203 protein-coding genes, 1 other RNA gene and 4 pseudogenes (2 of these 208 only partly in view) are annotated in these 225,351 nt (G+C 63.8%); 123 read left to right on the top strand and 85 right to left on the bottom strand.

Annotation, left to right across the window (positions count from 1 at the left end):
• Positions 1-116: the 3' portion of a DUF1127 domain-containing protein gene (locus RIN61_RS11230; protein ID WP_313857601.1), read on the top strand. It extends 115 nt beyond the left edge of the window; only the last 116 of its 231 coding nucleotides appear in the window; the start codon falls outside the window, past its left edge; the stop codon is at positions 114-116.
• Between the two features lie 142 nt (positions 117-258).
• On the opposite strand, the gene RIN61_RS11225 is transcribed toward RIN61_RS11230, so the two are convergent.
• On the bottom strand, positions 259-1,551 hold the full coding sequence (locus RIN61_RS11225) for an NAD(P)/FAD-dependent oxidoreductase (protein WP_252379166.1): 1,293 nt from the start codon (positions 1,549-1,551) through the stop codon (positions 259-261).
• Positions 1,552-1,762: 211 nt separating this feature from the next.
• Between RIN61_RS11225 and RIN61_RS11220 the strand changes: the two genes are divergently transcribed.
• The gene (locus RIN61_RS11220; RefSeq protein ID WP_112249920.1) at positions 1,763-2,116 is read left to right on the top strand and encodes a YkgJ family cysteine cluster protein; all 354 of its coding nucleotides are present in this window, start codon (positions 1,763-1,765) and stop codon (positions 2,114-2,116) included.
• Between the two features lie 2 nt (positions 2,117-2,118).
• Here RIN61_RS11220 and dadR read toward each other — a convergent pair whose 3' ends face one another.
• Positions 2,119-2,607, bottom strand: coding sequence for a transcriptional regulator DadR (dadR, locus tag RIN61_RS11215; RefSeq protein ID WP_003258963.1), 489 nt, complete (start codon positions 2,605-2,607; stop codon positions 2,119-2,121).
• A 156-nt stretch (positions 2,608-2,763) separates the two neighbouring features.
• Between dadR and dadA the strand changes: the two genes are divergently transcribed.
• The 5 genes from dadA to RIN61_RS11190 all read left to right on the top strand — a co-directional run bounded on the left by dadA (position 2,764) and on the right by RIN61_RS11190 (position 8,587).
• On the top strand, positions 2,764-4,068 hold the full coding sequence (gene dadA / locus RIN61_RS11210) for a D-amino acid dehydrogenase (RefSeq protein WP_112249918.1): 1,305 nt from the start codon (positions 2,764-2,766) through the stop codon (positions 4,066-4,068).
• Positions 4,069-4,212: 144 nt separating this feature from the next.
• On the top strand, positions 4,213-5,286 hold the full coding sequence (alr, locus tag RIN61_RS11205; protein ID WP_112249951.1) for an alanine racemase: 1,074 nt from the start codon (positions 4,213-4,215) through the stop codon (positions 5,284-5,286).
• Positions 5,287-5,395: 109 nt separating this feature from the next.
• Positions 5,396-5,944: a cupin domain-containing protein gene (locus tag RIN61_RS11200; RefSeq protein ID WP_013974777.1), complete on the top strand. Its 549-nt coding sequence runs from the start codon at positions 5,396-5,398 to the stop codon at positions 5,942-5,944.
• Positions 5,945-6,098: 154 nt separating this feature from the next.
• Positions 6,099-6,503: a c-type cytochrome gene (locus tag RIN61_RS11195; RefSeq protein ID WP_038408395.1), complete on the top strand. Its 405-nt coding sequence runs from the start codon at positions 6,099-6,101 to the stop codon at positions 6,501-6,503.
• A gap of 227 nt (positions 6,504-6,730) precedes the next feature.
• Complete coding sequence (locus RIN61_RS11190; RefSeq protein ID WP_313857193.1) at positions 6,731-8,587, top strand: acetyl-CoA hydrolase/transferase C-terminal domain-containing protein; 1,857 nt, start codon at positions 6,731-6,733, stop codon at positions 8,585-8,587.
• Positions 8,588-8,701: 114 nt separating this feature from the next.
• Here RIN61_RS11190 and RIN61_RS11185 read toward each other — a convergent pair whose 3' ends face one another.
• Both RIN61_RS11185 and rep read right to left on the bottom strand, forming a co-directional pair.
• On the bottom strand, positions 8,702-9,274 hold the full coding sequence (locus RIN61_RS11185; RefSeq protein ID WP_009683322.1) for a xanthine phosphoribosyltransferase: 573 nt from the start codon (positions 9,272-9,274) through the stop codon (positions 8,702-8,704).
• A gap of 65 nt (positions 9,275-9,339) precedes the next feature.
• On the bottom strand, positions 9,340-11,349 hold the full coding sequence (rep, locus tag RIN61_RS11180) for a DNA helicase Rep (RefSeq protein WP_085621535.1): 2,010 nt from the start codon (positions 11,347-11,349) through the stop codon (positions 9,340-9,342).
• A 254-nt stretch (positions 11,350-11,603) separates the two neighbouring features.
• On the opposite strand from rep, the gene RIN61_RS11175 reads away from it, so the two are divergent.
• Positions 11,604-13,271, top strand: a complete 1,668-nt coding sequence (locus RIN61_RS11175; RefSeq protein WP_112249914.1) for a putative bifunctional diguanylate cyclase/phosphodiesterase — start codon at positions 11,604-11,606, stop codon at positions 13,269-13,271.
• A 101-nt stretch (positions 13,272-13,372) separates the two neighbouring features.
• Here the strand turns inward: RIN61_RS11175 and RIN61_RS11170 are convergent, their stop codons facing one another.
• The gene (locus RIN61_RS11170) at positions 13,373-14,761 is read right to left on the bottom strand and encodes a NorM family multidrug efflux MATE transporter (protein ID WP_313857189.1); all 1,389 of its coding nucleotides are present in this window, start codon (positions 14,759-14,761) and stop codon (positions 13,373-13,375) included.
• 155 nt (positions 14,762-14,916) lie between these two features.
• On the opposite strand from RIN61_RS11170, the gene RIN61_RS11165 reads away from it, so the two are divergent.
• The 3 genes and pseudogenes from RIN61_RS11165 to RIN61_RS26770 all read left to right on the top strand — a co-directional run bounded on the left by RIN61_RS11165 (position 14,917) and on the right by RIN61_RS26770 (position 17,971).
• The gene (locus RIN61_RS11165; protein ID WP_112249912.1) at positions 14,917-15,843 is read left to right on the top strand and encodes a LysR substrate-binding domain-containing protein; all 927 of its coding nucleotides are present in this window, start codon (positions 14,917-14,919) and stop codon (positions 15,841-15,843) included.
• A gap of 220 nt (positions 15,844-16,063) precedes the next feature.
• Positions 16,064-17,107, top strand: a pseudogene (locus RIN61_RS26775) (Cache 3/Cache 2 fusion domain-containing protein); the annotation flags it as partial.
• Positions 17,102-17,971 carry a methyl-accepting chemotaxis protein gene (locus tag RIN61_RS26770; protein ID WP_390899149.1) on the top strand — a complete coding sequence of 290 codons (870 nt, stop codon included), beginning with the start codon at positions 17,102-17,104 and terminating at the stop codon, positions 17,969-17,971. The pseudogene RIN61_RS26775 and the gene RIN61_RS26770, both read left to right, overlap by 6 nt.
• 144 nt (positions 17,972-18,115) lie before the next feature.
• On the opposite strand, the gene hglS is transcribed toward RIN61_RS26770, so the two are convergent.
• Both hglS and RIN61_RS11150 read right to left on the bottom strand, forming a co-directional pair.
• On the bottom strand, positions 18,116-19,510 hold the full coding sequence (gene hglS, locus RIN61_RS11155) for a 2-oxoadipate dioxygenase/decarboxylase HglS (protein ID WP_313857186.1): 1,395 nt from the start codon (positions 19,508-19,510) through the stop codon (positions 18,116-18,118).
• Between the two features lie 184 nt (positions 19,511-19,694).
• Complete coding sequence (locus tag RIN61_RS11150) at positions 19,695-20,585, bottom strand: LysR family transcriptional regulator (protein ID WP_112249906.1); 891 nt, start codon at positions 20,583-20,585, stop codon at positions 19,695-19,697.
• A gap of 136 nt (positions 20,586-20,721) precedes the next feature.
• On the opposite strand from RIN61_RS11150, the gene amaB reads away from it, so the two are divergent.
• Together amaB and amaA are read left to right on the top strand one after the other, a co-directional pair.
• Entirely contained in the window at positions 20,722-22,212 is a 1,491-nt protein-coding gene (gene amaB, locus RIN61_RS11145; protein WP_313857182.1) for an L-piperidine-6-carboxylate dehydrogenase, read from the top strand.
• A gap of 156 nt (positions 22,213-22,368) precedes the next feature.
• The gene (gene amaA / locus RIN61_RS11140; protein WP_313857179.1) at positions 22,369-23,655 is read left to right on the top strand and encodes an L-pipecolate oxidase; all 1,287 of its coding nucleotides are present in this window, start codon (positions 22,369-22,371) and stop codon (positions 23,653-23,655) included.
• Positions 23,656-23,763: 108 nt separating this feature from the next.
• On the opposite strand, the gene RIN61_RS11135 is transcribed toward amaA, so the two are convergent.
• Positions 23,764-25,191 (bottom strand): mechanosensitive ion channel family protein, encoded by a 1,428-nt coding sequence (locus RIN61_RS11135; protein WP_112249901.1) that lies wholly within the window; start codon positions 25,189-25,191, stop codon positions 23,764-23,766.
• Positions 25,192-25,511: 320 nt separating this feature from the next.
• On the opposite strand from RIN61_RS11135, the gene ycaC (RIN61_RS11130) reads away from it, so the two are divergent.
• The 4 genes from ycaC (RIN61_RS11130) to RIN61_RS11115 all read left to right on the top strand — a co-directional run bounded on the left by ycaC (RIN61_RS11130) (position 25,512) and on the right by RIN61_RS11115 (position 29,642).
• Entirely contained in the window at positions 25,512-26,141 is a 630-nt protein-coding gene (ycaC, locus tag RIN61_RS11130; RefSeq protein ID WP_015272313.1) for an isochorismate family cysteine hydrolase YcaC, read from the top strand.
• Positions 26,142-26,256: 115 nt separating this feature from the next.
• On the top strand, positions 26,257-26,565 hold the full coding sequence (locus tag RIN61_RS11125) for a putative antibiotic biosynthesis monooxygenase (protein ID WP_085621544.1): 309 nt from the start codon (positions 26,257-26,259) through the stop codon (positions 26,563-26,565).
• Positions 26,566-26,604: 39 nt separating this feature from the next.
• Positions 26,605-27,423 carry an alpha/beta fold hydrolase gene (locus tag RIN61_RS11120; protein WP_112249900.1) on the top strand — a complete coding sequence of 273 codons (819 nt, stop codon included), beginning with the start codon at positions 26,605-26,607 and terminating at the stop codon, positions 27,421-27,423.
• Between the two features lie 377 nt (positions 27,424-27,800).
• On the top strand, positions 27,801-29,642 hold the full coding sequence (locus tag RIN61_RS11115; protein WP_181457299.1) for an amidohydrolase: 1,842 nt from the start codon (positions 27,801-27,803) through the stop codon (positions 29,640-29,642).
• Between the two features lie 166 nt (positions 29,643-29,808).
• Here RIN61_RS11115 and RIN61_RS11110 read toward each other — a convergent pair whose 3' ends face one another.
• The 3 genes from RIN61_RS11110 to RIN61_RS11100 form a co-directional block, all read right to left on the bottom strand.
• A complete protein-coding gene (locus RIN61_RS11110; RefSeq protein ID WP_207877033.1) occupies positions 29,809-31,407 on the bottom strand; it encodes an MFS transporter in 1,599 nt (532 codons plus the stop codon).
• 1 nt (position 31,408) lies between these two features.
• Positions 31,409-32,671, bottom strand: coding sequence for an OprD family porin (locus RIN61_RS11105; RefSeq protein ID WP_313857173.1), 1,263 nt, complete (start codon positions 32,669-32,671; stop codon positions 31,409-31,411).
• A gap of 203 nt (positions 32,672-32,874) precedes the next feature.
• On the bottom strand, positions 32,875-33,786 hold the full coding sequence (locus tag RIN61_RS11100) for a LysR substrate-binding domain-containing protein (protein ID WP_085621549.1): 912 nt from the start codon (positions 33,784-33,786) through the stop codon (positions 32,875-32,877).
• A gap of 262 nt (positions 33,787-34,048) precedes the next feature.
• Between RIN61_RS11100 and ycaC (RIN61_RS11095) the strand changes: the two genes are divergently transcribed.
• A complete protein-coding gene (ycaC, locus tag RIN61_RS11095; RefSeq protein ID WP_013974760.1) occupies positions 34,049-34,678 on the top strand; it encodes an isochorismate family cysteine hydrolase YcaC in 630 nt (209 codons plus the stop codon).
• 481 nt (positions 34,679-35,159) lie between these two features.
• On the opposite strand, the gene RIN61_RS11090 is transcribed toward ycaC (RIN61_RS11095), so the two are convergent.
• From RIN61_RS11090 to RIN61_RS11080, 3 genes are all read right to left on the bottom strand, one after another.
• A complete protein-coding gene (locus RIN61_RS11090; RefSeq protein ID WP_085601142.1) occupies positions 35,160-35,453 on the bottom strand; it encodes a hypothetical protein in 294 nt (97 codons plus the stop codon).
• A gap of 514 nt (positions 35,454-35,967) precedes the next feature.
• Positions 35,968-37,755, bottom strand: coding sequence for a monovalent cation:proton antiporter-2 (CPA2) family protein (locus tag RIN61_RS11085; RefSeq protein WP_313857166.1), 1,788 nt, complete (start codon positions 37,753-37,755; stop codon positions 35,968-35,970).
• A gap of 242 nt (positions 37,756-37,997) precedes the next feature.
• Entirely contained in the window at positions 37,998-38,969 is a 972-nt protein-coding gene (locus RIN61_RS11080) for a GlxA family transcriptional regulator (protein WP_112249891.1), read from the bottom strand.
• Positions 38,970-39,106: 137 nt separating this feature from the next.
• On the opposite strand from RIN61_RS11080, the gene RIN61_RS11075 reads away from it, so the two are divergent.
• Positions 39,107-39,469, top strand: a complete 363-nt coding sequence (locus RIN61_RS11075) for a helix-turn-helix domain-containing protein (protein WP_112249889.1) — start codon at positions 39,107-39,109, stop codon at positions 39,467-39,469.
• Positions 39,470-39,541: 72 nt separating this feature from the next.
• Positions 39,542-40,168: an isochorismate family cysteine hydrolase YcaC gene (gene ycaC / locus RIN61_RS11070; RefSeq protein ID WP_112249887.1), complete on the top strand. Its 627-nt coding sequence runs from the start codon at positions 39,542-39,544 to the stop codon at positions 40,166-40,168.
• A gap of 117 nt (positions 40,169-40,285) precedes the next feature.
• On the opposite strand, the gene RIN61_RS11065 is transcribed toward ycaC (RIN61_RS11070), so the two are convergent.
• Positions 40,286-45,334: a trifunctional serine/threonine-protein kinase/ATP-binding protein/sensor histidine kinase gene (locus tag RIN61_RS11065; protein WP_313857158.1), complete on the bottom strand. Its 5,049-nt coding sequence runs from the start codon at positions 45,332-45,334 to the stop codon at positions 40,286-40,288.
• Positions 45,335-45,572: 238 nt separating this feature from the next.
• Here RIN61_RS11065 and RIN61_RS11060 point away from each other — a divergent pair, with 238 nt between their 5' ends.
• Together RIN61_RS11060 and RIN61_RS11055 are read left to right on the top strand one after the other, a co-directional pair.
• Entirely contained in the window at positions 45,573-46,565 is a 993-nt protein-coding gene (locus RIN61_RS11060) for a response regulator (RefSeq protein WP_112249883.1), read from the top strand.
• Complete coding sequence (locus RIN61_RS11055) at positions 46,562-46,930, top strand: response regulator transcription factor (protein ID WP_215520543.1); 369 nt, start codon at positions 46,562-46,564, stop codon at positions 46,928-46,930. The genes RIN61_RS11060 and RIN61_RS11055 overlap by 4 nt, the downstream gene beginning before the upstream one ends.
• 123 nt (positions 46,931-47,053) lie before the next feature.
• Here RIN61_RS11055 and RIN61_RS11050 read toward each other — a convergent pair whose 3' ends face one another.
• On the bottom strand, positions 47,054-48,544 hold the full coding sequence (locus tag RIN61_RS11050; protein ID WP_313857152.1) for a YifB family Mg chelatase-like AAA ATPase: 1,491 nt from the start codon (positions 48,542-48,544) through the stop codon (positions 47,054-47,056).
• Positions 48,545-48,683: 139 nt separating this feature from the next.
• Positions 48,684-48,950: an accessory factor UbiK family protein gene (locus tag RIN61_RS11045; protein WP_207877043.1), complete on the bottom strand. Its 267-nt coding sequence runs from the start codon at positions 48,948-48,950 to the stop codon at positions 48,684-48,686.
• 515 nt (positions 48,951-49,465) lie between these two features.
• Here RIN61_RS11045 and glnK point away from each other — a divergent pair.
• The 3 genes from glnK (at position 49,466) to sutA (ending at position 51,941) form a co-directional block, all read left to right on the top strand.
• Entirely contained in the window at positions 49,466-49,804 is a 339-nt protein-coding gene (gene glnK, locus RIN61_RS11040; protein ID WP_002555808.1) for a P-II family nitrogen regulator, read from the top strand.
• 46 nt (positions 49,805-49,850) lie between these two features.
• Positions 49,851-51,182 carry an ammonium transporter gene (locus RIN61_RS11035; RefSeq protein ID WP_112249877.1) on the top strand — a complete coding sequence of 444 codons (1,332 nt, stop codon included), beginning with the start codon at positions 49,851-49,853 and terminating at the stop codon, positions 51,180-51,182.
• A gap of 429 nt (positions 51,183-51,611) precedes the next feature.
• Positions 51,612-51,941 (top strand): dormancy-specific transcriptional regulator SutA, encoded by a 330-nt coding sequence (gene sutA / locus RIN61_RS11030; RefSeq protein ID WP_112249875.1) that lies wholly within the window; start codon positions 51,612-51,614, stop codon positions 51,939-51,941.
• A gap of 181 nt (positions 51,942-52,122) precedes the next feature.
• On the opposite strand, the gene RIN61_RS11025 is transcribed toward sutA, so the two are convergent.
• Genes RIN61_RS11025 through lptM form a run of 6 tightly spaced genes read right to left on the bottom strand, consistent with a single transcriptional unit; the run spans position 52,123 to position 56,742 of the window.
• Positions 52,123-52,818, bottom strand: a complete 696-nt coding sequence (locus RIN61_RS11025) for an HAD family hydrolase (RefSeq protein ID WP_112249873.1) — start codon at positions 52,816-52,818, stop codon at positions 52,123-52,125.
• Positions 52,815-53,714, bottom strand: a complete 900-nt coding sequence (gene xerC / locus RIN61_RS11020) for a tyrosine recombinase XerC (RefSeq protein ID WP_112249871.1) — start codon at positions 53,712-53,714, stop codon at positions 52,815-52,817. Before xerC ends, RIN61_RS11025 begins: the two co-directional genes overlap by 4 nt.
• Entirely contained in the window at positions 53,714-54,424 is a 711-nt protein-coding gene (locus tag RIN61_RS11015) for a DUF484 family protein (RefSeq protein WP_015272252.1), read from the bottom strand. The genes xerC and RIN61_RS11015 overlap by 1 nt, the downstream gene beginning before the upstream one ends.
• Before the next feature lie 13 nt (positions 54,425-54,437).
• The gene (gene dapF / locus RIN61_RS11010; protein WP_207877046.1) at positions 54,438-55,268 is read right to left on the bottom strand and encodes a diaminopimelate epimerase; all 831 of its coding nucleotides are present in this window, start codon (positions 55,266-55,268) and stop codon (positions 54,438-54,440) included.
• A 4-nt stretch (positions 55,269-55,272) separates the two neighbouring features.
• Positions 55,273-56,520, bottom strand: a complete 1,248-nt coding sequence (gene lysA / locus RIN61_RS11005) for a diaminopimelate decarboxylase (protein WP_063912185.1) — start codon at positions 56,518-56,520, stop codon at positions 55,273-55,275.
• 9 nt (positions 56,521-56,529) lie between these two features.
• Entirely contained in the window at positions 56,530-56,742 is a 213-nt protein-coding gene (lptM, locus tag RIN61_RS11000; RefSeq protein WP_112249869.1) for an LPS translocon maturation chaperone LptM, read from the bottom strand.
• A 311-nt stretch (positions 56,743-57,053) separates the two neighbouring features.
• Between lptM and cyaY the strand changes: the two genes are divergently transcribed.
• The 3 genes from cyaY (at position 57,054) to rnk (ending at position 58,170) form a co-directional block, all read left to right on the top strand.
• On the top strand, positions 57,054-57,386 hold the full coding sequence (gene cyaY / locus RIN61_RS10995; protein WP_051096329.1) for an iron donor protein CyaY: 333 nt from the start codon (positions 57,054-57,056) through the stop codon (positions 57,384-57,386).
• Positions 57,387-57,388: 2 nt separating this feature from the next.
• The gene (locus RIN61_RS10990; RefSeq protein ID WP_112249868.1) at positions 57,389-57,613 is read left to right on the top strand and encodes a DUF1289 domain-containing protein; all 225 of its coding nucleotides are present in this window, start codon (positions 57,389-57,391) and stop codon (positions 57,611-57,613) included.
• A gap of 146 nt (positions 57,614-57,759) precedes the next feature.
• Positions 57,760-58,170 carry a nucleoside diphosphate kinase regulator gene (rnk, locus tag RIN61_RS10985; RefSeq protein WP_016712630.1) on the top strand — a complete coding sequence of 137 codons (411 nt, stop codon included), beginning with the start codon at positions 57,760-57,762 and terminating at the stop codon, positions 58,168-58,170.
• Positions 58,171-58,304: 134 nt separating this feature from the next.
• Here rnk and RIN61_RS10980 read toward each other — a convergent pair whose 3' ends face one another.
• The gene (locus tag RIN61_RS10980) at positions 58,305-61,154 is read right to left on the bottom strand and encodes a class I adenylate cyclase (protein WP_112249867.1); all 2,850 of its coding nucleotides are present in this window, start codon (positions 61,152-61,154) and stop codon (positions 58,305-58,307) included.
• 172 nt (positions 61,155-61,326) lie between these two features.
• Here RIN61_RS10980 and RIN61_RS10975 point away from each other — a divergent pair, with 172 nt between their 5' ends.
• Positions 61,327-61,779, top strand: coding sequence for a YaiI/YqxD family protein (locus RIN61_RS10975; protein WP_112249865.1), 453 nt, complete (start codon positions 61,327-61,329; stop codon positions 61,777-61,779).
• Between the two features lie 153 nt (positions 61,780-61,932).
• On the opposite strand, the gene elbB is transcribed toward RIN61_RS10975, so the two are convergent.
• Entirely contained in the window at positions 61,933-62,592 is a 660-nt protein-coding gene (elbB, locus tag RIN61_RS10970; protein WP_112249863.1) for an isoprenoid biosynthesis glyoxalase ElbB, read from the bottom strand.
• Positions 62,593-62,704: 112 nt separating this feature from the next.
• Here elbB and RIN61_RS10965 point away from each other — a divergent pair.
• A pseudogene (locus RIN61_RS10965) lies at positions 62,705-63,283 on the top strand (sterol desaturase family protein); the annotation flags it as partial.
• A gap of 549 nt (positions 63,284-63,832) precedes the next feature.
• On the opposite strand, the gene RIN61_RS10960 reads toward RIN61_RS10965, so the two are convergent.
• A complete protein-coding gene (locus tag RIN61_RS10960; protein WP_181457296.1) occupies positions 63,833-64,477 on the bottom strand; it encodes a DedA family protein in 645 nt (214 codons plus the stop codon).
• A 213-nt stretch (positions 64,478-64,690) separates the two neighbouring features.
• On the opposite strand from RIN61_RS10960, the gene ppk1 reads away from it, so the two are divergent.
• Positions 64,691-66,934: a polyphosphate kinase 1 gene (gene ppk1, locus RIN61_RS10955; RefSeq protein ID WP_112249859.1), complete on the top strand. Its 2,244-nt coding sequence runs from the start codon at positions 64,691-64,693 to the stop codon at positions 66,932-66,934.
• Here ppk1 and ppx read toward each other — a convergent pair.
• Positions 66,921-68,423 (bottom strand): exopolyphosphatase, encoded by a 1,503-nt coding sequence (gene ppx, locus RIN61_RS10950; protein ID WP_112249857.1) that lies wholly within the window; start codon positions 68,421-68,423, stop codon positions 66,921-66,923. The genes ppk1 and ppx overlap by 14 nt on opposite strands.
• 254 nt (positions 68,424-68,677) lie before the next feature.
• Between ppx and trxA the strand changes: the two genes are divergently transcribed.
• The 5 genes from trxA to RIN61_RS10925 all read left to right on the top strand — a co-directional run bounded on the left by trxA (position 68,678) and on the right by RIN61_RS10925 (position 74,029).
• Entirely contained in the window at positions 68,678-69,007 is a 330-nt protein-coding gene (trxA, locus tag RIN61_RS10945) for a thioredoxin TrxA (protein WP_112249855.1), read from the top strand.
• Positions 69,008-69,234: 227 nt separating this feature from the next.
• A complete protein-coding gene (rho, locus tag RIN61_RS10940) occupies positions 69,235-70,494 on the top strand; it encodes a transcription termination factor Rho (protein ID WP_003253661.1) in 1,260 nt (419 codons plus the stop codon).
• A gap of 203 nt (positions 70,495-70,697) precedes the next feature.
• Positions 70,698-72,164, top strand: coding sequence for a 4-hydroxy-3-polyprenylbenzoate decarboxylase (gene ubiD, locus RIN61_RS10935; protein WP_112249853.1), 1,467 nt, complete (start codon positions 70,698-70,700; stop codon positions 72,162-72,164).
• The gene (locus RIN61_RS10930) at positions 72,164-73,132 is read left to right on the top strand and encodes a CDP-6-deoxy-delta-3,4-glucoseen reductase (protein ID WP_013974732.1); all 969 of its coding nucleotides are present in this window, start codon (positions 72,164-72,166) and stop codon (positions 73,130-73,132) included. Before ubiD ends, RIN61_RS10930 begins: the two co-directional genes overlap by 1 nt.
• Positions 73,133-73,378: 246 nt before the next feature.
• The gene (locus RIN61_RS10925; protein ID WP_112249851.1) at positions 73,379-74,029 is read left to right on the top strand and encodes a gamma-glutamylcyclotransferase; all 651 of its coding nucleotides are present in this window, start codon (positions 73,379-73,381) and stop codon (positions 74,027-74,029) included.
• A 114-nt stretch (positions 74,030-74,143) separates the two neighbouring features.
• Here RIN61_RS10925 and RIN61_RS10920 read toward each other — a convergent pair whose 3' ends face one another.
• Positions 74,144-75,121: an NADPH:quinone oxidoreductase family protein gene (locus RIN61_RS10920; protein ID WP_313857137.1), complete on the bottom strand. Its 978-nt coding sequence runs from the start codon at positions 75,119-75,121 to the stop codon at positions 74,144-74,146.
• Between the two features lie 169 nt (positions 75,122-75,290).
• Between RIN61_RS10920 and RIN61_RS10915 the strand changes: the two genes are divergently transcribed.
• A complete protein-coding gene (locus tag RIN61_RS10915) occupies positions 75,291-75,695 on the top strand; it encodes a flagellar basal body-associated protein FliL (RefSeq protein ID WP_112249847.1) in 405 nt (134 codons plus the stop codon).
• A 179-nt stretch (positions 75,696-75,874) separates the two neighbouring features.
• Here the strand turns inward: RIN61_RS10915 and RIN61_RS10910 are convergent, their stop codons facing one another.
• The 4 genes from RIN61_RS10910 to RIN61_RS10895 form a co-directional block, all read right to left on the bottom strand.
• Complete coding sequence (locus tag RIN61_RS10910; RefSeq protein ID WP_207877050.1) at positions 75,875-76,987, bottom strand: ABC transporter permease; 1,113 nt, start codon at positions 76,985-76,987, stop codon at positions 75,875-75,877.
• Between the two features lies 1 nt (position 76,988).
• On the bottom strand, positions 76,989-79,709 hold the full coding sequence (gene rbbA / locus RIN61_RS10905) for a ribosome-associated ATPase/putative transporter RbbA (RefSeq protein ID WP_313857134.1): 2,721 nt from the start codon (positions 79,707-79,709) through the stop codon (positions 76,989-76,991).
• Positions 79,706-80,665: an HlyD family secretion protein gene (locus RIN61_RS10900; protein ID WP_207877055.1), complete on the bottom strand. Its 960-nt coding sequence runs from the start codon at positions 80,663-80,665 to the stop codon at positions 79,706-79,708. Before RIN61_RS10900 ends, rbbA begins: the two co-directional genes overlap by 4 nt.
• A gap of 237 nt (positions 80,666-80,902) precedes the next feature.
• Positions 80,903-81,352 carry an EVE domain-containing protein gene (locus tag RIN61_RS10895; RefSeq protein WP_112249839.1) on the bottom strand — a complete coding sequence of 150 codons (450 nt, stop codon included), beginning with the start codon at positions 81,350-81,352 and terminating at the stop codon, positions 80,903-80,905.
• 178 nt (positions 81,353-81,530) lie between these two features.
• Between RIN61_RS10895 and RIN61_RS10890 the strand changes: the two genes are divergently transcribed.
• Positions 81,531-81,683: a hypothetical protein gene (locus RIN61_RS10890; RefSeq protein WP_003253683.1), complete on the top strand. Its 153-nt coding sequence runs from the start codon at positions 81,531-81,533 to the stop codon at positions 81,681-81,683.
• An 18-nt stretch (positions 81,684-81,701) separates the two neighbouring features.
• Here RIN61_RS10890 and RIN61_RS10885 read toward each other — a convergent pair whose 3' ends face one another.
• The 4 genes from RIN61_RS10885 to RIN61_RS10870 form a co-directional block, all read right to left on the bottom strand.
• Positions 81,702-82,310, bottom strand: coding sequence for a 5-formyltetrahydrofolate cyclo-ligase (locus RIN61_RS10885; RefSeq protein ID WP_112249943.1), 609 nt, complete (start codon positions 82,308-82,310; stop codon positions 81,702-81,704).
• A gap of 80 nt (positions 82,311-82,390) precedes the next feature.
• Positions 82,391-82,570: non-coding RNA, 6S RNA (gene ssrS, locus RIN61_RS10880), on the bottom strand.
• A 17-nt stretch (positions 82,571-82,587) separates the two neighbouring features.
• Complete coding sequence (locus RIN61_RS10875; protein WP_003259368.1) at positions 82,588-82,908, bottom strand: cell division protein ZapA; 321 nt, start codon at positions 82,906-82,908, stop codon at positions 82,588-82,590.
• Positions 82,905-83,087 carry a TIGR02449 family protein gene (locus tag RIN61_RS10870; RefSeq protein ID WP_029886233.1) on the bottom strand — a complete coding sequence of 61 codons (183 nt, stop codon included), beginning with the start codon at positions 83,085-83,087 and terminating at the stop codon, positions 82,905-82,907. The genes RIN61_RS10875 and RIN61_RS10870 overlap by 4 nt, the downstream gene beginning before the upstream one ends.
• A 181-nt stretch (positions 83,088-83,268) precedes the next feature.
• On the opposite strand from RIN61_RS10870, the gene RIN61_RS10865 reads away from it, so the two are divergent.
• The 10 genes from RIN61_RS10865 (at position 83,269) to gcvP (ending at position 95,792) form a co-directional block, all read left to right on the top strand.
• Positions 83,269-83,823, top strand: a complete 555-nt coding sequence (locus RIN61_RS10865) for a YecA/YgfB family protein (protein ID WP_112249837.1) — start codon at positions 83,269-83,271, stop codon at positions 83,821-83,823.
• 21 nt (positions 83,824-83,844) lie between these two features.
• On the top strand, positions 83,845-85,179 hold the full coding sequence (pepP, locus tag RIN61_RS10860) for a Xaa-Pro aminopeptidase (RefSeq protein ID WP_112249835.1): 1,335 nt from the start codon (positions 83,845-83,847) through the stop codon (positions 85,177-85,179).
• Entirely contained in the window at positions 85,176-86,375 is a 1,200-nt protein-coding gene (gene ubiH / locus RIN61_RS10855; RefSeq protein WP_215520536.1) for a 2-octaprenyl-6-methoxyphenyl hydroxylase, read from the top strand. The genes pepP and ubiH overlap by 4 nt, the downstream gene beginning before the upstream one ends.
• Entirely contained in the window at positions 86,372-86,857 is a 486-nt protein-coding gene (locus RIN61_RS10850; RefSeq protein WP_207877059.1) for a DUF4442 domain-containing protein, read from the top strand. The genes ubiH and RIN61_RS10850 overlap by 4 nt, the downstream gene beginning before the upstream one ends.
• Positions 86,858-86,866: 9 nt before the next feature.
• Positions 86,867-88,084 (top strand): 2-octaprenyl-3-methyl-6-methoxy-1,4-benzoquinol hydroxylase, encoded by a 1,218-nt coding sequence (locus tag RIN61_RS10845; protein WP_181457295.1) that lies wholly within the window; start codon positions 86,867-86,869, stop codon positions 88,082-88,084.
• 211 nt (positions 88,085-88,295) lie between these two features.
• A complete protein-coding gene (locus tag RIN61_RS10840) occupies positions 88,296-89,297 on the top strand; it encodes an extracellular solute-binding protein (RefSeq protein WP_112249830.1) in 1,002 nt (333 codons plus the stop codon).
• 161 nt (positions 89,298-89,458) lie between these two features.
• Positions 89,459-91,081 carry an ABC transporter permease gene (locus RIN61_RS10835; protein ID WP_112249941.1) on the top strand — a complete coding sequence of 541 codons (1,623 nt, stop codon included), beginning with the start codon at positions 89,459-89,461 and terminating at the stop codon, positions 91,079-91,081.
• A gap of 125 nt (positions 91,082-91,206) precedes the next feature.
• Positions 91,207-92,289, top strand: a complete 1,083-nt coding sequence (gcvT, locus tag RIN61_RS10830) for a glycine cleavage system aminomethyltransferase GcvT (RefSeq protein WP_112249829.1) — start codon at positions 91,207-91,209, stop codon at positions 92,287-92,289.
• 51 nt (positions 92,290-92,340) lie between these two features.
• Complete coding sequence (gcvH, locus tag RIN61_RS10825; RefSeq protein WP_112249828.1) at positions 92,341-92,724, top strand: glycine cleavage system protein GcvH; 384 nt, start codon at positions 92,341-92,343, stop codon at positions 92,722-92,724.
• Between the two features lie 194 nt (positions 92,725-92,918).
• Positions 92,919-95,792 (top strand): aminomethyl-transferring glycine dehydrogenase, encoded by a 2,874-nt coding sequence (gene gcvP, locus RIN61_RS10820; protein ID WP_215520535.1) that lies wholly within the window; start codon positions 92,919-92,921, stop codon positions 95,790-95,792.
• Positions 95,793-95,910: 118 nt separating this feature from the next.
• Here the strand turns inward: gcvP and RIN61_RS10815 are convergent, their stop codons facing one another.
• The 3 genes from RIN61_RS10815 to RIN61_RS10805 all read right to left on the bottom strand — a co-directional run bounded on the left by RIN61_RS10815 (position 95,911) and on the right by RIN61_RS10805 (position 98,522).
• A complete protein-coding gene (locus tag RIN61_RS10815; RefSeq protein ID WP_112249824.1) occupies positions 95,911-96,225 on the bottom strand; it encodes a DUF2388 domain-containing protein in 315 nt (104 codons plus the stop codon).
• Between the two features lie 89 nt (positions 96,226-96,314).
• Positions 96,315-98,000 (bottom strand): GspE/PulE family protein, encoded by a 1,686-nt coding sequence (locus RIN61_RS10810; RefSeq protein WP_112249823.1) that lies wholly within the window; start codon positions 97,998-98,000, stop codon positions 96,315-96,317.
• A 216-nt stretch (positions 98,001-98,216) separates the two neighbouring features.
• A complete protein-coding gene (locus RIN61_RS10805; RefSeq protein ID WP_112249822.1) occupies positions 98,217-98,522 on the bottom strand; it encodes an ACT-like domain-containing protein in 306 nt (101 codons plus the stop codon).
• A gap of 126 nt (positions 98,523-98,648) precedes the next feature.
• Here RIN61_RS10805 and RIN61_RS10800 point away from each other — a divergent pair, with 126 nt between their 5' ends.
• Positions 98,649-99,119, top strand: a complete 471-nt coding sequence (locus RIN61_RS10800) for an Lrp/AsnC family transcriptional regulator (RefSeq protein WP_015272225.1) — start codon at positions 98,649-98,651, stop codon at positions 99,117-99,119.
• Positions 99,120-99,236: 117 nt separating this feature from the next.
• Here the strand turns inward: RIN61_RS10800 and RIN61_RS10795 are convergent, their stop codons facing one another.
• Positions 99,237-100,604, bottom strand: coding sequence for a CYTH domain-containing protein (locus RIN61_RS10795; protein WP_112249821.1), 1,368 nt, complete (start codon positions 100,602-100,604; stop codon positions 99,237-99,239).
• Between the two features lie 231 nt (positions 100,605-100,835).
• Here RIN61_RS10795 and argE point away from each other — a divergent pair, with 231 nt between their 5' ends.
• Both argE and argA read left to right on the top strand, forming a co-directional pair.
• Positions 100,836-101,978: an acetylornithine deacetylase gene (argE, locus tag RIN61_RS10790; RefSeq protein ID WP_112249820.1), complete on the top strand. Its 1,143-nt coding sequence runs from the start codon at positions 100,836-100,838 to the stop codon at positions 101,976-101,978.
• Between the two features lie 124 nt (positions 101,979-102,102).
• Positions 102,103-103,401: an amino-acid N-acetyltransferase gene (argA, locus tag RIN61_RS10785; RefSeq protein ID WP_112249818.1), complete on the top strand. Its 1,299-nt coding sequence runs from the start codon at positions 102,103-102,105 to the stop codon at positions 103,399-103,401.
• A 151-nt stretch (positions 103,402-103,552) separates the two neighbouring features.
• Here the strand turns inward: argA and RIN61_RS10780 are convergent, their stop codons facing one another.
• Positions 103,553-104,929 carry a glutamine synthetase family protein gene (locus RIN61_RS10780; protein ID WP_112249816.1) on the bottom strand — a complete coding sequence of 459 codons (1,377 nt, stop codon included), beginning with the start codon at positions 104,927-104,929 and terminating at the stop codon, positions 103,553-103,555.
• 574 nt (positions 104,930-105,503) lie between these two features.
• Between RIN61_RS10780 and RIN61_RS10775 the strand changes: the two genes are divergently transcribed.
• The 7 genes from RIN61_RS10775 (at position 105,504) to RIN61_RS10745 (ending at position 113,813) form a co-directional block, all read left to right on the top strand.
• Complete coding sequence (locus tag RIN61_RS10775) at positions 105,504-106,862, top strand: glutamine synthetase family protein (RefSeq protein WP_112249814.1); 1,359 nt, start codon at positions 105,504-105,506, stop codon at positions 106,860-106,862.
• 47 nt (positions 106,863-106,909) lie between these two features.
• A complete protein-coding gene (locus tag RIN61_RS10770) occupies positions 106,910-108,271 on the top strand; it encodes an aspartate aminotransferase family protein (RefSeq protein WP_112249812.1) in 1,362 nt (453 codons plus the stop codon).
• Between the two features lie 170 nt (positions 108,272-108,441).
• Positions 108,442-109,539: a polyamine ABC transporter substrate-binding protein gene (locus RIN61_RS10765; protein WP_085621599.1), complete on the top strand. Its 1,098-nt coding sequence runs from the start codon at positions 108,442-108,444 to the stop codon at positions 109,537-109,539.
• A 158-nt stretch (positions 109,540-109,697) separates the two neighbouring features.
• Entirely contained in the window at positions 109,698-110,792 is a 1,095-nt protein-coding gene (locus tag RIN61_RS10760; protein WP_112249810.1) for a polyamine ABC transporter substrate-binding protein, read from the top strand.
• Positions 110,793-110,863: 71 nt separating this feature from the next.
• A complete protein-coding gene (potA, locus tag RIN61_RS10755; RefSeq protein WP_313857112.1) occupies positions 110,864-112,006 on the top strand; it encodes a polyamine ABC transporter ATP-binding protein in 1,143 nt (380 codons plus the stop codon).
• Positions 112,003-112,923 carry an ABC transporter permease subunit gene (locus tag RIN61_RS10750; RefSeq protein ID WP_112249808.1) on the top strand — a complete coding sequence of 307 codons (921 nt, stop codon included), beginning with the start codon at positions 112,003-112,005 and terminating at the stop codon, positions 112,921-112,923. Before potA ends, RIN61_RS10750 begins: the two co-directional genes overlap by 4 nt.
• Positions 112,920-113,813, top strand: a complete 894-nt coding sequence (locus RIN61_RS10745; protein WP_112249806.1) for an ABC transporter permease subunit — start codon at positions 112,920-112,922, stop codon at positions 113,811-113,813. The genes RIN61_RS10750 and RIN61_RS10745 overlap by 4 nt, the downstream gene beginning before the upstream one ends.
• Before the next feature lie 104 nt (positions 113,814-113,917).
• Here the strand turns inward: RIN61_RS10745 and RIN61_RS10740 are convergent.
• Positions 113,918-114,369, bottom strand: a pseudogene (locus RIN61_RS10740) (REP-associated tyrosine transposase).
• Between the two features lie 525 nt (positions 114,370-114,894).
• Between RIN61_RS10740 and RIN61_RS10735 the strand changes: the two are divergent.
• The gene (locus tag RIN61_RS10735; RefSeq protein WP_112249803.1) at positions 114,895-115,167 is read left to right on the top strand and encodes a DUF3077 domain-containing protein; all 273 of its coding nucleotides are present in this window, start codon (positions 114,895-114,897) and stop codon (positions 115,165-115,167) included.
• A 52-nt stretch (positions 115,168-115,219) separates the two neighbouring features.
• Here the strand turns inward: RIN61_RS10735 and RIN61_RS26765 are convergent, their stop codons facing one another.
• A complete protein-coding gene (locus tag RIN61_RS26765; RefSeq protein WP_112249801.1) occupies positions 115,220-115,912 on the bottom strand; it encodes an RHS repeat-associated core domain-containing protein in 693 nt (230 codons plus the stop codon).
• 241 nt (positions 115,913-116,153) lie between these two features.
• Here RIN61_RS26765 and RIN61_RS10725 point away from each other — a divergent pair, with 241 nt between their 5' ends.
• From RIN61_RS10725 to RIN61_RS10640, 18 genes are all read left to right on the top strand, one after another.
• Positions 116,154-117,242, top strand: a complete 1,089-nt coding sequence (locus RIN61_RS10725; RefSeq protein WP_112249799.1) for an efflux RND transporter periplasmic adaptor subunit — start codon at positions 116,154-116,156, stop codon at positions 117,240-117,242.
• Positions 117,239-118,306, top strand: a complete 1,068-nt coding sequence (locus tag RIN61_RS10720; RefSeq protein ID WP_112249797.1) for an efflux RND transporter periplasmic adaptor subunit — start codon at positions 117,239-117,241, stop codon at positions 118,304-118,306. Before RIN61_RS10725 ends, RIN61_RS10720 begins: the two co-directional genes overlap by 4 nt.
• Entirely contained in the window at positions 118,303-121,356 is a 3,054-nt protein-coding gene (locus RIN61_RS10715; protein ID WP_112249796.1) for an efflux RND transporter permease subunit, read from the top strand. Before RIN61_RS10720 ends, RIN61_RS10715 begins: the two co-directional genes overlap by 4 nt.
• A 249-nt stretch (positions 121,357-121,605) precedes the next feature.
• On the top strand, positions 121,606-121,788 hold the full coding sequence (gene oscA, locus RIN61_RS10710; RefSeq protein WP_003258557.1) for a sulfur starvation response protein OscA: 183 nt from the start codon (positions 121,606-121,608) through the stop codon (positions 121,786-121,788).
• 48 nt (positions 121,789-121,836) lie between these two features.
• Positions 121,837-122,844, top strand: coding sequence for a sulfate ABC transporter substrate-binding protein (locus RIN61_RS10705; protein WP_112249794.1), 1,008 nt, complete (start codon positions 121,837-121,839; stop codon positions 122,842-122,844).
• 100 nt (positions 122,845-122,944) lie between these two features.
• A complete protein-coding gene (cysT, locus tag RIN61_RS10700) occupies positions 122,945-123,763 on the top strand; it encodes a sulfate ABC transporter permease subunit CysT (protein WP_046613605.1) in 819 nt (272 codons plus the stop codon).
• Positions 123,764-123,774: 11 nt separating this feature from the next.
• On the top strand, positions 123,775-124,647 hold the full coding sequence (gene cysW / locus RIN61_RS10695) for a sulfate ABC transporter permease subunit CysW (RefSeq protein WP_025341027.1): 873 nt from the start codon (positions 123,775-123,777) through the stop codon (positions 124,645-124,647).
• Positions 124,648-124,650: 3 nt separating this feature from the next.
• Complete coding sequence (locus tag RIN61_RS10690) at positions 124,651-125,640, top strand: sulfate/molybdate ABC transporter ATP-binding protein (RefSeq protein WP_013974693.1); 990 nt, start codon at positions 124,651-124,653, stop codon at positions 125,638-125,640.
• Positions 125,641-126,042: 402 nt separating this feature from the next.
• Entirely contained in the window at positions 126,043-126,834 is a 792-nt protein-coding gene (locus tag RIN61_RS10685) for an energy transducer TonB (RefSeq protein WP_025341026.1), read from the top strand.
• A gap of 30 nt (positions 126,835-126,864) precedes the next feature.
• A complete protein-coding gene (locus RIN61_RS10680; protein ID WP_046613603.1) occupies positions 126,865-127,584 on the top strand; it encodes a MotA/TolQ/ExbB proton channel family protein in 720 nt (239 codons plus the stop codon).
• Between the two features lies 1 nt (position 127,585).
• Positions 127,586-127,987, top strand: coding sequence for an ExbD/TolR family protein (locus RIN61_RS10675; RefSeq protein WP_112249792.1), 402 nt, complete (start codon positions 127,586-127,588; stop codon positions 127,985-127,987).
• 273 nt (positions 127,988-128,260) lie between these two features.
• A complete protein-coding gene (locus tag RIN61_RS10670) occupies positions 128,261-128,842 on the top strand; it encodes an alpha/beta hydrolase (RefSeq protein ID WP_112249790.1) in 582 nt (193 codons plus the stop codon).
• Between the two features lie 64 nt (positions 128,843-128,906).
• Positions 128,907-129,737 carry a sigma 54-interacting transcriptional regulator gene (locus tag RIN61_RS10665; protein WP_112249788.1) on the top strand — a complete coding sequence of 277 codons (831 nt, stop codon included), beginning with the start codon at positions 128,907-128,909 and terminating at the stop codon, positions 129,735-129,737.
• A 174-nt stretch (positions 129,738-129,911) separates the two neighbouring features.
• Entirely contained in the window at positions 129,912-130,697 is a 786-nt protein-coding gene (locus RIN61_RS10660; RefSeq protein ID WP_085621614.1) for a MetQ/NlpA family ABC transporter substrate-binding protein, read from the top strand.
• A 303-nt stretch (positions 130,698-131,000) separates the two neighbouring features.
• Positions 131,001-131,666 (top strand): amino acid ABC transporter permease, encoded by a 666-nt coding sequence (locus RIN61_RS10655; protein WP_112249939.1) that lies wholly within the window; start codon positions 131,001-131,003, stop codon positions 131,664-131,666.
• Positions 131,647-132,306: an amino acid ABC transporter permease gene (locus RIN61_RS10650; protein WP_025341019.1), complete on the top strand. Its 660-nt coding sequence runs from the start codon at positions 131,647-131,649 to the stop codon at positions 132,304-132,306. The genes RIN61_RS10655 and RIN61_RS10650 overlap by 20 nt, the downstream gene beginning before the upstream one ends.
• Positions 132,303-133,076: an amino acid ABC transporter ATP-binding protein gene (locus RIN61_RS10645; protein WP_112249780.1), complete on the top strand. Its 774-nt coding sequence runs from the start codon at positions 132,303-132,305 to the stop codon at positions 133,074-133,076. The genes RIN61_RS10650 and RIN61_RS10645 overlap by 4 nt, the downstream gene beginning before the upstream one ends.
• Positions 133,073-133,945, top strand: a complete 873-nt coding sequence (locus RIN61_RS10640) for a transporter substrate-binding domain-containing protein (RefSeq protein ID WP_112249779.1) — start codon at positions 133,073-133,075, stop codon at positions 133,943-133,945. The genes RIN61_RS10645 and RIN61_RS10640 overlap by 4 nt, the downstream gene beginning before the upstream one ends.
• A 129-nt stretch (positions 133,946-134,074) precedes the next feature.
• Here the strand turns inward: RIN61_RS10640 and RIN61_RS10635 are convergent, their stop codons facing one another.
• Entirely contained in the window at positions 134,075-134,893 is an 819-nt protein-coding gene (locus tag RIN61_RS10635; protein ID WP_313857098.1) for an alpha/beta fold hydrolase, read from the bottom strand.
• A gap of 65 nt (positions 134,894-134,958) precedes the next feature.
• Positions 134,959-137,322, bottom strand: a complete 2,364-nt coding sequence (locus tag RIN61_RS10630; RefSeq protein WP_313857096.1) for a penicillin acylase family protein — start codon at positions 137,320-137,322, stop codon at positions 134,959-134,961.
• Between the two features lie 87 nt (positions 137,323-137,409).
• Here RIN61_RS10630 and RIN61_RS10625 point away from each other — a divergent pair, with 87 nt between their 5' ends.
• Entirely contained in the window at positions 137,410-137,976 is a 567-nt protein-coding gene (locus RIN61_RS10625) for a sugar O-acetyltransferase (RefSeq protein ID WP_112249773.1), read from the top strand.
• On the opposite strand, the gene RIN61_RS10620 is transcribed toward RIN61_RS10625, so the two are convergent.
• Positions 137,955-138,524: a DUF6436 domain-containing protein gene (locus tag RIN61_RS10620; protein ID WP_313857093.1), complete on the bottom strand. Its 570-nt coding sequence runs from the start codon at positions 138,522-138,524 to the stop codon at positions 137,955-137,957. The genes RIN61_RS10625 and RIN61_RS10620 overlap by 22 nt on opposite strands.
• 217 nt (positions 138,525-138,741) lie before the next feature.
• Between RIN61_RS10620 and RIN61_RS10615 the strand changes: the two genes are divergently transcribed.
• On the top strand, positions 138,742-139,668 hold the full coding sequence (locus RIN61_RS10615; RefSeq protein ID WP_112249769.1) for a phospholipase BipL: 927 nt from the start codon (positions 138,742-138,744) through the stop codon (positions 139,666-139,668).
• Here the strand turns inward: RIN61_RS10615 and RIN61_RS10610 are convergent, their stop codons facing one another.
• On the bottom strand, positions 139,669-140,421 hold the full coding sequence (locus RIN61_RS10610) for a DUF2059 domain-containing protein (RefSeq protein WP_112249767.1): 753 nt from the start codon (positions 140,419-140,421) through the stop codon (positions 139,669-139,671).
• 113 nt (positions 140,422-140,534) lie between these two features.
• Between RIN61_RS10610 and RIN61_RS10605 the strand changes: the two genes are divergently transcribed.
• Both RIN61_RS10605 and RIN61_RS10600 read left to right on the top strand, forming a co-directional pair.
• The gene (locus tag RIN61_RS10605) at positions 140,535-141,167 is read left to right on the top strand and encodes a 2OG-Fe(II) oxygenase (protein WP_112249937.1); all 633 of its coding nucleotides are present in this window, start codon (positions 140,535-140,537) and stop codon (positions 141,165-141,167) included.
• Positions 141,154-141,645 (top strand): 2-thiouracil desulfurase family protein, encoded by a 492-nt coding sequence (locus RIN61_RS10600; RefSeq protein ID WP_112249765.1) that lies wholly within the window; start codon positions 141,154-141,156, stop codon positions 141,643-141,645. The genes RIN61_RS10605 and RIN61_RS10600 overlap by 14 nt, the downstream gene beginning before the upstream one ends.
• Before the next feature lie 122 nt (positions 141,646-141,767).
• Here the strand turns inward: RIN61_RS10600 and RIN61_RS10595 are convergent, their stop codons facing one another.
• Complete coding sequence (locus RIN61_RS10595) at positions 141,768-142,256, bottom strand: substrate-binding periplasmic protein (protein WP_112249763.1); 489 nt, start codon at positions 142,254-142,256, stop codon at positions 141,768-141,770.
• Positions 142,257-142,482: 226 nt separating this feature from the next.
• Between RIN61_RS10595 and RIN61_RS10590 the strand changes: the two genes are divergently transcribed.
• A complete protein-coding gene (locus RIN61_RS10590) occupies positions 142,483-142,959 on the top strand; it encodes a DUF4399 domain-containing protein (RefSeq protein ID WP_112249761.1) in 477 nt (158 codons plus the stop codon).
• A 166-nt stretch (positions 142,960-143,125) separates the two neighbouring features.
• Here RIN61_RS10590 and serA read toward each other — a convergent pair whose 3' ends face one another.
• Positions 143,126-144,355, bottom strand: coding sequence for a phosphoglycerate dehydrogenase (gene serA, locus RIN61_RS10585; RefSeq protein WP_112249759.1), 1,230 nt, complete (start codon positions 144,353-144,355; stop codon positions 143,126-143,128).
• Between the two features lie 170 nt (positions 144,356-144,525).
• Here serA and RIN61_RS10580 point away from each other — a divergent pair, with 170 nt between their 5' ends.
• From RIN61_RS10580 to RIN61_RS10565, 4 genes are all read left to right on the top strand, one after another.
• Positions 144,526-145,923 carry an FAD-binding oxidoreductase gene (locus tag RIN61_RS10580; RefSeq protein ID WP_112249757.1) on the top strand — a complete coding sequence of 466 codons (1,398 nt, stop codon included), beginning with the start codon at positions 144,526-144,528 and terminating at the stop codon, positions 145,921-145,923.
• Positions 145,924-145,948: 25 nt separating this feature from the next.
• On the top strand, positions 145,949-146,614 hold the full coding sequence (locus tag RIN61_RS10575; RefSeq protein ID WP_112249755.1) for a fumarylacetoacetate hydrolase family protein: 666 nt from the start codon (positions 145,949-145,951) through the stop codon (positions 146,612-146,614).
• A 183-nt stretch (positions 146,615-146,797) separates the two neighbouring features.
• On the top strand, positions 146,798-147,715 hold the full coding sequence (locus tag RIN61_RS10570) for an SdiA-regulated domain-containing protein (RefSeq protein WP_313857087.1): 918 nt from the start codon (positions 146,798-146,800) through the stop codon (positions 147,713-147,715).
• 90 nt (positions 147,716-147,805) lie between these two features.
• On the top strand, positions 147,806-148,708 hold the full coding sequence (locus RIN61_RS10565) for an SdiA-regulated domain-containing protein (RefSeq protein ID WP_112249751.1): 903 nt from the start codon (positions 147,806-147,808) through the stop codon (positions 148,706-148,708).
• Positions 148,709-148,812: 104 nt separating this feature from the next.
• On the opposite strand, the gene rpiA is transcribed toward RIN61_RS10565, so the two are convergent.
• Positions 148,813-149,487, bottom strand: coding sequence for a ribose-5-phosphate isomerase RpiA (gene rpiA / locus RIN61_RS10560; RefSeq protein ID WP_112249749.1), 675 nt, complete (start codon positions 149,485-149,487; stop codon positions 148,813-148,815).
• Between the two features lie 135 nt (positions 149,488-149,622).
• Between rpiA and ilvA the strand changes: the two genes are divergently transcribed.
• Entirely contained in the window at positions 149,623-151,137 is a 1,515-nt protein-coding gene (ilvA, locus tag RIN61_RS10555; RefSeq protein WP_112249747.1) for a threonine ammonia-lyase, biosynthetic, read from the top strand.
• A 148-nt stretch (positions 151,138-151,285) separates the two neighbouring features.
• Positions 151,286-151,711 carry a DUF2269 domain-containing protein gene (locus RIN61_RS10550; RefSeq protein ID WP_133976150.1) on the top strand — a complete coding sequence of 142 codons (426 nt, stop codon included), beginning with the start codon at positions 151,286-151,288 and terminating at the stop codon, positions 151,709-151,711.
• Positions 151,712-151,840: 129 nt separating this feature from the next.
• Here the strand turns inward: RIN61_RS10550 and RIN61_RS10545 are convergent, their stop codons facing one another.
• On the bottom strand, positions 151,841-152,497 hold the full coding sequence (locus RIN61_RS10545) for a histidinol-phosphatase (RefSeq protein ID WP_313857079.1): 657 nt from the start codon (positions 152,495-152,497) through the stop codon (positions 151,841-151,843).
• A gap of 141 nt (positions 152,498-152,638) precedes the next feature.
• Between RIN61_RS10545 and RIN61_RS10540 the strand changes: the two genes are divergently transcribed.
• Both RIN61_RS10540 and ptsP read left to right on the top strand, forming a co-directional pair.
• Complete coding sequence (locus tag RIN61_RS10540; RefSeq protein ID WP_003249017.1) at positions 152,639-153,118, top strand: RNA pyrophosphohydrolase; 480 nt, start codon at positions 152,639-152,641, stop codon at positions 153,116-153,118.
• Between the two features lie 22 nt (positions 153,119-153,140).
• Positions 153,141-155,420: a phosphoenolpyruvate--protein phosphotransferase gene (gene ptsP, locus RIN61_RS10535; RefSeq protein ID WP_013974668.1), complete on the top strand. Its 2,280-nt coding sequence runs from the start codon at positions 153,141-153,143 to the stop codon at positions 155,418-155,420.
• Positions 155,421-155,554: 134 nt separating this feature from the next.
• Here the strand turns inward: ptsP and RIN61_RS10530 are convergent, their stop codons facing one another.
• On the bottom strand, positions 155,555-156,301 hold the full coding sequence (locus tag RIN61_RS10530; RefSeq protein WP_313857076.1) for an NRDE family protein: 747 nt from the start codon (positions 156,299-156,301) through the stop codon (positions 155,555-155,557).
• 129 nt (positions 156,302-156,430) lie between these two features.
• On the opposite strand from RIN61_RS10530, the gene RIN61_RS10525 reads away from it, so the two are divergent.
• From RIN61_RS10525 to RIN61_RS10515, 3 genes are read left to right on the top strand one after another with little or no spacing between them, the layout of a single operon-like run.
• A complete protein-coding gene (locus tag RIN61_RS10525) occupies positions 156,431-157,213 on the top strand; it encodes a sulfite exporter TauE/SafE family protein (protein ID WP_215520530.1) in 783 nt (260 codons plus the stop codon).
• 16 nt (positions 157,214-157,229) lie between these two features.
• Positions 157,230-158,039 carry a prolipoprotein diacylglyceryl transferase gene (gene lgt / locus RIN61_RS10520; RefSeq protein ID WP_313857072.1) on the top strand — a complete coding sequence of 270 codons (810 nt, stop codon included), beginning with the start codon at positions 157,230-157,232 and terminating at the stop codon, positions 158,037-158,039.
• A 48-nt stretch (positions 158,040-158,087) separates the two neighbouring features.
• Positions 158,088-159,059: a thymidylate synthase gene (locus RIN61_RS10515; protein ID WP_013974664.1), complete on the top strand. Its 972-nt coding sequence runs from the start codon at positions 158,088-158,090 to the stop codon at positions 159,057-159,059.
• Positions 159,060-159,177: 118 nt separating this feature from the next.
• Here the strand turns inward: RIN61_RS10515 and cadR are convergent, their stop codons facing one another.
• Positions 159,178-159,621, bottom strand: a complete 444-nt coding sequence (cadR, locus tag RIN61_RS10510) for a cadmium resistance transcriptional regulator CadR (protein ID WP_201201371.1) — start codon at positions 159,619-159,621, stop codon at positions 159,178-159,180.
• 83 nt (positions 159,622-159,704) lie between these two features.
• Between cadR and RIN61_RS10505 the strand changes: the two genes are divergently transcribed.
• The 6 genes from RIN61_RS10505 to RIN61_RS10480 all read left to right on the top strand — a co-directional run bounded on the left by RIN61_RS10505 (position 159,705) and on the right by RIN61_RS10480 (position 167,527).
• Positions 159,705-161,918 (top strand): heavy metal translocating P-type ATPase, encoded by a 2,214-nt coding sequence (locus tag RIN61_RS10505; RefSeq protein WP_313857065.1) that lies wholly within the window; start codon positions 159,705-159,707, stop codon positions 161,916-161,918.
• Between the two features lie 9 nt (positions 161,919-161,927).
• Complete coding sequence (locus tag RIN61_RS10500; RefSeq protein ID WP_112249736.1) at positions 161,928-162,797, top strand: LysR family transcriptional regulator; 870 nt, start codon at positions 161,928-161,930, stop codon at positions 162,795-162,797.
• A 219-nt stretch (positions 162,798-163,016) separates the two neighbouring features.
• Positions 163,017-164,075, top strand: coding sequence for a putative 2-aminoethylphosphonate ABC transporter ATP-binding protein (locus tag RIN61_RS10495; RefSeq protein WP_215520528.1), 1,059 nt, complete (start codon positions 163,017-163,019; stop codon positions 164,073-164,075).
• Position 164,076: 1 nt separating this feature from the next.
• Positions 164,077-165,801: a putative 2-aminoethylphosphonate ABC transporter permease subunit gene (locus tag RIN61_RS10490; RefSeq protein WP_313857062.1), complete on the top strand. Its 1,725-nt coding sequence runs from the start codon at positions 164,077-164,079 to the stop codon at positions 165,799-165,801.
• A gap of 18 nt (positions 165,802-165,819) precedes the next feature.
• A complete protein-coding gene (locus RIN61_RS10485) occupies positions 165,820-166,845 on the top strand; it encodes a putative 2-aminoethylphosphonate ABC transporter substrate-binding protein (protein ID WP_313857060.1) in 1,026 nt (341 codons plus the stop codon).
• 133 nt (positions 166,846-166,978) lie between these two features.
• Positions 166,979-167,527 carry a phosphonate degradation HD-domain oxygenase gene (locus tag RIN61_RS10480; RefSeq protein WP_313857057.1) on the top strand — a complete coding sequence of 183 codons (549 nt, stop codon included), beginning with the start codon at positions 166,979-166,981 and terminating at the stop codon, positions 167,525-167,527.
• Between the two features lie 125 nt (positions 167,528-167,652).
• Here RIN61_RS10480 and RIN61_RS10475 read toward each other — a convergent pair whose 3' ends face one another.
• Positions 167,653-169,017 carry a GTPase/DUF3482 domain-containing protein gene (locus RIN61_RS10475; RefSeq protein WP_313857055.1) on the bottom strand — a complete coding sequence of 455 codons (1,365 nt, stop codon included), beginning with the start codon at positions 169,015-169,017 and terminating at the stop codon, positions 167,653-167,655.
• Positions 169,010-170,401: a DUF2868 domain-containing protein gene (locus RIN61_RS10470; protein WP_207879181.1), complete on the bottom strand. Its 1,392-nt coding sequence runs from the start codon at positions 170,399-170,401 to the stop codon at positions 169,010-169,012. The genes RIN61_RS10475 and RIN61_RS10470 overlap by 8 nt, the downstream gene beginning before the upstream one ends.
• Positions 170,402-170,455: 54 nt before the next feature.
• Between RIN61_RS10470 and RIN61_RS10465 the strand changes: the two genes are divergently transcribed.
• Entirely contained in the window at positions 170,456-170,971 is a 516-nt protein-coding gene (locus RIN61_RS10465; RefSeq protein ID WP_112249729.1) for a dihydrofolate reductase, read from the top strand.
• A 179-nt stretch (positions 170,972-171,150) separates the two neighbouring features.
• On the opposite strand, the gene RIN61_RS10460 is transcribed toward RIN61_RS10465, so the two are convergent.
• Positions 171,151-172,542 carry an L-cystine transporter gene (locus tag RIN61_RS10460; RefSeq protein WP_313857052.1) on the bottom strand — a complete coding sequence of 464 codons (1,392 nt, stop codon included), beginning with the start codon at positions 172,540-172,542 and terminating at the stop codon, positions 171,151-171,153.
• Positions 172,543-172,786: 244 nt separating this feature from the next.
• Between RIN61_RS10460 and RIN61_RS10455 the strand changes: the two genes are divergently transcribed.
• Complete coding sequence (locus tag RIN61_RS10455; protein ID WP_112249727.1) at positions 172,787-173,842, top strand: HAD family hydrolase; 1,056 nt, start codon at positions 172,787-172,789, stop codon at positions 173,840-173,842.
• Between the two features lie 247 nt (positions 173,843-174,089).
• Here RIN61_RS10455 and ilvD read toward each other — a convergent pair whose 3' ends face one another.
• From ilvD to RIN61_RS10440, 3 genes are all read right to left on the bottom strand, one after another.
• Positions 174,090-175,931 (bottom strand): dihydroxy-acid dehydratase, encoded by a 1,842-nt coding sequence (ilvD, locus tag RIN61_RS10450; protein WP_112249726.1) that lies wholly within the window; start codon positions 175,929-175,931, stop codon positions 174,090-174,092.
• Positions 175,932-176,270: 339 nt separating this feature from the next.
• Complete coding sequence (locus tag RIN61_RS10445) at positions 176,271-177,467, bottom strand: class I SAM-dependent rRNA methyltransferase (protein WP_313857047.1); 1,197 nt, start codon at positions 177,465-177,467, stop codon at positions 176,271-176,273.
• A gap of 202 nt (positions 177,468-177,669) precedes the next feature.
• Positions 177,670-178,209, bottom strand: a complete 540-nt coding sequence (locus RIN61_RS10440) for a type 1 glutamine amidotransferase domain-containing protein (RefSeq protein ID WP_112249723.1) — start codon at positions 178,207-178,209, stop codon at positions 177,670-177,672.
• A 191-nt stretch (positions 178,210-178,400) separates the two neighbouring features.
• Between RIN61_RS10440 and RIN61_RS10435 the strand changes: the two genes are divergently transcribed.
• Complete coding sequence (locus RIN61_RS10435; RefSeq protein ID WP_181457298.1) at positions 178,401-179,219, top strand: HDOD domain-containing protein; 819 nt, start codon at positions 178,401-178,403, stop codon at positions 179,217-179,219.
• Between the two features lie 3 nt (positions 179,220-179,222).
• On the top strand, positions 179,223-180,035 hold the full coding sequence (mutM, locus tag RIN61_RS10430; protein WP_112249719.1) for a bifunctional DNA-formamidopyrimidine glycosylase/DNA-(apurinic or apyrimidinic site) lyase: 813 nt from the start codon (positions 179,223-179,225) through the stop codon (positions 180,033-180,035).
• Positions 180,036-180,169: 134 nt separating this feature from the next.
• On the opposite strand, the gene RIN61_RS10425 is transcribed toward mutM, so the two are convergent.
• The 5 genes from RIN61_RS10425 to RIN61_RS10405 form a co-directional block, all read right to left on the bottom strand.
• Positions 180,170-180,421 carry a YfhL family 4Fe-4S dicluster ferredoxin gene (locus tag RIN61_RS10425; RefSeq protein WP_013974644.1) on the bottom strand — a complete coding sequence of 84 codons (252 nt, stop codon included), beginning with the start codon at positions 180,419-180,421 and terminating at the stop codon, positions 180,170-180,172.
• A 108-nt stretch (positions 180,422-180,529) separates the two neighbouring features.
• Positions 180,530-181,009 (bottom strand): pantetheine-phosphate adenylyltransferase, encoded by a 480-nt coding sequence (gene coaD / locus RIN61_RS10420; protein WP_112249717.1) that lies wholly within the window; start codon positions 181,007-181,009, stop codon positions 180,530-180,532.
• 112 nt (positions 181,010-181,121) lie between these two features.
• The gene (locus tag RIN61_RS10415; RefSeq protein ID WP_215520527.1) at positions 181,122-182,720 is read right to left on the bottom strand and encodes a GMC family oxidoreductase; all 1,599 of its coding nucleotides are present in this window, start codon (positions 182,718-182,720) and stop codon (positions 181,122-181,124) included.
• A gap of 20 nt (positions 182,721-182,740) precedes the next feature.
• Entirely contained in the window at positions 182,741-183,226 is a 486-nt protein-coding gene (locus tag RIN61_RS10410; protein WP_215520526.1) for a twin-arginine translocation pathway signal protein, read from the bottom strand.
• A 10-nt stretch (positions 183,227-183,236) separates the two neighbouring features.
• Entirely contained in the window at positions 183,237-184,667 is a 1,431-nt protein-coding gene (locus RIN61_RS10405) for a coniferyl aldehyde dehydrogenase (RefSeq protein ID WP_313857041.1), read from the bottom strand.
• A gap of 151 nt (positions 184,668-184,818) precedes the next feature.
• On the opposite strand from RIN61_RS10405, the gene RIN61_RS10400 reads away from it, so the two are divergent.
• On the top strand, positions 184,819-185,484 hold the full coding sequence (locus tag RIN61_RS10400; RefSeq protein WP_025340981.1) for a TetR/AcrR family transcriptional regulator: 666 nt from the start codon (positions 184,819-184,821) through the stop codon (positions 185,482-185,484).
• 47 nt (positions 185,485-185,531) lie between these two features.
• Positions 185,532-186,386: a sulfurtransferase gene (locus RIN61_RS10395; protein WP_112249710.1), complete on the top strand. Its 855-nt coding sequence runs from the start codon at positions 185,532-185,534 to the stop codon at positions 186,384-186,386.
• Positions 186,387-186,529: 143 nt separating this feature from the next.
• Here the strand turns inward: RIN61_RS10395 and RIN61_RS10390 are convergent, their stop codons facing one another.
• The 6 genes and pseudogenes from RIN61_RS10390 to RIN61_RS10365 form a co-directional block, all read right to left on the bottom strand.
• A complete protein-coding gene (locus RIN61_RS10390) occupies positions 186,530-187,522 on the bottom strand; it encodes a hydrolase (protein WP_112249706.1) in 993 nt (330 codons plus the stop codon).
• A 60-nt stretch (positions 187,523-187,582) separates the two neighbouring features.
• Positions 187,583-188,983 carry a M16 family metallopeptidase gene (locus RIN61_RS10385; RefSeq protein ID WP_313857037.1) on the bottom strand — a complete coding sequence of 467 codons (1,401 nt, stop codon included), beginning with the start codon at positions 188,981-188,983 and terminating at the stop codon, positions 187,583-187,585.
• Complete coding sequence (locus RIN61_RS10380; protein WP_112249702.1) at positions 188,980-190,323, bottom strand: M16 family metallopeptidase; 1,344 nt, start codon at positions 190,321-190,323, stop codon at positions 188,980-188,982. Before RIN61_RS10380 ends, RIN61_RS10385 begins: the two co-directional genes overlap by 4 nt.
• Before the next feature lie 71 nt (positions 190,324-190,394).
• Positions 190,395-190,997 carry a 16S rRNA (guanine(966)-N(2))-methyltransferase RsmD gene (gene rsmD, locus RIN61_RS10375; protein ID WP_313857034.1) on the bottom strand — a complete coding sequence of 201 codons (603 nt, stop codon included), beginning with the start codon at positions 190,995-190,997 and terminating at the stop codon, positions 190,395-190,397.
• A pseudogene (locus RIN61_RS10370) lies at positions 190,997-192,349 on the bottom strand (M16 family metallopeptidase); the annotation flags it as partial. The gene rsmD and the pseudogene RIN61_RS10370, both read right to left, overlap by 1 nt.
• A 130-nt stretch (positions 192,350-192,479) precedes the next feature.
• Positions 192,480-193,835, bottom strand: a complete 1,356-nt coding sequence (locus RIN61_RS10365) for a M16 family metallopeptidase (RefSeq protein ID WP_112249696.1) — start codon at positions 193,833-193,835, stop codon at positions 192,480-192,482.
• A 230-nt stretch (positions 193,836-194,065) separates the two neighbouring features.
• Here RIN61_RS10365 and ftsY point away from each other — a divergent pair, with 230 nt between their 5' ends.
• The 4 genes from ftsY (at position 194,066) to rpoH (ending at position 198,233) form a co-directional block, all read left to right on the top strand.
• Complete coding sequence (ftsY, locus tag RIN61_RS10360; RefSeq protein WP_112249694.1) at positions 194,066-195,574, top strand: signal recognition particle-docking protein FtsY; 1,509 nt, start codon at positions 194,066-194,068, stop codon at positions 195,572-195,574.
• A 2-nt stretch (positions 195,575-195,576) separates the two neighbouring features.
• Complete coding sequence (ftsE, locus tag RIN61_RS10355; protein WP_013974630.1) at positions 195,577-196,248, top strand: cell division ATP-binding protein FtsE; 672 nt, start codon at positions 195,577-195,579, stop codon at positions 196,246-196,248.
• Entirely contained in the window at positions 196,245-197,267 is a 1,023-nt protein-coding gene (gene ftsX, locus RIN61_RS10350) for a permease-like cell division protein FtsX (RefSeq protein ID WP_013974629.1), read from the top strand. The genes ftsE and ftsX overlap by 4 nt, the downstream gene beginning before the upstream one ends.
• A gap of 111 nt (positions 197,268-197,378) precedes the next feature.
• Entirely contained in the window at positions 197,379-198,233 is an 855-nt protein-coding gene (gene rpoH / locus RIN61_RS10345; RefSeq protein ID WP_003249083.1) for an RNA polymerase sigma factor RpoH, read from the top strand.
• Between the two features lie 179 nt (positions 198,234-198,412).
• On the opposite strand, the gene mtgA is transcribed toward rpoH, so the two are convergent.
• Complete coding sequence (mtgA, locus tag RIN61_RS10340) at positions 198,413-199,123, bottom strand: monofunctional biosynthetic peptidoglycan transglycosylase (RefSeq protein ID WP_112249692.1); 711 nt, start codon at positions 199,121-199,123, stop codon at positions 198,413-198,415.
• Between the two features lie 64 nt (positions 199,124-199,187).
• Here mtgA and RIN61_RS10335 point away from each other — a divergent pair, with 64 nt between their 5' ends.
• The 4 genes from RIN61_RS10335 (at position 199,188) to trmB (ending at position 201,442) form a co-directional block, all read left to right on the top strand.
• Positions 199,188-199,559: a DUF423 domain-containing protein gene (locus tag RIN61_RS10335; protein WP_112249690.1), complete on the top strand. Its 372-nt coding sequence runs from the start codon at positions 199,188-199,190 to the stop codon at positions 199,557-199,559.
• A gap of 102 nt (positions 199,560-199,661) precedes the next feature.
• Positions 199,662-199,862 (top strand): sulfur carrier protein ThiS, encoded by a 201-nt coding sequence (gene thiS / locus RIN61_RS10330; RefSeq protein WP_003257817.1) that lies wholly within the window; start codon positions 199,662-199,664, stop codon positions 199,860-199,862.
• 53 nt (positions 199,863-199,915) lie between these two features.
• Positions 199,916-200,710 carry a thiazole synthase gene (locus tag RIN61_RS10325; RefSeq protein WP_013974625.1) on the top strand — a complete coding sequence of 265 codons (795 nt, stop codon included), beginning with the start codon at positions 199,916-199,918 and terminating at the stop codon, positions 200,708-200,710.
• 9 nt (positions 200,711-200,719) lie between these two features.
• Positions 200,720-201,442, top strand: a complete 723-nt coding sequence (gene trmB / locus RIN61_RS10320) for a tRNA (guanosine(46)-N7)-methyltransferase TrmB (protein WP_013974624.1) — start codon at positions 200,720-200,722, stop codon at positions 201,440-201,442.
• A 799-nt stretch (positions 201,443-202,241) separates the two neighbouring features.
• Here the strand turns inward: trmB and RIN61_RS10315 are convergent.
• The 9 genes from RIN61_RS10315 to RIN61_RS10275 form a co-directional block, all read right to left on the bottom strand.
• Entirely contained in the window at positions 202,242-202,568 is a 327-nt protein-coding gene (locus RIN61_RS10315; protein ID WP_003257821.1) for a DUF3392 domain-containing protein, read from the bottom strand.
• A gap of 9 nt (positions 202,569-202,577) precedes the next feature.
• Entirely contained in the window at positions 202,578-203,753 is a 1,176-nt protein-coding gene (gene hemW / locus RIN61_RS10310; RefSeq protein WP_112249688.1) for a radical SAM family heme chaperone HemW, read from the bottom strand.
• Entirely contained in the window at positions 203,750-204,346 is a 597-nt protein-coding gene (rdgB, locus tag RIN61_RS10305) for an RdgB/HAM1 family non-canonical purine NTP pyrophosphatase (protein WP_046613545.1), read from the bottom strand. Before rdgB ends, hemW begins: the two co-directional genes overlap by 4 nt.
• The gene (locus RIN61_RS10300; protein ID WP_025340971.1) at positions 204,343-204,777 is read right to left on the bottom strand and encodes a DUF4426 domain-containing protein; all 435 of its coding nucleotides are present in this window, start codon (positions 204,775-204,777) and stop codon (positions 204,343-204,345) included. The genes rdgB and RIN61_RS10300 overlap by 4 nt, the downstream gene beginning before the upstream one ends.
• 22 nt (positions 204,778-204,799) lie before the next feature.
• Positions 204,800-205,420 carry a methionine biosynthesis protein MetW gene (metW, locus tag RIN61_RS10295; RefSeq protein ID WP_110632944.1) on the bottom strand — a complete coding sequence of 207 codons (621 nt, stop codon included), beginning with the start codon at positions 205,418-205,420 and terminating at the stop codon, positions 204,800-204,802.
• Positions 205,421-205,427: 7 nt separating this feature from the next.
• Complete coding sequence (gene metX, locus RIN61_RS10290) at positions 205,428-206,567, bottom strand: homoserine O-succinyltransferase MetX (RefSeq protein WP_046613543.1); 1,140 nt, start codon at positions 206,565-206,567, stop codon at positions 205,428-205,430.
• Between the two features lie 99 nt (positions 206,568-206,666).
• The gene (locus tag RIN61_RS10285) at positions 206,667-207,257 is read right to left on the bottom strand and encodes a YggT family protein (protein WP_013974619.1); all 591 of its coding nucleotides are present in this window, start codon (positions 207,255-207,257) and stop codon (positions 206,667-206,669) included.
• A 10-nt stretch (positions 207,258-207,267) separates the two neighbouring features.
• Positions 207,268-208,086 (bottom strand): pyrroline-5-carboxylate reductase, encoded by an 819-nt coding sequence (gene proC / locus RIN61_RS10280; RefSeq protein ID WP_112249686.1) that lies wholly within the window; start codon positions 208,084-208,086, stop codon positions 207,268-207,270.
• A gap of 38 nt (positions 208,087-208,124) precedes the next feature.
• Positions 208,125-208,808, bottom strand: a complete 684-nt coding sequence (locus tag RIN61_RS10275) for a YggS family pyridoxal phosphate-dependent enzyme (RefSeq protein ID WP_112249684.1) — start codon at positions 208,806-208,808, stop codon at positions 208,125-208,127.
• A 65-nt stretch (positions 208,809-208,873) separates the two neighbouring features.
• On the opposite strand from RIN61_RS10275, the gene RIN61_RS10270 reads away from it, so the two are divergent.
• Positions 208,874-209,872, top strand: coding sequence for a type IV pilus twitching motility protein PilT (locus RIN61_RS10270; protein WP_112249682.1), 999 nt, complete (start codon positions 208,874-208,876; stop codon positions 209,870-209,872).
• Between the two features lie 127 nt (positions 209,873-209,999).
• Here the strand turns inward: RIN61_RS10270 and RIN61_RS10265 are convergent, their stop codons facing one another.
• Positions 210,000-210,635 carry a C40 family peptidase gene (locus tag RIN61_RS10265; RefSeq protein WP_112249680.1) on the bottom strand — a complete coding sequence of 212 codons (636 nt, stop codon included), beginning with the start codon at positions 210,633-210,635 and terminating at the stop codon, positions 210,000-210,002.
• Positions 210,636-210,801: 166 nt separating this feature from the next.
• Between RIN61_RS10265 and RIN61_RS10260 the strand changes: the two genes are divergently transcribed.
• Positions 210,802-211,218 (top strand): NINE protein, encoded by a 417-nt coding sequence (locus tag RIN61_RS10260; protein ID WP_112249678.1) that lies wholly within the window; start codon positions 210,802-210,804, stop codon positions 211,216-211,218.
• Between the two features lie 126 nt (positions 211,219-211,344).
• Here RIN61_RS10260 and RIN61_RS10255 read toward each other — a convergent pair whose 3' ends face one another.
• The 3 genes from RIN61_RS10255 to RIN61_RS10245 all read right to left on the bottom strand — a co-directional run bounded on the left by RIN61_RS10255 (position 211,345) and on the right by RIN61_RS10245 (position 216,200).
• Positions 211,345-212,043 (bottom strand): SPOR domain-containing protein, encoded by a 699-nt coding sequence (locus RIN61_RS10255; RefSeq protein WP_112249676.1) that lies wholly within the window; start codon positions 212,041-212,043, stop codon positions 211,345-211,347.
• 1 nt (position 212,044) lies between these two features.
• Complete coding sequence (gene argS, locus RIN61_RS10250; protein ID WP_215520524.1) at positions 212,045-213,781, bottom strand: arginine--tRNA ligase; 1,737 nt, start codon at positions 213,779-213,781, stop codon at positions 212,045-212,047.
• Between the two features lie 199 nt (positions 213,782-213,980).
• A complete protein-coding gene (locus RIN61_RS10245) occupies positions 213,981-216,200 on the bottom strand; it encodes a primosomal protein N' (protein ID WP_313857021.1) in 2,220 nt (739 codons plus the stop codon).
• A 167-nt stretch (positions 216,201-216,367) separates the two neighbouring features.
• Here RIN61_RS10245 and rpmE point away from each other — a divergent pair, with 167 nt between their 5' ends.
• The 3 genes from rpmE (at position 216,368) to RIN61_RS10230 (ending at position 218,853) form a co-directional block, all read left to right on the top strand.
• Positions 216,368-216,583 (top strand): 50S ribosomal protein L31, encoded by a 216-nt coding sequence (gene rpmE / locus RIN61_RS10240; protein ID WP_046613534.1) that lies wholly within the window; start codon positions 216,368-216,370, stop codon positions 216,581-216,583.
• Between the two features lie 2 nt (positions 216,584-216,585).
• On the top strand, positions 216,586-217,407 hold the full coding sequence (locus RIN61_RS10235) for a thermonuclease family protein (protein ID WP_313857018.1): 822 nt from the start codon (positions 216,586-216,588) through the stop codon (positions 217,405-217,407).
• Between the two features lie 177 nt (positions 217,408-217,584).
• A complete protein-coding gene (locus RIN61_RS10230; protein ID WP_252378394.1) occupies positions 217,585-218,853 on the top strand; it encodes a malic enzyme-like NAD(P)-binding protein in 1,269 nt (422 codons plus the stop codon).
• 190 nt (positions 218,854-219,043) lie between these two features.
• On the opposite strand, the gene RIN61_RS10225 is transcribed toward RIN61_RS10230, so the two are convergent.
• Positions 219,044-221,494 (bottom strand): penicillin-binding protein 1A, encoded by a 2,451-nt coding sequence (locus RIN61_RS10225; RefSeq protein ID WP_375150036.1) that lies wholly within the window; start codon positions 221,492-221,494, stop codon positions 219,044-219,046.
• Between the two features lie 207 nt (positions 221,495-221,701).
• Between RIN61_RS10225 and pilM the strand changes: the two genes are divergently transcribed.
• The 5 genes in view from pilM to aroK are tightly spaced (at most 11 nt apart) and all read left to right on the top strand, a layout consistent with a single transcriptional unit that may run on beyond the window.
• A complete protein-coding gene (gene pilM / locus RIN61_RS10220; RefSeq protein ID WP_207878243.1) occupies positions 221,702-222,583 on the top strand; it encodes a type IV pilus biogenesis protein PilM in 882 nt (293 codons plus the stop codon).
• Positions 222,580-223,116 carry a PilN domain-containing protein gene (locus tag RIN61_RS10215; protein WP_112249662.1) on the top strand — a complete coding sequence of 179 codons (537 nt, stop codon included), beginning with the start codon at positions 222,580-222,582 and terminating at the stop codon, positions 223,114-223,116. The genes pilM and RIN61_RS10215 overlap by 4 nt, the downstream gene beginning before the upstream one ends.
• Positions 223,117-223,127: 11 nt before the next feature.
• Positions 223,128-224,129, top strand: coding sequence for a pilus assembly protein PilP (locus RIN61_RS10210; protein ID WP_112249933.1), 1,002 nt, complete (start codon positions 223,128-223,130; stop codon positions 224,127-224,129).
• The gene (locus tag RIN61_RS10205; RefSeq protein ID WP_313857012.1) at positions 224,053-225,321 is read left to right on the top strand and encodes a type IV pilus secretin PilQ; all 1,269 of its coding nucleotides are present in this window, start codon (positions 224,053-224,055) and stop codon (positions 225,319-225,321) included. The genes RIN61_RS10210 and RIN61_RS10205 overlap by 77 nt, the downstream gene beginning before the upstream one ends.
• Before the next feature lie 4 nt (positions 225,322-225,325).
• On the top strand, positions 225,326-225,351 hold the 5' portion of the coding sequence (gene aroK, locus RIN61_RS10200) for a shikimate kinase AroK (protein WP_025340956.1). It continues 493 nt past the right edge of the window; the window shows 26 of its 519 coding nt (coding positions 1-26); it begins with the start codon at positions 225,326-225,328; the stop codon falls past the right edge of the window.

The following is a 225,351-nucleotide window of genomic DNA, read 5'->3' as shown; positions in this document are numbered from 1 at the left end:
ATCGCTGGTCCACCCGCAGGGCGCTGTTGCAGCTGACTGATGATGAGTTGCGCGATGTCGGGCTGAGCTGGGAGCAGGCCCGCCTTGAAGGACAAAAGCCTTTCTGGAAGGACTGATGCGATTGTTGTGGGAGCGGCCTTGTGTCGCGAAAGGGCCGCACAACGGCCCCAGGATATTTGCACAACTGCATGATTGCTGGGGCTGCTTCGCAGCCCTTTCGCGACACAAGGCCGCTCCCACATGGGGCAGTGCGTGCTTTCAGATCAGCTCTTTCAGGCGATGCCACAGCATCCCCAACGCCAGCAGCGGCGAGCGCAGGTGCTTGCCCCCGGGGAAAGTGATGTGCGGCACTTTGGCAAACAGGTCGAACCGCCCGCTTTCCTGGCCGCTGATAGCCTCGCCCAGCAAGCGCGCCGCCAGGTGGGTGGCGTTGAGCCCATGGCCAGAGTAGGCCTGGGCGTAATACACGTTCGGCTGGCTGGCCAGGCGGCCGACCTGCGGCAGGCGGTTGGCGCCGATGCCGATCATGCCGCCCCACTGGTAGTCGATGCGTACGTCGGCCAGCTGCGGGAACACCTTGAGCATCTTCGGCCGCATGTAGGCGGCAATGTCCTTCGGATCGCGGCCCGAGTAATGGCAGGCACCGCCGAACAGCAGGCGGTTGTCGGCAGAGAGGCGGTAGTAATCCAGCGCGACACGCTGGTCACACACTGCCATGTTCTGCGGTAGCAGCGCGCGGGCGCGTTCCTCGCCCAGCGGCTCGGTGGCGATGATGTAGCTGCCGGCTGGCAGCACCTTGCCGCCCAGCTCGCGGTTGAGGTCGTTATGGTAGGCATTGCAGCACAGCACCAGGGTCTTGGCCCGGACGCGCCCTTGGGCGGTGTGCACCTGTACTTCCGGGCCGTAGTCGATGCGTGTTACCTCGGACTGCTCGAACAGCTTCACGCCCAGGCGGCTGGCCACGGCAGCCTCGCCCAGGGCCAGGTTGAGCGGGTGCAGGTGCCCGGAGCCCATGTCGACCAGCCCGCCGACATAGCAGTCGGCACCGACCACGCTGTGGATATCGTCCTTGCCGACCAGGCGCAGCTCATGTGCGTAGCCGAGGCCGCGCAGTTCTTCGGCATCCTCCGCAAAGCCCAGCAGTTCGGCGGGTTTGTTGGCCAGGTCGCAGTAACCCCAGGTCAGGTCGCAGGCGATGGCATGCCTTTCGACCCGCTCGCGGACAATCTGCACGGCTTCCAGGCCCATCAGCTTCATGCTACGCACGCCGTCCTCGCCGATGACCGGCAGGAACTGCTCCAGGCCATGGCCAACGCCGCGGATCAGCTGGCCGCCATTGCGCCCGCTGGCGCCCCAACCGAGCTTGCGCGCTTCCAGCAGGATGACCGAGAAGCCGCGTTCGGCCAGTTCGATGGCGGTGTTCAGGCCCGAGTAGCCGCCGCCGACGATACACACGTCGGCGCTGTGCTCGCCTTGCAGGAAGGAGTGGTCGGGGTGTGGCGCGCTGCTGGCGGCGTAATAGGAGGCGGCGTGCTGCGCGCTGTGGATCATTGGGCAGGTCCTGAGGCTGGTGGGCTGAGAGGGAGGAGGATAAGCCGGGGTAGGGTGGTGGGCAACAAGGCGAGGGCTGCGCCCTCGTTCGCGGGTAAACCCGCTCCCACAGGGACAGCGCAATGCCTGATGCATCCACAATCCTGTGGGAGCGGGTTTACCCGCGAATGGGCCTATAATCGAACTTATCTATTTAGCTTTGTACCCAGCCATGTCCTGCAACCGCCACAAGATCCACTTCCTGCGCGAACTCATCCCTTCCTTCGAGTGCGAACCCGGCTGCCACGACTGCTGCGGCCCGGTCACCACTTCGGCGGAAGAAATGGCCCGCCTGCCACGCAAGTCCCAGGCCGAGCAGGATGCCGCGCTGGAGCGCCTGGACTGCGTGCACCTGGGCCCCAACGGCTGCACGGTGTACGAAGAGCGCCCGATGATCTGCCGCCTGTTCGGCACCACGCCGCGCCTGGCCTGCCCGCGTGGTCGTGGCCCTCAACAGATGATCGAGCCTGCTGCCGAGCAGCTGGTCCACCAGTTCATCGCCACCACCCGCCAGGTGCTGGTCTGACTTCAGTCCGGGATCGGCAGGCAAAGGCTCTCCTTCACCTCTTCCATCACGATGTAGCTCTTCGATTCGCGCACGTGCGGCAGCTTCAGCAGGATGTCGCCGAGCAGCTTGCGGTACGAGGCCATCTCGGAAATGCGCGCCTTCACCAGGTAGTCGAAGTCGCCTGAAACCAGGTGGCATTCCAGCACGTGGGGCAGCTTCAGCACAGCGCGGCGGAACTCCTCGAAGGTGTCGCCCGATTTGTAGTCCAGGCTGATTTCCACGAACACCAGCAGGCTGCCCTTGAGGTGCTGCGGGTTCAGGCGGGCGTTGTAGCCCATGATGATGCCCTCGCGCTCCAGGCGGCGAACCCGCTCGGTGCAAGGGGTGGTAGAAAGCCCGACTTTCTCGCCCAGTTCGGTGAAGGAAATACGCCCGTCGTTCTGCAGGATACGCAGGATGTTACGGTCGATCTTGTCCAGTTCACGCTTGCTCTGGTGCTGGGTTCTCATAGTGGATGCCCCTCCGTGAAAGGCGATTTTGCCGAGAATTCTCGCCAATAATAGGCTTTTATATAGTGAATTGCACTGCATTCAAATTCCTATACTGCGCGCATTCATGCCATTTCAATAAAAGTCTGCGGCGCGCCGCGTGCGAGGGATAAAACGATGCGAGTTCTGGTACTTGGTAGCGGTGTGATCGGAACCGCCAGTGCCTACTATCTGGCCCGGCAAGGTTTCGAAGTAACGGTGGTCGATCGCCAGCCGGCGGTGGCCATGGAAACCAGCTTTGCCAACGCCGGCCAGATCTCGCCCGGCTATGCCTCGCCCTGGGCCGCCCCAGGCGTGCCACTGAAGGCCATCAAATGGCTGCTGGAGCGTCACGCGCCCCTGGCCATCAAGCTCACCGGCGACGTCGACCAGTACCTGTGGATGGCACAGATGCTGCGCAACTGCACCGCCAGCCGTTACGCGGTGAACAAGGAACGCATGGTGCGCCTGTCCGAGTACAGCCGTGACTGCCTCGACGAATTGCGCGCCGAAACCGGTCTCGCCTACGAAAACCGCAGCCTGGGCACCACCCAGCTGTTCCGTACCCAAGCCCAGGTGGATGCCGCGGCGAAGGACATTGCCGTGCTCGAACAGTCCGGCGTGCCTTACGAGCTGCTCGACCGCGATGGCATTGCCCGCGTCGAACCGGCCCTGGCTGGCGTGAAGGACATCCTGGCCGGCGCCCTGCGCCTGCCCAACGACCAGACCGGCGATTGCCAGCTGTTCACTACCAAGCTTGCCGAAATGGCCGTGAAGCTGGGCGTGGAGTTCCGCTTCGGCCAGGACATCCAGCGCCTGGACTTCGCGGGTGACCGCATCAATGGCGTATGGATCGACGGCAAGCTGGAAACCGCCGACCGTTACGTGCTGGCGCTGGGCAGCTATTCGCCGCAGATGCTCAAGCCGCTGGGCATCAAGGCCCCGGTGTACCCGCTGAAGGGCTACTCGCTGACCGTGCCGATCACCAACGCCGACATGGCCCCGACCTCGACCATTCTCGACGAGACCTACAAGGTTGCCATCACCCGTTTCGACAACCGTATCCGTGTCGGCGGCATGGCTGAAATCGCCGGTTTTGACTTGTCGCTGAACCCGCGTCGGCGCGAAACGCTGGAGATGATCGTCAACGACCTTTATCCTCGCGGCGGTGATCTGAGCCAGGCCAGCTTCTGGACCGGCTTGCGCCCGGCGACCCCGGATGGCACGCCGATCGTCGGTGCCACGGCGTTCCGCAACCTGTTCCTGAACACCGGCCACGGTACCTTGGGCTGGACCATGGCGTGCGGCTCCGGGCGCCTGCTGGCCGACCTGATTGCGCGCAAGAAACCGCAGATCAGTGCCGAAGGCCTGGACATTTCCCGTTATGGCAATAGCCCGGAAGTGGCCAAGCACGGGCAGACTGCGCCGGCTCACCAGCAGTAATAGCCTGTACCGGCCTATTCGCGGCTAAAGCCGCTCCCACAGGGATCGTATGTTCCCGGACATTTTGTGGTCCCCTGTGGGAGCGGCTTCAGCCGCGAAGAACCCAACACCGATTTCAACCCGAACCACCATAAGGCAGCCGCCATGCGTCCCGCCCGCGCCCTGATCGACCTCCAGGCCCTGCGCCACAACTACCGTCTGGCCCGTGAACTGACCGGTGCCAAAGCCCTGGCCGTGATCAAGGCCGATGCTTACGGCCACGGCGCCGTGCGCTGTGCCCTGGCCCTGGAAGCCGAAGCCGACGGCTTTGCCGTGGCCTGCATCGAAGAAGCGCTGGAGTTGCGCGCTGCCGGTATCAAGGCCCCGGTGCTGCTGCTGGAGGGCTTCTTCGAAGCCAGCGAACTGGCCCTGATCGCCGAGCACGGCCTGTGGTGCGTGGTTCACTCGCTGTGGCAGTTGGAAGCGATCGAAAAGACCCAGCTGCACAAGCCGCTCACCGTCTGGCTCAAGCTCGACAGCGGCATGCACCGCGTCGGCCTGCACCCCAAGGACTACCACGAGGCCTACCAGCGCCTGCTGGCCAGCGGCAGGGTTGCGCGCATCGTGCTGATGAGCCACTTCGCTCGCGCCGACGAACTGGATGCCGACGCCACCGCCCAGCAGATCGCCGTGTTCGAGGCTGCCCGCCAGGGCCTGGCCGCCGAATGCAGCCTGCGCAACTCCCCCGGTGTGCTGGGCTGGCCGCAGGCCCCCAGCGACTGGGTGCGCCCGGGCCTGATGCTGTACGGTGCCACGCCGTTCGAGGTGGCCCAGGCCGAGGCCGGGCGCCTGCAGCCGGTGATGACCCTGCAATCGCGGGTGATCAGCGTGCGCGAGCTGCCTGCCGGCGAGCCGGTGGGCTATGGCGCCAAGTTCGTCAGCCCACGGCCAACCCGTGTAGGCGTCGTTGCCATGGGCTACGCCGATGGCTACCCGCGCCAGGCGCCCAACGGTACCCCGGTGCTGGTCGCTGGCAAGCGCACCCAACTGATTGGCCGGGTATCGATGGACATGCTCAGCATCGACCTGACCGATGTGCCGGAAGCCACCGTCGGCAGCCCGGTCGAATTGTGGGGCAAGCATGTCCTTGCCAGTGAAGTGGCCGCACACGCGGGTACCATTCCGTACCAGATTTTCTGCAACCTGAAGCGGGTACCGCGGGACTACATCGGCGAATGACACGCTGAAGCGGACAGGTTGAGGGGCGGTGTGTTGTAAATACTGAACGGCATTGCCATGATATCGTTCACATCCACCCCCTTTTCCACCGTTTCAGGAGGCTCCAGCTTTGGACGTCGGCGAACGACTGCAAGCCATCCGCAAGCTCAAGGGCCTGTCCCAGCGCGAACTCGCCAAGCGTGCCGGCGTGACCAACAGCACCATCTCGATGATCGAGAAGAACAGCGTGAGCCCGTCGATCAGCTCGCTGCGCAAGGTACTGAGCGGCATCCCCATGTCCATGGTCGAGTTCTTTTCGGTCGAACTGGAACCTGAAAGCCCCACGCAGATCGTCTACAAGGCCCATGAGCTGATCGATATCTCCGACGGTGCCGTGACCATGAAGCTGGTCGGCAAGTCGCACCCCAACCGTGCCATCGCCTTCCTCACCGAGGTGTATCCACCGGGTGCCGACACGGGGGCCGAAATGCTTACCCATGACGGTGAAGAAACCGGCATCCTGCTCGAAGGCCGCCTGGAGCTGGTGGTCGGCAACGAGATCTTCATCCTTGAAGAGGGTGACAGTTACTACTTCGAAAGCACCCGCCCGCACCGTTTTCGTAACCCGTTCGACCGGCCGGCGCGCCTGATCAGTGCGGCGACACCTTCAAACTTTTGATCCAGCGCAGTGCATTGATTCGGCAATACCCCTTTCCTGTGTGGGGTCGTTTCACGGCCTCTGGGTTCCCGCTATACTTTTCAACGCTCGCCGATCCGTGGCCGCGAGCGTGATTAGCCACCATGAGGGTGTTCGCGTGAACCAAATCAAGAAGATGCTGGCCGTACCAGCAGCCGTATTCGCCCTCTGGGCAATGAGCGCAACCGCTGCGACCAATGATGACATCGCCAAGCGCCTGGAGCCGGTTGGCCAGGTGTGCGTCCAGGGCCAGGAGTGCAAGGGCATGGAAGTGGCCGCCGCCGCAGGTGGCGGTGGTGCCAAGACGCCGGACGAGATCATCGCCAAGCACTGCAATGCCTGCCATGGCTCCGGCCTGCTCGGCGCGCCGAAGATTGGCGATACTGCGGCGTGGAAGGAACGCGCCGACCACCAGGGCGGCCTGGATGGCATCCTGGCCAAGGCCATTACCGGCATCAACGCCATGCCACCCAAAGGCACCTGCGCGGACTGCTCGGATGACGATCTGAAAGGGGCAATCAAGAAGATGTCCGGGCTGTGAGAAACAGCTGAATTGCATGAGGCCCGCCATTGATGGCGGGCTTTGTTTTTGTGGTGCCTGTACCGGCCCTTTCGCGGCTGAAGCCGCTCCCACAGGAATCTCGCAGTTCTTGAATCTTGTGCTGTAACTGTGGGAGCGGCTTCAGCCGCGAAAGGGCCGGTACAGGCAACCAACCCACCAAAGCCCATGTCCAACCCCTGAACCCATGGATGTCTCAGGAGGCCCCGATGCACCTCTGCTCCATCGACCAGGCTGTCGAGCAAGTCCTGTCGCGCCTGCCAGCCCATATCCACATGGGCCTGCCGCTGGGCCTGGGCAAGCCCAACGCCTTCGTCAACGCGCTCTATGCCCGCGTCCGCGAGCTACCGGAGCGGCAGCTGACCATCTACACGGCCTTGTCCCTTGGCCGCCCGCCACTGGGCGATGGCCTGCAACGGCGCTTTCTCGAACCCTTCGTCGAGCGCGTCTTCGCCGACTACGAAGAACTCGCCTACCTTGCTGATCTGCGCAACGACACGTTGCCTCGCAACATCCGCGTCGAGCAGTTCTTCATGCAGCCAGGCAGCTTGCTGCACAGCGCGCCGGCGCAGCAGGACTACATCAGCAGCAACTACAGCCATGCCGCGCGCGACATCAACGCCAAGGGCCTGAACCTGATCGCCCAGCTGGTGGCTGCTACCCCAGAACGGCCTGTCCATCTGAGCCTCGCCTGCAACCCGGATATCACCCTCGACCTGCTGCCGATGATCGCCAAGCGCCGCGCCGCTGGCGAAACGATCCTCATGCTCGGCCAGGTGCATGCCGAGCTGCCTTACATGCCGGGCGACGCCGAGCTGCCCATCGATTCCTTCGACCTGCTGCTCGACGAAGCTGAGCAGCGCCGCCTGTTCTCCACGCCAAACATGCCGGTCAACACCCAGGACCACTGTATCGGCCTGCACGCCAGCAGCCTGGTGCGTGACGGCGGTACGCTGCAGATCGGTATTGGTGCCATGGGCGATGCGGTCGCCGCGGCATTGCTGGCGCGCCAGGGCGACAACGCGGGCTACCGTGCGGTGCTCAATGCGCTGGATGTCGGCTCCTGGCGGGCGCTGATCGAGCGGGAAGGGGGGCTGGATACCTTCGCTCAAGGCCTGTATGGCTGCAGCGAGATGTTCGTCAACGGCCTGCTGGTGCTGGCCGAGGCAGGCCTGTTGCGACGCACGGCGGATAAGGAGGGCGCGTTGTTGCATGGCGGCTTCTTCCTCGGCCCGCAGGCGTTCTACCAGCGCCTGCGCGACATGCCGCTGGAGCAGCGCGCGCGGTTTGCCATGACGCGTATCAGCTTCATCAACGAGCTATATGGGCAGGAAGAACTCAAACGCCGCCAGCGCCGCGATGCGCGCTTCATCAACACCGTGTTCGGCATGACCCTGCTCGGCGCCGGGGTGGCCGACCAGCTGGAGGATGGCCGGGTACTCAGTGGCGTGGGCGGGCAGTACAACTTCGTCGCACAGGGCCATGCGCTGGAGGGCGGACGCTCGATCCTGCTGCTGCGCAGCTGGCGTGAGGCGGGCGGGGAGGTGACCTCGAACCTGTTCTGGAACTATGGCCATTGCACCATCCCCCGGCACCTGCGCGATATCGTGGTGACCGAGTACGGCATTGCTGATTTGCGTGGGCAGACCGACAGCGAGGTGATTGCGCGGTTGCTGGCGGTGTGCGATTCGCGGTTCCAGCAGGGGCTGATCGAACAGGCAAAGGATGCCGGCAAGCTGGCCAGGGATTTCCAACTGCAGGCGCGCTTTACCGACAACACACCGCAGCGCCTGGAAGCGATCAGGGCGCGGCATGCGCGGTTGTTCCCGGAGTATCCGCTGGGTACGGATTTTACGGCCGAAGAGCGGGATTTGCTGCGGGCGCTGAACTGGTTGAAGGGCAAGTTCAAGCTGAGCGAGGTGCTGGAGCTGGGCAAGGCAGCGCTGGATGCGCCGGGGCCGGAGGGGTATGAGCGGCATCTGGCGCGGATGGGGCTGGATCAGCCGCAGGGGCTGAAGGAAGAGCTGTACCAGCGTTTGTTGCTGGCGGGGTTGGCGGCAACCTAATAGATCCCTGGGTGCATCGGTCCCCTGTGGGAGCGGGTTTACCCGCGAATGCGGTAGGGAATGTGCCATCGCATTCGCGGGTAAACCCGCTCCCACAGAGATCGCGTAGCGGCCTTACTCGATGAAGGTCACCACACCACCTTCCAGCGACTTCACCCGGGCCAGCGATTCAACGCGGTAGCCCTGGCTGTCCAGCTCGGCACGGCCGCCCTGGAACGACTTTTCGATCACGATACCCAGGCCGGCGACGGTGGCGCCGGCCTGCTTGATGATCGAGATCAGTGCCTGCGACGCCTTGCCGTTGGCCAGGAAGTCATCGATCACCAGCACGCGGTCGCTGCTGTTGAGGTGGCGCGGCGAGATGGCAACGGTGTTCTCGGTCTGCTTGGTAAAGGAGTACACCGAGGCGGTCAGCAGGTTCTCGGTCAGGGTCAGCGACTGGTGCTTGCGCGCGAAGATCACCGGCACGCCCAGCTTCAGGCCAGTCATCACCGCCGGGGCAATGCCCGAGGCTTCGATGGTGACGATCTTGGTCACGCCCGCGTCGGCGAACAGACGGGCGAACTCGTCACCGATCAGCTGCATCAGTGCAGGGTCGATCTGGTGGTTGAGAAACGCATCGACTTTGAGAACCTGATCGGAAAGCACGATGCCTTCTTCGCGAATCTTCTGATGCAGTGCTTCCACTGTGGTATTCCTCGATGTAACAAAGGTGGCCGCAAATAGCGGCAAAGTTAAAGAGTAATGGTTGATCAGCGTTTGAGCATTGCCCGGATATCGGCCAGGGCGTTGTTGCCCCGTGCGGCCTTCACCTCGACCGGCGCATCGTCCAGGCCTTCCCAGGCCAGGTCGTCCGGTGGCAGTTCGTCGAGGAACCGGCTGGGCGTGCAGTCGATGATTTCACCGTACTGCTTGCGCTTGGCGGCGAAGGTGAAGGCCAGGGTCTGGCGCGCGCGGGTGATGCCCACGTAGGCCAGGCGGCGTTCTTCTTCGATGGTGTCGGCCTCGATGCTGGAGCGGTGCGGGAGGATTTCCTCTTCCATGCCCATGATGAACACGTAGGGGAACTCCAGGCCCTTGGAGGCATGCAGGGTCATCATCTGCACACCTTCGGCGTTCTCTTCCTCTTCCTGCTGGCGCTCGAGCATGTCGCGCAGCACCAGCTTGCCGATGGCGTCCTCGATGGTCATGTCACCCTCTTCGTCCTTCTCGAGGGTGTTCTTCAGCGCTTCGACCAGGAACCAGACGTTGCTGATGCGGAACTCGGCCGCCTTGTCGCTGGCGGTCTGCTGGCGGATCCAGTTCTCGTAGTCGATATCGCGGATCATCTCGTGCAGCGCGGCAATCGGGTCTTCCAGGGCGACCTTGTGGCGCACCCCGTCCAGCCAATGCTTGAAGCGCTGCAAACGCTCGGTGTAGCGGGCGTCAAGATGCTCGCCCAGGCCCAGCTCCTCGCTGGCGGCGTACATCGAAATACCGCGCTCAGTGGCGTAGTTGCCGAGTTTTTCCAGCGTGGTGGAGCCGATTTCGCGGCGCGGTACGTTGATCACCCGCAGGTAGGCGTTGTCATCGTCCGGGTTCACCAGCAGGCGCAGGTAGGCCATCAGGTCCTTGACCTCCTGGCGGCCGAAGAAGCTGTTGCCGCCCGACAGGCGATACGGCACCTGGTGGTGCTGCAGCTTCAGTTCGATCAGCTTGGCCTGGTAGTTGCCGCGGTAGAGGATGGCGAAGTCACTGTACGGGCGGTTGGTACGCAGGTGCAGGGTGAGGATTTCCATGGCCACGCGTTCGGCCTCGGCTTCCTCGTTCTTGCAGCGGATGACGCGAATCTCGTCGCCCACGCCCATCTCGCTCCACAGTTGCTTCTCGAACGCGTGCGGGTTGTTGGCGATCAGCACGTTGGCGCAGCGCAGGATGCGGCTGGTCGAGCGGTAGTTCTGTTCCAGCATCACCACTTTCAGGGAGGGGTAGTCCTCCTTGAGCAGCATGAGGTTTTCTGGCCGGGCGCCACGCCAGGCATAGATCGACTGGTCGTCGTCGCCCACCACGGTGAACTGGTTGCGCATGCCGATCAGCATCTTCACCAGCAGGTACTGGCTGGCGTTGGTGTCCTGGTATTCGTCCACCAGCAGGTAGCGCACGCGGTTCTGCCAGCGCTCCAGCACATCGGGGTGCTCCTGGAACAGCTTGACCGGCAGCAGGATCAGGTCGTCGAAATCTACCGCGTTGAACGCCTTGAGCGTGCGCTGGTAGTGGGTGTAGACGATGGCGGCGGTCTGCTCGCGCGGGTTGCGCGCTTTCTCCAGGGCCTCGGCGGGCAGAATCAGGTCGTTCTTCCAGGCACCGATCATGTTCTTGATCTCGTCGATGCCGTCGTCGCCAGAGTATTCCTTCTGCATGATGTCCGACAGCAATGCCTTGATGTCGGACTCGTCGAAGATCGAGAACCCCGGCTTGTAGCCCAGGCGCTCGTGCTCCTTGCGGATGATGTTCAGGCCCAGGTTGTGGAAGGTGCACACTGTCAGGCCACGGCCTTCCCCCGGACGCAGCAGGGTGGCGACCCGCTCCTTCATCTCGCGCGCGGCCTTGTTGGTGAAGGTCATCGCCACGATGTACTGGGCACGAATGCCGCAGTTCTGGATGAGGTGGGCAATCTTGCGCGTGATCACGCTGGTCTTGCCCGAGCCTGCACCGGCGAGCACCAAAAGAGGGCCGCCGACATAGTCACGGGCTTCCTGCTGCCGGGGATTGAGTCGGGACATGCTAGAAACCGGGGGTCGCCAGAAAATAGCCGCGCATTCTAACAGGCATGGGGCGTTTGTGGCGCGACCGTCTGACGTCTGAGTCAAATATGTAAACGGGATTTGCCGGCTGGCGCAGTTTCGCGCAGGATGCACGACAAAATACGTCGGGATGCTACACCGGTAAAAACATGCATTAAAGTGAAAATCATTTTCATTAATGCAGTAGCATACCTGGCAGTTTCCGTTGCACCGTGAAACCCTAAGGAGCCCGCTTGTCCACGCCTGTCGAACCATTGCGTTTGCTGCTGTTGGCCGATGAGCCGGAATGGGGCGCGCTGCTACGCGCGTGCATGCCTGCCCTGGGTGGCAGCGTTGTGCTGCTGACAGCGCCGAACTGGGAGTCGGTCGACAGCCTGTTCAACCAGGACCGCCAGGCCGTTGTGCTGACAACCCCGGCCCTGCAGCCCGCACCCGGGCGCTGCGAGCTGCCGAGCATCCTGCTGCTCGACCACGAGCCCCAGGTAGCGCCCAGCGCTGTCAGCGACTGGCTGGTGCGTGACCAGCTCAATGCCGACACCTTGCGCCGCTCGCTGCGCCATGTGCGCGAGCGCGGTGTGCTGGTGGCCACCTTGCAGCGCCTGGCCGAGCAGGACCCGTTGACCGGCATCGCCAACCGCCAGGGCTTCCAGGCCTTGCTGACCGCACGCCTGGCCGAGAACGACGGCGGTGGCCTTGCCCTTGGCCACCTGGACCTGGACAACTTCCGCCATGTCAACGACGCCCTTGGCCACCAGAGTGGCGACCGCCTGATCCTGCTGGTGGTGGCGCGCCTCAAACAGCAACTGGAGGCGGGCGACCAGCTGGCGCGCCTGGGCAGCGACGAGTTCGCCCTGCTGATCGATACCCGACGCGATCCCAACCGTGCCGAATGGATTGCCGAGCGGATTGTCGAGGCGTTGGCCGAACCCTACTGGGTCGACGGCGAAAGCCTGTTGCTGGGCTGCAGCCTGGGCCTGGCCCATGCCCGTGCCCAAGGTGGTGCCGACCCGTTGATGTGGCACGCGCACATCGCCATGCGCCAGGCCAAGGGCAGCCAGGGTTGCACTTTCCATGTGTTCAACGAGCGCATCAACCGCAATGCCCGCAGCCTTGCCGACCTGGAAAGCGAACTGCGCCGCGCCTTGCGCCGGGACGAGCTGGAGCTGCATTACCAGCCGCGGCTGAACCTGGCCGACGGGCGCATCGTCGGCCTCGAGGCGCTGGTGCGCTGGCGGCATGCCGAGCGCGGCCTGTTGCCGCCCAGCGAGTTCGTGCCGCTGGCCGAGCAGAGTGGCCTGATCGTGCCGCTGGGGTACTGGGTGATATCCCGTGCCCTTCGCGACATGCAGGCGCTGTGCGAGCGCGGCCTGGAACCGCTGCACATGGCGGTCAACCTGAGCTTCCGCCAGTTCCAGGACAGCCAGCTGCTGGCGACCTTGAGCCGCCTGATCCTCGAGCATGGCGTGGATGCCCGCTGGCTGGAATTCGAGCTGACCGAAACGGCGGTCATGCGCCGTAACGAGCTGGTGCGGCAGACCATGGACGCCCTGGGGCGTCTGGGCGTGCGCTTTTCGCTCGATGATTTCGGTACCGGGTTCTCTTCGTTCGTGCACCTCAACAGCTTGCCGATCACCTTGCTGAAGGTGGACCGCAGCTTTGTCGCGGAAATGGAAATGCGCGAGGAGAACCGCAAGCTCGTGCACGCCATGATCAACCTGGCGCACAACCTCAACCTCGAAGTGGTGGCCGAGGGGGTGGAGAGTGAGGAGCAGATGGCGTTGTTGCGCGGGTTTGGTTGTGACCAGGTGCAGGGGTTCCTGGTCAGCAAGCCGCTGCCGGTGGGGGAGCTGATGGAGTTTTTGCTGCAGGCGACCGGCTGCCAGTTGGGCGCAGTCCTTTAGGGCCCTTTCGCGGGTGAACCCGCTCCCACAGGCTTTTGCACAGGATTCTGACTTTGCGCATTCCCTGTGGGAGCGGGTTTACCCGCGAAGAGGCCCGCAAGTCAGGCCGAAGTCGTCGCCGCGCCACCAAACCCGGCTTTGCCCAAAAGCCGCTTCATCCGCCACTCAAAGCCAAAGGTCAGCGCCACCGCCGCACAAGCCAGCCCCAACGCCAGCCCCCACCAGACGCCTACCGCACCACCGCCCAGGGTGAAGGTGAACAGCCAGGCGCTCGGCGCCCCCACCAGCCAATAGCACACCAGCCCGATCAGGAAGGTGGTCTTGGCATCTTTCAGCCCACGGATCGAGCCCATCGCGATCGTCTGCATGCCGTCGAACAGCTCGAACCACGCCGCCACCATCAGCAACTGCACCGCCAGCTGGAAGATCGCCGCAAATGCCGGGTCATTACGGTCGATGAACAACCCCACCAGCGATTCGGGCAGCAGCCAGAACAGCGCGGCGAAGGCAAACATGATCATTGCCCCGAAGCCGATGCCCACCCGTCCGGCGCTGCGCGCCGCCAGCAGGTTGCCGGCGCCGTAGTACAGCCCCACGCGCATGGTCACCGCATACGACAACCCGGTAGGCACCATGAATGCCGTGGAGACGATCTGCAGGGCGATCTGGTGCGCCGCCAGCTCGGTGCTGCCCAGTACGCCCATGCACAGCGCGGCGAAGGCGAACAGGCCGACTTCCACCATGTAGGTGCCGCCAATCGGCAGGCCCAGCCGCCACAGCTCGCGCAGGGCCGGCAGCGACGGGCGTGACAGGCCCTTGCGCAGCGGGTAGGCGGCATACGCCGTGTGCCAGCGGATATACAGCGCCAAGGCAATGGCCATGCCCATCGACACCACCGCAGTGACCAGGCCGATGCCCATCAGGCCCAGCTTGGGCAGGCCGAACATGCCTTCGATCAGCGCCACGTTGAACAGGTAGTTGAGCACCGTGCCTACCAGGCTGATGACCATCACCGGGGTAGACCGGCCCAGCGCGCTGGTGAAGCCGCGCAAGGCCATGAAGGTCAGGTAGCCGGGCAGGGCCAGTGGCAGCAGGGTGAGGAATTCGGCGGCCGAGGCAACGTTCTCGGGCTTTTGCCCGAACAGCAGCAGTACCGGCTCAAGGTTCCACAGCACCAGCGCAGCGAACAGCGCCAGGCCCCAGGCCAGCCACAGGCCACCCTGCGCCAGGCGGGTGACGCCCTCGATGTCGTTGGCGCCCTTGCGAATCGCCACCAGGGTACCGACCGCAGCGATCACGCCCAGGCAGAAGATCGACACGAACGAGTAGCTTGCCGCGCCCAGACCGCCGCCAGCCAGGGCTTGCGGGCTGATGCGGGCCATCATCAGGGTATCGGTCAGCACCATCAGCATGTGCGCCAACTGCGAGGCGATCAGCGGCCCGGCCAGGCGCAGCAAAGCCTTGAGTTCAGTGGTGGGCGCGACAGGCATGGGGCAGTCCTTTTCCTGGGGTGATCAACGAAGGGCGATTCTGAGGCTTTGGTCAACTTTGCACAAAAGGATAAAAGCGATCATTGGCATGAGTATGACTCATGCATATATGCTCCCCGGTGATTCACCCCACAACCCCATATGGCAGGTGCCTCATGTCCCGTCAGCTCCCCCCGCTGTATGCCCTGCGCGCATTCGAAGCCGCTGCGCGGCTAAGCTCCTTCACCCGCGCCGGCGAAGAGCTGTCGATTACCCAGAGCGCGGTCAGCCGGCATATCCGCACACTGGAGGAGCACTTTGCCTGCCGCCTGTTCGTGCGCAGCGGCCGCAGCCTGCAACTGACCGAAGCGGCGCGGGTGCTGCTGCCCGGCGTGCGCGAAGGCTTTGCCGCGCTGGAACGGGCTTGCGATACCTTGCGCGGTGAGGATGACATCTTGCGCATGAAGGCCCCCTCGACCCTGACCATGCGCTGGTTGCTGGCGCGCCTTAGCCGCTTTCGCCACTTGCAGCCTGGCAACGAAGTGCAGCTGACCAGCGCCTGGATGGATGTCGACCACGTGGACTTCAACCAGGAACCTTTCGATTGCGCAGTGTTGCTCAGCGACGGGGTGTTCCCGCCAGAATGGGAAGTGCGCAAGTTGTTCCCGGAGTTGTTGATCCCCGTGGGTGCGCCAGACTTGCTCGACGAGGAACCCTGGGACGAGCGTCGGCTGGCCTGCATCGAGCTGCTGCACCCCACGGTGGACAAGCGCGACTGGCGGGAATGGTTGGAGCGTATGGGGTTGAGTGACAAGGTTTCGCTCAGGGGCGGGCAGGTCTTCGACACGCTGGAGCTGGGCATGATTGCTGCGGCGCGTGGCTACGGCATTTCCATGGGCGATTTGCTGATGGTGGCCGAGGATGTGGCGCAGGGGCGGTTGAGCCTGCCTTGGCCGACGGCCGTGCCCAGCGGCATGGATTACTACCTGGTGTGGCCACGCACCCGGCGCGGCGGCGAGCGCCTGCGGCGGCTGAGCGCATTTCTCGAGCAAGAGGTGGCGGCTATGGATTTACCCGCTGTAGAAGTCCTGCCACGTCTCTGACTTCTGCGACGCGGCCCCTGTGGGAGCGGGCAAGCCCGCGAAAAGGGCATCACAGGAAAGCGCAAAGGTTTGCGAATATCCTTGCCCGACACTCAAGTATTCGCCGGCGACGCCGATTCACTGGCACCAGCGTCCCGGAAGAGGGCGCGCTTCCCGTCGATAACAAGCGGGTGGTCAGCGTGATCAGGATGATCCCGGCCTCTTGCCAGGAGCTTGCCCCATGTCTCAACCGCGTGCCCGTATTGCCTCACAGCTCGGTGTCGCCCTTGCCATCGTGCTGGCGCTGGTGATTTCCGGCAGTACCCTGTTTGCCCTGCGTTCGCTGGACGACGCCAACCTCGCCACACGCCAGGCCCACCTGGCCAGCGAAGCGCGCCTGCTGGCCGACCAGCTCGACAGCTTCCACGGTTCGCTCAAGGACAACACCCAGCGCTTGAGCGGCCTGTTCGAGCGGCGCTTCGCCTCGGGCCTGGCGCTGCATGCGGGCGAGACCGTGCAGGTCGCCGGCCAGACAACGCCTGCCCTGTACCAGGGCGACCACCTGCTGAACAACGATTTCCAGCAAGTGGACGAATTCCAGCAGATGACGGCCGGCATCGCCACGCTGTTCGTGCGCAGCGGCGACGACTTCGTGCGCATCAGCACCAACCTGAAGAAGCAGGACGGCAGCCGCGCCATCGGTACCCAGCTCGATCGCCAGCATCCGGCCTACCTGAAACTGCTGGCCGGGCAGATGTACATCGGCCGTGCCGTGCTGTTCGAGCGCAACTACATGACCCGTTATGTGCCGGTGAGCGACAGCGCAGGGCGGGTGATCGCCGTGTTGTTCGTCGGCTTTGACTACACCGAGGCGCAGAACGCCCAGTTCGCCAACCTCAAGCGCTTTCGCATCGGCCAGACCGGTTCGCTGGCGCTGCAGGACGAGAAGGGTCAGTGGCTGGTGCCGCCGGCCAATGCCGAGCAGCAGCTGTACAGTGCCACCGCGCCGTTTGCCGAGGGCCCGTGGACAGTGGTCGCGAGCATGCCGATGGCAGAAATCCGCGAGGTGACCTGGAGCGTCGGCCTGCGCCTGGCGATCGGCAGCCTGCTGGCGATGCTGCTGGCGGTGGCCGCCACGTTGTGGCTGCTGCGCCGCAAGCTGCGCCCGCTGGATGACCTGGTGCGCCAGGCCGAAGCGCTGGGGGCGGGCGACTTGAGCGCCCGGCTGGCGGTGACCAGCCATGATGAAATCGGGCAGCTGGCGCGCAGCTTCAACAAGATGGGCGAGGCGCTGTCGACCATGGTCGAACACATCCGCAGCGCCTCCGAGCAGGTCAGTAACCGTGCCCGCTCGCTGTCCGGGCTATCGGCCGGCGCCTGCGAAGGCATGGACCAGCAATCCGGCGAAATCACCAGCATGGCCGGCGCAGTCGAGGAATTCAGCGCCACCTCGATGAACATCGCCGACAACATGTCCGGTACCGAACGCATGGCCCGCGACAACGCCCAGCAGACGCGCATCGGCCGCAGCGCCATGGACGAGGCTTCGCGCTCGCTGAAACAAATTGCCGAGGCCCTCGGCGGCACGGCCACGGTGATGGATAGCCTGGGCGCACGTTCGCAGGAAATCGGCGGCATCATCAGCGTGATTACCGCGATTGCCGAACAGACCAACCTGCTGGCATTGAACGCCGCCATCGAAGCGGCCCGTGCCGGTGAGCAGGGCCGTGGCTTTGCCGTGGTGGCGGATGAAGTGCGTGGCCTGGCAGCGCGGACGCGCCAGGCCACGGATGAAATCTCCGGCATGATCACCAGCATCCAGCAGCAGACCGGGCATGCCATCTCGACCCTTGAGCAGGGCAACCAACTGATGCAGGAAGGCCTGGAGCGCAACGACAAGGTGGCGCAGGCGCTGGCGCGTATCGACGAGCAGAGCCGCGCCGCCGGCGAACAGTTTGCCGTGATCAGTACCGCGACCCAGGAGCAGAGTAGCACCGCGACGGTACTCAGCCGCAATCTGCAGAGCATCGCCCAGGCCAACGGCGAACAACGCGAGGTGGCCAACGAACTGGCGTTTACCGCGCGGGAGCTGGAAGGGTTGGCGGCGCAGTTGCGCCAGGAAGTGGACCGTTTTCGGGGTGGCCGCTAAGCGCTGACATTGTCGTGCCGGTCAGGGCCTTTTCGCGGGCTTGCCCGCTCCCACAGGATTACACCCAGCCGGAAGGCAGCGGTAGACCTGTGGGAGCGGGCGAGCCCGCGAAGAGACCATGAAAGACCAAGTACCGTCCGAGCCTTACAGCGAGCCCAGGTTCAACGCCTGCGCACACGCTTGCAGCGAGCGCTGTTCGCTCTGCGCATACAGCGCCAGTTCGTCTTGCACCTTGAGCCCCAGCGCCGCTTCGAACGCGTCGCGGTTGGCGTTGCTGCCATACTCGGCCTGCGCATCGTCACCCAGGTTGGACTGGAAGATCCCCGCCGCACTGACCGGCAGGAAGTCTTCGTACACCAGCGCCTCGAAGTGCACATGGCCAGCCTCGATCAAGCCTTGCAGTGTGGTCGGGCGGCCAGCCTGGTCGCGCGCGGCCAGGCCTTTTTCGGTGGCGAAGTAGCGGAAGTAGGCCAGCCCCTGTTCACGCATCTGCGCCAGGTCATCCGGGAATTCGGCAAAGGTGTCTTTCAGCAACGCCATGTAGCGTTCGGCATTGGCCTCGGTCGGGGCGCCACCCAGGGCGGCGCGGGTGGCGTCGAGCAGCTTGTCGTACAGCTGGCGGCCTTTCGGCGTCAGCGCCGCGCCGCGTTGCTCGATTTCACCAAACCGCGCGGTATGGCTGCCTTCGCTGCCCTGCTGGTCGCTGAAGGCGACCTTTTCCTGCAGGGCCTTGAAGCTGGTCTGGCGCAGCAGGATCGGGTGGCGGCGGGTGGGCGGGCCTTCGACCACGGCCTTCGGCGGGATGCCCTTGGCCGGCATGCCGAGCTGGATCGCATCGATGTCCAGGGTGCGCGGGGTCAGGTGGTTGATGTGCGGGCCCTTGAAGGCCACCACATCGGCGATCAGGCGGTGCTGGTCGTGCAACTGCTGGTACTGCTCGGCAGTGACGGTGGCGTCATGGTGCCAGCGGAAGGTGTGCAGCGCTTCCTGCACGAACGCCTCGGCATCGGCGGCGTTCAGGCCACCATCGCGCTCGCATTGGTCGATCAGTTCAAGGGCGCGGGCGGTAAAGATCTGGCGCTTGGCCAGGATGCTATCTGCCAGCTCGCGCAGCTTCGGGTTGTCGATCAGTTCCAGGCGCAGCAGCGAGGTGAACACGCGGAACGGGCTGACGTGCAGCGACTGCTCGTGCACCGCGCGGAAGGCGGTGGAATGCACCGGCACGCCGGCGGAACTGAGGTCGTAGTAGCCGACTGGCTGCATGCCCATGACCGCGAACAGCCGGGCGATGGTAGCCAGCTCTGCGGCGGTGCCGACACGGATGGCACCATGGCGCTCCTGGTCCAGGCGCTCGATTTCGCCGGTCCAGCGCAGGGCCTCGGCAACCTCGGGTTGCTGGGCCATGACCTGCTGGTTGATTTCGCTCACCAGCTCCAGCAGCGTGCCGTACAGGGGCACTTCCTGTTTGTACATGAGCGACATGGCGGCAGAGAACTGCGCGCGGATGCTGTCGGGGCTGACGAAATCGTGGGCGGGCATCGCTAGCTTCCTGGTTGGGTTCGGACGCTTACATGAAAGCTGGGAATGCACTTGGCTCACAAGCGAAAAAAAGTGAGAGTGTCATTCCTTTTTTGATCGACCTTCAGGGCCCTTTCGCGGGTACCTCACAGGGTTCAGGCCTTGCGTGATACCTGTGGGAGCGGGTTTACCCGCGAAGAGGCCCTCAGGTCGATAGCTGCTCGCGAATCCATTCCACCAATGCCCTTACCTTGGGCACCTCCGCTGCATGCTCGGCATACGCCAGGTAATGCGCCCCGGCGCTGCGCATCGCATGGTTCCACGGCACCACCAAACTCCCCTCGGCCAACTCCTTCGCCGCCAGGTAGCGCGGCACCAACGCCACCCCGCACCCGGCCTGCGCCGCACTTAGGGCCATGTAGAAGGTATCGAAGCGCGGCCCATGGTAGGCACTGACGCTCTGCAAGCCCAACTCCAGGAACCACTCGTGCCAGGCCTCTGGCCGCGAGGTGCTCTGCAATAGCACCAAATCGGCCAGCTCTGCGGCATTGCTCAGCTCACGGCCAGCCAGCAGCTCCGGCGCGCAAACCGGCACCACCTCCTCACCGAACAGCTCCACGCAGGTGGCCCCCGGCCAAGTGCCCTGGCCATAGAAGAACACCACGTCCGCCGAGCCCTGCAGCAGGGCGAACGGCTCCATCTCGTTGCGGATATCCAGGTGGATGTTGTTGTGGCGCTTGCCAAAGCCCTTCAGGTGCGGGATCAACCAGCGCACGCCAAAACTCGGTTGAGTGGCTACCTTCAATATCTCGGTCTGCTCGCCGTAGGTGAGCACGTAGCGGCTGGACATATCCACCTGGGTGAGGATCTTGTTGACCTCGGCCAGGTACAGGCTGCCCGCCGGTGTCAGCTGCAGGCGGCGGCGGATACGCAGGAACAGGTGATGGCGCAGCATGTCTTCAAGCTGCGCCACCTGCTTGCTGACCGCGCTCTGGGTCAGGTGCAGCTCTTCGGCGGCACGGGTAAAGCTCAAATGGCGGGCTGCAGCTTCGAAGCACTGCAGGGCGGTCATGGAGGGCACCAGGCGTTTGGACATAGCGGTCTCTGCGGCTCAAATCATTACCTGACGGAATGATATGCGGAATAAAGGTCGTTTGTTGCACTGGTGTGATCGGATTAATACTGATCCACATCATTTTTCCACCCCATCACCCGATGTAGGAGATGCACAAATGGTTGCTGGACTGCTCGAGCGCCTTGGCGTTGCTGCCGAGGCTTACACCCAGGGCGACTACCCTGTTCACACGCCGATCGACGGCAGCCAGATCGCCTCGGTGAAACTGCTCGGCAAGGCCGAGACCATCGCCTGCATCGATCAGGCCCAGAGCGCCTTCGAAGCCTGGCGCAGCGTACCGGCCCCGCGCCGTGGCGAGCTGGTGCGCCTGTTCGGCGAAGTGCTGCGTGAGCACAAGGGCGACCTTGGCGAACTGGTTTCGATCGAAGCCGGCAAGATCACCCAGGAAGGCCTGGGCGAAGTGCAGGAAATGATCGACATCTGCGACTTCGCCGTTGGCCTGTCGCGCCAGCTGTACGGCCTGACCATCGCTTCCGAGCGCCCTGGCCACCACATGCGTGAAACCTGGCACCCGCTGGGCGTGGTCGGCGTGATCAGCGCCTTCAACTTCCCGGTCGCAGTCTGGGCCTGGAACACCGCCCTGGCCCTGGTCGCCGGTAACTCGGTGGTATGGAAACCGTCCGAGAAGACCCCGTTGACCGCGCTGGCCTGCCAGGCGCTGTTCGACAAAGCCCTGAAAGCCTTCGGTGATGCCCCGGCTGGCTTGGCACAACTGGTGATCGGCGGCCGTGAAGCCGGCGAAGCCATGGTCGACGACCCGCGCGTACCGCTGGTCAGCGCCACCGGCAGCACCCGCATGGGGCGCGAAGTGGGCCCACGTGTGGCTGCCCGCTTCGGCCGCAGCATCCTCGAACTGGGTGGCAACAACGCCATGATCCTGGCCCCCAGCGCCGACCTCGACCTGGCCGTGCGTGGCATCCTGTTCTCCGCAGTCGGCACCGCCGGCCAGCGTTGCACCACCCTGCGCCGCCTGATCGTGCACCGTTCGATCAAGGACGAAGTGGTGGCCCGCGTCAAAGCCGCCTACGGCAAGGTGCGTATCGGTGACCCACGCAAGGACAACCTGGTGGGCCCGCTGATCGACAAGCAGTCGTTCGACGCCATGCAGGGCGCGCTGGCCAAGGCTCGTGACGAAGGTGGCCAGGTATTTGGTGGCGAGCGTCAGCTGGCCGACCAGTACCCCAACGCCTACTACGTATCGCCTGCAATCGCTGAAATGCCGGCGCAAAGCGACGTGGTACGCCACGAAACCTTCGCCCCGATCCTGTACGTGCTGGCCTACGACGACTTCGAAGAGGCCCTGCGCCTGAACAACGAAGTGCCACAAGGCCTGTCGTCTTGCATCTTCACCACCGACATCCGTGAAGCCGAACGCTTCCAGAGCGCCTCGGGCAGCGACTGCGGCATCGCCAACGTCAACATCGGCACCAGCGGCGCCGAGATCGGCGGTGCGTTCGGTGGCGAGAAGGAGACTGGCGGTGGCCGTGAGTCCGGTTCGGATGCCTGGAAAGGTTACATGCGTCGCCAGACCAATACCGTGAACTACTCGCGCGAGCTGCCGCTGGCGCAGGGTATCGTGTTCGACTGATAGCCGCAGGCGGGGGCTTCGCCCCCGTTTCGCCGGCAAGCCAGCTCCCACAGGGATCGCACAAGCTTGGAGTCTGTGCGATCCCCGTGGGAGCTGGCTTGCCGGCGATGGGCTGCAAAGCAGCCCCAACAAGAACAAAATTGCTGGAGCCGGGCCATGTCCGAACTGCGTCAAGAATGCTTGTGGGAATTCGTCAGCAAACCGACTGTCGCCGCCCAGGCCCTGGCCGGTGAGCACAAGGCCGATGTCTGCGTGATCGGTGGCGGCATTACCGGCCTGTCGGCGGCCATCCACCTGCTCGAACAGGGCAAGTCGGTGATCCTGCTGGAGGCCTGGAAGATCGGTCACGGTGGCTCCGGGCGCAACGTCGGCCTGGTCAACGCCGGCACCTGGATCCGCCCCGATGATGTCGAGGCAACTCTCGGCCTGCAGCAGGGCAGCCGCCTGAACAAGGTGCTCGGCGAAGCCCCGGCCGAAGTGTTCGCCATGATCGAACGCCTTGGCATCGACTGCCAGGCCCAGCACAAAGGCACGCTGCACATGGCGCACAACGCCACCGGTATCGCCGACCTCGAGGCCCGCCACGAACAATGGCGCCGCCGTGGTGCCGACGTGGAGCTGCTGACCGGCGCCCAGTGCCAGGAATACTGTGGCACCGACAAGATCTCCGCCGCGCTGCTCGACCGCCGCGCCGGCACCATCAACCCCATGGGCTACACCCAGGGCCTGGCCGCAGCGGTGGCACGCCTGGGTGGCAAGCTGTTTCAGCAGTCTTCGGTCGAAGGCCTGGAGCGTGACGGCGATGCCTGGCGGGTGAAGACAGCGCATGGTTCGGTGCGCGCCGACAAGGTGGTGATATCCACTGGCGCCTACACCGAAGGCGACTGGAGCAACCTGCAGAAGCAGTTCTTCCGTGGCTATTACTACCAGGTGGCGTCCAAGCCGTTGCAGGGGGCTGCAGCCGACAAGGTGCTGCCACATGGCCAAGGCTCCTGGGACACCCGCACCGTGCTCAGCAGCATCCGTCGCGACGACCAGGGCCGCCTGCTGCTAGGCAGCCTGGGCCGGGTCGACAACAAGCCGGCGTGGTTCGTGCGCAGCTGGGCCGACCGCATCCAGAGCCACTACTACCCGGAGCTGGGCAAGGTCGAGTGGGAAATGCACTGGACCGGCTGCATCGATTTCACCCCCGATCACCTGATGCGCCTGTTCGAACCGGCGCCAGGGCTGGTGGCGGTGACCGGGTACAACGGGCGGGGCAATACCACCGGCACCGTGATTGGCCGGGCGTTCGCCGAGTTCTTGCTGAAGGGGGAGGAGGGCAGCCTGCCGATTCCGTTCTCGCCGATGAAGGGGGTGAGTGCACCCTCGCTGCGGACTGCGTTCTACGAGTCCGGGTTCTCGCTGTACCACGCGGGGCAATGCCTGAGAGTTGTGTTGTAAGCACTGGCCCCTTCGCGGGTAAACCCGCTCCCACAGGATCTCCACAGTCCTTGAGACCTGTGTGGTCCCTGTGGGAGCGGGTTTACCCGCGAAGGGGCCGGGCCAGGCTTACTTGTGCAGCCAGCTGAGAAAGCCGCCCTTCTTGATCGAAACCGGCTTCTGCATCAACAACGACTCGCGGCTCTGCCGCCGAAACCGCTGCAACTTGCTCAACGCCGTCTGCACATCACCGCGTTGCACCAGGCAGCTCTTCACCTGTTCCTTGTCGATCCGATACAGCACGCAACCGGTCAACGTGCGGAACTCGGCCAGCGATTCCTCTTCGTCGATGATCCCCTCGATACCCAGCACCTCTCCCGGCCCCATGCGCCCGGCCTCGACCAGCCTGTCGCCATCGCGAATCGACGCCGAAACCACCCCGCTGCCAATCACCAGCAAATGATCGGAATGCTCGCCCACGCCCAGGATTACCTGATCCGCCAGGTATTCCACCGCTGTCATGCGCTGGCTCAGCGCATCGCGCTCTTCAGCGCTCAGCGAGCGGAACACCCGCACCTCGTCCAGCACCTCGCGCTGGCGGCTGCGTGGCGGCATGGCCAGGTCGGCGTTCCACATTACCCCGCTGGCCTCCAGGTGCCGGTGGGCCAGGTCGAACAGCTGGTTGCGCGCGTCGCCCTTCGCGCCCGCGTCGGCCACGAAGCCACTGGCTTCGTACTCCACTGATTCCAGCGTCGAGGCTTTCACCGTCACCTTTGGTTTTGGGGTTGCAAGAATGGCACTGACCCCTTGCAAGGCCTTTTCCAGCGCATCGAACACCCGCTTGGGCCGCACCTTGGCCGGCACCACCACGCTGATCGACACCCCGTGCACATCGGCCGGGCGGCTGTGGTTGAGCAGCCGGGCCTTGGCCGCCACCGAGTTGGGGATTACCGCCAGGCTGCCGGTGCTGGTGAGCAGGCGGGTGGCACGCCAGTCGATTTCCAATACCTTGCCTTCGGTGTTGTCGATGGAGATCGAGTCGCCAATCTGATACGGCCGCGTGGTGTTCAGGATGATGCCACTGAACACGTCGGCCAGTGTGCTCTGCAGCGCCAGGCCGATAACGATGGCCATGACCCCCGATGTGGCCAGCAGGCCTTTTACCGGCAACTGCAACACATAGCCCGCGGCAGCGACCACGGCCGCCAGGAAGATAAGCGCTCCCAGCACATCCTGCAGCAAACGCCCGCCATGGCTGCCGCGGGCAACCAGCAACAGACCGAACACCACCGTCACCGTACGTGCGCCAAACAGCCACCAGCCGATCGCCAGTACCGTGGCGATCAGGTTGCGCGAGACATCATCGGGCCAGGGTGGCGGTTGCAGCGGGCTCATGCCGGCAGCTACCAGCACCGAGCTGAACAGCAGGAACAGCACCAGCCGCGCGCCGATGCGCCAGGCCCTTTGCTGGAGAGGAATCAGTTGCCAGAGCACGAGGTCGAGCAGGATCAGGGCGGTGCCGAGCAACAGCGGGTATGACTGGATGAACGCCAGCATGGTGGTCTCGGGTGAGGGGAGGGCTGTGGGTAGTAATAGAGCAGGTTGGCCGGGCAGGCAATGGGGCCTGTGCCGGCCTCTTCGCGGCTAAAGCCGCTCCCACAGGTACTGCGCACGATTCAAATCCAGCGCAATCCCTGTGGGAGCGGCTTTAGCCGCGAAAGGGCCGGTACGGCCCACACAAAACCATCGTTCACAAAACAGAACGCTAGAGCCAAAAACTGCTATCTACCGCCTGAAAGGTCATGGTTTTAATCTTCTCCCATCAACGCGAAACACCCAACTTACTGAAAAGATCAAAACCCTTAGGAGCAACGACCATGACCAACTTCAAATACAACCGCCTGAACAAAGACGACGCCGCTGTCCTGCTGGTCGACCACCAGGCTGGCCTGCTGTCCCTGGTCCGCGATATCGAGCCGGACGCGTTCAAGAACAACGTATTGGCCCTGGCCGACCTGGCCAAGTTCTTCAACCTGCCGACCATTCTCACCACCAGCTTCGAACAAGGCCCGAACGGCCCGCTGGTACCGGAACTGAAAGCCTTGTTCCCGGACGCCCCGTACATCGCCCGCCCAGGCCAGATCAACGCCTGGGACAACGAAGATTTCGTCAAGGCAGTGAAGGCCACCGGCAAGAAACAGCTGATCATCGCCGGCGTGGTGACCGAAGTGTGCGTAGCCTTCCCGGCACTGTCGGCCCTGGAAGAAGAGTTCGAAGTGTTCGTGGTGACCGATGCCTCCGGCACCTTCAACGCCATGACCCGCGACGCCGCCCACGACCGCATGAGCCAGGCCGGCGCACAACTGATGACCTGGTTCGGCGTGGCCTGTGAGCTGCACCGCGACTGGCGCAACGACATCGAAGGCCTGGCTGCGCTGTGCTCCAACCACATCCCGGACTACCGCAACCTGATCACCAGCTACAACGCCTTCAACGCCAGCAAGTAAACCGATCGCCCCGGGCACCGCCAGTCGGTGCCCGGCAAGGCAGCACACCTGTCCAATCCAGCGCCCGTCCGCCGTTGCACAGTGGATGCGGGCAAGCTCATCCCAAGGAACGCTGATGAACACCGCACTCCAAGACAACCGCGAAGTGGTAACCGTATGCCTGCAACACCAGGTTCTTGATAGCACCCCGGGCACCACGGCAGCGCAACCGCCGCGCTGGAAGCAGGCGCTGCTGACCTACCTGGTGATCTGCCCGATGACCATGGTCATTCCGCAACTGCTGGCGCCGCTGTTCGCACGCTTCCCGCAGCTGGGCGGTGTGATTGCCGGCAACCTGATCGTCAATGTGTTCGTCATCCTGCCCGTGGTGTTCTACATCATGCCTTGGGTAACCCGCCGCTGCGCCAACTGGCTGCGTGGCTGAGCCAGGCCTTTACCTCGACATTTTCAAGGAGATACCGACATGAGCACCTTCGTTACCCGCGATGGCACTTCGATCTACTTCAAGGACTGGGGCAGCGGCAAGCCGGTGCTGTTCAGCCACGGCTGGCCACTGGATGCCGACATGTGGGATTCGCAGATGGAATTCCTGGCCAGCCGCGGCTACCGCGCCATCGCCTTCGACCGCCGTGGTTTCGGCCGTTCGAGCCAGCCGTGGAGCGGTTACGACTACGATACCTTCGCCGATGACATCGCCCAGCTGATCGAGCACCTCGACCTGCGCGATGTGACCTTGGTGGGCTTCTCGATGGGTGGCGGTGACGTCAGCCGCTACATCGCCCGCCACGGCAGCGAGCGGGTGGCCGGGCTGGTGCTGCTGGGCGCGGTGACGCCGGTGTTCGGCAAGCGTGACGACAACCCTGAAGGGGTCGACCTGTCGGTATTCGAGGGTATCCGCGCTGGCTTGCGTGCCGACCGGGCGCAATTCATCGCCGATTTCGCCACGCCGTTCTATGGCATCAACCATGGGCAGCAGGTGTCCCAGGGCGTGCAGACCCAAACCTTGAACATTGCGCTGATGGCATCGATCAAGGGCACCCTGGATTGCGTGACCGCATTCTCCGAAACCGACTTCCGTCCGGATATGGCCAAGGTCGATGTGCCGACCCTGGTGATCCACGGCGACGATGACCAGATCGTGCCGTTCGAGACCACCGGCAAGCAGGCGGCGGAACTGATTCGCGGGGCTGAGCTGAAGGTGTATGCAGGGGCGCCGCACGGGTTTGCGGTGACTCATGCACAGCAGCTGAACGAAGACTTGCTGGCGTTCCTTCAGAAGTAACTGTGCTGGGGCATTCGCGGGTAAACCCGCTCCCACAGGGGATACCACAGTTTTCAAGGCCGGTGGTGTCCCTGTGGGAGCGGGCGTGCCCGCGAAGAGGCCAGCCCAGGCAGCACAAATACTGAACCGGGCTAACCTTCAACAACCCACCGCACATCCATCCAAGCCTTGCCCCTACAGCAAACGGCATGCTCCGCAGTTGCGCCTGCCGCTACCGCACCCAGACGGAGAAGACCATGTCCCAGGACCGCAACGACAAGACCCGTCGCCAGTTCCTCGCCACCAGTACCGTGCTCGGTGCCGCCGGCGCGCTCTGGTCCGCATTGCCCTTTACCGGTTCCGCCGGTTCCGCTCACGCATCCACCCAAGGAGGTTCCATGACCGCCGATCTCATTCTGTTCAACGGCAAACTGCACACCGTTGATCGTGAAAAGCCCACCGCGACCGCCGTCGCCATCAAGGATGGCCGTTTCATCGCGGTAGGCAATGACGCCGAAGCCATGGCCCACAAGGGCGCCACCACGCAGATCATCGACCTCAAGCAGCGCACGGTAATCCCCGGCCTGAACGACTCGCACCTGCACCTGATCCGTGGTGGCCTGAACTACAACCTGGAATTGCGCTGGGAAGGCGTGCCGTCGGTGGCCGATGCCCTGCGTATGCTCAAGGACCAGGCTGCGCGTACGCCCACCCCGCAGTGGGTGCGCGTGGTCGGCGGCTGGAACGAATTCCAGTTCGCCGAAAAACGCATGCCCACCCTGGAAGAAATCAACCAGGCCGCACCGGACACCCCGGTATTTCTGCTGCACCTGTATGACCGGGCGCTGCTCAACCGCGCCGCGCTCAAGGCCGTCGGTTACACCAAGGACACCCCCAACCCGCCGGGTGGCGAGATCCAGCGCGACAAGTTCGGCAACCCGACCGGCATGCTCATCGCCCGCCCCAACGCGATGATCCTCTACGCCACCTTGGCCAAGGGGCCGAAGCTGCCGCTGGAATACCAGGTCAACTCCACCCGCCAGTTCATGCGCGAGCTCAACCGCCTGGGCCTGACCAGCGCGATCGATGCCGGCGGCGGCTACCAGAACTTCCCGGACGACTATCAGGTGATCCAGGAGCTGGCCGACAACAACCAGCTGACCGTGCGCATTGCCTACAACCTGTTCACCCAGAAACCCAAGGAAGAGCTGGACGACTTCCGCAAGTGGACCTCCAGCGTGAAGCTGCACAGTGGCACCGACTTCCTGCGCCACAATGGCGCCGGCGAAATGCTGGTGTTCTCCGCCGCCGACTTCGAGGACTTCCTCGAGCCGCGCCCGGACCTGCCGCAAACCATGGAACAAGAGCTGGAACCGGTGGTGCGCCACCTGGTCGAGCAGCGCTGGCCGTTCCGCCTGCATGCCACTTACAACGAATCGATCACGCGCATGCTCGATGTATTCGAGAAGGTAAACCGCGACATCCCGTTCAATGGCTTGCCGTGGTTCTTCGACCACGCCGAAACCATCACACCGCAGAACATCGAGCGCGTGCGTGCGCTGGGCGGCGGTATCGCCATCCAGGACCGCATGGCCTTCCAGGGTGAGTATTTCGTCGACCGCTACGGTGCCAAGGCCGCCGAGCAGACCCCGCCGATCAAGCGCATGCTCGACATGGGCGTGCCGGTGGGCGCCGGTACCGACGCTACCCGCGTGTCCAGCTACAACCCGTGGACCTCGCTGTACTGGCTGGTCAGCGGCAAGACCGTCGGTGGCATGGAGCTGTATCCGGAAGGCCTCAGTCGAGACACTGCGCTGCAGCTGTTCACTCAGGGCAGCGCCTGGTTCTCCAGCGAACAGGGCAAGAAAGGCCAGATCAAGGTGGGCCAACTGGCCGACCTGGCGGCACTGTCGCTGGACTTCTTCAGTGTCGATGAAGAGGCGATCAAGGGCATCGAGTCGGTGCTGACCGTGGTCGATGGCAAGGTGGTGTATGGTGCGGCGGAATTCGACAAGCTCGGCCCGCCCCAGGTGCCAGTGCTGCCGGAATGGTCGCCGGTGACCAAGGTGCCGGGCCACTGGCGCGTGGGCACGCCGTCGCTGGCAGCGGTGGCGCACCAGTGTGTGGGGCCTTGCGGGGTGCATGCGCACAGCCATGAGAAGGCACGGCATTCGAATGTGCCGGTGAATGACTTCCAGGGCTTCTGGGGGGCGTTGGGTTGTTCGTGCTTTGCTTTCTAAGCTGAGCTGATGTGAAGGAGGGGTCAGTATCTGGCCCCTTTTTTTGTTCCTTCAGTGCCGGCCCCTTCGCGGGTAAACCCGCTCCCACAGAGATAACACAAACCTCAAGGTTGTCGTTGTACCTGTGGGAGCGGGTTCACCCGCGAAAGGGCCGGGAAAGCCAGCATCAATGGTGAGCCTTGTGCTCCCCACCCGCCAACAGATGCCGAATCTTCACTTCCACCCCCTCGGTCTGCAACATGCGCACCCGGGCCTCGATCTTCAGCTCACCCCGGGTTACCCGGTGGTGATGCCTCAAATGCTCCAGCCACGATTCCTCGAAGAAGAATTCCAGCCACAACGCCGGGTCCGCACTGTCGCGCATCAACCCCCACGACAACGCGCCATTGCGCTTGCGCATTGCCTCCAGCTCCCGCGCGGCCTGCTGGAACGCCTCCGCCTTGGCCGGCTCGATGTGGTATTCCACGGTGACCATCACCGGCCCGCTTTCCTTGTCCATGTCGTCGCTCAGCAGCGGCACTGGCCAATGCAGTGACGGCGTCAGCTCCTCGGCTGCGGTTTCCGGCAGCGTCACCTTGCAGGTCAGCAGCGTGCCCAGCGCCAGGCCACCTGCGGCCAGCAGCAGGCTCAAGGTGATCGTCGCATGGCTGGCCAGCGTGCCCCACAGCAACCCGCCACTGGCCATGGCACCAAAGAAGATCAGGATGTACACCGACAACGCCCGCGCCCGTACCCAGGCCGGCACCGAGGTCTGCGCCGCCACCTGCAGGTTGGACAACACAGCTATCCACGCCGCGCCGCTGAGCAGCATCGCCGGCAGCAGCACATAGAAGTTGCGCACCAGCGCCAGGGCCAGCAGGAACAGGGCATACAGCAGGCTGGCGAGCAGCACCAGGCGGTCGCGGCTGATGCGTTCGCGCAGGCGTGGCAACAAGGTGGCGCCGGCCACCGCGCCGATGCCGATGGCCGCCAGCAGCAGGCCGAAATCGGCGGCGGTGCCATGCATCTCGCCACGCACGATCAATGGCAGCAGCGAGGTGCCGGCGCTGGCGCAGAAAAAGAACGCCAAGGCGCGCAATATCACGGCTTGCAAGGGCTTGGCGCTGCGTGCGAAACGCAGCCCGGTGCGCATGGCGCCGACGAAGCGCTCGGCCGGCAGCAGCGGCTCCTTCACCTCGCGCTTCCACAGGAACAGCACCAGGATCACCCCGGCGAACGAGATGGCATTCAGGGCGAAGGTCAGCCACGGGCCGACCATGCTCACCACCACGCCCGCCAAAGCCGGGCCGATGGCGCGTGACACGTTGATACCAACACTGGATAGCGCCACCGCGTTGGCCAGGTCGTCCTTGCCCACCAGCTCCGGTGTCAGCGCACTCCAGGCCGGCATCATCAGTGCCGTGCCGATGCCCAGCGCCAGGGTCAGCACCAGCAGCAGGGTGACATTCATCAGCCCGAGCAGGGTCAGGGCCGCCAGCACCACGGCCACCGACGACATCCACAACTGCACCAGCAACAGATATCGGCGCTTGTCGACGATATCCGCCGCCGCGCCGGCCGGCAGGGCGAGGAAGAACATCGGTAGCGAGCCGGCTACCTGGATCAGAGCCACATGCAACGGGCTGGCCGACAGCGTGGTCATCAGCCAGCCGGCGCCCACTTCGTGCATCCAGGTGCCGATGTTGGAAGCGATGGTGGCGATCCACAGCATGCGGAAGGTGGCGTTGCGCAATGGGCTCCAGGCGCCTGAAGGGGACGTGCTCATGTCAGAAGCTGCCTTTGAGTGGGTATTCGATGATCAGGTAGATCCGGTCGATGTCATCGCCGGCCTGGGCCTGGTTGGCGCGGTGGCTGACGTGGGAAAACGACAGGCTCAGGTCCTTGGCGGCGCCGGCCTGCACCACGTATTTCAGGTCGATGTCGCGCTCCCAGTGCTTGCCGCCGTCGCCGTACTGGTCCACATAGGCGCCGCCTGCCGGGGCATGACTGCCGTCGATGCCACGGCCGCTGACGTAGCGGCCCATCAGGCTCAGGCCGGGTGCGCCGAGGGTGGCGAAGTCGAGGTCGTAGCGCAGTTGCCACGAGCGCTCGCCGGGGCCGTTGAAGTCGGCGTACTTGATTGAGTTGGCCAGGTAGATGGAGTCGCCGCTGACGAAGTCGAACGGGGTGTCGCCCTCGACCTTTTGATAGGCCAGGCTCAGCGCCTGGGCGCCGAAGCTGTACCTGGCCAGCAGGCTGTAGGCGAGGGTGTCGATTGCCCCGGCACTGGCATTGCCGGTGTCGCGGGTCTTGTACAGGTTGCCGTCCAGGCGCCAGTTGCCTTCGGCCAGGTTCAGGTTGAAGTAGGCCTGGCGCCAGGTATCTTCCAACTGGCCAGCGTACAGCGCGCCGCCGAATGGGCCGTCGGGAGCAAACGTGGCACCGGCCAGGCTGATGGCGCGGTTGTCGGTGGTAGCGCCGTAGCCGCTGAAGTCATCATGGCTGGAGCTGTTGTCCTGGTTGTTGAAGGCGGTGAAGCGCCCGGCCTGCAGGCGCCAGTCTGGCAGGTCGGTGTTGTCCAGGAACCAGCCGGTGGCGTATTCCGGATGCAGGCGTTTGTCGCTGGTGTCGAACACCGGGGTTTCCACGGTCATTTCGCCGTAGCGTAGCTGGGTGTTGCCCATGCGCAACTTGAGTGCGGCGCCGGCGCTGGAGTAGTCGGACTCGGCACGGCCATCGCTGTCGCGCGGCAGCAGGCCGGTGCCGGCATGGCCGCGGCCGCCGTCGAGCTTGAGGCCGAGAAAACCATGGGCATCGATGCCGACGCCGGGCGTGCCCTCGGTGAAGCCGGAGCGGATTTCGCCAATGAAGCCCTGGGCCCATTCCTGGCGGTAGTTCTGGCCGCTGCCGGAGGGCGAGCGGAAGTCGCTGTGCAGGAAGTAGTTGCGGCTGAGCAGCGACCAGCCGGGCTCTTCGGCCTGGCTGAGCGCCGGGCACAGGGCGAGGGTGGCGAGCAGGGCGCGGCCTGGTCCGTGAGTGGCGCGGATCATGGGGGCTCCGGGAAGGATGATCCGGGAATGTGGATGAAGGATAGGCCAGGGGTCTTGTATGTGTGTGCTCTGGCTGGTTTTGCCTGTGCCGGCCTCTTCGCGGGTAAACCCGCTCCCACAGGTACTGCACAAACCTTGGAGCTAGTGATGACCCTGTGGGAGCGGGTTTACCCGCGAAGAGGCCGGCACAGGCGGCAACCGGCTCAAGCCATGTCGCTGATCGCAAACTCCTCGGCCAGATGATCGATCAGCGCCCGCACCGATGGCAGCAACCCCCGCCGTGACGGGAAGATCGCATGCACGATGCCGCAACGCGGGTGCCAGTCCGGCAACAACTCCACCAGCCGCCCCGCCGCCAGGTCCTCGCGCACCGCCACCCGCGGCAGGTGCGCAATGCCCACTCCGGCCACCACGAAATGGCGCAAGGCGAACAGGTCGTCAGTCACCATGCGTGGCGTGTGCGGGATGACGATGCTGCGGCTGCTGTCCTCGCCCTGGAACAGCTCCCACTGATACTCCCGCTGCGCGCTGCCCCAATGCACACTGGGCAGCGTGCCCAGCAACTGTGGGTCAAACCCCTTGGGCAGTTGCTCCAGGTACTGCGGCTGACCGACCAGGCACTGGGTACTGTTGCTCAGTACCTTCATCACCATGTCGGTGTTCTCCAGCGGTGGAAAGCGCACCCGCAGAGCGACGTCGAAGCCCTCGTGCAGCAGGTCGACGCGGCGGTTGGTGCTCTCTATGAACAGTTCCACTTGCGGGTACTTGAGCATGTAGCGGGTCAGCATCGGCCCGACCCAGGAATTGAGCAGGGTGGTCGGGCAACTGATACGCACCAGACCGCGCGGTTCGCTGCGGTTGCGCTCGATGATCTCCGCCGCGCCCTCGGCCTCCACGCGCATGGCCAGGCAGCGATTGTAGTAGGCCTGGCCGATCTCGGTGAGCGAGCAGTGGCGGCTTGTGCGGTGCAGCAGGCGCACGCCCAGTCGGTCTTCGAGATCGGCAATGCGCCGGCTGAGCTTCGACTTGGGCATGTTCAGCGCCCGGCCAGCCGGGGCGAAGCCGCCGTGCTCGACTACCTGGGTGAAGTAGTAGAGGGAGTTGAGGTCTTCCAATGATCGGTCTCCAGGTACTTGATTGCCTGTGCCGGCCCTTTCGCGGGTAAACCCGCTCCCACAGGTACTGCGCCATCACTGTGGGAGCGGGTTTACCCGCGAAGAGGCCGGCACAGCCCCTGCAAATCTATCGTTCATAAAACAGAACGCTAAAGCCAAATTCTGCTATCTACCGCCACAAAGGTGATGATTTTAATCTGTGCCCATCAACGCGAAACACCCCCGAATGCTGAAAAATTCATAACCCTTAGGAGCACAGACCATGAGCAAATTCACCTACAACCGCCTGAACAAAGACGATGCCGCTGTCCTGCTGGTCGACCACCAGGCTGGCCTGCTGTCCCTGGTCCGTGACATCGAGCCGGACAAGTTCAAGAACAACGTGCTGGCCCTGGCCGACCTGGCCAAGTTCTTCAACCTGCCGACCATCCTCACCACCAGCTTCGAACAAGGCCCCAACGGCCCGCTGGTACCAGAGCTGAAAGCCCTGTTCCCGGACGCCCCGTACATCGCCCGCCCTGGCCAGATCAACGCTTGGGACAACGAAGACTTCGTCAAGGCAGTGAAGGCGACTGGCAAGAAGCAGCTGATCATTGCCGGCGTGGTGACCGAGGTCTGTGTAGCGTTCCCGGCGCTGTCGGCCCTGGAAGAAGAGTTCGAAGTGTTCGTGGTGACCGATGCTTCCGGCACCTTCAACGAAATGACCCGCGATGCTGCCCATGACCGCATGAGCCGCGCCGGCGCGCAAATGATGACCTGGTTCGGCGTGGCCTGTGAGCTGCACCGCGACTGGCGCAACGACATCGAAGGGCTGGCGGCGCTCTGCTCCAACCACATTCCGGATTATCGCAACCTGATTACCAGCTACAACGCGCTGACTGCGGGTAAGTAACACCAAGTAATCTGATGGATGGCTTCTGCAAGGGGGCCATCGTTGACTTGGTCCAGGAGTGTTGTTAGCGTTTCACCTGAGCGCGAAACCAGCTGCCATTCAGCGGCAATAGCTGGCGTAGGAACCCCGTCGATGGCTGAATCATCAGCGTCGGGTGAGACCTCCACACCCCGGCTTGAGGGTGTGTATATGAATATCAAGCACGAGCACAGGGCCACTGGTGACAGTGGCCCTTTTCTTTGCTCGGCAGATAAGCGTACCGCTTGTAAAGCAGTTTTCCGTGGCGATGCTTTCGACTTTCGCGGTGGGGTTGTTGGGGCTCAATGCGATACCTGGCTGCGATCAGTGCGGCCAAGTGAGCCTAGGGAGAAGGGTTTCCTCGAACAATCAGACGGGGATTGACCCGTTTTGTAGGGCGTTTCCTATATTGAGGCGGAGCAGGCCGGTTACCGCAGCCTGCTCTGTGCAAATGCAATGCACTTCAACTTACAGGCTGCGACTCAATCCCATCCAGCAATGCCTCAACCAATCCTTCTGCCATTTCGAGCGCATTCAGGTTGCTCCAGAACAGGCTCTTGCCCGTTTCATCCAGGTGTTCCAGGGCTTTGTAGCCACAGTCGTAGGCGCCGCGCAGGTACTGGGCGACATGCACCAGGGCGTCGTGGGCAGAGACGCCCGGGTTTACTGTGAACAAAGGTGGATGGCCGGCATCGCAGCGGCTGAAAGCGCGCTCTTTGGTGTCGGGAAGAGGTGGATTGGGGACAATTTTTTTCATAGCCAAACTCCGATAGAGGTTGGCCGGCACCATCCGTTTCCACGCGAAGGGTGGCGGCTGCACGCGGGGTGGAAAGCCAGGCTATCGGAACCCCGGCAGGCCATTCGGCCTCCCGCGCGCAGCTGCCATGACAACAGCTATTCCGATTTACCTGCCGGGTTTCCACACCCGATCGCTGAACCGACAGCGACCCGGCAAGCCTAGAGAGCAGGCTTTCCCCGGACAATCAGACGGGCGTCGACACGGTGCGTAGGATAATTCGTCAGATGGTATGGCTGAGTAGGAAAGGGCTCGCAACGAAGTAGGACGCTGCTGATATTTTTGTGCACTGGGTCCGCTGCGCGGCCCTTCGCGGGCACGCCCGCTCCCACAGGAATAGCGCAAGCCTGGCAAGCGGTGCAGTACCTGTGGGAGCGGGCGTGCCCGCGAAGGGCCGCGCAGCGGACCCAGACAATCTCACGCCAAAAATACAAAAGAGGGCCTGAGCCCTCTTCCTGAATCGATGCGCCAACCCTCAATCCGCATCCGAATCAAACAACCGCTCCAACTCCGCCCGGGCCTCCTTGGCCGTCTGCATCACCTTGGCCCGGTCATCACGCACCTGCCCCTGGGCCACCAGCACCTCTTCGTCATGCTGGGTAAACCGCGCAATCCGGTCCGCCGCCTGCGCCTCGCTCAACCCCAACCCCACCAATGCCCGGCGGGTCATCTCCAGGCTGGAGTAGAACGTCTCGCGAATCGGCTCGGCGCCGACATCCGCCAACTTATGCACATGCTGGCGGTTACGCGCGCGGGCCAGCACCTTCAGGTGCGGGTACAGGCGTTTCACCCGTTCCGCCGTGTGAATGGCAGCTTCCGGGTCATCGATAGTGATGATGAAATACTCCGCCTCGCCCACCTTGGCAGCATGCAGCACCTCGGGGCGCAGCGGGTCGCCGTAGAACACCGGCACCTGTTCGAACATACGGGTCATCTCGATGGTGTCCACCGAGGTTTCAAGGGCGATGAACGGAATCTTCTGTGCCCGCAGGATGCGCGCGACGATCTGGCCCATGCGGCCCATGCCGACAATTACCACCCGTGGCGTGTCAGTCTGGATCTGCTTGTAATGCTCCGGCACCTCACGCGCCGGTTGCGGGCGCTTGAGGGCGCGGGCACAGCCAATCATCAGCAGCGGGGTAATTGCCATCGACAGGGTGATGGTCATCAGCAGCAGGTCGTAGGTCTGGGTATCGAACAGGCCCTGGTCCTTGCCCAGCTTGAACACCACGAAGGCAAATTCGCCACCGGCAGCCAGCACCATGCCCAGGCGCAGGGCGCTGGCGCTGTTCAGGCCACCGGCCAGGCGCCCGACGCCGACCAGCAGTACCAGCTTCACGGCCACCAGCAGCAGGGTCAGGCCCAGCACCACCAACGGCATTTCCAGCAGCAGGTGCAGGTTGGCACCCATGCCGACACTGATGAAGAACAGCCCCAGCAGCAGGCCCTTGAACGGTTCGATCTGCGATTCCAGCTCGTGGCGGTATTCCGAATCGGCCAGCAGCAAGCCGGCGAGGAAGGCACCCAGGGCCATGGAAATGCCGGCTTCTTCCATCAGCCAGGCAGTGCCGATCACCACCAGCAGCGCGGTGGCGGTGGACACTTCCGGCAGGCCGGTGCGGGCCACGGTGCGGAACACCGGGCGCAGCAGGTAGCGGCCACCGACGATGACCACGGCGATGCTGGCGAACACCTTCAGGCCGTGCTCCAGGCTGTCGCCGTGGCTGGTGTCCGGGCCGCTGGCGGCCAGCAGCGGCACCAAGGCAATCAGCGGAATGGCGGCGATGTCCTGGAACAGCAGAATGGCGAACGCCAAACGGCCGTGCGGGGCGTTGAGCTGCTTGCTCTCGGCCAGGCTCTGCAGGCCAAGGGCGGTGGACGACAGCGCCAGGCCCAGGCCGAGCACGATGGCCGCCGGTAGCGTCTGGCTGAAGCCGAACAGGGCGATGGCGCCGATCAGCGCACCGGTCAGCAGCACCTGGGCGGTGCCGACGCCGAACACGGCCTTGCGCATCAGCCACAGGCGCTTGGGCGACAGTTCCAGGCCAATGATGAACAGCAGCAGGACCACGCCCAGCTCGGAAATGTGCGCCACGCTTTCGGTGTCGCGGATCAGGCCCAGCGCCTGCGGGCCGATGATCACGCCGGCGAGCAGGTAGCCGAGCACGGCCCCCAGTTGCAGGCGCTTGGCCAGCGGGACGGCGAGGACAGCGGCAAGCAGGAAGATCACCGCAGTTTGCAGAAGGCTGCCTTCGTGTGGCATTGGCTCGTACTCCATGAGCTGCCGGGGCAGCGTTAGATCAGTTTGACGGACAATTCTGGGGAATTGGGGGGTGCCAGACAATCTGCTGTGGGGAAGACACATTGTCCTGAACAAGGTGACAGTCGTGCTGGCTTCTTCGCGGGTGAACCCGCTCCCACAGGAACAGCGGTGCCTTCAAGCCTGCGCATCCCCTGTGGGAGCGGGTTCACCCGCGAAGAGGCCGGCACAGGAAATCTACATACTCAGCTGCCACCAAACTGCGCCCGATACTGCGCCGGCGTCATGCCAATCCGCTCGCAGAACACCTTGCGCAAATGCCGGTCACTGCCAAACCCGCACTGCGCAGCCACTACCTTCAAGGGCAGGTCGGTGCCTTCCAGCAGCTTGCGCGCCCGGTCGATGCGCGCATTCTGCAGGTACTGCAGCGGCGTGATCCCGACCTCGCGCAGAAACGTCCGGGCAAAGTTGCGCCCGCTCATGGCCACCAGGTCGGCCATTTTCTGCACGGTGAAGGCTTGCTCGATATGGTCGACGATGTACGCCTGCACCCGGGCAATCGGCGAATCGTCCCGTGGTACAGCCGCCAGCAGTGGCCCATAGGGTGTCTGCCCGCCCTGGCGATGGCGGGCGACCAGCAGCACCTTGGCCACTTCCAGGGCCAGTGCCTTGCCATGGTCCTCGGCCACTACCGCCAGTGCCAGGTCGATGCCAGCGGTGATGCCGCCCGAGGTAATCAGGCAACGGTCGATCACATAGATCTGCTCGGTCTCGACCTTGGCCTCGGGAAACGCCTGTGCCAGGCGCTCCACGTAGTTCCAGTGAGTGGTGCAGCGATAGCCATTCAGCAGCCCGGCACGGCCCAGCAGGAATACCCCGGTGCAGATGGCGCCGAAGCGTTTGGCCCGGCGCACGGCTTGGGGCAGCCAGCGTTCGATGCCTGGCAGGGCGATGTCATAGGCCCCTGGGCCGCCTGGTACCAGCAATAGGTCGACGGCGTCCGGCAAATCCTCCAGACGCAGGTCGGCTATCACTTTCAGCCCGCATGAGCCGCGCACCGCCGTTTGCCCCTCGGCCAGCGTCAGCAATCGGTACTGCCGCTCGGCAGGCAAGAACCGGTTGGCGATGGCGAACGCATCCATGGGCCCCGTGACATCCAGCAACAACACATCGTTGAACAGCACCATGGCCACGGTGCGGTGGGCGTTTTGCTGCATACCTCTTGGCTCTATAGCTGAATACGTCATGCATCTTAAGGTATCCAGCCGCACACAATTAATAACAATTCAGGTTTGCCTCAGGACTTTGTCATGTGCCGAGGGCGAGACTTCCTGCATTGAACAGGAGAGTCGCCATGCACCTCGGGACGCCCCAAGCGCCGCTGCAAACCCCCGGCGCGCTGACACCTGCGCGGTTGCGCAGGGCCAAGGAACTGATGTTGCACAGCCCGTTGTCGATCATCGAGATCGCCGGCGTGTGCAACCTCACACGCAGCCACTTCTCCCGCGCATTCAAGGTCAACACCGGCCTCTCTCCTCAGGCCTGGCGCCTGCTCGCACGCATGGAAAAGGCCAAGCGGCTGCTCGCCACCGAGGCGCCGATTACCCACGTGAGCCTGGAATGCGGCTTTTGCGACCAGGCCCATTTCACCCGTGCCTTCAGCCGCCTGGTCGGCCAGCCGCCCAATGCCTGGCGCCAGGCGCAGGCCCATCCTTAAGCCGAACCTATCCGCCGGTATAGCCCCTTGTAGACAGTGCCGGCCCGTTTCCCAACCCAAGGAGTCACCCCGATGAGCCAACCCGATTACAAGCGCCTGAACAAAGACGACGCCGTGGTGCTGCTGGTGGATCACCAGACCGGCCTGATTTCGCTGGTGCAGGACTTCTCGCCCAACGAGTTCAAGAACAACGTGCTGGCCCTGGGCGACCTGGCCAGGTTCTTCGGCCTGCCGACCATCCTCACCACCAGCTTCGAGCAAGGCCCTAACGGCCCGCTGGTGCCCGAACTGAAAGAGATGTTCCCGGATGCGCCGTACATTGCCCGCCCAGGCCAGATCAACGCCTGGGACAACGAAGACTTCGTCAAGGCGATCAAGGCTACTGGCCGCAAGCAGTTGATCATCGCTGGCGTGGTGACCGATGTGTGCGTGGCGTTCCCGACCTTGTCGGCGCTGGCGGAAGGTTTTGAAGTGTTCGTGGTGACCGATGCTTCGGGCACCTTCAACGAAACCGTGCAGCAGGCGGCCTGGGTGCGCATGACCCAGGCGGGCGCGCAGATGATGAACTGGTTCTCGGTGGCCTGTGAGCTGCACCGCGACTGGCGCAACGACATCGAAGGGCTGGGCAACCTGCTGTCGCAGCGCATCCCCAACTACCGCAACCTGATGAACAGCTATGCGGCCTTGAGCGGCCGTTGATGTAAACCTGTACCGGCCCCTTCGCGGGTAAACCCGCTCCCACAGGAACCGTGCAGTCCTCAGGCTATGCACTTCCCCTGTGGGAGCGGGTTCACCCGCGAAAGGGCCGGTACAGGCTCAAGAATGATTCACAGGCAAAGTGAAGCGAATCCGACACCCCCCCAGCTCCGACACCAGCGCCTGCAACTGCCCGCCATGGGTCTGCACCACCGAGTTGCAGATCGCCAGGCCCATCCCCATGCCGCCGACCTTGGTGGTATGAAACGCCTCGAACACCCGCTCTCTTTCATCCGCTGCAATCCCCGGCCCGTTGTCGTCAACGCAGATTTCCACCCCATCCCCGACCACCGCCGACGCAATCCGCAGCACCCCATCACTGCGATACCCCGTCAGCGCCTCCAGGCCATTGGTAATCAGGTTGAACACCAACTGCTGCAATTGCACCGGGTCGGCCATCACGCCCACCCGCGCCTGCAAGCGCATCTGCACATCCACCTTGCCCTTGGCGGCATCGGCCGAGGTCAGGCGCACCACTTCGCGGATCAGCTCGTCCAGCTTCACCACCTTGAGTTGCATCGGCGATTGTTTGGCCAGCGAGCGCAGCGCGCGCACGATGTTGGCGGCCCGTTCGCTGTCGTTGCGGATGTCTTCCAGCCCGGCAATCGCCTCTTCCAGATCGGGTTTGGCGCGTTTCAGCCAGCGCAGGCTGGCAGCGGCGTTGGAAGCGATGCCCAGCAGCGGCTGGCTGATTTCGTGGGCGATGGACGCCGACAGCTCGTTCATCACTTGCAGGTGCGCCGTGCGCGCCAGCTCCGCGCGTGAGCGGCGCAACTCGGCTTCCATCTGCGCACGGGTCTGGTTGTCTTCGGCCAGGCGTGTATAGAACTTGGCGGTCTGCAGCGACACCGCGGCCTGCGAGGCGAGGATTTCCAGCATGGCCAGGCGCTGGCTGCCGAACAGGTTCGGCACCAGGCGGTTTTCCAGGTACACCAGGCCGATCAGCACGCCCTGGATCACCAGCGGCAGGCAAAGCACCGAACGGGCGTTGCGTGCTTGCAGCTCCTGGCGGAAAGCCTCCGGGCAATCGCTGAGGGCGTCGTTGAGCACCAGCGGCTTCTTGGTACGCATGGTGGCGTTGATGATCGACAGCGGCGCCTGGGTCATGAACTTCTGGCAGTCGTCCATGCTCACGTGCAACCCGGCGTCGTCGATGTAGGCGAGGGCTGCCATCTGGAATTCGGCACCGCTGACGATCAGCAGAGCACCGTGGTCGGCGCCGGAATGCTGGGTCAGCTGGCCCATCAGGGTTTCGATCAGGCCCTCGAGCAGCACTTCCTCGGACAGCGCCCGTGCTGCCTCGATGCCGGCTTCCAGGTCGAGCTTGGCCTGGTGAGTGGCGCGGTGGGTTTCCTGGATCGGCTGGGTGCGCAGGAACGGGTGCAAAGCCTCCAGCTGGTGCACCTTGCCGGTCGCGCCCCAGATGTGGAAACAGTCGCGGGCGATGCGCAGGTGCAGGTTGGCGCCGGATATCAGGCCGCTGGGGATACAGACCTCGGCCAGCTGTTCGTGGGCCAGCGCTTGTTCATGGATGAACCCGGCGGCGGTGGCGGCGATCTGTGCCTGGTCGAAGCAGCGGATGGCGGCCAGGCCGTCGCCTTCGAGCTTGGCGATCACGCCTTCGATCAGCAACAGCTTGTTGCGGAAGGTGGCCGGGTTGAAGCCGGCCCAGCGGCCGAAGCGTTCGCGCAGGGCTTGAAGCTCGCGCAGCTTGTCGGCAAGGTTGCCAACGGCTTCGGGGCTGCCCAGGGCCAGGCCGCGGAACAGGTGATAGTCGGCCAGGTTGATGTGCGCCGGTGCCGCCCAGGCGTTGTCGCCGGCCAGTGCCAGATTGCGCATGGCCTGCGGGATGTTGCCCAGGTAGAAGTCGCACATGCCGGCCAGCAGGTACTGAAAGAACCGTGTGGTAGGCGATTTTGAGGCTGCGGCCACGGCCGGGCAGGGCGTGCCGCTCAATTTGGCGACGAACGCTTGCTGGGCCTGCAGGATCTGCTCGACGTCGCCATAACCGTAGCGGCGCACGGTGGCCAGGCCTTGCGCCAGCTCCTCTATAACGTCCGGCAGGTAGCGGCCCATGAACAGCGAATCGGAAACCAGGTGGTTGCAGGCATAGCAGCTCATCGCCAGGTCGCCGCTCAGGCGCCCGGAGTCGACCGCATCCATTGCGGTACGGCGGGCGAACTCCATGGGCGAAGTCCAGGCGCTGACCTGGTCCAGGGCCAGCAACGCGCTGGTCAGGTCAGCGTCGAAACCGTGCCGCTCTATCAGCTTGAGCGCAGCCAGGCAGCAAGCATGGCCATCATGGTAGGCGCCGAAGCGCTCGGCAATCATCACCCCGTACCAGGCCATGCCGTAGGTGCTGCCCGGGGCGACGCCGTGCAACAGCGACAGCTCCATGAGCTTGGCCAGGTGCAGGAAGCAGATGTCGTCCTTTACGAAAAACGATGACGACAGGGTGGCCAGCAGGCTGATGGCAACTGTCACTTCCTCCGAATCGGTGCGCTGCAGCGACTCCAGGCAGTGCCGGCCTTTCTGTTCCACCAAGGCCTGTACATTGGCATGACTGGCTTCGACCTGTTGCCAGTCGATACCCCGCACCGGGCTTATACCCAGCAAGTCCAGGCCGGATATGGCGCTGTCGATGGCCGCTTGATAGTCGCCGCGCAAGGTGTTCAGCAGTGCCTGCAGGCGGCATACCCGCGCCTGGTCCAACGCCGACCGTGCGCGCTGGCGGCACTCGCTGATGCGGGCCTCGGCCGCGGTCATTCGCGACAGTTGCATGTCGCACTCGGTGGCCATGCAGGCTATGGCAAAGCCATGCGTGGCGCGGCTTTCCAGCGTTGTGCCGCGGTGCAGCAACTGCTCGGCCGTGTGCAGGTAGCCAGCTGCCTGTTCGAAAGCGCCACCGTCGCGTGCACGTGCCGCTGCCTCGCGTAAAAGTTGCAGGAACGCTTCGCAGTCATCTGCTGAAAAGCCGCATGGGCTGGCGCGTTGCAGCTGGTTGGCAAGCTCGAACAGCGCCTCTTGCAGGCGGCCCGGCCCGGCCTGGCGCATGGCCAGGGCAATTCGTGCATGCAGCTGGGCGCGCTCGGGCGCGGGCGTGAGGGCATAGGCGGCTTCCATTACCCGCTCGTGGGCGAAGCCCAGGCCGTTCTGGCCCGATTGCAGGAAACCCGCGCCAATCAAGGCTTTCAACGGTTCGCCGGGCACTTGAAAGAGCACCTGCTGAAGCAGGCGTTCATCGCAGCGGCTGCCCGCCGCGCTGGCCACCCGCAGCAGGTCACGCTGCGGCTCTGGCAGGCGCGCCAGGCGGTGGATCATCAGGTCGGCGACATTGTCGGAATAGCGGTGGCGGGCCACGGCCTTCAGGCACCATGACCAGCGCATGGCCTGGGTGTCGAAGGTGAACAGCTGGTCCTCGACCAGGGCCCGGAGAATCTGATTGATGAAGAACGGATTGCCCGCCGTCTTTTCGTGCACCAGCTCGGCCACCTGCAATGCGTCCTCGGGGCCGACGTGGTAGCGCTCGCTGATCAGATCGGTCACCGCGCCCACCGCCAGGGGCCGCAGATTCAGCGTGGTGCTGCGCACCGCTGTGGGCAGGGCAAGGGGAGCACTGCTGGCTGGCGCATCATTGCGCCGGGCGAAGATCAGCAACAGGTGGCCGGGCGCGTGAGCCAGCAGTTGCGCCAGCAGTTGCTGGCTGGCGTCGTCGACCCACTGCAGGTCATCGAAGAACAGCACCAGCGGCTGGCCGGGGCGGCTGAACACCTGCAGGAATTCGACGATCGCCCGCAGCTCCTTCTGCAGCGCCAGGCGCGTGGGCTTGGCCGGCAATTCGGGCAAGGGGCCGAGGACCAGCTGCAGGTCTGGCGCCAGCTTGCCGAGCAGCCGGCCGTGGCCTTTGATGCGGCGCAGGATCTCGCGGCGCAGGGTGTCGAGGTCCTGGCTGTTCTTGGCCAGCAACTGGGTGGTCAGCGCGCCGAGAATTTCGACCCAGGGTGCGTAGGGCGTGGCTTGGGCAACGCCATTGCACTTGCCGGTGGCCCAGTAACCCTGGGCGTTGGCCTTGAGTGCTGCCTCGACCAGGCTCGACTTGCCCATGCCGGTAGCCCCATTGATGAACAGGGCTTGTGGCTGGCTGTCACGGCTCAGGGGCTTGAGCAGCAGGGCGATGGCCTTCTGCTCGGAGCTGCGGCCATACAGGCGTGCGCGGTCGGGCGTGACCGGGTCGGCACAGCCGGGTTCGAAGCCCTCGATGGACTTGCTGGCGGCCCACTGCCGCTGGCAATGGGCCAGGTCCACCGCCAGGGCGCGGGCAGTCTGGTAGCGGGCGTCCGGTTCTTTTGCCAAGGCCTTGGCCAGGATCCGGCTAAGGGGTTGCGGCACATTGCCGTCCACTTCGCAGGCCGTCCGCGGCTGCACGCCCGCATGCAATTGGCGCCAGTGCTGGGTGTCGCGCCCGGCCAGTGGCAGTTCACCCAGCAGTAGCTGGTAGAGGATCGCGCCCAGGGCATAGATGTCGGTGCGTCGGTCGCTACTGCTGCCGTGCGGGCAGACCTGTTCCGGCGCCAGGTACGCCCAGTTGCCGAGCGGGGTGCCTTGTTCGCTGATCAGCTGCGCCGGGTCGGCGCGAAAGCAGCCCAGCCGCACACGCTGGTTGGCGTGCAGGCACACATGCTCGGGCCGCAGCGCGCCGTGCAGCACATTGCGTTCGTGGGCCTGGGCCAAGGCAGTGGCCGCATTCACCGCAATATCGAGAAACGGCACCAGGGCCGCAGGGCCTTCTGCGATAAGGTCGGCGATGGAGCGGCCGGCCGGATACACCAGGAGCGGGCCTTCGGCCGAACGCACGAACGCAGAGGGGATCACCGCCCACTGCGGGTCGAGTTGCAGGCGGTAGTCACGTTCCAGGCGCTGGCAGGCGGCGGGGGCCTCGCGCGGGGCGCGCACGGCGATCCAGGCCTGATGGGTGGCAGGGTCGCGCAGGCGGAAGTAGCTGAGCTCACCTTCCTGGCCCAGCGCGCGGATGTCGCACCGGTTCAGCCAGCCCTCGTCGATGGACTGGTCGTAATCGATGGGCCTGTGGGCAAGGCGTTCATCGAGCATAAGGTACCCCTGCTAGCGACATCCTGACGCGCGAGTATACGCAGCGGACCCAGCACGGATGCGGCCTGCAGCCTGCTTGGCAGGAACGGGCACGCTGTTGTCCGTTATCGTCCCCTGGGGGCTGACGGGCTTTTGTATAGTCCTCAGGCCAACCTATCCCTCGGGATAATTGTCTGACGGCGTACGTTGGCCTAGGCTGCCCGGGGCTGGGAAACGCCCGTGCCCGCGCGAGGAAGCCATGATCCGAATAGGTAATGCCCATGTGTCGCTGGAGCGGCGCGAAGCCTTTGTTGATGGCAAGCCGATCCTGTTGGGCGGGCGTGCCTTCGAGGTGCTGGCGATGCTGATCAAGGCCAAGGGTCGGGTGGTCGGCAAGGACGAGCTGTTCAGCCAGGTGTGGGCCGGCACGGTGGTCGAGGACAACAACCTGCAGGTGCAGGTGTCCTTGCTGCGCAAGGCCTTTGGCGACCGTGGCCTGATCCAGACCGTGCCGCGCCGGGGCTACCGCCTGGCCGCCGAGATCTGCCTCGAGGTGCCTGGCGAGGCGTTGGGCAAATCGCCGCTATGCGACGTGGCCGACGCTGTCGAGCTGTTCGATGAACGCTTGAACGTGCCGGTGCTGGTGGTGGATGACGACCCGTCGGTGCGTGCGGCGTTGGGCCGCCTGCTGCGCTCGCATGACATTCCGCATCATTTGTTCGCCAGTGCCGAGGCGTTGTTCGATGCCCGCCTGGAAACACCCTATGCCTGCCTATTGCTGGACATGCACCTGCCCGATACCAGCGGCCTGGAGGTGCAAGACGCGCTGCGCCGGCTGGCGCTGCCCTGGCCGGTCGTGTTCATGACCGGCTTCGGCACCATCCCTATGACCGTCCAGGCCATGCGTGCCGGGGCCGTGGAATTCCTGACCAAACCGTTCGACGAAGACCAGCTGCTGACACTGCTGCAGGCGGTGCGCAGGCGTGCCGTGGCCGAAGGGCGCAGGTGGCACCATGCGCGGCAGGTCGAGGAAAAGTACCGGCGCCTGACCCAGCGCGAGCGCCAGGTGTTCTCGCTGGTGGTCGGCGGCCTGTCGCACAAGCAGATCGCCAGGCAGATCGGCACCAGCGAGGTGACGACCAAGGTGCACAAGAAGAACATCATGAACAAGATGCAGTCCCGCTCGCTGCTGGAGCTGGTGGCCATGCACAACGTTATCGGGGCGCAGCCTGAGGGCCTGGGCGGCGCATGAGCAGAGCGGTGTGCATCGTCGACGACGATGCGTCGGTGCGCAAAAGCCTGGCAAACCTGCTGCGTTCGGCAGGTTTCGAGACCTTGTCGTTTGCTGCAGGGGACCTGTTCCTGGCCTCGGCACTGGCGCGGCAGGCTGGGTGTGTGCTGCTCGACCTGAGGATGCCGGGGATGGGCGGGCTGGCGGTGCAGCGCGAACTGGCCCGGCTGGAGTGGCATTTGCCGGTGATCTGCATGTCGGCGCATTGGGATGAAGGGGCTGTGCGGGCTGCGATGGCGCTTGGGGCGCTGGCCTGCCTGGGCAAGCCATTTTCCGAAGAGGTGCTGCTGAAGGTTGTTGAAGAGGCTTTGCTGGGCAGCCAGTGATGCCTGTGTCGGCCCTTCGCGGGCTTGCCCGCTCCCACAGGGATCTCCACAACCCTGGAAACTGTGGTGTCTCTTGTGGGAGCGGCCTTGTGTCGCGATGGGCTGCAAGGCAGCCCCGGCAATCTAACTGCTCCCCGGCCGGTACTGCAGGGCCTCGGCCAGATGCGCCCGGCCAATTGCCTGGCTACCTTCCAGATCTGCCAGCGTTCGCGCCACCTTCAGCAACCGGTGTGCCGCGCGCAACGACAGGGTCAGCCGTTCACAGGCCCCCTCCAGCCAAGCCTGGTCCGCCACCGCCAACCCACAATGGCGGCGCAACCCCTGAAGGTCGAGAAACGCATTCGCACACCCTTGCCTCCGTTGTTGCAGTTCACGTGCCTCGGCTACCTTGGCCGCCACATCTGCACTGGTCTCGCCGCAGGGCTGGTTGTTCAGCGTGGTGCTCTCCCGGGCCACGGTCAGGTGCAGGTCGATACGGTCCAGCAATGGCCCGGACAGCTTGTTGCGATACCGCGCGATCTGCTCGGTGCTGCAGCGGCAGCGGCCTGTGGGGTCGCCCAGGTAGCCGCAAGGGCAGGGGTTCATTGCCGCCACCAGCTGGAAGCGTGCGGGGAAACGCACCTTGTCGCGGGCCCGGGCAATCACGATCTCGCCCGATTCCAGCGGCTCGCGCAACACTTCAAGCACACGCCGTTCGAATTCCGGCAATTCATCCAGAAACAGCACGCCATGGTGGGCCAGGGTGATTTCGCCCGGTTGTGGACGGCTGCTGCCGCCGACCAGCGCCGGGCCGGAGGCGGAGTGGTGTGGATGGCGAAAAGGCCGCTGCGGCCAACTGTTCAGAGGCGTATGGCCGCTGACCGACTGGATCGCTGCCACTTCCAGCGCCTCGTGCTCGTCCAGCGGTGGCAGCAGCCCCGGCAGGCGGCTGGCGAGCAAGGTCTTGCCGGTACCGGGAGGCCCGGTGAACAACAGGTTGTGCGCCCCGGCCGCCGCTAGCAGCAGTGCACGCTTGGCCGCCAGTTGCCCCTGCACCTCGCTCAGGTCCGGGTACGGGCGTTGCTGCAGGATCAGGCCGTTGGCGGCATACGGCGGCAACGGCACCTGGCCGTTAAGGTGGGCGACCAGCTCCAGCAGGTGCCCCGCCGCATACACCACCAGCCCGCCTGCCAGGCTGGCCTCCTCGGCATTCTCCCGTGGCACCACCAGCGCCCGGCCTGCTTCGCGTGCCGCCAGTGCTGCGGGCAAAACGCCCTGCACCGGGCGCAACTTGCCAGACAGCGCCAGCTCTCCCAGGCATTCGACCTCGGCAAGGGTGGCCGTGGGCACTTGGCCATCGGCGGCGAGGATGCCCAGAGCAATGGCCAGGTCATAGCGCCCGCCATCCTTGGGCAGGTCGGCGGGGGCTAGGTTCTGGGTGATGCGCCGCTGCGGGTAGTTCAAACCGGAGTTGACGATGGCGCTGCGTACCCGGTCCTTGCTCTCTTTGACCGTGGTTTCCGGCAGGCCGACCAGAGTGAGATGGGGCAAGCCGTTGGCCAGGTGGGTTTCGACGCTGACCGCCGGTGCCTGCACGCCCACCTGGGCGCGGCTGTGGACGAGGGCTAGGGACATGGACGCTCCGTTGTCGCTGAAAAGGGCCGCTTCCTGCGGCTTGGCAAGCATAGCGAGCGCAGCCCGGGCCGGAGCAACAAGTGTGCGTCGTGGTTTTTCAGGCTAGGGCGTTACCCTGTATTTTCATGCCCTTGCGCGCTCATTCATCCTGTGGGGCTGGGTTCAGCCGTGCTTCCAGCTCGGCTAGCTGTTTTTCCAGGGCTTCGAGGCGTGCTCGGGTGCGCGCCAGCACGACCATCTGGCTGTCGAACTCTTCGCGGCTGACCAGGTCGAGCTTGCTGAAGGCACCTTGCATCAGCACCTTGAACTGGCTTTCCAGTTCGGCGCGGGGCTGGGCGGTATCGTTGCTGAACAGGCGCGAGGCCTGGTCGCTCAGGGCGTCGAGAAGGGCTTTGGGCGCGAGCATGGGGCTGTCCATTGATACTGGGAAATGGCCGGCAGTGTAGCACGCATGCATGAGCATCCGGCCTCGTCGCTGGCTGGTGTAGGAGCGGCCTTGTGTCGCGAAAGGGCCGCACAGCGGCCCCAGCGATATCAGTATCCAGGCACAAATCGTGGGGGCGCTTCGCACCCCTATCGCGACACAAGGCCGCTCCTACAGGAAGCAGCGCTCCTCTGAAACTGCACATTTTTCGAGCAATTCGCCAGGTCGGAACGCACCGAAATTGTGCATCTTTCCTATGCTGGCGACTGGCCAATCCCGACTGATTCACATAACTCACTGTTTTCCCGCGCTTTGACGGAACTGGCAAGGTTTCTGCAAAGACCACTGCGAGCCATGCACTGATGCAGTTCCTTGTGACCAGGCAGTGCGCACGCGGAGCCGGATGCCGACGACGCGTTACAAAGCCAACCGCTGCGCTTAGACTTGAGACGGGTTTGTTTTCCTGGGGCAAGTCCACCAAATCGGGAGAGAGTTTCATGAAGCTAGTCACAGCCATCATCAAGCCGTTCAAGCTGGACGACGTGCGCGAGTCGCTGTCGGAAATCGGCGTGCAGGGCATCACCGTCACTGAAGTCAAAGGCTTCGGTCGGCAGAAGGGCCACACCGAGCTGTATCGCGGTGCTGAATATGTGGTCGATTTCCTGCCCAAGGTGAAGATCGATGTCGCCATCGATGACAAGGACCTTGATCGGGTAATCGAAGCCATCACCAAGGCAGCCAACACCGGCAAGATCGGTGACGGCAAGATTTTCGTGGTGAATCTGGAGCAGGCGATCCGTATCCGTACCGGCGAAACCGATACCGACGCGATCTAAGCAGCAACAAAGCCTCACCAAACCCAACGCCCCAGGAGAAAACAACATGACTCTGCGTAAGATCGCAGGGCTAGGAGCCCTATTGTCCCTCGTAATGCCCGGGCTTGCCCTGGCAGAGGAAGCTGCCCCAGCGCTGAACTCCGGCGACACCGCCTGGATGCTGACCGCAACGGCGCTGGTGCTGTTCATGACCATTCCGGGCCTGGCCCTGTTCTATGGCGGCATGGTGCGTTCCAAGAACGTGCTGTCGGTGATGATGCAGTGCTTTGCAATCACTGGCCTGATGAGCATTCTCTGGGTCGTCTACGGCTACAGCATGGCCTTCGATACCACCGGTATGGAAAAGGGCGTGCTCAACTTCAATTCCTTCGTCGGCGGCTTCTCCAAGGCGTTCCTCAGTGGCGTCACGCCCTCGAACCTGACCTCGGCTGCCGCGCTGTTCCCTGAAGCGGTATTCATCACCTTCCAGATGACCTTCGCCATCATCACCCCGGCACTGATCGTCGGTGCCTTCGCCGAGCGCATGAAGTTCTCTGCGATGCTGGTGTTCATGGGCATCTGGTTCACCCTGGTCTACGCGCCGATCGCGCACATGGTCTGGAGCGGTGACGGCGCACTGATGTGGGACTGGGGCGTGCTGGACTTCGCCGGCGGCACCGTGGTGCACATCAACGCCGGTATCGCGGGCCTGGTCTGCTGCCTGGTTCTGGGCAAGCGCAAGGGCTACCCGACCACCCCTATGGCCCCGCACAACCTGGGCTACACCTTGATGGGCGCTGCCATGCTGTGGGTCGGCTGGTTCGGCTTCAACGCAGGCTCTGCCGCTGCCGCCAACGGCACCGCCGGCATGGCCATGCTGGTGACCCAGATCGCCACCGCCGCTGCGGCCCTTGGCTGGATGTTCGCCGAGTGGATCGGCCACGGTAAACCGAGCGCGCTGGGCATCGCTTCGGGTGTGGTCGCCGGCCTGGTCGCCATCACCCCGGCTGCCGGTACCGTAGGCCCGATGGGTGCCCTGGTGATCGGCCTGGTCTCGGGTGTGGTCTGCTACTTCTGCGCCACCAGCCTCAAGCGCAAGCTCGGCTATGACGACTCGCTGGACGCCTTCGGCGTACACGGCATCGGCGGTATCGTCGGCGCCATCCTCACCGGCGTGTTCGCAGCCCCGGCGCTGGGCGGCTTCGGTGCCGTCACCGACATCGGCATGCAGGTCTGGATCCAGGCCAAGGGCGTGATATTCACCGTGGTCTACACCGCCATCGTCACCTACGTGATCCTCAAGGTGCTGGATGTGGTGATGGGCCTGCGGGTCAGCGAAGAAGAAGAGTCGGTCGGCCTCGACCTGGCTCAGCACAACGAGCGCGGCTACAACCTGTAACTGCGACGCGGTAAAAACTTGCCCGGCTTGCCGGGCATTTTTTTGCCAGATTTTTAGCATTTCCCGCACGGCAAACGGTTTATTCGACACGTTCGCGACGTAGGCGGAAATCTTACAAAACGCAGAGCATTCATGGTGCTTTGCTTTTTCTGCTGGCGCGCTAGAATGCGCGCCGAAGGGTGTTTGACGAGTAGTCCACACGCTTCGCCAGCCTTTGCTAGGCTTGCCAGTAGCGTGTGGCCAGCAGGGGCTAAAGGATTTGTCAGGTCCTGCCAGGAGCAGGGCCTGCTGGGTGCCGCCTCCCATCAGGAGCGCCGACCCTAGGGCAGTGGCCTAACCCACGGCCAGTTGAATTTTCACTGGTGGCTGCCGGTCTACGGCTGCACTGGTCTATAACTAACCTGCTTTTCGCAAGTCATGAGGTAGAACATGAGCGACGACGATCTGGAAAATGATGACCTCGAAGTAGGCGACGAAGACGAGGGTGATGAAGGCCTCGAAGCGGCAGCTGATGACGGCGCCGAAGACGCTGGCGATGACGACAGCAGCCCGGCACCTGCTGCCAAGGGCAAATCCAAGGCCGCAGTCGCGGTAGACGAGATGCCGAGCATGGAAGCCAAGCAGAAGGAGCGTGATGCCCTGGCCAAGGCCATGGAAGAGTTCCTCGCTCGCGGCGGCAAGGTTCAGGAAGTCGAGGCCAACGTGGTCGCAGATCCACCCAAGAAGCCGGACAACAAGTACGGCAGCCGCCCTATCTGAGTGGCTGTTCGCAAGAAAGCCCGCCGTCGCTGCGGGCTTTTTTGTGCCTGCTGGTTTTGTGTTGCCCTTGCCGGCCTCTTCGCGGGTGAACCCGCTCCCACAGGTTCACCACAGGCCTTAGGGCCTGCACGGTCCCTGTGGGAGCGGGTTTACCCGCGAATGGGCCGCGAGGCGGCCCCTGTCAGCGCCAGCGCGCGAGGATGTCGGGTAACTGCGACAGGCGCTGGATCTCGGCGTCCGGCGCCTGTTCGCCTACCCACGCCTTGCCCTGAGGGTTGAACCACACCGCGCGCAGCCCGGCACGTTGGGCGCCGGCGATGTCATCGCCCGGGTGGTCACCGATGTGCACTGCTGCGCTGGCGTCCACGTCACCACGACGCAGGGCTTCGAGGAACGGCGCCGGGTCCGGCTTGCCGATGCCGAGGTCCTCGGCACACAGGGCAAAGCGAAAATAGTCCGCCAGCCCCAGGCGGCTCACGTCGGCATTGCCGTTGGTGACTACGCCCAAGGTGTAGTGGTGGCGCAAGATCTCCAGCACTGGCTGCACCTCCGGGAAAATCTCCACCTGGTGGCGGGCATGCAGGAATACTTCGAAGCCTTCGTTGGCCAGTTCCTGCGCGTGTTTTTCGCTGTAGCCGACTTCTTCCAGGGCATGGAACAGCACTCGTCGGCGCAGGGCGCTGATGCGGTGCTTCAGGCCGGGTTCGGCTTGCACCAGGCGCTCGCGAATGGCGAACAGGTGCTCCACCGGCACGCCGCCGAGAATGGGGGCGTTGGCTTCGAGCCAGTCGCGCAGCACGACTTCCGCGCTGGCGATAACCGGCGCGGTATCCCACAGGGTGTCGTCGAGGTCGAAGGTGATCAGCTTGATGCTCATGAGTCTGTGCCTTTGCTGCGTTTGGCCCGAGGGTGGGCACTGTCGTACACCGCAGCCAGGTGCTGGAAGTCCAGGTGGGTATAGATCTGCGTGGTGCCGATGTCGGCGTGGCCGAGCATCTCCTGCACCGCGCGCAGGTCCTGGGACGATTCCAGCACATGGCTGGCGAAGGAATGGCGAAGCATGTGCGGGTGCAGGTGCTGGCCCAGTTCGCGCTCACCGGCCGCCTTCACCCGTTGCTGAACGGCCCGTGGGCTGATGCGGTTGCCCTGGCGGGTGATGAACACCGCGCGGTCGCGTGGGTTGCCGATGCCGCGCAGGCGGTACCAGGCCTGCAATGCCTCGCGAGCCTTGCGCCCGACCGGCAGCACGCGGGCCTTGCCGCCCTTGCCCAGCACCTGCACCAGGCCGGCGGCAAGGTCGAGGTGATCGAGGTCGAGGTTGGTCAGCTCGGACAGGCGCAGGCCCGACGAATAGAACAGTTCGAGGATGGCCTGGTCGCGACGGGCGATGAAGTCATCGTCGACACCGCCATCGAGCAACTGCAGGGCGCGGTCGGTGTCCAGCACCTTGGGCAGCCGGTGTTCGCCCTTGGGTGCGCTCAGGCCGCTGGCCGGGTCGTGCTGGCACAGGCCTTCGCGGTTCAGGTAGCGGTACAGGCCACGTACCGCCGACAGCAGCCGGGCCAGGCTGCGCGAGGACTGACCGTGGTGGTGCTGACGGGCGATCAGCTGGCGTAGCTGCTGGATCTGCAGCGCCTGCCAACCGGCAATGCCATGTTCCTTGCAGTAGGCGACCACCTTGTCCAGGTCGCGGCGGTAGCCCAGCAGGGTGTGCTCAGACACCTGGCGCTCGTTGCGCAGGTGTGCGCAATAAGCCTCCAGCTGGCGTTCCATCAGCGTACCGGGCGCAAGGTCTGGGTAACGCGAGGCACAACGCGGCCAAGCACCTCGGCAATGTAGCCAAGGAACAGCGTGCCGACGCTGCTCTTGTAGTGTTGCGGGTCGCGGCTGCCGATCGCCAGCACCCCGTGCAAGCCTTGGTATTCCAAGGCTGCCACGGCGCTGGAGCCCACTTCCCGGCGCTGCTCTTCACCGAACAGGAATGCCAGCTCGTGCTCGCGCAAGTTGCCGCTGACCGTCTTGCCGCCGCCCAGCAGGGCACCGATGGCCTGCTGCGCTTCGGCGTTGCTCACCCAGCGCCCGACCGGCGCGACATTTTCGCCGAACAGGATCAGGCTGACGAAGGGCACCTGGAATTCCTGGCGCAGGCTGTCTTCGACCGCCATTACCACTTCTTCCAGGCTGCCGGCATCGAGCAGGTCCAGGATCAGCCGGCGAGTCTTGTCGAACAGCCGGTCGTTGTCGCGGGCCACATCCATCAGTTGCGACAGTCGGTGGCGCATTTCGATGTTGCGGTCGCGCAGCAGCTTGAGCTGGCGCTCGACCAGCGACACGCTGTCGCCACGCTGGTGAGGGATACGCTGTTCGATCAGCAACTCGTCGTGCTCGGCGAAGAAGGTGGGGTGGGCGCGCAGATAGGCGACCACCGCTTCGGCATCGAGCTCGGCGGACTGCTGGGGTACAACCTGGGGCTGATCGGTCATGGCGGTTACTCGCTTAGAGACGAACCTGTCCTTCGTAGACGCGTACGGCTGGGCCGGTCATCAGCACGGGCTTGCCGGGGCCGGCCCATTCGATGTGCAGGCGGCCACCGGGCAGGTCGAGGGACACCGGGGAGTCCATCCAGCCCTGGCTGATCGCCGCTACGGCGGCGGCGCAGGCGCCGGTGCCGCAGGCCTGGGTTTCGCCAGCTCCACGTTCCCAGACGCGCAGGTTGGCGCGGTGGCGGTCGATGACCTGGAGGAAGCCGGCATTCACCCGCTGCGGGAAGCGTGGATGGTTTTCGATCTTCGGGCCCAGCTGGTGCACAGGGGCGGTGCGCACGTCATCGACACGCAGCACGGCATGCGGGTTACCCATGGACAGGGCGGCAATCGAATGCACCTGGCCGTCGACTTCCAGTGGGTAGTTCAGCGCCTGCTCGTCGGCGACGAAAGGGATTTCGGCAGGGTTGAAGCGCGGTGGGCCCATGTCGACACTGATCTGGCCGTCGTTCTGCACGTCCAGTTCGATGATGCCGCCCTTGGTTTCCACGCGGATGCGCTTTTTCGCGGTCAGGCGCTTGTCCAGCACGAAGCGGGCGAAGCAGCGCGCACCGTTGCCGCACTGCTCGACCTCGGAGCCGTCGGCATTGAAGATGCGGTAACGGAAGTCCACTTCCGGGTTGTTCGGTGCCTCGACGATCAGCAACTGGTCGAAGCCGATGCCGGTGTGGCGGTCACCCCATTGCTTGGCGTGCTTGGGCTGGATGTGCGCGTGCTGGCTGACCAGGTCGAGGACCATGAAGTCGTTGCCCAGCCCATGCATCTTGGTAAAACGCAGCAGCATGGGCTTACTCCGGCAGCAGGCTTTCGCCAGCGTACAATTCGGCGATGGTCTCGCGGCGGCGTACTTCGAAGGCCTGGTCGCCGTCGACCAGGATTTCAGCGCAACGGCCACGGGTGTTGTAGTTGGAGCTCATGACAAAACCATAGGCGCCCGCGGACTGTACGGCCAGCAGGTCACCTTCGGCCAGGTTCAGTACGCGGTCCTTGCCGAGGAAGTCGCCAGTCTCGCAGATCGGGCCGACCAGGTCATAGGCACGGCCTTCCCCTGTGCGTGGCTTGACTGCGCTGACGCCCATCCAGGCCTGGTACAGGGCCGGGCGGATCAGGTCGTTCATCGCCGCATCGATGATGGCGAAATCCTTGTGCTCGGTGTGCTTGAGGTATTCCACGCGGGTCAGCAGGACGCCGGCGTTGGCCACGATGTAGCGGCCCGGCTCGAACACCAAGGCCAGGTCGCGGTCGCCGACGCGCTCGCGGATGGCCTTGATGTAGTCGGCCACCAGCGGCGGCTCCTCATCGCGGTAACGCACGCCGACACCGCCACCCAGGTCCAGGTGGCGCAGGTGGATGCCGCACTCGGCCAAGCGGTCGACCAGCACCAGCAGGCGGTCGAGGGCATCGAGGAAAGGCTCGACGGTGGTCAGTTGCGAACCGATGTGGCAGTCGACACCGACCACTTCCAGGTTCGGCAGCTGCGCGGCGCGCACGTAGATGGCCTCGGCATCGGCGATGGCGATGCCGAACTTGTTCTCTTTCAGGCCGGTGGAGATGTACGGGTGGGTGCCGGCGTCGACATCCGGGTTGACCCGCAGCGAGACCGGGGCAACCTTGCCCATCTCGGCGGCCACCACTTGCAGGCGCTCCAGTTCGTCGGTTGATTCGACGTTGAAGCAGTGCACGCCGACCTCCAGGGCACGGCGCATGTCGTCGCGGGTCTTGCCGACGCCGGAGAACACCACGCGGTCGGCACGGCCGCCAGCGGCCAGCACGCGCTCCAGCTCACCGCCGGAAACGATGTCGAAGCCTGCGCCCAGGCGCGCCAGCACGTTCAGCACGCCGAGGTTGGAGTTGGCCTTTACCGCGAAGCACACCAGGTGCTCGGTGCCTTGCAGGGCGTCGGCGTAGCTGCGGTACTGGGCCTCGATGTGGGCGCGCGAGTACACGTAGGTCGGAGTGCCGTAGCGTTCGGCGATGGCCGACAGGCCCACGCCTTCCGCGAACAGCTCGCCGTCGCGGTAGTTGAAAGCGTTCATCTGGTTTCCTTACTGCGCTGGCGACTGCTCGGGCTCGGACTGCAGTTCGGGCTGCTGCTCCTCTACCGGGGCCGGCTTGGCTTTTGGCTGGTGCTGGTGCGACTTGTGCGCTTTGCCGTTATCGCCGTCTTCAGGCAGATACAGCGGGCCTTTCTGGCCGCAGGCCGAAACGAGGCAGGCAACAGCGACCAGCGCCGCGAAGGAGGAAATCAGGCGCTTCATGGGTGAAATCCTTAGAAAAATGCAGTATTGCGCCCGAGTATACCGAGCGACCGGCGGCTTGCCTATGCAAGGGCCGGCCCGCCGGGCGGGCTATTCTTACCGCCTGCAAGGGGCCCTGTGGGAGCGGGCTTGCCCGCGAACACCGGCAAAGCCGGTGCCACACACCGCGGCGCCTGCTTCGCGGGCATGCCCGCTCCCACAGGCTTTGAGTTCATGCCAGTGAAGGCAACGGCTAAACCTTTGCATTCGGTGGCAAGCGCCCGTATCTTGCCGGGCTTGCCTGTAACGCAGCCAATTTCGAGGTTCCTGCAATGAGTTTGAGTGAAGCGCGTTTCCATGATCTGGTCGACGCTACCCAACAGGCCCTGGAGGACCTGTTCGACGAGAGCGGCCTGGACCTGGACATGGAGAACTCCGCTGGCGTCCTGACCGTCAAGTTCGACAACGGCAGCACGCTGATCTTCAGCCGCCAGGAGCCGCTGCGCCAGCTGTGGCTGGCCGACCGTTCCGGCGGTTTCCACTTCGACTACGACGAAGACAGCGGCAAGTGGGTATGCGAGAAGAGCGAAGAGCTGCTGGGCGAAATGCTCGAGCGCATCGTCTGGGAGCGGGCCGGCGAGAAGCTGGACTTCGACGAGATCTGAACATGAGCAGCCCCCAGGCCCGGCCGCCCAAGCCGCTCTACAGCAACGTCAGCCCCGCAGTGCCGTCGCCCTGCATCAGCGTTTGCCGGCTGGACGAACAGCGGGTCTGCACGGGTTGCCATCGTCATGTCGAGCACATCCGCGAATGGCGTTCGGCCGATGACGAACGGCGCCGGCAGATCTGCCGCGAGGCCCAGGCCCTGCGCGACCAGGCTAAGGCACACTGATCGCAGGGGCTTGAGTATTTACCCGGCTGTGGTAACGTCGAGTTCTGCGTCGGTGACGCCAAAGCCTTCACAAACCCCGCCCTTGGGCGGGGTTTTGCTTTATCTGCACGATGAAAACCGCCTGTTCAAAGGAGTCTGACTGGATCATGAGCACCAAGCCTTCCCTCATCCTCACCCGATTGGACGTACAACGTCTGGAGCGTCTGATCGACAGCCTCGACGAGAGTACGCCGGGTGTGCTCGCCCTGCAGGACGAGCTGGACCGCGCCGAGCAGGTGGTCGGTCACGAGGAAGTTCCGGCAGGCGTAGTGACCATGAACTCGCGCGTGCACTGCCGTGAGGAAGCCAGCGGCAAGGACTACCACCTGACCCTGGTTTACCCGAAGGATGCCGGGCCGGAAGGCAAGGTCTCGATCCTGGCGCCGATCGGTTGTGCCTTGCTCGGGTTGTCGGTGGGCGAGCAGATCGACTGGCCGGCACCGGGGGGCAAGACCCTCAAGCTGAAGCTGCTGGAAGTGGAATACCAGCCGGAAGCGGCGGGCGATTTCGACCTGTAGAATCACGAAGGCATTCACAGGTCCATGACGGACCCTGTGGGAGCGGGTTCACCCGCGAAGCAGGCGACGCGGTGTATGGCACCGGCTTTGCCGGTGTTCGCGGGTGAACCCGCTCCCACAGGTACTGCATTGGGTCATTCGCCCAGGACCTGCTCCAACCCCTCGTTCAAAGCCTGCTCCAGCTCCCGCTTGTAGCGCAGGTACAGCTGCGTCGACCCCAGCTGGTCATCCAGCAACTCGGACAAGTCCAGGTCGGTGATGTAGCAGCGGTACTGCTCTGCACCCCGTCGCTGGCCGATGATCTGCCTGGCCACCACCGCATACAGCTGCTCACCATGCTCCAGTTCGGAAAACTCCTGCTGGTCGCAGTACAGCGTCACGTGCGCCGCACCCGCCACCCCGCCCTGGATGATTGCCTGCACCTCGTAGTAAGGCTGGTCGCTACCCTCGAACGGGGCCTGGCGCGGCTCGATGCTGCGCGCCTTGCCTGGCCCGGAAGGCAACAGTTGCGCGTAGTGGATGTCCAGTGAGGCTGCGCGCTGAGTGTCCAACGGCAGACGGGCGTCCCGGCGCATCACCACAGAGCGCAGGAAGCGCTGCAGCGGCAACAGCAGGTGGGCTTCGTCGTGCAGCGGCAGGCGTTGCTGCCACAGGGCGTTGTATTCATCCAGCACGTACAGCTCGGCCCAGCCACCCTGCAGGCGGTAGAACACCTGGATGCAGGCTGGCCGACCTTGCTCCAGCACCAGGTGCAGGTCGTGGTCCTGCAGGGCGTTGGCGTCCAGGTACAACGGGCTGTAGGCACTACGCTCTTGGCCCAGGTGGTCCAGCAGCGCCTCATGTTCGGCCAGGGTGGTAAGGCCGACATGTCCGGCCAGCAGCTCCAGCACATGGGTGTGCTGGGCCACCTGCAGCAGGTAGCGGTGGTTCAGGCCCTGGTCCAGCAGCAGCTGCACGGTGTCGAAGATTTCCTCCACGCGCTGGCCGATGGCCTGGGCGCGGCTCTGGCAGAAGCAGCGCACCCGCACCCTCGGACGGTGGCCGCGCAGCACGGGGCTGTTGAGGAAGTCGCGCAGGCAGCGCACCAGCGCGTGCTCGCCGTCATAGCGCTGGACCAATACCTCGTTCCAGCTGTTGAGGGTGACCTGGTCCAGGGTCAGAACCAGGTTTTCGCGCACGCCTGCATAGCTCAGCGAGTCGGTGCGCTCGGTGGTCATCAGGATGTTCAGGTCGCGGTGGTGGCGCAGTGGGTCGATGGCGACGTTGACCAGCAGCAGCACTTCCTCGGCAACGCTGGGTTGCAGCAAGCGAACTTCGCTGACGGTCGGCAAGGGCAGGGGGATGCTCTGCTGCAGGCAGCCCACCAGGTTGAAGAGTTCGAATTCGCTCAGGTCGCTGACACCTGGGTGTAGCGCCAGGCGCGTGCTGCTGTCGATCACCCCGTTGCGATGGGCCCAGGTCAGCAGTTCGAGCAGCTCGCGGCAGCGCTTTAGCGGGCTGAAGTGGTCCACTTCATGAGGGCTCAGGTTGCCGGTGTAGAGCTCCCAGTGGTAGCTGCCAGGCTCCTTGCGGTTAGGCGCCTGGACCAGGGTCAGGGTGCCTTCGGCCAGGTCCGGGGCGATACCGGGGTTGATCACTTCGACCTTGCCGGCGCGGCGCTCGAAGGCTGCGTAAAGGCGCCGGCCCAGCACGTTGAGATCGCGCTGGTCGGCGCGGCTGCTGGCGTTCTGGGTGCGGGCGAACTGGCTGAGGAAGCGGTAGCTGTGGTTCAGTTCGGCCACCAGTTCACGGCGCTCGACGGCAACCTGCTGCACTTTCCATTGGTTGCGACTGTCCAGCAGGGCCAACTGGCGCTGGTCCCAGCCCCACTCGTCGGCCAGGCGCTGCAACAGCCGGCGCTGCCAGCCATTGGCCCGGGCCGGGTCGCTGAGCTTCTTGTTCACCTTCAGGTACAGGCTGCGCCGCACCAGCTCCAGGCGCGCGTGTTCGCCGCGCTGCAGCAGGTAACGCTCGATGCGCCGGTACACCATCACGTAGGGGTCCAGCTCGTCGAGGTCGAGCTGGTTGGCGAACACTGCCTGCTTGTAGTCCAGGCTCAGGCAGCGGACGGCGGGGTGCTCGCTGGCATAGGCCTCGGTCAGCAGCAGCTTGAGCAGTGACTTGTAGGGCGAGTCGATGCCTTTGAACAGCTGCCACAAGCCGGCGCCGACGAATTCGCCGGGCGGAATGTGCGCGAGGTTGCCGAGGTCGAGGGCGTCCTGGCTGCGGATAAAGCGCTTGGACAGCAGAGTCTGGGTATAAGCGTGGTAATCGTGTTCCTGGTAGACCGGCACCAGCCACCACAGAGGCGTGCGCCCGGCCAGCCAGATAGTGGTGCGGTAGAACTCGTCCAGCAGCAGGTAGTGCTGGGTGGTGCCGCAATCGTCGGAACCGAGTTGGCCCTCGCGCTGGCCCTGGGCGAAACCTTGCGTGTCGATCAGGAAGAAGTGCGCCTCGGCACCCAGGCTTGCTGCCCATGCCTCCAGCAGCTGGCATTTGCGGCGCAACTCGCCCAGCTGCTCGTCGGCCAGGCCGGGCGCGTGGCATACCCACAGGTCCATGTCGCTGTGCTCGGCCTGGGCCAGCGAGCCCAGGCTGCCCATCAGGAACAGGCCGTGGATCGGCCGCGGCGGATTGCCATGGCGGGCTTTGTAGGTGAACGAGCGGGCAAGGCGCTGGGCCTCGACTACCAGGTCGGCGCTCGGCTCGTAGCCCGATACGCCGGCGGGAGTGCTGCCGGAGACATAGCCCGGCAGCAACGGGTGGTTCACATGAAACAGCAGTGGCAGCAGCGTCAGCACCTGTTGCTGGCGCGTCGACAGGCCCTCCAGGGCCCGCTGCAGCCGGCCCTGGTTGAGCCGCAGAAAGCGCGCACGCAATGTCGCCAGGACCTTGCGGTCGATGCCTTCGTCCAGGTCAGGGCGGATTTCGTGGGGGTGGTTCATTGCGCACTCGGGGCAGGCCAGCGGAGCTGTGGCGAGTTTAGCCTGAGTGGCGGGGGCGGATAAGCGGCAATTGAAATATTGGCGCCATCTTCCCAGCGTGCGTGGCAGCTGCTCCAGCTTTCGTTGCGCTTGAGGCATGATGGGGGCCTCAAGCTGATTGCGAGGTTTTCCGATGCGTGTGTGGATCGATGCCGACGCCTGCCCCAAGGCGGCCAAGGATCTGATCGTCAAGTTCGCCCTCAAGCGCAAGTTCGAGGTAGTGATGGTGGCGGGCCAGGCTGTGGCCAAGCCGGCGTTCGCGATCGTGCGTTTGATCGTGGTGCCCAGCGGCATGGACGCAGCTGACGATTACCTGGTGGAGCACGCCGTGCCCGGCGAGCTGGTGATCTGCAGTGACGTGCCGTTGGCCGACCGCCTGGTGAAAAAGGGCGTGGCGGCGCTGGACCCGCGCGGTCGCGAGTTCGACGAGCGCAACATGGGTGATCGGCTGGCGGCGCGCAACCTGTTTACCGACCTGCGCGAGCAGGGTCAGGTGGGGGGAGGGCAGGCGCCTTATGGCGAGCGTGAGAAGCAGGCGTTTGCCAATGCGCTGGACCGGATCATCGCCCGGTTGTCCAGAACCTGAGGGCAGGCGCGGTCCCTGTAGGAGCGGCCTTGTGTCGCGATCGGGCCGCAGCGCGGCCCCAGGTTTTCAGCTTCGCCGCATAAATTGGCGGGGCCGCTTCGCGGCCCGATCGCGACACAAGGCCGCTCCTACACAGCGCGTGCCAGCAAGAGCCTATTCGTGCGTCAGCTCCAGCACCCGGTCCACCAGCTTGTAGATGCCGCCAGCCGCTTCACTGATCGACTTGGCCTCCATGTACGCCGGGGTGGTGACCAGCTTGCGCTGGGTGTCTTCGACAATGTCGTGCACATCGCATTCTTCATGGGTAGCACCCATCTTCGTCATGGTCTCCGCAGTGCCCGCGTCGCTACCGATGGTGCAGACCACACCCGGCCCGTAGATCTTCGCCGCCAGCGCCGGCGAGATGCAGATCAGGCCAACCGGCTTGCACGCCGCTGCAAAGGCTTCGGCCAGGGCCAGCACATCCGGGTGGACGCTGCAGTTGGCACCTTCCACGGCAAAGTTGGACAGGTTTTTCGCCGCTCCGAAACCGCCCGGCACGATCAGCGCATCGAAGTCTTCGGCCCTGGCTTCGCGGATGTCCTTGACCTCGCCGCGGGCAATGCGCGCCGATTCCACCAGCACATTGCGCGACTCGGGCATTTCCTCGCCGGTCAGGTGGTTGATCACATGCATCTGCGCAATGTTCGGCGCGAAGCACTGCACCTGCGCACCACGCTGGTCGAGGCGCAGCAGGGTGATCACGCTTTCGTGGATTTCGGCGCCGTCATAAACGCCACAGCCGGAAAGAATCACCGCTACTTTTTTTGTCATGCTTTTTACTCCAGTGTCGAGGCGCTAAATGTCCTCTAGTTTGGCAGATGTAGCCATAGGGATTCCCGCAAGCGCGGCCTAATCTTGGCGGATAACGTCTGAGGTCGTACCCATGGACCTGATTCTGCTGGCCGTGCCGTTCTTCTTCGTGCTGATCGCCGTCGAGCTGCTGGCCGACCATGTGCGTGGCCAGCGCAACTTCACCCTGGCCGACTCGATCAACAGCCTCAGCACCGGCGCGCTGTCGACCAGTACCGGGTTGCTGACCAAAGGGGTGGGGCTGGTGACCTATGCCATGGCGTTCGAGCACATGGCGTTGCTGCAGCTGCCGCCGCAGGCCTGGTGGGTGTGGCTGCTGGCCTTTGTCCTGTACGACTTCTGCTATTACTGGCTGCACCGTCTTGGCCACGAGCGCAACGTGCTGTGGGCTGCGCACTCGGTGCATCACCAGAGCGAGGAGTACAACCTCACTACGGCGCTGCGCCAGACCAGCAGCGGGTTCATCTTCTCGTGGCTGTTCTACCTGCCGCTGGCGTTGCTCGGTGTGCCGCCGCTGGTGTTCATCACGGTGGCGTCGCTCAACCTGCTTTACCAGTTCTGGGTGCATACCCGGCACATTCCCAAGCTGGGCTGGCTCGAGTGGGTGTTGATCACGCCATCCAACCATCGCGTCCACCATGCGCAAAATCCTGCTTACTTGGATCGCAATTACGGCGGCGTGTTCATTCTCTGGGATCGTCTGTTCGGCACCTTCAAAGAGGAGGACCCGGCCGAACCGGTGGTGTTCGGGGTGACCACGCCGCTGGCCAGCTGGAACCCGCTGTGGGCCAACCTGCAGTTCTATGCCCAGCTCTGGCACGATGCCCGGCGCGCTGACAGCCTGTGGGACAAGCTGCGGATCTGGTTCATGCCCACCGGCTGGCGCCCGGCCGATGTGGCCGCACGCTACCCACAGGCCAAGCAGGACCTGGCGTTGTTCCGCAAGTTCGAGGTTGCCCTGGGCCGCGCGCAGCAGGCCTATGTGGCGGCGCAATTCGTGGTTTACGTGGCGCTGGGCAGCTATCTGATGGAGGTAGCCGAGCGAGTGCCAACCGCCGCCCTGTTGCTCGGCTGGGGGCTGATGGCGTTTGGCTTGTTCGTGCTTGGCGCGCTGCTGGAGAACCGGCCATGGGCCGTGCGCCTGGAGCTGGTACGGTTGCTGGCGAATGCGCCGGCGCTGTACCTGGCCGGCGCACTGGGCCTAGCGGTGGTCGTGCCGCTGGCCTGGTTGCTGCTCGTGGCTTACAGCCTGCTCAGCCTCTGGGGCCTGGGCCTTGCCCGCCGCCTTGCGCTCCGCGCGCAACGTGCGGAAGCGCCGGCGCAGCCATAGCAGGCCGCCCAGCGCCAACAGGCCACCGAGCACCCATAGCTCGTAGCGCTTCACGTTGCCCAGCAGGCCTTCGAGGATGGCGCCGAAATGGTACGCGGCCGCGCCCAGGGCCACTGCCCAGATGGCCGCGCCGATACCGTTCAGCAGCAGATAGCGGCGTGGTGGGTAGCCGGACAGGCCAATGGCCACCGGCATGACCGTGCGCAAGCCATAGACGAAGCGGAAACTCAGTACCCAGATGTCGGGGTGGCGACGGATGTGGTCCAGCGCCCGGTCACCCATCGCCTGCCAGCGCGGTTTGCGTGCCAGGATCCTGCGCCCGTGGCGGCGGCCCATGAAGTACCACAGCTGGTCGCCGGCATAGCTGCCGAAAAACGCCACCAGGCACACCAGGTTGATGTCCATGTAACCGCGGAACGCAAGGAATCCCGCAAGCACCAGGATGGTCTCGCCTTCGAAGAAGGTGCCTAGAAAAAGGGCGAAGTAGCCGAAATCCTGCAGGAATTGTTGAAGCATTTTCTGAGGTGCTGGCGAAATGAACGCGAAGCCTACCCCTTCGCGCGCGTTCGTGAAAGTGTCCAAATGTGTCTCGACATGAACAATTCCCGCTCGGAGAATGCCAGAAGCCACGCGGCATGGCTTGCCCTGGCATGTAACACAGGCGTCATAATGGGCGCTTATCTTGCCGCTCAATAGATGATAGGGCGTTAACGTCCTCAGGAACGCCAGATGAATAATGAAGTGCTAACCCCTGTCGCGATCAAGGATGCTCAGGAACTCCCCGAAGAGATGGTGCAGACCCCGCCAGACCTGCCGCCGGCCCCCCAGCCTGCCGCGGAACCGGTGGCAGAGGCTGCGGCTCCGGCCCCTGCGCCGGCCCCGGCGATCGTCATCCCGGGCCTGGACGACAGCAGCCTGTACATTCATCGCGAACTCTCGCAGCTGCAGTTCAATATCCGTGTGCTGGAACAGGCGCTGGACGAGAGTTACCCGCTGCTCGAACGCCTCAAGTTCCTGTTGATCTTCTCCAGCAACCTCGACGAGTTCTTCGAGATCCGCGTCGCCGGCCTGAAGAAGCAGATCAACTTTGCCCGTGAGCAGGCCGGTGCCGACGGCCTGCAGCCGCACCAGGCGCTGGCGCGCATCAGCGACCTGGTGCACAGCGAAGTGGAGCGCCAGTACGCGATTCTCAACGATGTGCTGCTGCCGGAGCTGGAAAAGCACCATATCCGCTTCATCCGCCGCCGTTACTGGACACCCAAGCTCAAGACCTGGGTGCGCCGCTACTTCCGCGATGAAATCGCCCCGATCATCACCCCGATCGGCCTCGACCCGACTCACCCATTCCCGCTGCTGGTGAACAAGAGCCTCAACTTCATCGTCGAGCTCGAGGGTGTCGATGCCTTCGGCCGCGATTCGGGCCTGGCGATCATCCCGGCCCCGCGCCTGCTACCGCGGGTCATCCGGGTGCCGGAAGATGTGGGTGGCCCCGGCGCCAACTACGTGTTCCTGTCCTCGATGATCCACGCGCACGCCGACGACCTGTTCCAGGGCATGAAGGTGAAGGGCTGCTACCAGTTCCGCCTGACCCGTAACGCCGACCTGGCGTTGGACTCCGAAGAGGTCGACGACCTGGCTCGCGCCCTGCGCGGCGAGCTGTTCTCGCGCCGCTACGGTGACGCCGTGCGCCTGGAAGTAGCCGACACCTGCCCGAAACACCTGTCGGACTACCTGCTCAAGCAGTTCAGCCTCAGCGAAAGCGAGCTGTACCAGGTCAACGGCCCGGTCAACCTTACCCGCCTGTTCAGCATCACCGGCCTGGACAGCCACCCCGAGCTGCAGTACACGCCGTTCACCCCGGCGATCCCCAAGCTGCTGGTCAACGCCGACAACATCTTCAGCGTGATCGGCAAGCAGGACATCCTGCTGATGCACCCGTTCGAGTCCTTCACCCCGGTGATCGACCTGCTGCGCCAGGCCGCCAAGGACCCACATGTGCTTGCCGTGCGCCAGACGCTGTACCGTTCCGGGGCCAACTCGGAAATCGTCGATGCGCTGGTGGACGCGGCGCGTAACGGCAAGGAGGTCACCGCAGTGATCGAGTTGCGGGCACGCTTCGACGAAGAGTCCAACCTGCAGATGGCCAGCCGCCTGCAAGCGGCCGGTGCGGTGGTGATCTACGGCGTGGTCGGCTTCAAGACCCACGCCAAGATGATGCTGATCCTGCGCCGCGAGCAGGGTGAGATCGTGCGTTATGCGCACCTGGGCACCGGTAACTACCACGCCGGCAACGCCCGTCTGTACACCGACTACAGCCTGCTAACCTCCGACGACGCCCTCACCGAGGACGTCGGCAAGTTGTTCAGCCAGCTGATCGGCATGGGCAAGACCCTGCGCATGAAGAAACTGCTGCACGCGCCGTTCACCCTGAAGAAGGGCATGCTCGACATGATCGCGCGCGAAACCCAGTTCGCCCTCGAAGGCAAGCCGGCGCATATCATTGCCAAGTTCAACTCGCTGACCGACGCCAAGGTCATCAAGGCGCTGTACAAGGCCAGCCAGTCGGGCGTGAAGATCGATCTGGTGGTGCGTGGCATGTGCTGCTTGCGCCCAGGTATTCCGGGGGTTTCGCACAATATCCAGGTGCGCTCCATCATCGGCCGCTTCCTCGAGCACACGCGGGTGTTCTACTTCCTCAATGGCGGCGAAGAGCAGATCTACCTGTCCAGTGCCGACTGGATGGAGCGCAACCTCGACAAGCGCGTCGAGACTTGCTTCCCGGTGGAAGGCAAGAAGCTGTTGCTGCGGGTGAAGAAGGAGCTGGAAGGCTACCTGACCGACAACACCCACGCCTGGACCCTGCAGCCGGACGGGCGCTACGTGCGCAGCACGCCAACCGGCAACCAGAACCCGCGCAGTGCCCAGGCGACCCTGCTGGAGCGCCTGAGCAACCCGGTCCTCAACGTACGCTGAGGACGAAGCCGACCCGGGCCAGCCACTCCGCCTCGTTGGCGAAGTCGGCCTGGGTCAGCTGGTTCTGTTCCAGCCAGCCGGCGGGGAACACCACATCCAGGCTGTTATCGCCAGCCTTCAGCTCTACCTTGGGCATCTGCTGGTTGCCACGGATGTGATGGAAAAGGATGGCGAAGCGCAGCAGCACGCACAGGCGCAGCAGCTTGACTCCTTCCTCGCCCAGTTCGGCGATCTTGTCCTTGGGAATGTTGCGGCGGTGGCCGCGCACCAGCAAGGCCATCATCTGTTGGTCCTCGCGGGAGAAGCCTGACAGGTCGGAGTGCTCGATCAGGTAGGCGCCGTGCTTGTGGTAATGGTAGTGGGCGATATCCAGGCCGATTTCGTGCACTTTCGCGGCCCAGCCCAGCAGATCGCGCCAGTTCCCGTCTTTCAGGTCCCACGCGGCGGCCACCTGGTCGAAAGCGTGCAGCGCCTTGCGCTCGACGCGCGCGGCCTGGCCTTGGTCCACGTGGTAGCGCTCCATCAGCGAGTTCAGGGTGCGTTCGCGCACATCTTCGTGGTGGTGGCGGCCCAGCAGGTCGAACAGCACGCCTTCGCGCAGGGCTCCGTCGCAGTGGTCCATGCGCTGCAGTTCCAGGGCATCGAAGATCGCTTCGAGAATTGCCAGGCCCGCGGGGAAGATGGTGCGGCGGTCCGGCTTGACGCCTTCGAAGTCGATCCTGTCGACCTCACCCAGCTTGAACAGCTTGCGCTTGACCCAGGCCAGCCCCTCGGCGTTGACCTCGCCATTGCCCAGGCCACCTGCCTTGATGGCAGCGCCGATGGCACGAATGGTACCGGACGAGCCGATGGCCTCGTCCCAGGTCAGGCGGTGCAGGGCATTCTCGATGCTCATCAGCTCGAGGCGCGCGGCGGTGTAGGCCTGGGCGTAGCGGGCCGGGGTGATCTTGCCATCGCGGAAGTAGCGCTGGGTGAAGCTGACGCAGCCCATCTGCAGGCTTTCGCGCAGCAGCGGCTCGAAGCGCTGGCCGATGATGAACTCGGTACTGCCGCCGCCGATATCGGCCACCAGGCGCTTGCCGGGGGTATCGGCCAGGGTGTGCGACACGCCCAGGTAGATCAGGCGCGCTTCTTCACGGCCGGAAATCACCTCGACCGGGTGGCCAAGGATGGCTTCGGCGCGCTGGATGAATTCGTTGCGGTTGCGCGCTTCGCGCAAGGCGTTGGTACCGACGATGCGCACGGAGCCTGCCGGCATGCCGTTGATCAGTTGGGAAAAGCGCTTGAGGCAATCCAGGCCTCGTTCCATTGCCTCTTCACTGAGCTTGCGGTCTTCGTCGATGCCGGCGGCCAACTGAACCTTCTCGCCGAGCCGCTCGAGAATGCGGATTTCGGTATGGTGGGCCTTGGCCACGACCATGTGGAAACTGTTGGAGCCAAGGTCGATGGCGGCGATCAGGGACAGGTTCTTCGCGATGGTATGCGGCATGATCTGGTTGTTCTCGGTCGTTAACCTGGCAATCGTGCCACGATAGCAGGCTGTCGCCAACGCGTGGTACAAAGCCGTTGAGCTGGCCTTGATGCAAGGCAATGTGCCATTCGATGCTATGACGTTTGTGTGACAGTTTCGATTCGTGGCGTCTTGCACAACTATAGTTACACTCAATCGTCCGCGGCTTCCTGTCGGGCGTGGGTGCGGCTATCATGGGCCACGTTTTTTTGCTTACGACCCTGGAGATATCCATGAGCAGCGATCTGATCAAACATGTCACCGACGCCTCCTTCGAAGCCGATGTCCTTAAGGCCGAAGGCGCCGTACTGGTCGACTACTGGGCTGAATGGTGCGGTCCATGCAAGATGATCGCTCCGGTACTGGACGACATCGCTGCTACCTACGAGGGCAAACTGACCGTCGCCAAGCTGAACATCGACGAGAACCAGGAAACCCCGGCCAAGCACGGCGTGCGTGGTATCCCGACGCTGATGCTGTTCAAGAACGGCAACGTCGAAGCCACCAAGGTCGGCGCCCTGTCCAAATCGCAGCTGGCCGCGTTCCTCGACGCCCACCTGTGATGAGAAAAAGCCCCGCAGATGCGGGGCTTTTCTTTTTCAGAGCACTAGACGCAGAAAAAAGCAAGTGTTACATTCGGCCTCGCACTGCTTCTCCAGTGCCCTCTACATGCCGTCGCCGAAGCATCCCTAATTCGAATCAGTACGCGATCCTGTCGCCATCTAGCGGCGCGGCCTCATTAAGCCAGAAGCTTAATTCTCCCTTCTTACATGATTACGTCACTCCCCTTATGAACCTGACTGAACTCAAGCAAAAGCCGATTACCGATCTTTTGGAAATGGCCGAACAGATGGGCATCGAAAACATGGCCCGTTCGCGCAAACAGGACGTGATTTTCGCCCTGCTGAAGAAGCACGCGAAAAGCGGCGAAGAGATCTCGGGTGACGGCGTGCTGGAGATCCTCCAGGATGGTTTCGGTTTCCTGCGTTCGGCTGATGCGTCCTACCTGGCCGGCCCTGACGATATCTACGTCTCGCCCAGCCAGATCCGCCGTTTCAACCTGCGTACCGGCGACACCATCGTCGGCAAGATCCGCCCGCCGAAGGAAGGAGAGCGTTACTTCGCCCTGCTGAAGGTCGACACCATCAACTTCGACCGCCCGGAAAACGCGAAGAACAAGATCCTGTTCGAAAACCTGACGCCGCTGTTCCCGAACAAGCGCCTGAAGATGGAAGCCGGTAACGGCTCCACCGAAGACCTGACCGGCCGCGTCATCGACCTGTGCGCCCCGATCGGCAAAGGCCAGCGTGGCCTGATCGTTGCCCCGCCGAAAGCGGGCAAGACGATCATGCTGCAGAACATCGCGGCCAACATCACCCGTAACAACCCCGAGTGCCACCTGATCGTCCTGCTGATCGACGAGCGCCCGGAAGAAGTGACCGAAATGCAGCGCACCGTGCGCGGCGAAGTGGTTGCCTCTACCTTCGATGAGCCGCCAACCCGCCACGTGCAAGTTGCCGAAATGGTGATCGAGAAGGCCAAGCGCCTGGTCGAGCACAAGAAGGACGTGGTCATCCTGCTGGACTCCATTACTCGTCTGGCGCGTGCCTACAACACCGTGATCCCGAGCTCCGGCAAGGTACTGACCGGTGGTGTCGATGCCCACGCCCTGGAGAAGCCGAAGCGTTTCTTCGGTGCCGCGCGTAACATCGAGGAAGGCGGTTCGCTGACCATCATCGCCACCGCGCTGGTCGAAACCGGCTCGAAGATGGACGAGGTGATCTACGAAGAGTTCAAGGGCACCGGCAACATGGAGCTGCCGCTGGATCGCCGCATCGCTGAAAAGCGCGTGTTCCCGGCCATCAACATCAACCGTTCCGGCACTCGCCGCGAAGAGCTGCTGACCGCCGACGACGAACTGCAGCGCATGTGGATCCTGCGCAAGCTGCTGCACCCGATGGACGAAATCGCCGCCATCGAGTTCCTGGTCGACAAGCTCAAGCAGACCAAGACCAACGATGAGTTCTTCCTGTCGATGAAGCGCAAGTAAGCGTTTCAGTTCGGGATTGATTGGGGCTGCTTTGCAGCCCATCGCGACACAAGGCCGCTCCTACAGGGAATACGTAACCTGTAGGAGCGGCCTTGTGTCGCGATGGGTCGCGAAGCGGCCCCAATGCATTTTTGCCCCCAAACAGAGCCCGAACGGCGCTACACTCTGCACCCCGACCGATACGGCCAATACGAGGCTCCTGCATGCAGTATCGCGACTTGCGCGACTTCATCCGTGGCCTGGAACAGCGCGGCGAGCTCAAGCGCATCCAGGTTCCGATCTCCCCCGTCCTGGAAATGACCGAGGTCTGCGACCGCACCCTGCGTGCCAAGGGCCCGGCATTGCTGTTCGAAAAACCCACCGGCTTCGACATTCCGGTGCTGGGCAACCTGTTCGGAACCCCGGAGCGCGTGGCCATGGGCATGGGCGCCGAGTCGGTCGATGAACTGCGCGAGATCGGCAAGCTGCTGGCCTTCCTCAAGGAGCCCGAGCCGCCGAAGGGCCTGAAGGATGCCTGGTCCAAGCTGCCGATCTTCAAGAAAGTCGTGTCGATGGCGCCGAAAGTGGTCAAGGATGCAGTGTGTCAGGAAGTGCTGGTCGAGGGGGACGATGTCGACCTCGGCGCTCTGCCGATCCAGCACTGCTGGCCGGGCGATGTGGCGCCGCTGATCACCTGGGGGCTCACAGTCACCCGCGGCCCGAACAAGGACCGCCAGAACCTGGGCATCTACCGCCAGCAGGTGATCGGCCGCAACAAAGTCATCATGCGCTGGCTCAGCCACCGTGGCGGCGCCCTCGACTACCGCGAATGGTGCGAGAAGAACCCTGGCCAGCCGTTCCCGGTGGCCGTGGCCCTGGGCGCTGACCCGGCCACTATCCTCGGCGCCGTGACCCCGGTGCCGGACACCCTCTCCGAGTACGCCTTCGCCGGCCTGCTGCGCGGCAACCGCACCGAACTGGTCAAGTGCCGGGGCAGCAATCTGCAGGTGCCGGCCACCGCCGAAATCATCCTGGAGGGTGTGATCCACCCGGGCGAAATGGCCCCGGAAGGCCCATACGGCGACCACACCGGCTACTACAACGAAGTGGACAGCTTCCCGGTGTTCACCGTCGAGCGCATCACCCATCGGCAGAAACCGATCTACCACAGCACCTACACCGGTCGCCCACCAGACGAACCGGCGATCCTCGGCGTGGCGCTGAACGAAGTGTTCGTGCCGATCCTGCAGAAGCAGTTCCCGGAAATCGTCGATTTCTACCTGCCGCCGGAAGGCTGCTCGTACCGCATGGCGGTGGTGACCATGAAAAAGCAGTACCCGGGCCACGCCAAGCGCGTGATGCTGGGTGTATGGTCGTTCCTGCGACAGTTCATGTACACCAAGTTCGTTATTGTCACCGATGACGATATCAATGCCCGTGACTGGAATGATGTGATCTGGGCCATCACCACGCGCATGGACCCCAAGCGTGATACGGTGATGATCGACAACACCCCGATCGACTACCTGGACTTCGCGTCGCCGGTATCCGGGCTGGGGTCGAAGATGGGCCTGGACGCCACGCACAAGTGGCCGGGCGAGACTACACGCGAATGGGGACGGGTCATCGTCAAGGACGAGGCCGTCACCCGCCGTATCGATGAGCTGTGGGATCAGTTGGGAATAGATTGATGCAGGTAACGTTGCAGCCGTCCGGGGCGGTGCTGGCGCTCGAACCCGGGGAACGGATCCTGGATGGAGCGCGGCGGCTGGGCTATGACTGCCCGAACAGCTGCCGCAATGGCAATTGCCATGTCTGCGCCGCGTTGTTGGTCGAAGGCCGGGTACGCCAGGACGGCGAAGTCCGCGACCATGGCGAGCTGTTCACCTGCATTGCCGAGCCGCTGGAGGATTGCGTGTTGCTCTGGGATGGTGTGCTCGCCCTGGGCGAGCTGCCGGTGCGCAAACTGGCGTGCAGTGTCAGTGAGTGCGTCGAGGTCGGTGGCGACGTCTGGCGCGTGCGGTTGCGCGCGCCGGCTGGCAGGCCGCCGCGCTACCACGCGGGGCAGTACCTGATGATCGAACGCGAAGGCGGCAAGCAGGCGGCATTTTCGCTGGCTTCCGCACCCCATGCCGGGCGCGAGCTGGAGCTGCATGTGCTGGCGCGCGAGCCCAGTGCGCTGCAACTTATCGAGCAGCTCAAGCGCGACGGTCTGGCTCGCATCGAAATGCCGTTCGGCGACACCCACCTGGCCGAGTTGCCCGACGGGCCGCTGGTGCTGATTGCTGCTGGCACCGGCATGGGCCAGATGCACAGCCTGGTCGAGCATTGCCGGGCTCAGGGTTTCAAGCACCCGGTGCACCTGTACTGGGGCGTGCGCCGGCCCGAGGACTTCTACCAGATCGAGCATTGGGACGAATGGCAGCGCCTGCCCAACCTGTTCCTGCACCAGGTGGTCAGCGACCTGTGCGGCTGGGAAGGCCGTTGCGGCATGCTGCATGAGGCTGTTTGCGAGGACATCGCCGACCTCAACAGCGTGCATGTATATGCCAGCGGCTCGCCGAACATGATCTATGCCACTCTCGACGCCTTGGTCGAAGCCGGCATGGATGCGCATCGCATGCGCGCAGATGTTTTTGCCTACGCGCCACGCGGCTAATAACCGAAGTTTGAAAGTATGGGTATAAGGCGGTAATTGTTACCGCCTTGGCCAATAACTTTCGCAGTTGCCGAAACAGTACTTTCCAGTCGTCGGGAGCGCGGATGAAACTCTGGCGCGAGGGCTTGAGTATTCCTGCACTTCTGTCCTATGGTTACTGCAAGCGCCCCTGGTACAGAGGCTTTGGGGTGCATCGTAATCGAATCTCGCTACATCCGTAGTTCACAGGGATAATGGCGGCAGCTTATGTCGGCACTTGAAAGTATGTCCTGGGAAGTTCCATATCCACCGACACTCGACTTCGGTCAGCAACATACTCGCGAACAGTTGTTCAGTTCCATGAAGACAACCATGTCTCGCCATCAGGGTGGGCCGGTGTGGCTGTTCGCCTATGGTTCGTTGATCTGGCGGCCGGAGTGCAACTCGGTGGAACGCCAACGCGCTCGAGTGCATGGTTACCACCGAGGCTTGTACCTGTGGTCGCACGAACACCGCGGCACGCCGGAAACCCCCGGCCTGGTGTTCGGCCTGGACCGTGGTGGCTCCTGCAGTGGTTTTGCCTACCGGCTGGATGAAAGCACCCTGGACGATTCGCTGATGGCCCTGTGGCAGCGCGAGATGCCATACCCGGCGTACCGGCCGCACTGGCTCAGTTGCCGTTTGGGTGATGGCAGCAAGGTGCAGGCTCTGGGCTTCGTGCTGGAGCGGCATTTACCGTGCTACGCCGGGAACCTGCCGGACACACTGCTCAGCCAGATCCTGGCCAGTGCCAAGGGGCGCTATGGCACCACGCGTGATTACGTCGAACAGACCTTGAATGCCCTGCGCAGCCACCAGATGCCCGATCGCAACCTGGAGGCGCGGTTCAGGCGCTGCCATAACCTGCGGGAAGTTTGATTACCTGTGCCGGCCTCTTCGCGGGTGAACTCGCTCCCACAGGTACTGCACATTCCTTGAGGGCGGTGCGGTCCCTGTGGGAGCGGGTTCACCCGCGAAAAGGCCGGAACTGTCTTACCTGGCCAGCACCACCAACTTACCCACAGCCTGCCGCTGCCCCAGCCTCTCAATGGCCGCCCCTGCCTCAGCCAGTGGATAAGTCTGCGACACCAGCGGCTTCAACTTGCCTTCGGCATGCCAGGCAAACAGCTGCCGGAAGTTGGCCGCATTGTCCTCCGGCTGACGCTGGGCAAACGCCCCCCAGAACACCCCGAGCACCGCCGCGCCCTTGAGCAACACCAGGTTGGCCGCCAGCTGCGGGATGGCCCCGCTGGCAAAGCCCACCACCAGCAACCTGCCATTCCAGGCCAGCCCGCGCACCGCCTGCTCGAACAACTCGCCACCCACCGGGTCGTAGATCACGTCGACGCCCTGGCCACCCGTCAAGCGCTTGATCTCCTCACGCAGGCTGGCCTGGCTGTAGTCGATCAGTTCATCTGCCCCGGCTGCCTTGGCCACGGACAGTTTCTCCGCACTGCTGGCCGCCGCGATCACCCGCGCGCCCAGCGCCTTGCCGATCTCCACCGCCGCCAGCCCGACCCCGCCGGAAGCGCCCAGCACCAGCAGGGTCTCGCCCGCCTGCAACTGGCCGCGCTGGCGCAGGGCGTGCATGGAGGTGCCGTAGGTCATGCCGAACGCTGCAGCAGTGGTGAAGTCCATGCTCGGGGGGATCGGCAGCACATTGTAGAACGGCACCGCCACCTGCTCGGCGAACGCACCCCAGCCGGTCAGCGCCATGACCCGGTCGCCGACCTTGAACGCGCCGGCTTTTTCCCCGACTGCGGCCACCACGCCCGCTGCCTCGCCGCCGGGGGAGAACGGCAACGGTGGCTGGAACTGGTACTTGCCTTCGATGATCAGGGTATCGGGGAAGTTGACCCCGGCGGCATGCACATCCAGCAGGATTTCGTTTTTCTTCGGCACCGGGCTGGGTACTTCTTCCAGCACCAGGTTGCGCGCCGGGCCCAGGGTTTTGCACAACACAGCTTTCATCGGGGCTATTCCTTTGCGGGTCGTGGCCGATAAGTGTAGGAAGGCCGCCTGCCGGGTCAACGAGCATGGCCCGCCCTGATGTGCGGGCATAAGTGGCGGCACTAGCCCGGGCTTGGGTTTGAAGGGCATGCTGGGTAAGCTGGCGCCAACTGTATTGAGGAGCGAATTTGTGAAAGCGTGGATCTTGATGTTGCTGGCGCTGCTGCTGCCGGCTGCGGCCATGGCCGAGGAAGCCAAGGAAGGGGCGCCCAAGGTCGCCTACATCAGCCTGAGCCCGCCCTTTGTCGGCAACTATGCGCTCGACGGCAGCCCGCGGCTGCGCGTGTACAAGGCCGATGTGGCCCTGCGAGTGACCGGCGACGAAGCCGCGAAGGCGGTGAAGCACCATGAGCCGCTGATCCGCAACCAGCTGGTGGCGCTGTTCACCCAGCAGTCGGTGGACAGCATGAGCAACGTCGAAGCCAAGGAGCATCTTCGCCAGGAAGCGCTGAAGCAGGTGCAGCAGGTGATGGAAGCCGAAGAGGGCAAGCCGATTGTTGAGGACCTGCTGTTCAACAACCTGATCGTGCAGTGACCGGCAAGCCGGCTCTCTCAGGAGCAGCGCAATCCGCACTGTGGCGCGATCCCGTGGGAGCGGCTTTAGCCGCGAAGAATCCAACGCGGTGCATGGCACCGGCTGCGCCGGTATTCGCGGGTAAACCCGCTCCCACAGGAATCGCGCAAACTTCAGATTTTGAGCCGGGTATGCGCGGGTCAGGACGCCAGGCTACGGCGAAACCGCGCCAGCGCCACGGCGAAGAACACCAGGCCGATCACGGCCAGCGCCAGGATGTCCGGCCACACCACCGTCCACCCGGCATCACGGAACAGGATTGCGGCGCCAAGGCTGACGAAGTGAGTCGACGGCGACCCTTGCATCACCCACTGCAACCACTGCGGCATGCTGTCCAGTGGTGTGCTGCCGCCTGACAGCAACAGCATCGGGATGATCACCGGGATCGCCAGCAGGCCGAACTGCGGCGTCGAGCGTGCCAGAGTGGCGAGGAATATCCCTAGTGCGGTACTGGCGAACAGGTACAGCGCGGTCACTGCCAGGAACAGCCCCATCGAGCCGACCAACGGCACGCCAAGCGCACCCTTGACCACAACCACCAGCGAAATCCAGGTGCAGATCACCACCACCAGCGCATTGCTGGCGATTTTCGCCAGCATGATTTCCAGCGCGGTCAGCGGCAGCACCAGCAGGTGGTCGAGGGTGCCGTGCTCGCGTTCGCGCAGCAGCGCGGTGCCGGTGAGGATGATCGCCAGGATGGTGATGTTGTTGACGATCTGGATCACCGCCAGGAACCAGCCACCCTCCAGGTTGGGGTTGAACAGGGCCTTGGCGTTAATTACCACCGGGCTCTGCGTATTGTTGCGCTGGCTGTAGTCGAGCAACTCGCGTTCGAAGATGCGGCCGATGTAGCCAGCCCCCATGAAGGCCTGGCTCATGGCTGTGGCGTCGACATTGATCTGCAGCTCCGGCGAGCGCCCGGCCAGCAGGTCGCTCTGGAAACTCACCGGCACGTTGATCACGAAGGTGTACTGGCCGCTGTCCATGGCCTGGTCCAGGCGCTCTGCGGCCAGCGGAGCGGCGGGCTGGAACTCGGGCGGTTGCAAGGCTTCGCCGAGTTTGCGCGAGAGCAGGCTGTGGTCTTCGTCCACTATCGCGACACTGGCGTTGTGCACGCCGATTACCGAGCCCGCCGCCGGCATGTAGATGGCCACGCTGAAGGCATACAGCAGGAACAACAGCAGTACGCTGTCATGGCGCAGGCTGGTCAGCTCTTTAAGGCCCAGGCGCAGGGTGTGATTCAGGCGCGACATCTCAGGCCTCCTGCTTCTTCAGCATGGCCAGGCTCAGGCCGGTGAACACGGCAAAGAAGCTCAGCAGGATCAGGCACTGCGGCCACAGTTCGCGCAGGCCCAGCGCCTTGGTGAAGGTGCCGACCGCAATGTCGAGGAAGTAGCCTGCCGGGAACAGTTGGCCCATCACTGCCGCCGCGCCGTCCAGTGACGAACGTGGCACGATCAGCCCGGAAAACTGGATGGTCGGCAGGCTGGTGATGATCATGGTGCCGAGGATGGCGGCGATCTGGGTGCGGGTGAACGCCGAAATCAGCAGGCCCAGGCTGGTGGTCGCCAGCAGGTAGGCAACGCCGCCGCAGGCCAGGGCCAGCACGCTGCCCTTGAGCGGCACGGCGAATAGCCAGCGGTTCATTGCCACCAGCAGAGCGAGGTTGACCAGGCTCACGACCAGATAGGGCATCTGCTTGCCGAGCAGGAACTCCAGGCGGGTGAGGGGCGTGGCGTAGAAGTTGGTGATGGAGCCGAGCTCTTTCTCGCGGACGATGCCCAGCGCGGTGAGCATGGCCGGGATGAAGGCCAGGATCAGCGCCATCACTCCCGGGCCGATGGCGTTCACGCTGACCACATCCTGGTTGTAGCGAAAACGGGTTTCCAGACGCACCAGGTCCTGGCGCGGCTGCGGCAGGGGGCTGGCCTTGGCCAGTTGCTCGAGGTTGGCCTGGTGCACGGCTTCCACGTAGTTGCGGCTGGTTTCCGCGCGGAACGGCATGCCGCCGTCTAGCCAGGCGGCCACCACCGGTTGGCGACCGGCGTACAGGTCGCGGCCAAAGCCGGGCGGAATTTCCAGCGCCAGTTTGATTTCCGAGCGCTGCAGGCGCTGGTGCATTTCGCGGGTATCACGGATGGGCGCCTGTTCGGCGAAATAGCGTGAACCACGAAAGGCTTCGAGGTAGGCCCGGCTTTGCGGGCTTTGGTCCTGATCGTGCACGGCAAAGGCAAGGTTTTCCACATCCAGGGAAATGCCATAGCCGAAGATCACCATCATGAACATCGCCCCCAGCAGGGCGAAGGCCAGGCGTACCTTGTCGCGCAGCAGCTCCTTGCCCTCACGGCTGGCCACGGTCAGCAGGCGGCGCAGGCTGAAGCCTTGACGCAGCGCCGGTGCCGGCGAGGCTGCCTGCTCCAGTACGGTATTGTCGGTGGCCTGCGGGGCCAGTTCCTGGGCCTGTTCCAGGCAACGTACGAACGCGTCTTCCAGGGTGTCGCCCTGGTACTGATGCTGCAAGGCGTCGGGCGTGTCGCAGGCCAGCACCCGGCCGGCATGCATCAGCGAGATGCGGTCGCAGCGCTGGGCTTCGTTCATGAAGTGGGTGGAGAGGAAAATGGTCACGCCCTGCTCGCGTGACAGCTCCACCAGCAGGCGCCAGAAATCGTCGCGGGCGGCCGGGTCGACGCCGGAGGTGGGTTCGTCGAGGATCAGCACCTCCGGGCGGTGCAGCACCGCCACCGCCAGTGACAGGCGCTGGCGTAGGCCGAGGGGCAGGGCGCCGGACGGCTGGTCGGCGATGGCGCTCAGGTCGAAGCGTTCGATCAGCTCATCGATGCGCTGGGCGGTTTCGGCCTTGGGCAGGTCGAACAGGCGGGCATGCAGGGCCAGGTTCTGCCGGGTGCTGAGCTCGCCATACAGCGAAAAACTCTGCGACATGAAACCGACCCGCTTGCGCGTGGCCAGGTCGCTGGCATCCACCGGGCGGCCGAGCAGGCTGGCGCTGCCCTCGCTGGCCGGCATCAGGCCGGTGAGCACTTTCATGGTGGTGGTCTTGCCACAGCCGTTGGAGCCGAGAAAGCCGAAGATCTCCCCGCGGCCAATGGCGAAACTGACCTTGTTGACCGCAGTGAAGTCACCAAAGCGCAGGGTCAGGTCGTGCGCCTCGATGGCGACCGGGCCGTCCATGGCAGGGCGCGGCGGGATGGTCAGGGGTTGATGGTGTGCCTTGCCCGCGCCCTGGTAGTGGGTGAAGGCGTCGTCCAACTTGCCGCTGCGGGTGACTGCGGCCAGTTCATGGCTGGGGCCTGCCGCCAGCAGGCGGCCGCCGTCGAGCATCAGGCAATGCTCGAACTGCTCGGCTTCTTCCATGTAGGCGGTGGCCACCAGCAGGGTCAGCTGCGGGCGTTGCGCGCGCACCTGCTCGACCAGCTCCCAGAAGCGCCGCCGCGACAGCGGGTCGACACCGGTGGTCGGTTCGTCGAGGATCAGCAGGTCCGGCTCGTGGATCAGTGCGCAGCACAGGCCCAGCTTCTGCTTCATGCCGCCCGACAGCTTGCCGGCCGGGCGCTCGGCAAAGCGCTGCAGGTCAGTGGCCTGCAGCAGGTTGGCCATGCGTTGCTCGCACTCGCGCCGGCCGAGGCCGAACAGGGTGGCGAAAAAGCGGATGTTCTCGCTGATCGACAGTTCCGGGTACAGATTGTTGCCAAGCCCCTGCGGCATGAACGCCACTTTCGGGTACAGCGCCGCGCGATGGCGGCGCTGGCGAATCGAGCCGCCCAGCACCTGCAGCTCGCCCTGTTGCAGGCGCTTGACGCCGGCGATCAGCCCCAGCAGGGTCGATTTGCCAGCCCCGTCAGGGCCGATCAGCGCGCAGCGGGTGCCCGCCGGCAGGCTGAACCCAAGGGGGTGCAGAGCCACCAGGTGGCCATATCGATGGCTGATGCCCTCGGCCAACAGTGCCGGGGCGTTCATTGCAGGTTGGCCGGCCAGTCCACTTCAGCCGTGCGTACATAGCCGGCGCCTGGCATGCCCGGCTTGGCCTGCGGCACGGCGCCCGGGTCGGTCAGGCGCAACTTGACCCGGAACACCAGCTTCTGCCGCTCGTCGCGGGTTTCCACCTGCTTGGGGGTGAACTGGGCCTTGGCCGCGACAAAGGCCACCTTCGCCGGCAGCGCCCGCTCGGGCAGGGCGTCGAGCACGATCCGCGCCTGGTCGCCGACGGTCAGCCGGCCGCTGGTGGAGGCCGGCAGGTACAGGTTCATGTACTGGTCGCTGGGGTCGATCAACATCAGCACACGGCCACCGGCACCCAGCACTTCACCCGGCTCGGCCAGGCGCAGCTGGATGATGCCGTCGATCGGTGCGCGCAGGCTGCTGTCGTCGATTTCGCTGGTGAGTTGCGCCACCTGGGCCTCGGCGGCACCGATGGCGGCCTTGATCGCCGCCAGCTGGGCGCGGGCGGCGACCACGGCGGCGTTGGCCGTGTCGAAGCGCGCCTGCTGTTGGTCGAGCAATTGCTGGCTGGCGTACTTGCGCTGGAAGATCTCGCGCACGCGCTTGAGCTCCTGGCTGGCCAGCAGCAGTTCGCTCTGGCGCAGCTGCACACTGGCCTGGGCGGCTGCGTAGTTTTCCCGGGCGCGCAGCACTTCAGCTTCGGCCTGGCTGCGTTGGGCTTCCATGGTGCGGGTGTCGATACGCGCCAGCAGCTGGCCGCGAGTGACCTTGTCACCTTCGTCGACCAGCACCTCGGCCAGGCGGCCGGGGATTTTGCTGGCGATCTGCACTTCGGTGGCTTCGAGGCGGCCGTTGCCCATGCTCAGGCCTTCGGGCAACTGGTCGTGGAGCGATTTCCAGTATCCCAGCCCGCCGGCTGCTGCGAGTAGGGCGATCAGCGCGATGGCGAAGATCCTGGGGGCGTATCGGTTCATCGTTCTGCATCCTTGCGGTCATGCACACTGCATCATGGCCTGCGGCCATGCGTGGCGTGTTGATGCCGGTCAAAGCCCTTATGCGGTGCCTGTGGGAGCGGCCTTGTGTCGCGAAAGGGCCGCAACGCGGCCCCAGGTTTTTTGCATTCCTGCATAAATTACTGGGGCTGCTTCGCAGCCCTTTCGCGACGCAAGGCCGCTCCCACAACTGTGCAAAGACTGACCTTAGCCGCAGTTTCAGCGCAAAGCGACAATCACCGCCCATTGCTCCGGCGTCACCGGCATCACCGACAGGCGGCTACCCTTTTGCACCAGGGGCAGTTCGGCCAGGCCTGCCTGCTGTTTCAGCCAGCCCAGCTCCAGCACCCGTGGCAGGGTTTGCACATGAGCCACATCCACCGCGCTCCACGGGTTCTTGTCGACCGTGGCCTTGGCATCGTAGTAGTGGCTTTGCGGGTCCAGCGCGGTCGGGTCCGGGTAGGCAGCGCGGGTGATCCTGGCGATGCCGGCGATGCCCGGCTGCGGGCAGCTGGAGTGGTAGAAAAAGAACTCGTCGCCAACGCACATGGCCCGCAGGAAATTGCGCGCCTGGTAGTTGCGCACGCCGTCCCAGCGCGCTTCGCCGAGGCGGCCGAGGGCTTCGATGGAGAGCTCGTCAGGCTCGGATTTCATCAGCCAGTAGGCCATGGGTGCTGCTCCTGAAAAGGTTTGAAATAACCTGTTGCACGAAACCGACAGCCGGTTGGCGTCAAGGTTTGCGTGCCGACGCAGGTTGTCGGAAAATGCGCCCCGTTTAAAGCGCGATGCTCCGGTGGTTCCCAGAAAACCGCCGAGCCTGAACAGTTTGCTTGGGGGGCAATCTTCGATGAATCAACGTAAAAAGCCGGATCTGCTGTGGATTCTGGTGTTCATTTTTGGCCTGGGTGTGGTCACTACCGGTTATGCGCAAGGGTTCTGGGAGCGCAAGCTGGACAACGCCTATCAGATGCCGGTCGACGCCAGCCAGCCACAACGTTGATGCCCACGCCGGCGCCGCTCAACGCGGCGCCAGGTACCAGCCACGGTCCGAGACCGTCCCCTGCAGCGGCACATCCCAACTGGCCTGAGCCAGCCGCTCGACCTTCTGGCATTCATGTGCCAGCCCCAACAGCAACGGCTTTTTCCAGGTCTGGCGACGCGCCTGGTAGGCCAGGCTGCGATCATAGAAACCACCGCCCATTCCCAGCCGCCCTCCTACTTCGTCGAAGCCGACCAGCGGTAGCAGGATCAGGTCCAATGCCCAGATCGGCCGCTGGCGCTTGCGGTCGGTAACGGGTTCCGGAATGCGAAAGCGGTTGGGCTTGAGCTTTTCACCTTGCTCGAAGCGCTGGAACACCATGCGCGTGCGCGGCCAGGCGTGCAACACCGGCAGGTAGGTGCGCTTGCCGCGGCGCTGGGCTTCGCGCAGCAGCAGGTATGGGTCGATTTCACCGTCGTTGGGCAGGTACAGGGCAATGTGCCGGGCGCGGCGGAACAGCGGGTGCTGCGCCAGCTGGCGATACAGCCCAAGGGCGGCCTGGCGTTGCTGGGCAGGGGTAAGGGCGCGGCGGGCATTGCGAAGCAGGCGACGAAGCTGGGGGCGGGTGAGCTGCGCGGTGTCGGTCATGGCACGGGCGATCCCAGGTGTGCTGGCCGAGCGCTCGGCCAAAACGAATTGCCCGCCGGAGGGGGCGGGCAAGAGAATTCAGGCTCCCCGATAAGACCGCTATCGGTGTAGCCCTTGAACCCGAAAGTTCAAGGTGGAGATTGCAGGGGGCGTTAAGGCTTTCCGTCGGGCGGACATGCACACCGGCCCCAGCGTGCAACCCCCGTGGTTGTGCGTATCGGCTCAGGGACATAACCGACTGGCGCATCCCCCAGGGAGTGGCGCCAGTATACCAATCTCAGCCGATTTTGGTATCCGCGTCGTCGGACAGTGCCTGGTCGACCCGTTCCAGCAGGTCGCGCACCTGTTCGCGGGTGGTGCCGCCTGCCGGGGCATCGTTGCGGTCTTCCTGGCGGTGCAGCATTTCGTGGGTGATGTTCAACGCTGCCATGACCGCAATGCGGTCGGCGCCGATCACCTTGCCGCTGCTGCGGATCTCGCGCATCTTGCCGTCCAGGTAGCGCGCGGCGCTGACCAGGTTGTTGCGCTCTTCCGGCGGGCAGATGATCGAATATTCCTTGTCGAGGATCTGCACGGTGACGCTATTGCTTGAACTCATGAGTCTTGCTCCAGAGCCTTGAGGCGTAAAATCATCGACTCGACCTTGCGCTTGGCGATCTCGTTCTTTTCGATGAGGTGGGCGCGCTCTTCGCGCCAGGATTTTTCCTGAGCTACTAGGAGTGCATTTTGCCGTTTTAGTTGCTCGACACGTTCGATCAGCAGCTCGAATCGGCTCATCAGTGCCTGCAGGTCGTTCTCTTGCGTGGGTTGCACTCGATTCGCTCCGTCGTTGAGTCACCTGGCGATGATGCCTCTCCCTGGGCGGCGACGGCCAGTGCCGATGGTCTTGGCGCGCCTGCCGGTGCTAGGATACAAGGTCTCCATTCTAGTCATTGCGCCGTCTGGCGCCTAGCTGCCCATGCCCAATACCCAATCGCCCTACATCGCCTTCGCCATGCTGCTGTCCAGCAATGGCCATCCTGTCACCCCGGCCGAACTGCACGGCCTGCTGATCGGCCGCAGCTGCGCCGGTGCCGGCTTCGACGCCGACGGCTGGCTGGCCGATGCGGCCCAGCTGCTGGAAACCGAGCCCGGTGACTCCGTTCGCAACGCCCTGGTCGGCCTGCAGGAAATGGTCAAGGGCGAACTCACCAGCGACGACATGGCGATCGTCCTGCTGCTGCCTTCCGACGCCGCCGCCCTGAGCGACCGCGCCACCGCGCTGGGCCAGTGGTGCCAAGGCTTCATTACCGGTTTTGGCCTGAATGCCGGTGGCAAGGACCTGTCCGACGAGGCCAAGGAAGTGCTGCAGGACCTGGTGGCCATTTCCCAGGTTCAGGAAGCCCTCGAGGAGTCCGAGGATGGCGAGAGCGACTACATGGAAGTCATGGAATACCTGCGCGTGGCGCCATTGCTGCTGTTCTCCGAGCTGGCCAAGCCGGCCGCCCCTGCACCCAAGCCATCGCTGCACTGATCAACCGGGGGTAGTCTGCCCATGAGCCACATTCCCAAGGCCGAGTATGCCCGTCGGCGCAAGGCGCTGATGGCGCAGATGGTACCCAACAGCATCGCCATCCTGCCCGCTGCCGCGGTTGCCATCCGCAACCGCGACGTCGAGCACGTCTACCGCCAGGACAGCGACTTCCAGTACCTCAGTGGTTTCCCCGAGCCGGAAGCGGTGATTGCGCTGATCCCCGGGCGCGAGCATGGCGAATACGTGCTGTTCTGCCGTGAACGCAACCCCGAGCGCGAGCTGTGGGATGGCCTGCGGGCCGGCCAGGAAGGTGCGGTGCGCGATTTCGGCGCAGACGATGCCTTCCCCATCACCGACATCGACGAGATCCTGCCGGGCCTGATCGAAGGCCGTGAGCGGGTGTACAGCGCCATGGGCAGCAACCCCGAGTTCGATCGCCGGCTGATGGACTGGATCAACGTGATCCGCTCCAAGGCCCGCCTGGGCGCCCAGCCGCCGAACGAGTTCGTTGCGCTGGATCATCTGCTGCACGACATGCGCCTGTATAAATCGGCGGCGGAAGTGAAGGTAATGCGCGCTGCCGCAGATATCTCGGCGCGGGCCCACGTGCGGGCCATGCAGGCCTGCCGGGCCGGGCTGCACGAATACAGCCTGGAAGCCGAGCTGGACTACGAATTCCGCAAGGGTGGGGCGAAGATGCCGGCCTACGGTTCTATCGTCGCGGCCGGGCGCAATGGCTGCATCCTGCACTATCAGCAGAACGACGCCCCGCTGAAGGATGGCGACTTGGTGCTGATCGATGCCGGTTGCGAGATCGACTGCTACGCCAGCGACATCACCCGTACCTTCCCGGTCAGCGGGCGCTTTTCGCCGGAGCAAAAGGCCATCTACGAGCTGGTGCTCAAGGCTCAGGCCGCAGCGTTTGCCGAAATCGCCCCCGGCAAGCACTGGAACCATGCCCATGAGGCCACCGTGCGGGTCATCACCGAGGGCCTGGTGGAACTGGGCCTGCTGAAGGGCGAGGTGCAGGCGCTGATCGACAGCGAGGCCTATCGTGCCTTCTACATGCACCGCGCCGGGCACTGGCTGGGCATGGATGTACACGATGTGGGCGAGTACAAGGTGGGTGGCGAGTGGCGGGTGCTTGAACCCGGCATGGCGCTTACCGTCGAACCGGGCATCTACATAGGCGCCGACAATCAGGCCGTGGCGAAGAAATGGCGCGGCATTGGTGTAAGGATCGAGGACGACGTGGTAGTGACCAGGCAAGGCTGTGAAATCCTGACTTCGGGCGTGCCGCGCACGGTCGCCGAGATCGAGGCGTTGATGCAGGCCGCCCGCAAGGACGCGGCATGAACCGGGTAAACCTGGCGATCATCGGCGGCGGCCTGGTGGGCGCGAGCCTGGCCCTGGCGCTACAGGCGGGGGCCAAGGCGCGGGGCTGGAAGATTCTGCTGATCGAGCCGTTCGCCCCGGGTGACAGCTTTCAACCCAGCTACGATGCGCGTTCGTCGGCACTGTCGTTCGGTACCCGGCAGATCTACCAGCAGCTGGGCCTGTGGCAGGCCATCGAGCACCGCGCGGAGCCGATTCGGCAAATTCATGTGTCCGACCGCGGCCGCTTCGGCGCCACCCGCCTGGATGCCCAGGAAGAGGGCGTACCGGCGCTGGGCTACGTGGTGGAAAACGCCTGGTTGGGCCAGTGCCTGTGGCAAGGGCTGGACAGCGAGGTGGTGAGCTGGCGCTGCCCGGCGGAAGTGACCGCGATGCAGGCCATCGAAGGTGGCTACCGTTTGCAACTGAACGACGACACCCAGTTGGAGTGCGACCTGGCGGTACTGGCCGACGGTGGCCGCTCCGGCCTGCGCGAACAGCTGGGCATCCACGTACGCCACACGCCCTATCAACAGAGCGCGTTGATCGCCAATATCACCCCGGGCGAGGCCCACGGCGGCCAGGCTTTCGAGCGTTTCACCGAAGCAGGCCCCATGGCCCTGTTGCCGCTGCCGGATAACCGCTGTGCGCTGGTCTGGACCCGCCAGGGCATGGACGCGCGGCGCCTGGCCGACATCGATGAGCGCAATTTCCTACGCGAGCTGCAGGGTGTGTTCGGCTATCGTCTGGGCGCCTTGCGTCAGGTCGGCGCGCGGCACCTCTACCCACTGTCGCTGATCGAGGCCCAGGAGCAGGTGCGGCCGCATCTGGTGGTGCTGGGCAACGCCGCGCACAGCCTGCACCCCATTGCCGGCCAGGGCTTCAACCTGTCGCTTCGTGACGTGCAGGCGCTGGCCGAGGCACTGCTGGCCGGCCCGCAGCAGCCTGGCGACCTGACCACGTTGCAGGCCTACCACCAGCGCCAGCGCATGGACCAGGCCATGACCATCGGTTTTTCCGACCAGGTCACCCGCCTGTTCGGCAGCAGCCAGCCGTTGCTGGCCGCCGGGCGCAACCTTGGCCTGCTCGGGCTGGACCTGTTGCCACCGGCGAAGAGCTGGTTCGCCAGGCAGGCCATGGGCCTTGGTACCCGCCCCGACCCGCGGGGGCAGGCATGAGCGACGACGCGCGCCGGCTGGCGCGCCGGGCACGCCTGTTGCGCTGGCGGTTGAACCTGTACCCGCCGTATCTGGGGGCCGGTATCCGCGTGCAGCACATCAGCCCGGACCTGCGCAGCGCCAAGGTGGCGATGAAGCTGACCCGCTGGAACCGCAACTATGTCGGTACTCAGTTTGGCGGCAGCCTGTATTCGATGGTCGACCCTTTCTACATGCTGTTGCTGATCGAGCAGCTGGGGCGTGACTACATCGTCTGGGACAAGGCAGCCAGCATCGATTTCATTGCGCCGGGCAAAGGCCCGGTGTATGCCGAACTCCACGTCGATGACGCGCTGCTGGAAGACATCCGCCAGCAGACCGCCACCGGCAAGAAATGCCTGCCACGTTTGCAGGTCGACATCCGCGACGGCACCGGCGAGCTGGTGGCGCGGGTCGATAAAACCCTATATGTGCGGCTCAAGCCGCAAGCGAGGCTGGCGTAAGGCATGGAAATGCGCGCAGATCTGTTGATTGTCGGTGCCGGTATGGTCGGCAGCGCCTTGGCTCTGGCGTTGCGCCACAGTGGCCTGCAAATCCTCTTGCTCGACGGCGGCCCGCTGACGGTCAAGCCGTTCGATGTCCAGGCCCCGTTCGAGCCGCGTGTCAGCGCGCTGTCGGCGGCCAGCCAGCGCATTCTGGAGCGCCTTGGCGCCTGGGATGGCATTGCCCGGCGGCGTGCCACGCCATACTCGGACATGCATGTGTGGGATGGCAGCGGCACCGGGCAGATTCACTTTTCGGCTGCCAGCGTGCACGCCCAGACGCTCGGCCATATCGTCGAGAACCGGGTGGTGCAGGACGGCCTGCTGGAGCGCCTGCATGACAGCGACATCGGCCTGTTGGCGAATGCGCGGCTGGAGCAGCTACGCCGTTCTGGCGATGAATGGCTACTGACCCTGGCAGATGGCCGGCAACTGCGCGCGCCGCTGGTGATCGCGGCCGATGGCGCCAACTCGGCAGTGCGGCGCCTGGCCGGTTGCGAAACCCGCGAGTGGGATTACCTGCACCATGCCATCGTCACCAGCGTGCGTTGCAGTGCCGGGCACCAGGCCACGGCCTGGCAGCGCTTCACCGATGAAGGGCCATTGGCGTTCCTGCCGTTGACCCGCGATGGCCAGCAGGACTGGTGCTCGATCGTGTGGTCGACCACGCCGGAGCATGCCGAGCAATTGATGGCGCTGGATGAAGCTGCCTTCCTGAAGGCCCTTGAGCGGGCTTTCGAGGGGCGCCTGGGTAATGTGCTGCAAGCCGACCCTAGAGTGTGCGTGCCGCTGCGTCAGCGCCACGCCAAGCGCTATGTGGATGAAGGCCTGGCATTGATCGGCGATGCCGCGCACACCATTCACCCGCTGGCCGGGCAGGGCGTCAATCTGGGCTTCCTGGATGCAGCGGTGCTGGCCGAGGTGCTGGTCAATGCCTGCGAGCGTGGCGAGCGGCTGGCTGATGTGAAGGTGCTGAGCCGTTACGAGCGGCGGCGCATGCCGCACAACCTGGCGCTGATGGCGGCGATGGAAGGGTTTGAGCGGTTGTTCCAGGCCAACCCGTTGCCGTTGCGCTGGTTGCGTAACAGCGGGTTGAAGCTGGTGGAGCAGATGCCGGAGGCCAAAGCGATGTTCGTGCGACAGGCGCTGGGTTTGAGCGGCGACCTGCCGGATCTGGCCAAGGCATGAGATTGCTGGAGTCTGTGGGAGCGGGCATGCCCGCGAAACAGGCAACGCGGTGAATGGCACCGGCTTTGCCGGTGTTCGCGGGCTTGCCCGCTCCCACAGGAGCCTTGCAACTGTTATCCCTCTGCAACATCCGGTAACGGCTATGTAGATGAGTCGGAAAATGGGATTCACTACCATTTGCGCCTCTCATACGATCCGAGGAGTGCTTTCCATGTTGCCACGCAAGCCCCTACTGGCCGCCCTGGCCCTGACCCTGTTCGGCGGCGCCGCCCAGGCAGCGGACGAAGTGGTGGTGTACTCCTCGCGCATCGACGAGCTGATCAAGCCGGTTTTCGATGCCTATACCGCCAAGACCGGGGTCAAGATCAAGTTCATCACCGACAAGGAAGCCCCGCTGATGCAGCGCATCAAGGCCGAGGGCGAAAATGGCGTGGCCGACCTGCTGCTGACCGTCGATGCCGGCAACCTGTGGCAGGCCGAGCAGATGGGCATCCTGCAGCCGATCAAGTCCGACATCATCGACCAGAACATCCCACCGCAGTACCGCGCCTCGTCCCACGACTGGACCGGCCTGAGCCTGCGCGCCCGCACCATCATCTACTCCACCGAGCGGGTCAAGCCGCAGGAGCTGAGCACCTACGAAGCCCTGGCCGACAAGCAGTGGGAAGGCCGCCTGTGCCTGCGCACGGCGAAGAAGGTGTACAACCAGTCGCTGACCGCCACCCTGATCGAGACCCACGGCGAGGCGAAGACCGAGCAAATCGTCAAAGGCTGGGTCAACAACTTGTCCACCGATGTGTTCTCCGACGACAACGCCGTGATCCAGGCCATCGAGGCCGGCCAGTGTGACGTGGGTGTGGTCAACACCTACTACTACGGCCGCCTGCACAACCAGAACCCGAAACTGCCGGTGAAGATCTTCTGGCCCAACCAGGGTGACCGTGGCGTGCACGTGAACCTGTCGGGCATCGGCCTGACCAAGCACGCGCCACACCCGGAGGCAGCGAAGAAGCTGGTGGAATGGATGACCGGTGAAGAGGCGCAGAAGCTGTTCGCCGACATCAACCAGGAGTTCCCGGCCAACCCGAAGGTCAAGCCATCGGAAGAAGTGGCGGCGTGGGGCAGCTTCAAGGCTGACAGCATTCCGGTGGAAATCGCTGGCAAGCGCCAGGCTGAAGCGATTCGCTTGATGGATCGGGCTGGCTGGAACTAAGCGCCAGGCTTTATTCTTCCGGGGCCTTTCAGGGCCTCTTCGCGGGTGAACCCGCTCCCACAGGAATATCACTGCCCCCAAGGGCGGCGCCGAACCCTGTGGGAGCGGGTTCACCCGCGAACGACCGCGCAGCGGTCGCCATCGCACTCGAGACTTCAGCCTTGCCCCACACCCCCCAACGCCGCTGGTACCTCCCGGTCACCCTGGTCGCCGCCCTGGTGCTCCTGCCCCTGAGCGTTCTGCTGTTGTCCTGGCAGTCGATCGACATGCAGATCTGGTCGCACCTGCTCGATACCCAGATGACTCGCCTGCTGGGCAATACCCTGACGCTGGTGGTGGGTGTGGGCATCGGCGTCACCGTGCTGGGCGTCAGCCTGGCCTGGCTGACCAGCCTCTGCGAGTTCCCTGGCCGACGCTGGCTGGATTGGGCGCTGATGCTACCGTTCGCCATCCCGGCCTATGTGCTGGCGTTCGTCTTCGTCGGCCTGCTGGACTTCGCCGGCCCGGTGCAGAGCGCCCTGCGCGAGGTGTTCGGGCCGATGCGCCTGCCGCGGGTGCGTTCCACTGGCGGGGTGATCGTCGTCCTGGTGCTGGTGTTCTACCCCTATGTCTACCTGCTGGCGCGTACTGCATTCCTTGCCCAGGGCAAGGGGCTGATGGAGGCGGCGCGGGTGCTGGGGCTGTCCCCGCTGCAAGCGTTCTGGCGTGTGGCCCTGCCAATGGCACGGCCGGCGATCGGCGCCGGTATCGCCCTGGCCCTGATGGAAACTCTGGCCGACTTTGGCGCGGTGGCAGTTTTCAACTTCGACACCTTCACGACAGCCATCTACAAGACCTGGTACGGCTTCTTCAGCCTGTCCAGCGCGGCCCAGCTGGCCAGCCTGTTGCTGCTGGCAGTAATGCTGGTGCTTTATGGCGAGCGCCGTGCCAGGGGCGCCAGCCGCAGCGGCAACGAGCGGCCGCGCGGGCAGGCGCTGTACCACCTGCGCGGGTTCAAGGCGTTGCTGGCCAGTGGCTGGTGCCTGCTGGTGTTCGCCTGCGCCTTCGTCATCCCACTGCTGCAACTGCTGGCGTGGTTCTGGCAGCGCGGCCGGCATGACCTGGACGAGCGCTATGTCGGCCTGGTGCTGCACACCCTGTACCTGGGCGGCATGGCGGCGCTGGTCACGGTGTGCGTGGCGTTGCTGCTGGCCTTTGCCCGGCGCCAGGCGCCGACGGGTGGTATCCGCGCCGGGGTAGGCCTGGCCAACCTGGGCTATGCCTTGCCCGGCTCGGTGCTGGCGGTGTCGATCATGCTGGCCTTCAGTTACCTCGACAACCACCTGGTCATCCCGCTGTCCAGCTGGCTGGGCGGTGCCGGCAAGCCGCTGCTGCTGGGCAGCCTGGCGGCCTTGCTGCTGGCCTACCTGGTGCGCTTCATCGCGGTGGCCTACGGGCCGCTGGAGAGCAGCCTGGAGCGGATCCGCCCGTCACTGCCCGAGGCATCCCGCAGCCTGGGCGTCGGCGGCGCGAGATTGTTTTTCAAGGTGTATCTGCCGCTGCTGGTGCCTGGCGCGCTCAGCGCTGCCCTGCTGGTGTTCGTTGATGTGCTCAAGGAAATGCCGGCCACCTTGCTGATGCGCCCGTTCGGCTGGGACACCTTGGCGGTACGTGTGTTCGAGATGACCAGCGAGGGGGAGTGGGCGCGTGCATCGCTGCCGGCACTGACCCTGGTGCTGGTGGGCCTGCTGCCGGTCATCGGCCTGATCCGCCGTTCGGCACGTCGACCCGGTCACAGTCACTGAGGGTGTCAGCCCGCGCCCTTGCGGCTACAATGCGCGGCACTCGCGCGGCGGGTCCTACACAAGAAGAGCTGACGACCCAACGTCATCGACCGCCGCCGCTTCGCCACGCCCGGAAGGAGAAACCCATGGGACAGCGCACGCTTTTGTACGACTTGCACCTGGCGCTGGGCGCCAAGACGGTCGATTTCGGTGGCTGGGACATGCCACTGCACTATGGCTCGCAGGTCGAGGAGCACCATCAGGTGCGCAGCGATTGCGGGGTGTTCGATGTGTCCCACATGACTGTGATCGATGTCGACGGCAGCGACGCCACTGCCTGGTTGCAGCGCCTGCTGGCCAACGATGTGGCCCGTCTCGACGATATCGGCAAGGCGCTGTATAGCCCGTTGCTGCAGGAGCAGGGCAAGGTCATCGACGACCTGATTGTCTACCGCACCGAAACCGGCTACCGCCTGGTCACCAACGCGGCTACCCGGGCCAAGGTACTCGATTGGCTGGCCGCACAGCGTGCCGGTTATGCCGTGGACTTCCGGGTCCGTCCCGACCTGGCCATTCTCGCCATCCAGGGCCCGCATGCACGCGAAAAGGTCGCCGCCCTGCTCAGCCCCGCGCGCGCCGCGCTGATTCGCGAACTGCGCCCATTCGAGGGCATGGCCGAAGGCGACTGGTTCATTGCCCGCACCGGGTATACCGGTGAAGACGGCCTGGAGATCATCCTTCCTGGCGAGCAGGCCGTGGCCTTCTTCAACGACCTGGTCGGCGCCGGTATTGCCCCAAGCGGCCTTGGCGCCCGCGACACCCTGCGCCTGGAAGCCGGCATGAACCTGTACGGCCAGGACATCGACGAAGCACACACACCACTCACTTCCAACCTGGGCTGGAGCATCGCCTGGGAGCCCGCCGAGCGCGACTTCATCGGCCGCGCCGGCCTGCTGAAGGAAATCGAACAAGGTGTACAGAAAAAACTGGTCGGCCTGGTGCTGGAAGAGCGTGGCGTGCTGCGTGCCCACCAGGTGGTGCGTGTAGCCGGGATTGGCGAAGGAGAGATCACCAGTGGTAGTTTCTCGCCTACGCTGAGCAAGTCCATCGCCCTTGCCCGCGTGCCCATGGCCACTGGCGACCGGGCCGAGGTGGAAATCCGCGGCAAGTGGTACCCGGTGCGGGTGGTCAAACCGACCTTCGTGCGCCACGGCAAGATCCTGATCTGAACAATTTTCAACCGGCGGGCGTACCGCTGAGCCAATCGAGGAATTCAAGACATGAGCAATATCCCCGCCGACCTGCGTTTTGCCGAAAGCCACGAGTGGGCTCGCCTGGAAGCCGACGGCACCGTGACCGTGGGTATCAGCGACCACGCCCAGGAAGCCCTGGGTGACGTGGTGTTCGTCGAGCTGGCCGAAGTCGGCAAGGTGTTTGGGGCTGGCGACGCTGCCGGTGTGGTCGAGTCGGTCAAGGCCGCTTCGGACATCTATGCTCCGGTCTCTGGCGAAGTGATCGCGGTCAACGAAGAGCTGGCTGACAGCCCTGAGCTGCTCAACGAGCAGCCTTACGAGTCGTGGATCTTCAAGCTCAAGCCAAGCAACCCGGCCGAGCTGGACAAGCTGCTGGATGCTGCTGGCTACAAGGCTGCCATCGGCGAGTAATACCGCGTCGGCCTCTTCGCGGCTAAAGCCGCTCCCACAGGTACTGCACAGCGTCTGATATCTGTGCGGTCCCTGTGGGAGCGGCTTTAGCCGCGAAGAGGCCGGGCCTGCAAGCAACTTTCCCCGCACAATCGGCAATCCCTTCCTAGACTTGTAAGTCTCCATGAGAGCTGTTTCAGGAAGAGAGCGTCGTCATGTCCCAGTCGCCATCCCTGCATCAACTGCAAGAGCTCAACCCTTTCCTGCGTCGCCACCTGGGCCCGGATGCCACGGAGCAGCAGGCCATGCTCAATGCGCTGGGTGTCGCCAGCCGCAGTGAGCTGATCGAGCAGACCGTACCGCCAGACATCCGCCTCAATCGCCCCCTCGACCTGCCGCCGGCACTGGACGAACAGGCCGCCCTGGCCAAGCTCGCCGGTTACGCCGGGCAGAATCAGGTCTGGACCAGCCTGATCGGCATGGGCTACCACGGCACCATCACCCCCACGGTCATCCTGCGCAACGTGCTGGAGAACCCGGGCTGGTATACCGCCTATACGCCCTATCAACCCGAGATTGCCCAAGGCCGGCTGGAGGCGCTGCTGAACTTCCAGCAGATGGTCATCGACCTCACCGGGTTGGCCCTGGCCAATGCCTCGCTGCTCGACGAAGCCACTGCCGCCGCCGAGGCCATGGCCCTGGCCAAGCGGGTGGCGCGCAACAAGAGCAATGCCTTCTTCGCCGACGAGCACTGTCACCCGCAGACCCTGTCGGTACTCAAGACCCGTGCCGAGGGCTTTGGCTTCGAGCTGATCGTCGACTCTGTGGATAACCTTGGCAAACACGCGGTTTTCGGGGCCTTGCTGCAGTACCCGGATACTCATGGCGAGGTGCGCGACCTGCGTCCGCTGATCGATCATCTGCACAGCCAGCATGCCCTGGCCTGCGTAGCCGCAGACCTGCTCAGCCTGGTGCTGCTGGCACCACCAGGGGAGCTGGGCGCCGATGTGGTGCTGGGCTCGACCCAGCGTTTTGGCGTACCGATGGGCTATGGCGGCCCCCACGCGGCCTATTTCGCTTGCCGCGATGACTACAAGCGAGCCATGCCGGGGCGCATCATCGGCGTGTCGCGCGATGCCCGTGGCAATACCGCGCTGCGCATGGCGCTGCAAACCCGCGAGCAGCATATCCGCCGCGAGAAGGCCAACTCCAACATTTGCACGGCCCAGGTGCTGCTAGCCAACATCGCCGGCTTCTACGCGGTGTACCACGGCCCGGAAGGCCTGCAGCGCATTGCCCAGCGCGTGCACCGGCTGACCTTCATCCTCGCCGCCGGCCTCGAAGCCAAGGGTATCAAGCGCTTCAATCAGCACTTCTTCGACACCCTCACCCTGGATGTCGGCGGTGCCCAGGCGGCCATCATCGAAAGCGCCGAAGCCGCGCAGATCAACTTGCGCATCCTCGGCCGCGGGCACCTGGGCGTGAGCCTGGACGAGACCTGCTCGGAGCACACGGTGCTGCGACTGTTCGACATCTTCCTGGGGGTGGACCATGGCCTCGACATCGCCACACTCGATCAGCTGGCCCTGCCCGAAGGCATCCCCGCCAGCCTGGTGCGGCGCACGCCGTTCCTCGCCCACCCGGTGTTCAACCTGCACCACAGCGAAACCGAGATGCTGCGCTACCTCAAGCAGCTGGAGAACAAGGACCTGGCGCTGAACCAGTCGATGATCCCGCTGGGTTCGTGCACCATGAAGCTCAACGCCACCAGCGAGATGATCCCCATTACCTGGCCTGGCTTTGCCCAACTGCACCCGTTTGCCCCGGCGGCCCAGGCCACCGGCTACAAGGCAATGATCGACGAGCTGGAAAGCTGGCTGTGCGCCATTACCGGCTTCGATGCCATCTGCATGCAGCCCAACTCCGGCGCCCAGGGCGAGTACGCCGGCCTGATGGCCATTACCCGCTACCACCGCAGCCGCCACCAGCCACAACGCACGCTGTGCCTGATCCCGTCGTCGGCCCACGGCACCAACCCGGCGTCGGCGCAAATGGCCGGCATGGAGGTGGTGATCGTCGATTGCGACGATGATGGCAATGTCGACCTGGCCGACCTCAAGGCCAAGGCCAACTCGGCCGGGGATCGGTTGTCGTGCCTGATGATCACTTATCCGTCGACCCACGGCGTGTATGAAGAGGGGATCCGCGAAATCTGCGAGGTGGTCCACCAGCACGGAGGCCAGGTTTACATGGACGGCGCCAACCTCAATGCCCAGGTGGGCCTGGCACGGCCGGCGGATATCGGCGCCGACGTTTCACACATGAACCTGCACAAGACCTTCTGCATCCCCCACGGTGGTGGTGGCCCGGGTATGGGCCCGATCGGCATTCGCGCGCACCTCAAGCCGTTCGTCGCCAGCCACCCGGTGGTGCCGATACCCGGCCTGGACCCGAACAACAGCGCAGTCAGCGCCGCGCCCTGGGGCAGTGCGAGCATCCTGCCGATCAGCTGGATGTACATAGCCATGATGGGGCCGCAGCTGGCAGATGCCAGCGAGGTGGCGATCCTCTCGGCCAATTACCTGGCCAGCCAGCTGGGTGGCGCTTTCCCGGTGCTCTACCGCGGGCGCAACCAGCGGGTGGCGCATGAGTGCATCCTCGACCTGCGGCCGCTGAAGGCGCTGACCGGCATCAGCGAAGAGGACGTGGCCAAGCGCCTGATGGACTATGGCTTCCACGCGCCGACCATGTCGTTCCCGGTGCCGGGCACGTTGATGGTCGAGCCGACCGAGAGTGAGTCGAAGGCCGAACTGGACCGTTTCGTCGAGGCGATGCTGGCGATTCGGGCGGAAATTGGCGAAGTGCAGGAGGGCAACTGGCCGGCGGAGAACAACCCGCTCAAGCATGCGCCGCATACCCTGGCCGATGTGCTGGCGGTGTGGGACAGGCCTTACAGCCTGGAACAGGCGGTGGCGCCCAGTGCTCACGTGCGCCAGCACAAGTACTGGCCAGCGGTGAACCGGGTCGACAACGTGTATGGGGACAGGAATCTGTTCTGTGCTTGTGTGCCGGTGGAGGCTTATCGCTAATTGTGGTTGCCTGTGCCGGCCTCTTCGCGGGTAAACCCGCTCCCACAGGGCTTCTGCAAGTTTTGAATACTGTGCAGTACCTGTGGGAGCGGGTTCACCCGCGAAGCAGGCGACGCTGTTATTCGGCTACTGCATTCTTGGCCAGGATGGCATTGGCCAGTTCCATGTCGGAAGCCTGCATCCCCGGGTTCTGCGCGCGGGCCTGGCGAATCGCCGCTTCAAGGAACGGGCCGCGGATCGCGCCTTCGCTGGCCACAAAGCTGCCAGCGTCATCCTGCGCCGCCATCACCAGCTTGTGATCCCCGGAAGTCAGGTAGCTCGATGCCGTGGTAGCACCGGTAGTCATCACGTTACGCCAGAAGGTATCGGCCATGGCCGAGCCGATAGGCAGCGAAAGCAAGGCAGCGGCAGCGATGGCGGTTTTGAAACGCATGTTGAAACACCTCGAAGGGTGAGGGTTGAAGATGCGCGGTTTGATCCTGCCACGGGGGTGCAAGTTCCTTGAATACAAAGGATTTTTGCTCAGGAACAGGCCCGTAGCACTTCCTCTTGGCGGGTCTGCCCGCAGGCTACCTTGGCTTCACCGCAGCGGCGCAGATCGAGCAATCCATCGGCCACGGCCTGACGCCGCAAACTGGCCAGGTCGCTGCCCGGGCCTATCAGGGCGCGCAGGCTGTCGCTGGGCACCAGCAGCTCGAACAACCCTGTGCGGCCATGGAACCCGGTGCCACGACAGGTACGGCACGGCTGGCCTTCGGGCAGCGCTGCACCACCCCGGCAATCCGCGCACAGCGTGCGAACCAACCGCTGGGCCATGACCCCCACCAGCGTTGCCTTGATCAGGTAGTCGGCCACACCCAGCTCCTGCAGGCGGGTGATCGCGCCACAGGCGTCGTTGGTGTGCAGGGTCGACAGCACCAGGTGCCCGGTCAGGGCTGCCTGCACCGCCACCAGGGCGGTCTCGCGGTCACGGATTTCACCGATCATGATGATGTCCGGATCCTGGCGCAGCATGGCGCGCACACCGTTGGCGAAACCCAGGTCCAGCGCAGGCTGCACCTGCAGTTGGTTGAAGGCGGGATCCAGGCGCTCGATCGGGTCTTCGATGGTGCACAGGTTGACCTGCGGCGTGGCGAGCAGCTTGAGGCTGGCGTACAGCGTGCTGGTCTTGCCGGACCCGGTGGGGCCGGTGACCAGGATGATGCCCTGGCGCTGGCGCAGCAGGCTTTGCCACTGTTCCAGTTGCGCCCCATCCAGGCCGAGCCGGTCGAAGCCTTCTTGCAACTGTTGCGGGTCGAACAGGCGCAGCACCAGCTTTTCGCCGAACGGGGTCGGCAGAGTCGACAGCCGCAATTCTACCTCGCCACCGCCAGGCAGGCGGCTTTGCAGCCGGCCATCCTGCGGCCGGCGCTTTTCCGCGACGTCCATGCGCCCCAGGTGTTTCAGGCGGCTGACCAGCGCCAGGGTCACTCCGGCGGGGAAGGCATAGACGTTGTGCAGCAGGCCGTCGATGCGGTAGCGCAACTGGCCCTGCTCGCGGCGTGGTTCCAGGTGGATATCGCTGGCGCGTTGCTCGATGGCGTACTGCAGCAGCCAGTCGACGATATGCACGATGTGCGCGTCGTCCGCACTGGCCTCGGCCTGGCGCTTGCCCAGTTCCAGCAGCTGTTCGAGTTCACCCAGGCTTGCTGACTGCTGGTGTTGCGCGCCCTTTACCGATTGGGCCAGGCGATGGAACGACTGCCCTGCCTGGCGAACCTGCTGCGGGTTGGCCAGCACGCGACGGACCGGCCGGCCAAGGCTGCGGGTGAGGTCGGCCAGCCAGTCGTCCTGGTAGGGTTGGGCGCTGGCGACGGTGACGCTGGAGGCGTCGGCGGCAACGATGAGGATGCCATGGCGCTGGGCGAATGCAGGGGATATCAGGCCGGTGACCTGGGGCAGGTCCAGTTGCAGCGGGTCGATGCGCAGGTAGGGCTGGCCGACCTTGTTGGCCAGCCATTGGCAGAGGCGGTCCAGGTCCAGGGGCTGGCCAGGGTGTCGGCGGTCTTCCAGGGCGCAGGCGGCGATCTGTTCCAGCGGGTGAGCGGTGGGGTGAGTGGCGGCGTGCTCGAGTACCTGAAGGGTGTCGTTGGCGTGTAGATGCTGGTCGGCGAGCAGGGCCTGGAGCACGCGCTTGAGGTCGAGTGCCGGGTTGTCGGAGGTGTGCATGGTTGGCGTCCGTGCCTGACAGGGGAGTGCTGATCAAGGCTAGACGGGCGGGGCTGGGTTGATGGGGATGAAGGGTTTCGGGATCTTGCAGTGCCTGTGCTGGCCTCTTCGCGGGTGAACCCGCTCCCACAGGGATCGCACAGGCCTTGAATACTGTGCAGTACCTGTGGGAGCGGGTTTACCCGCGAAGAGGCCAGCACAGGTACAGCTGATCGCTCAGACCACCGCCAGCTCCACCCGCTGCAGATTGGTCAGGCTCACTTCACCCACACACACCAGGTTGCGCAATTTTTGCGCAATCACCTCGGCCCGGTGCCAGCTCAGGCCGCCGATGCCGACCTCGATATCCAGCCAGTCATCCTGCTGGTTGACCTGCACGCTGTGCGGGGTCAGGAACTGCAGGGCAAACAGGTTGAGCACCCGGCACAGGCTGTCAGGCTCGGCCTCGGCCTGCAGGCGATAGTGCACGGTGCTGTGGGCGCTGCTGGCGGCCCAGGCGTCGGTACGGGGCTGTGCGTTCATGCTGGTCTCCGCGAATGTGGGAGAAATTCTTGCACGTTGGTGGCGGTATTTTTTCGCTATGATTTGATCATTTCGCCGTATCGGCGAATTGTTCTATTCATGAAGTGCTGTTCAGGAGAATTATTGATGCACAGCGAGCTGGACGCCTACGACCGCCGTATCCTCGAACTGCTGCAGGAGGACGCTTCGCTGTCCAGCGCGCAGATCGCCGAACGCGTGGGGCTGTCCCAATCGCCGTGCTGGCGGCGTATCCAGCGGTTGAAGGAGGAGGGGGTGATTCGCGGGCAGGTGACCTTGCTGGATCGCAAGAAGGTCGGCCTGAACACGCAGATATTCGCCGAGGTGAAACTGAACGCCCACGGGCGCTCCAACTTCACCGAGTTCACCGACGCGATCCGTGGGTTTCCGGAGGTGCTGGAGTGTTATGTGCTGATGGGCTCGGTGGACTTTCTGTTGCGCATTGTTACCCCGGATATCGAGGCTTATGAGCGGTTCTTCTTCGAAAAGCTGTCGAACGTGCCGGGGATACAGGAGGTGAACTCGATCGTGGCGCTATCGGAGATCAAGTCCACCACCAGCCTGCCACTTTCGCGTTGAGGCCATTCGCGGCGGTTCGGCGCCCCGACTCGCCCGCTCCCACAGGTGCTGTGCAGGCCCAGGCCTTGTGCAGTTCCCTGTGGGAGCGGGCAAGCCCGCGAAGAAGGCTACGCGGTATCAAGCCTTGAGCAGGTGCTTCCAGCCGCGGCTCTGATCTACCGCCCGGGCCTGTTCGATACGCGCTTCCAGCACTTCATCGCTGATCGGCTGTTCAGCCAGCTCATGCAGCTTCTTCAGGTCGCCATACAGGCGGTCCATCTGTGGCGCTTCCAGCACCTGGCGGGCATGGTGCAGCCAGGCCAGTAGCTGTTCGATGCGCGGCAACTGCTCGGCCAGGTCTTCCGGGCGCTGGGTGTACAGCGGCAGTTTCAACGCACGGCCTTCTTCGCCCAGCAGGTGCGCCAGCCAGCTGGCCAGCTGCGCCTTGCCCTGGCGCTCGCCGCGGCCTTTGCGCTCCACGGTCCAGGCGCGGGCCAGCAGCCAGCGCGAGGTTTCCAGCGAGAACTGGCCCCAGCGCACGTCTTCCAGCTCTTCGACGAACTGCTCGGGAGCGGCGCGGCGGATATCTTCGTCCTCATTGCCGGCCTGCACCAGTGGGCGCCAGTCTTCGAGCAGGGCGTCGAGGCTGCTGCGCAGGTCGCGGGTAGTGGCGCGCGGCGCGGCCTGGCCCAGGCTGGCGGTCATGGCACGCAGCTCGCTCAGGCACTCGACCCAGTCCTGCAACAGGCGCCAGTGGCCGTTGTGGCGGTATTGCTCGGCCAGGCGCTGGCTGCTGCCCAGCAGTTGCCAGGCCAGTGCGGCGTAGGCGTCGTCCACGGCCATTTCGCCTTCCAGCTCGGTGTGCGGCAGGCCCAGCTCGTAGCTGTCCGGCTCCAGCAGGCGGTAGCCACGCTCGGCCTTGCTGATGTCGCATGGCATCAGTGGCAGGCTGGCGGCCAGCTCGGCGGCCAGTTCCAAAAGAGCCTGAGGCTCGCCTTCACGCAGTTCCAGTTCCAGCTCGCAGATTTCTTCCTTGCGCTTGCCGGCGATCACGAAACCCTGGTCCAGCGCGGCCTCGATCACCACCTTGCTCTTGCCACGGCCCCAGGCGATTTCGGCGTATTCACGGGTGAAGTCGGTGGTGAACAGCGGCTTGATGGTCTTTTTGTCCAGGTTGGCCAGTTGCGCGGGCCAGCAGCTGTCGTCGAGCTTCTTCAGGTCGAGCTTGACCTTGTCCAGCTGCCATTCGTGCTCGTTGCGTTCGGACAGGCCCGCCACGCTGGTGCCGCGGCACTTGAGGGTCTGGATGATGGCCTCGCCATCGCGGCGCAGGCGCAGGGCCACACGGGCAGCGGAGAGCTCGCGCTCTGGGGTGTCGAAGTACTGGTTGAGCAGTTCGCGGGTCTGCCAGCCGGACTTGTTGCGCTTTTTCAGCAGAGGGTGCTCGCGCAGGGCGGCAAGGGTCTCGCGGCTGGCGCGGAGCTTGAGTTCGGTTTCTTTGTGCATCACAGGCTCGAAGGAGGGGGCGTGGTTGCCCAGCAGTCTACAGGAGTCGGCTCTCGTCTGTTGGATCGTGGTGGGCTTCTTCGCGGGTGAACCCGCTCCCACAGGTACTGTGTTGCCCTCAGGTGTGGCGCTTTCCCTGTGGGAGCGGGTTTACCCGCGAAGAAGGCCACACGGTTGCCCTGCGAACGAGTGGCATTGCTATGATGGGCAACGCTTCCGAGGAGTACGCGCATGCCGTTGCCGACGCTGAAAGACCAGTTCGCCGCCTTGATCGCCGCGCCTTCGGTCAGTTGCACCCAGCCTGCGCTGGACCAGTCCAACCGCCAGGTCATCGACCTGCTGGCCGGCTGGCTGGGCGACCTGGGTTTCAAGTGCGACATCCAGCAGGTCAGCCCCGGCAAGTTCAACCTGCTGGCCAGCCGTGGCACTGGCCCGGGTGGCCTGGTGCTGGCGGGGCACAGCGACACCGTACCCTATGACGAACAGCTGTGGGCCAGTGACCCACTGAAGCTGACCGAAACCGATGGCCGTTGGGTCGGCCTGGGCAGCTGCGACATGAAGGGCTTCTTCGCCCTGGCCATCGAGGCAGTCATCCCGCTGCTGGAGCACGATTTCAAGCAGCCGCTGCTGATCCTCGCCACCTGTGACGAAGAAAGCTCAATGTCCGGCGCGCGCGCTCTGGCCGAGGCCGGGCAGCCACTCGGCCGTGCGGCAGTGATCGGCGAGCCCACCGGGCTGCGGCCGATTCGCATGCACAAGGGCATCCTCATGGACCGCATCGACATCCTCGGGCGCAGCGGCCACTCCTCGGACCCAAGCCTGGGCCGCAGCGCCATGGAGGCCATGCACGCAGTGATGGGCGAGCTGATGGGCCTGCGCCAGCAATGGCAGCAAACCTACCGCAACCCGCAATTCACCGTGCCGACCCCCACCATGAACTTCGGCTGCATCCACGGCGGTGACAACCCCAACCGTATCTGCGGCCAGTGCGCCCTGGAATTCGACCTGCGCCCGCTGCCAGGCATGGATGTGGAGCAACTGCGCGCGGCCATCCGTGCCAAGCTGGTGCCGGTGGCAGAGCGCTTCGAGGTGCGCATCGACCATGCGCCGCTATTCCCGGAGGTGCCGCCATTCGAGCAGGCCGCCGACACCGAGCTGGTGCAGGTGGCGGAGCGCCTGACCGGCCATCGCGCCGAAGCGGTGGCGTTCGGCACCGAAGCGCCTTATCTTCAGCAGCTGGGTTGCCAGACCATCGTGCTGGGCCCCGGCGACATCGCCTGTGCCCACCAGCCCGGCGAATACCTTGAAATGTCACGAATCGAGCCTACCGTGCGTCTATTGCGTGACTTGATCCGGCATTATTGCCTGGACTAAACGTCAATCGAACTGATTCGTTCCTGCCTAGAGGAGACCGCGCGTGACCGCAAGCCTGTTCCGACGATGATCCTGAACGCCCCCTGTATCGCCGTTCTCCGTCCACTTATCCACAGGCCCTGTCATGCCCGACTACGTCAACTGGCTGCGTCATGCCTCCCCGTATATCAATGCCCATCGCGACTGCACCTTCGTGGTCATGCTCCCTGGCGATGGGGTGGAACACCCTAATTTCGGCAACATCGTCCACGACCTGGTGTTGCTGCACAGTCTTGGCGTGCGCCTGGTGCTGGTACATGGCTCGCGCCCGCAGATCGAAAGCCGCCTGGCCGAGCGCGGCCTGACCCCGCACTACCACCGTGGCCTGCGCATCACCGATGCCGCCACCCTGGATTGCGTGATCGATGCTGTCGGCGCCCTGCGCCTGGCAATCGAGGCGCGCCTGTCGATGGACATCGCCGCTTCGCCGATGCAGGGCTCGCGCCTGCGCGTGGCGTCCGGCAACCTGGTCACGGCGCGGCCGATCGGCGTGCTCGAAGGCGTGGACTACCACCACACCGGCGAAGTACGCCGGGTCGACCGCAAGGGCATCAGCCGCCTGCTCGACGAGCGCTCCATCGTGTTGTTGTCACCGCTGGGCTATTCGCCCACGGGCGAAATCTTCAACCTGGCCTGCGAAGACGTGGCCACCCGTGCCGCAATCGAACTGGGTGCCGACAAGCTACTGCTGTTTGGTGCCGAGCCGGGCCTGCTGGATGCAGATGGCAAGCTGGTGCGTGAGCTGCGCCCGCAGCAGGTTGCCCCGCATTTGCAGCGCCTGGGCAGCGATTACCAGGGCGAATTGCTGGATGCCGCGGCCGAAGCCTGCAAAGGCGGCGTGGCGCGCAGTCATATCGTCAGCTATGCCGAAGATGGCGCCTTGCTGACCGAGCTGTTCACCCGTGGCGGTGGCGGCACGCTGGTGTCGCAGGAGCAGTTCGAAGTGGTGCGCGAGGCAACCATCGAGGATGTGGGCGGTTTGCTGGAGCTGATCAGCCCGCTGGAAGAGCAGGGCATCCTGGTGCGCCGTTCGCGTGAGGTGCTGGAGCGGGAGATCGAGCAGTTCAGCGTGGTCGAGCGGGAAGGCATGATCATCGCCTGTGCGGCGTTGTACCCGATTGCCGACTCCGACGCCGGCGAACTGGCGTGCTTGGCGGTGAACCCGGAGTACCGCCATGGCGGGCGTGGCGACGAACTGCTGGAGCGTATCGAAAGCCGGGCGCGGCAGTTGGGGCTGAACACCCTGTTCGTGCTGACGACGCGAACCGCGCACTGGTTCCGCGAACGCGGGTTTGCACCGAGTGGCGTGGAGCGGCTGCCGGCGGCGCGGGCTTCGCTGTACAACTATCAGCGCAATTCGAAGATTTTCGAGAAGCCCTTGTAAACCTGTACTGGCCTCTTCGCGGGTAAACCCGCTCCCACAGGATCCTCACCGGACCTGAGGCCGGCGCGGTCCCTGTGGGAGCGGGTTTACCCGCGAAGCAGGCGACACCGATCTTGAACGAAAACGCCGCCCTTGTGGGCGGCGTTTTCATTTACACGGTATGCAGGTACCAGTTGTACTCGAGGTCGGAGATCGAATGCTCGAACTCCTCCAGCTCGCTCTCCTTGCACGCGACAAAGATGTCGATGTACTTCGGATCGATGTACTTGTTCAGGATCTCGCTGTCGTCCAGCTCGCGCAGGGCATCGCGCAGGTTGTTCGGCAGGCTTTGCTCCAGCTGCTCGTACGAGTTGCCTTCGATCGGCGCACCCGGCTCGACCTTGTTGGTCAGGCCATGGTGCACACCGGCCAGTACGGCGGCCATCATCAGGTACGGGTTGGCGTCGGCACCGGCCACGCGGTGCTCCAGGCGCACGGCGTCCGGCGAGCCGGTCGGAACCCGCAGGGCCACGGTGCGGTTGTCCAGGCCCCAGCTTGGCGCGTTCGGCACATAGAACTGCGCGCCGAAGCGGCGGTACGAGTTGACGTTCGGGCAAAGGAACGCCATGGACGCGGGCAGGGTCTCGAGCACACCGCCGACAGCGTGACGTAGCGCGGCGTTCTGCTCGGGATCCTCGCTGGTGAAGATGTTGTTGCCATCTTTGTCCAGCACGGAAATGTGTACATGCAGGCCGTTGCCTGCCTGGCCCGGGTAGGGCTTGGCCATGAAGGTGGTGTCCATTTCATGGTCGTAGGCGATGTTCTTGATCAACCGCTTGAGCAGTACCGCGTAGTCGCAGGCCTTGAGCGGGTCGGCCACGTGGTGCAGGTTGACTTCGAACTGCGCCGGGGCGCTTTCCTTGACGATGGCGTCGGCCGGGATGCCTTGCTCTTTCGCGCCTTCCAGGATGTCCTGCAGGCAGTCGGCATATTCGTCCAGGTCGTCGATCAGGTACACCTGGGTCGACTGCGGGCGCTTGCCCGAAATTGGCGAACGCGGCGGCTGCGGGCGGCCATTCACGTTCTCCTGGTCGATCAGGTAGAACTCCAGCTCGAACGCGGCGCAGATGGTCAGGCCCAGTTCGTCGAACTTGCTCACCACCTGACGCAGCACTTCACGCGGGTCGGCGAAGAACGGCTCGCCTTCGAGCTCGTGCATGGTCATCAGCAGCTGAGCGGTAGGGCGCTTTTGCCACGGCTCGTTACAGAGGGTGTCAGGGATTGGATAGCAGATGCGGTCAGCATCGCCGATGTCCAGGCCCAGCCCGGTGCTTTCAACGGTGGAACCGTTGATGTCCAGGGCGAAGAGGGAGGCAGGCAGGTTGATGCCTTTCTCGTAAACCTTGTGGAGGCTGGTGCGCTCTATGCGCTTGCCACGCACCACACCATTCATATCTGCAATCAGAAGGTCAACGTAGAGAACCTCAGGATGTTCCTTAAGGAACGCGTTCGCTTCGTTAAGCTGAACGGCACGCGGGGGTACCGACATGATGCAACACCTTTGTTGTTAAAAATATCAATCAAGGGGGGCTTGCAAGACCAGTCAATCGAAAAGACAAACTGATGTCAAGCCAACCCCATGATGCCCTGAAATGGCACATCGACGGCAGATTTGCTGCATCTCGGGGCAAACCATTATCCGCTATTTCCCGCGCAAAGGGCTATCTCCGACCAACCGTGTTTTATTTTTTACGGAGTGGTTGTGTAAAAAAATGAACAAGGCTAAGCTCGGTCTCAACCCAGAACACAATAATACGAGGGTCACATGGTCCGCTTGCCGAGACCTGAAAGCACTGCCTGCGCAGTGCCATCGGGTACATCCGTCATTTTTGCAAGCTTCGTCGATGGCGTGGCCGCCCTGGCCGCAATAATTGACGTTTGGCGCTCACGGACCTGCCCTCATAGCGGCTTGCCGCCCTTCGTTTCGTCTTCCTGCCTTTCGAACTCATTACGGACGCACCTGTTTTCAGTGTATCCACTGTGGCTCTGCGCGGGGGTTTTTGCTTTAGCAATGTACTCCATCCAGAATCAGTGCGCGGACCACCTTACCTCCTGAGGTATTTATGAGTAACAACCTCGACCAGCTCACCGATTGGTTGAAAGAGCACAAGATCACCGAAGTCGAATGCATGATCAGTGACCTGACCGGCATCACGCGCGGCAAGATTTCGCCTACCAACAAATTCATCGCCGAAAAAGGCATGCGCCTGCCCGAGAGCGTGCTGCTGCAGACCGTGACCGGCGACTACGTCGACGACGACATCTATTACGAACTGCTGGACCCGGCGGACATCGACATGATCTGCCGCCCCGACGAGAACGCAGTGTTCCTGGTGCCATGGGCCATCGAGCCGACCGCCCAGGTGATTCACGACACCTACGACAAGAAGGGCAACCCGGTCGAACTGTCGCCGCGCAACGTGCTGAAGAAAGTCCTCAAGCTATACGCCGACAAGGGCTGGCAGCCGATCGTCGCGCCGGAGATGGAGTTCTATCTGACCAAGCGCAGCGAAGACCCTGACTTCCCGCTGCAGCCTCCGGTAGGTCGTTCGGGCCGCCCGGAAACCGGTCGCCAGTCGTTCTCGATCGAAGCCGCCAACGAATTCGACCCGCTGTTCGAAGACGTCTACGACTGGTGCGAACTGCAGCAGCTGGACCTCGACACGCTGATCCATGAAGACGGCACGGCGCAGATGGAGATCAACTTCCGTCATGGCGATGCCCTGCACCTGGCCGACCAGATCCTGGTGTTCAAGCGCACCATGCGCGAGGCTGCGCTCAAGCACAACGTCGCCGCCACCTTCATGGCCAAGCCCATGACCGGCGAGCCAGGCAGTGCCATGCACCTGCACCAGAGCGTGGTCGACGTGGCCACCGGCAAGAACATCTTCAGCAACGACGACGGCAGCATGAGCGAACTGTTCCTGCACCACATTGGTGGCCTGCAGAAGTTCATACCAGAGGCGTTGCCGCTGTTCGCCCCGAACGTCAACTCGTTCCGCCGCTTCCTGCCCGACACCTCGGCGCCGGTGAACGTGGAGTGGGGCGAGGAGAACCGTACCGTCGGCCTGCGCGTGCCGGACGCCGGCCCGCAAAGCCGTCGGGTCGAGAACCGCCTGCCAGGCGCCGACGCCAACCCTTACCTGGCCATTGCCGCCAGCCTGCTGTGTGGCTACATCGGCATGGTCGAAGGCATCGACGCCAGCGCGCCGGTGCAGGGCCGTGGCTACGAACGCCGCAACCTGCGCCTGCCACTGACCATCGAAGATGCCTTGGAACGCATGGAAAACAGCCGTGCACTGGTGCAGTACCTGGGCAAGAAGTTCATCACCGGCTACGTCGCCACCAAGCGCGCCGAGCACGAGAACTTCAAGCGAGTCATCAGTTCCTGGGAGCGTGAGTTCCTGCTGTTTGCTGTCTGATCAAACTTGGTGCCGCAGGACGCGGCTGTCGAACAACGGAGAAGCACATGAGCGTCAACAACCCGCAAACCCGTGAATGGCAAGCCCTGAGCGGGGAGCATCACCTCGCACCCTTCAGTGACTACAAGCAGTTGAAGGAGAAGGGGCCGCGTATCATCACCAAGGCCCAGGGTGTGCATTTGTGGGATAGCGAGGGGCACAAGATCCTCGACGGCATGGCTGGCCTGTGGTGCGTGGCTGTGGGCTATGGCCGTGAAGAACTGGTGCAGGCGGCAGAAAAGCAGATGCGTGAGCTGCCTTACTACAACCTGTTCTTCCAGACTGCCCACCCGCCTGCGCTGGAGCTGGCCAAGGCCATCTCCGACGTGGCGCCACAGGGCATGACCCATGTGTTCTTCACCGGCTCCGGCTCCGAAGGCAACGACACCGTGCTGCGCATGGTCCGCCACTACTGGGCGCTGAAAGGCAAGCCACAGAAGCAGACCATCATCGGCCGCATCAACGGCTACCACGGCTCCACCGTGGCTGGCGCCAGCCTGGGCGGCATGAGCGGCATGCACGAACAAGGCGGCCTGCCGATCCCTGGCATCGTGCATATCCCGCAGCCTTACTGGTTCGGCGAAGGTGGCGACATGACCCCGGATGAGTTCGGGGTGTGGGCAGCCGAGCAGCTGGAGCAGAAAATCCTCGAAGTCGGCGAAGACAACGTCGCCGCCTTCATCGCCGAGCCGATCCAGGGTGCCGGCGGCGTGATCATCCCGCCGGAAACCTACTGGCCGAAGGTGAAGGAGATCCTCGCCAAGTACGACATCCTGTTCGTCGCCGACGAAGTGATCTGCGGTTTTGGCCGTACCGGCGAGTGGTTCGGCTCCGACTACTACGACCTCAAGCCCGACCTGATGACCATCGCCAAGGGCCTGACTTCCGGTTACATCCCCATGGGCGGTGTGATCGTGCGTGACACCGTGGCCCAGGTACTCAGCCAAGGCGGCGACTTCAACCACGGCTTCACCTACTCCGGCCACCCGGTAGCGGCGGCAGTAGGCCTGGAAAACCTGCGCATCCTGCGCGACGAGAAAATTGTCGAGAAGGCCCGTACCGAAGCGGCACCGTATTTGCAAAAGCGTTTGCGTGAACTGCAGGACCACCCTCTGGTGGGCGAGGTACGCGGCCTGGGCCTGCTCGGCGCGATCGAGCTGGTCAAGGACAAGGCCACTCGCAGCCGTTACGAAGGCAAGGGCGTGGGCATGATCTGCCGCACCTTCTGCTTCGACAACGGCCTGATCATGCGCGCGGTGGGTGACACCATGATCATTGCGCCGCCGCTGGTGATCAGCCATGCAGAGATCGACGAACTGGTGGAAAAGGCACGCAAATGCCTGGACCTGACCCTCGAAGCGATTCGTTGACAGTTTGCTAGGCTAGCGATGTGACATTAAGTGGTTACAAGGCCCTGCTTTCCTTGATACAGAGCCTTGTAACTTGCCAGACTAGCGACTGTTTCAGTCGCCGCGCGCTCTGCACCGTAGGTCCTGGCTGCTGAACAGATGGCTAAATAATAAATTCTGGAGCATTACGCATGAATAAAATGGGCAAGACGTTGCTGGCCGCCGCCCTGATGGGCGCCATGGCTACCGCTGTTCAGGCTGAAGACAAGGTGTTGAACGTCTACAACTGGTCGGACTACATCGCTCCGGACACCATCGCCAAGTTCGAGAAGCAGACCGGTATCAAGGTCAAGTACGACGTGTTCGACAGCAACGAAACCCTCGAAGCCAAGCTGCTGGCCGGCAAGTCTGGCTACGACATCGTGGTGCCGTCCAACAACTTCCTGGCCAAGCAGATCAAGGCTGGCGTGTACGAGGAACTGGACCGTTCCAAGCTGCCGAACTGGAAGAACCTCGACCCTGACCTGCTCAAGGCCGTTGGCGATGCCAGCGACAAAGACAACAAGCATGCCTTCCCGTACATGTGGGGCTCGATCGGCATCGGCTACAACCCGGAGAAGGTCAAGGCCGCGCTGGGCGTGGACAAGATCGACTCGTGGGACGTGGTGTTCAAGCCTGAGAACATCGCCAAGCTCAAAAGCTGCGGCGTGAGCTTCCTCGACGCGCCGACCGAAATGCTCCCGGCTGCGCTGCACTACCTCGGCAAGCCGACCGACAGCACCAAGAAGGAAGACCTGAAGGCTGCCGAGGACCTGTTCCTCAAGATCCGTCCTTCGATCACCTACTTCCACTCGTCCAAGTACATCGGCGACATGGCCAACGGCAACATCTGCGTAGCCGTCGGTTACTCGGGTGACCTGGAGCAGTCCAAGGCCCGTGCCCACGAAGCCGGCGACAAGGTCAAGGTCGACTACGTCATTCCGAAGGAAGGTGCCGGTACCTTCTACGACATGGTCGCCATCCCCAAGGACGCCGAGCACAAAGACGCTGCCTACCAGTTCATGAACTTCCTGATGCAGCCGGAAATCATGGCTGAAATCACCAACGCCGTGCGCTTCCCGAACGGCAACGCTGCCGCCACCCAGTTCGTGGACAAGGAAATCACCAGCGACCCAAGCATCTATCCGCCAGCCGAAGTGAAGAAACAGCTGTATGCCATCGCTGCACCTGAAGCGAAGGCCCAGCGTGACATCACCCGTAGCTGGACCAAGATCAAGTCGGGCAAATAACCCCGATGCGGCACCTCTGGGCCGGCGAACCCCGGCCCAGAGCCAGTGAAAGGCAATTGATGATTGCGGCATCGAAGCTGCGAAGGTAAGTTGCGCGCCGGTTTTGCGTGTGCGGCAGCATTGTCGCTACCCAGGCACTGATTGTGAGGACCACCCACTTGTCCATTTCTGTATTCCGCAAAGCCTTGATGGCTGGAGCGGGCCTGACGCTGGCATGCAGCGTCCAAGCGGCGCCTACGGTGCACTTCTACAACTGGTCTGACTATGTCGGGCCGACCACACTCGCGGACTTCGAGAAAGCCACGGGCATCAAGCCCGTGCAAGACGTGTTCGACTCCAACGAAACCCTGGAAGGCAAGCTGCTGGCCGGTAATACCGGCTATGACGTGGTAGTGCCCTCCAACCATTTCCTCGGCAAGCAGATCAAGGCGGGCGCGTTCCAGAAGCTCGACAAGAGCCTGCTGCCCAATTATTCCAACCTGGACCCGGCGCTGATGAAGCGCCTGGAAAGGAACGACCCGGGCAACCAGTACGCCGTGCCTTACCTGTGGGGCACCAACGGTATCGGTTACAACGTCGACAAGGTGAAGGCTGCGCTGGGCGTGGACACCATCGACTCCTGGGCGGTGCTGTTCGAGCCCGAAAACATGAAGAAGCTCGCCAAGTGTGGCGTGGCCTTCCTCGACTCGGCGGACGAAATGCTGCCGGCGGTGCTCAACTACATGGGGCTGGACCCCAACAGCACCAACGCCAAGGACTACCAGGCGGCCGAAAAGAAACTGCTGGCAGTACGCCCGTACGTGACCTACTTCCACTCGTCCAAGTACATCACCGACCTGGCCAACGGCGACATCTGCGTCGCGGCAGGCTTCTCGGGTGATGTGTTCCAGGCCAAGACCCGCGCCGAAGAAGCGAAGAAGGGCGTGAACCTGGCCTACGCAATTCCCAAGGAAGGCGGCAACCTCTGGTTCGATGTGCTGGCGATCCCCAAGGACGCCAAGAACGTCAAAGAGGCGCATGCCTTCATCAACTATTTGCTGAAGCCTGAGGTTATCGCCCAGGTCAGTGATTACGTCGGTTACGCCAACCCGAACCCCAAGGCTGGCGACCTGATGGACCAGGCCGTGAGGACTGACGCCGCGGTTTACCCACCGCAGGAAGTGCTGAACAAGATGTTCGTGAATTCAGAGTTGCCACCCAAGGTGCAACGGCTGATGACCCGTAGCTGGACCAAGGTCAAGTCGGGTAAGTAAAAATCCAGGCCCGTGGCGGTACCTGTAGAACAGGGCTCGCGGGCACAAAAATCTTGTTGGGAGTTTCACTCATGGCAGTTGCCTCCGGTGCCTATAAAAAAGCCCTCGAGGGTGGCCAGCAACCCAAGCAGGTGCTGGTCAAGATCGACCGGGTCACGAAAAAGTTCGACGAAACGGTAGCTGTGGACGATGTGTCCCTGGAAATCCGCAAGGGCGAGATCTTCGCCCTGCTGGGTGGCTCCGGTTCCGGCAAGTCCACCTTGCTGCGCATGCTGGCCGGTTTCGAGCGCCCGACCGAAGGGCGGATCTTCCTCGATGGCGTCGACATCACCGACATGCCGCCCTACGAGCGGCCGATCAACATGATGTTCCAGTCCTACGCGCTGTTCCCGCACATGACCGTGGCGCAGAACATCGCCTTCGGCCTGCAGCAGGACAAGATGCCCAAGGCCGAGATCGACGCCCGCGTGGCCGAGATGCTCAAGCTGGTGCACATGACCCAGTACGCCAAGCGCAAGCCGCATCAGCTGTCCGGTGGCCAGCGCCAGCGCGTGGCCTTGGCCCGCTCGCTGGCCAAGCGCCCCAAGCTGCTGCTGCTCGACGAGCCGATGGGCGCACTGGACAAGAAGCTGCGCTCGCAGATGCAGCTGGAACTGGTGGAGATCATCGAACGAGTGGGCGTGACCTGCGTGATGGTGACCCACGACCAGGAAGAGGCCATGACCATGGCCCAGCGCATCGCCATCATGCACCTGGGCTGGATCGCCCAGATCGGTTCGCCGGTGGACATTTACGAGACGCCTACCAGCCGCCTGGTATGCGAGTTCATCGGTAACGTCAACCTGTTCGAAGGTGAAGTGGTCGACGACGCCGAAGGCCACGCGATCATTGCCAGCCCGGAGCTGGAGCGCAAGATCTACGTCGGCCACGGCATCACCACCTCGGTGGAAGACAAGCACATCACCTACGCCCTGCGCCCGGAAAAGATGCTGGTCACCACCCAGCGGCCTACCTGCGAGCACAACTGGTCGCGCGGCAAGGTCCACGACATCGCCTACCTGGGCGGCCACTCGGTGTTCTATGTCGAGCTGCCGAGCGGCAAGATCGTCCAGTCGTTCGTTGCCAACGCCGAGCGCCAGGGCACTCGCCCAACCTGGGGCGATGAAGTGTACGTGTGGTGGGAAGACGACAGCGGCGTGGTACTGCGGTCATGAAACTGCGCAAGCTCAAGCGAGCCTTCCAGCGCATCACCCCGGAGGGGCGGCACCTGGTGATCGGCGTGCCGTTCATCTGGCTGTTCCTGTTCTTCATGCTGCCGTTCTTCATCGTGCTGAAGATCAGCTTCGCCGAAGCCGATGTGGCGATCCCGCCGTATACCGAGATCTACAGCTACGTCGAAGACAAGATCCAGCTGGTGCTCAACCTGGCCAACTACGGCCTGCTGACCGAGGATGAGCTATACATCTCGGCCTACCTGGGCTCGCTGAAGATGGCCTTCTTCAGCACCTTGCTGTGCCTGCTGATCGGCTACCCGATGGCCTATGCCATTGCCAACGCCAAGAAGGAGACGCAGACGGTCCTGCTGTTGCTGATCATGATGCCGACCTGGACCGCGATCCTGATCCGCGTCTATGCCTGGATGGGCATTCTCAGCAACAACGGCCTGCTCAACGGCTTCCTGCTGTGGATCGGGTTGATCGACCAGCCGCTGCAAATCCTCAACACCAACCTGGCGGTGTACATCGGCGTGGTCTATTCGTACCTGCCGTTCATGATCCTGCCGCTGTTCGCCAACCTGGTGAAGCACGACCAGAGCCTGCTCGAGGCCGCTTCGGACCTGGGTTCGAGTACCTTCAACAGCTTCTGGAAAATCACCGTGCCGCTGTCGAAGAACGGCATCATCGCCGGCTGCATGCTGGTGTTCATCCCGGTGGTGGGCGAGTTCGTGATTCCTGAACTGCTTGGCGGCCCGGAAACCCTGATGATCGGCAAGGTGCTGTGGCAAGAGTTCTTCAACAACCGTGACTGGCCGGTGGCCTCTGCGCTGGCGGTAGTGATGCTGGCGATCCTGATCGTGCCGATCCTGCTGTTCAACCGCAGCCAGGCCAAAGAAATGGAGGGCAGGGCATGAAGCGCTTCGGTTTCTCCAAGCTGATGCTGGTGCTCGGCTTGTTGTTCATCTACCTGCCAATGCTGATTTTGGTGATCTACTCGTTCAACGCCTCCAAGCTGGTGACGGTATGGGGTGGTTGGTCGGTCAAGTGGTACGTCGGCCTGCTCGACAACACCCAACTGATGGGTTCGGTCATGCGCTCGCTGGAAATCGCCTGCTACACGGCGGTGGCGGCGGTGGCGCTGGGTACCCTGGCGGCATTCGTGCTGACCCGGGTCACCCGCTTCAAGGGCCGCACGCTGTTCGGTGGCTTGGTCACCGCACCGCTGGTAATGCCCGAGGTGATCACCGGCCTGTCGCTGTTGCTGCTGTTCGTGGCCATGGCGCAGATGATCGGCTGGCCGCAGGAGCGCGGCATCGTCACCATCTGGATCGCCCATACCACGTTCTGTGCGGCGTATGTGGCGGTAGTGGTGTCGGCCCGCCTGCGTGAGCTGGACCTTTCGATCGAGGAAGCTGCGATGGACCTGGGTGCCAAGCCGTGGAAGGTGTTCTTCCTGATCACTATCCCGATGATCGCGCCGTCGCTGGCGGCGGGCGGCATGATGTCGTTCGCCCTGTCGCTGGATGACCTGGTGCTGGCCAGCTTTGTGTCGGGCCCGGGTTCGACCACCTTGCCGATGGAAGTGTTCTCGGCGGTGCGTTTGGGCGTGAAACCGGAGATCAACGCCGTCGCCAGCCTGATCCTGCTGTCGGTGTCGCTGGTGACCTTCTTCGTCTGGTACTTCAGCCGCCAGGCAGAAGAGCGTCGTCGCAAGGCGATTCAGCAGGCGATCGAAGAAGGCGCGGCGGCCAATGCCTCGCAGCCACAGGTCAAGCGACCGGTGCAGGTTACGGCTTCGGCCTGATCCGGCCTATTCGCGGGTGAACCCGCTCCCACAGGAAAATCACTGCCTCGGGCCTGTGTTAATCCTGTGGGAGCGGGTTTACCCGCGAATGCCTCAACTCTGATTCAAAGCCAGACTGCATCCCAATGTGGATAGTCCCTGACACTTTTGACCAGGCCAGCCCGCAACGGATTGGCAACGATATATCTGGCGAAATGCACCATGCTTTCTTCCCTTCTTAGTGCCCGGTCCTGATACCCGGGTTGCCAAACCGGATCATGCTCAACCCCTGCCCGATGCAACACCAGGCTGGACCTGGATTTGAATCTGCGCATCAAGGTCCCCAGCGTCGTACCTTTCAGCTCAATCAGCCAATGCAGGTGGTCCGGCATCAATACCCAAGCCAGTGACCGACAGGCGTGCTCCTCATCTGGCGCAATTGGTGAATCACCAATCGGGCATGTTGAAAGTCATGGAACAGTGGCTTGCGCTGGTGGGTGACGGTGGTTAGCAGATAGAGCCTGCCATGCTGTGAATAGCGGCCACGGCGCAATAAATGGGATTGGGCCCGAGACATTGTTTTCTTCCTTGAAAAGCAGGTGAGCTCTCAAAGGTAGCGGCTGGGATGCAGGTGCTTTTTGGATCATGGTTTCTGAATATGGCAGACACTCTGGTGGCAATACCGGCCCTTTCGCGGGTGAACCCGCTCCCACAGATATGGTGCACATCTTGAAATCTGGCGCTCCCCCCTGTGGGAGCGGGTTCACCCGCGAAGAGGCCCGCAAGGTGTACGAATTTTCATCAACTCAAACCAAGTGCTTCAGTCAAATCAGCTTGGGAATTATCCTACGAGCCATGTGGAAGCTGCTCTGTTGTAGGGGAAATGCCCCAGGGATAACGTCGTTGGGTCGCCAAGCAAGGTGACCGGGTGTGAGAACCCGCTCGATGTTGAACAGGCTTCCTGTCATGGCGGCCTTGCGTGGGCAGGCTTCGGTCTGGCCGGGTTCAATGTCCTCGGTTTTCTCACCCCACGTACGGCTGCCACCCCTTATCCGTGAGAAAGATGAGCTGGCGGTTCCATAAACGACATTGGATTCCAACCATGACGACGCACGTCCCGAATCACCCAACAAACAGCAGCACCGTCGGTAAAGAAACCTGCATGGACCTCTTCCGCGTCCAGGCCAATATCCCCTTCAACTACGCCTTTTCCGAACTCTCCGTAATGCTCGGCTGCATCAATCACCTGACGACGGAAGCCGAAATGGAAAATGACCGGCTGGCCGGCAGTGCCGCGAGAATTCTCAGTGGCTTTGCCAAAGCTTTGATCGACGACATTGAGTTAGGGCTGAATCGGGCTTCTATTCAGCTCTGACTTGTACAGGCCTCTTCGCAGATATGACTTCGAAGAGGCTTTTGAGCTCAAACTAGCCGGTATTGTCTTGTTCTTCATTTCTTATAGCTTTCGCCTCTGCGTTAAGCATTGTCTTGACTCGTCGGCCAGAATTCCTGAGGGCTATGAATTCTTGTATCTGTGGGTCATCGGCACGCAGAGCCTTTATCTTTGATTTGTTTTCTCTTAACTCGTTTGAAATCATCTTGCTCACAGTTTCCAGCTTGTCCTTGTCGAGGCCTGAAAGATCAAATTCAAACTCCTTTCGCAGAGGTTCAGGTGGCATCTCGATCGGCAGGGTACTGGTTTTTTTCAAGATACTTCGAGGCTGCTGCACGAAATGGGGATCGGGCTTTTTTCGTGGGTACAGAAACGAGTAATTTTCGGAAAGGCTCGCAACAGGCCAGGTTACCCTACGATGGGTGGCAACAGGTCTCTGGGGCATCTCTCCGGTTGGATCAATAAAGTTGATCGGATCTGCCTTGCAATAGGCATAGGCATTGATGCCTCCAGCATTGAATGGGCTTAACGTATCTGGTGATAGGAACCGCATGAGTAAAGTGCTGTAGGCTCTGTAACCTTGGCCCAGGAGGTAGAACCCAGACCAGTCATTTGGCTCGCCGTTGAAGCCGATCAGCGAAATGTCTTGCATCGTCCGCGCAGAATAGCCATAGGGTGAATAGCCAAAATGGCGCTGATGCGCCGAGCAGGATTGCTCCCTAGCCATGTATGCCACCTCTCTGTGAACATCGCCAAGAATGCCGTCTGGAGAGGTTTCTGGTAACTGGCAAATCTGTCAGGCAGCCCTGGCTTGCCCAAACCTCAACTGCACCTTCTGCGCACGTGCTCGGCATCGAAGAGGTCATCACCTCAATGCTCACTGACTCTTGTCAGTGATGTTTATCGAACCCTGAACTACGCTGACAGTCGCATCCCACGAATCATTTGCGCGCAAGCAAGGAGCCTGCATGACGTTGATGCGTCCGCTGTTGGTCGTTTGCCTGGGGCTGGGTACCCTGCTGTCAGGCTGTAGCAAGGAAGAAACCACCGAAACACTGCCACGCGTAGGCGTGCAACAGGTACAGCCGACCGACTTCGCCGCCAGGGTCACCCTGACCGGTGATGTGCAGGCGCGGGTGCAGACCGACCTGTCGTTCCGTGTGGGCGGCAAGATCATTTCGCGCAGCGTCGATGTCGGCGATCACGTCAAGGCCAACCAGGTGCTGGCACGCCTGGACCCGAAAGACTTGCAGAACAACGTCGACTCGGCCAAGGCCGAGGTGTTCGCAGCGCAAGCGCGGGTTACCCAGACCAGCGCGGCCTTCGTCCGCCAGCAGAAACTGCTGCCCAAGGGCTACACCAGCCAGAGCGAATACGACGCCGCCGAAGCCGCCCTGCGCAGCAACCAGAGCGCCCTCAAGGCGGCCCAGGCGCAACTGGCCAACGCCAACGAGCAGTTGAGCTACACCGCACTGGTATCCGAAGCCGATGGTGTGATCACCGAGCGCCAGGCCGAGGTCGGCCAAGTGGTGCAGGCGACCATGCCGATCTTCAGCCTGGCCACCGATGGCGACCGTGACGCGGTATTCAACGTCTACGAATCGCTGCTGGTGGCACCGCCCAGTGATGCCGGGGTGATCGTCAGCCTGCTCGACGACCCCAAGGTTCAGGCCCATGGCTTCGTACGCGAAATCACCCCGACCGTGTCGGAGCAAAGCGGCACAGTGCAGGTCAAGGTAGGGCTCAAGAATGTGCCGCCCGGGATGCAACTGGGCGCGCCGGTCACCGCCACCACCAACGCCCAGGGCCGGCCTAGCGTCGAGCTGCCATGGTCGGCGCTGACCAAGGCTCTGCACGAACCTGCCGTCTGGGTAGTGGGCGAGGGCGACAAGGTAGAACTGCGCAAGGTCGAAGTCAGCCGCTATCTCACCGGCAGGATCGTGGTCGCCAGTGGCCTGAAGGGTGGCGAGACCGTGGTGGTCAATGGCGGGCAGTTGCTGCACCCCGGCATGCAGGTGCAGAAAGTCGACGCCAGGGCCCAAGGGGGTGAGCTATGAAGCGCCTGCTGCTGATGCTGTCGGCCGGTGTGCTGCTGGCCGGTTGCAATAGCGAGGACGAGGCACCAGAGCCGATCCGGCCGGTATTGTCAGTCAAGGTCGAACCCCAGGTGCAGTCGCAGCTGGGCCGCTTTGCCGGCAGTATCCAGGCACGCTTCGAAAGCACACTGGGCTTCCGGGTTTCCGGGCGTATTGCCCGACGCTGGCTGGATGTGGGCGCTCAGGTGAAGCCGGGTGACACCCTGGCCACCCTCGACCCGACCGACCAGCAGAACCAGCTGCGTGCCGCCGAAGGCGACCTGGCCAAGGTGCAGGCGCAGTGGATCAACGCCCAGGCCGATGCCCGCCGCCAGCAACAGCTGTACGACCGTGGCGTAGGCGCCCAGGCCCAGCTGGATATCGCCCAGACCAACCTGAAAACCACCAGCGCGGCACTGGAGCAGGCGCGCTCGGCCGTCAGCCAGGCCCGTGATCAGCTCGACTACAGCACCCTGCGCACCGACCACGCGGCGGTAATCACTGCCTGGCAGGCCGAAGCCGGGCAAACCGTCACCGCCGGCCAGGCCGTGGTAACCCTGGCCAGGCCGGATGTGAAAGAAGCGGTAATCGACCTGCCGATAGGCCTGGCCGAGCAGTTGAGCAAAGGCCTGACCTTCACCGTTGCTTCGCAGTTGGACCCGACCATCAACACCACCGCCAGCCTGCGGGAACTGGAACCCCAGGCGGACGCCACCACTCGTACCCGCCGCGCGCGCCTGACCCTGGCCAGCACCCCGGCGGCCTTCCACCTGGGCACCGCCATCAGCGTGACCCTGAGTTCGGAGGTATCGCCGCGCAGCGAACTGCCCTTGAGTGCTTTGCTCGAGCGCGACGGCAAGACCCAGGTATGGGTGATCGATACGCAGCAGAAGACCGTGGCTACTCGTGACGTGGCCCTGATCGGTCGCACCGCCGACAGCATTGTCCTGACCTCGGGCGTGCAGCCTGGCGAGCGGGTGGTGACTGCAGGCGTGAACAGCCTCAAGCCTGGCCAGAAGGTCACCTTCGACGAGGATGCGCAATGAAAGGAAGCTTCAACCTGTCCGACTGGGCACTCAAGCATCAATCGTTCGTCTGGTACCTGATGTTCGTTGGCCTGCTGATGGGGATCTTCTCCTACTTCAACCTGGGCCGCGAGGAAGACCCGTCGTTCACCATCAAGACGATGGTCATCCAGACCCGCTGGCCCGGCGCGACCCAGGACGAAACCCTGTACCAGGTCACCGACCGCATCGAGAAGAAGCTCGAGGAACTCGATTCCCTCGACTACACCAAAAGCTACACCCGCCCCGGCGAATCCACGGTCTACGTGTACCTGCGCGACACCACCAAGGCCAAGGACATCCCGGACATCTGGTACCAGGTGCGCAAGAAGATCCAGGACATTCGCGGTGAATTCCCTGCGGGTATCCAGGGGCCCGGGTTCAATGATGAGTTCGGCGATGTGTTCGGTTCCATCTATGCCTTCACCGCCGACGGCCTGACCCTGCGCCAGCTGCGCGACTATGTGGAGCAGGCGCGGGCCGAGGTGCGTGATGTGCCCAACATCGGCAAGATCGAGCTGATCGGTACCCAGGACGAAGTGCTGTACCTGAACTTCTCCACCCGCAAGCTGGCAGCCCTGGGCATCGACCAGCGCCAGGTCATGCAGGCCCTGCAATCGCAAAACGCCGTGACCCCTGCCGGCGTGATCGAGGCAGGGCCGGAACGTATCTCGGTGCGTACCTCCGGGCAGTTCACCTCGGAAAAGGACCTGCAAACCGTCAACCTGAAGATCAACGACCGCTTCTTCCGCCTGGCCGACATCGCCGATATCGAGCGCGGCTACGTCGATCCCCCTTCACCGATGTTCCGCTACAACGGCCAGACGGCGTTGGGCCTGGCCATCGGCATGAAGGCTGGCGGCAATATCCAGGTGTTCGGTGCAGCGCTGAAAAAGCGCATGGATCAGGTGGTCGAAGACCTGCCCGTGGGCGTCGGGGTGCATACCGTTTCCGACCAGGCCGTGGTGGTCAAGCAAGCTGTCGGCGGCTTCACCAGTGCGCTGTTCGAGGCGGTGGTGATCGTGCTGGCGGTGAGCTTCGTCAGCCTCGGCGTACGTGCCGGGCTGGTGGTGGCCTGCTCGATCCCGCTGGTGCTGGCCATGGTGTTCGTGTTCATGGAATACAGCGGTATCACCATGCAGCGGATTTCGCTGGGGGCGCTGATCATCGCCCTGGGCCTGTTGGTGGACGATGCGATGATCACCGTGGAGGTAATGGTCACCCGGCTGGAAATGGGCGAAAGCAAGGAACAGGCGGCGACTTTTGCCTATACCTCCACAGCCTTCCCCATGCTCACCGGCACCCTGGTGACGGTGGCCGGCTTCGTGCCGATCGGCCTCAACGCCAGTTCTGCGGGTGAGTACACCTACACCCTGTTTGCGGTAATTGCCGTGGCGCTGATGGTGTCGTGGGTGGTGGCGGTGTTCTTCGCCCCGGTGCTTGGTGTGCACATTCTCAGCAGCGCCAAGCTCAAGGCCCATGAAGCCGAGCCGGGCCGTGTCGGCCGGGCCTTCGAGCATGGTTTGCTGTGGTGCATGCGCAACCGCTGGCTGACCATCATCGGCACCGTGGTGCTGTTCGCCCTGGCGATCTTCTGCGAGCGCTTCGTGCAGAACCAGTTCTTCCCGTCCTCGGACCGGCCGGAAATCCTCGTTGACCTCAACTTGCCGCAGAACGCCTCGATCGAGGAAACGCGCAAGGTGGTCGACCGCTTCGAGGCGCGGATCAAGGACGACCCGGACCTGGTGCACTGGAGCACCTATATCGGCCAGGGCGCGATCCGCTTCTACCTGCCCCTCGACCAGCAGTTGCAGAACCCGTACTACGCGCAGCTGGTGATTGTCAGCAAGGGCTTCGAGGAACGCCAGGCCATGATGGACCGCCTGCAGAAGATCCTGCATGAAGAGTTCGTTGGCGTCGGCACCAACGTGCAATCGCTGGAAATGGGCCCGCCAGTGGGCCGACCCATCCAGTATCGGGTCAGCGGTGCCAATATCGACGAGGTACGCAAGCACGCCATCGAACTGGCCACCTTGCTCGATCAGAACGAGCACATCGGCGAGATGATCTACGACTGGAACGAGCCGGGTAAGGTGCTGCGCGTGGAAATCGCCCAGGACAAGGCGCGCCAGCTGGGCCTGTCGTCGGAGGATGTGGCCAATGTGATGAACAGCATCGTCAGCGGTGTGCAGATCACCCAGGTCAACGACAACATCTATCTGGTCGACGTGGTCGCCCGTGCCGAGGACAGCGAGCGTGGTTCGCCCGACACTCTGCAGAACCTGCAGATCCTGACGCCCAACGGCACCTCGATCCCGCTGCTGGCTTTCGCCACCGTGCGCTACGAGCTGGAGCAGCCGCTGGTGTGGCGGCGTGACCGCAAGCCGACCATCACCATCAAGGCCTCGGTCAACGGCGACATCCAGCCCACCGACCTGGTGGCCCAGCTGAAGCCGAAGATCGACGAGTTCGCCAGCAAGTTGCCGGTGGGCTTCGAAGTGGCCACCGGTGGTACGGTGGAGGAGAGCGCCAAGGCGCAGGGACCGATCCGCAAGGTCATCCCGCTGATGCTGTTCCTGATGGCGACGTTCCTGATGATCCAGCTGCACAGCGTGCAGAAGCTGTTCCTGGTGGTCAGCGTGGCGCCGCTGGGGTTGATTGGCGTGATCATTGCGCTGGTGCCCACAGGTACGCCCATGGGCTTCGTGGCGATTCTCGGCATTCTCGCGCTGGCGGGCATCATCATTCGTAACTCGGTGATCCTGGTGACCCAGATCGACGAGTTCGAAGCCCAGGGCTACTCGCCGTGGGATGCGGTGGTGGAGGCCACCAACCACCGGCGCCGGCCGATTCTGCTGACCGCGGCTGCGGCGAGTCTGGGCATGATCCCGATTGCCCGCGAGGTGTTCTGGGGGCCGATGGCATACGCCATGATTGGCGGGATCATCGTGGCGACCCTGCTGACGCTGCTGTTCCTGCCGGCGTTGTATGTGGCCTGGTACAAGATCCGCGAGCCGCAGAAACACAACTGAAGCCCTGGTACGGACCCTGTGGGAGCGGGTTTACCCGCGAATGCGATGGTGGAGCCACCGCCGCATTCGCGGGTGAACCCGCTCCCACAGGGCCTTCTGTCGCCTTCAAATTGGTCTTTTTATTTGGTTATATAAACATTCTTAAACAGTATTTTTAAGAATAACCCCGCCTCACTACTATTGCCCTCAAGCCAGGCGCAAATCCCCTTCAAACCTCAGCCCGGCACCCTCACACCAAGGAGAACGAGCATGAGTGCATCTCTGCGTAGCATCGACGGTCAGGACGAAGCCACCATTCTGCGTGAAATCCAGAGCGCCCTGCGCGACCTGCGATTCGGTGCGGTGGAGATCACCGTGCACAACGCTCAGGTCGTGCAGATCGAGCGCAAGGAGAAGTTCCGCCTGCAGCAGCCCGGCAACAAGACCGGCTGATCGCACCACCCATCCAAAACTAGAAAAATGCCAATCGGGAGCTTCACCATGTCCATCCGCCGTTATGCGCTCGCCGCCCTGGCCAGTGCTGTTTTTGCCGGTTCCGCCATCGCCAAGGACTACGAACTGCTGAACGTGTCCTACGACCCGACCCGCGAGCTGTACCAGCAGTACAACGCCGAGTTCATCAAGCACTGGCAGCAGGCCCACCCGGGCGACAAGGTGAAGATCCAGCAATCCCACGGTGGTTCGGGCAAGCAGGCTCGTGCGGTGATCGACGGCCTGCGTGCCGATGTGGTGACCCTGGCCCTGGCCGGCGACATCGATGAAGTCGCCAAGCTCGGCAAGACCCTGCCGGACAACTGGCAGACCCGCCTGCCGGATGCCAGCACCCCGTACACCTCGACCATCGTGTTCCTGGTACGCAAGGGCAACCCGAAAGGCATCAAGGACTGGGGCGACCTGATCAAGAAGGACGTATCGGTCATCACCCCCAACCCGAAAACCTCCGGTGGCGCCCGTTGGAACTTCCTGGCTGCCTGGGCCTACGGCCTGAAAACCGGGGGTAGCGAAGACAAGGCCAAAGCATACGTGCAGGAGCTGTTCAAGCACGTACCAGTGCTGGATACCGGCGCCCGTGGCTCGACCATCACCTTCGTCAACAACGGCCAGGGCGATGTGCTGCTGGCCTGGGAAAACGAAGCCTTCCTGGCGCTGAAGGAAGACGGTGGTGCCGACAAGTTCGAAATCGTCGTGCCGTCGCTGTCGATCCTCGCCGAGCCGCCGGTGGCCGTTGTGGACAAGAACGCCGAGAAGAAGGGCAATACCGAGATTGCCGGCGAATACCTCAAGCACCTGTACAGCCCGGCCGGGCAGAAGATTGCCGCCGAGAATTTCTACCGCCCTCGTGACGCGAAGGTCGCTGCCGAGTTTGGCAAGCAGTTCCCGAAACTGGAACTGGTAACCATCGACAAGGACTTCGGTGGCTGGAAAACTGCACAACCTAAATTCTTCAACGATGGCGGTGTGTTCGACCAGATCTATCAGGCACAGTAAACGCCAAGGAAAAGCGGGGCTGCGCAGCAGCCCCAGGATTCAGAAGCTAGCACCGGCCCGGGATATGTCCCGGGTTTCGTGCGTTCAACCAGGGATATTTATGTCACGCCGCATTTCCCCCGTCATACCCGGCTTCGGGCTGACGCTGGGCTACACCTTGGTGTACCTCAGCCTGATCGTGCTGATACCGCTGGCCGCCATGTTCGTGCATGCCGCGCAGCTGACCTGGGAGCAGTTCTGGAACGTCATCAGTGCGCCGCGGGTGATCGCCGCGCTCAAGCTGAGTTTCGGCACCGCTCTGTTCGCCGCCATCATCAACGGTGTGATCGGCACCCTGCTGGCCTGGGTGCTGGTGCGCTACACCTTCCCCGGGCGCAAGATCATCGATGCGATGATCGACCTGCCGTTCGCCCTGCCCACGGCCGTAGCCGGTATCGCCTTGACCGCCCTGTACGCGCCCTCGGGCTGGGTCGGCCAGTTCGCCACCGACCTGGGCTTCAAGATCGCCTACACCCCGCTGGGCATTACCCTGGCGCTGACCTTCGTCACCCTGCCCTTCGTGGTGCGCACGGTGCAGCCGGTACTGGCCGATATCCCGCGTGAAGTGGAAGAGGCCGCCGCCTGCCTGGGGGCCAAGCCGCTGCAGGTGTTCCGCCACGTGCTGGCGCCAGCGCTGCTGCCTGCCTGGCTGACAGGCTTTGCCCTGGCCTTCGCCCGTGGCGTGGGCGAGTATGGTTCGGTGATCTTCATTGCCGGCAACATGCCGATGAAGACCGAGATCCTGCCACTGTTGATCATGGTCAAGCTCGACCAGTACGACTACACCGGCGCGACCGCCATCGGCGTGCTGATGCTGGTGGTTTCCTTCATCCTGCTGCTGCTGATCAACCTGCTGCAGCGCCGCATCGAAACCCCTTGAAGGAGGCCGGCATGTCCAGTTCATCCCTGAATGCAACCGCCGCCGCCAACGCCGCCCGCCGGGGCAGTGCCACTTCGCGGCGTATCCTGATCGGCCTTGGCTGGCTGGTGTTCGCGCTGTTCCTGCTGCTGCCACTGGTGATCGTGGTATCGCAGGCGCTGAAGAATGGCTTTGGCACCTTCTTCGAGGCGATCTTCGAGCCTGACGCGTTGTCGGCGCTGAAGCTGACCCTGCTCGCCGTGGTCATTTCGGTGCCGCTGAACTTGGTGTTCGGCGTCAGCGCCGCCTGGTGCGTGAGCAAGTACACCTTCCGTGGCAAGAGTATCCTGGTCACCCTGATCGACCTGCCGTTCTCGGTGTCGCCGGTGATCGCCGGCCTGGTCTACGTGCTGATGTTCGGCGCGCAAGGCCTGTTCGGGCCGTGGCTGCAGGACCACGATATCCAGATCGTGTTCGCCCTGCCGGGCATCGTCCTGGCCACCATATTCGTCACCGTACCGTTCGTGGCCCGTGAGCTGATCCCGCTGATGCAGGAGCAGGGCACGCAGGAAGAGGAGGCCGCGCGCCTGCTCGGCGCCAATGGCTGGCAGATGTTCTGGCACGTGACCCTGCCGAACATCAAATGGGGCCTGATCTACGGCGTGGTGCTGTGCACCGCGCGGGCCATGGGCGAGTTTGGCGCGGTGTCGGTGGTGTCTGGCCACATTCGCGGCGTGACCAACACCTTGCCGCTGCACGTGGAGATCCTCTACAACGAGTACAACCACGTGGCGGCCTTCAGCGTGGCCAGCCTGCTGCTGATCCTGGCGCTCTTCATCCTGCTGCTCAAGCAGTGGAGCGAGAACCGTATTAACCGCCTGCGCCACAGCGCCGCGGAGGAATGATTCATGTCGATCGAAGTTCGTAACGTCAGCAAGCGCTTCAACAGCTTCCAGGCCCTGGACAACATCAACCTGGACATCAACAGCGGCGAGCTGGTGGCCCTGCTTGGCCCGTCCGGCTGCGGCAAGACCACGTTGCTGCGCATCATTGCCGGCCTGGAAACCCCGGACCAAGGCAATATCGTGTTCCATGGCGAAGACGTTTCCGGCCATGACGTGCGCGACCGCAACGTCGGTTTCGTGTTCCAGCACTACGCGTTGTTCCGCCACATGAGCGTGTTCGACAACGTCGCTTTCGGCCTGCGCATGAAGCCCAAGGGCGAGCGCCCGAGCGAGAGCAAGATTGCCGAGAAGGTGCATGAGCTGCTGAACATGGTGCAGCTGGACTGGTTGTCCGACCGCTACCCCGAGCAGTTGTCCGGCGGCCAGCGCCAGCGTATCGCCCTGGCCCGTGCGCTTGCGGTGGAGCCCAAGGTGCTGCTGCTGGACGAGCCTTTCGGTGCACTGGATGCCAAAGTGCGCAAGGAACTGCGCCGCTGGCTGGCGCGCTTGCACGAGGACATCAACCTGACATCGGTGTTCGTTACCCACGACCAGGAAGAGGCCATGGAGGTGGCTGACCGCATCGTGGTGATGAACAAGGGCGTGATCGAGCAGATCGGCTCGCCGGGCGAGGTGTACGAGCACCCGGCCAACGATTTCGTCTATCACTTCCTAGGTGATTCCAACCGTCTTGCCCTGAGCGAAGGGCATCATGTGCTGTTCCGCCCGCACGAAGTGTCGCTGTCGCGGCATGAGACCGAAGGGCACCATGCGGCCGAGGTGCGGGACATCCGGCCGTTGGGCGCGACCACGCGGGTGACCTTGAAGGTGGAAGGGCAGAGCGAGCTGATCGAGGCCGAGGTGGTCAAGGACCATGACAGCCTGACCGGGTTGGCGCGGGGAGAGACATTGTTCTTCCGGCCGAAGGTTTGGCAGAAGGTGGCGGATATCTGAGTCGCCTTTGATGATGAAAAAGCCCGGGGTTGGTCCCGGGCTTTTTTATGCCTGATGGATTGCCGGGGCTGCTTTGCAGCCCATCGCGACACAAGGCCGCTCCTACAGGGGATCGCGTAATGCCTGGGCTTGCGCGGTCCATGTGGGAGCGGCCTTGCGTCGCGATCGAGGGCGCAGCCCTCGCGGCAATCTCATGCCGTGCACGAATATTTTGCATGCCCGCAATGCATCGTCTTAAGGCCCTAAAGCCACAGGCCGCGAATTCCGCGGCTTCGCCACAATCCCTCAAAAAACATATTCATTAAAGTTATAACGATAATTTTAAACATTACTTTAAGAGATAAGCCCCTGCCCCCGATGATTCAGCCACACACCTGAATCGAGACCCCAGGAGTTTGATCAATGGGTAATGTCCAGTCGGCCGTCAGGGCCTACGACCAGCCATGGCGCCCAGCCCCGGGCGACCTGGTCGACCTTGGACGCACGCTTCGCCTCCCGCTTGGCCAGCTGCGCCTGCAACGCACGCCCGTCAGCGGGCTCAAGCGCCGCGACAAGCTGGTGTTGGGCCTGCTAGTGCTGGCCCTGCATGGCGCTGCAGCGTACTGGGTCAGCCAGGCACCAACACCCGAGCTGCCGGTGGTGCCACCGCAGGTACCGCCGATGACCATCGAGTTCGCTGCGCCGGCACCGCCTGTGGTCGAACCACCGCCCCCAGCCCCGGCACCGCCGGTGGTCCAGCCGCCACCACCGCCGGTGGTCGACGAACTGGCGGCCAAGCCCAAACCCAAGCCAAAGCCCGTGCCCAAGCCGGTGGTCAAGCAACAGCCCAAACCCCAGCCCAAGCCGGTCGAAGCCCCGCCGCCAGCCCCTGTGGCCGCCCCAGCCCCGCCTGCGCCACCCGCGCCGGCCCCAGTCACCCCGGCGTCGGCCAACGCGGCGTACCTGAAGAACCCGGCGCCGGAGTACCCGCAGATGGCCCAGCGCCGCGGTTGGGAAGGCACCGTGCTGCTGCGCGTCGAGGTGCTGCCCAGCGGCAAGCCCGGGCAGATCCAGATCCAGAAGAGCAGCGGCCGCGATGCCCTCGACGCCGCCGCACTGGCTGCGGTCAAGCGCTGGAGCTTCGTGCCTGCCAAGCAGGGCGATGTGGCCCAGACCGGCTGGGTCAGCGTGCCGATCGATTTCAAGCTTCGCTAACTTTTTCGCAGAACACAGGAAGACATCATCATGAGCCTGCTGGCATCCCCTCTCGAATCCGTTGAAAGCGCAGTCATCTGGCTGCTGGTCGGTTTTTCTGTCGTCACCTGGGGCCTGGCCCTGGTCAAGGTCGTGCAGTTCGTGCGGCTGAAGAACCAGGACAAGCGCTTCCACCAGCAATTCTGGGCCGCCTCGAGCCTGGACTCGGCTGCCGAGCCCAGCCACGAACTGCCTGGGCCGGCCGCCCGCGTTGCCCAGGCCGGTTACGCCGCCATCGCCGTCGGTGACAGCCAGGCCAATGACCTGAGCCACGCCATCAATCACCAGGACAGGCTGGAACGTGCCCTGCGCCAGCAGATCGTGCGTGAGCGCCGCTCGCTGGAAACCGGCTTGGCAGTGGTCGCCAGTATCGGCAGCACCTCGCCCTTCATCGGCCTGTTCGGCACCGTGTGGGGCATCATGGAAGCGCTCAAGGGCATCAGCGCAGCCGGCTCCGCCAGCCTGGAAACCGTGGCCGGGCCGATTGGCGCGGCACTGGTCGCCACTGGCGTGGGTATCGCCGTCGCGGTGCCGGCAGTGCTGGTCTACAACTACTTCCTGCGCCGCCTCAAGCTCACCGCCGCCGACCTCGATGACTTCGCCCACGACTTCTACAGCCTGGCGCAGAAGAGTGCCTTCCGCGTGCTGGTGCACCCGGCCGTGCACAGGCCCCAGGCCGGTTTTACCCAGCCGGTGAAGGAGGCGTCCTGACATGGCCTTTTCGACCCAGGACAGCGACGAAGTCCTCAGTGAAATCAACGTCACGCCGTTGGTGGACGTCATGCTGGTGCTGCTGGTGGTGTTCATCGTCACCGCGCCGCTGTTGACCAACGCCATCCCCATCAACCTGCCCAAGACCGAGGCCGTGGCCCCGGTGGAGCAGAAGGACCCGCTGGTGGTCAGCATCGATGGTGACGGCAAGTTGTTCATCAACAAGGACGAGATCCAGCCCGACCTGCTGGAAACCAGCCTCAAGACTGCCAAGGACAAGGACGCGGACGTGCGCGTACAGCTGCAGGCCGATGACGGCGTGAACTACGGCGAAGTGGCGCGGGCCATGGCGGCCATCGAACGTGCGGGGATCAGCAAGCTGGCGGTGATTACCGCGCGCTGAACCCGGCAACCCTCTTCAGGCAAGTGCTTATGGGCCATATCTCTTGGCAGGGGATGGCCCTTTTTTTTGCCAGGATTTCATGGCTATCAATGCCCCCTGTGGGAGCGGGTTCACCCGCGAATGCGATGTAGGCATCACCGACGCATTCGCGGGTAAACCCGCTCCCACAGAAATCGCATTTTGGTTATTAATAAATAGCTTCTTATTCCTTTACTGATATAACTCCCTCCCTATACTTGTCTCCAAGCACGCAAACTCACTGGAGGCGTCCCCATGCGCAATGAGTCGATTCGTTACCTGATTGTGCCGGGCTGGCAAGGATCGCCAGACAACCATTGGCAAAGTCACTGGCAGCGCACCCTGCCCAACAGTGCCCGGGTCGAGCAGCACGACTGGCTGACCCCGCAACGCCAGGACTGGGTGCAGGCACTGGAGCAGGCGATTGTCGCCGAGCGCTCGCCGGTGATTCTGATTGCCCATAGCCTGGGCTGCATAACTGTCGCGCATTGGGCCGCGCAAGCCAGCCCGGCCCTGCTGCGGCGGGTACGTGGCGCGCTGCTGGTGGCACCCGCTGACGTAGAACGGCCGACCTGCGCGCCGGCGCTGCGCAACTTCGCGCCGATCCCGACCGCAGTACTGCCATTCCCCAGCCAGGTGGTCAGCTCGGACAACGACCCGGCCGTGAGCGTGCCGAGGGCACTGTACCTGGCCCAGGCCTGGGGGGCCGAAGCAGGGCTGCTGACCAACGCCGGGCACATCAACGTCAAGTCCGGCCATGAGCGCTGGGAACAAGGTTTCGCCTACCTGTATCGCTTGCAGAGCCGGGTCGAGCAGCGCGCACTGCGCCGTGCCTGATCGCCCTTACTGTTTACCGTTTGCCTGACGCCCGGCCACCGCAGGCCTGGGGCGGGAGTTCGTCATGACTTTTCAAAACCCCTTTGGCCAGCCGTTGCTGACCTTCCCCGAGCTGGACAAGAGCCCGCTGAGCATCCGCGCCAAGGCGCTGGTGTTCATCGACCCGCGTTCGCAGCAGTTGCGCGCAGAGCTGGAGCACCTGGCGCCGCAACCCGTGCCGGTGCTGATCCGTGGCGAAACCGGCACCGGCAAGGAGCTGCTGGCCCGGCAGATCCACCGCGCCAGCGACCGCAGCGGGCTGTTCGTGTCGGTCAACTGCGCGGGCATCAGCCCCACCTACGCCGATGCCGAGCTGTTCGGCTACAGCGCCGGCAGCCAGGGCGGCACAGCCAGCAGCCGCGCCGGCTGGTTCGGTTCGGCCAACGGCGGCACGTTGTACCTGGACGAGATCGCCGACTTGCCGCTGGCCATCCAGGGCAAGCTGCTGGCCGCGCTGGAAAACCGCGAGGTTACCCGGGTGGGCGCGCAGCAGCCGCAACCGGTGGACGTACGCCTGGTGGCCGCTACCAGCATCGACCTGGCGCGTGTGGTGCGTGCAGGGCGCTTCAACGAGCGCCTGTACCAGTACCTGCGCGAGGGGGCGCTGGAGCTGCCGCCGCTGCGCGAGCGGCCCGGCGATATCCTGCCGTTGGCCGAGTACTTCGTGGGCATCTACAGCGTGCGTCTGCAACGGCCTGTGCCGCTGGTGAGCGAGGCGGCGCAGCAGGTGCTGGAAGCACACCCCTGGCCCGGCAACACCCGTGAACTGGAGAACGTCATCCACTTCGCCTTGCTGGTGAATGATGGCGAAGAGATCCTGGCTGAGGACCTCGATCTGGCCAACCCCGCGCGCTAGACACCGCTCATAAGCAAAGTGGCTGATGGCAGTTTGTTTTTGGAATAAGCAGCTAAATAAAAGATATTGTTACGGAATAAAAAATCTCGGTATTGTCGCCCCACGCCCGCTGGTGAACCGGTTGGGCACCCGATTCGCCATCGTCGATGGCCCAGAACCAGAACAAGGACCACCATGAAGAAGACCCTGCTGACCACTGCCCTGGCCGCTGCCCTGTCGTTCGCCGGCCTGGCTACCGCCGCCGAAAAACTGGTGGTTGCTGCCACCCCGGTACCGCACGCCGAAATCCTCGAACTGATCAAGCCGACCCTGGCCAAGGAAGGTGTGGACCTGCAGATCAAGGTCTTCACCGATTACGTGCAGCCGAACGTGCAGGTTGACCAGAAGCGCCTGGACGCCAACTACTTCCAGACCCTGCCGTACCTGCAGAACTTCAACGAAGGCAAGGGCACCCACCTGGATACCGTGATCGGCGTGCATGTCGAACCCTTCGGTGGTTACTCGAAGAAGGTCAAGAGCCTGAGCGAGCTGAAAGAAGGCGCCACCGTTGCCATCCCTAACGAGGGCAGCAACAGCGGCCGCGCCCTGCTGCTGTTGCAGAAGGCTGGCCTGATCACCCTGAAGGATCCGAAGAACGCCCTGGCCACCCCCAAGGACATTGCCGAGAACCCGAAGAAGCTGAAGTTCCGCGAGCTTGAGTCGGCCATGCTGCCGCGCGTGCTGGATCAGGTCGACCTGGACATGATCAACACCAACTACGCCCTGGAAGCCGGCCTGAACCCGGCCAAGGACGCGCTGGTGATCGAAGGCAGCGACTCGCCATACGTGAACTTCCTGGTCGCCCGCCCGGACAACAAGGACAGCGAAGCCATCCAGAAACTGGCCAAGGCCCTGACCAGCCCGGAAGTGAAGGAATTCATCGCCAAGAAGTACCAAGGTGCGGTGCTGCCGGCGTTCTGATGCGCTTGCATTACCTGGCATGACCCAACGCCGACACTCTAGTGTCGGCGTTTTTGTTCGGGGGCATAGTTACCTGTGGGAGCGGGTTTACCCGCGAACACGGGCGAAGCCCGTGCCAGCCACCGCGTTGCGTGCTTCGCGGGTAAACCCGCTCCCACAAGGTTCTGCGTGCGCCGCCAATATATGCCTCCAGCGCGGAACTCTCAGTGATATGTATATGCAATAAAGATATTTATTAAAAAGTTTTTAGATCATTAGAGTCTAGCTATCGTGCCCACGCGCACTCTGCAGACCTGCTTCACCATGACCCTCGACATCGCATTCATCCTCGGCACGCTGCCCGCCTTCCTCAAGGCCGTGGGCGTGACCCTGCAGGTCGGCCTGATCGCCATCGCCATCTCGCTGCTGGTCGCCCTGGTCAATGCCACGCTGCTGGTATTGCGCACCCCATACCTGTGGCGCCTGGTAAAAGCCTACGTGGAGCTGGCCCGCAACACGCCGCTGCTGATCCAGCTGTTCTTCGTCTACTTCGCCTTGCCCAGCCTGGGCCTGAAGATTTCCGGCTTTGCCGCAGCGATCATCACCATGACCTTCATGGGCGGTGCCTATCTCACCGAGGTGCTGCGTGCCGGCATCGAAGCCGTGCCCCGTGCCCAGTTGGAATCCGGGCGTTCCATCGGCCTGTCCGAAGGCCAGCTGCTGCGCCACGTGGTGTTGCCCCAGGCCGGCATCCTCAGCCTGCCGGCACTGTTCGCCAACTTCATCTTCCTGCTCAAGGAAACCACAGTGGTATCGGCGGTGGCCGTGCCGGAAATTCTCTACACCACCAAGAACTACATCGCGCTGTACTACAAGACCTATGAAATGCTCACCGTGCTGACCCTGCTCTGCGTGCTGCTGTTCCTGCCGCTGTCGTTGCTGCTGCGTTATGTCGAAAGGAGGCTGCAACATGGCCAGCTCGGCGTCTGAGCTGCTACTGCAGGCATTGCCGCAGCTGGCTGGCGGCGCGGCGCAGACCCTGGCCATCTCTGCGCTGGGCATCCTCTTCGCGACGCTGGGCGGTGTGCTCTATGGCGTGCTGGCAACCTTGGGCAACCGGGCCTTGAACATTGCCTTGCAGGTGTACCTGGAGCTGTTCCGTGCCATCCCGGTGCTGGTCTGGCTGTACCTGGTGTTCTTCGGCCTGCCGATCTTCCTGGCCTTGAGCATCCCCAGCTTCTGGTGCGCGGTGCTGGTGCTGGGCCTGTGGGGCGCCAGCGAGGTGGGCGAGGTGGTGCGAGGCGCGCTGCGTTCGCTGCCGCGCGGCCAACGCGAGGCGGGGTTGTCGATCGGCCTGGCCGGCTGGCAGCTGTATGGCTATGTGCTGTTGCCACAGGCGCTCAAACGCATGACCCCGCCGACCATCAACATCTACACGCGGATCATCAAGACTAGCTCGCTGGCGGTGCTGATCGGCGTGGTCGAGGTGATCAAGGCCGGCCAGCAGATCATCGAACGCACCTACGAGTCGGTGCTGATCTACGGCGCCTTGTTCCTGTTCTTCTTCATCGTCTGCTATCCGCTGTCCGCCGCTTCACGCGTGCTGGAACGCCGCTGGGCCCACTCATGAGCGCATTGATCGAATTCCAGGGTTTCAACAAGTTCTTTGGCGAGCACCAGGTGCTCAAGGACGTCGACCTCCAGGTGGCGGCCGGCGAGGTGGTGGTCATTCTCGGCCCCAGCGGCTGTGGCAAAAGCACGCTGCTGCGCTGCCTCAACGGCCTGGAGCAGGCCCACAGCGGCCACCTGCGCCTGGCCGGGCAGGAACTGCTCGATTCACGCACCGATTGGCGCGAAGTCCGCCAGCGGGTCGGCATGGTGTTCCAGAGCTATCACCTGTTCGGTCACATGAGCGTGATCGACAACCTGCTGCTTGGCCCGCTCAAGGTGCAAAAGCGCGAGCGCGCCGAAGCCCAGGCCCAGGCCGAGGCGCTGCTGGCGCGGGTCGGCCTGCTGGACAAGCGCGACGCCTTTCCCCGGCAATTGTCCGGGGGCCAGCAACAGCGCATCGCCATCGTGCGTTCGCTGTGCATGAACCCCGAGGTAATGCTGTTCGACGAGGTTACCGCAGCCCTCGACCCAGAAATGGTCAAGGAGGTGCTGCAGGTGATCCAGGGCCTGGCCCGCGACGGCATGACCTTGCTCATCGTTACCCACGAAATGGCCTTCGCTCGCGCGGTGGCCGACCGCATCGTGTTCATGGAGGCCGGCAGGATCCTTGAACAGGGCGACCCCGAGAGCTTCTTCACACGACCGCGGACCGCACGCGCGCAGCAGTTCCTGGAGAAATTCTCCTTCGTAGAAAGCCTGCCGAAGACATTGCACAAGGAACTGTCATGAAAACTGCCAACCTCACCAAACTGCTGGCGCCGTTGTTCGGCCTGGCCCTGCTGGCCGGCTGCAACAAGGCTGAAGAACCACCCAAGCCGGCGGCGGCCTCGCCGGCAACCAGCTACCTGGAGACCATCAAGGCCCGCGACAAGCTGATTGTCGGCGTGTTCACCGACAAGCCACCGTTCGGTTTCGTCGATGAGCAGGGCCGCTACGTGGGCTTTGATACCGATATCGGCCGGCGCCTGGCCAAGGATCTGCTAGGTGATGAAAACAAGGTCGAGTTCGTTGCCGTGGAGCCAGCCAGCCGTATCCCGTTCCTGCAGAGCGACAAGGTCGACCTGATCCTCGCCAACATGACCGTGACCCCGGAGCGCAAGGAGGCGGTGGACTTCACCAACCCCAACCTGCGCGTTGCCGTGCAGGCCATCGTCGCGGATGGCAGCCCGGTGCAGAAGCTCGAAGACCTGGCCGACAAGACCATCATCGTCACCACCGGCACTACCGCTGATATCTGGCTGACCAAGAACCACCCGGACTGGAAACTGCTCAAGTTCGAGAAGAACAGCGAGTCGCTGCAGGCGCTGGCCACCGGGCGTGGCGATGCCTATGCGCAGGACAACCTGATTCTGTTCAGCTGGGCCAAGCAGAACCCGGGGTACCGCGTGCTGCCTGAGCTGCTGGGTGACGAGGCACCGATTGCACCGGCGGTGAAGAAGGGCAACACCGAGCTGCGTGACTGGGTGAATGCCGAGCTGGCCAAGCTGGGGGAGGAGAAGTTTCTGCTGAAGCTGTATGACCAGTATGTGCGCAAGGAACTGAGCGATGACACCAAGCCGGAAAGCGTGATCGTGGAAGGGGGCAAGTGGCAGGGTTAGTCGGATAAATGAGGCCGTTGTGGGAGCGGGTTCACCCGCGAACACCGGCGAAGCCGGTGCCATGCACCGCGTTGCCTGCTTCGCGGGTGAACCCGCTCCCACAAGGGCTGCAAAGCAGCTCCGGCAATCTCACTGGTTACGCGGCAGCCAGTTCAACAGGAACTCATTCACCACCGGCGGGTTCTCCAGGCTAGAGATATGCCCCGCAAACGGAATCTGCGCCGCCAGGCAACCAATGATCCGCGCCATTTCATTGGACTCTTTCGGCGGCCGCGGAATGTCCTGGTCGCCGCACATCAGGATGGTTCTCTCGCTTGCCAGCTGCTTGAGTTGCTCCAGCAGGTCGCGTCGTCCGAAGATTATCCGCCCCATGGGGTCAAGGCTCTCGCGAATGATTTTCGCAGTGCTTGCCTTTAGCTGGGTACGAAACCGCTCGCGGATTTCCGGCACCGTCTCGACGGTTGGGTGGAAAAAAATAGGCACGATGATGTCAAGCAGCGGGTCGGTGAATTCGCCGGCCTCGCTCGCTTGATCCAGCAAGGCAAAGTATTTGAGCCGGGTTTCCTCCGGCTCGGCGCCCAGGTAAGTGTCCATGAGCACCAGGCGGTCAATTCGTTCAGGGTGGGCAGCAGCCAGCGGTGCACCCCACATACCGCCTACCGATAGCCCGACCAGGTGGCATTTGGGAATGTCCAGGGCGTCCAGCAACGCCAGATGCTGGCGGACCAGGCTGTCCATGTCGATGGTCGTGGCAGGCGGAGCATCGGAGCGGCCGTGGCCCCACAGCTCGGGGACGATGACGCGGAAATGTTGCGACAGGGCGTCGATCTGCGGCTGCCACATCTCGGCGTCCCACAGATAGCTGTGGCCGAGCAGGACCGGGAAGCCTTGGCCCTGGTCGATGTAGCTCATGCGGGCGCCGTCGATTTCGATGAATTGTCTTTGCATGGGGTGGGTCTCGGTTTGGAGTGTTGTAGGGATTCGAAATTGTCGGGGGCTGCATGGCAGCCCCTTTACTGAGCTGGCACCAGACGCAAGGTACTCTGCGCCGGAATCACCCCCATCTGCGCCTTCTGGTACTGCCCCTGCACATACCCTTCGGCCTGGTCCGCATAATGCCGGTCGAACGGCACGCCACTCTGCCCGACCGGGTTGCTGGTCAGCGCTTGCCCGGCATCGGCAAAGTCGACCAGCCGCCGCGTCGACGGCCCATAGGTCACCGGCCATGGCGCCGGGCCGATCTTCGCCGAGAGGTTGTTCGGCACTTCATGAGTGCCCGGCGCGGCGAACGGGCCGACGTTGAATAGCAGGTTCAGCGGCTTTTTAACCCCCAGCGGGTGGTTGTGGGTCAAGGTATGCGCCTTGCCCCACTGCCAGCTGGCCGGGTCACTGCCAAAGGTCTCGCGCAGGTGCTTCAGGCTGTTCTGCCAGGCCGTGCGCACCACGAGGGTACGGTCGGTACGCTGGTTGCCTCCGCGGGTATTCCACCACGGCGAATCGGCATCCGCCGCCAGGCGCGGCAGGGCGGCGTCGATGGCGCGGGTGCTGATCAGCACCGGGAACCAGGTGTCGCCCAGTTCGTCATGCAGGGCCGCGAATGCCAGCTCGTAGAGGAACTGGTTGAACAGCGTGGCGCTGGTCGAGTCGAGCGGGTAATCGCCGCCCCAGGCTGCCAGTTGTTCGACCAGCTCCTTCTCTTCGTCACCTTCGGCCACTGCGCGTAGTGTTGCCAGCAGCGGCGCAAGGGTGCGCGGCCCATGGTCGCTGGCAGTGTCCAGCTGCAGCGCCTGGCTGTTCTGGGTATCCCACTTCACATCGGGGTTGGCCAGGTGGCGGTCGAGCTGGCGGCCTCGGTCCGGCAGGTTGTAGTAACCGGGTATCGGCACCGCCGCCGGAGGCTGGTAATTGGCAGAGACGATGTAACCGCTCGCCGGGTTTTCCTGCTGCGGGTTGACGCTGAAGGGATAGAAGCCGAGCTTGTCCGCCTGCGTACTGGCACCGTCGAGGATGAACGCGGGTTCGACGCCGTCGGGGCGGATCGGCAACTGCGCCGCTGCCCACCAGCCGATATCGCCACGGGCATTGGCCCACACCAGGTTGAGCCCCGGCGCATGCACCTTGGCCGCAGCCTCGCGCATCTTGCCCAGCGTATCGGCGCGGTTGAGCTGGTAGAAACCGTCGAGGATCGGGTTTTCGGTTTCCAGAAACGCCCACCACATGGCGATGGGCGTAGGCCCGGCAGTGGCGCCCAGCACATCGTTGATGATCGGGCCATGGGGCGAGCGGCGCAGGCTGAGGGTGACCGGTGCTTCGCCTTTGACGGCAATCTGTTGCTCGGTCTTTTCCAGCGCCTGCCATTTGCCATCGACCATCACCTGGTTGGCGTCGGCCGGGTTGGTGCGCTCGGCGATCAGGTCGACGTCGTCGTTCTGGAACATGGTCAGGCTCCAGCCGAAATCGCGGTTGTGGCCGAGCAGGGCGAACGGGTTCAGCGCCTGGAAGTAGCCATACAGGTTGAAGCCCGGCGCCGACAGCTCGGCCTCGTACCACACAGCCGGCACCGCGAAGCCGATGTGCGGGTCGCCGGCCAGCAGCGGCCTGCCACTGCGGGTGTGGCTGCCGGCCACGGCCCAGGCGTTGCTGCCCTCGAATTGCGGGATGCCCGCATCGCCCAGTGCATCATGGCTGAGGCGGGCGAGGGCCTGCAGGCCTTGCCAGTCGGCAGCGGCCAGCGGTGTACCCAAGGCGCCCTCGGGCTGCCAGGCCAGATCGAAGATGTTCAGGTACTCAGGGCCCAGCTGGTCGCGGATGTAGGTGAGCGCGGGCTCGGTCCGGAACGCGGCGGCAAAGCTGTAGGCCAGGTAGCCGGCGATGCTCAGGGTGTCTTCGGCGCTGAACGGGCGCGGGGGGATGCCGAGCAGGTCGAATTCCATGGGCTTGGGGTGGCTGGCCTGCCAGCTGTTCACCCCGTCGAGGTAGGCCTGCAGGGCTTGCCAGGCGGCTGACTGGTGGTCCTGACGCTTGGCCATCAGTGCTGCCTGTTCGCGAATGCGCAGGCTGCGGAACAGGGTGTCGGTGGGCAGCAGCTTGTCGCCCAGCACCTCGGCCAGCTCGCCTCGGGCCAGGCGGCGCAGGATCTCCATCTGGAACAGCCGGTCCTGGGCATGCACGTAGCCGAGGGCACGGTACAGGTCGGGCTCGTTCTGCGCCTGCAGGTGCGGCACGCCGCGGGCATCGTAGCGCACGCTGACCGGCGCCTGCAGGCCGGCGATGGCGACCTCGCCCTCGCGTTGCGGCAGCTTGCCCTGCACGTACCAGTATCCGGCGCCGGCGGCCGCGGCAACCACCACGGCCAACAGGGTCAGGCTGCGCTTCATGCAGGCTCCTTGTGCGTTCAAGCGAAAAATGTGGTCCGATGATCGGCGGATTCGCGAACAGAGCATAGCCCCCAGGAAGGAGTTTCCATGTCCCTCAGCGAAAAACAGAAAATGCTTACAGGCCAGCTCTATCACGCTGGCTGCCCCGAGCTGCAGGCCGAGCAGATCACCAACAAGCACTGGATGCACCGTTACAACAGCAGTGTCGAACTGCTCAACGACGCACGTCATGGGCTTCTGGTCGAGCACTTTGGCCAGGTCGGCGAAGGCGCGGTGATCCGCCCGCCGTTCTATTGCGACTATGGCTATAACATCAGCGTCGGCCGCAACACCTTCATGAACTTCAACTGCGTGATCCTCGATGTGCTGCCGGTGCGTATCGGTGATGACTGCCAGATCGGCCCCAACGTGCAGATCTATACCGCCGACCACCCGCTCGACCCCGAGGTGCGCCGCACAGGGCTGGAGAGCGGTCGGCCGGTGACCATCGGCAACAACGTGTGGATCGGCGGTGCGGCGATCATCCTGCCGGGGGTGATCATTGGCGACAACGCCGTGGTGGGGGCTGGCAGTGTGGTCACCCGTGATGTGCCGGCAGGCGCGGTGGTGGTGGGCAACCCTGCTCGGGTGCGTCAGCCGGCCCAGGGGCAGTAGCAGCCCACCGCCAGGGTATTGGAGGCATTCACCTGGCGGCCGTCGAGTAGTGCCTTGAGGATCGGCTCGATGAAGCTGTTGCTGGCATTGCACACCGTGCCTTCGCTGTAGGGGCCGAAATAGGCCAGGCGACCCTGCCGGTCCCAGATGGCCACGGCTGGGGAGGCGGGCAGCTGCTCGCTGCCGGGCAGGCTGGCGAGCGGCTTGAGGGCAGTGAGGTTCGCGGGCAGCTGGCCATGGCTGCCAGGCTTTTGCAGCACGTGGAAGGTCACGCCCTGGCTGGCGAACTGGCTGACCAGTTCACCTAGGTGCTGCTGGTTGCCGACGTTGCACGGGCAGGCCGGGTCCCAGAAGTGCACCACGCGGATCGGGCCTGGTCCGGCCAGTTCGGAGGGCAGTTGCAGTTGGCTGCCGTCGAACAGCGTTGTCTGGTTGTCGAACGGGCGCAGGTAGCGGGCCTGGAAGGTGGTGTAGGCCTGCCAGAGGGTGACGGCGCCGACCAGGAGGGCGATTGCCGTGCTTAGCTGTTTGATGGTCCGAGTCTTCATGAATTTCCCGCGGCCCCTGTAGGAGCGGCCTTGTGTCGCGAAAGGGGTGCGAAGCGCCCCCAAGATGTGTGCATCAAGCTGATATTGCTGGGGCCGCTTTGCGGCCCTATCGCGACACAAGGCCGCTCCTACAAGTTCGAAGGTGAGCAAGCTTGCCACGACGCCAGCCAGAGCTGAATATCCCAGATCAATACTTGCTTCGCTGTGGATGTACCCGATGCCCGCTGCCTTTCACCCTGACCTCCTGCGCACCAGTCTGGCGCCGTTCACCGTTCGCCAGCCGTTGTCGGCCCAGGCGCAGGACTACCAGCGCTTCTATGGCCTGAACCTGTCGGCCAACAGTTGGCTGGGCGGCTTCCAGGCCGCAGGCTTCGAGCTGGTCGGGCAAGCCTGGCTACCCGACCAGCCGAGCGCGACGCTGTTCCTGCTGCACGGTTATTACGACCATATGGGCCTCTACCGGCATGTGATCGATTGGGCGCTCAAACAGGGTTTCGCCGTGATCAGCTGCGATCTGCCCGGCCACGGTCTGTCCAGCGGCGAGCGGGCCAGCATCAGTGATTTCGCGCTGTACCAGCAGGTGCTGGAGGCGTTGTTCGAGCAGGCGCGCACGCTGCAATTGCCGCGCCCCTGGCACCTGTGCGGGCAAAGCACCGGTGGCGCCATCGCCGTGGACCACCTGCTGCACCAGGGCGCGCGCAGCCCCATCGATGGCCAGGTCATCCTGTTGGCGCCGCTGGTGCGGCCCTGCGCCTGGCGCTGGTCGAAGCTGAGCTATCGCGTGTTGCGTCACTTCGTGAACGGCATCGAGCGGCGCTTCAGCGAGAACACCAATGACCCGACCTTCCTGCCGTTCCTCGAAGCCGACCCGCTGCAACCGCGCCGCCTGCCGACGGCCTGGGTGGGTGCCTTGATTGCCTGGGTCAAACGCATCGAGGCCGCGCCGCGCAGCACGCGGCGGCCGTTGATCGTGCAAGGAGAAGCGGATGGCACGGTGGACTGGCCGTACAACCTCGAAGTGCTCAAGGCCAAGTTTGCCGAGCCGCAGATTCTGATGCTGCCCGAGGCCCGTCACCACCTGGCCAACGAGCTGCCGGGCATTCGGCAGCGCTACTTCGACTTCATCGACCAGCGCCTGGGCTGATCACTTCAGGTCGCTGCTGCTCTGGCCAACCGCCAGGCCTGCGCGTACTGCGGCCAGGGCGGCCTGGTAGTAAGCCTTGCCGTCTGGCGACTCGGCAAAGGTGGCGAACTCTTCCAGCTCGGCGTCGGACAGGTCACGGTAGACATACAGCAACGTGTTGTTGAGGTCTTCGCCGATCTGGCTCATCAAACGCTGGCGCTGACCATCGAGCAGGCCCTGGGCCTGGCCGCCGCCGAACAGGCCGGGGATCATCGAGCTGAGGCTGTCGGCGGCCACGCCGGCGATGGCCAGGCTCACTTCGGCGCCGGCTTCGCGCGCTGGCAGGGCCTGGGCCAGGTGCCCGATTATCAGCAGGCGATCATCGCTGGCCTGAATCTTCGGCAAGCCCTTGGCATTCCTGGCCAGCTCGTCCTTGCGTGTGGCCTTGAGCTCGGCAGCCACAACCTTGCGCCCCAGCGGCGACCGGAAGAAGGCCAGCGCCGGTGCCGGGTTGGCCAAGGTTGCGCGCAGCTGCGCCTGGGCGCGACGGTCCACCGCCTGGGCCTGGAAGCGCTGGTTGCTGTTGTTTACCAGTGCCTGGTACACGGCGGGTGGCAAACTGTTGCGGTAGCGCTCCTGGGCGGCGGTCAGGGCATCATTGAAATGGGCGCGCTGGTCGGGCCAGCCGGCGGCCTTGTACAGTTGATCCAGGTTGTCTGCCCAGACAGGCACGGTGCAGATCATCAGCAGAATCAGGGAAAACAGACGGCGCATTCAGGACTCCTGTCGGCAGGTGGCTATTGTCCGTGGCCGGGCGCCAGTTTGTCGAGATATCCGCATGCTTCTCGGCCAAGTGGCGCTGTGCGCCGGCATGGCTAATGGATATGATGCGCGCCATGCACACCTCCCCTGAACACCCGATGCTTGCGGCCGTCGTCGACGATCTGGCCACCCATGGCTGGTCCCAGCAGGCGCTTTTTCTGCCTGCCGACCTGGTGCGCGCGCTTGCGGCCGAGTGCCGCCGCCGTGATGCCGAAGGCGAACTCAACCCGGCAGGGGTTGGGCGCGGGGCTGCCCAGGAGGTGCGCGAGGCCATTCGCGGCGATCAGATCCAGTGGATCGACCCTGGCCAGGCCGAGGCCTGCGACCAGTACCTTGGCGCCATGGACCAGCTGCGCCAGGCCATCAACCAGGGCCTGTTCCTGGGCCTGGAAGACTTCGAGTGCCACTTTGCCTTGTACCCGCCGGGGGCGTTCTATCGCCGGCACCTGGACCGCTTCCGCGACGATGACCGGCGCATGGTGTCGGCAGTCCTGTACCTGAATGAAGGCTGGCAGCCGCAGGACGGTGGCCAGTTGCGCATGTTCCTGGCGGACGGTGTCGAGCATGATGTCGAGCCGGTGGCGGGCTGCCTGGTGGTGTTCCTGTCGGGCGAGGTGCCCCATGAGGTGCTGCCGGCAGGGCGTGAGCGGCTTTCGTTGACCGGCTGGTTCCGGCGCCGTGGCAATGACCCCTTCTGACCTGCCCAAGGTGCTGGTCAGCGCCTGCCTGCTGGGGCAGCCGGTGCGCTATGACGGCCGCGCCAGTGGCCACCCCGACCTGTTGCAGCGCTGGCAGGCCGAAGGGCGCGTGGTGCCGTTGTGCCCGGAAGTGGCGGGTGGCTTGCCGACCCCACGGCCGCCTGCCGAGATTCCGGGCGGGCAGGGCGCTGAGGTGCTCGAAGGTAGCGTGCAGGTGCTGACGGTGACGGGCGAGGATGTCAGCGCCGAGTTTCTGGCCGGGGCGCAGCGGGCGCTTGAGCTGGTGCGCCAGCATGGCATTCGCGTGGCGGTGCTGAAGGCGGGTAGCCCTTCGTGTGGCAACCGGCTGACCTACGACGGCACGTTCAGTGGTGTGAAGGTGGCCGGGGAAGGGGTGACCACGGCGTTGCTGCGTCGGGCGGGGGTGCAGGTGTTCAGCGAGCTGGAGCTGGAGCAGGCACAGCGGGCCTTGGAGTAATCCTGTACCGGCCTCTTCGCGGGTGAACCCGCTCCCACAGGTTCTCCACAGCCCTCAAGGCTTGTGATGTCCCTGTGGGAGCGGGTTCACCCGCGAAGAGGCCGGTACAGGCAGCAAAAATCCTATTGTTCGGCCGCAGTCTCAGGCACACCCTTGAACCACTTCTGCTCAAGCTCGGCAGTTCGCCCGTTGTCCTTGAGCCGCTGCAGTGCATTGTTCACCGCGCTCTCGAACGCCGGGTTGTCCTTCTGGAACGGGATCACCAGCTGCTTCTCGCTGAACGGCAGGCTCACATCAAGTGGGCCGTCACCCTTGGGAGATTCGCTCGACGGGGTCAGTGCGATGTCGTACTTGCCAGCCTCGACACCCGGCAGCACCTCAGCGGCAGGGGCTTCGATGAATTCGGCGCGCAGGTCCAGTTCCTTGGCCAGCGCCTGGCCGAAGTCGATCTCGAAGCCGCTCAGGTGGTCGTTTTCCTTGAACGCGTACGGCGAGTTGTCGGCCTGCACGGCAATGCGCAGTTCGCCCCGGTCGGCAATATCATCAATCAGCTCGGCCTGAGCCAATGGCGTGATCAGTACCGCCAGCATTACTCCAATGGTCGTCCGCATGAAAAGCCCCTTTATCTTTTTGGCAGATGAATAACCTTCGCCACGGCTTTCTTCCTCGCCATGGTCGAGCGCAGCCTATGACCTTGAAGCCTCGGCATTGTTTAACCCTGACTGAAATATTTCTGCCCGACGATGTGAACATCTGGGCGTACATATCAACTAAGGTGAACCACCGCCGCCACTGGAATACTGGCGGCGGTCAATAAGTGAATCACAGGAGAAGTGAATGAACAGCCTATTTTCGCGTGCTGCCGTTGCTGGTCTGTTGATGGGAGCGTCAATGTTCGCCAGCGCCGCAGATGTCCTGAAAAGCCAGGAGCCGCCCAAGGAGGCCAAGGTCTTCATCGTTTCCCCCGCCGATGGCGCAACGGTCGACAAGACCTTCACCGTCAAGTTCGGCATCGAGGGCATGGCGCTCAAGCCTGCGGGTGACAGCACCCCGCACAGCGGGCACCACCACCTGCTGGTGGATGTGGACAAAGAGCCGGTGGCCGACATGGCGCTGCCGACCAGCCTGATGCCACAGGCCGGCACCGCATTGCCGGACGGCCCGCAAGTGCTGCACTTCGGCAAGGCGCAGACCGAAACCAGCATTACCCTGACCCCGGGCAAGCACACCCTGCAACTGGTGCTGGGTGACCAGTATCACGTGCCGTTCAAGCCGAGCGTCGTGTCGCAGAAGATTACTGTCGATGTGAAATAGGTGTCGGATTCTTCGCGGGTAAACCCGCTCCCACAGGGATCCCACAGGTCTGAAGCTTGTGGTGATTCTGTGGGAGCGGGTTTACCCGCGAAGCAGGCGACGTCGATATCACAGGTAAAAAAAAGGGAGGCCACCAGGGCCTCCCTTTTTCATGCCGCCAGCGAACTTAGAACAGGACGCGGGAACGGATGGTGCCCTTGACCTGTTGCAGCTTCTCTTGCGCCAGGTCGGAATACTCGGCGTCAACGTCGATCACCACGTAACCGACTTTCTCGTTGGTCTGCAGGAACTGACCGGAGATGTTGATGCCGTTCTCGGCGAAGACCTTGTTGATCTCGCTGAGCACGCCCGGGATGTTTTCGTGGATGTGCAGCAGGCGGTGCTTGCCCGGGTGCGCCGGCAGGGCCACTTCCGGGAAGTTGACCGAGGATACCGAGGTACCGTTGTCGCTGTACTTGACCAGCTTCTCGGCCACTTCCAGGCCGATGTTGGCCTGGGCTTCGGCAGTGGAACCACCGATGTGCGGGGTCAGGATCACGTTGTCCAGGCCACGCAGCGGGCTTTCGAACTGCTCGTCGTTGGAGCGCGGTTCGACCGGGAACACGTCGATGGCGGCGCCGATCAGGTGCTGGTCCTTGATGGCGGCGGCCAGGTGGTCCAGCTCGACCACGGTGCCACGGGCGGCGTTGATCAGGATCGCGCCCTTCTTCATCGCGCGGATTTCCTTCTCGCCGATCATCCACTGGGTGGACGGCAGCTCAGGCACGTGCAGCGAAACGATGTCGGCCAGGCCCAGCAGCTCGTGCAGGCTGGGGACCTGCACGGCGTTGCCCAGTGGCAGCTTGGTCAGCGGGTCGTAGAAATACACCTGCATGCCCATGTTCTCGGCCAGGACCGACAGCTGGGTGCCGATCGAGCCATAACCGACGATACCCAGCTTCTTGCCGCGGATTTCGAAGGAGTTGGCCGCGCTCTTGATCCAGCCGCCACGGTGGCAGGAAGCGTTCTTCTCGGGGATGCCGCGCAACAGCAGGATGGCTTCGGCCAGTACCAGTTCGGCTACCGAACGAGTGTTGGAGTATGGCGCGTTGAACACGGCGATACCGCGCTCGCGGGCAGCTTCCAGGTCGACCTGGTTGGTGCCGATGCAGAAGCAGCCAACAGCGACCAGTTTCTTGGCGCAGTCGAAGATCTCTTCGGTCAGCTGAGTGCGCGAACGGATGCCGATGAAGTGGGCATCGGCGATCTTTTCCTTCAGCTCGGCTTCCGGCAGCGAACCAGTGAGGTATTCGATGTTGGTGTAGCCGGCGGCCTTGAGGGTATCGACCGCGTTCTGGTGCACACCTTCAAGAAGAAGGAACCGGATCTTGCTCTTGTCGAGAGAAGTCTTGCTCATCTGCGTAAACCTGTATCCCGGAGAAAAAATGGCGAGGGTGATGCCAGGCGCAAAGGCAGCCTTAGCATGAACAGCGGGAGGGCTATGCTAGCATACGCGACACAATCTGAGCTTATCCCGACAGGTGAAGAGTGCTCAGGGTGACTATGAATAAGTCGAGAGTTCCAGCGATGACCCACCCCGCTGTAATTGATGAACTGATGACCCTTGTCGACCCTGGCAAGGTCCTGACCGACGCAGCTTCCCTGGAAGCCTATGGCAAGGATTGGACCAAGCATTACCCACCGGCGCCCAGCGCCATCGTTTTCCCCAAAACAGTAGAGCAGGTACAGGCGATCGTTCGCTGGGCCAATACGCACAAGGTGGCGCTGGTGCCGTCTGGCGGGCGTACCGGGCTATCCGCAGGCGCCGTGGCGGCCAATGGCGAAGTGGTGGTCGCCTTCGATTACATGAACCAGATACTCGGCTTCAATGCTTTCGATCGCACAGTGGTTTGCCAGCCAGGGGTGATTACCCGCCAGCTGCAAACCTTCGCCGAAGAGCAGGGCCTGTATTACCCGGTGGACTTCGCCTCCAGCGGGTCCAGCCAGATCGGCGGCAATATCGGCACCAATGCCGGCGGGATCAAGGTGATTCGCTACGGCATGACTCGCAACTGGGTGGCCGGGCTGAAAGTGGTCACCGGCAAGGGCGAGCTGCTGGAGCTGAACAAGGACCTGATCAAGAACGCCACCGGCTACGACCTGCGCCAGCTTTTCATCGGTGCCGAAGGCACGCTGGGCTTCGTGGTCGAGGCCACCATGCGTCTGGACCGCGCGCCGCGCAACCTCACCGCGATGGTGCTGGGTACGCCGGACTTCGACTCGATCATGCCGGTGCTGCATGCCTTCCAGGGCAAGCTGGACCTGACCGCCTTCGAGTTCTTCTCCGACAAGGGCCTGGCCAAGATCCTGGCGCGTGGCGACGTGCCGGCGCCGTTCGAGACCGACTGCCCGTTTTACGCGCTGCTGGAGTTCGAGGCCAGCACCGAAGAGGTGGCGAACGAAGCCTTGGCCACCTTCGAGCACTGCGTCGAGCAGGGCTGGGTGCTGGACGGGGTGATGAGCCAGAGCGAGACCCAGCTGAAAAACCTGTGGAAACTGCGTGAGTACCTGTCGGAAACCATCTCGCACTGGACCCCGTACAAGAACGACATTTCTGTCACGGTCTCGAAAGTGCCAGCGTTCCTGCGCGATATCGATGCCATCGTCGCTGAGCATTACCCGGATTACGAAGTGGTGTGGTACGGCCACATCGGTGACGGCAACCTGCACCTGAACATTCTCAAGCCCGAGCACATGAGCAAGGACGACTTCTTCGCCTCGTGCACCAAGGTCAACAAGTGGGTGTTCGAGATCGTCGAGCGCTACAACGGCTCGATCTCCGCCGAGCATGGTGTTGGCATGACCAAGCGTGACTACCTGGGCTACAGCCGCTCGCCCGAAGAAATCGCCTGCATGAAGGCAATAAAGGCCGTGTTCGACCCTAACGGCATCATGAATCCGGGTAAGATCTTCGCACCTGAATAGAAAGCAGCATCCAGAGGAGTCGGCCATGAGTTACCAGCACCAGTACGTAGACGGCACACGCATTCACTTCCCGTTGGGCAAGGTGGTGTGTATCGGCCGTAACTATGCCGAGCATGCCAAGGAGCTGGACAACCCGATCCCCACCGAACCGCTGCTGTTCATCAAGCCGGGTAGCTGCGTGGTGCCGGCCGAGGGCGGTTTCAAGATTCCGGTCGAGCGTGGCTCGGTGCACTACGAGGCGGAAATTGCCGTGCTGCTGGGCAAGCCGCTATCGACTCATCCGAGCGAGGAGGAGGTGCTGGATGCCATTTCCGGTTACGCCCCGGCGCTGGACCTGACCCTGCGCGATGTGCAAGCCAAGCTGAAGGAAAAGGGCCTGCCCTGGGAGCTGGCCAAGTGCTTCGACGGCGCCTGCGTATTGCCGCCGTTCGTGTCGGCTGCCAGTTTCGAGGATGTGACCGACATCCCGGTGCGCCTGACCGTCAACGGCGAAGTTCGCCAGGACGGCAACAGCGCGATGATGCTCAACCCCATCGTGCCGATGATCCAGCACATGGCCGCGCATTTTTCGCTGCAGGCTGGGGATGTGATCCTCACCGGCACCCCGGCTGGCGTAGGGCCGTTCAGTGTCGGTGACGAAGTGGTGCTCGAGCTGCCGGGTGTGAGCCGCTTCGAAAGCCGGGTACTCTGACTCGAAACCGCGTCGCCTTCTTCGCGGGTAAACCCGCTCCCACAGGAATTTCACCAGCCTCAGGCCTGTGGAGACCCCTGTGGGAGCGGGTTCACCCGCGAAGAGGCCGGTCCTGTTTACCGATTTTTCACACCCGATCAGGATAATGCGCGAACCTATGCCCATTCTCCTCAGGACCCCCGCATGCCATCACCCAGCGCCCCGGCAACCCCAAAGCGTCGTTTCTTCCTGCGCTGGCCCTTCGGCCTGGCCGTGGCAGCGGTAATCGGCTATGGCGTGGCCGTGGCCATGCACTGGGATGACCGCGGCGCGCTGTGGGTCAAGGAAAGCTTCGAAAGCACCGCCGAACGCAGCGAAAGCGTATGGCTGCCGGACTACCAGGTGGATATCGATGCCAAACCTTTGCCGGGCATGGACGATGATGAAGCTTCGGATGTGGCCTTCAACCCACGTACCCGCACGCTGTTCGCTGTCATGGGCAAGAACCCGATCCTGGTCGAACTGAGCCTGGATGGCGATGTTCTGCGCAAGATCCCCCTAAACGGCTGGAACAACCCCGAAGGCGTCGCCGTGCTGGAAGACGGCTACCTGGCAATCACCGACGAGCGCCTGCACGACCTGACCGTGGTCAAGGTGGATGCGCAGACCACCGTGTTGAACCATGATGATTTCCAGAGCCACGACCTCGGCCAGTCGGTGAAGAGCAACAAAGGTTTCGAGGCGGTAGCTTGGGACCCGCTGCGCCAGCGCCTGGTCATCGGCGAGGAGCGCCCGCCCAAGCTGTACACCTGGAACACCGATGGCCGCAGCCCGCTCACGGGCGAAAAGCAGCCGTTGTCCAGTGACGAACTGGACCTGCGCAACCTCTCGGCGCTGGGTGTCGACCCGCGTACAGGCCACCTGCTGGTACTTTCGGCCGATTCCAACATGCTCCTGGAGCTGGACGAGCAGGGCCAGCAAGTCAGCTTCATGACCTTGCTCGGCGGTTTCAACGGCCTGCAGGACACCATCCCGCGTGCCGAAGGGGTGGCCATGGACGACAAGGGCAACCTGTACATGGTCAGCGAGCCGGCCCTGTTCTATCGCTTCAGAAAGAACTGAGCCCAATATCCGACTTTTCGGATGCTGGCATTAAGCTTTACTTCAGTTGTTCATGGTTAGATTCGCCACCCCTATGTCGAGTCTGCCCCCATGCGCCGTTTTGTTCGCCCGTTTCCTGTTCTGGCCGTCATCGGCTTGATCCTGCTCGGCTTGGCCGGGCAGGAGTTTCGCCTGTTCGAGCGTGGCTGGTTCAACCTCAAGGCCTGGTGGCAGCCAGCCGAACAGAGCATCGGCCTGGACCGTTACCAGGTAGTGGTTGAGGCGCAGCCGGTTGAAGGGCTGGATGACGACATATCGGCGCTGACCTACGACCCCGATCGCAAGACTCTGTTTACAGTCACCAATGCCCGCTCGGAGCTGATCGAGCTGTCGCTGGACGGCCGCATCCTGCGCCGGGTACCGCTGACCGGCTTCGGCGACCCGGAAGCCGTGGAGTACGTCGGGCCCAACAGCTATGTGATCACCGACGAGCGTCAGCAGCGGCTGATTCGCGTGCGCCTGGAAGACGACACGATGTTCCTTGATGCCGGCGATGCCGAGCAGCTGACCCTGGGCATTGGCCTGAACGGCAACAAGGGCTTCGAGGGGCTGGCCTACGATTCGGCGGGCAAGCGCCTGTTCGTTGCCAAGGAGCGCGACCCGATGTTGATCTACGAGGTGCATGGCTTCCCGCACGACAAACCTGAGCAGCCCTATGCGGTGCATGTGGTGCAGGACCGCAAGCGCGATTCGCGGCTGTTCGTGCGGGACCTGTCGAGCTTGCAGTTCGATGAGCGCAGCGGGCATCTGCTGGCGCTGTCGGACGAGTCGCGGCTGGTGCTGGAGCTGGATGTCGAGGGTCGGCCGCTGAGTACCATGTCGTTGCGCAAGGGGTTTCAGGGGTTGCAGGCGACGGTGCCGCAGGCGGAGGGGATTGCGATGGACGAGGCGGGGACCATCTACCTGGTCAGTGAGCCGAACCTGTTCTATGTGTTCAAACAGCCAGCGGAGTGAGTGCCTGTGAGGACCTATTCGCGGGTGAACCCGCTCCCACAGGGATGTCACGGGCCTTGAGGCCAGCGCATTACCTGTGGGAGCGGGTTTACCCGCGAAGGGTTTTACTCGGCCTTCAGGCTTTTCACGCCCTCAGCGGTACCCAGCAACAGCAAATCCGCCGGCCGCGCCGCGAACAGGCCGTTGGTCACCACGCCAACGATGGCGTTGATCTGCGCTTCCAGCTCCACCGGGTTGGTGATCTGCAGGTTGTGCACATCGAGGATCACGTTGCCGTTGTCGGTAACCACGCCCTCACGGTAAACCGGGTCACCACCCAGCTTGACCAGCTGACGCGCCACGTGACTGCGGGCCATAGGGATCACTTCGACCGGCAGCGGGAAGGCGCCCAGCACCGGTACCAGTTTGCTGGCGTCGGCGATGCAGATGAAGGTCTTGGCCACTGCAGCGACGATTTTCTCGCGGGTCAGGGCTGCGCCGCCGCCCTTGATCAGGTTCAGGTGCGCGTCGCTCTCGTCGGCGCCGTCCACGTAGAACTCCAGTTCGCTGACGCTGTTCAGCTCGTAGACCGGGATGCCATGGCCCTTCAGACGCTGGGCGGTGGCTTCGGAGCTGGCGACCGCGCCGTCGAAGGCGGTCTTGTGCTGAGCCAGGGCGTCGATGAAGAAGTTGGCGGTCGAACCGGTACCGACGCCGACGACGCTCTTTTCATCCAGCTTGGGCAGAATGATGTCGACAGCGGCCTGGGCGACGGCCTGTTTGAGTTGGTCCTGGGTCATGCGGGCTCCGAGAGGGGCAGGTGCGGTTTTGAAAAGAGCCTAGTATAACGGCTCGGGCGGCTTTGCTGTGGTCGCCCGACGTAGCGCTGGGGTAGACTCCCAGCCCTTGTCCCGCGGCCCAGTGATGCTTTCCCGATGCTCGAACAGTACGTCAAGAAGATCCTCACCTCGCGCGTCTACGACGTTGCGGTCGAAACCCCGCTGCAGAGCGCGGGGCAGCTGAGCAAGCGCCTGGGCAACCAGATTCTGCTCAAGCGCGAAGACTTGCAGCCGGTGTTCTCGTTCAAGATCCGCGGGGCCTACAACAAGCTGGCCCAACTGACACCGGATGAGCTAGCCCGTGGCGTGGTCACCGCCTCGGCCGGCAACCACGCCCAGGGCCTGGCCTTGGCCGCACGCGAGATGGGCATCAAGGCCACTATCGTGATGCCCAAGACCACCCCTGAGATCAAGGTCGAAGGCGTGCGTTCGCGGGGCGGCAAGGTGGTGCTGCATGGCGACTCGTTCCCCGAGGCGCTGGCCTATTCGCTGAAACTGGTCGATGAAAAGGGCTTCGTCTACGTACACCCCTACGACGATCCGCACACCATCGCCGGGCAGGGCACGGTGGCCATGGAAATCCTGCGCCAGCACCCTGGCCAGCTGGACGCCATATTCGTGCCGGTGGGTGGCGGTGGCCTGATCGCCGGGATTGCTGCCTACGTGAAGTACCTGCGCCCGGAAATCAAGGTGATTGGCGTCGAGCCGGACGACTCCAACTGCCTGCAGGCGGCCATGGCGGCCGGCGAGCGCGTGGTGCTGCCGCAGGTCGGGCTGTTCGCCGACGGCGTGGCGGTGGCGCAGATCGGCCAGCACACCTTCGATATCTGCCGCCACCATGTGGATGAAGTGGTCACCGTCAGTACCGACGAGATCTGCGCGGCCATCAAGGATATCTACGATGATACCCGCTCGATCACCGAACCTGCCGGTGCCCTGGGCGTGGCGGGCATCAAGAAGTACGTCGAGTTGTACGGCGTGACCGGGCAGACTCTGGTGGCCATCGACTCCGGTGCCAACGTCAACTTCGACCGCCTGCGGCATGTGGCCGAGCGTGCCGAGCTGGGTGAAAAGCGCGAAGCGATCATCGCCGTTACCATTCCCGAGCGCCCGGGCAGCTTCAAGGCCTTCTGCGAGGCTATCGGCAAGCGCCAGATCACCGAGTTCAACTACCGCAAGCACACCTCCGACGAGGCGCATATCTTCGTGGGCGTGCAGACCCACCCGGAAAACGACCCACGAGCGGCGCTGGTGCAGCAGCTGACCGAGCAGGGCTTCCCGGTTACCGACCTGACCGACAACGAGCTGGCCAAGCTGCATATTCGCCACATGGTCGGTGGCCATTCGGCCGGTGCCAGTGACGAGATGGTGCTGCGCTTCGAGTTCCCCGAGCGGCCAGGGGCGCTGTTCAACTTCCTCAACAAGCTGGGCGGGCGCTGGAATATCTCGATGTTCCATTACCGCAACCATGGCGCCGCTGACGGGCGCGTAGTGGCGGGGTTGCAGGTGCCGGAGGACGAGCGCCACCTGGTGCCGGCGGCGCTGGCGAAGATCGGCTACCCGTACTGGGACGAGACTGACAACCCGGCCTACAAGCTGTTCCTGGGCTGAGCAGCTAAGCTGGGGCTGATGGCCCTTTCGCGGGCTTGCCCGCTCCCACAGGTACTGCGCAGGCCTCAGGGCCTGTGATATCCCTGTGGGAGCGGGCAAGCCCGCGAAGAAGCCTGCACAAAATGGCCTGCTTAAGGACAACCGAGACATGGAACACCTGACCACCCTCAAGACCCTGCACATCATCGCCACCGCACTCCTGCTGCTGGGCGCTCTGGGCCTGGCGCTCTGGACCGTGCGCGCCCGCCGTCAGGGCGATGCCGAGGCCTACGCCAAGCTGCTGCGTCGCCCGCTGGTGTTCGTCTGGCTGGTGATGGGTCTGTGCCTGGTGAGCATGCCGTTCACCGGCTGGTGGCTGGTACACCTGGTGGGCTGGCCGCTGGGGCAGACCTGGGTGCTGGCTTCCAGCGTCATCTATACGCTGGGCGCGTTTGCCGTGTGGTGGCTGCTGGTGCGGCTGAACCGGCTGCGCAAGGCCGAGGTGGTCGGGTTGCGCTTGACCTTGGCATTGGCGGTGTTCAGTGGGGTTTGCTTCCTGTCCATCGCAGGGCTGATGGGGGCCAAGCCGGTCTGACAGCCTTGTGCTGTATGTGCTGGCCTCTTCGCGGGTAAACCCGCTCCCACAGGCTATGCGCAAGGCTTGAGGGCTGTGCAGTACCTGTGGGAGCGGGTTTACCCGCGAAGAGGCCGGCACAGGAAAACCTCAATCCCGCAGTGAAACCACCGGCCACCCGCGCTTCTCGGCCTCCGCCCGCAGCTTCGGGTCGGGGTCCACCGCCACCGCATGCGCTACCCGCTGCAGCAACGGCAGGTCATTCATCGAGTCGCTATAGAAATAGCTGTCCTCAAGATCGAAGCCGTTCTCCAGCATCCAGCGCTCCAGCCGCGTCACCTTGCCTTCACGGAAACACGGTATATCGGTACTACGCCCGGTATAGCGGCCATCACGCTTCTCACATTCGGTCGCCAGCAACACGCGAACACCCAGGCGCCGGGCAATCGGTGCAGTGACGAAGCGGTTGGTGGCGGTGATGATCACAAGCTGGTCGCCGGCCTCGCGGTGCTGCTGCAGCAACCTCAGCGCCTTGGGCAGGATGATCGGCTCGATGCAGTCGCGCATGAAATCGCGGTGCCATTCGTCGAGCTGGGCTACCGGTGTTGCCGCAAGGATTTCCATGGAAAAGGCCAGGTAGGCCTGCAGGTCCAGGGTGCCGTTCAGGTAGTCCTGATAGAAGCCATCGTTGCGTTGCTTGTAGGCAATCGGGTCGAGAATGCCGCGCTGGCAAAGGTAGTCACCCCAGGCATGGTCGCTGTCGCCACCGAGGAGGGTATTGTCCAGGTCGAATAAAGCCAGGCGCATCGCGGTCACTCGCATCAGCCACAGGGTAGGCCCGCAGAATACGGAGTTTTCACGCAGCTGCACATAAGCTTTGCGGGCGCGTTGCTGCGCTCGCAAGCTTTGTGGAACAATGCGGTGACATGCGTTTGCGAGGTTGCTGCCGTGATCGACCCGGATGGTTTTCGCCCCAACGTCGGGATCATTCTCACGAATGATGCCGGGCAGGTGCTATGGGCTCGACGGATCAACCAGGATGCCTGGCAGTTTCCCCAGGGTGGTATCAACCCTGACGAGACGCCGGAAGATGCCCTGTACCGCGAGCTGAACGAAGAAGTTGGCCTTGAACGCGATGATGTGGAAATTCTTGCCTGCACCCGTGGCTGGTTGCGTTATCGTTTACCCCAGCGACTGGTGCGTACGCATAGCCAGCCGCTGTGCATCGGCCAGAAGCAGAAATGGTTCCTGCTGCGCCTGGTCAGCAACGAACAACGGGTGCGGATGGACCTGACCGGCAAGCCGGAATTCGATGGTTGGCGCTGGGTCAGCTATTGGTACCCGCTGGGCCAGGTTGTGACATTCAAGCGCGAGGTCTACCGACGCGCCCTGAAAGAGCTAGCACCGCGTCTGCTGACGCGCGACTGACGACGGAGTTCGACCCCGAGCCATGCTCAATACGCTGCGCAAGATCGTCCAGGAAGTAAACTCCGCCAAAGATCTCAAGTCGGCGTTGGGGATCATTGTCTTGCGTGTCAAGGAGGCCATGGGCAGCCAGGTCTGCTCGGTCTACCTGCTCGACCCGGAAACCAACCGCTTCGTGCTGATGGCCACCGAAGGCCTGAACAAGCGTTCCATCGGCAAGGTCAGCATGGCCCCCAACGAAGGCCTGGTCGGCCTGGTCGGTACCCGGGAAGAGCCGTTGAACCTGGAAAACGCTGCCGACCACCCGCGTTACCGCTACTTTGCCGAAACCGGCGAAGAAAAATTCGCGTCGTTCCTTGGTGCGCCGATCATCCACCACCGCCGCGTGGTCGGGGTACTGGTCATCCAGCAAAAGGAGCGCCGCCAGTTCGACGAAGGCGAAGAAGCCTTCCTGGTCACCATGAGCGCCCAGCTCGCCGGGGTTATCGCCCACGCCGAAGCGACCGGCTCGATCCGCGGCCTGGGCCGCCAGGGCAAGGGCATCCAGGAAGCGCGCTTCGTCGGCGTGCCGGGCTCGCCTGGCGCCGCCGTGGGGCGCGCCGTAGTGATGCTGCCGCCAGCCGATCTGGAAGTGGTGCCGGACAAGACTGTCGACGACATCGACGCCGAACTGAAGCTGTTCCAGAACGCCCTCGAAGGCGTGCGCGACGATATGCGCAAGCTGTCGGCCAAGCTGGCCACCCAGCTGCGCCCGGAGGAGCGCGCGCTGTTCGATGTGTACCTGATGATGCTCGAAGATGCGGCCCTGGGCGGTGAGGTGACCGAGGTCATCAAGACCGGCCAGTGGGCCCAGGGCGCCCTGCGCCAGGTGGTGGGCGAGCATGTCAACCGCTTCGAGCTGATGGACGATGACTACCTGCGCGAGCGCGCCTCCGACGTCAAGGACCTGGGCCGGCGCCTGCTGGCCTACCTGCAGGAAGCCCGCGCGCAGTCGCTGGTGTATGCCGACAACACCATCCTGGTCAGCGAAGAGCTGACCCCGGCGATGCTCGGCGAAGTGCCGGAAGGCAAGCTGGTCGGCCTGGTCTCGGTATTGGGCTCGGGCAACTCCCACGTAGCCATCCTGGCCCGCGCCATGGGCATCCCCACGGTGATGGGCCTGGTCGATTTGCCTTATTCCAAGGTCGACGGCATCGAGATGATCGTCGACGGCTACAAGGGCGAGGTGTTCACCAACCCCAGCGAAGTGCTGCGCAAGCAGTACAGCGACGTGGTCGAGGAGGAGCGCCAGCTGGCCCAGGGCCTGGATGCCCTGCGCGAACTGCCGTGCGTTACCCCGGACGGCCATCGCATGCCGCTGTGGGTCAATACCGGCCTGCTCGCCGATGTGGCCCGTGCCCAGCAGCGCGGCGCCGAAGGGGTGGGGCTGTACCGCACCGAAGTGCCGTTCATGATCAACCAGCGCTTCCCCAGCGAGAAAGAGCAGTTGGCCATCTACCGCGAGCAGCTGGCGGCCTTCCACCCGCTGCCAGTGACCATGCGTACTCTCGACATCGGCGGCGACAAGTCGCTGTCGTACTTTCCGATCAAGGAAGAAAACCCGTTCCTGGGCTGGCGCGGCATCCGCGTCACCCTCGACCACCCGGAAATCTTCCTGGTGCAGACCCGCGCCATGCTCAAGGCCAGCGAGGGGCTGAACAACCTGCGCATCCTGCTGCCGATGATTTCCGGCATCCATGAGCTGGAAGAAGCGTTGCACCTGATCCACCGCGCCTGGGGCGAGGTGCGTGACGAAGGTACCGATGTGCCGATGCCGCCGGTTGGCGTGATGGTGGAAATTCCTGCGGCGGTGTACCAGACCAAGGAGCTGGCGCGGCAGGTGGACTTCCTGTCGGTCGGCTCCAACGACCTGACCCAGTATCTGCTGGCGGTGGATCGCAACAACCCGCGTGTCGCCGACCTGTACGACTACCTGCACCCGGCGGTGTTGCAGGCGCTGAACACGGTAGTGCGCGACGCCCATGGTGAAGGCAAGCCGGTAAGTATCTGCGGTGAGATGGCCGGTGACCCGGCAGCGGCGATCCTGTTGATGGCCATGGGCTTCGACAGCCTGTCGATGAACGCCACCAACCTGCCGAAGGTGAAGTGGATGCTGCGCCAGGTGAACATGAGCAAGGCCAAGGAGCTGCTGGTGGAGGCCTTGAGCCATGACAACCCGCAGGTTATCCACAGCTCGCTGCAGCTGGCCCTGAAGAACCTCGGGTTGGCGCGGATGATCGGGCCTGGGGCCAATAAAACCCTGTGAATGTGAGGTAGCCTGTTCCGGCCTCTTCGCGGGTAAACCCGCTCCCACAGGTACTGCGCAGCCTTCAGATGCGGCGCAGTACCTGTGGGAGCGGGTTTACCCGCGAAGAGGCCGGAGCAAGCAACATCAAATTATCAGACCAGCAACTCAACTTCCCCCAAGTGCCCACCAAAAGGCCCGAAACTGCGCTCAACCAGACGCCTTCTGCCCTGATCATCCACAATCAGCACCGTGCTCGCCCGCGTCCCGTAGTTCTGGCTGGCAATGAACACACTCGACAGCAGCTTCTCGGTCGCCAAACCAACGCCCGTCTCCGGCAACTCGCCCTCCGGCGCCGGTTCGGCATCGGCCAGCAACGCCAGCAAGCGCTGTGGCTCCGGCGTTTCCAGTAACCCTTCCAGCCCACTACGCGCCTTCACCAGCTTCGGCCAAGGCGTATCCAGCCCGGCATTGGAAAGCCCGTAAATCCCTGCCTCCAGCAAGCGCGGCGCTGCGTCCCGGGCATGCAGATAACCCAGCTGCCGCCCATCGCCCACCAGCAAGTTGAACCCCGAATACTGCCCGCTGCGGCTGGCCACCTGGTCCAGATAGGCCTCGACCCCCGACTCACCCTGCAGATACGCCGCCACCAGCTCGCCCCGCGAGCGCGGCCCCAGTGGCTGCCCCGGGTCACGAATATTGGTCAGCGCCGCGAACCGCCCCTGCGGGCCCACGCCCAGCCAGGTGCCACCGGCCTCCAGGTCGCGCCCGGCATATATCCCGGGCGCATCCTCCCAGGCCGCCAAGGCTTGGGTGGGGCGGGCATAGAACTCATCGCGGTTGGCCGCCACGATCAGCGGCAGGGCATGTTCCGGCCGCCAGGCGAATACGATCAGGCACATCGATCAGGCCTCTGGTTTTTTTGTCACTGTACGCACAGCGGCACGGAGGATCCATCCTGACACACTGTTCACTAGAGCCTCGAGCCCGGCTTCCGTTACCATGCCGCATTGTTTTCTCGGGGAAGACGAATGGAATTCGTACTCTATCTGCTGTTGGGGGCCTGTGCCGGTGTGCTGGCCGGGCTGTTCGGCGTGGGCGGCGGTATCATCATCGTGCCGGTACTGGTGTTCAGCTTCACCTTGCAGGGTTTCGATGCCTCGGTGCTGACCCACCTGGCGGTCGGTACCTCGCTGGCAACCATCGTCTTCACCTCGATCAACGCCGTGCTCGAGCACCATCGCAAGGGCGCGGTGCAATGGCCGATCTTTGCCTGGATGACCCTCGGCATCCTCCTCGGGGCCGGTGTCGGGGCAAAGACCGCCTCGCTGATCCAGGGGCCGCTGCTGCAAAAGATCATCGGGGTGTTCGCCCTGGTCATCGCCGCGCAGATGGCCCTGGACCTCAAGCCCAAGGCCAGTCGTGGTATCCCCGGCAAGCCCGCGCTGATCGGTGCAGGTGGGGTGATCGGCTGGGCTTCGGCCATTTTCGGCATCGGCGGCGGTTCGCTGACCGTGCCGTTCCTGACCTGGCGCAGCCTGCCCATGCAGCAGGCAGTGGCCACATCTTCGGCCTGTGGCCTGCCGATTGCCTTGGCCAGTGCCTTCAGTTTCATGCTGCTGGGTTGGCACGAGGAGCACCTGCCGGACCACAGCCTGGGTTACGTATACCTGCCGGCGCTGCTCGGCATTGCCGTGACCAGCATGTTTTTCGCCCGCTTCGGCGCGCGCCTGGCGCACAAACTGTCGCCACGTTTGTTGAAACGCCTGTTCGCAGCCCTGTTGTTCTGTGTCGGCCTCAGCTTTTTGATTTGAATCGAGAGGAAGTTCCATGCTGCCTTACCCGCAGATAGACCCCGTGGCCGTCGCCATCGGGCCGCTGAAAATCCATTGGTACGGCCTGATGTACCTGGTCGGCATCGGCGGTGCCTGGCTGCTCGCCTCGCGCCGGCTGAACCGCTTCGACCCCACCTGGACGCGCGAAAAGCTCTCCGACCTGGTGTTCTGGCTGTCGATGGGCGTGATCGTCGGTGGCCGCCTGGGCTACGTGCTGTTCTACGACCTGCACGCCTACCTGGCCAACCCGACGCTTATCTTCGAGGTATGGAAGGGCGGCATGTCGTTCCATGGCGGTTTCATCGGCGTGATGCTGGCGGCCTTGTGGTTCGGCAAGCGCAACAACAAGTCGTTCTTCGAGCTGATGGACTTCGTCGCCCCGCTGGTGCCGATCGGCCTGGGGGCCGGGCGCATCGGCAACTTCATCAACGCCGAGCTGTGGGGCAAGGCCACCGATGTGCCGTGGGCGATGGTCTTCCCGCCGTTCAGCGACCCGGCGCAGCTGCCGCGTCACCCGTCGCAGCTGTACCAATTCGCGCTGGAAGGTGTGGCATTATTCGTCATTCTCTGGCTGTACTCGCGCAAGCTGCGCCCGACCATGGCCGTTTCCGGTATGTTCGCGCTGTTCTACGGCATTTTCCGCTTTATCGTGGAATTCGTGCGCGTACCCGACGCCCAGCTCGGCTACATAGCCTTCGGCTGGTTGACCATGGGTCAGTTGCTGTGTGTGCCGATGATCGTTGGCGGCATATTCCTGATCTGGTGGGCCTACAACCGTAAACCAACGGCCAAGGCCGCCGTCTGATTTCCACGGCAGGGGCGATCCCTCTGCCGTTCTCGTTACAGGTAAGCCATGAAACAGTATTTAGACCTGGTCCGCGACGTCATCGACAACGGCACGCTGCAAGGCAACCGCACCGGCATCCGCACCATCAGCCTGCCGGGCGCCATGCTGCGTTTCGACTTGCAGAAGGGCTTCCCGGCCATTACCACGCGCAAGCTGGCGTTCAAGTCGGCGATCGGCGAAATGGTCGGTTTCCTGCGTGGCGTGAAGAACGCCGGCGAGTTCCGTGAGCTGGGTTGCAAGGTCTGGGACCAGAATGCCAACGAGAACGCCCAATGGCTGGCCAACCCGTTCCGCCAGGGCCATGACGACCTGGGCGAGATCTACGGCGTGCAATGGCGCCAATGGCCGGGCTACAAGCGCATCCCGCTGAGCAACCCGGCGGCCATCGAAATGGCCGAGAAGGCGGGCTTCCGCCGCATTGCCCAGGACGAGGAGGACGGCGTCGCGTTCGTCATCCTGTACAAGGCCATCGACCAGGTGCGCCAGTGCCTGGACACCATCGCCAACGACCCGGGCAGCCGCCGTATCCTGTTCCACGGCTGGAACTGTGCGCAGCTGGACGAGATGGCCCTGCCGCCGTGCCACCTGCTGTACCAGTTCCACCCGAATGTGGAGACCAGGGAGATTTCCCTGACCCTCTACATCCGCTCCAACGACCTGGGCCTGGGTACGCCGTTCAACCTCACCGAAGGCGCGGCGCTGCTGTCGCTGTTCGGCCGCCTGACCGGCTACACGCCGCGCTGGTTCACCTACTTCATTGGCGATGCCCATGTGTATGAAAACCACCTGGACATGCTCAACGAGCAGCTCAAGCGTGAGCCGCTGGAGGCACCGAAGCTGGTGATCAGCGACCGCGTGCCGGCGTTTGCCGAAACCGGCAAGTACGAGCCGGAGTGGCTGGAAAAGATCGAACCGAGCGATTTCTGGCTGGAAGGGTATGAGCATCATGCGCCGATGACAGCGCCGATGGCGGTCTGACAGATCTCTATTTGCCTGAACTGGCCTATTCGCGGGTAAACCCGCTCCCACAGGTACTGCACAGGTCTGAGCTTTGTGCGGTCACTGTGGGAGCGGGTTTACCCGCGAAGCCTTTGGCTCAATGCCCGTGGCTTCGCCCCACATGCGAATGCTCGGTATCCGGCACCGATACCGCCCCGTTCGTCTCCAGCTGCTGCAAGATCGCGCACTCCGAACCCTGCGCATTGCAGCGCCGCCGTAGCTCTACCAACTGCTCCTGCAATGCCACCAGCCCATCGATCCGTGCCTGCACATGCTCGATATGCTCGTCGATGAGCGCATTGACGCTGCCACACGAATCATCCGGGCTGTCGCGCAGGCGTAGCAGGCTGCGGATTTCGTCCAGGGTCATGTCCAGCGTGCGGCAGTTGCGGATGAAGGTCAGCCGTTCCACATGGGCCTGGGTGTACAGCCGATAGTTACCCTCGCTGCGCGCCGGTTCCGGCAGCAGGTTTTCCCGCTCGTAATAACGGATGGTTTCCACCGCGCAGTCGGTGGCTTTGGCCAATTCTCCGATCTTCATCACGAAATCTCCCGCTGATGGCTTGACCCTATAGTGGCTACAGGGTGTTCACTTGGCAACAGGCTCAATTTAAGGATGACCCCATGAACCAGCCTGTCAGCCACGAACACAAGCACGATCACCACGCTCATAGCTGCTGTGGCGCTGCCGCTGCACCCGCGAAGGTGCAACTGAGCGAGAACACCAGCAGCCACGCCCAGTTCAGCCGCTTTCGCATCGATGCCATGGACTGCCCCACCGAGCAGACGCTGATCCAGGACAAGCTGGGCAAGCTGGCGGGTATCGAGCAGTTGGAATTCAACCTGATCAACCGCGTGCTTGGCGTGCGCCATACCTTGAACGGTACCGCCGACATCGAGCGGGCCATCGATAGCCTGGGCATGAAGGCCGAGCCCATGGGTGCCGAGGACGACAATAGCGCCAGTGCTCCGCCGCTGGCCAAGACCCGCTGGTGGCCGCTGGCATTTTCAGGTGTTGCCGCGATCGCCGCTGAAATCGTGCACTTCTCCGCGCTCGCACCTGAGTGGGTGGTGGCAGCCCTGGCGCTGGCGGCCATCCTCGGCTGCGGGTTGGGCACCTACAAGAAGGGCTGGATAGCCCTGAGAAACCGCAACCTCAACATCAACGCGCTGATGAGCATTGCCGTTACCGGCGCGGTACTGATCGGCCAGTGGCCGGAAGCGGCCATGGTGATGGTGCTGTTCACCGTCGCCGAACTGATCGAAGCCCGCTCGCTGGACCGCGCGCGCAATGCCATCGGTGGCCTGATGCAGCTCACCCCGGACATGGCCACCGTGTGCCAGGCTGATGGCCAGTGGCGGGAAGTGGAGGTGCGGGAGGTGGCCATCGGTGCCCTGGTGCGGGTACGCCCAGGCGAACGCATTGGCCTGGATGGTGAGGTGACCAGCGGGCAATCCAGCGTCGATCAGGCACCGATCACCGGCGAAAGCCTGCCTGTGGAAAAGGCCGTAGGCGATAAACTGTTCGCTGGCACCATCAACCAGGCAGGGGCGCTGGAGTTCCGCGTTACCGCTGCAGCCGGGCAATCGACCCTGGCGCGGATCATCAAGGCCGTCGAGGAAGCGCAAGGCGCGCGGGCGCCTACCCAGCGTTTCGTCGACCGCTTCTCGCGCATCTATACCCCGGTGGTGTTCGCTATCGCCCTGGCCGTTGCGGTGATACCGCCGCTGTTCATGGCCGGTGCCTGGTTCGACTGGGTCTATCGCGCCCTGGTGCTGCTGGTGGTGGCCTGCCCATGCGCCCTGGTGATCTCGACCCCGGTGACCATCGTCAGCGGCCTGGCCGCCGCCGCGCGCAAGGGCATCCTGATCAAGGGTGGGGTGTACCTGGAAGGCGGGCGCCAGCTGGACTTCCTGGCCCTGGACAAGACCGGCACCATCACCCATGGCAAGCCGGTGCAGACCGACGCCAAGGTGCTGGAGCCGCTGTTCGAAGGCCGCGCGCAAGCCCTGGCCGCCAGCCTGGGCGAGCGTTCGGACCACCCGGTTTCCCGCGCCATTGCCCAATTCGGCAAGGAGCAAGGCCTGGCCTTGAGCGAGGTCGATGACTTCGCCGCCCTGGCCGGGCGCGGCGTGCGTGGCACCATCGCGGGGGAGGTTTACCACCTGGGCAACCACCGTCTGGTCGAGGAACTGGGGCTGTGCTCGCCTGAGCTCGAGGCCCAGCTGGATGCGTTGGAGCGCCAAGGCAAGACCGTTGTGCTGCTGCTCGACCGCTCTGGCCCGTTGGCGCTGTTCGCGGTTGCCGACACGGTCAAGGAAAGCAGTCGCCAGGCCATCGCCGAGCTACATGAACTGGGCATCAAGACTGTCATGCTGACCGGTGACAATCCGCATACCGCGCAGGCCATCGCCACCGTGGTGGGTATCGACCGTGCCGAAGGCAACCTGCTGCCAGCCGACAAGCTCAAGAGCATCGAAGCCCTGTACGCCCGGGGCCATCGGGTGGGCATGGTCGGTGACGGCATCAACGACGCCCCGGCGCTGGCCCGCGCCGAGATCGGTTTTGCCATGGCGGCGGCCGGTACCGACACTGCCATCGAGACGGCCGATGTGGCGCTGTTGGACGATGACTTGCGGAAAATCCCGGCCTTCGTCAGGCTGTCGCGCCAAAGTGCGGCGATCCTCATGCAGAACATCGTTCTGGCGTTGGGCATCAAGGCGATCTTCCTGGCGATCACCTTTGCCGGCATGGCCACCATGTGGATGGCGGTGTTTGCCGACATGGGCGTGAGCCTGCTGGTGGTATTCAACGGCTTGCGCCTGTTGCGCAAATAGAGGACGTGCATGCTGAGTTCGGAGCTGAAAGCCTTCTACATGGTGGCCCGCCTGGGCAGTATCACCCTGGCGGCGAAGAAGCTCGGGCTCAGCCAGCCCACGGTGACCACGCAGATTCGCAACCTGGAGAGCCAGTACGCGGTGGAGCTGTTCTACCGAGGCGGGCGGCGCCTGGTGCTGAGCGAGGAGGGCGTGCGCCTGCTGCCGATGGTCAAGGCACTGCTGCAGCAGGAGGCCGACATCGAATTCGAGCTGCGCAACAGCGGCCAGGCCCAGGGCAGCTTGCGCATTGCGGCCACGGCGCCGTACTACATTCTCGACCTGGTGAAGATCTACCGCGAACGCCTGCCGCAGGTGGAAGTAGCGGTGGAAATCGGCAACTCGCAGCAGGTGCTGGAGATGCTCGAGGACTACCGGGTGGATATCGCCGCTTCGTCGCAACTGCTGGAAGACTCGCGGTTGGTGCGGCGGGTGCTGGGGATGGACCCATTGGTAGTCGCGGTGCATCGCAACCACCCGTTGGCACACCGCCAGGCGGTGTCCATCGACGTAGTGGCCGGGCATTGCCTGCTGATGCGCGAGAAAGGCTCGACCACGCGCAAGCTGACCGAGCAGATGATGCAGGAGGCCGGGGTGAAGGCCACGGCATTGCTGGAGATTGGCAGCCGCGAATCGATCCGCGAGGCGGTGCTGCGCAATATCGGCATCAGCGTGATTGCCCGGCATGAGGTGCCGCACAACCCTGAATTGCGGGTGCTGGCGCTGGATAACGCGCCGGTGATGCATGAGTACCTGTATTGCCTGAAGGAGCGGCGCCAGGCCCGGTTGCCGGCGGCGTTCCTTGGGGTGGCGCAGGAAGTTGCCGGTTCACACTTCTAGACCTGTGTTGGCTTCTTCGCGGGTAAACCCGCTCCCACAGGTACTGCACAGCCTTCAGATGCGGCGCGATCCCTGTGGGAGCGGGTTTACCCGCGAAGAGGCCCGCGAAGGCCACTACCAAATCTGCCTATACCACTATCACCCGCTTTTGCCCTAAAGCCACAGAACCTTCGCACAGCCTTCCTAGCATGGCCCCCATCTCTTCGATGAGGCCCTGCCATGAACCACACCACCTCCGGCGCACAGATGAAAGTGCGCAACATCCACAAGCGCTTCGGCGCCTTCACGGCGCTGAATGATGTCTCGCTGGACATTGCCGCCGGCGAACTGGTGTGCCTGCTCGGCCCGTCCGGCTGCGGCAAGACCACACTGTTGCGCTGCATCGCCGGCCTGGAGCGCCAGGACCGCGGTACGTTGTACATCGGCGAGCGCGATATCTCCGAGCTGCCACCCCAGGCCCGTGACTACGGCATCCTGTTCCAGTCCTACGCGCTGTTCCCCAACCTCACCGTCGAAGCCAACATTGCCTATGGCCTGACTGGCAGCGGCCGCGAACAGGCCCGCCTGCGCGTGGCCGAAATGCTCGAACTGGTGGGCTTGGCCGGCAGCGAGAAGAAATACCCCGGTCAGCTTTCAGGTGGCCAGCAGCAGCGTGTGGCCATGGCCCGCGCGCTGGCACCGTCGCCATCGTTGCTGCTGCTGGACGAGCCGATGTCGGCGCTGGACGCCCGGGTGCGCGAGCACCTGTGCACCGAACTGCGTCAGCTGCAGCGTCAGCTGGGTATCACCACGCTGATGGTCACCCACAACCAGGACGAGGCCATGCTGATGGCCGACCGCATTGCGGTGATGAACAACGGCCAGGTCGAGCAGTACGCCACCCCGCAGGAAATCTACGACCAGCCGGCCACGCCGTTCGTTGCCGAGTTCGTCGGCCAGGGCAACTGGTTGCCGTTCCAGCGCAGCAGTGACAGCCATGCCCAGGTCGGTGGCATGAACATGCGTCTGGCACCAGGTTCGGCCCGACCGAGCAGCGGCCGGCTGTTCTGCCGCCCGGAGGCGATCACGGTCAACCCGGCGGTGCACGAAGAAAACCTGTTCCCGGCCATGGTCCGTGAAATTACCTTTCTCGGTAACCGCTGCCGCATGAGCTTCGAGCTCAAGGCCCTGCCTGGTCATGCGCTGCTGGCGGAGCTGGCCCCCGAGGCCATGCCGCGGCTGGGCTCACAGGACATTTGGGTGGCGCTGCCGCCACAGAGCCTGCAGGTGTTTGCCTGAGATGGCCGCGCAAATGACCCTGCCACTGAGCCAGGCCAAGGCCGCGACGCGTGCGGGCGTCGCCCTGGGCGACCGATTGTTCGTCGTCGGTGGCAAGAGCCTGCTGCTGATTCTTCTGGTGCTGGCGGTGCTGATGCCGCTGCTGGCGATCTTCTGGCGCGGCTTCAGTGCCGAAGCGGGCCAAGGTGGTGGCCTGCTGGCGGCCCGCGAGCTGTTCGCCAGCGAAAACTTCCACTGGCTACTGGGCAACAGCCTGTCGGTGGCCTTCACGGTGGCGGCCATCGTGGTGCCGCTGGCCTACCTGTTCGCCTATGCCCTGCAACGCACGCTGATCCCGGCCAAGGGCCTGTGGCGGGGGATTTCGCTGCTGCCGCTGCTGGCGCCGTCGATGCTGCCGGCCATCGCCCTGGTCTACCTGTTCGGTAACCAGGGGCTGCTGCGCGGTTTGCTCAACGACAACATCTACGGCTTCTGGGGCATTGTGCTGGGCGAGGCCATCTACACCTTCCCGCATGCCCTGATGATCCTGCTGTCGGCGCTGTCGCTGGCCGATGCACGCCTGTTCGACGCAGCGTCCAGCATGGGGGCCGGCCCTTGGCGGGCGTTCACCAGCATTACCTGGCCGGCCACGCGCCAGGCAGTGTTCGCGGCGTTCTGCCTGGTATTTACCCTTACCATCACCGACTTCGGTGTGCCGGTCGTGGTCGGTGGCGATTATCAGGTGCTCGCGCTGGAAGCCTACAAGGCGGTGGTCGGCCAGCAACAGTTCGGCCGTGGTGCACTGATCGGCATGGTGCTGCTGGTGCCGGCGCTGCTCAGCTTTACCGTCGATGCCTGGCTGCGCCGGCGCCAGGGCGAGGCCATGAGCGGCCGTGCCCAGGTATTCGAGCCCAAGCCGTCGCGTGGCCGTGATGCCTGCTTTCTGATGATCGTGCTGCTGGTGTGCGCGGCGTTGCTGCTGGTGATCGGCATGGCGGTGTACTCGTCGCTGGTCACGTTCTGGCCCTACAACCTGTCGTTGTCGCTGCGTCACTACATGTTCGAGGACACCGCTGGTGGCGGTTGGCTGGCCTACCGCAACAGCGTGACCATGGCCATCGGCACCGCGCTGATCGGCAGCATGGTGATTTTCACCGGCGCCTACCTGATGGAGAAGACCCAGGGCCAACGCCTGCTCAACCAGGCGCTGCGCCTGCTCAGCTTCATCCCCATGGCCGTGCCGGGCCTGGTGCTGGGCCTGGGCTACGTATTCTTCTTCAACCTGAACGGCAACCCGCTGCATGTGTTCTACGGCGGCATGGGGCTACTGGTGGTGTGCACCATCGCCCACTACCTGACCACCGCGCAGATGACCGCGACCACCGCCCTGCGCCAGCTAGATGGCGAATTCGAGGCCGCCGCGTTGTCGCTGAAGGCGCCGTTGTACAGGCACTTCCTGCGGGTGACCGTGCCGATCTGCCTGCCGGCGCTGCTGGACATCATTCGCTACTTGTTCGTCTCGGCGATGACCACCGTCTCGGCGGCGATCTTCCTGTACAGCCCCGACACCATCCTGGCAGCCGTCGCCGTGCTGAACATGGACGACGCCGGCAACGTCGGTGGTGCCGCCGCCATGTCCACCCTGATCCTGCTGACCAGTGCCGGCGCTTCACTGCTGCTGGCCGCAGCCTCACGCGGCCTGCTGCGCCGCTCCCAAGCCTGGCGCCAACGCGCCGCGACTGTCTGACCTGTAGGGAACCTACCCATGTACAAGCACCTTGCACTTGCCGCTGCCGTTTCCGCCGTGTTCAGCCTGCAGGCTTCGGCCGCTGGTACCCAGCTGACGGTCTACACCGCCCTGGAAGCCGAACAGCTGAAGAGCTACAAGCAGGCCTTCGAGAAGGTCAACCCGGACATCGAGATCAAGTGGGTCCGTGACTCCACCGGCATCATCACTGCCAAGCTGCTGGCCGAGAAAGACCGCCCGCAAGCCGACGCGGTGTGGGGCCTGGCCGCTTCCAGCCTGGCCATCCTCGACCAGAACGGCATGCTCGAAGCCTATGCACCGAAGGACCTGGGCAAGATTGCCGCCAACTACCGCGATGCTGCCAACCCGCCAGCCTGGGTCGGTATGGACGTGTGGGCCGCCACCATCTGCTTCAATACCATCGAGGCCGAGAAGCAGGGCCTGAGCAAGCCGGTGAGCTGGCAGGACCTGACCAAGCCTGAGTACAAAGGCAAGATCGTCATGCCTAACCCGGCCTCGTCCGGCACCGGCTTCCTGGATGTCAGTGCGTGGTTGCAGACTTTTGGCGAGCCGCAGGGTTGGGCGTACATGGATGCGCTGCACCAGAACATCGGCCAGTACGTTCATTCCGGTTCCAAGCCGTGCAAGCTTGCCGCAGCGGGTGAATTCCCGATCGGTATCTCGTTCGAGTACCCGGCCGTGCAGCTCAAGCGCCAGGGCGCGCCGCTGGATATCGTGCTGCCGAAGGAAGGCCTGGGTTGGGAGATCGAGGCGACTGCGGTGATCAAAGGTTCGCCAAAAGCGGATGCGGCCAAGCGCCTGGCTGATTTCTCGGCAAGCCCGGCGGCCATGGAGCTGTACAAGGAGAACTTTGCCGTGCTGGCTGCGCCGGGTATTGCCAAGCCGCAGACCGAGCTGCCGGCGGACTATGAACAGCGCCTGATCAAGAACGACTTTGCCTGGGCCTCGAAGAACCGTGACCAGATCCTGGCCGAGTGGCGCAAGCGCTATGACGGCAAGTCGGAGAAGGTGGCCCAGCAGTAACCTGCACCGGCCTCTTCGCGGGTGAACCCGCTCCCACAGGTACCACGCAGTCCTTCAGCTGTGTGCGATCCTTGTGGGAGCGGGCATGCCCGCGAAGAAGCCACTGCTGTAATCCCGCCAGGAATAAACAGTGATGCCCACCCCAGCCCAGATCATCGTCAGCACCTTCGCGCTGTACGAACGCCATGGCAGTGACGACTACATTGGCGAAGCCATCACCCAGCTCGAACACATGTCCCAAGCCGCGCAACTGGCCATGGCCGAAGGCTTCGACGACGAAGTGGTGCTGGCGGCGTTCTTCCACGACATCGGCCACCTGTGCGGCGGTGACGCCAGCATGGGCGGCTATGGCGTGGTCAGCCATGAGCGCATCGGCGCCGAGTATTTACGCCGCTGTGGTTTCGGCGAGCGCATGGCGCGGCTGGTGCAGTATCACGTGGAGGCCAAGCGCTACCTGACTTTGCGCCAGCCTGGGTATTACCAGCGCTTGAGTGAAGCGAGCCGGCGGACCCTGGAGTATCAGGGGGGCGTGATGAGTGAGGGCGAGGCGGATGTGTTCGAGCGGGATCCGCTGTTCGAGGTGAGCTTGCGGATGAGGGAGTGGGATGAAATGGCCAAGGAGATTGGGGTGCCGGTGGTTGATCTGGGTGGGTTGAAGCAGAGGGCTTTGGCACTGCTTTGAGAGATGGGCTGCCTGTGCCGGCCTCTTCGCGGGTGAACCCGCTCCCACAGGAATAGCGCACATCTCAAGGAATGTGAGATACCTGTGGGAGCGGGCATGCCCGCGAAGAGGCCAGACCTGCCCACTCAGAATTGTGAAACCAGCGCCTCCAGCTGCTCCTGCCGCTCAGCCTGATTCAGCTTCGCCCCAGGGTTCAACGTGGACCATTGCGGGTGCGCCCGCGCCTTGCTCAGCGCCTCCGGCAACTTGCCCTCCCGCCAGGCTTTCTCATCCAGTTCCCCCAGCCGAATGCTGTCCTGCGCCGCATGCCCGCGGTTTTCCAGCGCCACCATCAACTGCTGCTGACGCAAGGCCAACAAGCGCAACACCGTATCGTCCACCGTCAGCTCGCGCTTGCCCTTGAGCTTGCCCATCAACCGTGAACCATAGTTGCGCGCCGTTTGCAGCGCGCCGCCGGCAATCGCCCCGGCCAGGGCGGCAGCCCCCAGTGTCAGGCCGCCGACCAGCAGGTCCACCCCGGCACCCGCCGCAGCACCGGCGGCCACACCACTGCCCAGGCGCACGCCCAGCAGCTTCAAGGTTTCGGGGTTGAACAGGTCATCGCCCCAACGGCCATCCAGCAACGGCAGGTCACTGGGATGGGCGTCCTCGCGGCGGAAGGCATACAGCTTGAGCAGTGCTTCGACGCAGCGCTGTTCGCGCTGGCGCACCTCCTGCCGCAATGCCTCGATGGCCCGGGCTTCGGCAACCGGGTCGGCCTCGACGCTGCGCCGGCAGGCGGCGCAGTCCAGCAGCAGCTCGGCAATCAGGCGCTTGCCGCTGTGCCGGCGCGCCAGGCGCTGTGCCTGCTGGTCATCGATCAGCCGCTGCAGGGCCGGTCGGGCGTCCTCCAGCAGCAGGGCCAGGCTTTCGTACAAACGGCGCTCGCCATCCTCTGGCGGTGCCACGCTGTCAAACCGCACCAACGCGTGAAGCCCAAGCCTGGCAAGGGCTTCACGCCATTGCGGCTCGCGGTGCTGATGGCTGGCGACGAAATTGAGCACCGGTAGCAGCGGCTTGCCGCAGCTGGCCAGCACTTCCAGTTCGTCGCGGTATTTGGCCAGCACCGGTTCACGGGCGTCGATTACATACAAGCCGGCATTGCTGGCCAGCAGCTGGCGTAGCACCTTGGCTTCCTGCTCGAAACGCTGGCGTGCCTCGCTGCCTTGCAGAAAGCGCTCGAGGCGGGCCGGACCATCCAGGCGCTCACCCGGGCGCTCCAGGCGCTCGAGGTAGTCGAGCAGGGCGATGGCGTCTTCCAGGCCCGGGGTGTCGTACAGCTCGAGCAAGGGTTCGCCGTCCACCGACAGCCGCGCACCTTCCACATGGCGGGTGGTGCTGGGGCGGTGGGAGACTTCGCCAAAGCCGACATCGCGCGTCAGGGTGCGCAGCAGCGAGGTCTTGCCGACGTTGGTGTGGCCGACCACGGCCAGTTTCAGCGGCTCAGTCATGGCCATGCTCCAGCCAGGTCAGCGGCGAGGTATCGGCATACGCCAGGCCAAGGCGGTCGAGGGCTTCGTGCCAGTCGCCCAGGCGCTGGGCGTCCAGGGCCTCGCCCGGTGCGGCCTGCAGTAGCCAGATACGGGTGGCACCGGCGTTGCGTGCCAGCTCGGCGAGCAGCGCCAGGCTGCCACGGTCGGGCGAGCGGCGTGGGTCGCAAGCGATGGCCAGGCGTGCCGGTGGAAAACGGCTGAGCTGTTCGAGCAGGCGGTTGCGCGATTCGCGGCTGTCGAGCACGCCAGCACTGGTCACGTTTTTCGGCAGGGCGGGCGGCCAGGGGTGCTGGTCGTCCAGCTCCAGGCCGACCAGCAGGGCACCACTGCTGCCGCTTTCCAGTTGGCCAGCGGCAAACTGCGGCAGTGCTTCGGGCGCGGCATCCTGGACACCGATGCGTTCGCTGCGCGGCATCAGCGCTTCACGCAATTGCGCGTAACCGGGCAGGCTGAGGTCCGGCGCCAGGCGCTGGCGGCCTTGGCGCCAGCGCCACAGGCTCAGCCCGGCCAACAGCAGGCGCGGCAGCAGGCCGTACACCAGCACCACGCCAAGCAGCCAGCTGGCCCAGGCCTGGCGCGCCAGGTCCAGGGCCGGCTGGCTATCGCCGCTGGCGCGGATCATGGCCTCGTCGGGTACCGTGAAGCCCAGCAACGAGGGCAGTGCGCCCAGGGCCCGGGTCAGGTGGATGAACGGGTCGGCGGCGAGCAAGGTGGTCTCCCAGACAAAGCCATAGCGCCGGGTCGCCAGCAGGGCCAGCAGCATGCCCAGCGCGGTGATCATCCCCAGCAGCCACAGGCCATGCACCAGCAGGCCGAGCAGCCAGCGGTTGAGGCGCTGGCGTTGCAGCAGCACCAGCAGCGCCGGTGCCAGGTGCGCGGCCTTGGCGTCGCGGGCAAAGCGTTCGCTCAACCATAGCCACAGGCGGCCCAGCCCCGCGCCATGCTCGCCGCTCAGGGCAAAGCCGATGGCCCAGCCCAGCAGCATCAGCAGGTTCAGCCCGAGCAGGCTGCCCAGAGCCCAGAACACATTCACCGGGCGCTGTCCGTCGCCCAGGGCGGCCAGCGCCAACCCTGCGCCGCTGAGCATGGCCAGCACCAGCAAGGCCAGCAACGCCAGGCGTGCACCCTGTTTCCAGTGGCGCAGGGCGGTGCTGATGCCGTCGCGTTCGGCCAGGAACAGGGCACGGGTTTCGATGCGGGCCGCCAGGTCACCGCCTGCCTGGCGGGCGCGGCGGTTGGCTTCCTGGTCCTCCAAGGGGCCGGCATGTTCCTCGCGCAGGCGTATCGCTTCGGTGAGCCAGCGCTTGTCCAGTGAAGTCGGTGCGGTCACAAGGTCTTCCATTGCACAGGTCAGGGCAGAAGCATAACCCACACGCCCGGTGCTATCCTCGCTGGCATGAATACATCACTCCCCCTCAGCCTGATCGCGGCTCACGCCGAGAACCGCGTGATCGGCATCGACAACTCCATGCCCTGGCATCTGCCGGGGGACTTCAAGTACTTCAAGGCCACTACCCTGGGCAAGCCGATCATCATGGGGCGCAAGACCTGGGACTCGCTGGGCAGGCCATTGCCGGGGCGTTTGAATATCGTCGTCAGCCGCCAGGCGGGATTGGAACTGGCGGGGGCCGAGGTGTTTGCATCGCTGGAAGAGGCGCTGCTGCGGGCCGAGCAGTGGGCGCGAGAGAAGGGTGTCGATGAGCTGATGCTGATTGGCGGGGCGCAGCTGTATGGGCAGGCGCTGGAGAAGGGGTTGGTCAGCCGGATGTACCTGACGCGGGTCGAGCTGTCGCCGGAAGGGGATGCCTGGTTCCCGGAGTTTGATCGGGAGCAGTGGAAGCTGGTGTCGAGCGAGGCGCAGGCTGAGGAAGGTAAACCTGCGTACCACTTTGAGGTTTGGGACAGGGTTTGAGATTTTGGGGCTGCTTTGCAGCCTATCGCGACACAAGGCCGCTCAGGGACCACGTGAGGTCGAGGCCTGCGCGGTCCCTGTGGGAGCGGGTTCACCCGCGAAGAATCCAACGCGGTGCATGGCACCGGCTTCGCCGGTGTTCGCGGCTAAAGCCGCTCCCACAGTGGCTCGACAATCCGTCAGGTATGGCTCAGCTCGGCATGTTCATCGCCAGCCAGCATATTCTTGTCGGTCTCTTTCAGCAGCTGGCTGGTCACCACCCCTGCGGTCATCGAACCGTTCACGTTCAACGCCGTACGGCCCATGTCGATCAGCGGCTCTACCGAAATCAGCAACGCCACCAGTTCCACCGGCAAGCCCATGGCCGGCAGCACGATCAGGGCGGCGAAAGTAGCACCACCACCCACACCGGCAACACCTGCCGAACTCAGGGTGACGATGGCCACCAGGGTGGCGATCCACAGCGGGTCGAAGGTATCGATGCCCACCGCCGGTGCCACCATCACCGCCAACATGGCGGGATAGAGGCCGGCGCAGCCGTTCTGGCCAATGGTGGTCCCGAACGATGCACTGAAGCTGGCAATCGACTGCGGTACGCCCAGGCGGCGGGTTTGCGCTTCGATGTTCAGCGGAATGCTTGCGGCGCTGGAGCGGCTGGTGAAGGCGAAGGTCAGTACCGGCCACACCTTGCGGAAGAAGCGCAGCGGGCTCACGCCGGTGGCGGCGAGGATAACGCCGTGCACCACGAACATCAGCGCCAGACCCAAATAGGACACCACCACGAAACTGCCCAGCTTGAGGATGTCTTCCATGTTCGAGCTGGCCACCACCTTGGTCATCAGCGCCAGAACGCCATACGGGGTGAGCTTCATCACCACCCGCACCAGGCGCATCACCCAGGCCTGCAGGGTGTCGATGGCCGTCAGCGCGCGTTCGCCTTTCTCGGCATCGTCCTTGATCAGTTGCAGTGCGGCCAGGCCGAGGAACACGGCAAAGATCACCACGCTGATGATCGAGGTCGGCTTGGCCCGTGCCAGGTCACCTACCGGGTTGCTGGGGATGAACGACAGCAGCAGCTGCGGGATGTTGAGGTCGGCAACCTTGCCAGCGTAGTCGCTGTGGATAACCTGCATGCGCGCGCTTTCCTGCGCGCCAGCTACCAGGCCTTCGGCGCTGAGGCCGAACAGGTTGGTCAGGACGATGCCGATCAACGCAGCGATAGCGGTGGTCAGCAGCAGGGTGCCGATGCTCAGCACGCTGATGCGGCCCAGCGAAGAGGCGTTGTGCAGGCGCGCCACGGCACTCAGGATCGAGGCGAAGATCAGCGGCATGACGATCATCTGCAACAGGCCGACATAGCCGTTGCCGACCAGGTCGAGCCAGGTGATGGTGGCCTTGAGCACAGGGTGGCCAGCGCCATAGATGGTATGCAGGACCAGGCCGAACACCACGCCCAGCACCAGGCCCAGCAATACCTTCTTGGCCAGGCTCCAGTCGGTGCGGCGGGTTTGTGCCAGGCCCAGCAGCAGGGCCAGGAACGCCAGCAGATTAAGGGACAGCGGCAGATTCATTGAAGCTCCAGCGGAAAAAAGCAGAAGAGGCATCGCCTCTGTGAGCGATTGCGAACGGAAATGCTAACAGCCTGAAAACAAACGAATTTATACCTAAATCGAATGTGCATAGTCGTTTATGGAATAACGGCGTGTCGCGGATTGCAATGAACAAGGCGTTTGCAGTTGCATGAGGGTCGTTATCGAGGCCTGTCGACGGGGATTGTTGCACTAGCGTTTCCGGGTCATTTCAGGAGATTCATGCATGAAATTCGCTCCGAAAGCCGTCGCCATCAGCCTGTCCCTGCTGTTCAGTATCGAAACCTTCGCCACCGAGCTCAAACACTGGCCCGCCGAGGCAGCCAGGCAGCTCGACAGCATGATTGCCGCCAATGCCAACAAGGGTAACTACGCGGTGTTCGACATGGACAACACCAGTTACCGCTACGACCTTGAAGAGGCCTTGCTGCCGTTCATGGAAAACAAAGGCCTGCTGAGCCGCGACAAGCTCGACCCCTCGTTGAAGCTGATGCCGTTCAAGGACACCGCCGAGCATAAGGAAAGCCTGTTCAGCTACTACTACCGGCTGTGCGAAGTCGATGACATGGTCTGTTACCCGTGGGTGGCCCAGGTATTCTCCGGCTTTACCCTGCAGGAGCTGAAAGTGCAGGTGGATGAGCTAATGGCCTCGGGCAAGCCGATCCCCGCCACCTATTACGAAGGGGACCAGGTCAAGGCCATCGAGGTACAGCCGCCCAAGGTCTTCAAGGGCCAGACCGAGCTGTACAACAAGCTGATGGAGAACGGTATCGAGGTCTACGTGATTTCCGCCGCTTCCGAGGAGCTGGTGCGCATGGTCGCGTCGGACCCCAAGTACGGCTACAACGTGAAGCCGCAGAACGTGATTGGCGTCAGCCTGTTGCTGAAGGACCGCGCCAGCGGCCAGTTGACCACCGCACGCAAGCAGATCAGCGCCGGGCAGTATGATGCCAAGGCTAACGTGGGGCTGGAGCTGACCCCGTACCTGTGGACCCCGGCCACCTGGATGGCGGGCAAGCAGGCGGCGATCCTGACCTACATCGATGAGTGGAAGAAGCCGGTGCTGGTGGGGGGCGATACGCCGACCAGCGATGGCTACATGCAGTTTCATGGGGTGGATGTGGGCAAAGGCGGCATCCACTTGTGGATAAACCGCAAGGCCAAGTACATGGATCAGATGAACGGGATGATTGCCAGGAATGCCGCGGCGCAGGCCAAGGAAGGGCTGCCGGTGACGGCGGACAAGAACTGGGTGATCGTGACGCCGGAGCAGATTCAGTAAGCCATGGGGTGCCTGTGCTGGCCTCTTCGCGGGCGCGCCCGCTCCCACAGAGACCCCACAGCCTTTGAGCCAGGCACCGTACCTGTGGGAGAGGCCTCTTCGCGGGTAAACCCGCTCCCACAAGGACCCCACTGCCTTTGAGTCAGGCGCTGTACCTGTGGGAGCGGGTTTACCCGCGAAAGGGCCCTTGCAGGCATAAAAAAACCGGCGCTCTGGGCGCCGGTTCTTCTTTCACACCTTCAGAGCCTCACAGCCCTTCGAGCATCGCCTTGTTACGCACAGCACCCTTGTCGGCACTGGTCGCCAGCAGGGCATAGGCCTTCAGCGCGGTGGTCACTTTGCGTGGGCGTACTTCAGCCGGTTTCCAGCCCTTCTTGTCCTGCTCGACTCGGCGCTCGGCCAGCTCTTCGTCGCTGACCTGCAGGTTGATCGAACGGTTCGGGATGTCGATCAGCACCTTGTCGCCGTCGCGCACCAGGCCGATGGCGCCGCCAGCGGCGGCTTCCGGCGAGGCGTGGCCGATCGACAGGCCCGAGGTGCCGCCCGAGAAGCGGCCGTCGGTGAGCAGGGCACAAGCCTTGCCCAGGCCCTTGGACTTCAGGTACGAGGTCGGGTACAGCATTTCCTGCATGCCCGGGCCACCTTTCGGGCCTTCGTAGCGGATGATCACGATGTCGCCGGCCTTCACTTCGTCAGCGAGGATGCCGCGTACGGCGCTGTCCTGGCTCTCGAAGATCTTCGCGGTGCCTTCGAATACGTGGATCGACTCGTCGACGCCGGCAGTTTTCACCACGCAGCCGTCCAGCGCGATGTTGCCGTACAGCACGGCCAGGCCGCCTTCCTGCGAATAGGCGTGCTCGACACTGCGGATGCAGCCTTCGGCACGGTCCAGGTCCAGGCTCGGCCAGCGGGTCGACTGGCTGAACGCGGTCTGGGTCGGGATGCCGGCAGGGCCGGCCTTGAAGAAGGTGTGCACGGCTTCGTCATCGGTCTGGGTGATGTCCCACTTGGCGATGGCTTCTTCCATGCTGCGGCTGTGCACGGTCGGCAGGTCGGTGTGCAGCAGGCCGCCACGGGCCAGCGAGCCGAGGATGCTGAAGATGCCGCCGGCACGGTGCACGTCTTCCATATGATACTTCTGGATGTTCGGCGCAACCTTGCACAGCTGTGGCACCTTGCGCGACAGGCGATCGATGTCGCGCAGGTCGAACGCTACCTCGGCTTCCTGGGCTGCAGCCAGCAGGTGCAGGATGGTGTTGGTCGACCCACCCATGGCGATGTCGAGCATCATGGCGTTCTCGAACGCCTTGAAATTGGCGATGTTGCGCGGCAGTACCGACTCATCGTTCTCGCCGTAGTAACGCTTGCACAGCTCGACGATGGTGCGGCCGGCGGTGAGGAACAGCTGTTCGCGGTCGGCGTGGGTGGCCAGGGTCGAACCGTTGCCGGGCAGGGCCAGGCCCAGGGCTTCGGTCAGGCAGTTCATCGAGTTGGCGGTGAACATGCCGGAGCACGAACCGCAGGTCGGGCAGGCGCTGCGCTCGTATTCGGCGACTTTTTCGTCGGAAGCCGAGGAGTCGGCGGCAATGACCATGGCGTCGACCAGGTCCAGGCCGTGGCTGGCCAGCTTGGTCTTGCCGGCTTCCATCGGGCCGCCGGACACGAAGATTACCGGGATGTTCAGGCGCAGGGCAGCCATCAGCATGCCGGGGGTGATCTTGTCACAGTTGGAGATGCACACGATGGCGTCGGCGCAGTGGGCGTTGACCATGTACTCCACGGCGTCGGCGATGATCTCGCGGCTTGGCAGCGAGTAGAGCATGCCATCGTGGCCCATGGCGATGCCGTCATCGACCGCGATGGTGTTGAATTCCTTGGCCACGCCACCGGCGCGTTCGATTTCGCGGGCGACCAGCTGGCCCAGGTCCTTCAGGTGCACGTGGCCCGGGACGAACTGGGTGAACGAGTTGGCGATGGCGATGATCGGCTTCTTGAAGTCTTCGTCCTTCATCCCGGTGGCACGCCACAGGGCACGGGCGCCGGCCATGTTGCGGCCTTGGGTGGAAGTCTTGGAACGATAATCAGGCATGAAACACTCCTGGCGGCTTAATCAGGTCACTAAAAGGGGAGTGAGCTTCTCTATGTCCTTTGCGCCGCAGGCCGGTTGCCACTGGCACGGATGGGGGCCGAAGACCGCGCGGGATCGCCGCGTGCTTGGGCAGAGCTCATAAACCCGCCGGGGATGACTGGCGATGAATAGGCCGATTCTACACCGCTGGCGCGGCGAGGGAATGCAGATATGGATAGTTGGCCCTTTTGAAGCCTGAGGGGACTCTGTGGGAGCGGGTTCACCCGCGAAGACGGCGGTAGCCACGCCATCGCATTCGCGGGTAGACCCGCTCCCACAGGGTCAGAGTTGCCTTGTCTGTCAGCTGTTGGGCAGCAACCGACAGGTAATGCTCTTGATGTAGCGGGTTTCGGCGATGGCCGGGTGCACCGGATGGTCCGGGCCCTGGCCGCCGCGCTCGAGCAATTGCATATTGCGGTCCAGATGGCGGGAGCTGGTCAGCAGGATGTTGTGCAGGTCGTCCTCGGGCAGGTGCATCGAGCACGATGCGCTGACCAGGATGCCGTCCTTGCTCAGCATGCGCATGGCCTGCTCGTTGAGGCGGCGGTAGGCTGCTTCGCCGTTTTTCAGGTCCTTCTTGCGCTTGATGAAGGCGGGTGGGTCGGCAATGATCACGTCGAAGCGCTCTTCGGCGGCCTTCAGTTCGCGAAGGGCTTCGAACACATCACCTTCGATGCAGGTCAGCTTCTCGCTGATGCCGTTCAGCGCGGCGTTGCGCTCGACGCCGTCCAGGGCGAAGCCCGAGGCATCCACGCAGAACACTTCGCTGGCGCCGAAGGCGCCGGCCTGCACGCCCCAGCCACCGATGTAGCTGAACAGGTCGAGCACGCGCTTGCCTTTCACGTACGGCGCCAGGCGTGCACGGTTCATGCGGTGGTCGTAGAACCAGCCGGTCTTCTGGCCTTCGCGTACCGGGGCTTCGAATTTGACGCCGTTCTCTTCCAGCGGCACCCAGTCCGGGACTTCACCGTAAACGGTCTCGACGTAGCGCTGCAGGCCTTCGGCGTCACGCGCGGCGGAATCGTTCTTGAACAGGATGCCGCTGGGCTTGAGCACCTGAACCAGCGCTGCAATCACGTCATCCTTGTGCGCTTCCATGGTGGCTGAGGCCAGTTGCACCACGAGGATGTCGAAGAAGCGGTCTACCACCAGGCCTGGCAGCAAGTCGGAGTCGCCGTAGACCAGGCGGTAGCACGGCTGGTCGAACAGGCGCTCGCGCAGCGACAGGGCGACGTTGAGGCGGTGCACCAGCAGCGATTTGTCCAGCGGCAGCTTGATATCACGCGACAGCAGGCGCGCGCAGATCAGGTTGTTCGGGCTCAGCGCGACGATGCCCAGCGGCTTGCCATTGGCTGCCTCGAGAACAGCCTGCTGGCCGGCCTGGAAGCCTTGCAGCGGGGTCGCGCTGACGTCGACTTCGTTGCTGTAGACCCACAGGTGGCCGGCGCGCAGGCGGCGGTCGGCGTTGGCTTTGAGGCGTAGGCTGGGCAGGGACATGACGTCGCTCCGGGAAAAAAGAGCGGGATTATAGCCTGTTGCCTGGGCACGCGTCCCTTGCAGGAGCGGCCTTGCGTCGCGAAAGGGCTGCGCATCGGTCCCCGGAACTTCAGCAGCGGCGCATAAATTGCCGGGGCCGCTTTGCGGCCCTTTCGCGACACAAGGCCGCTCCTACAGGTCTCGCGTAGGCCATGAGATGGCGTCAGGCTGCCAATGCCTTGATCAGTTGCTGGTTGAACGCCGGAATGTCATCGGGTTGGCGGCTGGTGATCAGGTTGCCATCGACTACCACTTCTTCATCCACCCAGTCCCCCCCTGCATTGCGGATGTCGTCCTGCAGGGTCTTGTAGCTGGTCAGCCGCTTGCCCTTGGTTAACCCGCACGACACCAGCAACCAGCCACCATGGCAGATCACCGCCAGCGGCTTGCCAGCCGAATCGTGGCTTTTCACCAGTTTCTGCGCAGCGGGGATCAACCGAATCGTGTCAGAATTTTGCACGCCGCCGGGCAACACCAGGGCATCGTAGAGGTCCAGGTGGGCGCTTTCGAAGGTTGCGTCCACGGCGAATTCATCGGCCGGCTGGTCGTGGTTCCAGCCGCGTACCGTTCCCTCCTTGTCGCTGAGGATGTCCACCACCGCGCCGCTCTGTTCCAGGGCCTCGCGAGGGCCTGTCAGTTCCACTTGCTCGAAGCCGTCGGTGACCAGGAAAGCCACTCGCTTGCCGTTCAGTTCTGCACTCATTGGCCTTGCTCCTTTGCTTGATGAATATGAGAAGGAGGCCTGGATGGATAAGGTAAAGTTCCGGCGCAACGATTCAGTGGTTGGTCCCTTTCCGCTCTGGAGGGTTAGAATCGGCGGTCCCAAACGAGTGTGCACGTATGTCCCAAGAACTCAGCGCCGAACAGATCCAGCAAGCCTTGCAAGGCATCACCATCCCGCCGCAACCGCAGATCATGGTCGACCTGCAGTTCGAGCAGTACATGCCTGACCCTGACCTGGAAACCATCGCCAAGCTGATTTCCCAGGACCCGGGCCTCTCGGGCGCCTTGCTCAAGCTGGTCAACTCCCCGCATTTCGGCCTTTCCAACAAGATCGGTTCGATCCAGCGCGCGGTGAACCTGCTGGGCAGCCGTTCGATCATCAACCTGATCAACGCCCAGTCGATCAAGGGCGAGATGTCCGACGAGACCATCGTTACCCTCAACCGCTTCTGGGACACCGCCCAGGACGTGGCGATGACCTGCCTGACCCTGGCCAAGCGCACCGGCATCCAGGCGGCGGACGAGGCCTACACCCTGGGCCTGTTCCATGACTGTGGCGTGCCGCTTATGCTCAAGCGCTTCCCCGACTACATGGAGGTGCTGGAAGAAGCCTATGCCAAGGCCGACGAGGAAACCCGCGTGGTCGATACCGAAAACCGCGCGTTCAACACCAATCATTCGGTGGTCGGCTATTTCACGGCCAAGTCCTGGCGCCTGCCCGAGCACCTCAGCGCGGCCATTGCCAACCACCACAACGCCCTGGCGGTGTTCCGCGACGAGAGCTCGCGCAATACCCAGAACCAGCTGAAAAACCTGCTGGCGGTGCTGAAGATGGCCGAACACATCTGCGCATCGTACCGGGTGCTGGGCAACCAGACCGTGGACCACGAATGGAATGTGGTCGGCCCGCTGGTGCTCGATTACATTGGCTTGTCGGAATACGATTTCGAGAACCTCAAGCAGAACATTCGCGAGTTGGGTGGGCACTGACACATGCCGGAATTGCCAGAAGTAGAAACCACCCGGCGCGGTATTGCGCCCCATCTGGAGGGCCAGCGCGTCAGCCGGGTGGTGGTGCGTGACCGGCGCCTGCGCTGGCCGATTCCGGAAGACCTGGATGTGCGCCTGTCGGGGCAGCGCATCGTCAGTGTCGAGCGGCGCGCCAAGTATCTGCTGATCAATGCCGAGGTCGGCACCCTGATCAGCCACCTGGGCATGTCGGGCAACCTGCGCCTGGTCGAGCTGGGCCTGCCGGCGGCCAAGCATGAGCATGTGGATATCGAGCTGGAGTCGGGGTTGATGCTGCGCTACACCGACCCGCGCCGCTTTGGCGCGATGCTGTGGAGCCTGGACCCGCTCAATCACGAGCTGTTGCTGCGCCTTGGGCCGGAGCCGTTGACCGACCTGTTCGGCGGTGAGCGCCTGTTCCAGCTGTCACGCGGCCGATCGATGGCGGTCAAGCCGTTCATCATGGACAACGCGGTAGTGGTGGGTGTGGGCAACATCTACGCAACCGAGGCGCTGTTTGCCGCCGGCATCGACCCTCGTCGGGAGGCGGGCGGGATTTCCCGGGCGCGCTACCTGAAGTTGGCGATCGAGATCAAGCGCGTGCTGGCGGCGGCGATCGAGCAGGGTGGCACCACGCTACGCGACTTCATCGGTGGCGACGGGCAGCCTGGGTACTTCCAGCAGGAATTGTTCGTGTACGGACGGGGCGGGCAGCCGTGCAAGGTATGTGGCACGGAGTTGCGCGAGGTGAAGCTGGGGCAACGGGCCAGCGTGTTCTGCCCGCGCTGTCAGCGCTGAGGCTAGGGCCGCTGTGCGGCCCAATTCGCGGGTGAACCCGCTCCCACAGGTACAGCGCAGGCCTTGAGGGTAGTGCAATACCTGTGGGAGCGGGTTTACCCGCGAACAAGGGCGAAGCCCTTGCCATACAGCGATCAGGCTTTGCCGGTGATTCGGCGGTACTTGGCCATCAGTTCTTCTTCGGTTTCCGGGTGCGCTTCATCCAGCGGGATGCAGTCGACCGGGCAGACCTGCTGGCACTGCGGCTCGTCGTAATGACCCACGCACTGGGTGCACAGGTTAGGGTCGATCACGTAGATCTCTTCGCCTTGGGAGATGGCCTCGTTCGGGCACTCGGGTTCGCAGACGTCGCAGTTGATGCAATCGTCGGTGATGATCAGGGACATGGGGACTCCGGCCGGGGCTCAGCGCCCGGGCATGTTCAACGCAGTGGGCACAATTGTGCCGCATTCGCGCCCGCAGTGCACGCGGGCGCGATGATCAGCCGCTAAAGATTACTTCTTGAAGCGTTCGGTCAGCGCATCTGCCACCACTGGGTGGACGAACTTGCTGATATCCCCCCCCAGCGCGGCAATTTCCCGGACCAGGGTCGAGGAAATGAACGAGTAGCGCTCCGAAGGCGTGAGGAACAGGCTTTCGACGTCGGGCGCCAGTTGCCGGTTCATGTTCGCCAGCTGGAACTCGTACTCGAAGTCGGACACCGCACGCAGGCCGCGCAGGAAGACGTTGGCGCCCTGTTCCTTGGCGAAATGCGCCAGCAGCGAGGAGAAGCCGATGACTTCGACATTGGGCAGGTGCTTGGTGACCTCACGGGCGAGACCCACCCGTTGTTCCAGCGGGAACAGCGGGTTTTTCTTGGGGCTGGCCGCCACCGCGATGATCACGTGGTCGAACAGCCGCGAGGCGCGCTCGACCAGATCGCCATGGCCTTTGGTAATGGGGTCGAAAGTACCCGGGTACAACACTCGGTTCATCGCGTCATCCTGGCTGGAGTGCGTTGGGGAGTCGGATGGTAGCGCAGCGACGGCGCCCCGGCCAAGTCATGCGGCCGGCTGATGGCACTATAGACAGGGGCCCGGTTGCTTGTCATGCGCTGTGTGCCAGGCGGGCGACCAGCGCTTCGGTGAGCTTGGCGCTGATGGCATACACCGACAGTTGCGGGTTGGCACCGATGCTTGTGGGGAACAGCGAGCCGTCGTGAATCGACAGGTTTTCCAGCTGGTGATGGCGGCCAAGGCTGTCGCACACCGCCTGGCGCGGGTCGTCGCCGAGGGCGCAGCCACCCATCACGTGGGCGCTGCCCAGGCGCGTGCGGAAGGGCTCCAGGTGCAATTTGTCGATCATGGCCAAGGCCTGCTCCAGGCTGGATGCAGCGCTGGCATCGCTGTGCACCGGGGTGACCTGGGTGGCGCCGGCGGCGAACTGGATCTGCGCCATGCTGCGATAGGCGCGGCGCAGACCGTCGCGCAGGTAGTCGGTGATCGGGTAATCGAGCACCGGTGAGCCATCGCCGCGCAGCTCCACGGCGCCGCCCTGGCTTTGCGGGTGGAAGCCGTCACGCAGCAGCGCCAGCATCACGTGGGTGTGTGGCAGTTCGGCCATGCGCCGGGCATTCTCGTGGCCATGCCCGCCCAGCAGCGTGCTGGCCAGGGCAGGGTGCAGCGGAGGTACTTCCAGCTTGTAGCCAACCGGGCCGTCGCTGCCGTCTTGCCACTGGAAGTGGTCACTGTAAATGGACTGCGGCGCGCCGTAGTAAGGGTCGATACGGTCGTTGAAGCGTGCAGCGCTGAAGTTGACCAGGTGCAGGAAGGTGCGTTTGCCAAGGCGTCCGTGCGGGTCGGGCGCGTCGGAGCGCAGCAGCAGGGCCGGGCTGTTGATGCCGCCACCGGCAAGGACGTAGTGACGTGCGCGAACGCGGACCTGCCGGCCTGTGGCGTGTATGCCCTGGCTATCCAGGGCCTGGCATGACAAGCCCTGGATGCGCTCGCCGTTGTGTTCGAAGCGCTCGGCCCGAGCCAGGTACAACAGCTCGCCGCCCCGTTCCAGGGTGGCGGGAATTCGCGTTACCAGCATCGATTGCTTGGCATTGACCGGGCAACCCATGCCGCAGTAGCCCAGGTTCCAGCAGCCGCGCACGTTGCGTGGGATCACTGCCCAGCGATAGCCCAGCTGTTCGCAGCCACGGCGCAGCACGTCATTATTGGCATTCGGTGGCAAGGCCCATGGGGTGATGCCCAGTTCCTGCTCGATGCGTTCGAACCAGGGGCGCATTTGCTCTTCGCCCAGGCCGGTCACGTCATGGGCCGCGGCCCAGTGCGCCAGGGTCTGTGGCGGCGTGCGAAAGCTCGAGGTCCAGTTGACCAGCGTGGTGCCGCCCACGGCACGGCCCTGGAGGATGGTGATGGCGCCATCCTTGCTCATGCGGCCCAGGCCTTCCTGGTACAGGCTGGCATAGGCTTCGTTTTCCAGCAGGTGGAAATCGCTGCTGGTCTTCAGCGGGCCTTCTTCGATCAGCAGCACCTTGAAGCCGGCAGTGCTGAGCATCTGTGCGCTGGTAGCCCCACCGGCGCCACTGCCGATCACGGCAACGTCGGCCTCCAGCGTGAGGTCGTGCTCCAGGCGCGACGCGTCGTGGGTGATCCAGCCGCGTTCCAGGCCTTGGCGAAAGGGGTCGGGTACAGGCATTGGCGCTGCTCTTGTCGTTTTCAGATTTTCGGTGGCCCCGGGTAACCGCAGTGGGCCCAGGATTCAGGGCGTTCATACCAGGCCATCTGCAGCAACTGCAGCAGCGAGGCGTGGCCCATGCGCAGCAGGTTCAGCGAGCTGCGCTGCCAACGTTGCAGGAAGGCCGTGACCTGCGCGGTGCTAGCTTGCTCCCATGCACCCCAGACACCGGTCAGTGGGCCGCGGGTGAGCGGCAGGTTGAGCACGTCGAACAACTGCCGGGTGAGCTTGAGCATTTCCGGCGACAGCGCCGCCAACTTGTGGTCGAGGCTGTGCAGCACCAGAGTCTCGGCGGCCTGCGTGCCGGCCAGTACCACCGGGATCAGCGCGTTCAGCAGCGGCAGGTCGTCGTCGCGCAGTACCTGGTAGCCCGTCGCGGCTGTCTGTGCGCTGCAGCCGACCAGGCTGGTACCGGCCAGAAAGACGCTGGCGCCAAGGCTGAAACGCAGCAGGTCGCGGCGGTGCATGGGCCGGCCCTCAGCGGATGAAAAGCTTGAAGACCAGACGCTGCAGGGCTTTGCCATAAGGCGGGTAGATCAACCGGGCAGCGTTGAGGCATTGCTTGGCCAGCACCGCCTTGGCCTTGCTGAAGGTCAGGAAGCCGTCATGGCCATGGTAATGGCCCATGCCTGAAGGGCCGATGCCACCGAACGGCAAGTCATCCTGAGCCACGTGCAGCAGGGTGTCGTTCAGGCATGCCCCGCCGGAGTGGGTGTGGCGCAACACCTGCTCCTGAGCGGCGCGGTCATAGCCGAAGTAGTACAGCGCCAGAGGGCGCGGGCGCTGGTTGATATAGGCCAGTGCCTGCTCGAGGCTGTCGTAGGGCACCAGCGGCAGCAGCGGGCCGAAGATTTCGTCCTGCATCACCTGCATGCCGTCGTTCACCTCCAGCAGCAGGTGGGGTGGCAGGCGCCGGCCCTGGCGGGTTTCACCGGGGTACAGGTCGAGCACCTGCGCACCTTTGGCGTGGGCATCGTCCAGCAGGTGCTGCAAGCGCTGCAGCTGGCGCGTGTTGATGATGGCGGTGTAGTCGGGGTTGTCGGCGATGCGCGGGAACAGCCGGTGTACGGCACGCTGGTAGGCTTCGCTGAAGGCCTCCAGCCGCTCGCGTGGCACCAGTACGTAATCGGGGGCGACGCAGGTCTGCCCGGCGTTGAGGGTCTTGCCGAAGGCGATGCGCTCGGCGGCGCTGTCCAGCGGTACGTCGGCCGAGACTATGGCTGGCGACTTGCCGCCCAGTTCCAGAGTGACGGGGGTCAGGTTGTGCGCCGCAGCCAGCATTACCTGGCGCCCGACGCTGGTGGCACCGGTGAACAACAGGTGATCGAACGGCAGGCGGGCAAAGGCCTGACCTACCTCGACCTCGCCGAGCACCACGCTGACCAGATCGGTGGGGAACACCTGCTCCAGCAGTCGCTTGAGCGCCTGGCCAGTGGCGGGCGTGGCTTCGCTGAGCTTGAGCATGACCCGGTTGCCGGCGGCCAGGGCACAGGTCAGCGGGCCGATGGCAAGGAACAGCGGGTAGTTCCACGGCACGATGATGCCGACCACGCCCAGGGGTTGGTAGCGCACCTGAGCGCTGGCCGGCTGGAAGGCCAGGCCGACCTTGCGCCGGCTGGCGCGCATCCAGCGCTGCAGGTGCTTTTCGGCGTGGCGCAGGCCTTGCACCGAGGGCAGCAGCTCGGCCAGCAAGGTCTCGTCGGCGCTGCGCCCCTCAAAGTCCTGGCCGATTGCCTCGATCAGTTCGGCCTGGCCGGCCAGCAAGGCTTCCCGCAGGCTTTTCAGCCATTGGCGCCGCTGCGCCGCCGCTGGCAAGGGGTTGCCGGAAAAGGCCTGGCGCTGGGTGGCGAACGTCGCCGCAAGGTCGAGGTCGGATTGCACAGGGGGCAAGGCACTGGGCGAGTTCATGGCGGCTTCGAGTCCGGGCAGGGAATCCCTAGAGCCTATACTCTAATTTGTACCATGGTGCGAATTTTTCCGCGTTGTCGAGCGGTGCATTCCATTGCCAATACGCCGTAAGATGACCCTTTGATGAAGGCCCGCAGACTGGGAGCTGAGCATGGCCCCGCGCATGAAGACCCGAGAGCGCATCGTGCAGAACAGCCTCGAGCTGTTCAACCAGCAGGGCGAACGCAGCGTCAGTACCAACCACATTGCCGCGCACATGGAAATTTCGCCCGGCAACCTGTATTACCACTTCCCCAACAAGCAGGCGATCATCGCTTTGCTGTTCAGCCAGTACGAAGAACTGGTGGACAGCTTCCTGCGCCCGCCGCAAGGCCGCGCGGCGACCGTGGAAGACAAGCGCTTCTACCTCAAGGCCCTGCTGGCGGCGATGTGGAACTACCGTTTTCTGCATCGCGACCTGGAGCACCTGCTGGACAGCGACCCGGAACTGGCCGCCCGTTATCGGCGCTTTTCCGAGCGCTGCCTGCGCCAGGGCCAGGCGATCTACCGCGGCTTCGTCGAGGCGGGCATCCTGGCCATGGCACCAGCGCAGATCGAATCGCTGACCATCAACGCCTGGATCGTGTTGACGTCCTGGGTACGTTTTCTCAGCACCACGCGGGAGCATTCCGCGCACCTGGGTGAAGAAGCCTTCAAGCGCGGCGTCTACCAGGTACTGGTGCTGGAGCTCGGCTTCGTCACCGACAACGCCCGCAATGCGGTGGACGCCCTTTGCCAGGAATTCCATGTACCGTTCAACCAGGCCCTGGAGCACTAGCCCAGGGCCTTAGTGCTATCGATAGTGCCATCGATCAGGAGATTGTCATGCCCCTAGCGCAATTGATCACCCCGCAGCAGTTGGCCGAGCGTCTGGGCTCGCCCAAGTTGGTGATCCTCGACTGCCGCTTTGCCCTCGAGGATGTGGACTATGGCCAACGCAGCTATGCCCAGGGGCATATTGCCGGGGCGCATTTTGCCGACCTGGAGCGTGACCTCAGCGGGCCGGTGAGCAAGGGGCGCACCGGGCGCCACCCGTTGCCGGATGCACGCCGGCTGGTCGAGCGCTTGCGTGAGTGGGGCCTGGACGACGACAGCGAGGTGGTGCTGTACGACGACGGCCCTGGTGCTTTTGCCGCCCGTGCCTGGTGGCTGCTGGCCTGGCTGGGCAAGCGCAGCGGCGTGGCGATCCTCGACGGTGGCCTGAAGGCCTGGCATGCGGCGCACCTGCCGCTCAGCCTGGACCCGCCGCTCAAGCGGGAAGGCACCTTCAACGGTGAGCCGGACGGCAAGCTGCTGATCGATGCCGAGCACCTGGCCAAGCGCTTGGGTAACGCAGACCTGACCTTGATCGATGCGCGTGCCTTGCCGCGTTTCCGTGGCGAAGTGGAGCCGATCGATCCGGTGGCCGGGCATATTCCCGGGGCGCAGTGCGCGGCATTTACCGACAACCTGGGAGCCGATGGGCGTTTCCTGCCGCCGGAGCAGCTAAAACAGCGCTTTGCTGAAAAGCTGGCCGGGCGTGCGCCGGAGCAGTTGGTGGCGTATTGCGGGTCAGGGGTGACGGCGTGTCATAACCTGTTTGCCCTGGCGTTGGCGGGGTATCCGCTGGGCAAGCTGTATGCCGGGTCGTGGAGCGAGTGGATCAATGATCCGGAGCATGGTGTGGCTACTGGCGAATAACAATGTATCTGCGGTTTTAGCAGGGACTCTGTGGGAGCGGGTTCACCCGCGAATACCGGCAGAGCGGGTGCCATCCACCGCGCCGGATTCTTCGCGGGTGAACCCGCTCCCACATGGATCGCGCAGTCTCAGGATATTCGGGACTAGCTACCTTCCACCAACCACTGCGGAATGCGCCGCTCCAGGTAGTACCCCGGGTTGCGCAGGCTGCCATCGACAAAGCCCACATGGCCGCCGCGGCTGTGCAGTTCGAAGCGGGTCTGCGGCGCCAGTTCGCGGGCCGTTGGCAGGCTGTGGCCGGAGACGAAAGGGTCATCGCTGGAGTGGATGATCAGCGTCGGCGTGCGGTTCTGGCCGAGGAAGAAATGACTCGATGAGCGGCGGTAGTAGTCGTGCGCATCGCGAAAACCGTTCAGCGGTGCGGTGACCTTGCCGTCGAAATCCCAAAACGTGCGCAGGTTACCCAACGGCCCCAGCCGTTGCAGCGTCGCCAGCCCTTCATGCTGGCCCTTGTCGTGGAAGTGCCGCTGCTTGAGCTGCACATAAGCCAGCATCTCGCGCATGAAATGCGCCTGGTACACCTTTGAAAAGCCCTGGCCGATGCGGTCGGCGCAGTGGTCCAGGCGAAACGGCACCGACACTGCCACCGCAGCCTGCAACTGGCTGGCGACACCGCTTTCGCCCAGGTACTTCAGCAGCACATTGCCCCCCAGCGAATAACCCACCGCATACAATGGCGCCAAAGGGCGCTGGGCGCGCAGGTGGCTGACGATTTCGGCCAGGTCTTCGCTGGCGCCGGAATGGTAGCTGCGTGGCAGCAGGTTGGGCTCGCCCGAGCAACCGCGCCAGTTCACCGCCACACTGGCCCAGCCGCGGCCTTGCAGCGCTTGTTGCAGGCCTTTGACGTAGGGCGAGTGGGAGGAACCGGTCAGCCCGTGCAGTACAAGCACCAACGGTGCATGCGGCTGGTGCGGGCCGTGCCAGTCCAGGTCTATGAAATCGCCATCGGCCAGCCACAACCGTTCGCGGTTGCGTTGCAGTTCGGGCAACTTGCGCCACAGGGGCCCCCACAGGGTTTGCAGGTGGGGGTTGGACAGGCCGATGGCCGGGCGGAATGTGGCGCTGGGGCTGGGCATGCTGGGCGACTCGTGATGTGCCTGCCTAGAGTGCCATGGAACAGCGCCACTGTACCTGCGCTATTGGTCGACCGGCGGTGCAACCGGCAGCGGCAATTGCTCTGTAACCGGGCCAAGCGTGACGAAAACCTGCGCGTCATGGTTCAACCATACCTGCGCGGCTTCACGCAGGTTCGCAGGCGTGAGTGCCCCGAGCTTCTCAAGGAAGGTGGCCAGGTGGTCTCCCGGTAACCCTTGATGGCTGTATGTCGCCAGCGCTTGGGCAAGTTTCGCGTTGTTTGCCAGATTGTGATGCAGTTTGCCTGCTATCTGGTTCACAGCCACATCGCATTCCGCCTGGCTGGGGCCCCGGTCGCGAAGGCACGCCAGTATGCCCGACACCAGCGCACCGGCCGCGTCTCTGTATTGAGGCGCGGTATCCCAGTGAATTTGCAACAAGCTCGCGGCGTCGAGTGGCTTCAAGTCGGAATAGATGGAGTAGGTCAGGTTTCGCAGGGTGCGTAACTCTTGCGACAACCGTGATTCATAGGTACTGCCGAGAATCACGTTCAGCAATGTCAACGCAGGGAATACCGGGTCGCGTGGTGACGCCTTGGACGAAACCGTCAGTATTGCTCGGGTCGCGCCCCCGGCGGCTTCCAGGTGCTGCACAAGTGGCTGATGTTCGGGCGCCGGTGGCGGGGCTGTTGCGGCCCACTCTTGCGGTAGAGCCCGGACGAGGTCGTTGATGAGTTGCTCTGCTTCTTCGCGGGTGAGGTCTCCCACCAGGCCGATATCGAGGTTGTTGGCCGAGTAGGCGCGTTGGTGGAAAGCCCTTATCTGCTCGTCGCTGATACTGGAGATAGTGTCCGCGGTGAGGCGGGAGGCATATGGGTGGCCTCTGAAGACATGTGCGGTTGTCGTGTCTGCTAGCCGTATCAAAGGGTGGTTGCCTAGCTTGGCCCGATTGAAAGCTATACGCTCGCGGATTTTTGCCACGTCAGGTTCACGAAAAGCAGGCCGAGCCAGCATGTCGGCAAGCAACTGCATGACGCTGGCACGTAACGTTGGCAGGCTCAGGCAGCGTAGTGTGATGACAGCACTGTCATCGCTGATTCTTCTGCTCAGGATTGCACTATAACCCTCTATCTGCTGCGCAAACTGCGCTGCATCGAGCTGCTCGGTCCCTTGATCCAGGCTATACAGTACAAGCGCTGCAAGCCCTGGGTTGGTGCCGTCGAGGACGCTGCCCGCGCGAAAGCGCAGTGCCAGGTCGAACATTGGACGGCCATGGGTTTCAATTAAGCTGACTTTCGCGCCTTCAGCGGTTTGCCACAGTTCCGGCGCGGCTTGCAAGGGTGGAACCTGACCAAGCTCGATATCCTGTGTGGACCGCAAATTGGCCATGGCCGCGAGGGCGGTATCGGTAGCGGGGCCGTCGCACAGCAGGGGCCGGGCGGTAAGGGAGTTGTTGTGGTTCATGCTGGCGCTCCTGGCTGAAGGTAGGTGATGGTCAGCCGTTCGCGTCCCAGATAATCCAACGCCACTTGTTGCACCTTCGCGCTCCCGAGATGGCGGATGATGGCGATGTCCTGGTCGATAACCGAGGCTGGAAGGCCGACGGCGGCGGCCGCGCCGATCTGCTCTGCCTGCGAAGCAAGGTCGTCGCGGCTGTATAGACGGCTCGCGAGCATGCGCAGCTTCGCGCGCTCGAGCTCCTCTGCGGACAGAACCTTGCTCCGCAGCTCGTCCACATGCTGGTAAACGGCCTCCGCGGCCTCTTCCGGCGTGGCGTTGGCGGTGTTCACATAGGCTGAAATCGTTAGCAGCGTGTCGCCCCGAACCAGCGGGTCATACGTCGTCCTGACGCCTGTCAGCATGCGTTTGTCCCGTACCAGATCGCTATACAGCCTGGAGCTGAAACCTTCGCCGAGCAGTTCGCTGAGCAGTTCCAGTGTTGGTGCCGTTGCCGTGTCCGGGGCGGTAGCTTTGCCTGGGACGTTGAACGACATGATGAGTCCGTCGCGTAATCCGGGCAGGCTCACAACATGGCTGCGTGCCTGTAGCAGCGTGTCGTGGCGCGGCACCGGCCGGTCGGCGATCGGTGCCTTGGGCAAGCTTGCGAAGTAACGTGTTACCTGTTGCCGAAGTGTTGGCAAATCCACGCTGCCGGCAACCACGAGGGTGGCATTGTTTGGCTGGTACCATGTGCGATACCAGGTACGGAGGGTCTCCAGCTTGATGTTGCCAAGGTCGGCCGGGTAGCCGAAAGTCGGGGCAGCGTAGGGGCTGGCCCCGTGTGCAAGAGCGCTATGCCGATCGAAGGCTTGTTGATCCGGTTGGATATCGAACTTGAGCCGGCGTTCGTCCTCGACCGCCTTGATTTCCCGGTCCATTTCGGGCTGAGCGAAGGTCGCGCTGTCCATGGCGTCGGCCATGATTTCCAGTGCGATTGGCAGGCGGGAGGCCGGTAGCGAGATTTCGTATGAAGTGGCGTCCAGGTGCGTGGTGGCATTGGCCTCGCCACCAATGCGCGCGATCACTCGGGAATACTGGCCGGCCGCAAGCTTGCTGCTACCTTCGAAGATCAAATGCTCCAGAAGGTGTGACAGGTTGGTATGGCCGATTGGTTCATCGCTGGAGCCCACGTGATACCAGAGTTGGACTGCGGCCAGCGAGGTATGGTGATCTTCCCGCAGGTAAACGGACAGGCCGTTTTCCAGGGTGAAATGCTGCAGCGGCGCGGGGGCGGCAGAAGCAAGTGCCGCAAGCCCCGCAGAAACCTTGTCGAGATCGACGGGCAAAGGTGTAGGCAAAGTCATCGTTGAAGTGCTCTGGTTGGGGTGAACCAGAACAGCTTCAGCGAATGAATGAGCCCGCCTGCACTAGATAATTAGCCCCGCTGCCAGAGTGCATAGTGCACCTGGCCGGTCTTTTTCTCGCGGTGCAGGCGCCAGTTGCCCGGCAGTTGCAAGGTCGACGGCGCAGCTTCGCTTTCGGTATAGACCCACGCCTGCTCGCGCAGCCACTGGTTCTGTTCCAGCAGGTTGCAGGTGTCTGCCAGCAGGTCCTGGTGGAACGGTGGGTCGAGGAACACCACGTCGAACTGCTGCTTGGCCGGGCCTTGCAGATAGCGCAGGGCGTCGGTCTGCAGGATTTGCCCGCGCGGGCAGCGCAGGATCTCGAGGTTGTTCTTCAGGTTGGCGATTGCCGCCGGGTTGCTGTCCAGCGCCACGGCCTCTTCGGCCCCGCGGGACAGGGCTTCGAGTACCAGGGCGCCGCTGCCGGTGAAGGCGTCCAGCACGCGGGCGCCCTCGATGTATGGCGCCAGCCAGTTGAATACGGTTTCCCGCACGCGGTCGGGCGTTGGTCGCAGGCCTTCACCTTCGGGCACTGCCAGGCGGCGGCTGCGCCACTCGCCGGCGATGATGCGCAGGTGGCCCTGGCCCTTGCTTTGGCCCGATTGGGGGCGGGCGGGTGGGGTGGATCTTGGCATTAATGCTCCGGTACCCCGAGCGGTTGCTCGGAGGGCTTGTCAGTGGGTGCTGGCAGCGCTTTTTGCGGCACTTTCGGGCCAACGGTGACGATCACCAGTTTATCGGCTGACAGGTGTTTGTTCATGGCCGCCTTGACCTGCTCGACGGTGAGGGCCTGGGATTGCTGCATGAAGTCCTCCAGCCAAGTCAGCGGCAGGTTGTAGAAGCCAATGGCGCCCAATTGGCCGACGATACTGGCGTTGCTGGCATTGGACAGCGGGAAGCTGCCGGCCAGTTCGCGCTTGGCATCGTCCAGTTCCTGCTGGGTGGGGCCGGCCTTGAGGTAGTCGGTGAGAATGTCCTGCACCAGCTTGAGCGTGCCTTCGCTGAGCTCGGCACGGGTCTGCAGGTTGATCATGAACGGGCCACGCACCTGCATCGGGCTGAACACCGAGTACACGCCGTAGGTCAGGCCGCGCTTTTCACGTACCTCGCTCATCAGCCGGGTGCCGAACGCACCACCGCCGAGAATCTGGTTGCCCAGTGACAGGGCCGGCCAGTCCGGGTCCTGGCGGTCGATGCCAAGCTCGGCCAGCATCAGGTGGGTCTGCTTGGACGGGAAGTCGATGTGGGTCAGCCCTGCCTTGGCGTCAGTGGGTTGGGCTGGTGCGGCCAGTGCCGGGCCCTTGGGCAGGCCGGCGGACACCTGGGCGGCGATGGCTTCGGCTTCGGCGCGGCTGAGATCGCCGACCAGGGCGATGACCGCATTGCCGCCGGTGTAGGCCTTGGCATGGAAGGCGCGCAGCTGCGCCAGGGTGATGCCGTTGATGCTTTCGGCAGTGCCGTCGCTCGGGTGGGCGTAGGGGTGGTCGCCATAGAGCTTGCCGAACAAGGCCTTGCCGGCGATTTTGCCGGGGTTCTGCTTTTCGTATTCGAAGCCGGCCAGCATCTGGTTCTTGATGCGCTTGAGAGCGTCTTCCGGGAAGGTCGGCTTGCCAGCAACCTCGGTGAACAGCTTGAGCGCCGGTTCGCGCTTGTCCTTGGCGCTGAGGCTGCGCAGCGAGGCCACGGCCATGTCACGGTAGGAACCGTTGCCAAAGTCCGCGCCCAGGCCTTCGAAGCCTTCGGCGATGGCGGTCACGTCCTTGCCGGCTACGCCCTCGTTGAGCATGGCATTGGTCAGCGCCGCCAGGCCCGGGGTGCCGGCGTCCTGGCTGCTGCCGGCGGCGAAGGTGATGCGCAGGTCGAACATCGGCAATTCGCGGGCCTCGACGAACAGCACCCGGGCACCTTCGGCGGTATTCCAGTGCTGTATGTTCAATTGGCGCCGGCTGGGTGCTTTGCCATCCAGCTCGGCTAGCGACTGCAAGGTATTGGCCGGGCGGGCCGCGCTGCTGTCGACCTTGGTGGCGTTGTCGGCCATGGCCGGAGCGGCCAGTACTGTTGCCAGGGCCAGGGCGCGGATACCCGTGGCCAGCAGGGTTGGGCGTGGCGTGCGGCGATCACTCATGAGCGGACTCCTCGGGCAGTACATGGGCAACGCTCAGGCGTTCGCGAGTGAAGTAGGTGCGCGCGGCGTTCTGGATGTCCTGCGGGGTGATGCGCTTGAGCTCGTCCAGCTCACTGTCGATCAGTTTCCAGGACAGGCCGACGGTTTCCAGCTGGCCGATGGTGGTGGCCTGGCTGCTGATGGAGTCGCGGTCGTAGACCAGGCCGGCTATGACCTGGGCGCGTACGCGCTCCAGCTCTTCGGCGCTGGGTGGGGTGGTCTTGAGTTCGTCCAGCAATTGCCAGACGCCTTTTTCGACATCGGCGAGGGTCTTCTGCTTCTGCACGTTCGGCGTGGCCGAGATCAGGAACAGGCTGTCGCCGCGGGTGAAGGCGTTGTAGCTGGACGAGGCACCGGCCACCAACTCCTGGCCACGCTCCAGGCGTGCCGGCATACGGGCGCTGTAGCCGCCGTCGAGCAGTGCCGAGATCAGGCGCAGGGCATGCACCGTACGCGGGTCCTTGGCGGTGGACAGGCCAGGTACGTTGAAACCGTAGATCAGGCTCGGTAACTGGGTGCGCACGTGCAGGGTCAGCTGGCGCTGGCCTGGTTCGGCCAGTTCGAGGGGCAACTTGGCCGGCGGCACGGCACGCTTGGGGATGCTGCCGAAGTACTTCTGCGCCAGGCCCTTGACCTCTTCGGCGGTGACATCGCCGACCACCACCAGGGTGGCATTGTTGGGGGCGTACCAGGATTCGTACCAGTGGCGCAGTTCCTCGACCTTCATGCGCTCCAGGTCGGCCATCCAGCCGATGGTCGGGGTGTGGTAGCCGCTGGCGGGGTAGGCCATGGCGCGGAACAGCTCGAATGCCTTGGCGTTGGGCTGGTCGTCGGTGCGCAGGCGGCGTTCTTCCTTGATCACCTCGATTTCGCGGCTGAACTCGTCGGCAGGCAGGCGCAGGCTGGCCAGGCGGTCGGCCTCCAGCTCCAGGGCAACCGGCAGGCGGTCGCGGGCCAGCACCTGGTAATAGGCGGTGTAGTCGTCGCTGGTGAAGGCGTTTTCTTCGGCGCCGATGTCACGCAGGATGCGCGAGGCCTCGCCGGGGCCGACCTTGGCGCTGCCCTTGAACATCATGTGTTCCAGCGCGTGGGACAGGCCGGTCTGGCCCGGGGTTTCGTAGCTGGAGCCGACCTTGTACCAGATCTGCGAGACCACTACCGGGGCGCGATGGTCCTCGCGCACGACCACTTTCAGGCCGTTGTCGAGGATGAATTCGTGGGTGGGTTGCACATCGGCGGCGAAAGCCGCGAGCGGCAGGCAGAGCGTGCCGAGCAACAGGCCAGCGGCGCGGCGGGCTAGAGCATTCATACGGTGTTTAACCTGTTCGGCGGCCCGCTGGTTTAGCGTCGGCGGGCCAGGAGGTGCTAGGATACTGATCCGGTTGCCTGGCGACCATGCCTGTCGCCGTTCTGGCCTGCAGGACACTAAGACAAAACGTTGCGCATGAACCAGCCGGCTTCAAGATAGTCTGTTCTGCGTAGAGAGAATTCCCGATGCGCCATAGCTGGCCCATCGCTACCCTGAGATAGCCGTCTTCCATGTTTGGTTCCAACGACGACAAAAAAGCGCCGGCCGAGGCTGGCGAAAAGAAAGGCCTGTTCAGCTGGTTTCGCAAGAAGCCGCAGCAACCTGTGGGAGCGGGCGAGCCCGCGAAGGAAGCCCCTGCCGTCGAGCAACCTGTAGCCGCTCCGGTCGAGGAGACTACCGCCGAAGCGCCACAGGCCCCTGCGGCCCCAGAGCTGACCGAACCGCAGCAGGTCGCCGCACCGGTGCAGTCCCCGTTGGTCGAGGCCCCTGTTCCCGAGCCGGTTGCTTCCCAACCGTTGCAGGCCCCTGAACCCGAGCCGGTTGCGTCTCAGCCGCTGGTAGCACCTGCATCGCAGCCGGTCGCGTCCATGCCTTTGCAGGCAGCCCCGGTCGAACCAGCCCCTGTCGAGGCGGCCCCGGTCGTCGAGCCGGCCCTGCCGGTCAGCAGCCTGGTGCTGCCGGTTGCCGAGGAGCCCGTGGCCCTGGTGCCGGATCTGGAGCCGAAAGCGCCACCCGCGATCCCGGAGCGACCAGCACCAGCGCCAGCTGCCCCCGAGGCTGAAGCCCCGATCGCCGCGCCGGCCGAGCAAGCCAAACCCGGCTTCTTCGCCCGCCTCAAGCAGGGCCTGTCGAAGACCAGCGCCAGCATCGGCGAGGGCATGGCCAGCCTGTTCCTGGGCAAGAAGGTCATCGATGACGACCTGCTCGACGAAATCGAAACCCGCCTGCTGACTGCCGACGTTGGTGTGGAAGCCACTTCCACCATCGTTCAGAACCTGACCCAGAAGGTTGCCCGCAAGCAGCTGGCCGACGCCGATGCCCTGTACAAGTCGCTGCAGGAAGAACTGGCTGCGCTGCTGCGCCCGGTCGAGCAGCCGCTTGTGGTACAGGCGCAGAACAAGCCCTACGTGATCCTGGTGGTCGGTGTGAACGGCGCCGGCAAGACCACTACCATCGGCAAACTGGCCAAGAAGCTGCAGCTCGAAGGCAAGAAAGTGATGCTGGCTGCTGGCGACACCTTCCGTGCCGCTGCGGTCGAACAGCTGCAGGTGTGGGGCGAGCGTAACCAGATCCCGGTGATCGCCCAGCACACCGGCGCCGACTCCGCTTCGGTGATCTTCGATGCCGTACAGGCCGCCAAGGCCCGCGGCGTCGATGTGCTGATCGCCGACACCGCTGGCCGCCTGCACACCAAAGACAACCTGATGGAAGAGCTGAAGAAGGTCCGCCGGGTCATCGGCAAGCTCGATGCCGAAGCGCCGCACGAGGTGCTGCTGGTGCTGGACGCCGGCACCGGCCAGAACGCCATCAGCCAGGCCAAGTACTTCAACCAGAGCGTCGAACTGACCGGCCTGGCCCTGACCAAGCTGGATGGCACTGCCAAGGGCGGGGTGATCTTCGCCCTGGCCAAGCAGTTCAAGCTGCCGATCCGCTTCATCGGTGTCGGTGAAGGCATCGACGACCTGCGTACTTTCGAAGCCGAGCCGTTCGTCAAGGCTCTGTTCGCCGAGCGAGACTGAACATGATCCGATTCGAACAGGTTGCCAAGCGCTATCCCAATGGTCATGTGGGTTTGCATGAGCTGAGTTTCCGGGCGCGCCGGGGCGAATTCCTGTTCGTCACCGGCCACTCGGGCGCGGGCAAGAGCACCTTGCTGCGCCTGCTGCTGGCCATGGAGCGCCCGACCAGCGGCAAGTTGATGCTGGCCGGGCAGGACCTGGGCCAGATCAGCAACTCGCAGATCCCGTTCCTGCGCCGGCAGATCGGCGTGGTGTTCCAGAACCACCAGTTGTTGTTCGACCGCACGGTGTTCAACAACATTGCCTTGCCACTGCAGATTCTCGGCCTGTCCAAGGCCGAGGTCGCCAAGCGCGTGGACTCGGCGCTGGAGCGAGTGTCGCTGGCCGACAAGGGCGAGCTGTTCCCGGCCGACCTGTCCACCGGGCAGCAACAGCGGGTGGGTATCGCCCGCGCCATCGTCCACCAGCCAGCCCTGCTGCTGGCCGACGAACCCACCGGTAACCTCGACCCGCGCCTGGCCGCAGAGATCATGGGGGTATTCGAGGATATCAACCGCCTGGGTACCACGGTATTGATCGCCAGCCACGACCTGGCACTGATTGCGCGCATGCGCCACCGCATGCTGACCTTGCAGCGCGGCCGCTTGATCGGCGATGGGGAGGCCGGGCAATGAGCACTACACGTACGCCGAAAGTTTCCGAGCGGGTTGCGCCGAAACCGGCCGACCCGCAACCGGCGAAGAAAAAGCACGACGACGATGATGGCCCGGATTTCCGCACGCTGCTGCATGCCTGGCTGGAAAGCCACCGCGCCAGTATGGCCGACAGCCTGCGCCGGCTGGGCAAGCAGCCGATCGGCAGCTTCTTCACCTGCCTGGTAATGGCTGTGGCACTGAGCATGCCCATGGGCCTGTCGTTGTTGCTGAAGAACGTCGAGAAGCTTGGCGGCTCGTGGCAGCGCGCCGCGCAGATTTCTCTGTACCTCAAGCTCGATGCAGGCAGCCGTGAAGGCGAGGCGCTGCGCGACGAGATCAAGGGCATGCCCGGCGTGGCCGACGCGCAGTATGTCAGCCGCGAGCAGGCGCTGGAGGAGTTCCAGCAGCAGTCCGGCCTGGGCGAAGCGCTGCGTGAACTGCCTGACAACCCGCTGCCTGGCGTGGTGGTGGTGACCCCTACCGAAGTCGACAAACCGGCCCTGGAAGCCTTGCGTCAGCGCCTGTCGGAGCTGCCGCGGGTGGAAGTGGCGCAACTTGATCTGGTATGGGTCGAGCGCTTGGCGGCCATCCTCAAGCTGGGTGACCGCTTCGTCTTCGGCCTGGCCGTAATGCTGATTTCTGCCCTGCTGTTAGTAATCGGTAACACAATTCGTCTACACATTGAAAACCGCCGTACCGAGATCGAAGTGATCAAGCTGGTCGGTGGCACGGACGCCTACGTACGCCGGCCTTTCCTGTACATGGGTGCCCTGTATGGCCTGGGTGCAGGGGTGATCGCATGGGGCATCCTGGCGTTTGGCCTGAACTGGCTGAACGAGGCGGTGGTAGGGCTTTCCGGGTTGTACGGTAGCGACTTCGCCCTGGGCGGGGTGCCGGCGTCCGATGGTCTGTCGCTCTTGATCGGAGCGGTGCTGTTGGGGTATATCGGTGCATGGATCGCAGTGGCCCGCCACCTGAACGAGCTGGCACCGCGATAGTTTTTACGTGCCAGCATTGACAAGTTCTTCACTATGGAACTTGTACCGTCGTTCCAGGTCAATGTTGGCAGCGCCCACAAGGCGTGAGTTCTGTAAGTCGGAGGTTCTTGAATGACCACATCGTTGCAACCTGCCTATGCCCTGGTACCCGGTGCAAACCTGGAAGCCTACGTGCACACGGTCAACAGCATCCCGCTGCTGACTGTCGAGCAGGAGCGTGATCTGGGCGAGCGTCTCTATTATGAGCAGGATGTCGAGGCCGCTCGTCAAATGGTGATGGCCCACCTGCGTTTCGTCGTACATATCGCTCGTAGCTATGCCGGCTACGGGCTGGCCCAGGCCGACCTGATCCAGGAAGGCAACGTCGGGTTGATGAAAGCCGTCAAGCGCTTCAACCCGGAAATGGGCGTGCGCCTGGTTTCGTTCGCCGTGCACTGGATCAAGGCAGAGATCCACGAGTTCATCCTGCGCAACTGGCGCATCGTCAAGGTGGCCACCACCAAGGCCCAGCGCAAGCTGTTCTTCAACCTGCGCAGCCAGAAGAAGCGTCTGGCCTGGCTGAACAACGACGAAGTGCACCGCGTGGCGGAAAGCCTTGGCGTGGAGCCGCGTGAAGTGCGCGAGATGGAAAGCCGCCTCAGCGGCCAGGACATGGCCTTCGATCCGGCAGCGGAAGCTGACGATGACAGTGCCTTCCAGTCGCCTGCACATTACCTGGAAGACCACCGTTACGACCCGGCGGTGCAGCTGGAGGATGCAGACTGGAGCGACAACTCCACCAGCAACCTGCACGAAGCACTGCAAGGGCTGGACGAGCGTAGCCGCGATATTCTCTACCAGCGCTGGTTGGCGGAAGAGAAGGCCACGTTGCATGAGCTGGCGGACAAGTACAGCGTTTCGGCCGAGCGTATTCGCCAGCTGGAGAAGAATGCGATGAACAAGGTCAAGGCATTGATCGCTGCTTGATCAGGCCTTGGTTGCACAGAAAAGCCGCTGGCCCCTGATCGGGTGAGCGGCTTTTTTATTTGTATTGGATTTTCTGGCCTCTTCGCGGGTAAACCCGCTCCCACAGGTGCTGCACAAGTCTAAGGGGCAGTGCAGTACCTGTGGGAGCGGGTTTACCCGCGAAGAGGCCGGCACAGCATTCAAAGCTTTCGAGACGAGTCGAGCTGCATCAGGTAGCTGGGCCCACCCAACTGGCTCATCTGCCGGCGAATCCAGCCGGCCCGGCTGGCCACGTAGGCACTGGGCCGGCTGGCACTCCACTTGATCGGGCTCGGCAGCACCGCTGCCAGCTGCGCCGCCTGCTGGCGGCTAAGCCGGCTGGCATCGACGCCAAAGTGGTAGCGCGCTGCCGCCTGGGCGCCAAACACACCTTTGCCCCATTCGGCACTGTTCAGGTAGACCTCGAGAATCCGCTCCTTCGACCAGAACAACTCGATCAACGCGGTGAACCAGGCCTCCAGCCCTTTGCGGAACCAGCTGCGCCCGGACCACAGGAACAGGTTCTTGGCCACCTGCTGGGTCAGGGTGCTGGCACCGCGAATGCTGCCGCCACGCTCGTTATAGGCCAGCGCCGCCTGGATGGCCGGGATGTCGAAGCCCCAGTGGTTGGCGAACTTCTGGTCTTCGCCAGCGATAACTGCGACCTTGAGGTCGTCGGAGATGTTTTCCCACGGCTCCCAGTCGCGCTGCAGGTCGATCGGCTCGCCATTCACCCAGGACTGTACCTTGCGCTCGACCATCAGCGCCGTACCGGGTGGTGGCACCCAGCGGAACACCAGCACCAGCACGATGCTGCCGGCAGCGAACCAGAGCAGGGCGCGAGAGAGGCGGCGGAGAAGGGTTGGCAGCATGGCGATGGCTTGGCCGTACGGGTGGAAGGGGCCATTATACAGACCCGATCCAAGGAGTCGTCCCATGCTTCGCAGCTTCCTGATGCTTGCCGCCTTTTTCGGCTTCACCGGTGTCGCCCTGGGCGCTTTCGCCGCCCACGGCCTGAAAAGCCGGCTGACGGCCGACTACCTGGCAATCTTCCAGACCGGTGTGACCTACCAGTTGGTGCATGCCCTGGCGATTTTCGGCGTCGCCGTGCTCTCGGTGCACCTGCCAGGGCGCCTGGTCGGCTGGGCTGGTGGCCTGTTTGCCGTGGGGATAGTGCTGTTCTCCGGTAGCCTGTACCTGCTGACCCTCAGCGGCCTGGGCAAGCTGGGCATCATCACCCCTCTTGGTGGCCTGTGCTTCCTCGCCGGCTGGCTGTGCCTGGGCCTGGCAGCCTGGCGGCTCGGTTGACCGAGTGGTCCACAATCGCGACTAATGGCGTGCGGCGCCCTTGGGTTGCAGGGCGGTTCAGCGCTAGAATGCGGGCCCCAAAGAACAATGGTGGCCGTGCGCATGCGCATTCAACTGAACGGTGAACCTTACGAATTGCCTGCTGGCGAAAGCGTCGCGGCCCTGCTGGCCCGCCTGGAGCTGACCGGGCGCCGCGTCGCGGTGGAACTGAACCTGGATATCGTGCCGCGTAGCCAGCACGACAGCACGCTGTTGAACGACGGCGACCAGGTCGAGGTGGTTCACGCCATCGGTGGCGGCTGATTCCGGCCGGCGATTCACCTGCAAGCCCAGCAACCTTTTCCCGAGGAACAACCATGAGCAACGTTCGTAGCGACAAGCCCTTCACCCTGGCCGGGCGTACTTTCCAGTCGCGCCTGCTGGTCGGTACCGGCAAGTACCGTGACATGGAAGAAACCCGCCTGGCCATCGAAGCCTCGGGTGCCGAGATCGTCACCGTTGCCGTGCGCCGCACCAACATCGGCCAGAACCCGGGCGAGCCGAACCTGCTCGATGTGCTGCCGCCGGACCGCTACACCATCCTGCCGAACACCGCTGGCTGCTACGACGCGGTCGAAGCCGTGCGCACCTGCCGCCTGGCCCGCGAACTGCTGGATGGCCACAACCTGGTCAAGCTGGAAGTGCTGGCCGACCAGAAAACCCTGTTCCCCAATGTGATCGAAACCCTCAAGGCCGCCGAAGTGTTGGTCAAGGATGGTTTCGATGTGATGGTCTACACCAGCGACGATCCGATCATCGCCCGCCAGCTGGCCGAAGCCGGCTGCATCGCGGTCATGCCGCTGGCAGGCCTGATCGGTACCGGCCTGGGTATCTGCAACCCCTACAACCTGCAGATCATCCTGGAAGAGTCCAAGGTACCGGTGCTGGTCGATGCCGGCGTGGGTACCGCGTCCGACGCCACCATCGCCATGGAAATGGGCTGCGAAGCGGTGCTGATGAACTCGGCCATTGCCCACGCCCAGCAGCCAGTGCTGATGGCCGAGGCCATGAAGCACGCCATCGTTGCCGGTCGCATGGCCTACCTGGCCGGCCGTATGCCGAAGAAACTCTACGCCAGCGCCTCTTCGCCGCTGGATGGTCTGATCAAGTAAGAGCCCCTGATGACTGAATCGCACGATACGCCGATCACCCCCGACGGCGAAGCCCGCCCGCACCGCCGCATCAAGAGTTTCGTGATGCGCGCCGGGCGCATGACCGAAGGCCAGCAGCGTGGCCTGGAGCAGGGCGGCCCGCTGTACATCCTGCCGCTGGCCGACAGCCCGGTGGACTACGACCAGGTGTTCGGCCGTTCGGCGCCGCGTACCCTGGAGATCGGCTTCGGCATGGGCCATTCCCTGCTGGAAATGGCTGCTGCCGCGCCTGAGCAGGACTTCATCGGTGTGGAAGTGCACCGCCCGGGTGTCGGTGCGCTGCTCAACGGCGTTTTGACCCAAGGCCTGAAGAACCTGCGGGTCTATGACTGCGATGCCATCGAAGTGCTGAACCGCTGCGTGGCGGACAACAGCCTCGACCGCCTCATGCTGTTCTTCCCCGACCCATGGCACAAGGCGCGCCACCACAAGCGCCGCATCGTCCAGCTGGAGTTCGCCGAACTGGTACGGCGCAAGCTCAAGCCGGGTGGCGTGTTCCACATGGCTACCGACTGGGAGCCGTATGCCGAGTACATGCTGGAAGTGATGAGCGCTGCGCCGGGCTATCGCAACCGTGCTGCAGACGGTACCTACGTGCCACGCCCGGAAGAGCGCCCGATCACCAAGTTCGAACGCCGCGGCGAGCGGCTGGGGCATGGGGTTTGGGATTTGAAGTTCGAGAAGGTGGATTGACCGGCTGATACGGCCTTTTGATATGCCGATGCCTGCAGAAATGCAGGCGAAAAAAAACCGCCTTACGAAAGGCGGTTTTTTTTGGGAGCGACAGGACTGAGTATCCTTCGCTCTGAGGTTTCACAGAAAACCCTCACACAGTTGGCTGATCATAGGTAGCGTGGCGGGGGAACGTCAATGCTCAGAAATATCCGGCATCACGTGTGTCGGAGCGGTTAACAGTCTTGGGTGAGCATTCCAAGTATCATCGCGCTGCTCCTGTGTGAATGAAATCAGTGATGGGCCGGGTAGGAGAAGAATTCTGCTTTCCGGCCCCTTCGACACGGCCTGAGAACCGTGCCGGTGCACCTCTTCGAAGGGCCATTGACCTGGCCACTTCACAGAAGACTCTCACACAGTTTTCGAAGGCATCGAAGTACCGGTTAGATGCTGGAAGATTGGCCCGCCAACACGGAGGCCAAGGCATATGAAGCGTTTGCTTGATGCGCTGAGCCGCGTTTGGACGTTCATCCGGATCTTGACTGTGCTCAAGACCGTTCGGGACTTCATGCGCGACCACTTCGATGATGCCCGCTAAGGGTTAGTCAGGTGGTAGGGCTGCCCTGGTTCTCCGGGGCAGCTTTTGGAACCTATCTCTGTACTCGCCAGATTACGCGGCCCTTGTAGGAGCGGCCTTGTGTCGCGATGGGCCGCATAGCGGCCCCAGGATGTCAGCGGTGAGGCAGCAATTGATGGGGCCGCTTTGCAGCCCATCGCGACACAAGGCCGCTCCTACAAGGGTTCAGTGCAGGGCCGTGGCTCAGCCGCGACGATCCGCCACCACCCCGATCAGCACCAGTACTACCAGCAACACTGGCGCCAGCGCGTAGTTGTTGAACTGGCTCAGCCCTTTAACCACCCAAGGCGTTGCATAGATCAGCGCCGCGCCGCTACCGATCATCACCAGCAAGGCCATGAACGGTACGCGCAGGGCACCCGCCAGGCCGCCCAGGCGCTGTTCCACCCAGCCCTTGATATCGGTGCCGAACAGCACAAGCAGGCAGCCTACCAAGGCCAGTGAAATCTCCGACAGGTTGCTGCGGCTCCAGCGAGAAACCGTCGCGAGCAGATCAAGTACCAGATCCATGGGTCATCCTTAGGTCAAGAAATACTGCAGCAGGTCATTGAGGAACAACTGGCCCCTCGGCGTGGCCACCAGTCGATCCGGTTCGACCTGTAAAAGGCCTTTTTGTTCGGCCGCGCGGCGTGCCTCGCGCAGCTGTGCCAGCGGCAAACCGGTGCGTTGGGTGAACAGTTCTGCTTCCACCCCATCGGTCAGGCGCAGGGCGTTCATCAGGAACTCGAACGGCAGCTCGTCGACTGGCAGCAGCTTTTCGCCGGCCTTGAACGGCTTGGCAAGGTTCAGGTAGTCCTTGGGCAGGCGGGTCTTCCAGGTGCGCAGGATGCGCCCGTCGGCGAAGGTCAGCTTGCCGTGGGCACCAGCGCCAATGCCGATGAAGTCGCCAAAGCGCCAGTAGTTGAGATTGTGCTGTGCGGCGCGCCCGGCCTGGGCATAAGCCGAGACTTCGTACTGGCGGAAGCCGTGTTCGGCCATCAGTGCCTGGCCGGCCTCCTGGATATCCCAGAGGATGTCGTCCTCGGGCAGCTCGGGAGGCTGGTTCCAGAATACCGTGTTCGGCTCCACGGTCAGCTGGTACCACGACAGGTGCGTCGGCCCCAGGTCGATGGCCTGGCGCAGGTCGCCCAGCGCGTCGTCCAGCGACTGGTCGGGAAGGCCGTGCATCAGGTCCATGTTGAAGTTGTTGAAGCCGGCGGCGCGCGCCATGCCGGCGGCGCGGACTGCTTCATCACCGTTGTGGATACGCCCCAGCGCCTGCAGTTTGGCTGGCTGGAAACTCTGCACACCGATGGACAGGCGGTTGATGCCGGTTTGCCGGTAGGCCTTGAACTTGTCCTGCTCGAACGTACCCGGGTTGGCCTCCAGGGTGATTTCGATGTCCGGCGCAAACGGGATGCGTTGCTCCACGCCACGCAGCAATCGGCCAAGGGCGTCGGCACTGAACAGGCTGGGGGTACCGCCGCCGAAGAAGATCGAGCTGATCGGCCGGCCTTGCACTGCGGCCAGCTCCTGGTCGAGGTCGGTCAGCAGGGCGGCGACATAGGCATCTTCCGGCAGCTCAGGCCCGGCAGCGTGGGAGTTGAAGTCGCAGTAAGGACATTTGCGTACACACCACGGGATGTGGATGTACAGCGCCAGCGGCGGCAGGCTGGTAAAGCCCGTCGCGCCGGGGTTGGACAGCGTTTCGATCATGCCAGGCCCAGACGTTGGCGGAGCAGGGCCATGGCGCGGGCGCGGTGGCTGAGCTGGTTCTTGTCCACAGGGGCCAGGTCGGCGCTGGAGCAGTTGCGCTCCGGTACCCAGAACAGCGGGTCGTAGCCAAAGCCGTGTTCGCCACTTGCCTCGAACATGATGCGCCCGTGCCACAGGCCTTCGCACAAAATCGGCAGCGGGTCGTCGGCATGGCGCACCAGTGCCAGAACGCAGACGAACTGCGCACCGCGCTCGGCTTCAGGCACGTCTTTCAGCGCTTCGAGCAGCTTGGCGTTGTTCGCCGCGTCACCCTTGCCATCGGCATAGCGTGCCGAGTAGATGCCCGGCGCGCCGCCGAGGAAGTCCACCGCCAGGCCCGAATCGTCGGCCAGGGCCGGCAGGCCGGAAATGCGTGCGGCGTTGCGCGCCTTGAGGATGGCGTTCTCGACGAACGACAGGCCGGTTTCTTCCGGTTCGACCTGGCTGAACTCGCCGATCGAGCGCAGTTGCACGGACGCGCCGAGCATGGCCTGGAGTTCCTTGAGTTTGCCGGCGTTGTGGCTGGCCAATACGAGTTGCTGGAAATTCATCATTCGCCTGGGAAAACGTCCTGATTGAAGCTGAGGGAGTTGCTGATGCCGCCGGTTTCGATATTCAGGTCGAAGGTGACGGTTTCTGGCTGGTCGATCTTGAACTGGGCGATGTAGTACACCGCACCCTGTTCGGTGATCTGCTTGAACGAGAGCGGGCTGCTGCGCCCGGTCAGGTCCTTGACCGTGCCGCTGACCACCGCCGTGGCGGGCTTGTTGGCCTTGAGCACGGCGATGTTGAGTACGCCCTGGTTCTTGCTGCGTACCAGGCCGGTGGCTGCGGCCACTTCCGGTGTCAGCATGCTGGAAGTGAACGCGCTGTAGTGCACCGTCACGTCGCCAAACACTTCCTTGCGCTCGGGGCGGGCAGCATCGGCAGCCAGTACCGGCAGGGCCAGGCACAGGCTGATCAGGAACAGGGCTAGGCGACGCATGGGGTGATTCCTCCGCTGGGCGTCAGACCGCGAGCTGATGTTCTTGCAGGCCCGGGCTGCTGACGCGGTAGATGCCGATCTCACCTAGAAGATTAGGCCAAAGCCGGCCACCCCACCCGTTGCGGTGCAAGTGGTCGACCGCCAGGCGGTCTAGCACCTTGGCGCGGCGCTCGTGGCACAGCTCTTCGAAGTCGGCGAAGGTGCAGAAGTGGATGTTCGGCGTGTTGTACCAGGTGTACGGCATGAAGTCCGAAACCGGCATGCGGCCTTTGGTCGCCAGGTACCAGCGGCAACGCCAGTGGCCGAAGTTGGGGAAGGTGATGATGCACTGGCGGCCCACGCGCAGCATCTCGTCGAGGATGCGGTCGGGGTACTCCACGGCCTGCAGGGCCTGGGTCATGATCACCACATCGAAACTGTTGCTGGCGAAGTTGCCCAGGCCCTTGTCCAGGTCCTGTTCGATGACGTTGACGCCCTTGGCCACGCAGGCGGCGATGTTGTCGGGGTCGATCTCCAGGCCATAGCCGGTGACCTGCTTGCGGTCGCGCAGCGAGGCCAGCAGTTCGCCACTGCCGCAGCCCAGGTCGAGTACCCGGCTGCCGGCGGGGATCCAGTCGTGGATGATTTCCAGATCGGCTCTCATGCTGTCCTCAGATGGCAATGCGGTTCATGTAGTTCGAGAAACCCTGCATGTAGCGAGGCGTGGGGATCAGGAAGGCATCGTGCCCGTAAGGCGAGTCGATCTCCAGGTAGCAGACGTTCTTGCGCGCAGCCATCAGAGCGTCGACGATCTCGCGCGAACGGGCCGGGGAGAAGCGCCAGTCGGTGGTGAACGACATGATGCAGTAATCCGCCTTGACGTGGGCCAGGGTGGCCGCCAGGTCGCCGCCCTGGGCGGCGGCTGGGTCGAAGTAGTCCAGCGCCTTGGTCATCAGCAGGTAGGTGTTGGCGTCGAAGCGCCCGGAAAACTCCTCGCCCTGGTAGCGCAGGTAGCTCTCGACCTGGAATTCGACGCTGTGGAAGTCGTAGTTGAGCTTGTCGCTCTTCAGCTCGCGGCCGAATTTTTCACCCATCGAGTCGTCCGACAGATAGGTGATGTGGCCGACCATGCGCGCCAGCATGAGGCCGCGCTTGGGGATCACGCCCTGGTCCTGGAACGAACCACCATGGAATTCCGGATCGGTGAGAATGGCCTGGCGTGCCACTTCGTTGAACGCGATGTTCTGTGCCGACAGCTTGGGCGCCGAGGCGATGTCGACGCAATGGCGCACGCGCTCGGGGTAGCTGATGGTCCACTGCAGTGCCTGCATGCCACCCAGGCTGCCACCGACCACTGCGGCCCACTGCTGGATGCCCAGACGCTCGGCCAGGCGCACCTGGCTGTGCACCCAGTCTTCCACGGTCAGCACCGGGAAGTCGGCACCGTAGGGCTTGCCGGTAGCCGGGTTGACGCTGCTGGGGCCGGTGCTGCCGTTGCAGCCGCCCAGGTTGTTCAGGCTGACCACGAAGAAGCGGTTGGTGTCGATCGGCTTGCCAGGGCCGATGCAGCTGTCCCACCAGCCTGGCTTGCGGTCGGTGGCGGCATGGTAGCCAGCGGCATGGTGGTGGCCGGAGAGGGCATGGCAGATCAGCACGGCGTTGCTCGCGCTGGCGTTCAGGGTGCCATAGGTCTCGTAGACCAGCTCGTAACTGGCCAGGGAGCGGCCACAGGCCAGTGCCAGCGGTTCATCGAACCGGGCGGTTTGCGGTACTACCAGACCGACGGAATCTTCGGGAAAGACAGTGGACATCGACCCTGCTCACGCTTGACGGAGGCGTAAGTCTAAAGAGCGCTACCCCCAGCGGCAAGCAGAGGCTTGTCGCTGGAAGCAACCAAGGGCAGGTGGGGCTCAGATCATCCGCCACAGCTCTTGCGGCATGCCGGCGTAGGCGGCCAGCGGTGGCATGACGAACGACTGGATTACCTGGATCGCGAGGAAGGCGAAGATCGGCGAGATGTCCATGCCGCCCAGGTTTGGCACGATGCGGCGGAACGGTGCCAGCACCGGTTCGCTGATCTGGTAGGCCAGCTCGGCCGCCGGGTTGTGGCTGTTGGGAGCAACCCAGGACACGATCACCATGACGATCATCGCCACCCAGAAAATCTTCAGGAACAGCGAGGTGATACCGATGATGGCCCACATCAGCAGATGCAGGATGTCACCGAAGGTGCCGTAGGTGACCATCAGCACGAAAGCCATCAGCAGCGCCTGGATGACCACCGACAACAGCAGTGACGAGGTATCCAGCCCACCGACGCTGGGGATGACCCGGCGAATCGGCTTGAGCAGCGGCTGGGTGGCGCGCACGGCGAACTGGCACAGCGGGTTGTAGAAGTTGGCCTTGACCAGCTGCAGCACGAAGCGCAGCAGGACGATCACCAAGTACAGGCTGACCAGGGTTTGCACCACGAAGATCGCGGCGCCGGACAGTGCATTCATCTAAGGCTCCTTATTTGCCCAGTTGTTCGGCCAGCTCGGCGGAACGTGTAGCCGCAGCCTGCAGCGCCTGTTCGACGATGGCTTCGAAGCCGCTGGCCTGGAACGACTTTATCGCCGCTTCGGTGGTGCCGGCAGGCGAGGTGACACGGCGGCGCAGTTCGGCGGCATCGACATCGCTGGCAACCGCCATGCGTGCGGCGCCCAGGGCTGTCTGCAGGGTCAGCTGGGAGGCGGTTTCACGTGGCAGGCCAAGCTTTTCGCCCGCCGCGGTCATGGCTTCGATCAGCAAGAAGAAATACGCCGGACCGCTGCCGGAGACGGCGGTCACGGCGTCCAGTTGCTGTTCCTGCTCCAGCCACAGGGCGGTGCCCACGGCCGACAGCAATTGCTCGGCCTGCTGGCGTTGTTCGCTGGATACTTGCGCGGTGGCATACAGGCCGCTGACGCCCTGGCGCAACAGTGCCGGGGTGTTGGGCATGCAGCGCACCACCGGGCGAGCGCCGACCCAGCTCTGCAGGCTGGCGCAGGTGATGCCGGCGGCAATGGAAACGATCAGCTGGCCATCCTGCAGGTTCGGTTGCAGGGCCTGGCACACGGCTTTCATGACCTGCGGCTTGACCGCCAGGACGATGACGTCGGCACCATCGATGGCCTGGGCGTTGTTCTCGAAGGTTTCGATGCCGTGCTCGGCCTGGATGCGGCTGCGGGTCTCGGCGCCCGGGTCGCTGGCGCGGATCTGCGAGGCGTCCAGGCCCTGGGCACGCAGACCACCGACCAGGCTGGCGGCCATGTTGCCGGCGCCGATAAAGGCAATACGAGTCTTGCTCATGTCAGGTCCTTGTGGGAAAGAGTGAGTAAAGCATGGAATCAGGGCTGCCCGTAGTCGCGGGCGCCGAACAGGGCGGTACCGATACGCACCCAGGTCGCACCCTGTGCAATGGCAGCTTCCAGGTCGTGGCTCATGCCCATGGACAGGGTGTCCAGGCCAAGGTCAAGGCCTTCCTGCAACTGGCGCAGGGTGGCGAAGGCGGTTTCCTGGGCGGCGCGGTCATCGGTAGGTTCGGGAATGGCCATCAGCCCGCGCAGGCGCAGGTTGGGCAGTGCGGCTACCGCCTTGGCCAGGGCCGGCAGGTCGGCGGGGGCGCAGCCAGACTTGCTGTCTTCGCCGCTGACGTTCACCTGCAGGCAAATGTTCAGTGGCGCCCCGGCTGGGCGCTGCTCCGACAGGCGTTGGGCGATCTTCAGGCGGTCCACGGAATGTACCCAGTCGAAATGCTCGGCGATGGCTTTGGTCTTGTTCGACTGAATGGGGCCGATGAAGTGCCAGATCAAGGGCAGGTCGCTGAGTACCTGCTGCTTTGTCAGCGCTTCCTGTAGGTAGTTTTCCCCGACATCGCACACGCCGGCGGCGTGGATCTCGCGGATGGCGCTGGCTGGCTTGGTCTTGCTCACGGCCAGCAACTGGACGCTGGCCGGATCACGCCCGGCAGCCTGGGCAGCGCTGGCGATACGGGCGGAAATAGCGGAAAGGTTGTCTGCTAGGGTGGACATGGACTGATGCCGGCGGCTGTGGGGTTTGCGGCATTCTACCTACTTGAAGGCCTTTGGGGAGTCTCATGGATGTGACCGACCTGTTGGTCCGGGCCGTGGATGCGGGGGCTTCCGACCTGCACCTGGCGGCGGGCCAGATACCGATGTTGCGCCTGGATGGCGAGCTGCAGCGCATGGCCCTGCCGACCTTGGGCCCGGCCGCCTTGACCGAAGGCATGGCGCCGATGCTGGATGAAGACCAGCGCCGACAGTGGGCCCAGGGAGATGAGCTGGACCTGGCGCTGGAATTGCCGGCGCTGGGGCGCTTTCGGCTGAACCTGTTTCGCCAGTTGCATGGCCCTGCGGCCACCTTTCGCCTGATCCCGGGGCATATCGCCACGCTCGATGAGCTCGACCTGGGGGATGTGTTTCAAGCTGTTGCGCAGTGCAGCGATGGCCTGATCCTCGTGGGTGGGCCGACCGGCAGCGGCAAGTCCAGCACCTTGGCGACACTGCTGGACCGTCTGAACCGCGATCGGGCTTTGCATATCATCACCCTCGAAGATCCTGTGGAAGTTATCCACAGCAGCCATTGCAGCCTGGTCAACCAGCGTGAGGTTGGCCGCCATTGCGGTGGGTTCGCCCAAGGGCTGCGCAGTGCCCTGCGCCAGGACCCGGATGTGATCATGATCGGTGAGCTGCGCGACCTGGAAACCATTCGCCTGGCCTTGCGCGCGGCCGAGACCGGGCACCTGGTACTGGCGACAGTGCATACGCGATCGGCGGTGAACAGTATCGACCGGCTGGTGGAGGTGTTCGCTGCCGAAGAGAAGCCACTGGTGCGGACGATGCTGGCCGAGTCGTTGCGGCTGGTGGTGGCGCAGGTGCTGGTCAGGCGTGCGGGCGGTGGGCGGGTTGCTGCGCGGGAAGTGCTGGTGGTGACGCCAGCGGTGCGTAACCTTGTTCGGGAAGGGCGGATGGCGCAGTTGTATTCGGTGATGCAGGCGGGTGGTGCGGACGGGATGCGGACGATGGAGGGAGCGATGCGGGGGTTGAGAGAGCGAGGGCTGATCAAGAATTTGTAGCGCCCGTGCCGGCCCTTTCGCGGGTAAACCCGCTCCCACAGGGATAACACTGCCTTCGAATGCTGTGGTGTACCTGTGGGAGCGGGTTTACCCGCGGAGGGGCCAGTACAGGAAAGCGCCGGTCCGCTCAGCGCTTGGCCAGGTTCAGCTGCTGCTGTTCTTTCGGCAGCACTCGCTTGGCCACCACGTAATGCTTCTGCCAGTAAGGCTTGCTCAGGGTGTCGATGCTTACCCGCTTGCCACGGCGTGGTGCATGGATGAAGCGATCGTTGCCCAGATAGATGGCGACGTGGTTCACCCGGCGGCTCTTGATGTTGAAGAAGATCAGGTCACCTGGCTTCAGGTCACCCTTGGCCACCTTGACGCCGTGGCCCTGGGCCATGGCATTGGAGGTGCGCGGCAGGTCGACGTCGGCGACGTCGTTGAAGGCGTACTTGACCAGCCCGCTGCAGTCGAAGCCTTTCTTCGGGCTGCTGCCGCCCCAGACATAAGGGGTGCCGAGCACATTCACCGCACGGCTGAGCACATCGCTGCTCTGCTTTGGCGACATGGCTGCGACCGGTACGCCGGGCACGCTGCGGCTGCTGGCGGCATTGCTTGGACGGCTACGCAGCGCGGCCTGCTTGACCGGTGCGTGTCTTACCGAGGCATTGGAGGTGTAGCCGGTAAACCCATTGGGAAGACGTTGCTCACGATTGGTGGCGTGGGCGGCCAGGGGCAATAATAGGCAGAGGGTCAGCCATGTCTTGAGTAAAGGCGGCATAGATGAAGCTCTTATGAATAGTTATGTGTTGGGCGCGCAACTTTATAACAGCTTTTTGATCAATCTTTGGCCCGTTGGTCGATTGCCCAGATGCCGTACGTCGGGCTGCGACCAGAAAGTCACATTTTTTCTTAGAAAATTTTCGGATAACCCACGGGGGCTATGCATGAACAGTTATCAACAGGGGGCGCCGTTTCACGACACCCACAGCAAGACCATTGGCTACCTGCTATGGATTTTCGGTTTTACCGGGTCGCACCGTTTCTATTACGGCAAGCCCGTAACTGGCACCATCTGGTTCTTCACCCTGGGCCTGCTGGGCATCGGCTGGCTGATCGACCTGTTCCTGATCCCGTCCATGGACCGTGAAGCCGACCTCAGGTTCCAGTCCGGGCGCATTGACTACAACATCGCCTGGATCCTGCTGACCTTCCTCGGCGTGTTTGGGCTGCACCGGCTGTATCAGGGCAAGTGGATCACCGCGATCATCTACTTCTTTACTGGCGGGCTGTTCCTGGTGGGGGTGCTGTATGACTTTTGGACATTGAACAGCCAGGTGTCCGAGCGGAATGCCTTGCGTTGAAATTTTTCGCGGGTAAACCCGCTCCCACAGGGTTTCCGGTGCCTGTGGGAGCGGGTTTACCCGCGAAGAGGCCAGAAGCGTCCATGAAAAAGGCCTTGTCGCACCGAAGCGGCAAGGCCTTCTTTGTTACTGACGGGTCTGCCGCTGCTGCAGCAACAGGTTGCTGAACCCTGCCCCGGCCAGCTGCTTCTGCGCCCCGGTCAGCTGTTCACGGTTGCTGAATGGGCCGACCAGCACGCGGTACCAGGTTTCATCCTTGACCGTGCCCGACTCCACCTTCACCGACTGGCCCAGCAGGATGATCTGCGCGCGCACCTTGTCGGCATCGGCCTGCTTGCGGAACGAACCAGCCTGCAGGAAGAACTGGGTGGTTGCCGCCGGCTTGATCACCGGCGGTGCCGGTGGCGGGGTCTGCCCCATCAGCGCCGCCTGGGCTCGCGCCGTGTCGATCTTCGCCGCTTCGGCCGGCGTCACCGGTGTCACCGGCTGGGCCGGTACAGGTGGCGTTTTCTCTGGCACGGCCTCCGGTGGCACGATTACCTCGGACTCCGGCAGCAGCGTGTAGAAGTCATACTTCGGCTTCACCGGCTGTTGCGCAGTGGCCTGTGCCGGCTTGCCGGCTTCGGCCACTTTCTCCGCCTTCTGCTGCTCGGGCTTGGTGCGCTTGATGTCTTCGCCACCGGGCTCGAGCTTCATCAGGAACACGATGAACGCGCCTACGGTCAGGCCGACCGCCAGCCAAACCCAACCGGGGATCGGCTGTTTGGCCGGCGCCGTCTGGCGGCTGGCGCCGCGTTTGGGTGCGGGTTTTTTCTTGGCAGCCAACTTACATGCGCTCCAGGGTTTCCAGGCCGAGCAGTTCCAGACCTTGCTTGAGGGTGCGGCCGGTCAGGGCTGCCAGGCGCAGGCGGCTCTGCTGCTGCTGCGGGGTTTCGGCGGCGAGGATCGGGCAGTTCTCGTAGAAGCTGGAGAACAGGCCGGCCAGGTCGTACAGGTAGCTGCACAGCACGTGCGGCGTGCCCTTGTCGGCGACGTTGTTGAGGATTTCGCCAAACTGCGCCAGGCGCGCGGCGAGGTCCTGCTCGTGGGCAGCCTGCAGCACGATTTTGCCTTCGACTTCATCGAAGCCTTTGCCCAGTTTGCGGAATACGCCGGCCACGCGGGTGTAGGCGTACAGCAGGTAAGGCGCGGTGTTGCCTTCGAAGTTGAGCATCAGCTCGAAGTTGAAGCTGTAGTCGCTGGTGCGGTGTTTGGACAGGTCGGCGTACTTCACCGCGCCGATGCCTACCACTTCACCGATGTGGCGCAGTTCTTCGTCGGCCAGGCTCGGGTTCTTTTCCTTGACCAGCGCATAGGCGCGCTCCTTGGCCTCGGTGAGCAGGTCGATCAGCTTCACTGTACCGCCGTCGCGGGTCTTGAACGGGCGGCCATCGGCGCCGTTCATGGTGCCGAAGCCCATGTGTTCCATCTGCATCGGGTGGCCGACAAAGCCTGCGCGGCGTGCAACTTCGAACACCTGGTTGAAGTGCAGGGCCTGGCGCTGGTCGACGAAGTACAGGGCGCGGTCCGCCTTGAGCACGTTGCTGCGGTAGCGCACGGCGGCCAGGTCGGTGGTGGCGTACAGATAGCCACCGTCAGCCTTCTGCACGATCACCGGCAGTGGTTCGCCTTCGCTGTTCTTGAACTCGTCGAGGAACACGCACTGGGCGCCCTGGTCTTCGACCAGCAGGCCTTTGGCCTTGAGGTCCGCGACCACGTTGGCCAAGTCGTCGTTGTAGGCGCTTTCACCCATCACGTCGGCCATGGTCAGCTTGACGTTGAGCAGCTCGTAGGTCTTCTGGCAGTGCGACAGCGAAATGTCCTTGAAGCGCGTCCACAGGGCCATGCAGTCCGGGTCGCCGGCCTGCAGCTTGACCACCAGGCCACGGGCGCGGGTGGCGAATTCTTCGGATTCGTCGAAGCGCTTCTTGGCGGCGCGGTAGAAGTTTTCCAGGTCCGACAGCTCGTCGCTGGTGATCGGGTTTTCTTCCAGGTAGGCCAGCAGCATGCCGAACTGGGTGCCCCAGTCGCCCACGTGGTTCTGGCGGATCACTTCATCGCCGAGAAATTCCAGCACGCGCGCCACGCTGTCGCCGATGATGGTCGAACGCAGGTGGCCGACATGCATCTCCTTGGCCAGGTTGGGTGCCGACATGTCGATCACCACCTTCTGCGCAGGGCCGGCCTTGCGCGCGCCCAGGTGGGCGTCGGCCAGTGCGGCATCCAGGCGGTTGGCCAGGGCGTCGGTGTTCTGGAAGAAATTGAGGAAGCCGGGGCCGGCGATCTCGACCTTGCTGATGTCGGTGCTGGCCGGCAGGGCATTGATCAGTTTCTCGGCCAGGTCGCGTGGCTTCATGCCGGCCGGCTTGGCCAGCATCATGGCGATGTTGCTGGCGAAGTCGCCGTGGGTCTTGTCCCGGGCGTTTTCCACCTGGATCGCCGGCGACAGCCCTTCAGGCAGCACACCGTCGGTGACGAGTTGGGTGAGGGCTTGCTGGATCAGCTGGCGAATGGTGTCTTTCATGGGGATCTCTTTTCGACCGCAAGCGCGGTGGAGCGCTTGGATGCGCAGGTGGAAAAACTGGGCATTATCCGTTGCCGGGAGCAGGTTGCCAACCTTTGGGGCCGCTTTGCGGCCCATCGCGACACAAGGCCGCTCCTACAGGAGGTACTTGGATAGGAGCGGCCTTGTGTCGCGATGGGCTGCAAAGCAGCCCCAAAAATCAGTACAGGTCTACCGGGTCGACATCCAGCGACCAGCGCACCTGGCGCCCGCTCGGCATCTGCTCCAACACTAGCAACCAGGCGCTGATCAGTCGATGCAAGGGCGCCCGGGTGTTGGCCTGTATCAACAGTTGTGCGCGGAAGCGCCCGGCGCGGCGCTCCATCGGTGCCGGCACGGGGCCCAGCAGCTCGATGCCCGGCAGGCGCTGTTCGGCCACCAGGCGCTCGGCAGCGGCGCAGGCCTCGTCGAGGAAACCTTCGGCCTGCCCGGGCTTGTGCGCTTCGGCGCGCAGCAGCGCCAGGTGCGAGTAAGGCGGCAGCCCGGCGGCGCGGCGTTCGTCCAGGGCTTGTTCGGCGAAGGCGAAGTAGCCCTGCTCGGTAAGCTGCACCAGCAGCGGATGGTCGGCCAGGTGGGTCTGGATGATGACCTTGCCGGGTTCCTCGGCTCGCCCGGCCCGCCCGGCAACCTGCACGATCAGCTGTGCCATGCGTTCGCTGGCGCGGAAGTCGCCGGAGAACAGCCCGCCATCGGCATCGAGGATGGCCACCAGGGTCACCCGCGGGAAATGGTGGCCCTTGGCGAGCATCTGGGTGCCTACGAGGATGCTTGGCTGGCCGCGCTGGATGGTGCTGAACAGGTTGTGCATGGCGTCCTTGCGCGCCGTGCTGTCGCGGTCCACCCGCAGGATCGGGTAATCCGGAAACAGCACTTTCAGGCGCTCCTCGGCGCGCTCGGTGCCGGCGCCGACCGGGCGCAGGTCAACGTGGTTGCACTGCGGGCACTGTTGCGGCAGGCGCTCGTCATAGCCGCAATGGTGGCAGCGCAGCACGCCGGAACGCTGGTGCACGGTCATGCGCGCATCGCAGCGCGGGCATTCGGACAGCCAGCCGCAATCGTGGCACAGCAAGGTCGGGGCGAAGCCGCGGCGGTTGAGGAACACCAGCACTTGCTGGCCTGCCTCCAGGGTTTGGCGGATGGCCTGCTGCAGTGGGCCACTGATGCCGCTGTCCAGCGGCAGGCTCTTCACATCCAGGCGCAGCATGCGCGGCGGGCGAGCGCCGCCAGCGCGCTGGTTCATGCGCAGCAGGCGGTAGCGACCGGTCAGGGCGTTGTGCAGGGTTTCCAGTGATGGCGTGGCGGAACCGAGCAGGATCGGGATGTTTTCCTGGTGGGCACGTACCAATGCCAGGTCGCGGGCGTGGTAGCGCAGGCCTTCCTGCTGTTTATAGGAGCCATCGTGCTCCTCGTCGATGATGATCAGGCCGGGGTTCTTCATCGGCGTAAACAGCGCCGAGCGGGTGCCGATGATGATGTCGGCCTCGCCATCCCGGGCTGCCAGCCAGGCATCCAGGCGTTCGCGGTCATTTACCGCCGAGTGCAGCAGGGCGATGCGGGCGTTGAAGCGTTGCTCGAAGCGGGCCAGGGTCTGTGGGCCGAGGTTGATCTCCGGGATCAGCACCAGTGCCTGCTTGCCGGCTTCGAGTGTTTCGCGTATCAGCTGCAGGTACACCTCGGTCTTGCCGCTGCCGGTGACACCCGCCAGCAGGAAGGCACCAAAACCGCCAAGACCTTCGCGCACGGCGTCGAAGGCGTCGCGTTGCTCTTCGTTGAGCGGCAGTTCCGGCTGTGCCAGCCAGTGTTCGTGGCGCAGCGCCGGCAGATGGCGGCGGACCTCGATCTGCACCAGGTCCTTGGCCAGCAACAGGTCGAGGCTGTCCTTGTTCAGGTTGAGCTTGGCCAGCAGGCTGTGGGCCACGCCGTGCGGGTGCTGGCCCAGAGTCTTGAGGGCATCGCGCTGGCGCGGTGCGCGGGCGATGCGCGGGTCTTCCAGGCGGGCGCCGGGGGCGACGTGCCAGAAGCGCTCCTGGCGCATCTCGGCAGGTTCGCCCTGGCGCAGCAAGGTTGGCAGGGCCCAGCTCAGCGTGTCACCCAGGCTGTGCTGGTAGTACTGGGCGGTCCACAGGCACAACTTGAACAGTGCTGGCGGAATCGGCGATACCGGGTCGAGCAGGGCGCTGGCCGGCTTGAGCTTGTCTGCGGGCACTTCGCTCTGTTCGCACACCTCCACCAGCACGCCGATCATTTCGCGGCGTCCGAATGGTACGCGAATGCGCATGCCCGGGGCCAAGGCCTGGCGCGCCATGCTCGCCGGCGCCTTGTAGTCGAACAGGCGACGCAGCGGAGAGGGCAGGGCAAGGCGCAGGATGACGTCGGACACGCGGAAAGTCTCGGAGGGCGTTTCAAAGACTGGCGAGCCTAGCAGACGACGGTCGGTGCAAGCGACAACTTGCGTTGGCGTGATGCTCTGGTATTATTCGCCGCCTAATTACGTGCGGTATTCAACAATTGGTGTTGGGTGGCGGCACGCAGCTCGAGGAAGTGACCATGAAAGCAGATATTCATCCGAACTACGAAGTAGTTGCAGTCACCTGCAGCTGCGGCAACAAGTTTGAAACCCGTTCGACACTGGGCAGCACCCTGTCGATCGACGTTTGCAACCTGTGCCACCCGTTCTACACCGGTAAGCAGAAAGTCCTGGACACCGGTGGTCGCGTACAGAAGTTCGCCGATCGCTTCGGTATGTTCGGTACCAAGAAGTAATCATGCGCATGGCGAACCCCTCGGGTTTCGCATTGCTGCAAAAAAAGGCGCCCCTTGTGGGCGCCTTTTTTATGGGCGTCATCTGGCATTTCCCGGCCCTGGCGTTCTGCCCGCTACCGGACAGCCCGCAGCAGGTGGCGGTGCGCCAGGTGGTCGATGGCGATACCTTGCGCCTGGTCGATGGCCGCAGCGTGCGCCTGATCGGCATAAACACCCCGGAGATCGGCCGCAACGGGCGCACCAGCGAACCCTATGCCGAGGCCGCCAGGCAGCGTTTGCAGGCCTTGGTCAAGGCTAGCGACGGGCGTGTAGGGCTGGAGCCAGGTATCGAGGCCAAGGACAAATACGGCCGGACGCTGGCGCATATCTACGGCCGCAATGGCGACAATATCGAAGCACAGTTGCTCAGCGAGGGCCTGGGCTATCGCGTCGCGGTTGCCCCCAACGTGCGCCTCAGTGCATGCCAGCAGCTTGCCGAACACGCTGCGCGCAAGGCTGGCTCCGGCCTGTGGCGCCGTTCGCCGGTGGTGCGCGCGGGGGATGTGAGGCGCTCGGGTTTCGCGGTCATTGCGGGCCGCATCGAAAGCGTGGAGCGCAACCGTGGCGGAATCTGGCTGAACCTGGACGGTGCCGTGGTGCTGCAGGTTCCCGCTCGTCTGCAGCGTAACTTCCCCGCCAGCTTCTTCGATAACCTCAAGGGACGCCAGGTCGAGGCGCGTGGTTGGGTGCTGGATCGTTCCCGCAAGGGCGGCCTCAGGCCCGGGCAGCGACGCTGGGTGTTGCCATTGACCGATCCGAGCATGTTGGAGCGCATTTCAGGCTAAAAGATGTAGACATTTCGCTACTGGATTGTACACACTGTTAGCCGTATGCCCCGTGGGTTATAGCGTAAAGTCGTAGGCTAAAGGCCTTGACACAAGTGACCGACCAGTCTTGTGACTCCCCGGCTCTTTGCGTATCCTCGGCGGTCCGTCAGAACAGTAAATAGCGGAATGCCCACCATGTCAGACCTGAAAACCGCCGCTCTCGAATATCACGCTCAACCTCGTCCGGGGAAACTGAGCGTCGAACTTTCCAAGCCCACCGCCACCGCCCGTGACCTCGCCCTGGCCTACAGCCCAGGTGTTGCTGAGCCCGTGCGTGAAATCGGCCGTGATCCAGAGCTGGCTTACAAATACACCGGCAAAGGCAACCTGGTTGCGGTGATTTCCGATGGCACCGCCATCCTCGGTCTGGGTGACCTCGGCCCACTGGCTTCCAAGCCGGTCATGGAAGGCAAGGGTGTTCTGTTCAAGCGTTTTGCCGGTATCGACGTGTTCGACATCGAAGTGGAATCGGAAAGCCCGCAGGCGTTCATCGACACCGTTCGCCGCATCTCGATCACCTTTGGTGGCATCAACCTCGAAGACATCAAGGCGCCTGAGTGCTTCGAAATCGAGCGCACCCTGATCGAACAGTGCGACATCCCGGTATTCCACGATGACCAGCACGGTACCGCCATCGTGACTGCGGCCGGCATGATCAACGCCCTGGAAATCGCCGGCAAGAAGCTGGAAGACGCCAAGATCGTCTGCCTGGGTGCCGGCGCTGCCGCCATCTCCTGCATGAAGCTGCTGGTGAGCATGGGCGCCAAGGTCGAGAACATCTACATGATCGACCGCAGTGGCGTGATTCACGCTGGCCGTGACGACCTGAACCAGTACAAGGCGCAGTTCGCCCACGCTACCGACAAGCGCACCCTGGCTGACGCACTCGACGGTGCCGACGTGTTCGTAGGCCTGTCCGGCCCGAACCTGCTGAGCGCCGAAGGCCTGAAGTCGATGGCTGCCAACCCGATCGTGTTCGCCTGCTCGAACCCGGACCCGGAGATCTCGCCAGAGCTGGCGCACGCCACTCGCAACGACGTGATCATGGCTACCGGTCGTTCCGACTACCCGAACCAGGTCAACAACGTACTGGGCTTCCCGTTCATCTTCCGCGGTGCCCTGGACGTTCGCGCCAAGCGCATCAACGAAGAAATGAAGATCGCTGCCGCCATCGCCCTGAAAGACCTGGCCAAGCTGCCAGTGCCGAAGGAAGTCTGCGAAGCCTACGGCGTGGAAGGCCTGGAGTTCGGCCGTGAGTACATCATTCCGAAGCCGCTGGACGCCCGCCTGATCACCGTTGTTTCCGATGCTGTGGCCAAGGCTGCCATCGAATCCGGCGTGGCTACCCTGCCGTATCCGAAGCACTACCCGCTGACCAGCGTGGATGATGTGTTCAACGGCTGATTGCTGCCTGGCGACACAAAAAAGCCCCGGCTCGTATGAGCCGGGGCTTTTTTGTTTGCCGGTGGGGTTGGCGCGGCCTTTGTGGGAGCGGGCGTGCCCGCGAAGAATCCAACGCGGAGGCTGGCACCGGCTACGCCGGTGTTCGCGGGCATGCCCGCTCCCACAGGGTCGGTGTTGCCTTCGAGGGCTCTTAGAACAGATCCATCGGCGCAGCTTCATCCGCCGGCAACGGGCTGCCCGGTGCTGCGCCAGTGCCCAATTCGTCCACCGACGGCGGCGAGTCCTCGGCCTTGAAAAGCTCGAAGTATGCATTCGGCGTGCTCGGCGAAGCGGCGCGGCCGCTGACCGGGTCGACGCGCAGGCTGAGGATGCCTTCCGGCTCTGCCGGCGCATGCGCAGGTTTGTCCTTGAGCGCCGCGCCCATGAAACTCATCCAGATCGGCAGTGCCGCCGTGCCGCCGTACTCGCGGCGCCCGAGGGTTTCAGGCTGGTCGAAACCGACCCACACGGTGGTCACGTAGTCGGCGTTGTAGCCGGAGAACCAGGCGTCCTTGGACTCGTTGGTGGTACCGGTCTTGCCTGCCAGGTCGGTACGGCCCAGGGCCAGCGCCCGGCGGCCGGTACCGCGCTTGATCACATCCTGCAGCATGCTGGTGAGGATGTAGGTGGTGCGCCCGTCGATGATCTGCTCGGCCACGGCCGGCGCCTGCGGTGCAGGCACCACCTGGCTGAAGGCTGCGGGTGCCTCGCCCGGCATGGCAGCGGTGCTGATCGGCTGTTCGGGCGCGGCCACTCCCGCTTGGTCCTCGGCACCTTGCGGTACCCGGGCCGGGTTGGCGATGAACAGCGTCTCGCCGCTGCGGCTTTCGATGCGATCGATCAGGTACGGGGTGATCTTGTAGCCGCCGTTGGCGAAAGTACTCCAGCCTGTGGCGATTTCCATCGGGGTCAGGGTGGCGGTGCCCAGTGCCAGCGACAGGTTGCGCGGCAGGTCCTGCTTGTTGAAGCCGAACTTGGCGATGTAGTCGATGGTGCGGTCCACGCCCATGGCCTGCAGCAGGCGGATCGACACCAGGTTGCGCGACTTGTACAGCGCTTCGCGCATGCGGATCGGGCCAAGGAAGGTGTTGGTGTCGTTCTTCGGTCGCCAGACCTTGTCCAGGTACTCGTCGACGAACACGATCGGTGCGTCGTTGACCAGGCTGGATGCGGTGTAGCCACTGTCCAGGGCGGCGCTGTAGATGAACGGTTTGAAGCTCGAGCCCGGCTGACGCTTGGCCTGCATGGCGCGGTTGTAGTTGCTCTGCTCGAACGAGAAGCCGCCGACCAGGGCGCGGATGGCGCCGTTGTAAGGGTCGAGGGTGACCAGCGCACTCTGCGCGCCAGGTACCTGGCTGAACTTGAACTTGCCATCTTCCAGGCGCTGCAGGCGCACCAGGTCGCCGACCTGGGCCACGTCTGCCGGCGACTGCGGCGCACGGCCCTGGGAGTTGCTATTGATGAACGGGCGCGCCCATTTCATGGTGTCCCAGGCCACCAGCTCTTCCTGGCCACTGCGGGTCAGCACCTTGAGGCCGGTTTTTTCGACCTGGGTGACGATGGCCGGCTCCAGGCCGCCAAGGCTGCGCTGCTTGCCCAGTTCCTGCAGCCAGGCCGCCTGGGTGCGGCCCGGGAAGCGTGCTTCGGGGCCGCGGTAGCCGTGGCGCTCGTCGTAGTCGGAGAGGCCGTTGAGGATGGCCTTGTTGGCTATTTCCTGCATGTCGCTGGGCACTGTAGTGGTGACGCGGAAGCCTTCGGTATAGGCGTCGCTGCCGTAGCGGCCGACCATTTCAGCGCGGGCCATTTCGGCGATGTAAGGCGCATTCACTTCAGGCGTGGGCACGTGGTAGCTGGCGTTGAGCGGCTCGGCCAGGGCTGCCTGGTAGCTGGCTTCGTCGATCTTGCCCAGCTTGTACATGCGGCCGAGGATCCAGTCGCGGCGCTCCTTGGCGCGCACCGGGTTGGCCAGCGGGTTGAAGCGCGAGGGTGCCTTGGGCAGGCCGGCGATCATCGCCATCTGCGCCAGGCTCACGTCGCGGATCGACTTGCCGTAGTACACCTGCGCGGCGGCATCGATGCCGTAGGCGCGGTTGCCCAGGTAGATCTTGTTCACGTACAGCTCGAGGATCTCGTCCTTGGTCAGCTCGCGCTCGATCTGCAGGGCCAGCAGGATCTCGTTGGTCTTGCGCGAGAAGCTGCGCTCGCTGGTGAGGAAGAAGTTCTTCGCCACCTGCATGGTGATGGTACTGCCGCCGGTCTGGATATGGCCGGTTTTCACCAGCTGGGTCGCGGCGCGCATCAGGCTGCTGGGGTCGACACCATAGTGGTTGAGGAAATTGTCGTCCTCGGCCGACAGAAGCGCCTGGATGAATTGTGGGGGAATTTCCGCGAAGCGGATCGGCGAGCGACGCATTTCGCCGAACTCGGCAATCAGCTTGCCGTCGCTGCTGTACACCCTGAGGGGGATCTGCAACTGGATGCTTCTGAGCGACTCGACCGAGGGCAGGCTGGGGCTAAGATACAGAAACGCACCGCTCACACCGAGTACGAGCGCGCAGATGACTGCGACGGAAGACCACCAGAAGAACTTCAGCAGACGTATCAAGGCTTTTCGGTGTCCAGGTTGGGAGTGGATTGCACGCAGGTCCGGCGGACCAAAAAACGCTGGGCATTATAAGCATTTTTTCGCCTCTCCGGGTTACCGGCCAGGCTGCCCGTCGCCTCGATGGGCCGGCGCGGCCTAGTGTTGACGCGGGGTTGAGGCAGGTAGCCGCGACAGATGGCGGCGACAGACAACAAGGATGCCACGATGCTAGGACGCTTCGGCAAGGATGCCGGTTCACTCGTGGGGGTGGAAATTGCCCCTGACACCATTCGGATTGTGCAACTGCAGCGGCGTAACCGGCGCTGTCGGGTGCTTGCCTCGGTACAAGAGCCGTTCGAATCACCGCCTGGCAGTGATTGGGCGGCGGAGCCTGGCGCCGTGGCGGCTGCCTTGAAGCGCGCCTACCGACGCAGCGGCCTCAGGCAGCGCCGGGTCGCGCTGGCACTGCCGGGCAACCAGGTGATCTGCAAGCTGTGCCACCTGCCGGCGGAACAGGGCGGGGCAGAAATGGAGGCGCAACTGCTGGCTGACGCCGAACGGCTGTTCCCATTCCCACTGGAAGACCTGGCCCTGGATTTTCAGGTTCTGGGAGGCTCTCGCGTTCAGCCGGGCTGCGCCGAAGTGATGGTGGCGGCGTGTCGGCAGAGTGCACTGGCGCCACTTGAAGGCATCGTCGAGGAGGCCGGGTTGCAACTGGATGCCGTGGAGGTCGACAGCATTGCCTTGGGGCGCATGCTGCCGCGGGGCAGGCATCAGAGCTCGGCGCTGCTGCGTATCGAGACGCACAGCAGCACCCTTTATGGCTGGCAGTCGAGTCGGCCTCAGCAACGGCGTGAGCTGAGCCTGGGGCTGTCGACGATAACGGGGGAGTTGCCGGAGCGCCTGCTGGCCCTGCTCGCCGGTGAGCCTTTGCCCGATTGCCTGTGGATCGCCAGCCGTTCTCCGATCGAACCGGGCCATATGCAGAGCCTCGGCTCCCGGTTGAACTTGCCGTGTCGCCTGATGCCCGATGTGGCGCGCCTGGAACCCGTCGATGGCGCGATGATCCTGGCATGCGCCCTTGCTCTCGGAGGGTTGCGTCGATGATGCGGCTGAACCTTCTGCCCTGGCGCGAACGGCAACGCCAGGCCGTGTTGCGGTGTTTTCGCAGGCAACTGGTTGCCGGTGCGCTGCTGGCCCTGTGTGGCGTGACGTTGGTCGACCAGCTGGCCCGCCAGCGCGGGCAGCAGCAGGCGCTGGCCAATACCCAGCGCCAGGCTGCCCTGGAGGTGGCGGGCGAGCAGTTGCAGCCGCTGGCCGAAGTGCGTGCGCAGCATGAGGCGCTACTGGCACGCGCGGCGGCGCTGGAAGGACTGCGTGCCCACCAGGATGTGCTGGCCGGGGTGTTGGCTGACCTCGAGCGGGCGTTGCCAGTGGGGGTGCAACTGCTCGACCTCAGCCTGGAAGACGGCAGCCTGCAGATGACTGGGCTGGCCACATCCGGTGCCGTAGTCGCGCAGTTCATGCGTGACCTGAGCCGTTCGAGTGCGCTGGTCGGCCTGGAGCTCAAGCGCATCAGGGGCCTGCCGGGCGGCGATGAATTCGTGCTGGGCGCGCGCGTTTCGGCGTTCTGGTCGTGAATGCTGCACAGGTGCTCGGCTGGCTGGCCATGGCCGAGCGCTCCAAACGCTTCAGGCAGCTGGCGCCAGTGCTGTTGGCCCTGACGTTGTTCGGCCTGGGCTGCGCCATGCGTCTGCCTGCAGCGTTGCAGCAGCAGAGGCAGGAGGAGGCCCGCTACGCCGAGTTGCACGAAAAACAGTCAGCCAGCGCGGTGCAGCTGGCCGAGCTGGCGCAAATCCAGGCCTCTGTGAGCATTGCCGAGCAACGCTTGCGGGAGGCGTACTGGCACCTGGCGGCCGGGGAGGGCATGAGTGACCTGCTCGAGCGCCTGGCGGCATCGGGGCATGCTCATGGCTTGCTGATCGAGCGCTTCGACGTACATGACGACGAACAGCAGGGCGGTTTCCGCAAGGTACCGCTGGAACTACAAGTGGTGGGGCGATACGTGGCCCTGCGGCAGTGGCTGGGCGACTGGTTGGGCCAGGCGCGTGTGCTGCGCAGCGGTGACTTGCAGCTGGCTCCGGCCGATGGCAAGCCTGGGCTGCTACGCCTGCAGTTGCGGGTTGATGCCTATCAGGCGCTGGCGCCAGTGCCTGAACCTGCGACGCTTGCGCGAATGCCGGCCAGGGGCGTGACGGCAGCGCCCCAAGTCGACCCGTTTGCGCCCGGAGCGACACGGTTGGCGGGCAGCGGGTTGGGCGGCGTGCCTCTGGCGCAACTGGAGATGGTAGGCAGCCTGTCGCGTGGGGCGGAACACGAAGCACTGCTGATGGCGGCCGGCAGGCTCTATCGCGTGCGCCCTGGGGACCGGGTCGGGCGTGACCAGGGGGTGGTGGCGAGGGTTGATCGAACCCAGGTCGAAGTACGCGAACGGCTGTTCATGGCGGGCGTGTGGCATGAACGCATGGCGTTCATCACGCTCGCAAAGCACCAGGGCAAGGAGGCCCGGGACGACGATGAAAACATTGATGAAATGGGTACTGGCAGCCCTGCTGCCGGTCCCGCTGGCGTGGGCGATGCCTTATCAGGGTGAACCACTGTCGCTGAACTTCCAGGATGTTGAAGTGCGCTCGGTGCTGCAGGCGCTGGCTGACTACGCCGGTGTCAACCTGGTCGTCAGCGATGCCGTGCAGGGTAGCGTCACCTTGCGCCTGGAGGATGTGCCATGGGACCAGGCGCTGGACCTGGTACTGCGCAGCAAGGGCCTGGCCCGGCGACAGGAGGGCAATGTGCTGCTGGTGGCGCCTGCGGCCGAGTTTGCCGCGCAATCTGTCGATGCCCGTGTGGGCCAGGCGCTGGATGCGCAGTTGCAGCCGTTGCGCCGGGAACTGTTGCCCATCCATCACGCCGAGGCTGCCGAGCTGGCGGAATTGCTGCTGGAGAGCCTGGCAGATGACGGCAACCTCGCCGGTCGGGGCAGCCTGAGTGTCGATGAACGCACCAATACGCTGGTGGTGCACCAGCCGGCCGACCGCCTCGCCGAGCTGAGGCAATTGGTGGCGCAGCTGGATGTGCCGGTGCGCCAGGTGGCGATCGAGGCACGTATCGTCGAGGCCAACGTCGATTACGAGAAAAGCCTGGGGGTGCGCTGGGGCGGGCCGCTGTATGTCGAGAGCCCGCGCCCTGGCAAGGATCTGTTCGTCGACCTGGGGGTGGAGCGGGTGGTTGGCAGTATTGGCCTGGGCCTGTTGCGTGGCGACGTGTTGCTCGACCTGGAACTCAGTGCCATGGAAAAGAGCGGCAACGGGGAAATCATCTCGCAGCCCAAGGTGGTCACGGCCGACAAGGAAACGGCCAGAATCCTCAAGGGTACCGAGGTGCCGTACCAGGAAACCAGCAAGAGCGGCGCCACCTCGGTAGCGTTCCGCGAAGCCTCGTTGTCGCTGGAGGTGACTCCGCAGATCACCCCGGACAACAAGGTGATCATGACCGTCAGGGTGACCAAGGACGAGCCGGATTACGTCAATGCCTTGAACAACGTACCGCCGATCCGCAAGAACGAGGTCAATGCCAAGGTTCGCGTGACGGACGGTGAAACGATCGTGATCGGTGGCGTGTACTCGACTTCGCAAAACAATGTGGTCGACAAGGTGCCATTTTTCGGCGATCTGCCGTATGTTGGGCGGCTGTTTCGACGCGATGCATTACAAGAGAAAAAATCCGAGCTGCTGGTCTTCCTGACTCCGCGTATCATGAGTGACCAGGCGATTGCTGTGAGTCGTTGATTCTGTGCGAAATTTGATACTTGTGGGGCC

The sequence above is a fragment of the Pseudomonas inefficax genome, assembly GCF_032164165.1.
GTDB classification, from domain to species: Bacteria; Pseudomonadota; Gammaproteobacteria; order Pseudomonadales; family Pseudomonadaceae; genus Aquipseudomonas; species Aquipseudomonas inefficax.
This window is presented reverse-complemented; position numbering and strand designations above follow the sequence as displayed.

What these genes read in the sequence shown, in the direction of transcription:
- RIN61_RS11225 (WP_252379166.1), bottom strand. Translation starts at nt 1,551, where the DNA reads ATGATCCACAGCGCGCAGCACGCCGCCTCCTATTACGCCGCCAGCAGC.
- RIN61_RS11220 (WP_112249920.1), top strand. Translation starts at nt 1,763, where the DNA reads ATGTCCTGCAACCGCCACAAGATCCACTTCCTGCGCGAACTCATCCCT.
- dadR (WP_003258963.1), bottom strand. Translation starts at nt 2,607, where the DNA reads ATGAGAACCCAGCACCAGAGCAAGCGTGAACTGGACAAGATCGACCGT.
- dadA (WP_112249918.1), top strand. Translation starts at nt 2,764, where the DNA reads ATGCGAGTTCTGGTACTTGGTAGCGGTGTGATCGGAACCGCCAGTGCC.
- alr (WP_112249951.1), top strand. Translation starts at nt 4,213, where the DNA reads ATGCGTCCCGCCCGCGCCCTGATCGACCTCCAGGCCCTGCGCCACAAC.
- RIN61_RS11195 (WP_038408395.1), top strand. Translation starts at nt 6,099, where the DNA reads ATGCTGGCCGTACCAGCAGCCGTATTCGCCCTCTGGGCAATGAGCGCA.
- RIN61_RS11190 (WP_313857193.1), top strand. Translation starts at nt 6,731, where the DNA reads ATGCACCTCTGCTCCATCGACCAGGCTGTCGAGCAAGTCCTGTCGCGC.
- rep (WP_085621535.1), bottom strand. Translation starts at nt 11,349, where the DNA reads ATGTCCCGACTCAATCCCCGGCAGCAGGAAGCCCGTGACTATGTCGGC.
- RIN61_RS11170 (WP_313857189.1), bottom strand. Translation starts at nt 14,761, where the DNA reads ATGCCTGTCGCGCCCACCACTGAACTCAAGGCTTTGCTGCGCCTGGCC.
- RIN61_RS11165 (WP_112249912.1), top strand. Translation starts at nt 14,917, where the DNA reads ATGTCCCGTCAGCTCCCCCCGCTGTATGCCCTGCGCGCATTCGAAGCC.
- RIN61_RS26770 (WP_390899149.1), top strand. Translation starts at nt 17,102, where the DNA reads ATGGGCGAGGCGCTGTCGACCATGGTCGAACACATCCGCAGCGCCTCC.
- hglS (WP_313857186.1), bottom strand. Translation starts at nt 19,510, where the DNA reads ATGCCCGCCCACGATTTCGTCAGCCCCGACAGCATCCGCGCGCAGTTC.
- RIN61_RS11150 (WP_112249906.1), bottom strand. Translation starts at nt 20,585, where the DNA reads ATGTCCAAACGCCTGGTGCCCTCCATGACCGCCCTGCAGTGCTTCGAA.
- amaB (WP_313857182.1), top strand. Translation starts at nt 20,722, where the DNA reads ATGGTTGCTGGACTGCTCGAGCGCCTTGGCGTTGCTGCCGAGGCTTAC.
- amaA (WP_313857179.1), top strand. Translation starts at nt 22,369, where the DNA reads ATGTCCGAACTGCGTCAAGAATGCTTGTGGGAATTCGTCAGCAAACCG.
- RIN61_RS11135 (WP_112249901.1), bottom strand. Translation starts at nt 25,191, where the DNA reads ATGCTGGCGTTCATCCAGTCATACCCGCTGTTGCTCGGCACCGCCCTG.
- ycaC (WP_015272313.1), top strand. Translation starts at nt 25,512, where the DNA reads ATGACCAACTTCAAATACAACCGCCTGAACAAAGACGACGCCGCTGTC.
- RIN61_RS11125 (WP_085621544.1), top strand. Translation starts at nt 26,257, where the DNA reads ATGAACACCGCACTCCAAGACAACCGCGAAGTGGTAACCGTATGCCTG.
- RIN61_RS11120 (WP_112249900.1), top strand. Translation starts at nt 26,605, where the DNA reads ATGAGCACCTTCGTTACCCGCGATGGCACTTCGATCTACTTCAAGGAC.
- RIN61_RS11115 (WP_181457299.1), top strand. Translation starts at nt 27,801, where the DNA reads ATGACCGCCGATCTCATTCTGTTCAACGGCAAACTGCACACCGTTGAT.
- RIN61_RS11110 (WP_207877033.1), bottom strand. Translation starts at nt 31,407, where the DNA reads ATGAGCACGTCCCCTTCAGGCGCCTGGAGCCCATTGCGCAACGCCACC.
- RIN61_RS11105 (WP_313857173.1), bottom strand. Translation starts at nt 32,671, where the DNA reads ATGATCCGCGCCACTCACGGACCAGGCCGCGCCCTGCTCGCCACCCTC.
- ycaC (WP_013974760.1), top strand. Translation starts at nt 34,049, where the DNA reads ATGAGCAAATTCACCTACAACCGCCTGAACAAAGACGATGCCGCTGTC.
- RIN61_RS11090 (WP_085601142.1), bottom strand. Translation starts at nt 35,453, where the DNA reads ATGAAAAAAATTGTCCCCAATCCACCTCTTCCCGACACCAAAGAGCGC.
- RIN61_RS11085 (WP_313857166.1), bottom strand. Translation starts at nt 37,755, where the DNA reads ATGCCACACGAAGGCAGCCTTCTGCAAACTGCGGTGATCTTCCTGCTT.
- RIN61_RS11080 (WP_112249891.1), bottom strand. Translation starts at nt 38,969, where the DNA reads ATGCAGCAAAACGCCCACCGCACCGTGGCCATGGTGCTGTTCAACGAT.
- RIN61_RS11075 (WP_112249889.1), top strand. Translation starts at nt 39,107, where the DNA reads ATGCACCTCGGGACGCCCCAAGCGCCGCTGCAAACCCCCGGCGCGCTG.
- ycaC (WP_112249887.1), top strand. Translation starts at nt 39,542, where the DNA reads ATGAGCCAACCCGATTACAAGCGCCTGAACAAAGACGACGCCGTGGTG.
- RIN61_RS11065 (WP_313857158.1), bottom strand. Translation starts at nt 45,334, where the DNA reads ATGCTCGATGAACGCCTTGCCCACAGGCCCATCGATTACGACCAGTCC.
- RIN61_RS11060 (WP_112249883.1), top strand. Translation starts at nt 45,573, where the DNA reads ATGATCCGAATAGGTAATGCCCATGTGTCGCTGGAGCGGCGCGAAGCC.
- RIN61_RS11055 (WP_215520543.1), top strand. Translation starts at nt 46,562, where the DNA reads ATGAGCAGAGCGGTGTGCATCGTCGACGACGATGCGTCGGTGCGCAAA.
- RIN61_RS11050 (WP_313857152.1), bottom strand. Translation starts at nt 48,544, where the DNA reads ATGTCCCTAGCCCTCGTCCACAGCCGCGCCCAGGTGGGCGTGCAGGCA.
- RIN61_RS11045 (WP_207877043.1), bottom strand. Translation starts at nt 48,950, where the DNA reads ATGCTCGCGCCCAAAGCCCTTCTCGACGCCCTGAGCGACCAGGCCTCG.
- glnK (WP_002555808.1), top strand. Translation starts at nt 49,466, where the DNA reads ATGAAGCTAGTCACAGCCATCATCAAGCCGTTCAAGCTGGACGACGTG.
- RIN61_RS11035 (WP_112249877.1), top strand. Translation starts at nt 49,851, where the DNA reads ATGACTCTGCGTAAGATCGCAGGGCTAGGAGCCCTATTGTCCCTCGTA.
- sutA (WP_112249875.1), top strand. Translation starts at nt 51,612, where the DNA reads ATGAGCGACGACGATCTGGAAAATGATGACCTCGAAGTAGGCGACGAA.
- RIN61_RS11025 (WP_112249873.1), bottom strand. Translation starts at nt 52,818, where the DNA reads ATGAGCATCAAGCTGATCACCTTCGACCTCGACGACACCCTGTGGGAT.
- xerC (WP_112249871.1), bottom strand. Translation starts at nt 53,714, where the DNA reads ATGGAACGCCAGCTGGAGGCTTATTGCGCACACCTGCGCAACGAGCGC.
- RIN61_RS11015 (WP_015272252.1), bottom strand. Translation starts at nt 54,424, where the DNA reads ATGACCGATCAGCCCCAGGTTGTACCCCAGCAGTCCGCCGAGCTCGAT.
- dapF (WP_207877046.1), bottom strand. Translation starts at nt 55,268, where the DNA reads ATGCTGCTGCGTTTTACCAAGATGCATGGGCTGGGCAACGACTTCATG.
- lysA (WP_063912185.1), bottom strand. Translation starts at nt 56,520, where the DNA reads ATGAACGCTTTCAACTACCGCGACGGCGAGCTGTTCGCGGAAGGCGTG.
- lptM (WP_112249869.1), bottom strand. Translation starts at nt 56,742, where the DNA reads ATGAAGCGCCTGATTTCCTCCTTCGCGGCGCTGGTCGCTGTTGCCTGC.
- cyaY (WP_051096329.1), top strand. Translation starts at nt 57,054, where the DNA reads ATGAGTTTGAGTGAAGCGCGTTTCCATGATCTGGTCGACGCTACCCAA.
- RIN61_RS10990 (WP_112249868.1), top strand. Translation starts at nt 57,389, where the DNA reads ATGAGCAGCCCCCAGGCCCGGCCGCCCAAGCCGCTCTACAGCAACGTC.
- rnk (WP_016712630.1), top strand. Translation starts at nt 57,760, where the DNA reads ATGAGCACCAAGCCTTCCCTCATCCTCACCCGATTGGACGTACAACGT.
- RIN61_RS10980 (WP_112249867.1), bottom strand. Translation starts at nt 61,154, where the DNA reads ATGAACCACCCCCACGAAATCCGCCCTGACCTGGACGAAGGCATCGAC.
- RIN61_RS10975 (WP_112249865.1), top strand. Translation starts at nt 61,327, where the DNA reads ATGCGTGTGTGGATCGATGCCGACGCCTGCCCCAAGGCGGCCAAGGAT.
- elbB (WP_112249863.1), bottom strand. Translation starts at nt 62,592, where the DNA reads ATGACAAAAAAAGTAGCGGTGATTCTTTCCGGCTGTGGCGTTTATGAC.
- RIN61_RS10960 (WP_181457296.1), bottom strand. Translation starts at nt 64,477, where the DNA reads ATGCTTCAACAATTCCTGCAGGATTTCGGCTACTTCGCCCTTTTTCTA.
- ppk1 (WP_112249859.1), top strand. Translation starts at nt 64,691, where the DNA reads ATGAATAATGAAGTGCTAACCCCTGTCGCGATCAAGGATGCTCAGGAA.
- ppx (WP_112249857.1), bottom strand. Translation starts at nt 68,423, where the DNA reads ATGCCGCATACCATCGCGAAGAACCTGTCCCTGATCGCCGCCATCGAC.
- trxA (WP_112249855.1), top strand. Translation starts at nt 68,678, where the DNA reads ATGAGCAGCGATCTGATCAAACATGTCACCGACGCCTCCTTCGAAGCC.
- rho (WP_003253661.1), top strand. Translation starts at nt 69,235, where the DNA reads ATGAACCTGACTGAACTCAAGCAAAAGCCGATTACCGATCTTTTGGAA.
- ubiD (WP_112249853.1), top strand. Translation starts at nt 70,698, where the DNA reads ATGCAGTATCGCGACTTGCGCGACTTCATCCGTGGCCTGGAACAGCGC.
- RIN61_RS10930 (WP_013974732.1), top strand. Translation starts at nt 72,164, where the DNA reads ATGCAGGTAACGTTGCAGCCGTCCGGGGCGGTGCTGGCGCTCGAACCC.
- RIN61_RS10925 (WP_112249851.1), top strand. Translation starts at nt 73,379, where the DNA reads ATGTCGGCACTTGAAAGTATGTCCTGGGAAGTTCCATATCCACCGACA.
- RIN61_RS10920 (WP_313857137.1), bottom strand. Translation starts at nt 75,121, where the DNA reads ATGAAAGCTGTGTTGTGCAAAACCCTGGGCCCGGCGCGCAACCTGGTG.
- RIN61_RS10910 (WP_207877050.1), bottom strand. Translation starts at nt 76,987, where the DNA reads ATGTCGCGCCTGAATCACACCCTGCGCCTGGGCCTTAAAGAGCTGACC.
- rbbA (WP_313857134.1), bottom strand. Translation starts at nt 79,709, where the DNA reads ATGAACGCCCCGGCACTGTTGGCCGAGGGCATCAGCCATCGATATGGC.
- RIN61_RS10900 (WP_207877055.1), bottom strand. Translation starts at nt 80,665, where the DNA reads ATGAACCGATACGCCCCCAGGATCTTCGCCATCGCGCTGATCGCCCTA.
- RIN61_RS10895 (WP_112249839.1), bottom strand. Translation starts at nt 81,352, where the DNA reads ATGGCCTACTGGCTGATGAAATCCGAGCCTGACGAGCTCTCCATCGAA.
- RIN61_RS10890 (WP_003253683.1), top strand. Translation starts at nt 81,531, where the DNA reads ATGAATCAACGTAAAAAGCCGGATCTGCTGTGGATTCTGGTGTTCATT.
- RIN61_RS10885 (WP_112249943.1), bottom strand. Translation starts at nt 82,310, where the DNA reads ATGACCGACACCGCGCAGCTCACCCGCCCCCAGCTTCGTCGCCTGCTT.
- RIN61_RS10875 (WP_003259368.1), bottom strand. Translation starts at nt 82,908, where the DNA reads ATGAGTTCAAGCAATAGCGTCACCGTGCAGATCCTCGACAAGGAATAT.
- RIN61_RS10870 (WP_029886233.1), bottom strand. Translation starts at nt 83,087, where the DNA reads ATGAGCCGATTCGAGCTGCTGATCGAACGTGTCGAGCAACTAAAACGG.
- RIN61_RS10865 (WP_112249837.1), top strand. Translation starts at nt 83,269, where the DNA reads ATGCCCAATACCCAATCGCCCTACATCGCCTTCGCCATGCTGCTGTCC.
- pepP (WP_112249835.1), top strand. Translation starts at nt 83,845, where the DNA reads ATGAGCCACATTCCCAAGGCCGAGTATGCCCGTCGGCGCAAGGCGCTG.
- ubiH (WP_215520536.1), top strand. Translation starts at nt 85,176, where the DNA reads ATGAACCGGGTAAACCTGGCGATCATCGGCGGCGGCCTGGTGGGCGCG.
- RIN61_RS10850 (WP_207877059.1), top strand. Translation starts at nt 86,372, where the DNA reads ATGAGCGACGACGCGCGCCGGCTGGCGCGCCGGGCACGCCTGTTGCGC.
- RIN61_RS10845 (WP_181457295.1), top strand. Translation starts at nt 86,867, where the DNA reads ATGCGCGCAGATCTGTTGATTGTCGGTGCCGGTATGGTCGGCAGCGCC.
- RIN61_RS10840 (WP_112249830.1), top strand. Translation starts at nt 88,296, where the DNA reads ATGTTGCCACGCAAGCCCCTACTGGCCGCCCTGGCCCTGACCCTGTTC.
- gcvT (WP_112249829.1), top strand. Translation starts at nt 91,207, where the DNA reads ATGGGACAGCGCACGCTTTTGTACGACTTGCACCTGGCGCTGGGCGCC.
- gcvH (WP_112249828.1), top strand. Translation starts at nt 92,341, where the DNA reads ATGAGCAATATCCCCGCCGACCTGCGTTTTGCCGAAAGCCACGAGTGG.
- gcvP (WP_215520535.1), top strand. Translation starts at nt 92,919, where the DNA reads ATGTCCCAGTCGCCATCCCTGCATCAACTGCAAGAGCTCAACCCTTTC.
- RIN61_RS10815 (WP_112249824.1), bottom strand. Translation starts at nt 96,225, where the DNA reads ATGCGTTTCAAAACCGCCATCGCTGCCGCTGCCTTGCTTTCGCTGCCT.
- RIN61_RS10810 (WP_112249823.1), bottom strand. Translation starts at nt 98,000, where the DNA reads ATGCACACCTCCGACAACCCGGCACTCGACCTCAAGCGCGTGCTCCAG.
- RIN61_RS10805 (WP_112249822.1), bottom strand. Translation starts at nt 98,522, where the DNA reads ATGAACGCACAGCCCCGTACCGACGCCTGGGCCGCCAGCAGCGCCCAC.
- RIN61_RS10800 (WP_015272225.1), top strand. Translation starts at nt 98,649, where the DNA reads ATGCACAGCGAGCTGGACGCCTACGACCGCCGTATCCTCGAACTGCTG.
- RIN61_RS10795 (WP_112249821.1), bottom strand. Translation starts at nt 100,604, where the DNA reads ATGCACAAAGAAACCGAACTCAAGCTCCGCGCCAGCCGCGAGACCCTT.
- argE (WP_112249820.1), top strand. Translation starts at nt 100,836, where the DNA reads ATGCCGTTGCCGACGCTGAAAGACCAGTTCGCCGCCTTGATCGCCGCG.
- argA (WP_112249818.1), top strand. Translation starts at nt 102,103, where the DNA reads ATGCCCGACTACGTCAACTGGCTGCGTCATGCCTCCCCGTATATCAAT.
- RIN61_RS10780 (WP_112249816.1), bottom strand. Translation starts at nt 104,929, where the DNA reads ATGTCGGTACCCCCGCGTGCCGTTCAGCTTAACGAAGCGAACGCGTTC.
- RIN61_RS10775 (WP_112249814.1), top strand. Translation starts at nt 105,504, where the DNA reads ATGAGTAACAACCTCGACCAGCTCACCGATTGGTTGAAAGAGCACAAG.
- RIN61_RS10770 (WP_112249812.1), top strand. Translation starts at nt 106,910, where the DNA reads ATGAGCGTCAACAACCCGCAAACCCGTGAATGGCAAGCCCTGAGCGGG.
- RIN61_RS10765 (WP_085621599.1), top strand. Translation starts at nt 108,442, where the DNA reads ATGAATAAAATGGGCAAGACGTTGCTGGCCGCCGCCCTGATGGGCGCC.
- potA (WP_313857112.1), top strand. Translation starts at nt 110,864, where the DNA reads ATGGCAGTTGCCTCCGGTGCCTATAAAAAAGCCCTCGAGGGTGGCCAG.
- RIN61_RS10750 (WP_112249808.1), top strand. Translation starts at nt 112,003, where the DNA reads ATGAAACTGCGCAAGCTCAAGCGAGCCTTCCAGCGCATCACCCCGGAG.
- RIN61_RS10745 (WP_112249806.1), top strand. Translation starts at nt 112,920, where the DNA reads ATGAAGCGCTTCGGTTTCTCCAAGCTGATGCTGGTGCTCGGCTTGTTG.
- RIN61_RS10735 (WP_112249803.1), top strand. Translation starts at nt 114,895, where the DNA reads ATGACGACGCACGTCCCGAATCACCCAACAAACAGCAGCACCGTCGGT.
- RIN61_RS26765 (WP_112249801.1), bottom strand. Translation starts at nt 115,912, where the DNA reads ATGGCTAGGGAGCAATCCTGCTCGGCGCATCAGCGCCATTTTGGCTAT.
- RIN61_RS10725 (WP_112249799.1), top strand. Translation starts at nt 116,154, where the DNA reads ATGACGTTGATGCGTCCGCTGTTGGTCGTTTGCCTGGGGCTGGGTACC.
- RIN61_RS10720 (WP_112249797.1), top strand. Translation starts at nt 117,239, where the DNA reads ATGAAGCGCCTGCTGCTGATGCTGTCGGCCGGTGTGCTGCTGGCCGGT.
- RIN61_RS10715 (WP_112249796.1), top strand. Translation starts at nt 118,303, where the DNA reads ATGAAAGGAAGCTTCAACCTGTCCGACTGGGCACTCAAGCATCAATCG.
- oscA (WP_003258557.1), top strand. Translation starts at nt 121,606, where the DNA reads ATGAGTGCATCTCTGCGTAGCATCGACGGTCAGGACGAAGCCACCATT.
- RIN61_RS10705 (WP_112249794.1), top strand. Translation starts at nt 121,837, where the DNA reads ATGTCCATCCGCCGTTATGCGCTCGCCGCCCTGGCCAGTGCTGTTTTT.
- cysT (WP_046613605.1), top strand. Translation starts at nt 122,945, where the DNA reads ATGTCACGCCGCATTTCCCCCGTCATACCCGGCTTCGGGCTGACGCTG.
- cysW (WP_025341027.1), top strand. Translation starts at nt 123,775, where the DNA reads ATGTCCAGTTCATCCCTGAATGCAACCGCCGCCGCCAACGCCGCCCGC.
- RIN61_RS10690 (WP_013974693.1), top strand. Translation starts at nt 124,651, where the DNA reads ATGTCGATCGAAGTTCGTAACGTCAGCAAGCGCTTCAACAGCTTCCAG.
- RIN61_RS10685 (WP_025341026.1), top strand. Translation starts at nt 126,043, where the DNA reads ATGGGTAATGTCCAGTCGGCCGTCAGGGCCTACGACCAGCCATGGCGC.
- RIN61_RS10680 (WP_046613603.1), top strand. Translation starts at nt 126,865, where the DNA reads ATGAGCCTGCTGGCATCCCCTCTCGAATCCGTTGAAAGCGCAGTCATC.
- RIN61_RS10675 (WP_112249792.1), top strand. Translation starts at nt 127,586, where the DNA reads ATGGCCTTTTCGACCCAGGACAGCGACGAAGTCCTCAGTGAAATCAAC.
- RIN61_RS10670 (WP_112249790.1), top strand. Translation starts at nt 128,261, where the DNA reads ATGCGCAATGAGTCGATTCGTTACCTGATTGTGCCGGGCTGGCAAGGA.
- RIN61_RS10665 (WP_112249788.1), top strand. Translation starts at nt 128,907, where the DNA reads ATGACTTTTCAAAACCCCTTTGGCCAGCCGTTGCTGACCTTCCCCGAG.
- RIN61_RS10660 (WP_085621614.1), top strand. Translation starts at nt 129,912, where the DNA reads ATGAAGAAGACCCTGCTGACCACTGCCCTGGCCGCTGCCCTGTCGTTC.
- RIN61_RS10655 (WP_112249939.1), top strand. Translation starts at nt 131,001, where the DNA reads ATGACCCTCGACATCGCATTCATCCTCGGCACGCTGCCCGCCTTCCTC.
- RIN61_RS10650 (WP_025341019.1), top strand. Translation starts at nt 131,647, where the DNA reads ATGGCCAGCTCGGCGTCTGAGCTGCTACTGCAGGCATTGCCGCAGCTG.
- RIN61_RS10645 (WP_112249780.1), top strand. Translation starts at nt 132,303, where the DNA reads ATGAGCGCATTGATCGAATTCCAGGGTTTCAACAAGTTCTTTGGCGAG.
- RIN61_RS10640 (WP_112249779.1), top strand. Translation starts at nt 133,073, where the DNA reads ATGAAAACTGCCAACCTCACCAAACTGCTGGCGCCGTTGTTCGGCCTG.
- RIN61_RS10635 (WP_313857098.1), bottom strand. Translation starts at nt 134,893, where the DNA reads ATGCAAAGACAATTCATCGAAATCGACGGCGCCCGCATGAGCTACATC.
- RIN61_RS10630 (WP_313857096.1), bottom strand. Translation starts at nt 137,322, where the DNA reads ATGAAGCGCAGCCTGACCCTGTTGGCCGTGGTGGTTGCCGCGGCCGCC.
- RIN61_RS10625 (WP_112249773.1), top strand. Translation starts at nt 137,410, where the DNA reads ATGTCCCTCAGCGAAAAACAGAAAATGCTTACAGGCCAGCTCTATCAC.
- RIN61_RS10620 (WP_313857093.1), bottom strand. Translation starts at nt 138,524, where the DNA reads ATGAAGACTCGGACCATCAAACAGCTAAGCACGGCAATCGCCCTCCTG.
- RIN61_RS10615 (WP_112249769.1), top strand. Translation starts at nt 138,742, where the DNA reads ATGCCCGCTGCCTTTCACCCTGACCTCCTGCGCACCAGTCTGGCGCCG.
- RIN61_RS10610 (WP_112249767.1), bottom strand. Translation starts at nt 140,421, where the DNA reads ATGCGCCGTCTGTTTTCCCTGATTCTGCTGATGATCTGCACCGTGCCT.
- RIN61_RS10605 (WP_112249937.1), top strand. Translation starts at nt 140,535, where the DNA reads ATGCGCGCCATGCACACCTCCCCTGAACACCCGATGCTTGCGGCCGTC.
- RIN61_RS10600 (WP_112249765.1), top strand. Translation starts at nt 141,154, where the DNA reads ATGACCCCTTCTGACCTGCCCAAGGTGCTGGTCAGCGCCTGCCTGCTG.
- RIN61_RS10595 (WP_112249763.1), bottom strand. Translation starts at nt 142,256, where the DNA reads ATGCGGACGACCATTGGAGTAATGCTGGCGGTACTGATCACGCCATTG.
- RIN61_RS10590 (WP_112249761.1), top strand. Translation starts at nt 142,483, where the DNA reads ATGAACAGCCTATTTTCGCGTGCTGCCGTTGCTGGTCTGTTGATGGGA.
- serA (WP_112249759.1), bottom strand. Translation starts at nt 144,355, where the DNA reads ATGAGCAAGACTTCTCTCGACAAGAGCAAGATCCGGTTCCTTCTTCTT.
- RIN61_RS10580 (WP_112249757.1), top strand. Translation starts at nt 144,526, where the DNA reads ATGACCCACCCCGCTGTAATTGATGAACTGATGACCCTTGTCGACCCT.
- RIN61_RS10575 (WP_112249755.1), top strand. Translation starts at nt 145,949, where the DNA reads ATGAGTTACCAGCACCAGTACGTAGACGGCACACGCATTCACTTCCCG.
- RIN61_RS10570 (WP_313857087.1), top strand. Translation starts at nt 146,798, where the DNA reads ATGCCATCACCCAGCGCCCCGGCAACCCCAAAGCGTCGTTTCTTCCTG.
- RIN61_RS10565 (WP_112249751.1), top strand. Translation starts at nt 147,806, where the DNA reads ATGCGCCGTTTTGTTCGCCCGTTTCCTGTTCTGGCCGTCATCGGCTTG.
- rpiA (WP_112249749.1), bottom strand. Translation starts at nt 149,487, where the DNA reads ATGACCCAGGACCAACTCAAACAGGCCGTCGCCCAGGCCGCTGTCGAC.
- ilvA (WP_112249747.1), top strand. Translation starts at nt 149,623, where the DNA reads ATGCTCGAACAGTACGTCAAGAAGATCCTCACCTCGCGCGTCTACGAC.
- RIN61_RS10550 (WP_133976150.1), top strand. Translation starts at nt 151,286, where the DNA reads ATGGAACACCTGACCACCCTCAAGACCCTGCACATCATCGCCACCGCA.
- RIN61_RS10545 (WP_313857079.1), bottom strand. Translation starts at nt 152,497, where the DNA reads ATGCGCCTGGCTTTATTCGACCTGGACAATACCCTCCTCGGTGGCGAC.
- ptsP (WP_013974668.1), top strand. Translation starts at nt 153,141, where the DNA reads ATGCTCAATACGCTGCGCAAGATCGTCCAGGAAGTAAACTCCGCCAAA.
- RIN61_RS10530 (WP_313857076.1), bottom strand. Translation starts at nt 156,301, where the DNA reads ATGTGCCTGATCGTATTCGCCTGGCGGCCGGAACATGCCCTGCCGCTG.
- RIN61_RS10525 (WP_215520530.1), top strand. Translation starts at nt 156,431, where the DNA reads ATGGAATTCGTACTCTATCTGCTGTTGGGGGCCTGTGCCGGTGTGCTG.
- lgt (WP_313857072.1), top strand. Translation starts at nt 157,230, where the DNA reads ATGCTGCCTTACCCGCAGATAGACCCCGTGGCCGTCGCCATCGGGCCG.
- RIN61_RS10515 (WP_013974664.1), top strand. Translation starts at nt 158,088, where the DNA reads ATGAAACAGTATTTAGACCTGGTCCGCGACGTCATCGACAACGGCACG.
- cadR (WP_201201371.1), bottom strand. Translation starts at nt 159,621, where the DNA reads ATGAAGATCGGAGAATTGGCCAAAGCCACCGACTGCGCGGTGGAAACC.
- RIN61_RS10505 (WP_313857065.1), top strand. Translation starts at nt 159,705, where the DNA reads ATGAACCAGCCTGTCAGCCACGAACACAAGCACGATCACCACGCTCAT.
- RIN61_RS10500 (WP_112249736.1), top strand. Translation starts at nt 161,928, where the DNA reads ATGCTGAGTTCGGAGCTGAAAGCCTTCTACATGGTGGCCCGCCTGGGC.
- RIN61_RS10495 (WP_215520528.1), top strand. Translation starts at nt 163,017, where the DNA reads ATGAACCACACCACCTCCGGCGCACAGATGAAAGTGCGCAACATCCAC.
- RIN61_RS10490 (WP_313857062.1), top strand. Translation starts at nt 164,077, where the DNA reads ATGGCCGCGCAAATGACCCTGCCACTGAGCCAGGCCAAGGCCGCGACG.
- RIN61_RS10485 (WP_313857060.1), top strand. Translation starts at nt 165,820, where the DNA reads ATGTACAAGCACCTTGCACTTGCCGCTGCCGTTTCCGCCGTGTTCAGC.
- RIN61_RS10480 (WP_313857057.1), top strand. Translation starts at nt 166,979, where the DNA reads ATGCCCACCCCAGCCCAGATCATCGTCAGCACCTTCGCGCTGTACGAA.
- RIN61_RS10475 (WP_313857055.1), bottom strand. Translation starts at nt 169,017, where the DNA reads ATGACTGAGCCGCTGAAACTGGCCGTGGTCGGCCACACCAACGTCGGC.
- RIN61_RS10470 (WP_207879181.1), bottom strand. Translation starts at nt 170,401, where the DNA reads ATGGAAGACCTTGTGACCGCACCGACTTCACTGGACAAGCGCTGGCTC.
- RIN61_RS10465 (WP_112249729.1), top strand. Translation starts at nt 170,456, where the DNA reads ATGAATACATCACTCCCCCTCAGCCTGATCGCGGCTCACGCCGAGAAC.
- RIN61_RS10460 (WP_313857052.1), bottom strand. Translation starts at nt 172,542, where the DNA reads ATGAATCTGCCGCTGTCCCTTAATCTGCTGGCGTTCCTGGCCCTGCTG.
- RIN61_RS10455 (WP_112249727.1), top strand. Translation starts at nt 172,787, where the DNA reads ATGAAATTCGCTCCGAAAGCCGTCGCCATCAGCCTGTCCCTGCTGTTC.
- ilvD (WP_112249726.1), bottom strand. Translation starts at nt 175,931, where the DNA reads ATGCCTGATTATCGTTCCAAGACTTCCACCCAAGGCCGCAACATGGCC.
- RIN61_RS10445 (WP_313857047.1), bottom strand. Translation starts at nt 177,467, where the DNA reads ATGTCCCTGCCCAGCCTACGCCTCAAAGCCAACGCCGACCGCCGCCTG.
- RIN61_RS10440 (WP_112249723.1), bottom strand. Translation starts at nt 178,209, where the DNA reads ATGAGTGCAGAACTGAACGGCAAGCGAGTGGCTTTCCTGGTCACCGAC.
- mutM (WP_112249719.1), top strand. Translation starts at nt 179,223, where the DNA reads ATGCCGGAATTGCCAGAAGTAGAAACCACCCGGCGCGGTATTGCGCCC.
- RIN61_RS10425 (WP_013974644.1), bottom strand. Translation starts at nt 180,421, where the DNA reads ATGTCCCTGATCATCACCGACGATTGCATCAACTGCGACGTCTGCGAA.
- coaD (WP_112249717.1), bottom strand. Translation starts at nt 181,009, where the DNA reads ATGAACCGAGTGTTGTACCCGGGTACTTTCGACCCCATTACCAAAGGC.
- RIN61_RS10415 (WP_215520527.1), bottom strand. Translation starts at nt 182,720, where the DNA reads ATGCCTGTACCCGACCCCTTTCGCCAAGGCCTGGAACGCGGCTGGATC.
- RIN61_RS10410 (WP_215520526.1), bottom strand. Translation starts at nt 183,226, where the DNA reads ATGCACCGCCGCGACCTGCTGCGTTTCAGCCTTGGCGCCAGCGTCTTT.
- RIN61_RS10405 (WP_313857041.1), bottom strand. Translation starts at nt 184,667, where the DNA reads ATGAACTCGCCCAGTGCCTTGCCCCCTGTGCAATCCGACCTCGACCTT.
- RIN61_RS10400 (WP_025340981.1), top strand. Translation starts at nt 184,819, where the DNA reads ATGGCCCCGCGCATGAAGACCCGAGAGCGCATCGTGCAGAACAGCCTC.
- RIN61_RS10395 (WP_112249710.1), top strand. Translation starts at nt 185,532, where the DNA reads ATGCCCCTAGCGCAATTGATCACCCCGCAGCAGTTGGCCGAGCGTCTG.
- RIN61_RS10390 (WP_112249706.1), bottom strand. Translation starts at nt 187,522, where the DNA reads ATGCCCAGCCCCAGCGCCACATTCCGCCCGGCCATCGGCCTGTCCAAC.
- RIN61_RS10385 (WP_313857037.1), bottom strand. Translation starts at nt 188,983, where the DNA reads ATGAACCACAACAACTCCCTTACCGCCCGGCCCCTGCTGTGCGACGGC.
- RIN61_RS10380 (WP_112249702.1), bottom strand. Translation starts at nt 190,323, where the DNA reads ATGACTTTGCCTACACCTTTGCCCGTCGATCTCGACAAGGTTTCTGCG.
- rsmD (WP_313857034.1), bottom strand. Translation starts at nt 190,997, where the DNA reads ATGCCAAGATCCACCCCACCCGCCCGCCCCCAATCGGGCCAAAGCAAG.
- RIN61_RS10365 (WP_112249696.1), bottom strand. Translation starts at nt 193,835, where the DNA reads ATGAATGCTCTAGCCCGCCGCGCCGCTGGCCTGTTGCTCGGCACGCTC.
- ftsY (WP_112249694.1), top strand. Translation starts at nt 194,066, where the DNA reads ATGTTTGGTTCCAACGACGACAAAAAAGCGCCGGCCGAGGCTGGCGAA.
- ftsE (WP_013974630.1), top strand. Translation starts at nt 195,577, where the DNA reads ATGATCCGATTCGAACAGGTTGCCAAGCGCTATCCCAATGGTCATGTG.
- ftsX (WP_013974629.1), top strand. Translation starts at nt 196,245, where the DNA reads ATGAGCACTACACGTACGCCGAAAGTTTCCGAGCGGGTTGCGCCGAAA.
- rpoH (WP_003249083.1), top strand. Translation starts at nt 197,379, where the DNA reads ATGACCACATCGTTGCAACCTGCCTATGCCCTGGTACCCGGTGCAAAC.
- mtgA (WP_112249692.1), bottom strand. Translation starts at nt 199,123, where the DNA reads ATGCTGCCAACCCTTCTCCGCCGCCTCTCTCGCGCCCTGCTCTGGTTC.
- RIN61_RS10335 (WP_112249690.1), top strand. Translation starts at nt 199,188, where the DNA reads ATGCTTCGCAGCTTCCTGATGCTTGCCGCCTTTTTCGGCTTCACCGGT.
- thiS (WP_003257817.1), top strand. Translation starts at nt 199,662, where the DNA reads ATGCGCATTCAACTGAACGGTGAACCTTACGAATTGCCTGCTGGCGAA.
- RIN61_RS10325 (WP_013974625.1), top strand. Translation starts at nt 199,916, where the DNA reads ATGAGCAACGTTCGTAGCGACAAGCCCTTCACCCTGGCCGGGCGTACT.
- trmB (WP_013974624.1), top strand. Translation starts at nt 200,720, where the DNA reads ATGACTGAATCGCACGATACGCCGATCACCCCCGACGGCGAAGCCCGC.
- RIN61_RS10315 (WP_003257821.1), bottom strand. Translation starts at nt 202,568, where the DNA reads ATGGATCTGGTACTTGATCTGCTCGCGACGGTTTCTCGCTGGAGCCGC.
- hemW (WP_112249688.1), bottom strand. Translation starts at nt 203,753, where the DNA reads ATGATCGAAACGCTGTCCAACCCCGGCGCGACGGGCTTTACCAGCCTG.
- rdgB (WP_046613545.1), bottom strand. Translation starts at nt 204,346, where the DNA reads ATGATGAATTTCCAGCAACTCGTATTGGCCAGCCACAACGCCGGCAAA.
- RIN61_RS10300 (WP_025340971.1), bottom strand. Translation starts at nt 204,777, where the DNA reads ATGCGTCGCCTAGCCCTGTTCCTGATCAGCCTGTGCCTGGCCCTGCCG.
- metW (WP_110632944.1), bottom strand. Translation starts at nt 205,420, where the DNA reads ATGAGAGCCGATCTGGAAATCATCCACGACTGGATCCCCGCCGGCAGC.
- metX (WP_046613543.1), bottom strand. Translation starts at nt 206,567, where the DNA reads ATGTCCACTGTCTTTCCCGAAGATTCCGTCGGTCTGGTAGTACCGCAA.
- RIN61_RS10285 (WP_013974619.1), bottom strand. Translation starts at nt 207,257, where the DNA reads ATGAATGCACTGTCCGGCGCCGCGATCTTCGTGGTGCAAACCCTGGTC.
- proC (WP_112249686.1), bottom strand. Translation starts at nt 208,086, where the DNA reads ATGAGCAAGACTCGTATTGCCTTTATCGGCGCCGGCAACATGGCCGCC.
- RIN61_RS10275 (WP_112249684.1), bottom strand. Translation starts at nt 208,808, where the DNA reads ATGTCCACCCTAGCAGACAACCTTTCCGCTATTTCCGCCCGTATCGCC.
- RIN61_RS10270 (WP_112249682.1), top strand. Translation starts at nt 208,874, where the DNA reads ATGGATGTGACCGACCTGTTGGTCCGGGCCGTGGATGCGGGGGCTTCC.
- RIN61_RS10265 (WP_112249680.1), bottom strand. Translation starts at nt 210,635, where the DNA reads ATGCCGCCTTTACTCAAGACATGGCTGACCCTCTGCCTATTATTGCCC.
- RIN61_RS10260 (WP_112249678.1), top strand. Translation starts at nt 210,802, where the DNA reads ATGAACAGTTATCAACAGGGGGCGCCGTTTCACGACACCCACAGCAAG.
- argS (WP_215520524.1), bottom strand. Translation starts at nt 213,781, where the DNA reads ATGAAAGACACCATTCGCCAGCTGATCCAGCAAGCCCTCACCCAACTC.
- rpmE (WP_046613534.1), top strand. Translation starts at nt 216,368, where the DNA reads ATGAAAGCAGATATTCATCCGAACTACGAAGTAGTTGCAGTCACCTGC.
- RIN61_RS10235 (WP_313857018.1), top strand. Translation starts at nt 216,586, where the DNA reads ATGCGCATGGCGAACCCCTCGGGTTTCGCATTGCTGCAAAAAAAGGCG.
- RIN61_RS10230 (WP_252378394.1), top strand. Translation starts at nt 217,585, where the DNA reads ATGTCAGACCTGAAAACCGCCGCTCTCGAATATCACGCTCAACCTCGT.
- pilM (WP_207878243.1), top strand. Translation starts at nt 221,702, where the DNA reads ATGCTAGGACGCTTCGGCAAGGATGCCGGTTCACTCGTGGGGGTGGAA.
- RIN61_RS10215 (WP_112249662.1), top strand. Translation starts at nt 222,580, where the DNA reads ATGATGCGGCTGAACCTTCTGCCCTGGCGCGAACGGCAACGCCAGGCC.
- RIN61_RS10205 (WP_313857012.1), top strand. Translation starts at nt 224,053, where the DNA reads ATGAAAACATTGATGAAATGGGTACTGGCAGCCCTGCTGCCGGTCCCG.